At 32.9% G+C, this 230,686-nt stretch carries 194 protein-coding genes, 2 pseudogenes and 2 riboswitches (2 of these 198 only partly in view); of the genes and pseudogenes, 122 read left to right on the top strand and 74 right to left on the bottom strand.

Annotation, left to right across the window (positions count from 1 at the left end; genetic code table 11):
• The 3 genes from ACM591_RS01400 to ACM591_RS01410 form a co-directional block, all read left to right on the top strand.
• Positions 1 to 639, top strand: partial view of a tripartite tricarboxylate transporter permease gene (locus tag ACM591_RS01400; RefSeq protein WP_029378665.1) — the 3' end only. The gene continues 861 nt to the left of window position 1, outside the view; the window shows 639 of its 1,500 coding nt (coding positions 862-1,500); its start codon lies off the left edge, out of view; the stop codon is at positions 637 to 639.
• Positions 640 to 975: 336 nt separating this feature from the next.
• Complete coding sequence (locus tag ACM591_RS01405) at positions 976 to 2,625, top strand: FAD-binding dehydrogenase (protein WP_418354403.1); 1,650 nt, start codon at positions 976 to 978, stop codon at positions 2,623 to 2,625.
• 219 nt (positions 2,626 to 2,844) lie between these two features.
• Complete coding sequence (locus ACM591_RS01410) at positions 2,845 to 3,276, top strand: GNAT family N-acetyltransferase (protein ID WP_326026892.1); 432 nt, start codon at positions 2,845 to 2,847, stop codon at positions 3,274 to 3,276.
• Positions 3,277 to 3,425: 149 nt separating this feature from the next.
• Here ACM591_RS01410 and ACM591_RS01415 read toward each other — a convergent pair whose 3' ends face one another.
• The 4 genes from ACM591_RS01415 to ACM591_RS01430 form a co-directional block, all read right to left on the bottom strand.
• Complete coding sequence (locus ACM591_RS01415) at positions 3,426 to 3,728, bottom strand: hypothetical protein (RefSeq protein ID WP_326009178.1); 303 nt, start codon at positions 3,726 to 3,728, stop codon at positions 3,426 to 3,428.
• A 446-nt stretch (positions 3,729 to 4,174) separates the two neighbouring features.
• Positions 4,175 to 4,774 (bottom strand): hypothetical protein, encoded by a 600-nt coding sequence (locus ACM591_RS01420; RefSeq protein ID WP_326009061.1) that lies wholly within the window; start codon positions 4,772 to 4,774, stop codon positions 4,175 to 4,177.
• Complete coding sequence (locus ACM591_RS01425) at positions 4,701 to 5,651, bottom strand: sporulation-delaying protein SdpB family protein (protein ID WP_326009062.1); 951 nt, start codon at positions 5,649 to 5,651, stop codon at positions 4,701 to 4,703. Before ACM591_RS01425 ends, ACM591_RS01420 begins: the two co-directional genes overlap by 74 nt.
• Positions 5,648 to 6,172: an SdpA family antimicrobial peptide system protein gene (locus tag ACM591_RS01430; RefSeq protein ID WP_326009063.1), complete on the bottom strand. Its 525-nt coding sequence runs from the start codon at positions 6,170 to 6,172 to the stop codon at positions 5,648 to 5,650. The genes ACM591_RS01425 and ACM591_RS01430 overlap by 4 nt, the downstream gene beginning before the upstream one ends.
• Positions 6,173 to 6,520: 348 nt before the next feature.
• Between ACM591_RS01430 and ACM591_RS01435 the strand changes: the two genes are divergently transcribed.
• Complete coding sequence (locus ACM591_RS01435) at positions 6,521 to 6,910, top strand: tautomerase family protein (protein ID WP_029378653.1); 390 nt, start codon at positions 6,521 to 6,523, stop codon at positions 6,908 to 6,910.
• A 132-nt stretch (positions 6,911 to 7,042) separates the two neighbouring features.
• Here ACM591_RS01435 and ACM591_RS01440 read toward each other — a convergent pair whose 3' ends face one another.
• Positions 7,043 to 7,357, bottom strand: a complete 315-nt coding sequence (locus ACM591_RS01440) for an antibiotic biosynthesis monooxygenase family protein (RefSeq protein ID WP_038679320.1) — start codon at positions 7,355 to 7,357, stop codon at positions 7,043 to 7,045.
• A 175-nt stretch (positions 7,358 to 7,532) separates the two neighbouring features.
• On the opposite strand from ACM591_RS01440, the gene ACM591_RS01445 reads away from it, so the two are divergent.
• Entirely contained in the window at positions 7,533 to 8,294 is a 762-nt protein-coding gene (locus ACM591_RS01445; protein ID WP_326026891.1) for an SDR family oxidoreductase, read from the top strand.
• Between the two features lie 341 nt (positions 8,295 to 8,635).
• Here ACM591_RS01445 and ACM591_RS01450 read toward each other — a convergent pair whose 3' ends face one another.
• The gene (locus tag ACM591_RS01450; RefSeq protein ID WP_326035236.1) at positions 8,636 to 10,903 is read right to left on the bottom strand and encodes a hypothetical protein; all 2,268 of its coding nucleotides are present in this window, start codon (positions 10,901 to 10,903) and stop codon (positions 8,636 to 8,638) included.
• A 447-nt stretch (positions 10,904 to 11,350) separates the two neighbouring features.
• Between ACM591_RS01450 and ACM591_RS01455 the strand changes: the two genes are divergently transcribed.
• A complete protein-coding gene (locus ACM591_RS01455; RefSeq protein ID WP_135059220.1) occupies positions 11,351 to 12,400 on the top strand; it encodes an ABC transporter permease in 1,050 nt (349 codons plus the stop codon).
• 17 nt (positions 12,401 to 12,417) lie between these two features.
• The gene (locus ACM591_RS01460) at positions 12,418 to 13,086 is read left to right on the top strand and encodes an ABC transporter ATP-binding protein (RefSeq protein WP_029378648.1); all 669 of its coding nucleotides are present in this window, start codon (positions 12,418 to 12,420) and stop codon (positions 13,084 to 13,086) included.
• Positions 13,087 to 13,226: 140 nt separating this feature from the next.
• On the opposite strand, the gene ACM591_RS01465 is transcribed toward ACM591_RS01460, so the two are convergent.
• Both ACM591_RS01465 and ACM591_RS01470 read right to left on the bottom strand, forming a co-directional pair.
• Positions 13,227 to 13,907, bottom strand: coding sequence for a flavin reductase family protein (locus tag ACM591_RS01465; RefSeq protein ID WP_038679314.1), 681 nt, complete (start codon positions 13,905 to 13,907; stop codon positions 13,227 to 13,229).
• Positions 13,908 to 14,027: 120 nt separating this feature from the next.
• Positions 14,028 to 15,206: an MFS transporter gene (locus ACM591_RS01470; RefSeq protein ID WP_029378646.1), complete on the bottom strand. Its 1,179-nt coding sequence runs from the start codon at positions 15,204 to 15,206 to the stop codon at positions 14,028 to 14,030.
• 173 nt (positions 15,207 to 15,379) lie between these two features.
• On the opposite strand from ACM591_RS01470, the gene ACM591_RS01475 reads away from it, so the two are divergent.
• From ACM591_RS01475 to ACM591_RS01510, 8 genes are all read left to right on the top strand, one after another.
• Positions 15,380 to 15,571, top strand: coding sequence for a hypothetical protein (locus ACM591_RS01475; protein ID WP_029378645.1), 192 nt, complete (start codon positions 15,380 to 15,382; stop codon positions 15,569 to 15,571).
• Positions 15,572 to 15,766: 195 nt separating this feature from the next.
• Positions 15,767 to 17,266, top strand: a complete 1,500-nt coding sequence (locus ACM591_RS01480; protein WP_029378644.1) for an NAD-dependent epimerase/dehydratase family protein — start codon at positions 15,767 to 15,769, stop codon at positions 17,264 to 17,266.
• Between the two features lie 50 nt (positions 17,267 to 17,316).
• Positions 17,317 to 17,817 (top strand): TspO/MBR family protein, encoded by a 501-nt coding sequence (locus ACM591_RS01485; RefSeq protein ID WP_029378643.1) that lies wholly within the window; start codon positions 17,317 to 17,319, stop codon positions 17,815 to 17,817.
• Positions 17,818 to 17,821: 4 nt separating this feature from the next.
• Positions 17,822 to 18,295, top strand: a complete 474-nt coding sequence (locus ACM591_RS01490) for a glycosyl-4,4'-diaponeurosporenoate acyltransferase (RefSeq protein WP_145511674.1) — start codon at positions 17,822 to 17,824, stop codon at positions 18,293 to 18,295.
• Positions 18,296 to 19,786 carry a phytoene desaturase family protein gene (locus tag ACM591_RS01495; RefSeq protein ID WP_029378641.1) on the top strand — a complete coding sequence of 497 codons (1,491 nt, stop codon included), beginning with the start codon at positions 18,296 to 18,298 and terminating at the stop codon, positions 19,784 to 19,786.
• Positions 19,787 to 19,792: 6 nt separating this feature from the next.
• Positions 19,793 to 20,896, top strand: a complete 1,104-nt coding sequence (locus ACM591_RS01500) for a glycosyltransferase (RefSeq protein ID WP_172606464.1) — start codon at positions 19,793 to 19,795, stop codon at positions 20,894 to 20,896.
• 56 nt (positions 20,897 to 20,952) lie between these two features.
• Complete coding sequence (locus ACM591_RS01505) at positions 20,953 to 21,834, top strand: phytoene/squalene synthase family protein (RefSeq protein WP_326026889.1); 882 nt, start codon at positions 20,953 to 20,955, stop codon at positions 21,832 to 21,834.
• Positions 21,831 to 23,336, top strand: a complete 1,506-nt coding sequence (locus tag ACM591_RS01510) for a phytoene desaturase family protein (RefSeq protein WP_418354404.1) — start codon at positions 21,831 to 21,833, stop codon at positions 23,334 to 23,336. The genes ACM591_RS01505 and ACM591_RS01510 overlap by 4 nt, the downstream gene beginning before the upstream one ends.
• Before the next feature lie 50 nt (positions 23,337 to 23,386).
• On the opposite strand, the gene ACM591_RS01515 is transcribed toward ACM591_RS01510, so the two are convergent.
• Positions 23,387 to 23,812, bottom strand: coding sequence for a pyridoxamine 5'-phosphate oxidase family protein (locus ACM591_RS01515; RefSeq protein WP_016911010.1), 426 nt, complete (start codon positions 23,810 to 23,812; stop codon positions 23,387 to 23,389).
• Positions 23,813 to 23,995: 183 nt separating this feature from the next.
• On the opposite strand from ACM591_RS01515, the gene ACM591_RS01520 reads away from it, so the two are divergent.
• Positions 23,996 to 25,369 carry a cryptochrome/photolyase family protein gene (locus tag ACM591_RS01520; RefSeq protein WP_058625630.1) on the top strand — a complete coding sequence of 458 codons (1,374 nt, stop codon included), beginning with the start codon at positions 23,996 to 23,998 and terminating at the stop codon, positions 25,367 to 25,369.
• Between the two features lie 21 nt (positions 25,370 to 25,390).
• Positions 25,391 to 25,831: an antibiotic biosynthesis monooxygenase family protein gene (locus ACM591_RS01525; protein WP_225489395.1), complete on the top strand. Its 441-nt coding sequence runs from the start codon at positions 25,391 to 25,393 to the stop codon at positions 25,829 to 25,831.
• Positions 25,832 to 26,097: 266 nt separating this feature from the next.
• Here the strand turns inward: ACM591_RS01525 and ACM591_RS01530 are convergent, their stop codons facing one another.
• Entirely contained in the window at positions 26,098 to 26,340 is a 243-nt protein-coding gene (locus ACM591_RS01530; RefSeq protein ID WP_029378635.1) for a hypothetical protein, read from the bottom strand.
• Positions 26,341 to 26,531: 191 nt separating this feature from the next.
• Between ACM591_RS01530 and licT the strand changes: the two genes are divergently transcribed.
• From licT to ACM591_RS01560, 6 genes are all read left to right on the top strand, one after another.
• Positions 26,532 to 27,374, top strand: a complete 843-nt coding sequence (licT, locus tag ACM591_RS01535; RefSeq protein WP_029378634.1) for a BglG family transcription antiterminator LicT — start codon at positions 26,532 to 26,534, stop codon at positions 27,372 to 27,374.
• Positions 27,375 to 27,552: 178 nt separating this feature from the next.
• Entirely contained in the window at positions 27,553 to 29,427 is a 1,875-nt protein-coding gene (gene ascF / locus ACM591_RS01540; RefSeq protein WP_135059223.1) for a PTS cellobiose/arbutin/salicin transporter subunit IIBC, read from the top strand.
• Positions 29,424 to 30,848 carry a 6-phospho-beta-glucosidase gene (ascB, locus tag ACM591_RS01545; RefSeq protein WP_326026888.1) on the top strand — a complete coding sequence of 475 codons (1,425 nt, stop codon included), beginning with the start codon at positions 29,424 to 29,426 and terminating at the stop codon, positions 30,846 to 30,848. The genes ascF and ascB overlap by 4 nt, the downstream gene beginning before the upstream one ends.
• Positions 30,849 to 31,087: 239 nt before the next feature.
• Positions 31,088 to 32,899 carry a purple acid phosphatase family protein gene (locus ACM591_RS01550; RefSeq protein WP_029378631.1) on the top strand — a complete coding sequence of 604 codons (1,812 nt, stop codon included), beginning with the start codon at positions 31,088 to 31,090 and terminating at the stop codon, positions 32,897 to 32,899.
• 79 nt (positions 32,900 to 32,978) lie between these two features.
• Positions 32,979 to 33,650 carry a hypothetical protein gene (locus ACM591_RS01555; RefSeq protein ID WP_029378630.1) on the top strand — a complete coding sequence of 224 codons (672 nt, stop codon included), beginning with the start codon at positions 32,979 to 32,981 and terminating at the stop codon, positions 33,648 to 33,650.
• Positions 33,651 to 33,992: 342 nt separating this feature from the next.
• Positions 33,993 to 34,868 (top strand): 5'-nucleotidase, lipoprotein e(P4) family, encoded by an 876-nt coding sequence (locus tag ACM591_RS01560; protein WP_058625627.1) that lies wholly within the window; start codon positions 33,993 to 33,995, stop codon positions 34,866 to 34,868.
• A 326-nt stretch (positions 34,869 to 35,194) separates the two neighbouring features.
• Here the strand turns inward: ACM591_RS01560 and ACM591_RS01565 are convergent, their stop codons facing one another.
• Positions 35,195 to 35,929 (bottom strand): NAD-dependent protein deacylase, encoded by a 735-nt coding sequence (locus ACM591_RS01565; RefSeq protein WP_186335471.1) that lies wholly within the window; start codon positions 35,927 to 35,929, stop codon positions 35,195 to 35,197.
• Positions 35,930 to 36,413: 484 nt separating this feature from the next.
• On the opposite strand from ACM591_RS01565, the gene cntK reads away from it, so the two are divergent.
• The 11 genes from cntK (at position 36,414) to ACM591_RS01620 (ending at position 47,215) form a co-directional block, all read left to right on the top strand.
• Positions 36,414 to 37,235 (top strand): histidine racemase CntK, encoded by an 822-nt coding sequence (cntK, locus tag ACM591_RS01570; protein WP_038679292.1) that lies wholly within the window; start codon positions 36,414 to 36,416, stop codon positions 37,233 to 37,235.
• 9 nt (positions 37,236 to 37,244) lie between these two features.
• On the top strand, positions 37,245 to 38,063 hold the full coding sequence (gene cntL, locus ACM591_RS01575; RefSeq protein WP_038679289.1) for a staphylopine biosynthesis enzyme CntL: 819 nt from the start codon (positions 37,245 to 37,247) through the stop codon (positions 38,061 to 38,063).
• The gene (gene cntM / locus ACM591_RS01580) at positions 38,056 to 39,354 is read left to right on the top strand and encodes a staphylopine biosynthesis dehydrogenase (protein ID WP_029378625.1); all 1,299 of its coding nucleotides are present in this window, start codon (positions 38,056 to 38,058) and stop codon (positions 39,352 to 39,354) included. The genes cntL and cntM overlap by 8 nt, the downstream gene beginning before the upstream one ends.
• Before the next feature lie 110 nt (positions 39,355 to 39,464).
• A complete protein-coding gene (cntA, locus tag ACM591_RS01585; RefSeq protein ID WP_326008028.1) occupies positions 39,465 to 41,063 on the top strand; it encodes a staphylopine-dependent metal ABC transporter substrate-binding lipoprotein CntA in 1,599 nt (532 codons plus the stop codon).
• A gap of 15 nt (positions 41,064 to 41,078) precedes the next feature.
• Positions 41,079 to 42,011 carry a nickel/cobalt ABC transporter permease gene (gene opp1B / locus ACM591_RS01590; protein WP_029378623.1) on the top strand — a complete coding sequence of 311 codons (933 nt, stop codon included), beginning with the start codon at positions 41,079 to 41,081 and terminating at the stop codon, positions 42,009 to 42,011.
• A complete protein-coding gene (gene cntC, locus ACM591_RS01595; RefSeq protein WP_029378622.1) occupies positions 42,011 to 42,880 on the top strand; it encodes a staphylopine uptake ABC transporter permease subunit CntC in 870 nt (289 codons plus the stop codon). Before opp1B ends, cntC begins: the two co-directional genes overlap by 1 nt.
• The gene (cntD, locus tag ACM591_RS01600) at positions 42,877 to 43,692 is read left to right on the top strand and encodes a staphylopine uptake ABC transporter ATP-binding protein CntD (RefSeq protein ID WP_326008025.1); all 816 of its coding nucleotides are present in this window, start codon (positions 42,877 to 42,879) and stop codon (positions 43,690 to 43,692) included. The genes cntC and cntD overlap by 4 nt, the downstream gene beginning before the upstream one ends.
• Positions 43,685 to 44,434, top strand: coding sequence for an ABC transporter ATP-binding protein (locus tag ACM591_RS01605; protein WP_029378620.1), 750 nt, complete (start codon positions 43,685 to 43,687; stop codon positions 44,432 to 44,434). Before cntD ends, ACM591_RS01605 begins: the two co-directional genes overlap by 8 nt.
• An 11-nt stretch (positions 44,435 to 44,445) precedes the next feature.
• The gene (gene cntE / locus ACM591_RS01610) at positions 44,446 to 45,633 is read left to right on the top strand and encodes a staphylopine family metallophore export MFS transporter CntE (RefSeq protein WP_326026886.1); all 1,188 of its coding nucleotides are present in this window, start codon (positions 44,446 to 44,448) and stop codon (positions 45,631 to 45,633) included.
• A gap of 261 nt (positions 45,634 to 45,894) precedes the next feature.
• Positions 45,895 to 46,701, top strand: coding sequence for an alpha/beta hydrolase (locus ACM591_RS01615; RefSeq protein ID WP_172606475.1), 807 nt, complete (start codon positions 45,895 to 45,897; stop codon positions 46,699 to 46,701).
• 208 nt (positions 46,702 to 46,909) lie between these two features.
• Positions 46,910 to 47,215: a TM2 domain-containing protein gene (locus ACM591_RS01620; protein WP_029378617.1), complete on the top strand. Its 306-nt coding sequence runs from the start codon at positions 46,910 to 46,912 to the stop codon at positions 47,213 to 47,215.
• A 541-nt stretch (positions 47,216 to 47,756) separates the two neighbouring features.
• Here the strand turns inward: ACM591_RS01620 and ACM591_RS01625 are convergent.
• Together ACM591_RS01625 and ACM591_RS01630 are read right to left on the bottom strand one after the other, a co-directional pair.
• Positions 47,757 to 48,128 (bottom strand): nuclear transport factor 2 family protein, encoded by a 372-nt coding sequence (locus ACM591_RS01625; protein WP_029378616.1) that lies wholly within the window; start codon positions 48,126 to 48,128, stop codon positions 47,757 to 47,759.
• Between the two features lie 149 nt (positions 48,129 to 48,277).
• The gene (locus ACM591_RS01630) at positions 48,278 to 49,273 is read right to left on the bottom strand and encodes a YeiH family protein (RefSeq protein ID WP_099265760.1); all 996 of its coding nucleotides are present in this window, start codon (positions 49,271 to 49,273) and stop codon (positions 48,278 to 48,280) included.
• Between the two features lie 123 nt (positions 49,274 to 49,396).
• On the opposite strand from ACM591_RS01630, the gene ACM591_RS01635 reads away from it, so the two are divergent.
• Positions 49,397 to 50,227 (top strand): LysR family transcriptional regulator, encoded by an 831-nt coding sequence (locus ACM591_RS01635; RefSeq protein WP_326008018.1) that lies wholly within the window; start codon positions 49,397 to 49,399, stop codon positions 50,225 to 50,227.
• 139 nt (positions 50,228 to 50,366) lie between these two features.
• Here ACM591_RS01635 and ACM591_RS01640 read toward each other — a convergent pair whose 3' ends face one another.
• A complete protein-coding gene (locus ACM591_RS01640; protein ID WP_135059231.1) occupies positions 50,367 to 51,206 on the bottom strand; it encodes an AraC family transcriptional regulator in 840 nt (279 codons plus the stop codon).
• Positions 51,207 to 51,379: 173 nt separating this feature from the next.
• Here ACM591_RS01640 and melB point away from each other — a divergent pair, with 173 nt between their 5' ends.
• Together melB and ACM591_RS01650 are read left to right on the top strand one after the other, a co-directional pair.
• Positions 51,380 to 52,768, top strand: a complete 1,389-nt coding sequence (gene melB, locus ACM591_RS01645; protein ID WP_326006617.1) for a melibiose:sodium transporter MelB — start codon at positions 51,380 to 51,382, stop codon at positions 52,766 to 52,768.
• Positions 52,769 to 52,782: 14 nt separating this feature from the next.
• Positions 52,783 to 55,767 (top strand): glycoside hydrolase family 2 TIM barrel-domain containing protein, encoded by a 2,985-nt coding sequence (locus tag ACM591_RS01650; RefSeq protein WP_326026885.1) that lies wholly within the window; start codon positions 52,783 to 52,785, stop codon positions 55,765 to 55,767.
• Between the two features lie 121 nt (positions 55,768 to 55,888).
• Here ACM591_RS01650 and ACM591_RS01655 read toward each other — a convergent pair whose 3' ends face one another.
• From ACM591_RS01655 to ACM591_RS01675, 5 genes and pseudogenes are all read right to left on the bottom strand, one after another.
• Complete coding sequence (locus ACM591_RS01655) at positions 55,889 to 56,518, bottom strand: ABC-2 transporter permease (RefSeq protein ID WP_081225212.1); 630 nt, start codon at positions 56,516 to 56,518, stop codon at positions 55,889 to 55,891.
• Positions 56,518 to 57,363: pseudogene (locus ACM591_RS01660) on the bottom strand (ABC transporter ATP-binding protein). The gene ACM591_RS01655 and the pseudogene ACM591_RS01660 overlap by 1 nt, the downstream one beginning before the upstream one ends.
• Before the next feature lie 23 nt (positions 57,364 to 57,386).
• Entirely contained in the window at positions 57,387 to 58,106 is a 720-nt protein-coding gene (locus ACM591_RS01665) for a DUF3169 family protein (protein WP_070052339.1), read from the bottom strand.
• On the bottom strand, positions 58,103 to 58,306 hold the full coding sequence (locus ACM591_RS01670; RefSeq protein WP_039068195.1) for a helix-turn-helix transcriptional regulator: 204 nt from the start codon (positions 58,304 to 58,306) through the stop codon (positions 58,103 to 58,105). The genes ACM591_RS01665 and ACM591_RS01670 overlap by 4 nt, the downstream gene beginning before the upstream one ends.
• Before the next feature lie 157 nt (positions 58,307 to 58,463).
• On the bottom strand, positions 58,464 to 59,678 hold the full coding sequence (locus ACM591_RS01675) for an MFS transporter (RefSeq protein ID WP_326026884.1): 1,215 nt from the start codon (positions 59,676 to 59,678) through the stop codon (positions 58,464 to 58,466).
• 465 nt (positions 59,679 to 60,143) lie between these two features.
• Between ACM591_RS01675 and ACM591_RS01680 the strand changes: the two genes are divergently transcribed.
• The 3 genes from ACM591_RS01680 to ACM591_RS01690 all read left to right on the top strand — a co-directional run bounded on the left by ACM591_RS01680 (position 60,144) and on the right by ACM591_RS01690 (position 64,187).
• On the top strand, positions 60,144 to 61,358 hold the full coding sequence (locus tag ACM591_RS01680) for an MFS transporter (RefSeq protein WP_326026883.1): 1,215 nt from the start codon (positions 60,144 to 60,146) through the stop codon (positions 61,356 to 61,358).
• Positions 61,359 to 61,860: 502 nt separating this feature from the next.
• Positions 61,861 to 62,214 (top strand): hypothetical protein, encoded by a 354-nt coding sequence (locus ACM591_RS01685; RefSeq protein WP_029378609.1) that lies wholly within the window; start codon positions 61,861 to 61,863, stop codon positions 62,212 to 62,214.
• 263 nt (positions 62,215 to 62,477) lie between these two features.
• Entirely contained in the window at positions 62,478 to 64,187 is a 1,710-nt protein-coding gene (locus tag ACM591_RS01690; RefSeq protein ID WP_326026882.1) for an ABC-ATPase domain-containing protein, read from the top strand.
• A 738-nt stretch (positions 64,188 to 64,925) separates the two neighbouring features.
• Here the strand turns inward: ACM591_RS01690 and ACM591_RS01695 are convergent.
• A complete protein-coding gene (locus ACM591_RS01695; protein WP_029378607.1) occupies positions 64,926 to 65,255 on the bottom strand; it encodes a hypothetical protein in 330 nt (109 codons plus the stop codon).
• A gap of 412 nt (positions 65,256 to 65,667) precedes the next feature.
• Here ACM591_RS01695 and ACM591_RS01700 point away from each other — a divergent pair, with 412 nt between their 5' ends.
• The gene (locus ACM591_RS01700) at positions 65,668 to 66,927 is read left to right on the top strand and encodes a putative glycoside hydrolase (RefSeq protein ID WP_418354405.1); all 1,260 of its coding nucleotides are present in this window, start codon (positions 65,668 to 65,670) and stop codon (positions 66,925 to 66,927) included.
• Positions 66,928 to 67,050: 123 nt separating this feature from the next.
• Here the strand turns inward: ACM591_RS01700 and ACM591_RS01705 are convergent, their stop codons facing one another.
• Positions 67,051 to 68,232 carry an MFS transporter gene (locus tag ACM591_RS01705; protein WP_058625615.1) on the bottom strand — a complete coding sequence of 394 codons (1,182 nt, stop codon included), beginning with the start codon at positions 68,230 to 68,232 and terminating at the stop codon, positions 67,051 to 67,053.
• A gap of 522 nt (positions 68,233 to 68,754) precedes the next feature.
• Between ACM591_RS01705 and ACM591_RS01710 the strand changes: the two genes are divergently transcribed.
• Both ACM591_RS01710 and ACM591_RS01715 read left to right on the top strand, forming a co-directional pair.
• A complete protein-coding gene (locus tag ACM591_RS01710) occupies positions 68,755 to 69,702 on the top strand; it encodes a glycosyltransferase family 2 protein (protein WP_029378604.1) in 948 nt (315 codons plus the stop codon).
• Between the two features lies 1 nt (position 69,703).
• The gene (locus ACM591_RS01715; RefSeq protein WP_029378603.1) at positions 69,704 to 71,191 is read left to right on the top strand and encodes a DUF6056 family protein; all 1,488 of its coding nucleotides are present in this window, start codon (positions 69,704 to 69,706) and stop codon (positions 71,189 to 71,191) included.
• A 174-nt stretch (positions 71,192 to 71,365) separates the two neighbouring features.
• Here ACM591_RS01715 and ACM591_RS01720 read toward each other — a convergent pair whose 3' ends face one another.
• From ACM591_RS01720 to ACM591_RS01730, 3 genes are all read right to left on the bottom strand, one after another.
• A complete protein-coding gene (locus tag ACM591_RS01720) occupies positions 71,366 to 71,539 on the bottom strand; it encodes a hypothetical protein (protein ID WP_167330402.1) in 174 nt (57 codons plus the stop codon).
• Positions 71,540 to 71,608: 69 nt separating this feature from the next.
• A riboswitch (SAM riboswitch) is annotated at positions 71,609 to 71,718 on the bottom strand.
• A 119-nt stretch (positions 71,719 to 71,837) separates the two neighbouring features.
• Positions 71,838 to 72,992: a chromate efflux transporter gene (gene chrA, locus ACM591_RS01725; RefSeq protein WP_029378602.1), complete on the bottom strand. Its 1,155-nt coding sequence runs from the start codon at positions 72,990 to 72,992 to the stop codon at positions 71,838 to 71,840.
• Between the two features lie 19 nt (positions 72,993 to 73,011).
• Positions 73,012 to 73,314: a PadR family transcriptional regulator gene (locus ACM591_RS01730; protein ID WP_029378601.1), complete on the bottom strand. Its 303-nt coding sequence runs from the start codon at positions 73,312 to 73,314 to the stop codon at positions 73,012 to 73,014.
• Positions 73,315 to 73,577: 263 nt separating this feature from the next.
• Here ACM591_RS01730 and fadH point away from each other — a divergent pair, with 263 nt between their 5' ends.
• Together fadH and ACM591_RS01740 are read left to right on the top strand one after the other, a co-directional pair.
• Complete coding sequence (gene fadH / locus ACM591_RS01735) at positions 73,578 to 74,348, top strand: 2,4-dienoyl-CoA reductase (RefSeq protein ID WP_172606465.1); 771 nt, start codon at positions 73,578 to 73,580, stop codon at positions 74,346 to 74,348.
• A 330-nt stretch (positions 74,349 to 74,678) separates the two neighbouring features.
• On the top strand, positions 74,679 to 75,518 hold the full coding sequence (locus ACM591_RS01740; protein WP_029378599.1) for a YitT family protein: 840 nt from the start codon (positions 74,679 to 74,681) through the stop codon (positions 75,516 to 75,518).
• A gap of 193 nt (positions 75,519 to 75,711) precedes the next feature.
• Here the strand turns inward: ACM591_RS01740 and ACM591_RS01745 are convergent, their stop codons facing one another.
• From ACM591_RS01745 to pgaC, 11 genes and pseudogenes are all read right to left on the bottom strand, one after another.
• Positions 75,712 to 76,749, bottom strand: coding sequence for a galactitol-1-phosphate 5-dehydrogenase (locus tag ACM591_RS01745; RefSeq protein ID WP_029378598.1), 1,038 nt, complete (start codon positions 76,747 to 76,749; stop codon positions 75,712 to 75,714).
• A 36-nt stretch (positions 76,750 to 76,785) separates the two neighbouring features.
• Complete coding sequence (locus ACM591_RS01750; protein WP_099265762.1) at positions 76,786 to 76,941, bottom strand: hypothetical protein; 156 nt, start codon at positions 76,939 to 76,941, stop codon at positions 76,786 to 76,788.
• Between the two features lie 51 nt (positions 76,942 to 76,992).
• Positions 76,993 to 78,024 (bottom strand): zinc-binding dehydrogenase, encoded by a 1,032-nt coding sequence (locus tag ACM591_RS01755; protein ID WP_058625613.1) that lies wholly within the window; start codon positions 78,022 to 78,024, stop codon positions 76,993 to 76,995.
• A gap of 20 nt (positions 78,025 to 78,044) precedes the next feature.
• On the bottom strand, positions 78,045 to 79,304 hold the full coding sequence (locus ACM591_RS01760; RefSeq protein WP_326026880.1) for a PTS galactitol transporter subunit IIC: 1,260 nt from the start codon (positions 79,302 to 79,304) through the stop codon (positions 78,045 to 78,047).
• Positions 79,305 to 79,430: 126 nt separating this feature from the next.
• Positions 79,431 to 79,709, bottom strand: a complete 279-nt coding sequence (locus tag ACM591_RS01765) for a PTS sugar transporter subunit IIB (protein WP_029378595.1) — start codon at positions 79,707 to 79,709, stop codon at positions 79,431 to 79,433.
• Positions 79,710 to 79,784: 75 nt separating this feature from the next.
• Positions 79,785 to 80,252, bottom strand: coding sequence for a PTS sugar transporter subunit IIA (locus ACM591_RS01770; RefSeq protein ID WP_029378594.1), 468 nt, complete (start codon positions 80,250 to 80,252; stop codon positions 79,785 to 79,787).
• 19 nt (positions 80,253 to 80,271) lie between these two features.
• Positions 80,272 to 82,317 carry a BglG family transcription antiterminator gene (locus ACM591_RS01775; protein ID WP_326026879.1) on the bottom strand — a complete coding sequence of 682 codons (2,046 nt, stop codon included), beginning with the start codon at positions 82,315 to 82,317 and terminating at the stop codon, positions 80,272 to 80,274.
• A 494-nt stretch (positions 82,318 to 82,811) separates the two neighbouring features.
• Complete coding sequence (locus ACM591_RS01780) at positions 82,812 to 83,387, bottom strand: TetR/AcrR family transcriptional regulator (protein WP_029378592.1); 576 nt, start codon at positions 83,385 to 83,387, stop codon at positions 82,812 to 82,814.
• Between the two features lie 549 nt (positions 83,388 to 83,936).
• Positions 83,937 to 85,004, bottom strand: a complete 1,068-nt coding sequence (gene icaC / locus ACM591_RS01785) for a polysaccharide intercellular adhesin biosynthesis/export protein IcaC (protein WP_029378591.1) — start codon at positions 85,002 to 85,004, stop codon at positions 83,937 to 83,939.
• Positions 84,997 to 85,847, bottom strand: a pseudogene (icaB, locus tag ACM591_RS01790) (intercellular adhesin biosynthesis polysaccharide N-deacetylase). The gene icaC and the pseudogene icaB overlap by 8 nt, the downstream one beginning before the upstream one ends.
• 268 nt (positions 85,848 to 86,115) lie before the next feature.
• The gene (pgaC, locus tag ACM591_RS01795; RefSeq protein WP_326026876.1) at positions 86,116 to 87,291 is read right to left on the bottom strand and encodes a poly-beta-1,6-N-acetyl-D-glucosamine synthase; all 1,176 of its coding nucleotides are present in this window, start codon (positions 87,289 to 87,291) and stop codon (positions 86,116 to 86,118) included.
• 361 nt (positions 87,292 to 87,652) lie between these two features.
• Here pgaC and ACM591_RS01800 point away from each other — a divergent pair, with 361 nt between their 5' ends.
• From ACM591_RS01800 to eutH, 3 genes are all read left to right on the top strand, one after another.
• Positions 87,653 to 89,083: a sensor histidine kinase gene (locus ACM591_RS01800; protein ID WP_225489415.1), complete on the top strand. Its 1,431-nt coding sequence runs from the start codon at positions 87,653 to 87,655 to the stop codon at positions 89,081 to 89,083.
• Position 89,084: 1 nt separating this feature from the next.
• Positions 89,085 to 89,651: an ANTAR domain-containing response regulator gene (locus ACM591_RS01805; RefSeq protein ID WP_418354407.1), complete on the top strand. Its 567-nt coding sequence runs from the start codon at positions 89,085 to 89,087 to the stop codon at positions 89,649 to 89,651.
• A gap of 97 nt (positions 89,652 to 89,748) precedes the next feature.
• Positions 89,749 to 90,987 carry an ethanolamine utilization protein EutH gene (gene eutH, locus ACM591_RS01810; RefSeq protein WP_038679273.1) on the top strand — a complete coding sequence of 413 codons (1,239 nt, stop codon included), beginning with the start codon at positions 89,749 to 89,751 and terminating at the stop codon, positions 90,985 to 90,987.
• A 312-nt stretch (positions 90,988 to 91,299) separates the two neighbouring features.
• Here eutH and ACM591_RS01815 read toward each other — a convergent pair whose 3' ends face one another.
• The 3 genes from ACM591_RS01815 to ACM591_RS01825 are packed head-to-tail and all read right to left on the bottom strand — an operon-like array spanning position 91,300 to position 94,958.
• Complete coding sequence (locus ACM591_RS01815; protein WP_029378585.1) at positions 91,300 to 92,067, bottom strand: SDR family NAD(P)-dependent oxidoreductase; 768 nt, start codon at positions 92,065 to 92,067, stop codon at positions 91,300 to 91,302.
• A 37-nt stretch (positions 92,068 to 92,104) separates the two neighbouring features.
• The gene (locus ACM591_RS01820; RefSeq protein ID WP_029378584.1) at positions 92,105 to 93,496 is read right to left on the bottom strand and encodes a glutamine synthetase family protein; all 1,392 of its coding nucleotides are present in this window, start codon (positions 93,494 to 93,496) and stop codon (positions 92,105 to 92,107) included.
• A 13-nt stretch (positions 93,497 to 93,509) separates the two neighbouring features.
• Positions 93,510 to 94,958 (bottom strand): NAD-dependent succinate-semialdehyde dehydrogenase, encoded by a 1,449-nt coding sequence (locus ACM591_RS01825; protein ID WP_326026875.1) that lies wholly within the window; start codon positions 94,956 to 94,958, stop codon positions 93,510 to 93,512.
• A 223-nt stretch (positions 94,959 to 95,181) separates the two neighbouring features.
• Here ACM591_RS01825 and ACM591_RS01830 point away from each other — a divergent pair, with 223 nt between their 5' ends.
• The 10 genes from ACM591_RS01830 to ACM591_RS01875 all read left to right on the top strand — a co-directional run bounded on the left by ACM591_RS01830 (position 95,182) and on the right by ACM591_RS01875 (position 103,669).
• Positions 95,182 to 96,255 (top strand): M20 family metallopeptidase, encoded by a 1,074-nt coding sequence (locus ACM591_RS01830; RefSeq protein ID WP_038679271.1) that lies wholly within the window; start codon positions 95,182 to 95,184, stop codon positions 96,253 to 96,255.
• 109 nt (positions 96,256 to 96,364) lie between these two features.
• A complete protein-coding gene (locus tag ACM591_RS01835) occupies positions 96,365 to 96,808 on the top strand; it encodes a VOC family protein (RefSeq protein WP_029378581.1) in 444 nt (147 codons plus the stop codon).
• 89 nt (positions 96,809 to 96,897) lie between these two features.
• Positions 96,898 to 97,407 carry a YfiT family bacillithiol transferase gene (locus ACM591_RS01840; protein WP_326026872.1) on the top strand — a complete coding sequence of 170 codons (510 nt, stop codon included), beginning with the start codon at positions 96,898 to 96,900 and terminating at the stop codon, positions 97,405 to 97,407.
• Between the two features lie 338 nt (positions 97,408 to 97,745).
• Complete coding sequence (locus tag ACM591_RS01845) at positions 97,746 to 98,195, top strand: DM13 domain-containing protein (RefSeq protein WP_058625609.1); 450 nt, start codon at positions 97,746 to 97,748, stop codon at positions 98,193 to 98,195.
• Between the two features lie 77 nt (positions 98,196 to 98,272).
• Positions 98,273 to 98,725 carry a DoxX family protein gene (locus tag ACM591_RS01850; RefSeq protein ID WP_225486929.1) on the top strand — a complete coding sequence of 151 codons (453 nt, stop codon included), beginning with the start codon at positions 98,273 to 98,275 and terminating at the stop codon, positions 98,723 to 98,725.
• Complete coding sequence (locus ACM591_RS01855; RefSeq protein WP_029378577.1) at positions 98,700 to 99,383, top strand: response regulator transcription factor; 684 nt, start codon at positions 98,700 to 98,702, stop codon at positions 99,381 to 99,383. The genes ACM591_RS01850 and ACM591_RS01855 overlap by 26 nt, the downstream gene beginning before the upstream one ends.
• Entirely contained in the window at positions 99,384 to 100,421 is a 1,038-nt protein-coding gene (locus ACM591_RS01860) for a HAMP domain-containing sensor histidine kinase (RefSeq protein WP_029378576.1), read from the top strand.
• Positions 100,422 to 100,827: 406 nt separating this feature from the next.
• Positions 100,828 to 101,529, top strand: a complete 702-nt coding sequence (locus tag ACM591_RS01865) for a transglycosylase family protein (protein WP_029378575.1) — start codon at positions 100,828 to 100,830, stop codon at positions 101,527 to 101,529.
• Between the two features lie 621 nt (positions 101,530 to 102,150).
• The gene (locus tag ACM591_RS01870) at positions 102,151 to 102,879 is read left to right on the top strand and encodes a transglycosylase family protein (protein WP_029378574.1); all 729 of its coding nucleotides are present in this window, start codon (positions 102,151 to 102,153) and stop codon (positions 102,877 to 102,879) included.
• A 211-nt stretch (positions 102,880 to 103,090) separates the two neighbouring features.
• Complete coding sequence (locus ACM591_RS01875; protein WP_326026871.1) at positions 103,091 to 103,669, top strand: dihydrofolate reductase family protein; 579 nt, start codon at positions 103,091 to 103,093, stop codon at positions 103,667 to 103,669.
• Positions 103,670 to 103,702: 33 nt separating this feature from the next.
• Here ACM591_RS01875 and ACM591_RS01880 read toward each other — a convergent pair whose 3' ends face one another.
• Complete coding sequence (locus ACM591_RS01880) at positions 103,703 to 103,813, bottom strand: VOC family protein (protein ID WP_225489418.1); 111 nt, start codon at positions 103,811 to 103,813, stop codon at positions 103,703 to 103,705.
• 199 nt (positions 103,814 to 104,012) lie between these two features.
• Positions 104,013 to 104,966 carry a rhodanese-related sulfurtransferase gene (locus ACM591_RS01885; protein WP_326026870.1) on the bottom strand — a complete coding sequence of 318 codons (954 nt, stop codon included), beginning with the start codon at positions 104,964 to 104,966 and terminating at the stop codon, positions 104,013 to 104,015.
• A 427-nt stretch (positions 104,967 to 105,393) separates the two neighbouring features.
• On the opposite strand from ACM591_RS01885, the gene ACM591_RS01890 reads away from it, so the two are divergent.
• The 6 genes from ACM591_RS01890 (at position 105,394) to ACM591_RS01915 (ending at position 112,481) form a co-directional block, all read left to right on the top strand.
• Complete coding sequence (locus ACM591_RS01890) at positions 105,394 to 105,864, top strand: peptide-methionine (S)-S-oxide reductase (RefSeq protein WP_029378571.1); 471 nt, start codon at positions 105,394 to 105,396, stop codon at positions 105,862 to 105,864.
• 192 nt (positions 105,865 to 106,056) lie between these two features.
• Positions 106,057 to 107,136 carry a GntR family transcriptional regulator gene (locus tag ACM591_RS01895; RefSeq protein WP_029378570.1) on the top strand — a complete coding sequence of 360 codons (1,080 nt, stop codon included), beginning with the start codon at positions 106,057 to 106,059 and terminating at the stop codon, positions 107,134 to 107,136.
• A gap of 141 nt (positions 107,137 to 107,277) precedes the next feature.
• Entirely contained in the window at positions 107,278 to 108,900 is a 1,623-nt protein-coding gene (locus ACM591_RS01900; protein ID WP_326026869.1) for a xylulokinase, read from the top strand.
• Complete coding sequence (locus tag ACM591_RS01905) at positions 108,878 to 109,573, top strand: L-ribulose-5-phosphate 4-epimerase (protein ID WP_029378568.1); 696 nt, start codon at positions 108,878 to 108,880, stop codon at positions 109,571 to 109,573. The genes ACM591_RS01900 and ACM591_RS01905 overlap by 23 nt, the downstream gene beginning before the upstream one ends.
• A 12-nt stretch (positions 109,574 to 109,585) precedes the next feature.
• A complete protein-coding gene (araA, locus tag ACM591_RS01910) occupies positions 109,586 to 111,007 on the top strand; it encodes an L-arabinose isomerase (RefSeq protein WP_418354408.1) in 1,422 nt (473 codons plus the stop codon).
• Positions 111,008 to 111,077: 70 nt separating this feature from the next.
• On the top strand, positions 111,078 to 112,481 hold the full coding sequence (locus ACM591_RS01915; RefSeq protein WP_029378566.1) for a sugar porter family MFS transporter: 1,404 nt from the start codon (positions 111,078 to 111,080) through the stop codon (positions 112,479 to 112,481).
• 102 nt (positions 112,482 to 112,583) lie between these two features.
• Here ACM591_RS01915 and ACM591_RS01920 read toward each other — a convergent pair whose 3' ends face one another.
• A complete protein-coding gene (locus ACM591_RS01920) occupies positions 112,584 to 112,715 on the bottom strand; it encodes a beta-class phenol-soluble modulin (RefSeq protein ID WP_029378565.1) in 132 nt (43 codons plus the stop codon).
• Positions 112,716 to 113,196: 481 nt separating this feature from the next.
• Between ACM591_RS01920 and ACM591_RS01925 the strand changes: the two genes are divergently transcribed.
• Positions 113,197 to 113,925, top strand: coding sequence for an ABC transporter ATP-binding protein (locus ACM591_RS01925; RefSeq protein WP_029378564.1), 729 nt, complete (start codon positions 113,197 to 113,199; stop codon positions 113,923 to 113,925).
• Positions 113,922 to 115,016, top strand: a complete 1,095-nt coding sequence (locus tag ACM591_RS01930; protein WP_029378563.1) for an ABC transporter permease — start codon at positions 113,922 to 113,924, stop codon at positions 115,014 to 115,016. The genes ACM591_RS01925 and ACM591_RS01930 overlap by 4 nt, the downstream gene beginning before the upstream one ends.
• Before the next feature lie 67 nt (positions 115,017 to 115,083).
• On the opposite strand, the gene ACM591_RS01935 is transcribed toward ACM591_RS01930, so the two are convergent.
• Positions 115,084 to 115,629 carry a PadR family transcriptional regulator gene (locus tag ACM591_RS01935; RefSeq protein ID WP_029378562.1) on the bottom strand — a complete coding sequence of 182 codons (546 nt, stop codon included), beginning with the start codon at positions 115,627 to 115,629 and terminating at the stop codon, positions 115,084 to 115,086.
• Between the two features lie 93 nt (positions 115,630 to 115,722).
• On the opposite strand from ACM591_RS01935, the gene ACM591_RS01940 reads away from it, so the two are divergent.
• Positions 115,723 to 116,274, top strand: a complete 552-nt coding sequence (locus tag ACM591_RS01940) for a phenolic acid decarboxylase (protein WP_029378561.1) — start codon at positions 115,723 to 115,725, stop codon at positions 116,272 to 116,274.
• A 70-nt stretch (positions 116,275 to 116,344) separates the two neighbouring features.
• On the opposite strand, the gene xylE is transcribed toward ACM591_RS01940, so the two are convergent.
• The 4 genes from xylE to ACM591_RS01960 form a co-directional block, all read right to left on the bottom strand.
• Positions 116,345 to 117,793: a D-xylose transporter XylE gene (xylE, locus tag ACM591_RS01945; protein WP_418354409.1), complete on the bottom strand. Its 1,449-nt coding sequence runs from the start codon at positions 117,791 to 117,793 to the stop codon at positions 116,345 to 116,347.
• A gap of 20 nt (positions 117,794 to 117,813) precedes the next feature.
• Positions 117,814 to 119,304: a xylulokinase gene (gene xylB, locus ACM591_RS01950; protein WP_326007985.1), complete on the bottom strand. Its 1,491-nt coding sequence runs from the start codon at positions 119,302 to 119,304 to the stop codon at positions 117,814 to 117,816.
• 5 nt (positions 119,305 to 119,309) lie between these two features.
• A complete protein-coding gene (gene xylA, locus ACM591_RS01955; RefSeq protein ID WP_029378558.1) occupies positions 119,310 to 120,632 on the bottom strand; it encodes a xylose isomerase in 1,323 nt (440 codons plus the stop codon).
• 210 nt (positions 120,633 to 120,842) lie between these two features.
• Entirely contained in the window at positions 120,843 to 121,994 is a 1,152-nt protein-coding gene (locus tag ACM591_RS01960) for an ROK family protein (protein WP_038679260.1), read from the bottom strand.
• Positions 121,995 to 122,599: 605 nt separating this feature from the next.
• Here ACM591_RS01960 and ACM591_RS01965 point away from each other — a divergent pair.
• The 3 genes from ACM591_RS01965 to ACM591_RS01975 all read left to right on the top strand — a co-directional run bounded on the left by ACM591_RS01965 (position 122,600) and on the right by ACM591_RS01975 (position 125,377).
• Entirely contained in the window at positions 122,600 to 124,033 is a 1,434-nt protein-coding gene (locus ACM591_RS01965) for a YhgE/Pip family protein (RefSeq protein ID WP_058625904.1), read from the top strand.
• 22 nt (positions 124,034 to 124,055) lie between these two features.
• Positions 124,056 to 124,508, top strand: a complete 453-nt coding sequence (locus ACM591_RS01970) for a MarR family winged helix-turn-helix transcriptional regulator (RefSeq protein WP_029378555.1) — start codon at positions 124,056 to 124,058, stop codon at positions 124,506 to 124,508.
• A 302-nt stretch (positions 124,509 to 124,810) separates the two neighbouring features.
• Positions 124,811 to 125,377 (top strand): DUF4064 domain-containing protein, encoded by a 567-nt coding sequence (locus tag ACM591_RS01975; protein WP_058625905.1) that lies wholly within the window; start codon positions 124,811 to 124,813, stop codon positions 125,375 to 125,377.
• Between the two features lie 91 nt (positions 125,378 to 125,468).
• On the opposite strand, the gene ACM591_RS01980 is transcribed toward ACM591_RS01975, so the two are convergent.
• Positions 125,469 to 126,290: an AraC family transcriptional regulator gene (locus ACM591_RS01980; RefSeq protein WP_029378553.1), complete on the bottom strand. Its 822-nt coding sequence runs from the start codon at positions 126,288 to 126,290 to the stop codon at positions 125,469 to 125,471.
• 319 nt (positions 126,291 to 126,609) lie between these two features.
• Here ACM591_RS01980 and ACM591_RS01985 point away from each other — a divergent pair, with 319 nt between their 5' ends.
• From ACM591_RS01985 to ACM591_RS02040, 12 genes are all read left to right on the top strand, one after another.
• Positions 126,610 to 129,729: a GA-like domain-containing protein gene (locus ACM591_RS01985; RefSeq protein ID WP_326007981.1), complete on the top strand. Its 3,120-nt coding sequence runs from the start codon at positions 126,610 to 126,612 to the stop codon at positions 129,727 to 129,729.
• 741 nt (positions 129,730 to 130,470) lie between these two features.
• Positions 130,471 to 131,394 carry an AEC family transporter gene (locus tag ACM591_RS01990; RefSeq protein ID WP_029379224.1) on the top strand — a complete coding sequence of 308 codons (924 nt, stop codon included), beginning with the start codon at positions 130,471 to 130,473 and terminating at the stop codon, positions 131,392 to 131,394.
• A gap of 101 nt (positions 131,395 to 131,495) precedes the next feature.
• Positions 131,496 to 132,983: a xylulokinase gene (gene xylB, locus ACM591_RS01995; RefSeq protein ID WP_418354410.1), complete on the top strand. Its 1,488-nt coding sequence runs from the start codon at positions 131,496 to 131,498 to the stop codon at positions 132,981 to 132,983.
• A gap of 149 nt (positions 132,984 to 133,132) precedes the next feature.
• A riboswitch (TPP riboswitch) is annotated at positions 133,133 to 133,242 on the top strand.
• Positions 133,243 to 133,301: 59 nt separating this feature from the next.
• Positions 133,302 to 133,895, top strand: coding sequence for a thiamine phosphate synthase (locus ACM591_RS02000; protein WP_037557364.1), 594 nt, complete (start codon positions 133,302 to 133,304; stop codon positions 133,893 to 133,895).
• The gene (locus ACM591_RS02005) at positions 133,882 to 134,988 is read left to right on the top strand and encodes an NAD(P)/FAD-dependent oxidoreductase (protein ID WP_418354411.1); all 1,107 of its coding nucleotides are present in this window, start codon (positions 133,882 to 133,884) and stop codon (positions 134,986 to 134,988) included. Before ACM591_RS02000 ends, ACM591_RS02005 begins: the two co-directional genes overlap by 14 nt.
• A complete protein-coding gene (gene thiS / locus ACM591_RS02010) occupies positions 134,989 to 135,189 on the top strand; it encodes a sulfur carrier protein ThiS (RefSeq protein WP_029379227.1) in 201 nt (66 codons plus the stop codon).
• 1 nt (position 135,190) lies between these two features.
• Positions 135,191 to 135,958 carry a thiazole synthase gene (locus tag ACM591_RS02015; protein WP_029379228.1) on the top strand — a complete coding sequence of 256 codons (768 nt, stop codon included), beginning with the start codon at positions 135,191 to 135,193 and terminating at the stop codon, positions 135,956 to 135,958.
• A complete protein-coding gene (locus ACM591_RS02020; protein ID WP_029379229.1) occupies positions 135,958 to 136,956 on the top strand; it encodes a ThiF family adenylyltransferase in 999 nt (332 codons plus the stop codon). The genes ACM591_RS02015 and ACM591_RS02020 overlap by 1 nt, the downstream gene beginning before the upstream one ends.
• 230 nt (positions 136,957 to 137,186) lie before the next feature.
• Positions 137,187 to 139,037, top strand: a complete 1,851-nt coding sequence (nrdD, locus tag ACM591_RS02025; RefSeq protein WP_058625986.1) for an anaerobic ribonucleoside-triphosphate reductase — start codon at positions 137,187 to 137,189, stop codon at positions 139,035 to 139,037.
• A complete protein-coding gene (gene nrdG, locus ACM591_RS02030) occupies positions 139,034 to 139,570 on the top strand; it encodes an anaerobic ribonucleoside-triphosphate reductase activating protein (RefSeq protein WP_038679252.1) in 537 nt (178 codons plus the stop codon). Before nrdD ends, nrdG begins: the two co-directional genes overlap by 4 nt.
• A 385-nt stretch (positions 139,571 to 139,955) precedes the next feature.
• Positions 139,956 to 140,939 (top strand): choloylglycine hydrolase family protein, encoded by a 984-nt coding sequence (locus ACM591_RS02035; protein ID WP_038679250.1) that lies wholly within the window; start codon positions 139,956 to 139,958, stop codon positions 140,937 to 140,939.
• A gap of 183 nt (positions 140,940 to 141,122) precedes the next feature.
• Positions 141,123 to 151,373, top strand: coding sequence for a GA-like domain-containing protein (locus tag ACM591_RS02040; RefSeq protein WP_418354412.1), 10,251 nt, complete (start codon positions 141,123 to 141,125; stop codon positions 151,371 to 151,373).
• Between the two features lie 101 nt (positions 151,374 to 151,474).
• Here ACM591_RS02040 and ACM591_RS02045 read toward each other — a convergent pair whose 3' ends face one another.
• The 4 genes from ACM591_RS02045 to ACM591_RS02060 form a co-directional block, all read right to left on the bottom strand.
• Complete coding sequence (locus ACM591_RS02045; protein ID WP_029379234.1) at positions 151,475 to 152,041, bottom strand: NADPH-dependent FMN reductase; 567 nt, start codon at positions 152,039 to 152,041, stop codon at positions 151,475 to 151,477.
• A gap of 10 nt (positions 152,042 to 152,051) precedes the next feature.
• Positions 152,052 to 153,113, bottom strand: coding sequence for an LLM class flavin-dependent oxidoreductase (locus ACM591_RS02050; protein ID WP_216715835.1), 1,062 nt, complete (start codon positions 153,111 to 153,113; stop codon positions 152,052 to 152,054).
• A 13-nt stretch (positions 153,114 to 153,126) separates the two neighbouring features.
• Positions 153,127 to 154,053, bottom strand: coding sequence for a VOC family protein (locus ACM591_RS02055; protein WP_326007972.1), 927 nt, complete (start codon positions 154,051 to 154,053; stop codon positions 153,127 to 153,129).
• A 223-nt stretch (positions 154,054 to 154,276) separates the two neighbouring features.
• Positions 154,277 to 154,894 (bottom strand): GntR family transcriptional regulator, encoded by a 618-nt coding sequence (locus tag ACM591_RS02060; protein WP_029379237.1) that lies wholly within the window; start codon positions 154,892 to 154,894, stop codon positions 154,277 to 154,279.
• Positions 154,895 to 155,009: 115 nt separating this feature from the next.
• On the opposite strand from ACM591_RS02060, the gene ACM591_RS02065 reads away from it, so the two are divergent.
• The 3 genes from ACM591_RS02065 to ACM591_RS02075 are packed head-to-tail and all read left to right on the top strand — an operon-like array spanning position 155,010 to position 158,648.
• Positions 155,010 to 155,885: an NAD(P)-binding domain-containing protein gene (locus tag ACM591_RS02065; protein ID WP_326026703.1), complete on the top strand. Its 876-nt coding sequence runs from the start codon at positions 155,010 to 155,012 to the stop codon at positions 155,883 to 155,885.
• A gap of 8 nt (positions 155,886 to 155,893) precedes the next feature.
• Complete coding sequence (locus ACM591_RS02070) at positions 155,894 to 157,270, top strand: four-carbon acid sugar kinase family protein (protein WP_029379239.1); 1,377 nt, start codon at positions 155,894 to 155,896, stop codon at positions 157,268 to 157,270.
• Between the two features lie 16 nt (positions 157,271 to 157,286).
• Entirely contained in the window at positions 157,287 to 158,648 is a 1,362-nt protein-coding gene (locus tag ACM591_RS02075; RefSeq protein WP_326026702.1) for a gluconate:H+ symporter, read from the top strand.
• A 147-nt stretch (positions 158,649 to 158,795) separates the two neighbouring features.
• On the opposite strand, the gene ACM591_RS02080 is transcribed toward ACM591_RS02075, so the two are convergent.
• Positions 158,796 to 159,371, bottom strand: a complete 576-nt coding sequence (locus ACM591_RS02080) for a LysE family transporter (RefSeq protein WP_326009118.1) — start codon at positions 159,369 to 159,371, stop codon at positions 158,796 to 158,798.
• A 131-nt stretch (positions 159,372 to 159,502) separates the two neighbouring features.
• On the opposite strand from ACM591_RS02080, the gene ACM591_RS02085 reads away from it, so the two are divergent.
• Together ACM591_RS02085 and ACM591_RS02090 are read left to right on the top strand one after the other, a co-directional pair.
• Positions 159,503 to 160,051, top strand: coding sequence for a helix-turn-helix domain-containing protein (locus ACM591_RS02085; protein ID WP_051283187.1), 549 nt, complete (start codon positions 159,503 to 159,505; stop codon positions 160,049 to 160,051).
• A gap of 91 nt (positions 160,052 to 160,142) precedes the next feature.
• Positions 160,143 to 160,256, top strand: coding sequence for a DUF418 domain-containing protein (locus ACM591_RS02090; protein WP_326009179.1), 114 nt, complete (start codon positions 160,143 to 160,145; stop codon positions 160,254 to 160,256).
• A 278-nt stretch (positions 160,257 to 160,534) separates the two neighbouring features.
• Here ACM591_RS02090 and ACM591_RS02095 read toward each other — a convergent pair whose 3' ends face one another.
• Positions 160,535 to 160,957 (bottom strand): DUF2871 domain-containing protein, encoded by a 423-nt coding sequence (locus tag ACM591_RS02095; RefSeq protein ID WP_326009119.1) that lies wholly within the window; start codon positions 160,955 to 160,957, stop codon positions 160,535 to 160,537.
• A gap of 384 nt (positions 160,958 to 161,341) precedes the next feature.
• Positions 161,342 to 162,202: an oxidoreductase gene (locus ACM591_RS02100; protein ID WP_029379244.1), complete on the bottom strand. Its 861-nt coding sequence runs from the start codon at positions 162,200 to 162,202 to the stop codon at positions 161,342 to 161,344.
• Positions 162,203 to 162,284: 82 nt separating this feature from the next.
• Here ACM591_RS02100 and panB point away from each other — a divergent pair, with 82 nt between their 5' ends.
• The 6 genes from panB to ACM591_RS02130 all read left to right on the top strand — a co-directional run bounded on the left by panB (position 162,285) and on the right by ACM591_RS02130 (position 175,857).
• Positions 162,285 to 163,097 carry a 3-methyl-2-oxobutanoate hydroxymethyltransferase gene (panB, locus tag ACM591_RS02105; protein ID WP_029379245.1) on the top strand — a complete coding sequence of 271 codons (813 nt, stop codon included), beginning with the start codon at positions 162,285 to 162,287 and terminating at the stop codon, positions 163,095 to 163,097.
• Positions 163,094 to 163,942, top strand: a complete 849-nt coding sequence (gene panC / locus ACM591_RS02110; RefSeq protein WP_326026701.1) for a pantoate--beta-alanine ligase — start codon at positions 163,094 to 163,096, stop codon at positions 163,940 to 163,942. The genes panB and panC overlap by 4 nt, the downstream gene beginning before the upstream one ends.
• A gap of 247 nt (positions 163,943 to 164,189) precedes the next feature.
• Positions 164,190 to 165,677: a malate dehydrogenase (quinone) gene (mqo, locus tag ACM591_RS02115; protein WP_029379247.1), complete on the top strand. Its 1,488-nt coding sequence runs from the start codon at positions 164,190 to 164,192 to the stop codon at positions 165,675 to 165,677.
• Between the two features lie 680 nt (positions 165,678 to 166,357).
• The gene (locus ACM591_RS02120) at positions 166,358 to 173,692 is read left to right on the top strand and encodes an Ig-like domain-containing protein (RefSeq protein WP_418354413.1); all 7,335 of its coding nucleotides are present in this window, start codon (positions 166,358 to 166,360) and stop codon (positions 173,690 to 173,692) included.
• Between the two features lie 220 nt (positions 173,693 to 173,912).
• A complete protein-coding gene (locus tag ACM591_RS02125) occupies positions 173,913 to 175,433 on the top strand; it encodes an aldehyde dehydrogenase family protein (protein WP_058625928.1) in 1,521 nt (506 codons plus the stop codon).
• Between the two features lie 97 nt (positions 175,434 to 175,530).
• A complete protein-coding gene (locus ACM591_RS02130; RefSeq protein ID WP_029378036.1) occupies positions 175,531 to 175,857 on the top strand; it encodes a hypothetical protein in 327 nt (108 codons plus the stop codon).
• A gap of 144 nt (positions 175,858 to 176,001) precedes the next feature.
• Here ACM591_RS02130 and ACM591_RS02135 read toward each other — a convergent pair whose 3' ends face one another.
• Positions 176,002 to 176,943 carry a DsbA family protein gene (locus tag ACM591_RS02135; RefSeq protein ID WP_418354414.1) on the bottom strand — a complete coding sequence of 314 codons (942 nt, stop codon included), beginning with the start codon at positions 176,941 to 176,943 and terminating at the stop codon, positions 176,002 to 176,004.
• A gap of 140 nt (positions 176,944 to 177,083) precedes the next feature.
• Here ACM591_RS02135 and ACM591_RS02140 point away from each other — a divergent pair, with 140 nt between their 5' ends.
• From ACM591_RS02140 to ACM591_RS02150, 3 genes are all read left to right on the top strand, one after another.
• A complete protein-coding gene (locus tag ACM591_RS02140; RefSeq protein ID WP_029378038.1) occupies positions 177,084 to 177,641 on the top strand; it encodes a TetR/AcrR family transcriptional regulator in 558 nt (185 codons plus the stop codon).
• A 26-nt stretch (positions 177,642 to 177,667) separates the two neighbouring features.
• Entirely contained in the window at positions 177,668 to 178,015 is a 348-nt protein-coding gene (locus tag ACM591_RS02145; protein WP_029378039.1) for a DoxX family protein, read from the top strand.
• Positions 178,016 to 178,291: 276 nt separating this feature from the next.
• Positions 178,292 to 179,272: a tRNA dihydrouridine synthase gene (locus ACM591_RS02150; RefSeq protein ID WP_418354415.1), complete on the top strand. Its 981-nt coding sequence runs from the start codon at positions 178,292 to 178,294 to the stop codon at positions 179,270 to 179,272.
• A 58-nt stretch (positions 179,273 to 179,330) separates the two neighbouring features.
• On the opposite strand, the gene ACM591_RS02155 is transcribed toward ACM591_RS02150, so the two are convergent.
• Positions 179,331 to 180,521, bottom strand: a complete 1,191-nt coding sequence (locus tag ACM591_RS02155) for an MFS transporter (RefSeq protein WP_135059179.1) — start codon at positions 180,519 to 180,521, stop codon at positions 179,331 to 179,333.
• A gap of 346 nt (positions 180,522 to 180,867) precedes the next feature.
• Between ACM591_RS02155 and ACM591_RS02160 the strand changes: the two genes are divergently transcribed.
• From ACM591_RS02160 to ACM591_RS02185, 6 genes are all read left to right on the top strand, one after another.
• Positions 180,868 to 181,908, top strand: coding sequence for a M23 family metallopeptidase (locus ACM591_RS02160; RefSeq protein WP_029378042.1), 1,041 nt, complete (start codon positions 180,868 to 180,870; stop codon positions 181,906 to 181,908).
• A 174-nt stretch (positions 181,909 to 182,082) separates the two neighbouring features.
• Positions 182,083 to 182,826 carry a glycerophosphodiester phosphodiesterase family protein gene (locus ACM591_RS02165; protein ID WP_029378043.1) on the top strand — a complete coding sequence of 248 codons (744 nt, stop codon included), beginning with the start codon at positions 182,083 to 182,085 and terminating at the stop codon, positions 182,824 to 182,826.
• 229 nt (positions 182,827 to 183,055) lie between these two features.
• Positions 183,056 to 183,484, top strand: coding sequence for an NAD(+)--rifampin ADP-ribosyltransferase (arr, locus tag ACM591_RS02170; RefSeq protein ID WP_029378044.1), 429 nt, complete (start codon positions 183,056 to 183,058; stop codon positions 183,482 to 183,484).
• A gap of 205 nt (positions 183,485 to 183,689) precedes the next feature.
• The gene (locus tag ACM591_RS02175) at positions 183,690 to 184,631 is read left to right on the top strand and encodes a mechanosensitive ion channel (RefSeq protein ID WP_029378045.1); all 942 of its coding nucleotides are present in this window, start codon (positions 183,690 to 183,692) and stop codon (positions 184,629 to 184,631) included.
• Positions 184,632 to 184,951: 320 nt separating this feature from the next.
• Positions 184,952 to 185,407 carry a MarR family winged helix-turn-helix transcriptional regulator gene (locus ACM591_RS02180; RefSeq protein WP_029378046.1) on the top strand — a complete coding sequence of 152 codons (456 nt, stop codon included), beginning with the start codon at positions 184,952 to 184,954 and terminating at the stop codon, positions 185,405 to 185,407.
• A 419-nt stretch (positions 185,408 to 185,826) separates the two neighbouring features.
• On the top strand, positions 185,827 to 187,470 hold the full coding sequence (locus ACM591_RS02185) for an alpha-keto acid decarboxylase family protein (protein ID WP_069796980.1): 1,644 nt from the start codon (positions 185,827 to 185,829) through the stop codon (positions 187,468 to 187,470).
• 95 nt (positions 187,471 to 187,565) lie between these two features.
• Here the strand turns inward: ACM591_RS02185 and ACM591_RS02190 are convergent, their stop codons facing one another.
• Entirely contained in the window at positions 187,566 to 188,795 is a 1,230-nt protein-coding gene (locus tag ACM591_RS02190; protein ID WP_418354416.1) for an NADH-dependent flavin oxidoreductase, read from the bottom strand.
• A 259-nt stretch (positions 188,796 to 189,054) separates the two neighbouring features.
• On the opposite strand from ACM591_RS02190, the gene ACM591_RS02195 reads away from it, so the two are divergent.
• The 6 genes from ACM591_RS02195 (at position 189,055) to ACM591_RS02220 (ending at position 193,515) form a co-directional block, all read left to right on the top strand.
• The gene (locus ACM591_RS02195; protein WP_029378049.1) at positions 189,055 to 190,059 is read left to right on the top strand and encodes an LLM class flavin-dependent oxidoreductase; all 1,005 of its coding nucleotides are present in this window, start codon (positions 189,055 to 189,057) and stop codon (positions 190,057 to 190,059) included.
• Between the two features lie 20 nt (positions 190,060 to 190,079).
• Positions 190,080 to 190,412, top strand: coding sequence for a glycine cleavage system protein H (locus ACM591_RS02200; RefSeq protein ID WP_029378050.1), 333 nt, complete (start codon positions 190,080 to 190,082; stop codon positions 190,410 to 190,412).
• 3 nt (positions 190,413 to 190,415) lie between these two features.
• Entirely contained in the window at positions 190,416 to 191,201 is a 786-nt protein-coding gene (locus ACM591_RS02205) for a protein-ADP-ribose hydrolase (RefSeq protein ID WP_099265772.1), read from the top strand.
• Positions 191,194 to 192,078 carry an NAD-dependent deacetylase gene (locus ACM591_RS02210; RefSeq protein ID WP_326007963.1) on the top strand — a complete coding sequence of 295 codons (885 nt, stop codon included), beginning with the start codon at positions 191,194 to 191,196 and terminating at the stop codon, positions 192,076 to 192,078. Before ACM591_RS02205 ends, ACM591_RS02210 begins: the two co-directional genes overlap by 8 nt.
• Before the next feature lie 9 nt (positions 192,079 to 192,087).
• The gene (locus tag ACM591_RS02215) at positions 192,088 to 193,110 is read left to right on the top strand and encodes a lipoate--protein ligase (RefSeq protein ID WP_029378053.1); all 1,023 of its coding nucleotides are present in this window, start codon (positions 192,088 to 192,090) and stop codon (positions 193,108 to 193,110) included.
• 204 nt (positions 193,111 to 193,314) lie between these two features.
• The gene (locus tag ACM591_RS02220) at positions 193,315 to 193,515 is read left to right on the top strand and encodes a hypothetical protein (protein ID WP_029378054.1); all 201 of its coding nucleotides are present in this window, start codon (positions 193,315 to 193,317) and stop codon (positions 193,513 to 193,515) included.
• Between the two features lie 95 nt (positions 193,516 to 193,610).
• Here ACM591_RS02220 and ACM591_RS02225 read toward each other — a convergent pair whose 3' ends face one another.
• The gene (locus tag ACM591_RS02225) at positions 193,611 to 193,943 is read right to left on the bottom strand and encodes a general stress protein (protein ID WP_029378055.1); all 333 of its coding nucleotides are present in this window, start codon (positions 193,941 to 193,943) and stop codon (positions 193,611 to 193,613) included.
• A 42-nt stretch (positions 193,944 to 193,985) separates the two neighbouring features.
• Positions 193,986 to 194,384, bottom strand: a complete 399-nt coding sequence (locus ACM591_RS02230; RefSeq protein ID WP_029378056.1) for a hypothetical protein — start codon at positions 194,382 to 194,384, stop codon at positions 193,986 to 193,988.
• 206 nt (positions 194,385 to 194,590) lie between these two features.
• Here ACM591_RS02230 and ACM591_RS02235 point away from each other — a divergent pair, with 206 nt between their 5' ends.
• Positions 194,591 to 195,586, top strand: coding sequence for a Gfo/Idh/MocA family protein (locus ACM591_RS02235; RefSeq protein ID WP_029378057.1), 996 nt, complete (start codon positions 194,591 to 194,593; stop codon positions 195,584 to 195,586).
• Between the two features lie 216 nt (positions 195,587 to 195,802).
• On the opposite strand, the gene larC is transcribed toward ACM591_RS02235, so the two are convergent.
• From larC to ACM591_RS02265, 6 genes are read right to left on the bottom strand one after another with little or no spacing between them, the layout of a single operon-like run.
• Complete coding sequence (gene larC, locus ACM591_RS02240) at positions 195,803 to 196,984, bottom strand: nickel pincer cofactor biosynthesis protein LarC (RefSeq protein WP_326026697.1); 1,182 nt, start codon at positions 196,982 to 196,984, stop codon at positions 195,803 to 195,805.
• A gap of 17 nt (positions 196,985 to 197,001) precedes the next feature.
• Positions 197,002 to 197,760 (bottom strand): nickel pincer cofactor biosynthesis protein LarB, encoded by a 759-nt coding sequence (larB, locus tag ACM591_RS02245; protein WP_029378059.1) that lies wholly within the window; start codon positions 197,758 to 197,760, stop codon positions 197,002 to 197,004.
• Between the two features lie 21 nt (positions 197,761 to 197,781).
• A complete protein-coding gene (larE, locus tag ACM591_RS02250) occupies positions 197,782 to 198,606 on the bottom strand; it encodes an ATP-dependent sacrificial sulfur transferase LarE (protein WP_038679227.1) in 825 nt (274 codons plus the stop codon).
• 16 nt (positions 198,607 to 198,622) lie between these two features.
• On the bottom strand, positions 198,623 to 199,885 hold the full coding sequence (larA, locus tag ACM591_RS02255) for a nickel-dependent lactate racemase (protein WP_029378061.1): 1,263 nt from the start codon (positions 199,883 to 199,885) through the stop codon (positions 198,623 to 198,625).
• A 3-nt stretch (positions 199,886 to 199,888) separates the two neighbouring features.
• On the bottom strand, positions 199,889 to 201,052 hold the full coding sequence (locus ACM591_RS02260; protein WP_029378062.1) for a 2-keto-3-deoxygluconate permease: 1,164 nt from the start codon (positions 201,050 to 201,052) through the stop codon (positions 199,889 to 199,891).
• Between the two features lie 25 nt (positions 201,053 to 201,077).
• Positions 201,078 to 202,208, bottom strand: a complete 1,131-nt coding sequence (locus ACM591_RS02265; RefSeq protein WP_326026696.1) for a glycerate kinase — start codon at positions 202,206 to 202,208, stop codon at positions 201,078 to 201,080.
• A gap of 134 nt (positions 202,209 to 202,342) precedes the next feature.
• Here ACM591_RS02265 and ACM591_RS02270 point away from each other — a divergent pair, with 134 nt between their 5' ends.
• The 4 genes from ACM591_RS02270 to ACM591_RS02285 all read left to right on the top strand — a co-directional run bounded on the left by ACM591_RS02270 (position 202,343) and on the right by ACM591_RS02285 (position 208,477).
• Positions 202,343 to 203,422 (top strand): CdaR family transcriptional regulator, encoded by a 1,080-nt coding sequence (locus tag ACM591_RS02270; protein ID WP_058625923.1) that lies wholly within the window; start codon positions 202,343 to 202,345, stop codon positions 203,420 to 203,422.
• Between the two features lie 1,048 nt (positions 203,423 to 204,470).
• On the top strand, positions 204,471 to 207,104 hold the full coding sequence (gene ppdK, locus ACM591_RS02275; RefSeq protein ID WP_326026695.1) for a pyruvate, phosphate dikinase: 2,634 nt from the start codon (positions 204,471 to 204,473) through the stop codon (positions 207,102 to 207,104).
• Complete coding sequence (locus ACM591_RS02280) at positions 207,097 to 207,912, top strand: pyruvate, water dikinase regulatory protein (RefSeq protein WP_029378066.1); 816 nt, start codon at positions 207,097 to 207,099, stop codon at positions 207,910 to 207,912. The genes ppdK and ACM591_RS02280 overlap by 8 nt, the downstream gene beginning before the upstream one ends.
• A 151-nt stretch (positions 207,913 to 208,063) precedes the next feature.
• On the top strand, positions 208,064 to 208,477 hold the full coding sequence (locus ACM591_RS02285; protein ID WP_029378067.1) for a VOC family protein: 414 nt from the start codon (positions 208,064 to 208,066) through the stop codon (positions 208,475 to 208,477).
• A 113-nt stretch (positions 208,478 to 208,590) separates the two neighbouring features.
• Here ACM591_RS02285 and ACM591_RS02290 read toward each other — a convergent pair whose 3' ends face one another.
• From ACM591_RS02290 to ACM591_RS02305, 4 genes are all read right to left on the bottom strand, one after another.
• Entirely contained in the window at positions 208,591 to 209,106 is a 516-nt protein-coding gene (locus tag ACM591_RS02290; RefSeq protein ID WP_029378068.1) for a hypothetical protein, read from the bottom strand.
• The gene (locus ACM591_RS02295) at positions 209,099 to 209,623 is read right to left on the bottom strand and encodes a hypothetical protein (protein ID WP_029378069.1); all 525 of its coding nucleotides are present in this window, start codon (positions 209,621 to 209,623) and stop codon (positions 209,099 to 209,101) included. The genes ACM591_RS02290 and ACM591_RS02295 overlap by 8 nt, the downstream gene beginning before the upstream one ends.
• Complete coding sequence (locus tag ACM591_RS02300; RefSeq protein WP_029378070.1) at positions 209,616 to 209,816, bottom strand: helix-turn-helix transcriptional regulator; 201 nt, start codon at positions 209,814 to 209,816, stop codon at positions 209,616 to 209,618. The genes ACM591_RS02295 and ACM591_RS02300 overlap by 8 nt, the downstream gene beginning before the upstream one ends.
• Before the next feature lie 299 nt (positions 209,817 to 210,115).
• A complete protein-coding gene (locus tag ACM591_RS02305; protein WP_029378071.1) occupies positions 210,116 to 210,661 on the bottom strand; it encodes a helix-turn-helix domain-containing protein in 546 nt (181 codons plus the stop codon).
• Between the two features lie 85 nt (positions 210,662 to 210,746).
• Between ACM591_RS02305 and ACM591_RS02310 the strand changes: the two genes are divergently transcribed.
• The 6 genes from ACM591_RS02310 (at position 210,747) to ACM591_RS02335 (ending at position 219,903) form a co-directional block, all read left to right on the top strand.
• Entirely contained in the window at positions 210,747 to 211,931 is a 1,185-nt protein-coding gene (locus tag ACM591_RS02310) for a CynX/NimT family MFS transporter (protein WP_029378072.1), read from the top strand.
• Between the two features lie 181 nt (positions 211,932 to 212,112).
• Positions 212,113 to 213,597: a cardiolipin synthase gene (gene cls, locus ACM591_RS02315; RefSeq protein WP_029378073.1), complete on the top strand. Its 1,485-nt coding sequence runs from the start codon at positions 212,113 to 212,115 to the stop codon at positions 213,595 to 213,597.
• Between the two features lie 455 nt (positions 213,598 to 214,052).
• Complete coding sequence (locus ACM591_RS02320; RefSeq protein WP_038679220.1) at positions 214,053 to 215,453, top strand: PLP-dependent aminotransferase family protein; 1,401 nt, start codon at positions 214,053 to 214,055, stop codon at positions 215,451 to 215,453.
• A 96-nt stretch (positions 215,454 to 215,549) separates the two neighbouring features.
• Entirely contained in the window at positions 215,550 to 216,866 is a 1,317-nt protein-coding gene (gene gabT / locus ACM591_RS02325) for a 4-aminobutyrate--2-oxoglutarate transaminase (RefSeq protein WP_038679219.1), read from the top strand.
• A gap of 83 nt (positions 216,867 to 216,949) precedes the next feature.
• On the top strand, positions 216,950 to 218,329 hold the full coding sequence (locus ACM591_RS02330; protein ID WP_135059173.1) for an NAD-dependent succinate-semialdehyde dehydrogenase: 1,380 nt from the start codon (positions 216,950 to 216,952) through the stop codon (positions 218,327 to 218,329).
• Positions 218,330 to 218,502: 173 nt separating this feature from the next.
• On the top strand, positions 218,503 to 219,903 hold the full coding sequence (locus tag ACM591_RS02335; RefSeq protein WP_326026693.1) for an APC family permease: 1,401 nt from the start codon (positions 218,503 to 218,505) through the stop codon (positions 219,901 to 219,903).
• Between the two features lie 157 nt (positions 219,904 to 220,060).
• On the opposite strand, the gene ACM591_RS02340 is transcribed toward ACM591_RS02335, so the two are convergent.
• From ACM591_RS02340 to ACM591_RS02350, 3 genes are all read right to left on the bottom strand, one after another.
• The gene (locus ACM591_RS02340; RefSeq protein ID WP_081225190.1) at positions 220,061 to 221,068 is read right to left on the bottom strand and encodes a PTS transporter subunit IIC; all 1,008 of its coding nucleotides are present in this window, start codon (positions 221,066 to 221,068) and stop codon (positions 220,061 to 220,063) included.
• Between the two features lie 222 nt (positions 221,069 to 221,290).
• Entirely contained in the window at positions 221,291 to 222,181 is an 891-nt protein-coding gene (locus tag ACM591_RS02345) for a fructose bisphosphate aldolase (RefSeq protein WP_029378079.1), read from the bottom strand.
• A gap of 135 nt (positions 222,182 to 222,316) precedes the next feature.
• Complete coding sequence (locus tag ACM591_RS02350) at positions 222,317 to 223,033, bottom strand: class I SAM-dependent methyltransferase (protein ID WP_029378080.1); 717 nt, start codon at positions 223,031 to 223,033, stop codon at positions 222,317 to 222,319.
• Positions 223,034 to 223,560: 527 nt separating this feature from the next.
• Here ACM591_RS02350 and ACM591_RS02355 point away from each other — a divergent pair.
• The gene (locus ACM591_RS02355) at positions 223,561 to 225,183 is read left to right on the top strand and encodes a BCCT family transporter (RefSeq protein ID WP_029378081.1); all 1,623 of its coding nucleotides are present in this window, start codon (positions 223,561 to 223,563) and stop codon (positions 225,181 to 225,183) included.
• A gap of 173 nt (positions 225,184 to 225,356) precedes the next feature.
• Here the strand turns inward: ACM591_RS02355 and cudC are convergent, their stop codons facing one another.
• Entirely contained in the window at positions 225,357 to 225,917 is a 561-nt protein-coding gene (gene cudC / locus ACM591_RS02360) for a choline uptake/conversion transcriptional regulator CudC (protein ID WP_029378082.1), read from the bottom strand.
• A gap of 198 nt (positions 225,918 to 226,115) precedes the next feature.
• Between cudC and betB the strand changes: the two genes are divergently transcribed.
• A complete protein-coding gene (gene betB / locus ACM591_RS02365; protein WP_029378083.1) occupies positions 226,116 to 227,609 on the top strand; it encodes a betaine-aldehyde dehydrogenase in 1,494 nt (497 codons plus the stop codon).
• A gap of 62 nt (positions 227,610 to 227,671) precedes the next feature.
• Complete coding sequence (betA, locus tag ACM591_RS02370) at positions 227,672 to 229,354, top strand: choline dehydrogenase (protein WP_029378084.1); 1,683 nt, start codon at positions 227,672 to 227,674, stop codon at positions 229,352 to 229,354.
• Positions 229,355 to 229,678: 324 nt separating this feature from the next.
• Here the strand turns inward: betA and ACM591_RS02375 are convergent, their stop codons facing one another.
• Positions 229,679 to 230,686, bottom strand: the end of a protein-coding gene (locus ACM591_RS02375; RefSeq protein ID WP_029378085.1) for a bifunctional glycosyltransferase/CDP-glycerol:glycerophosphate glycerophosphotransferase. The gene runs 1,155 nt beyond the window's last position; the window shows 1,008 of its 2,163 coding nt (coding positions 1,156-2,163); its start codon lies off the right edge, out of view; its stop codon occupies positions 229,679 to 229,681.

Here is a 230,686-nt window from a genome sequence, read left to right on the forward strand (position 1 = left end):
AAAAATGGTAAGAATTTTGGGAAAGGCCAAATAGAGGGTGTAGCTGCACCGGAATCTTCTAATAACGCTGCTTCAGTAGGCTCTTTAATCCCGTTATTAACGATGGGTGTGCCAGGGTCAGGGACAACGGCTGTGATTTTAGGTGCGGTCGTTATGTTAGGTTTACAACCAGGACCTTTATTATTTGCAAATGAGCCTGAAACAATATGGACACTCGTAAATAGTATGTTTATCGGTAATATATTCTTGGTTATTTTAAATATTGCTTTAATAGGCTTGTTACTAAAAATACTACGTACACCACCCAAAGTCTTATATCCACTTATTTTAGTACTAGCGTTTATCGGTACATATACATTAGGTTATAGTATAACTGATTTCTATATTTTAATTATTTTCGGTATTCTTGGATTAATTATGAAATTATTAGATTTTCCACTTGCACCTTTGATTTTGGCAGCAATCATAGGTTCAGATATGGAGCAGAATTTCCGTAAAAGCTTGATAGTGAGTAATAATAATGTAGCAGATATATTTTTGGGCTCACCCATAAGTATCGTTTTATCATTAATGACTATTTTAGCACTGTTCTATCCGTTGATTATAAAAGGATTTAAAAGAATGAAAATAAAAAAATAACATAAAGAAACCGCTCGTTTTACAAAGATATGAGCGGTTTCTTTATATTATCTTCATTAAAAGCATCAGTATAATTAATAAAATAAACGGTGGTAACCAATCAAAGTTTAATATACTTAGATAAATACAAATTGTAAGGACTGGGAGGCCTAAAGCATTTCCCAGGGAATAAATGTGTTTTGCAATATGACTTGAATATGCTATAACAATGATTTTTTAAAACAAAATTTATACATATTTGGACTTGCACAATGCCTAATTTAGGCACATAATGTGTGCGAAAACTGTTGAATAATTATTGATATAGAATGAAGAAAATTCCTGGAGGCGATACAAATGAAGAAAAATATTTTTATTATAGGTTCTGGGTTGAGCGGCTTAGTAGCAGCGACTGAATTATTAAAAAAAGGATACAAGGTTACTATGCTAGATCAAGAGCCACGTCAAGCTATAGGTGGTCAGGCATATTGGTCTTTTGGAGGGTTATTTTTAGTAAATTCTAAAATTCAACGTCGTTTAGGTGTGAAAGATTCATATGAACTTGCACTTAATGATTGGTTAGGGACTGCTCAATTTGACCGGCTTGAGACCGAAGACTATTGGTCAAAAAAATGGGCAGAGGCTTATGTGCATTTTGCTACTTTTGAGAAGGAAGCCTATTTAAAATCAATGGGTATAAAATTAACACCGATGTTAGGTTGGGCTGAACGTGGTGGTTCAATGTCTAGTGGTCATGGTAATTCTGTTCCTCGCTTTCACATTACGTGGGGCACAGGTCCTGGATTAATCAATCCATTTATTGACTATGTATTAAAAAAGGAAAAAGAAGGTCAATTTAAATTTTTATCACGTCACCAAGTAACACATATTGATATTCAAAATAACCAAATTAGAGGGATTTCTGGTAATATTCTTGAACCAAGTGATGTTAACCGAGGTGAGCCTTCTTCTCGTGAAATTATAGATACATTTGCTTATGATGTTAATGATTTGGTTATTTCTACAGGCGGTATAGGGGCTAATCATGATATGATCAAAAAAAATTGGCCGAAGTATTTAGGTACGCCACCTAAATATATGATTCAAGGTGTACCAGATTCTACAGATGGTAAAATGATTGAACTCTCTGAAGCTTTAGGTGTGAATATTGTTAATAAAGACCGTATGTGGCATTATACTGAAGGCATTCATAACCATTCTCCAATCTGGACTAAACACGGTATTCGTATTATCCCTGGCCCGTCTTCAATTTGGCTAGATGCGAAAGGTAATCGCATGTCTGCACCTGATTTCCCAGGGTTTGACACTTTACACTCATTAGAAACTATAACTAAGACTGGCTATGATTACTCTTGGTTTGTATTAACTGAAGAAATTATTAAAAAAGAATTCGCTTTATCAGGGTCTGAGCAAAACCCAGATATAACAAATAAGGATATTAAACTTTTAATAAAAGAGCGTTTGAAAAGCAATGTCACAGGTCCTGTGAATGCCTTTTTAGAAAAAGGTGAAGATTTTGTTACAGCAGACAATTTGGAGACATTAGTAGAAAAAATGAATCAGTTAACTACAGAAGATTTGTTAGATTATCATCAGATTAAAGCAGCAATAGAAAGTAGGGACTTACAGATAAATAATAAATTTATGAAGGATGCTCAAGTTGCTTCAATTCATAATGCACGTATGTTTTTAGGAGACAGATTTATTCGAACTGCGAAACCACATAAGATATTAGATAAAAATAAATTAATTGCTGTTAAATTGCATTTGATTAGTCGAAAAACTTTAGGTGGCATTCAAACCAATTTGAATGGTCAAGCATTTAATCAACAGAACCAGTTAATTGAAGGTCTTTATGCTGCTGGAGAAGCGTCAGGCTTTGGTGGTGGTGGCGTGCATGGCTATCGTGCATTAGAAGGTACATTTTTAGGTGGCTGTATATTTAGTGGTATTCGTGTTGCTGAAGGTATAAGTAAGACAAAATAATGATTTAATTGAGATTATCTTATTGTGACAACCTTAGATTGAACACACTGCTTCACTCGATACGAAGAGTGATATGAAAGTTATGGGAATTTACAAGAACAGAACTAAGAAAAAATAAAATATGCATTGTTATCACTCATGTCCTGCGTCTAACTTCGTATTGTAATTTAGTTATAAGGCTTAGTAGTCACATAAATAATATAAGGGGGGATTGTTATAATGATAAAGCAGTTGAAGTCGCCAAGTTCTGAAGAAATAGATACTATTTCAAATATTTGGTTGGACTCTAATTTAGAAGCACATCATTTTATAAATCGTGATTATTGGATTAATAATCTTGATAACGTAAAAGTGATGTTACCAGATTCAACTATTTACGTATATTACGTTGAAAAAGAAATTATAGGGTTTGTTGGGTTATATGAGAATGATATTGCGGGGATTTTTATTAAAGATAGTTACCGAAATAAAGGTATAGGAAAGTTATTTCTGGAAAAACTAAAAAATGACTATAACAGATTGAAGTTATATGTATTTGAGAAGAATGTGAGAGCAACCCGTTTTTATCTAAAGCATCACTTTGAAATTAAATCTAAAAATGTTGACGAAGAAACGCAAGAATATGAATACTTTATGGAATGGACGACATGATCTTGAAAAAATTAAAAAGTGCTTGTTGATTAAATAAAGGCTTGCGAAAAGGCAATTCTGTAATCTCTAAAAATTTCAAATATATAGTTCCAAAACAAAAAGCGTCATCTAATAAATAGATGGCGCTTTATCACGTTTGGAATCCACCGTTAAAAATAAACAGCTATATTGTGCTCTTGGCAAAAAGCATTGATATCTTTTGGAGGAATTTTATCGGTAAACATTTTGTTAATATCGCTTAAATCACAATAGGTGAGTAAAGTGGATTTCCCCATTTTACTATGGTCGGCTAAGATAAATGTTTCTGTAGCTTTACTTGTAATATACTGCTTTATTAAATTTTCTTCCATCTCAGAATTAGATAATCCGTTTTGAATATTAACACCTGTTGCTGACATAAAAGATTTATTAATATTGAATTTCTCTAGCAACATATTAGAATCAATACCTATAAATGATCACCGCTTCTTACATATAAAAAAAGATAATCTACTTTTAATATAGCTATAATTTGACTTATCGAAGTAATCTATTCAAATTTCGTTGGTACTCCATCAATTTAACAAACCATCGAAGAGAATGAGTAAAAATATTTACCTATATATTTTGCTACAATATGAGTAGAAAGGTAAACATATTAAAATACTTATTATTATAAGTGTAATTCCTATTAAAAAATTTTTTTCTATAAAAAGTAAACTTAGTGATATTAAAAATGTGGATATCATTAGTGTAATAACAAAATACATTATGACTTTATTCTTCAAATGATCAGGAATTTTTTTCGAATCAATTGATGCTATTATGTTTAACTTTTTATTGATTAATAAATATACTGAAAATATTGTAGAAACCATTAAAATTAATATTGAAATAATTATATTCATTATTAAACACGTCACAATCTTTTAGCAATTAAATCAATATATTCATCTTGTGATAGACCTTCAGAAATTGTTTCAACACTTCTAACACCATAAACTTTATTACCTACTACTGCATAGTTTCCAGCAGCTACCACGGTCAGTACTACTGCTGCAGCTATGTGTGTTGCTCCGACATAAGACCATGCTAAAATTGCCACGAAACCAGGTTTAATTGCATAAGTAGTTTTACCATCTTTTTGTTGCATTTCTTCCTCACCAATTTCAGTAATATCATCATTAACTTTTTTAAATTGTTGTTGGATCTTTAATCTGTTTCCACTAGTAACTGATTGTTTAAATTTCACAAAATAGTTATCTTCTCTTTGTTTAAGTTTGTTTTCTAAATTGTGCACTCTATCAGTGAAGCCCTCTTGTAATTTGAAATTTTTGAATTCCGTTTTCTCCCAAAGTTCATTGAATTGTTTACCTACTTCTCCATAACCAAAAAATATACCTTCAAATAATTGTTCACCTGTGTAATTTTTTTTATTGAAATTACTAGCTTGTGCGTTTGGTATCGTAAATGTTAGTACTAGAACTAATGATATTAAACATAGAACTATTTTTTTCAATTGAGTCACCTCCATTTGCTTTTGTCCTGATGGAATGAAAATAAAAATACAAAACTGCAGACATTATTAATGAAAATGATATTAGGCCTATAAATAATGCGAATAACTCATGCATAGTAATAGCTACAAAAAACATTATTTTTCTAAATTTTTGTCCTGCAAACAGTGAAGCAAATATTAATAGTTGAATTATAAGTGTTCCCCATGTTACAAACCCTACTAATGGTGTTTCAAGAATAAAAGAAAATAAATTATATAGAAATTTTGGTATGCCATATATATTGTCATTTAGGTAATAATAGACTGCACTACCATCTAACCATTCTCTATTTTTCATTTTCGTAATTGCAGAGTTTAAGTATAAGTATGCAATTTGAAGCTTTAAAGTGATGATTAAAGCCCAACCTATTGCTTTATTATATTTCCATTTCTCAGTAGATGAGTGCCAGTGATTGATGCGATTATCAAATAAAGAAATTAACATAAGCCAAAAAGTTATAACTAATGTTACTTGTTCACCACCATCGATAGTAATCATAGTATTTTGAATACTATACGAAATATAAAAATGTAAAATTCCTATCACTTGAGGAATATAACCTAAAATAATTAGTAACAGTGCAAATATAATTAAAGATTTAACCACAATTAAACTAGTATAAGAACCGTCTGTGAAGCAAAAAGCGGTGTATTTAGTCGCTGCATCGCAAATAGGTGGATTATCTATACCGGTTACCTTTTTAAATAAAGTATTAATAGGGTTAAATAGTAACGTTAATAATGTAGAAGAAGCTATAATTGTTCTGACTATTGCGATTATTTTAGTGAAGGGAGAATAAGTAATTGTGGAATAAATGATATTTATATACTCCTTCATTCTACTTCCACCTTTACATATTTTTTTACAATATGTCTTTCTTCCGTACTCTTCGCCCAAGAAAAAGGTACTACTTCACCAGAATAAAATATGTATTTTCCTTTAAAGGTTTTCTTTGAATCTGTATTTTTAATCTTTATAAAGGGCTCTTTTTTTGTCTTCTTAATGAAGTCAGTATAATAGTTATTTGCTTCTTTTATTTCGCCCATACTAATAGCTTTATGATAAATCAATCCTGCTTCAGTCCCTTGAGCTCGTGCACCTCTATTTAAGCCCCACGCTGTTTTTATATTAGCATTAGGTTGAATAATTTCTGCTCCATCGATTTTCACATAAGCTAAATCTAAGATTTTAGGATCTTTGCTATAAAAACCCCATTCTTGTGGCAAGAGAATTTTTAAATAATACTCATTGAATTTACTAGGACTTATGACATTATGTCCTAAAGAATTAACTATGGTAAAGAATAGAAAAGTTACGCTAATTACTAGAATAATTAAAAAAAGGATTATTTGTTTCATAACGACCTCCAAACTTTTAATAAATACATATAAATTTAACAATATATTAGCACGCAATTGTAATTTTAAAATGTAATACTAGTTAGTTTCACATTTCACTTATAATGAGTAAATTTTCAGCCTGTTATTAGCACTTCTTTTCTTTTAATATAGAGAATTTATTAAAAATTCAGTTGTTTTTATTATAGTTTTGAATCGTTCTAAATTATGATTATTAAAGTGACAACTTAGGATAAGAAAAGAAGATGATATTGTTGGCATGGTAGAAACGATTAAATCTATTATTTATAAATGTACGTCTTATAATCGGGTATAACAGAACATATATAAATAGGAGGATGAGTCGACATGCCATTAATGAAAATTGATTTAATAAAAGGACGAGAAAAAGAAGAAATAAAGCAAATATTAAATATCTCTTATGAAGTTATGCTAGATACATTTAAGGCACCCAAAGGCGACAGATACCAAATAGTTAACCAACATGAAGATTATGAGATGCAAATTTTGGATACTGGTTTAGGCGTAGAACGCACAAAGGATGTCATTGTGTTCACAATTATTACAAGGCCAAGGACTCAGCAACAAAAACAAAGGTTCTATAGTGAAGTTACAAATAAACTTCATGAAAACATGGGGATACGTAAAGAAGACATCATGTTTAGTTTGATTGAGAACACAGATGAAGATTGGAGTTTCTTTAACGGAGAAGCTCAATTCCTAAATGGAAGGCTTTGAGAAAGACATAATTCAAAACTTTAGTATGTACGGTAATACTTTGTAATATGTGCAAAAGGCTTCTTATCATTATGGATAAATTTTAAAATAGTAAAGACGCTTCTTTCTAATCGAAGCGTCTTTTATTATATTTTATATATCTAATAGTTCGAATTGTTTAATTTGTTTTTCAATATGTATTGAAGAAGTATTTTCCTTTTCTGCTTTACGCATTTGCTTATGCTCTTCAATATGTGATGGACGAGACAGCCATGCTTGAAAATATTTTTTCTCTAACCATTTAGATACTATAGCATATGAAATGGTAGAGTTCTTTTCGTTTTTCCAAATTTCAACATCTATTAAACCGTCATATCCTCGAAAATCATCTTTAGCATGTAATGCCTTGTTGTCTAAAACGGCTCTATTTTCTATATTTGTTGTGAAATCAGCTTGTGCGATGAACATACAATCAATCCTCCTTAAAACTATTCATTAATCATATCAAAAATGCTATGTTTCAACATATAAATTAGCCTGTATTATTTAATCAATATACTTTTTGCGAAATTTAAAATAAGTTTTATTACTAGACGGAGGTGATAAAAGCAATTACACTGAGTAGACTTATAGGGGGTCAAAAATGGATATAACAAATAATACAATATTAATAACTGGGGGCGCCTCTGGAATAGGACTTCAGTTCACCAAAAAGTTTTACGCAAACAATAATAAAATTATTATTTGTGGACGTAATACTGAAAAACTGCAAAGTATTGAAGCGGAATTTCCAGATGTTATCACAAAGGTATGTGATATATCTAGTTCAGAAGAACGTTTGAATTTATATAATTGGGTAACTGAAAATCATCCAGATATAAATGTACTGATAAATAATGCCGGGATCCAAAACCGATTCAATATTTTGAAAAAAGATGCTGCAGTAGATTGGGAGAACTTAAATATTGAAATAAAATCTAATTTTGAAGCGACCGTACAACTGTCAATTTTGTTTAGTCAGTATTTTGCTGATAAAACAACTAATTCAAATATAATTAACGTTTCTTCAGGTTTAGCTTTTGCACCCATGGCAATAGCACCGATTTACTCAGCAACAAAAGCTGCAGTACATTCATTTACTATTAGTTTGAGGCACCAATTATCTGAGACAAATACAAGTGTTTTTGAAGTAATACCTCCTGCAGTTAATACTGATTTAGGTGGAAAAGGAATCCATACTTCTGGTGCAAATCCAGTTGATTTTATCAATGAAATATTTGAAGGACTCGTTCAAGAAAAAATTGAAATTGGTTATGGTTCTGCTAAAGAACGCTTGAAAATGTCCAAAGAAGCATTAGATGAATACACAGCAGAAATGTATAATACTTTGAAAAATACAATTTAGCAGATTCGAATTTTTGTTTAATATTGCGCTTGTAAAAGTGGGCTGTTAGTTATTAACAGTCCATTTCGCATTTAATAAATTATTCAATATTGGCTTTATTACAGGACGTACTTATAGTTGTGCTTTTTCTTTGAATGTTTATGATGTATATAATCTTTCTTAATATTTATTGAATAAGCAATTCTATTTATAAAAAACACTTTCGTATAAATTCATTTAATATTATGAATTCAACGAAAGTGTTTTAATTTTACTTACAATGCATTGGTTTTAGTACCTATACAATTAAAGCTTATTTAACTAGTGAGCTTTAATTCTGTTTTAATCAATATAAGTAAAAGTTATTTTGAAGATTCTTGTACTTTTTCAACTTCAGCTAAATAGTTTGCTAACTGTTCGTAGAGACCTAACACCATTTTAGGCTTAATTCTAGTATCAGTTAAATCCCAACCTACTAGATCCATATGGTCCCAATTTTTTAGTGTAGGCATAACCCCCCATAATCCTAATTCTGGTTTACTATCAAACGTTGTATCTTTGTGAGGTTTATTAAAAGGATACAGACCTGATTTTAATGGCACAGGGCCATCTCCTTCTCTCCAACTTTCAGGATTTTGTCTGCCAACTAAGTTAGCTAATAACTTAAATGGAGCAAACATCTTGAAGTTACCACGTTGGCGATTATTAAAAGTTTTATGGGTATCTTCAGCAGTAATAGATGTATAAGCAACGTCTTTACTTAAAGTTAATCGATCATTAATTTTTTTCGATCCTTCAATTGAGCCGTCTGTAAAACTTGTATCTTCAGTTTTCCAAACTTTGTTGTCTTTAACTCGTTTTAAATATTGAATAAATGATTCATCATCTCTTTGTTTTATTCCCCAAGGTTCGAGACCATAGTCGGCTTTAGTGTATTTATTGCTAGTGTATTTTAGAATTTTGTAGAATAATTTTCTAGCAATTGGTTTATTACCTAACTTGTCCGATATAAATGTACCGTTATGAGGTGTGGCGATGGTTGTAACAGAGGAAACCATATTATCATTGCCCCCTGCAAATATTTCAGGTATATCTCCACCATGTTTTTTCTGGTATTCAATTTCTTCAGGAACGCCATTTCTTAGCATATCCTCTAATACTTGGATCGTTTGGCCGCCAAAACTATGACCAACTAAATGAACTTTCTTACCAGGAGCCCACTCAGGATAAATGCCTTTATAAGTTTTACCGTATCTAGCATGCCCATATTTTTTAGAATGATAAGCGCCATAGTCTACAGTTCCGCCTTTAATATAATAATACAACTCAAGTGCGCGATCATAATTACTTCCAAACGGACTCATTCCGCCTTTTCTAACATCGTATCCTTGTTTATTTAATTCTTTGTCTAAATCAACTTTATTTCCACCCCAATACGGAGGTAAGACTGCGGGTTTAGATTCATCTGGATATCCAGAAAAACCGTGAGCTAGAATTATAGGATATTTATTTTTCTTAACTACGCCTTGATTACCTTTTGGAATTGTAGGTGTATAATTATCTTCTTTAGCAACTTCATTTTTATTTTCAGACGTATTTTTAGCGTCTTGTTGCTCATTCTTAGAAGCGTCATTTTGCTTATCGTCAGCCTCATTTGAATCAGATTGAGCATCCTTAGAAGCATCGTTTTGTTTATCGTCCGCCTCGTTCGAATCAGATTGAGCATCTTTAGAAGCATCGCTTTGTTTATCATCCGCCTCGTTCGAATCAGATTGTGCATCCTTAGAAGCGTCATTTTGTTTATCGTCCGCCTCGTTCGAATCAGATTGAGCATCCTTAGAAGCGTCATTTTGTTTATCGTCCGCCTCGTTCGAATCAGATTGAGCATCCTTAGAAGCATCGTTTTGTTTATCGTCCGCCTCGTTCGAATCAGATTGAGCATCCTTAGAAGCATCGGTTTGTTTTTCAGACGTATTGTTAGCGTCTTGTTGTGCATCCTCAGAAACGTCAATTTGCTTATCATTAGCCTCGTTTGAGTTTGATTGTTCCTCCTCAGAAGCATTATTTAGTTTTTGAGACTCAACATTTGAATCTTGTTCTTTTAAATTAGAAGATTGATTTTCATTTTTAGAAGCATTGTTGTTTTGAGATACATCCGTATTAGATAATTCATTCGTCATTTCAGCGTCTTTGTTAGTAGCTCTTTGTTCTAAATTAGAAGCATTATCTTCATCCGCAGAGTCTTGTATATTTAAATTAGATGATTGTTTTACATTTTTTGAGTCGGTATTAGGAGATTGTTGTTCAGAATTAGATGGATTATCTTCGTTCTTTGAGTCATTGCTTGGATTCTGTGTATTTGAATTAGATGATAAGTTCACATTTTTAGAGTCGGAGTCAGGAGATTGTTGTTCAGAATTAGATGGATTGCTCAGGTTTTCAGGCTTACTATTTTGATTTTGTGTCTTTATGTTAACTTTTTGAAAACTATCTAGACCTTGATCATTAGTCGGTTGATTAACTTCTCTTTCGTCTGCTGAAGCTTGGGAAACGGTACTTAGTGCTACAAATAAAATAGAAGTGGTTGTAAGTGATGTTAGTGGTAAAATAATTTTGTTTTTCAATTTCATAAAATCCTCCTCATTTATATTTAATTACATACTAATTTTAATATAAAATAAAAAGAATTGTTCTAAATTTCTTGAAACACAATATTTAATTCCTATGTGTAAATACAAATACAATTTTTTGATTGATATTGACACTTAGGGCATAAAAAGGAGTAGGAGTCAGAAAGATTATATGTAATTATCAAAAAGTATTAGTTTAGTTGATTTTTTAATCACCTTATAAATACTGTTTCAATCACAATAAGTAAGAGCTACAACGGTGTAAAATGTCATTTTAATATATTAATAAATAATATAATTTATGGCTTAGTATTTTAGATTCTACCTTTTCTCACAATTACTATGAAATATAGGAAGTAATTGTTAAACTAGATGTTAAGAAATTTTATATACATAAACAGAAAATCAATTAATCATATTATTGCACTAAATATAAGGAGGGTATTTATGTTTTTAGCATGGAATGAAATTAAACGTAATAAATTGAAATTTAGTTTAATCGTTGGCGTTCTGATAATGATAAGTTATTTACTGTTCTTATTATCTGGTTTAGCCAGTGGATTGATGAATATGAACAGAGAGGGTATTGATAAATGGGGCGCTGATGCAATTGTGTTAAATAAAGATGCAAATCAAACGGTTGAGCAATCAGCTTTTAATTTAGATAAAGTAGAAAACACTTATAAGCAACAAACAAGTTTAAAGCAGACGGGTGTTATTGTTTCTAACGGTGATAGCGAAGAGAATGCATTGCTATTTGGCGTTAAAGATAATTCTTTTTTAGTACCCAACATGATTGAAGGAAAGAAATTTAATTCTGATAATGAAGTTATTGCTGATGAAACGCTTAAAGAAAAAGGCTTCAAAGTTGGTGATAAATTGTCATTATCACAGTCTGATGAAAAACTGAAAATAGTAGGATTTAGTGAGAGTGCAAAATATAACGCTTCTCCTGTGATTTTCTCGAGTAATAGTACAATAGAAAAAATTAATCCATCCTTAAAAGAAGGCATGACGAACGCTGTAGTTGTTAAAGATAAAGAATGGAATAAAAAGAATTTAGATAGCAATTTAGAAGCTATTGAAATTGAAAATTTTGTTGAGAATTTACCTGGCTATAAAGCACAAAACTTAACCCTCAATTTTATGATTTCATTTCTATTTGTTATTTCAGCAACAGTTATAGGTATATTTTTATACGTGATTACACTGCAAAAGACAAATTTATTTGGTGTATTAAAAGCTCAAGGGTTTACAAATGGTTATTTAGCAAAGGTAGTAATATCACAAACGTTTATTATTGCTTTAATAGGTACAATTGTTGGATTAATACTGACATTAATAACAGGGTTGTTTTTACCAAGTGCAGTGCCTATTAAATTTAGCATAGCAACTCTAACGATATACGGTATTGTACTGATTGTTGTTTCACTATTAGGTAGTCTGTTCTCTATATTAACGATAAGAAAAGTGGATCCACTTAAAGCGATAGGGTAAATAAGGAGTGTAATTAAATGTTAGAATTTAAAAATGTTACTAAATATTTCCAAGACGGAAATCAAAAAATAGAAGCCGTAAAACCTACCTCACTCAAATTTAATCAAAAAGAACTCATTGCTATTATTGGCCCTTCTGGTTCTGGAAAAAGCACGTTTTTAACTATGGCGGGGGCGCTCCAAACGCCAAGTTCGGGTGATATTATAATTAATGGGAGCGAAGTGTCGGGTATGTCTCAGAAAGCACTAGCACACACAAGAATGCAAGAAATTGGATTCATACTGCAAGCCACTAATCTCGTGCCTTTTTTAACTGTAAAACAACAATTTAAATTACTAAAGAAACAAAAGAAAAATGTGCTAAGTGAAGATGAGTATAATCAACTCATGTCACAGCTTAATCTGGAATCGATTGAAAATAAGCTTCCAAGTGAGATATCTGGAGGACAAAAGCAGCGTGTGGCAATTGCCAAAGCTTTATATACGCAACCTTCAATCATTTTAGCAGATGAACCGACGGCCTCTTTAGACACCCAGAATGCTATGGAAGTTATGAAGATTTTAAAGGAACAGACATTAAGAAAAAACAAAACCTGTATAGTAGTTACACATGATGAAAGACTTACGTCATATTGTGATAAGGTTTATCATATGGAAGATGGCGTATTAGAGCAAGCTCAAGTCTAATGTTTTAACGCTAATAATTAATTCAAGGTACTACTAATTAATAAATATTAGATTCGAAATTAATATAAATTTAGCCTACTTAACTTATAAAATTAAGTAGGCATTTTTATGGGTAATTAATGGAATTTATAAAGAAATAATTATGATTTGTTATCAAAATTTCTTCCTTCTAAACCAGCTAACTCTTCTTTTGATGCAGATGGTGCTTTCATTTCAAAAATTTGATCGACAACTGTATAGTCATAATAACCTAAGCGTGCAATAGGTCTAATAGATTGTATATCAAGTTTCCCATTATCTAGAATAACTTTGTCATCAATATGAACTTGTGTTACACGTCCTATTACCATATCTACAGTTGATACTGGATCGCCAGTAGGGATACGCACTGTTTGGACATATTCACACTCAAAATGTACAGGAGATGCTTTGACTCTGTGACCAGGCGCTTCAATGCATTTCTCTTTTTCTACACCTGCAAATTCAAATTCATCTTCTTCTGGTGGCAATGCCTTAGCAGATAAGTTTACTGCTTCTCTTAAATCATAAGTTGCCATGTTCCAAACAAACCATCCTGTTTCTTCTGCATTTTTAACTGTATCTTTACGCTCGTGTTCTCCTAAAACAGATTGATTAGCTGCAAACATTACCATAGGCGGATCCCATGTTAAATTTTGGTACTGGCTATAAGGTGCTAAATTATCTTTACCATCCTTTGATATTGTTGAAATCCATCCAATTGGTCTAGGAACGGTACTGCTTTTAAAAGGATCGTGTGGTAAACCATGGCTACGTGTGCCTTGTTTTGGTGAATAATTCATAACATGATCACTCCTCAAAAATTTTGAAACTACTGCAAGAATAATTGTAATTAATGTAAACGTCTAATACTAAATTTGAATTGATTTATTAGTTCAAACTATAGAACAATGAAAAGTGCATCAATAAGTTGTTTGTTCATCGCTTGGCAAGAATAATGAAGCAAGGAATGCTAAGAATGCAATAGATGATATGATTACAAACATACTTGTAAAATTATTTAGAGAAGTAAGGTAAATTGATAGGATCGGAGCAACTGCTGTACCTAAAAATAGAATAAATGTGTTAACAGACAAGAAGAAACCTCTATTTCCATACACTACCATATTTACTTTTGCGATAACTAAAGGGACTGCAAACGCAATTCCAGCAACAAAACATATACTTAAAAATGTTATTAGCAGAATATTATGTGCAAAAGGCATTAATATTAATGTCACACCACAAACGCCTAAAGCAATATTTAAAACAAATTTGACACCATACCTACTACTAATACGTCCCGACATTAATGAACTTAGCATACCAAAAACACCGAATAATTTTACTAGAAATGCTGTGTGATTATCTCCGTGTATAGAATCCGATAGTATGAATTTATTTATTACTGCATACATAGAAATGAATGTTGTAAGTAATGTTAGAGAAATAAAGTAGCAGATTAATACTTTTCGATTTTTAGCAAAGTCTTTAAAATTGCTAAAGTATTTAAGGATTTGAACATCTGAATTTTTTACAGGGCTTTCTGGGACATTTCTAAAGATGATAATAGCTAAGCAGATGTATAGTGAAGAAAGTATAAAGAAAATAATGTGCCAATCGAATTGGCTGATTAATATTTCTGAAAAATTTTGACCTAAAATACCAGATAGCATAAAACTTGTACTAATAAAACTTACTGCTGTTAACCTCTTTTTAAGTGGATAAGTTTCGGTAGTGTAAGTAATAGCTATGGGAGAAAATGCAGCTGCAAATATTCCTTGGAGGCCTCGTAAAATCAATAACGTATTAAAAGAAGTTACAAATCCAATCAAAAAGCAAACTATAATTAGACCAATCAGTGAAAGTAAAATGACACGTATTCTTCCAAATTTTTCTGAAATAGTACCATAAAATAAACAGCTAATGGAATAAGTGACTGAAAAAACCACACCATTCATTGCTGCAACTGACTGAGATATACCAAAATCATTAGCTAAATGCTCTGTTATAGGTATTGCGGTATATAGATTAAACATAATTAAGATACCAGAAATAAACAAAACAAATGTTATTATATTATAATTTTTTGACGCTTCCATACGTATTACTCCTTGAAAATGAATTGTTTCCATTATTACATTTATTTAGGTTTTGAAAAACCTTTTCTGAAAAATTGTTCATTTCAGTTTTGAATTTTTTATGAAGTGGAAATAGGTAAGTGAGTGTAGAAATTGATGACAATCGAATGGGAGCTTTTTCAGGAGGTAAATTAATGAAAATAAACTTAAATTGGGAAAATACTTTTCAAGAATATCAAGATATATTGAATTCTGGTTTAAATCCAGAATGGTTATATAGCGCTAAAGCAAATATGATACTAATTCCAGCTTATACAGGAAAGGGGAAAGAGTTTTTTTATACTAGTGACATCATTAAAGCAAGTAAGACTATCCCCTTTTTTTAGACAATTGTGATGATTCGTAGAATTATTTCATAATTTTTGCTAATAAAGGGTTAAAAAATTTTAAGAAGGGTACAATACTTAGTAAGAGACTTGGAGCTCTTGTCAATTAAGATAATGAGCAAGTGAGCTCGTTACGTAAAAGATGAGCTGAGGTAAAGTTTGCTGCTCATCTTTTTCTATTTGGAGGCTAAATATATGAAAAAAATATTATTAACAGGCGCTTCGGGATATATCGGTAGTCACTTAATGAATAAATTAAAAGATAACTATGAAATTATAGCTATTTCTAGAAATATAGAAAATAAATCAAATGAACACAATGTTACTTGGAAAGCAGCTGACTTGTTTGATTTAAATGAAATAACAGAAGTAATGGAGGACATTGATATCGCTATATATCTTGTCCATTCTATGATGCCTTCGGCTAAGTTGACGCAGGCGAGCTTTGAAGATATGGATGCATTATTAGCTGATAATTTTGCTAAAGCCGCTAGTTATAACAAAGTTCAGCATATTGTATTTATGAGTGGTTTGATACCTAATACAAGTGAATTATCACCACATTTAAGAAGCCGTTTAGAGTGCGAACAGATTTTAGGATCATATGGCGTACCAGTAAGTACTTTAAGAGCGGGTTTGATTATAGGCTCTAAAGGAAGTTCTTACCCTATATTAAAAAAATTAGTGGATAGATTACCTGGCCTGTTACTGCCAAAATGGGCTTATAATACAACATTGCCAGTTGCAATAGACGACGTGATTGACGGTTTATATAAAATTGTAGAGCGTAATCCAAATGAGAACGAATCGATAGATATTGGTGGACCTAGTCATATGACTTATAAAGATCTATTCAAGCAAACTGCAGAGGTACTAGATAAACGATTACCTACGATAGATTTGCCTATTATTCCCATTTGGCTAAGTAAATATTGGGTGAAACTTATTTCAGGTGTCCCAAAAGAAATGGTTTATCCACTAATGGATAGCTTAATTCATGATATGATTAGAAATGATGAAAATATTGTGAAAGACATTTCTATAGGCAAGATTGATTATAAGGAAAGTGTGCGTAATGCCTTGGAAGAAGAAACTAAGACACAAAAGAAAGGGAAGTCATCACGTAAGGGCGATATTAAAGATGTTAGAGCAATATCAAGGGTAGTCTTACCTAAAGATGTAAATATGATTCAATTGGCAGAATCATATGCAAATTTTTTAAATAGAATTACATTAAATGTCGTTAATAGTGATTTTAACGAAGATAACTTTACGATTAGTGTGCCGTGTTTAAATAAGGACTTATTATTATTAAGTAAAGATTTTAAAGCTTCTAATAACGAGAGAATTTTATATCGAATTGTTGGTGGAGATTTCGCTTTAGATTCAGATGGTGGTAATGCGAGATTAGAGTTTAGAAGATTACCTAATAGTGACGCATGTATCATAGCGTTACAAGAATATGAACCGACGTTACCTTGGTGGGTATATAAGTATACCCAAGCAAAAGTTCATAAAAGTGTAATGAATCTTTTTAAATTTAAAATAAGTACTCAAAGAACAAACAAAGGAAAACAATTAAATATGAAGAAATTTATTTTACCAATTGTTATTTCAGGTGCTATTGTCTTAAAATTATATGGATTGAAGAAGTATTTAGCTAGAAAAAATAACATGTCTAATGCCGAACTATAGCTATTAGATATAATAGCTAGTTACTTTTACAAAAAAAGAGGGGATCAACTATGAAAGCAAACGAGATAATTAAAACAATTATAAAAGTTATAACACCAATTACAGGCGGTAAATTTATAGGGAAATTTGCAGTGAAAAACGCGAGAAAAGATTATAAAAATAATGTTAAACCACCTTTTTCACCACCCGGCTATGTCTTTCCAATTGTGTGGCCAATACTTTATACAACGATGGGCGTAGCTTATGCATTAGTGACTAATAAATCTACTAGTAAGGCTTTGAAAGGTGCTTATTACACGCAATTAAGCCTGAATTATCTATGGTCGATATTATACTTTAAATATAAATTACGCTTTAGTGCGTTGATAGAGAGTGTTGTATTACTGGGCGCAGTAGTTACAACAACTGTAAAATTTTTCAATGTAAAAAAAATTGCTGGCATTTTACTAGTTCCATATATGCTTTGGAGCGCTTTTGCTACTTATTTAACAGCTGGTAATTGGTATTTAAATAAAGATAACCCAAGCTATACAGAGAAATCTGAGAATTAAATTGATGAAAAAGATTATATATATTGCGCTATATTGGTTTATAGTTCAAATGATTATTGCTCAACTTGGTACTCGTATTAGTTATAAGTTCTTAGAAAAAGATAATAAGTATTTTCGAAGTTGGAATTTTGAACAAGAGGGTCAATTATGGCAACAATTAGTTAAAGTGCAATATTGGAAAGATCATTTGCCAGACGGTCAAAATCTTAACCCTAATATCAGTAGTAAAGCGACTTTCGATTTATCTAAAAATATGAATGATATACAGCGATTTATATTAGAAACTAGACGTGCAGAGGTGGTTCATCTGCTATCCATATTTCCTGTTATTGTGTTTTTTAAAGCGTCAAAAAGTGTTAAAATAATTAATTATATATATGTCATTATAGCTAATGTGCCTTGTATGATTGTTCAGCGCTATAATCGCCCTAAGTTAATACGTATTTATAATAAATTACAAAAAAGAAAAGGTGATTAAATGGGAAATAAGAAAGTGGTTGTCATAGGAGGTGGCTTGGGAGGGATTGCTAGCGCAATTTGTATGGCTCATGCAGGCTATCAAGTGGATTTATATGAACAAAATAAGCATATCGGTGGAAAGGTAAATAGGTTAGACATAGATGACTATGGATTTGATCTCGGTCCATCAATTTTAACCATGCCTAAAGTATTTCAACGCTTATTTCAACGATGTGATGAAAGGCTAGAAGATTATGTTAGCATTCGTAAGTTAAGTTTACAGATTAGAAACGTTTATCCAGATGGCCAAATTTTAGATTTATATGAATCCATGGAAGATATGTTAACAAATAATGAATCGTTAACAAATAAAGATATAGAGCAACTTTCTTCGTTTTTTAGTTACGCACAAAAGATACATCAAGTTGCTGAAAAAAGCTACTTTGATAAGGGATTAGATACGATGTTTGCAATTATTCGTTATCATGGTCCGTTTTCAGCTTTAAAGCAATTCGATTATTTTCATACAATGCAACAAGCCATTAATAAAAGGGTGGATAACCCATATTTAAGAGAAATGCTAGGTTATTTCATAAAATATGTCGGCTCCTCATCTTATGATGCTCCGGCTGTATTGAGTTTATTACCTCAAATGCAACATGAGGAAGGTTTGTGGTACGTAGATGGTGGCATTCATAAGTTAGCGGAAGCGATGGAACAATTAGCGAGAAAATTAGGTGTGAGCATACATTTTAACACCCCTGTAAAACGTATCAATTATAATAGTCAAAATAAGGTGACAGGGATAACAATACAAAGTAATGAGGAAATATATGCAGATTACATTATATCTAATATGGAAGTAATCCCTGTTTATAAATATTTATTGAATTTTGATGCAAATCAAATAAACAAATTGGAACGTAAATTTGAGCCAGCTAGTTCAGGTTATGTCATGCATCTTGGTGTGGACAAAAGTTATCCAGAGCTTCAACATCATAACTTTTTCTTCTCAAGTAATTCTAAAGTTAATTATGATCAAGTTTTTCACCAGTATGTTTTGCCTGAAGATCCGACTATTTATGTAGTGAATACAAATAAAACAGATAAGACACAGGCGCCAGAGGGACACGAGAATATAAAAATATTGCCACACATACCATACATTCAGAGCAAGTCATTTAGTGAAGCAGAATATCTGCAATTCCGAGAACGTATATTGGATAAATTAGAGTCCATGGGTTTGAAAGATTTGAGAAAGCACATTGTATATGAAGACGTATGGACACCACATGACATTGAAAATACATACAATTCTAATAAAGGAGCTATATATGGAGTAGTATCCAATAAGAAGAAAAATAAAGGTTTTAAATTTCCTAAAAAAAGTCAGTACTTCAAAAATTTGTACTTTGTAGGTGGTTCTGTAAATCCTGGCGCTGGTATGCCTATGGTCACTTTGAGTGGTATGCAAGTAGCAGAAGCTATTATTAATGGAGAAAGTAGTTGAGGCTGAATGATACTTTATATAATAGCAATAGTATTTACGATACTATCACTAATAAGTGGAATGTGTATGTATGCGCGTCGAGCGATTATAAATAACTCCGGAAAAGGAAGAGGTCAGACAGCCGTCAGTGTTATTGTACCTGCTAGAAATGAAGCGGAGAACTTACCTAAATTACTTAACAGTATAAGTAAAGAACAAGAAATAGAAGTAATTGTTATGGATGATGGTTCAACTGATAAGACACAAGTTGTCGCTAGATATTATGGTGCGAGCGTATATACTGTTGAAAATGATACTACATGGCAAGGTAAGTCACATGCTTGTTGGCAAGGTAGCAAATATGCAACGCATGATTTATTGATGTTTGTTGATGCTGATGTTCAGTTTGCTTGTGATGATAGTATCCAAAATATAGCCAATCAATATGATTTACAAGGTGGTAAAGGTTTGTTATCAATACAACCTTATCACAAGATAAAAAAGCTATATGAAAATATATCGGCGATTTTTAATTTAATGACAATCGTAGGTATGAATCAATTTTCAATCACGAAATCAGCAAATAATGAGCAAGGCGCGTTTGGACCAGTCCTTGTGACAAATAAGCAAGATTATAAATTGACACAAGGACATTTGAAAGCTAAAAATCAAATCATTGAAGGCTTTGCAATAAGTAAAGCATATAATAAGCAAGGTTTGCCAGTTAGTTTGCATGAAGGCCAAGGTGTAGTGAATTTTAGAATGTATTCTCAAGGATATAAAGCGCTATTAGAGGGTTGGAGTAAACACTTTGCACTTGGCTCTCAAGTAACTAAAAAGTCTACGCTTACGTTTGTATTTTTGTGGCTATTTGGTTCACTTACAACAGTTTTAGCGATAATTTTTTCAATTAATTTAGGCTCATTATATATATTATTAGCTATTACTCTATATTTTATATATGCGATACAATTTCATATATTTATTCGAAGAACAGGAAATTTTAATATCGTTGCGAGTTTATGTCATCCACTGCTCTTCATATGCTTTGTCGTGATATTTTTTAAATCATGGTTAGATATCAATGTATTCAAACGTATATATTGGAAAGGCCGTAGAATAGATTTATAGCTTAGTTTTTTATACAAATGTCAAGAAGTTTTAGGGCTTACTGAGGAGGCCAATAAATGAATCAATTAGAGAGAGATTATAACCATTGTCACAATATAATGAAAGAACATTCAAAAACGTTCTCATATGCCTTTGATTTTTTGGATCTAAAAAGAAAAAAAGCAATTTGGGCTATTTATGCAGTTTGCAGAATTATAGATGACAGTATTGATAAATACAAAGACCTTGAGCAATTAGACGGCATAGCTAGAGATTTAGATGTGATTTATAGCGATTGTGATTATATTCAAGCGTATCAAAGTGATGTAGCTATTATGAATGCTTTAAGTAATACATTGAATACATATTCAATACCTAAAAAACCTTTTGAATCTTTAATTCAATATGTGAAGGAAGATTTAGTTTTAAAAGAAATGCAAACTGATTCAGATTTATATGAGTATTGCTATGGTGTGGCAGGTACTGTCGGTGAATTGTTAACTCCTATATTAACTTCATCAAATGAAAATAATTTCGAGCAAGCTGAAGAAGCTGCGATTGCTTTAGGCAAGGCAATGCAAATAACTAATATTTTAAGAGATGTCGGCGAAGATTTTCAAAATGGAAGAATTTATCTAAGTGTAGAAAAATTAGCTCAATATCGAGTTAATCTACATTCTATATATTATGAAGGAGTTACGCCAAATTATATAGAACTATGGGAAAGTTACGCTACAGAGGCAGTTAGGTTATATGACATTGCATTAAACGGTATTAATTATTTTGACGAAGAGGTACGTTACATTATCGAATTAGCTGCGATAGCTTATCATGAAATACTTGTGGAAGTAAGGAAGGCAAACTATACGTTGCATAAGAAAGTATATGTCAGCAAATTGAAAAAAATGAAAATTTATCGTGAACTTAGTGCGAAATATAATAGGAGTGAAACATTATGAAGATTGCAGTTATAGGCGGCGGTGTTTCAGGTTTAGCTGCAGCTTCAAGATTAGCAGCAAACGGTCACCAAGTTGATTTATATGAAAAGAACCAACAAATAGGTGGCAGGATGAATCAGATCAAGCAAGATGGCTTTACATTTGATATGGGACCAACCATCGTAATGATGCCTGAGATTTATCGAGATGTTTTTAATTACGCTCAAAAAAATATGAATGATTACTTGGAAATTAAACAATTATCACATATATATGATGTTTATTTTAGTGAAACAGATCAAATTCGCGTTCCTACAGATCTTGCTCAATTAAGAGATATGCTTGAAGGTATTGAACCTAACTCTACACATGGTTTTATGTCCTTTTTAACAGATATATACGAAAGATATGAAATAGCACGAAAATATTTTCTAGAACGTACGTTTAGGAAACCTACGGATTTTTATAATCCTTTTACTATATATCAAGGTATGAAACTCAAAACATTTGATAAAGCAGATAATTTAATTGAAAAATATGTTGATAATGAAAAAATCCAAAAGATTTTAGCGTTTCAAACATTATATATAGGTATCGACCCTAAACGAAGCCCGTCATTGTATTCAATTATACCCATGATAGAGTTAATGTTTGGTGTTCACTTTATAAAAGGTGGTATGTATAGCTTTGTCAGAGCGCTTCAAACGCTAAATGAAGAATTAGGTACTCAAATTTATACCAATGCAAACGTTGAAGAAATTATCATTGATAGTAGGTATAAGCGTGCGGAGGGACTAAAAGTAAACGGACATATAGAAAAGTATGACAAAATAATTTGTACTGCTGATTTTCCATATGCTACTTCATCTTTAATTAAAAATGAACATCATCCTAAGAAGTATAAGACACAGAAAATTGATAATATGGACTATTCTTGCTCAGCCTTTTTAATGTACATAGGGGTTGATAAAGATTTATCTGAAGATATCTTGTTACATAATGTTATATTTTCAAAGGATTTTGATAATAATATCAATGAAATATTTTCCGGGGAAATATCCCAAGATCCATCAATATATGTCTACGCTCCTAGTGTAGAAGATCAGTCGTTAGCGCCAGAAGGTCAAACAGGTATTTATGTGCTGATGCCCGTTTCAGAATTGAAAACAGGTGATACGGATTGGTCTGATGAGTCAACAATCACACAAGTGAAAGATATTATTTACAATAAGCTTTCTACGATTAAAGCGTTAGAAGATTTGAAAAAGCAAGTTGTGACAGAAATTATTTATACGCCTAAGGATTTTGAAGGAGATTATAATGCTAAATTTGGAGCAGCCTTTGGTTTAATGCCTACTTTAGCGCAAAGTAACTATTACAGACCGCCTAATGTGAGCAGAGATTACAAAAATTTATATTTTGCTGGAGCTAGTGTTCATCCAGGAGCAGGAGTGCCAATTGTACTGACGAGTGCTAAAATTACAGTTGATGCTATGTTAGAAGATATTAATAATGGTATATAAAAAACGCTTAAAATCACTTTTTAATAATGTGATTTTAAGCGCCTTTTTAACTAATCGAACGTAATGGTTTGTGGTGTATCTAATTTTTTATCGTTCATAATTTTTATGGATTTTGGTATTACTTTAATTACACACAAGTTTGGATCATCCTTAGAGTCAAAAAAGGACTTATCTTGTTTGTTCCAAATCCAATCAATAGTCTCTTGATCTTTCAGTATTTCAACATTAGCATCAATTTCTAGAAAACTACGATTATTCGTTTCATCGTAACCTATAAGTACATGAGCTTTGGGATTATCTTTAAATTCAGCAATTTTTTTAGACTCAATGCTTGTCTTAGTATAAAGTGTGTGTCCATCATTATAAAATACCATGTATCTACTATTAGGTGTATTGTTATGTGCAGTAGATAGGACACCTATTTTTGATGTATTTAATATATTTTCAATTTCATTTTGTAATTGTTCGTTATTCATAATTTAATCACCTCTGATAATAATATACCCTGAAGTTGCCTATAATATGTAAGGTCTTAAAATTTATTTTATTTTTTAGTGAATTATACAAAAGTTAAAACGGGTATATGATTGAAAACACAATCTTAAGTTAAAGGACAATTATAAAGTGAATTTGTATGAAACAAGCTGGGAGGCAATAAAATGCATTTAGGAGTCATACTTAACAGAGTTTTTAGAACGAAAGATAATCCACTTTTTCAATATATAGTGAAGCATCAAAATGAGATAAATAAATTGTATTTGATCTTACCTTTAGAAGATTTAACTGACGCATCAGAAGTAAAACGTGACTATTACCATAAAGTTGTAAAAGGATTTGCAAATGCTTTAGATAAGCATGATATACAACCTCATATTGTCACATATGAAAAGCTAGGTGAATTAGCCGAAACATTGGCGTTATCTCACGTATTAGTAGCAAAAGATATTATGAGTTATCACAAAGAAATATATGACTATCCTCATGTAAAAAAGGCTTTTGAAAATCACCAAATTACAGTAATTGGACAGCGCGTGAATCATTATTTTGAGCCAACAAAGACTTTTAATAAACAGCAACAGCCTTATAAAGTATTTACTAGTTTTTATAAAGCAAATCGTCAGGATTTAGTATACACCCCTAAAAAAAGTTATCAATTTAAGCAGTTGTCTCAAATTGCGGAAAAGGGTTCAAATCAAAGTGACTTAAAATTTGAAAATGATAAAGATATAGAAAAGTTAGCGCGTAAAGCTTGGGCTGATTTTTTAAATGGTGACATAGCTGATTATGATAAATTGACTGACGATGTGTCGCAGGATTTTGTAAGTGGATTAGGTAAATATTTAGCATATGGACTACTCGATATTCGTGAAATTATAAATGATTTACTTGAAGATTATGAGAGCGATGAAAAAAATTATGAAGCTTTTATAAGAGAGGTTATATTCCGTGAATTTTATTATGTGTTAATGACACAGTATCCAGAAACGGCAACTAAATCTTTTTCTGAAAAGTATCGAAACATGCAATGGTCGTATAATAAAACACATTTTGAAGTATGGAAAAAAGGTCAAACTGGCTACCCAATCGTTGATGCCGCAATGAAGAAGCTGAATCGTACAGGCTATATGCATAATCGCTTACGAATGGTCGTATCACAATTTTTAACGAAAAATTTATTTATTGATTGGACTTGGGGTGAGGAGTACTTTAGACAGTATTTGATAGATTATGATAATGCATCTAATGTACATGGATGGCAGTGGTCGGCATCTACCGGAACAGATGCAGTGCCTTATTTCAGAATGTTTAATCCTATACGTCAAAGTGAGCGCTTTGATGCGCAAGGGTATTTTATTAAAACACAGCTAGAAATATTTAATGATGTGAGCAGTAAATACATTCATGATCCAACTAAATATAAAGACAAGTTACAAGAAATTTATCATATTGAAATTGGAAAAGATTATCCACAGACTATCGTGAATCATAAAAATAGTAGAGATTATGTTATGGATAAATTTAAGCAATTATGACATATCATCCAATAAAAAGGAGTGATTCATTTGTTGAAAAATGAAATACATCGTATTTATTTAGACAAAAATAATAATGAGGTAACTATTAATAGATTTAATGTGACATATCGCTATACTATATTAGAACAAATTAATGATTTGCCACAATATGGTTATGCAGTTTTAAACCATTTATATGCTAATCCTGGTTTAGAGGCAGACTTCGAGCATGTGTTCTTAAATAGAGATAAACATCTAAGGCATACTGAAGGATTTGAAAATCTATTGTTTTTAAAGCCACATAGTACACATGAACATTATGTTATCATTACGTTTTGGCAAGACGAAGCAGCTTACAAACATTGGCAAGAGTCTCAGGAATATAAAGCATCTCATAAAAATAGAGGAACCAAACAAGGTGCTGATAAATCTATTGTAAATAGAAATCTATCCTTTAATATTAGTTTAGAATTAGAGTAGGACGTGTTGTAATAGTAGCTATTTAGTAGTTTAATAAGTTATTTTTATAGCTTTTGAAATTTAGTTTTTTTTTAATAAGAGTTGATGCATAATCAAACTTGATTATGTGACAACTCTTTTCTTTGTTATAAGTGTATTAGAAATGAATAAGGTGTTCTAGAATAATATTGTCACTTAATTTCAACAGCAATATCAATGTTTAATAGTCGGCACCATAATACTCATGCTTAAGACATACCTTATAGATAACCGTCTAAAAGGCATCCTTATATTAAAAATAATCTTTGAAAAGACTTGCGGAATTTTACCCATGCATCTGTATCAAGGTAATATTTATCTCCTGTTTTAATGATGACTTCTTTTTTGATTAAATTATTGAAGGTTCTTGTGTGCTTAATATTTAAATCATCGTAAGTTTTAGCATTTAGGGGTGAAGTAGCTTCTAATTTAATCATTTGCTTAGCAACTCTATTTTGTTTCCAAACAATCGCTTCTGCACCATTAGACATAAGGCTCACTCCTTTTTGTATAATTATAACATTATATAATATTGGTATCATAGTTTAATATTTTAATGATTTGTACAATATAAATAGAAGTGACAGATTGAATCAACAAACTTTTAGCACATAAATTGTATTATATTGATATTTCCAGTACGCATATGGCAAAATGTATTTACTACCATAAGGGGTGTTATATGAAAATAAATAAAATCATAAATAACAATGTGATTAGTGTCACGCAAAATAATCAAGAGCGTGTCGTTATGGGGAAAGGCATTGGATTTCAAAAACACGAAGGAGATATCGTAGAAGAATCGAGGATTGATAAGATTTTTGATTTAAGCAGTCAAGAGATATCAGAACGTTTCAAAACGTTATTAATTGAAGTGCCAATCGAAGTTGTTCAAGCAGTTGAGAAGATTATTGAGGTTGCTAAAGTTGAATATCATAAAGACTTGAGTGATACCATTTATGTCGCACTCACAGATCATATAAATTTTGCAATTGAGCGTCAACAACAAGGTATGACGATAAAGAATGGCTTATTGTGGGAAATAAAAAAATTCTATCCTACTGAGTACGAGATTGGGATACGTGCTTTGGACTGGATTGATGAAAGTGTAGCTGTTAAATTACCCGTTGATGAAGCGGCGTTCATAGCGATTCACTTACTCAACGCAGAACATAATAATTTGGCGGATTACAACCAAGTGACTGAAATGGTGAGAAATATCTTAAGTTTAGTAAAATATCATTTTAGATTAGAATTCGATGAAGAAAGTCTAACTTACTTTAGATTTGTAACACATCTAAAGTTTTTAGCGCAACGTATTAATGCTAATAGTCCACTTAATACAAGTGAAATGGAACTCTATGAAATCGTGAAGGAAAAGTATAAAGACGCGTTTAAGTGTGTGAAGAAGATTGAATCATTTTTAAATAAAAAGTATCAGTATGAAATGACTCAAGACGAAGCTTTATACTTAACGATTCATATACAAAGATTAATATCTAGAAATGAAAGCGTTGACAATTAATAATTATGTGGTAGATTAATGTTAAGAAAACAAAATAAACAATTAATTGTTTAGGATTGTAACTGTTCGGCAGGCGAGACCTAAGCCATTAATAGACGATTTTATCTGGGGATAAGTGTGTCTATTTATGGTTTAGGTCTCTTTTTTTATTGTCCTAAATAAGATGGGAGTGACTCAAATGGGAAATGAGCAAAGGATGGCTGATGAAATTTTAAAAAATATCGGCGGCAGTGATAATGTAAAAAATTTAACACATTGCATGACACGTTTAAGATTTGTATTAAAGGATGAAAGTAAAGCCAATGATGAGGCTATAAAAAATCTAGATGGGGTAATGGGTTTGCGAAAACAAGGAGGACAATATCAAATTATTGTCGGCAATAATGTTTCACGAACGTATGCTGATCTAATGAAATTGGGAGTAAGCGGTGGTGCTAAGAGTAACGAACCCGTTGAGAAGAAAAAATTAACACCTAAGCAAATAGGTATTAATATTTTAGATGCCATTATTGGTACGATGTCACCTTTAATACCTGCTATTATCGGTGGTTCAATGATTAAATTGTTAGTAATGATTTTAAATATGACTGGGGTATTATCATCTGAAAGTTCAACGTTTAATATACTAAATACGATTGGTGACGCACCGTTCTTCTTCTTACCTATGCTTGTTGCAGTATCGGCAGCTAGGAAATTTAACAGTAATGTGTTCTTGGCATTAGCAGTAGCTGGGGTCATGGTTCATCCAGTATTTATGGAGATTATGGAGAAAGCCGCTGAAGGTAAAGCAGCAACATTTGCATACGTACCAGTCATGTCTGTGAAATATACGTATACGATTATTCCTGCTATCGTTATGACTTGGCTATTGAAATATATTGAAGATATCATTGATCACATTACGCCTATCGTTATGAAAAACTTTTTAAAACCTATGTTGATTTTGTTAGTTGCAGCGCCAATTGCAATTATTATTGTTGGACCTGCTGGAATTTTAATAGGTACAGGATTATCGCAATTTGTCTTCTTCGTGCATGATCAATTAGGTTTCTTAGCAGTAGCTATTGTAGGTGCATTATGGCCGTTATTAGTTATGACAGGTATGCATCGTGTATTCACACCTACGATTGTTCAAACTATTGCGGAGACTGGTAAAGAAGGTATGGTTATGCCATCTGAAATTGGTGCCAATTTATCACTTGGTGGTGTTTCACTTGCAGTAGCATTTAAAACTAAAAATAGAGAATTACGACAAACATCATTAGCGGCAGCCTCTTCAGCTATTATTGCAGGCATTACTGAGCCCGCATTATATGGTGTAGCCATTCGATTAAAACGCCCTATGATTGCATCGATGATTACAGGATTTGTTGCAGGAGCAGTTGCAGGACTAGCAGGTCTTGCGAGTCATTCTATGGCTTCACCTGGTCTGTTCACAAGTGTGCAATTCATAGATCAAGACAACCCTATGAGTATTCTATGGATAATTGTTGTAATGGTTTTATCTATTGTATTGTCATTTATTTTAACTTTAGTGCTTGGATTTGAAGATATACCAGAAGCAGAAGATGATTTATTAGATGCAGAGTCGAAAGGTGACATGATTGTAGAGGCGCCTGTTGAAGGTAAGGTGAAGCCGATTGAAAGTGTTGAAGATGATGTGTTTAGTAGAGAAGTGATTGGTAAGAGTGTAGCGATTGAACCAATAGGTAATAAAATATATGCGCCAGTAACAGGAACAGTGACCTCAGTCTTCCCTACGAAGCATGCTGTTGGAATAACAGGTGACGATGGTGTAGAAGTATTAATTCATGTAGGTATTGATACTGTTAAGCTAGAGGGGAAACCATTCACATCTGAAGTTGAACAAGGCGATCATGTGAATAGTGGTGAGGTTATTGGATCCTTCGACTTAACTAAAATTATTGAAGCAGGTTATGACCCAACAACAATTGTAGTTATTACAAATACAGATGATTATGACTCTATTACGTCTTTCGATACTGTTGACGTTAGTGCTCATACATCAATATTAGGAGTGGTTAAAAAATGACGATAAAAACTTTTCCAGAAAATTTTCTTTGGGGTGGTGCTATTGCAGCAAATCAAACAGAAGGTGCGTGGAATATTGGTGGAAGAGGTCTAAGTAATATAGATTTAATACCACATGGACCAAACAGACAAGATATTAAATTAGGATATAAAACATCGCAATTAAGTGATAAAGAATACTATCCAAGCCATACAGGTATAGATTTTTATCATCATTATAAAGAAGATATTGCTATGCTTGCTGAAATGGGATTGAAAGTCTTTAGAACCTCTATTTCATGGAGTAGAATTTATCCGAATGGTGATGAAGCAACACCTAATCAAGCCGGTATTGATTATTACACAGACTTATTTAAAACATGTAAAGAGCATAATATCTCGTTACTCGTAACATTGGCACATTTTGATATTCCTATGGGGATTGTTGAGCAATATAATGGTTGGAAGAATAGAGAAACAATTGATTTATATATTAAATTTGCAGAAACATGTTTTGAAAATTTTGGTGCATATGTTGATTATTGGATTCCATTTAATGAAATTAATGTTGTGTTACACAGCCCATTTTCAGGTGGTGGATTATATTTTGATGAAAATGAGAATAGGGAAGCATTGTTATATCAAGCAGCACATTATATGTTAGTTGCAAGTGCTAAAGCTGTGAAAAGTTGTCACCGTATCACGCCCGATGCTCAGATAGGTTGTATGATTGCAGGCGGTAGTTTTTATCCGTATAGCTGTAATCCCGAAGACGTCTGGCAGTCTATGATTGACGAAAGAACGAATACGTTCTTTGTAGATGTTCAGTCTAAAGGGAAATATCCTTACTATATGGAATCACTATTTAAGTCTAAAGGAATCCAAATTGATATCACTGAACACGATAAAGAAGTTTTGAAACAAACCGTAGATTTTGTAGCGTTCAGCTACTATGCATCTAGAACCTCTATTGCTGATATTACAAGAGTAGAACAAAATGAAGGTAATGTAATAGTATCGGCTAAAAACCCATACTTAAAGATGAGTGATTGGGGATGGGTTGTCGATCCGCTTGGTTTAAGGATTACGATGAATCAAATATATGAACGCTTTGAGAAACCACTATTTGTGGTTGAAAATGGATTAGGAGCAAAAGATGTCATAGAAGCAGACGGCAGTATCCAAGATGACTATCGTATTGATTATATGCAACAACATATTCAAGCGATGCATGATGGCATTCAAGACGGTGTACCATTGCTTGGCTACATTAGTTGGGGAATTATAGATTTAGTCTCAGCATCCACAGGTGAAATGAGTAAACGTTATGGTATGATATTTGTTGACAAAGACGATGCTGGTAATGGCACCTTAAAACGTAAAAAGAAGAAATCATTTGATTGGTATAAAAAAGTCATACAACAAAATGGTATAGAAATCTAAAGAGTTAGAGAACCAAGTATTTATATTTGGTTCTCTTTTTTATTTTGTACCTCCGTAACACAACAATTGTTTTTATTAAAAGACAATATGTTTTTTCAATCTAGGAATCATATGAAATATAACAATAATCAAATTATAATTGAATATTTACAAATAATATATTTAATTAATATAGGCTTAAAATAGTAATGTTAGAGTTGTGAGGAAAGAGTGATATGTATCATCAGAGGAGGAGTTATATGAATCAGAAGAAGCATCAATCGATTACTTTCCGCGCTGCAACGAGTTTTGTCCTATTATTTAGTCTTATTGCTACACCACAAGCAGCACAAGCAAGTAGTTCAGAGAAAGCGGCCGATAATGCCAATCCAACAGCACAGCAAGAAAGCAATAATAAAATAAAAATTTTAGACAAAAAGCCTAAAGTTGAAGAGATCAAAAAGCAAAACAAGCCTAACCGAATTATTACAAATATAAACGGTAATCCACAGTCAGAAATGGGTTTTAGTTGGTATACATCAGATAAATTTGATGACTCCAAAGTATGGGTCTCAGAGTCTAAAAACTTTAAAAATGCCAAAACATTTGATGCAGACGCTCAAAAAGTAGATTCAAAATACCTTGAAAGAGATAAGCAAGGAAACATCATTTTTAAAGATATTGCTAAAGATGATGAAGGTGAACCAGTAAAAGGTAAAGACGGTAAAGAAAAAGTGAATGGTTATTATACAGACAAACATGCTGGTGGACCAGAATGGATGAGTGGCGACAAGCATGGAAAAACAAACTTAATAACTGAAGCAGAGCATACATACAAAGCACAAGCAAAAGGTTTAAAACCGAATACGAAGTACTACTATAAAGTAGGAAGTGATAAAGGTAAAAAGAGCCAAGTTGGACAGTTTAAAACAGCAGGCAAAAAAGGCGATCCATTTAATTTCGTACAATACACAGATACGCAAAATGCATTTTGGAATGAAAATGTAAGAAATGAAGCTGCATTTGGTGCAGATACATTGAAAAATGCTATTCAAACAGCTGGAGATCCTAGCTTTGCTTTACACACAGGTGACTTTATTGAAACAGCAGAAGTTGAAGATGAATGGAAAGATTTATATAAACAATCGCGTCCGTCATTCATGTCATTACCAGTTGTGGCTACAGCAGGAAATCATGATGAATACGCATTAAATGAAGAAGATGAAAAACTATTAACTAAATTTAATGAACATGTGAACGTACCAAAAGAAAATGACGCTGTGAATGGTGGCTCTTACTACTCATTTGATTACAACGGTGCACATATGGTTGTTGCAAATACCAATGACAACAAAAAATCTAAAGACAATCCAGATGAAAAAGCAATTGGCAAAAAACAAATGGAATGGATTAAGAAAGACATCAAAAAAGCACGTGATAACGGCTCCAACTGGGTGGTTTTAAATCTACACAAACCAATGTATTCTAAGTCTTATCATGCTTTATCAGACGAAGATGTGAAGAAAATTAGAGAAGAGTTAACAAAAGAAATAGATGAGTTAGATGTAGATTTAGTATTACAAGGTCATGATCATGTATTATCACGTACACATCCACTAGAACATACATCGACAAAAAACAGTTTCGTGAATGCTAAAAAAGAAGACACTAAACAATTTGTTGGTCAAGACAACGTCACATATTATGATAATCCAAAAGGTTCTGTGTATGTGCTGCCCAATACAGGTGGAACAAAAGAATATGACAGTATCTATGACCGTTCTTTAGAACATATTAAAAAAGTAAGACCAGAATTAAGTGGGTTAACTGAAAAAGATTTAGAACACTATAACAGCCTATTTAAATTAGGTAAGCAACCTCAAGAAACAGATGCCTTTAAAGATAGTCACTCAAATAACCGTGACTCTTCTTCACAAAACTTCTCAGTCTATGAAGTTGAAGGTAATACATTGAAGGTTAAAATTTATCAATTAAATGGTGACATTAGTAAGGGTGAACAGCGTAATGTTGAATTAGTTGATGAATTTGGTATTCAAAAAGACAATAAATAATTAAATCAATGCCTAAGTTAGAGGATAATAGTCTAGCTTAGGCCTCTTGATTTCCCAGGAAATTGAGGATTGATAGATAATGAAACGAGCAATAAGATATTTAACAATAATAGTTTTATCTTGTATGGCGTTAGCTGCTTGTAATAATGAAACAGAAGAACCTCAACAGTCAGGTGAAAAAGCTAAAGCTACTAAAAGTGCTAACCAAGAAAAATCATCTAAAGCGTCTATCTCAGACAAAGATAAAAAGGAAATTAAAAAAGAAGTCTTGTCGTGGCTTTCAAAACATGAAAAAAACAATGATAAGGCAGTATCAAATCGTTATTTCGGTAGCGGTAGTATGTCCGATGGGGATTGGTATGCAGGTACTGAAGATGGGGAAATTCAAGTAAGCAACAAGGGGAAACCAGGGGCGAAAGCTTTTGATTTACATACTGTGACAGGCGCAGTAACTTACACATCAAATGAAGGGGTGACTGGTATAGATAAAGATTCAAAAAACTTATCAAATATTGAAGGGTATAATGCAGTCGCTGATATTAATAAACCCGTAACTAAATATTTATTTGCAGATAACGGTCAAGTGTATGAATATGCATTTAACGATTCAAAAGACATTACACTGTCATCTGGTTTTGCACCTAAAGATCATAATGGAAAAGACCCAAACTTAAGTCCAAACCAAATGTTCAAAATAAGTGATAATAAAGCACTTAACGATTTTTATAGCAAGTTATTGGAGAAATATTAGTAAACTATTATAACTTTATCGCATTAGCTTATATCACTAGTGATAGTAAAAAGTAAGTTGTTATATTGAAGCTTATAGTGGAAATAATAATAGTAAAGATAGAGACACTAAAATATTTATCCAGTGAGAAAAGTACAGAATAAATAAAAACACACCCCAAAAGTTGGACTAAAAATCTAACTTTTGGGTTTTTTGTATAATATTAACTGAAAATAAGCTACATAAATAAGAAAGACAAAAGCAATGCTATAAAACTTTATAATATATGAATAGAAATAGGTATTCACTTTTTTTGAAATTTATTATATGCTTTGAAATATATTAACTAAATGAGGTGAGCATTTGAATAAATTTTCAAAATCTGTCATATCGATTTCGCTTGCAACTGTATTTACAATTGCAACACCACTAACTACATATACTACTGTTGTGCATGCCAATGAATCAACTGCACCGGTAATGGAACAACAAGATCAAACAAATCTTGGCTCTGAAAATATTATGGCAGTTTCATGGTATCAAAATTCAGCAGAAGCTAAGGCACTTTACTTACAAGGTTATAATAGTGCAAAAGTACAATTAGACAAAGAGCTTGAAAAAAATAAAGGCAAACATAAACTTGCAATCGCACTTGATTTAGATGAAACTGTTCTAGATAATTCACCTTATCAAGGTTACGCGTCTATAAATAATACATCGTATCCGGAAGGTTGGCATGAATGGATACAGGCCGCTAAAGCAAAACCTGTATATGGCGCTAAATCTTTTTTGAAATATGCCGATAAAAAAGGTGTAGACATTTATTACATTTCTGATAGAGACAAAGAAAAAGACTTTAAAGCAACTCAAAAAAACTTGAAAAAGCAAGGTATTCCACAAGCCACAGATAATCACATCTTGCTTAAAGATAAAAATGATAAAAGTAAGGAACCTAGAAGACAATTAGTAGAAAAAAATCATAAGTTAGTAATGTTATTTGGTGATAATTTATTAGACTTCGGGGACCCTAAAAAACCTAATGCTGCAGAGCGTGAAAAGTTTGTTCAACAACATAAAGAAGACTTTGGTAAGAAATACATTATTTTCCCTAATCCAATATATGGTAGTTGGGAAGCAACACTATATAACAATAACTATGATATGAGTGATGCGCAAAAAGATGAACTAAGAAAGCAATCAATTAAGCAGTTTAATCCTTCAACTGGAAAAGTTGAATAATAATAAAATTGCTAGTGAAACAACATGTATTTTTATTACTAGTTAATGAAGAATAATTTAGAGATTTGAACCAAAGTGAGTTATCTGGAGAACCGTTAATTCGATAAAAAATACGATTTATATAGCTATATTAATTTTAAGACTGTAAACATATTTACTTTCAGAGTAATGTTTATAGTCTTTTTTCTAATTAGCAGGTATGTAACTTATGTGAATATAGATAAAATAAAAACCAAGATCAATGAAGTATGACATCCATTGATTTTGGTTAATTGTGCACTATTAAGAAACGTCTATTGAAAGTGCTAAGTTAGACTCCGCGCGAGCTAGTTTAAATTATGAAGCGTTGAAATTACTGAAACCATATCGTCATTGATGACTAAATCTGCATTATGATCATAAGGCGTCACATCTTTATTAATAATAATAAGATTTTCTCCTTTGAAGTTTGAAATTAGACCTGCCGCTGGTTGAACTACGAGTGACGAACCTAACACAATTAATGTATCAGCTGTTTCAATTTTATTAATAGCATTAAAAATAGTATTTTGATTTAACATTTCTCCATAAAGTACAATATCAGGTCTAATGATGCTGCCACATGACTCACAATGGCGCAAGTGATGCTCCATGACGTAAGTTTTGTCATATTTATTGAAACAATCAACACAATAGAATTGATTTAAAGTCCCATGAAGTTCATCTACATTTAAGCTGCCCGCATCTGAATGAAGGCCATCGATATTTTGGGTGATAACACCTAAAGATTGATGGTCTTTTTCTAGTTGCGCAATCCATTGATGAATGGTATTGGGTTGTTTATCAGCAAGGAGTAAACGTTTATGATAAAAATCGACAAATCCCTCCGGATCATCTTGTAGATAATTAGTACTTAACAAGTACTCAGGTGAGTAACCATCTTTTGAAATTTCATCGAACAAGCCACCCATAGAACGGAAATCAGGTACACCGCTTGCCACAGAGACACCAGCACCTGTAAAAAATGTTATTCTACGAGAATTATTAATGATATCTTTCAATTGTTCAATATTACGATCCACACTTATCACTCCATTAAAAAATATACTCTCTTGTTGCGAATATTTTATTATACTTAAGATAATTTTAAATATTAGCTACTATTTTAGCAAATATGGAAAAGTATAATTAAGAGCAAATAAATCTATGACTATTGTAAGGCATCTAATGTACTAAGAATATTATAGATTGAATCTAAACAAACTCGATAAAGCCTCGTCATTCACAGTGCTTCTTATGTATTAGTGAATGATTGGGGCTTTATTTTTTTATATGAAATTTTAAAAAACCATATATATTTTCTAAAATAAAAGTACAATTAAAGTTTTTTTAATAACTATTAATTGAAAAATATTATCATTTGTATTGACAACTATAAAGGACCAATATATGATATAAATCAAATCGTAACTATTACGATTTGATTAGACTGCTGCAATGAGCTAAAGTTTTTTAATCAATATTAATAGATTTATATAAAATATTTTTAAATAGAAGGAGAGTCGTATGAGTCGAAAGGTTATAGAATTTTCAAAGTATAATCCATCGGGGAATATGACGATACTAGTGCATTCGCAACATGATTCAAGAGATTACGCAAACATAGCTAACCAATTGATGACAACGAGTCATGTTTGTTGTGAGCAAGTTGGATTTATAGAATCCACCAATACGGATTTTAATAGAAATTGTCATTTAGTTATGAGCGGAAATGAATTTTGTGGTAATGCCACAATGTCATACATACATTATTTGCAAGAAAGTAACATACTGCAAAAACATCAATGTGCAATAAAAGTTTCGGGATGTACTGAGTTGGTTCAGTGTGAAGTACATAGCAATCAACATTATGAAGTCAGTATGCCCCAAGCACAGCACGTGTCCCCGGTAAAGCTTAATATTAATCAGCAACAATGGCATGCAATAGAAATTGTTTATGAGTCATATGTGCATTTTGTTGTTCCAGTCACTGAAGTGACTACAGAATTGCAACATCAGGTTGAACAATTTGTCCGACAGCAAACAAGGAGTAATAAGTATAAAACAATAGGTATCATGTTATTTGATGAACAACGTCAGTTTCTTAAACCACTTATTTTTATACCAGAAATTCAAAGTTTGGTTTGGGAGAATAGTTGTGGTTCTGGTACTGCATCGATAGGTATTTTTAAAAATTATAAATCTAACAGTACATGCGAGGATTTTATAGTTCATCAGCCGGGCGGCAACATTTTAGTAACATCTAGGAAATGTCCAAAGTCTGGGTTCCAAACTTCCATTAAAGGACAAGTCTCAACTGTCGCAACAGGAAAAGCATTTATAGAATAGGAGACTGAAATGAAAAATTTAGAGAAAGAGATTAGCGCTATATTACATAAATATTTATTGAATTTTGAAACACTATATGAAAATGTCTTAGAAAATAGTGACTCCGTTGATGCATTAGAAACATTAGTGGATGAGTACAGTCAGTTTATATTAAATCCCGTGTTTAAACGATTATACGAAGATTGGGAAGATGAAGTGGTAAAAGAACATCTCACGACGAGGCTCCAATTTATATCAGCCCAATGTGTTAAACAAGTAGAAGTGATTCGAGCGCAACGTTTGTTAGGCGGTAAGACTTCTACTTCTGGCTACTTTGATAACATAGAGCACTGTATTAATGAAGAATTTGGGCAATGTCATATAACTGAAAATGACAAATTATTGTTAGTTGGCTCTGGTGCATATCCTATGACGCTCATTCAAGTGGCAAAGGAGACTGGCGCTGCTGTTATTGGTATTGATATTGATCCAACGGCAGTTGATTTAGGGCAAAGAATTGTTAAAGTATTAGCGCCAAATGAAGATATTGAGATTACAGAGCAGACAGTAAATCAATTAGCAGATATCAAAAAAGTGACACATATTATATTTAGTTCAACAATTCCAATTAAATATGACATATTAGAGCAACTTTATGATTTAACGAATGAAAATGTTGTTGTTGCAATGCGATTTGGTGATGGAATCAAATCATTGTTTAATTATCCTTCTAAGGAAACTAGCGTAGATAAATGGCAATGTGTAGATAAACGTATACAACCTAATCAAATTTTTGATATTGCTTTATATCGAAAGACAGCAATAAAGGTTGGTGTAGCGGATGTCTAAAACATTAATTATAGGTACGGGGCCAGTTGCAATTCAATTGGCCAATCTGTGCCATCTAACAACAGACAAGCAAATAAATATGGTAGGCCGTGCCTCAACCTCGTTGAAATCAAAAAAGTTATTTCAAGCGTATCAACGCGATAACTACTTTGAAGTAACGACACAAAATGATGCCCATAAACAAATGGCAGGTCGCTTTCAAATTAATCACTTATATGCCGACATACAAGATGTTGAAGGTATTTATGACACGATTATTATGGCGTGTACTGCAGATGCATATCATAGTACATTGGCACAACTATCGACAACAACATTAGAAAAAGTAAAGCGTATCTTGTTAGTTTCACCTACATTTGGTTCGCAAATGATTGTAGAACAGTACATGGCGGATTTTAATAAAGATATTGAAGTTATATCGTTTTCTACGTATTTGGGCGACACACGTTTGTACGATGTTGCGCAACCTAATCATGTTGTCACAACTGGGGTGAAGTCCAAATTATACATAGGTTCTAATCTTGGTTATTCGGAAACAATTGTTTTTTTAAAAGGTGTCTTCGAACAATTTCACATAGCTTTGACTGATATGCCAACACCTCTACATGCTGAAACACGCAATAGTTCTTTGTATGTACATCCCCCATTATTTATGAATGATTTTTCATTAAAAGTCATTTTTGAAGGGACAGAGGTACCTGTTTATGTATATAAGTTATTTCCAGAAGGTCCAATTACGATGACGCTCATTCATGAAATGCGCTTAATGTGGACAGAAATGATGACCATTTTAGCGAAATTTAGTGTGCCGTCAGTCAATCTTTTGGAATTTATGGTGAAAGAAAACTATCCTGTGCGTCCTGAGACATTAGCGGATGATGACGTCTGCAGTTTTGAAAAATTACCAGCAATCCATCAAGAATATTTATTATATGTCAGATATACAGCAATATTAATAGATCCGTTTTCAGAGCCTGATCAGCACGGCCGCTATTTTGATTTTTCGGCGGTACCGATTAAGCAACTTTATGAAAATGAACAAGGCGTCATTCATATACCACGTATGCCAAGTGAGGATTATTATCGTACTTCAATTATTCAACATATTGGGAAACTATTAGGTATTAAGACACCAATGATTGATTCATTTATGAAGCGTTATGAGCAATATTGTCAGGACTATAAAAAGCATAACCATCACAAACAACTATCATCACAATTCAACATGAACTTATTTAAAGATGATAAATCTTTGGTAGGGGCTTTCTTAGATACCAAAGGTAAGATTTAGTAATAAAGATTTGTAATATAAGAATATTAAATAGTTTTTTGTTTTACATAAGTATGATTCACACGAATATAAATGATATTACAATTTATAAATGAGAAAGAGGAAAAATGATGAATAAACTTACTAAGATGAGCGCAGTATTAATTGCATCAGGTATTATTTTAGCGGGATGTGGAAACGGTAAAGGCATAGAGGAAAAGAAAGAGAATAAGCAGTTAACGTATACAACAGTGAAAGATATTGGAGACATGAATCCACATGTCTACGGTGGATCTATGTCTGCAGAAAGCATGATTTATGAGCCGCTTGTACGTAACACTAAAGATGGTATCAAGCCATTGTTAGCTAAAAGTTGGGATGTATCTGATGACGGTAAAACGTATACTTTCCATTTGCGGGATGATGTTAAATTCCACGATGGTACTGAGTTTGACGCTGAGGCAGTTAAGAAAAATATTGATGCAGTTCAACAAAATAAAAAATTGCATTCATGGTTAAAGATTTCAACATTAATTGATAATGTCAGTGTTAAAGACAAATATACTGTCGAAATTCAGTTAACAGAACCGTATCAACCGACTTTAGCAGAATTAGCAATGCCACGACCATATGTATTTGTATCACCAAAGGATTTTAAGGATGATGGAACCAAGAATGGCGTGAAATCATTTGATGGCACAGGTCCATTTAAACTGGGTGAACATAAAAAAGACGAGTCAGCAGATTTTAATAAAAACAATGATTATTGGGGCGAAAAATCTAAGTTAAACAAAATACAAGCAAAAGTAATGCCTGCAGGTGAGACTGCCTTTTTATCAATGAAAAAAGGTGAGACAAACTTTGCTTTCACAGATGATAGAGGTACAGATAGCTTAGACAAAGACGCCTTAAAACAGTTGAAAGATTCTGGTGATTACCAAGTTAAACGTAGCCAACCTATGAATACAAAAATGTTAGTGGCAAATTCTGGTAAAAAAGACAGTCCAGTGAGCGATAAAACTGTAAGGCAAGCGATTGGTTATATGGTAAATAGAGATAAAATATCTAAAGAGATATTGGATGGCGAAGAAAAGCCAGCAACACAACTATTCTCTAAGAATGTTACAGACATTAATTTTGACATGCCTGCGCGTAAATATGATATGAAAAAGGCGAAAGCACTGTTAGATGAAGCGGGATGGAAACAAATAGGAGATAGTAAAGTCCGCAAAAAAGATGGCAAAGCATTAACAATGACTATGTATTATGACAAGGGCTCTTCGAGTCAAAAAGAACAAGCAGAGTTTTTACAAGCAGAATTCAAGAAAATGGGTGTTCAATTACAAATTAATGGTGATACATCAGATAAAGTTGCAGAACGTCGTACATCTGGTGACTATGACTTAATGTCTAATCAAACTTGGGGATTATTGTATGACCCACAAAGTACAATGAGCGCATTTAAAGCAAGTAATGGATATGAAAGTGCAACTTCAGGTATCGCTAACAAAAATGAGCTGTACAACAATATTGATGAATCATTTAAAATTCAAGATAGTAAACAACGTTCTGCTGCATATAAAGAAATTTTACAACAAATAGATGATGAAGGTATTTTCATTCCTATATCACATGGCAGAATGACTGTGGTTGCACCTAATGATTTAGAGAAATTATCATTTACACAGTCGCAATATGAATTGCCGTTTAATGAAATGCAATTTAAATAAAGGAGTGCATTCATAGTGTTCAAATTTATTTTAAAGCGCATGATAATTATGGTTCCATTGATGATTGTAGTGAGTTTCATGACATTCTTACTAACTTATATAACAGATGAAAATCCGGCGGTTACAATTTTACATGCGCAAGGCACACCGGACGTATCGCCCCAATTAATTGAAGAAACAAATGAGAAGTACGGATTAAATGATCCGTTATTAATTCAATATATGAATTGGTTATTGCAAGCATTACAGTTAGATTTTGGTACGAGTTATATTACAGGCGATCCTGTTGCAGAACGTATTGGACCAGCATTTTTAAACACCTTAAAACTGACTGTCATTTCCAGCATTATGGTAATGATTACATCAATTATTTTAGGTGTTGTTACTGCCTTAACAAGAGGGAAGTTTGCAGATCGTGCAATACGTTCTGTGGCTTTCTTTCTAACGGGCTTACCATCTTATTGGATTGCTTCGATGTTAATCATTTATGTTTCTGTAAATTTAAATTTATTGCCAACCTCTGGACTGACGGGTCCTGAAAGTTACATATTGCCAGTTATTGTTATTACTATTGCATATGCTGGTATTTACTTTAGAAATATTAGGCGTTCAATTGTTGAGCAGTTGAATGAAGACTATGTACTGTATTTGAAAGCAAGTGGGGTGAAATCGACAACGCTAATGTTGCACGTATTACGTAATGCATTACAAGTTGCCGTATCAATATTCTGCATGTCTATACCAATGATTATGGGTGGTTTAGTAGTAATCGAGTATATATTTGCTTGGCCAGGTTTAGGGCAATTAAGTTTGAAAGCCATATTAGAACATGACTTCCCTGTCATACAAGCTTATGTATTAATTGTCGCCATACTATTTGTAGTATTTAATACATTGGCAGATATAATCAATGCACTCTTGAATCCAAGATTAAGGGAGGCAGCGTGATGATTATTTTAAGACGTTTGTTACAAGACAGAGGTGCCGTTATTGCTTTAACCATTATTGTCTTATATGTTGTGTTAGGTTTTGTAGCTCCTTTTGTAACAATCTATGATCCTAATTACATAGATACAGCTAACAAATATAGTGGAATAAGTTTACAACATTTCTTAGGAACTGATCATTTAGGACGGGATATTTTAACGAGGCTAATTTATGCGATTAGACCGAGCTTATTATATGTTTTTGTAGCGCTATTTATTTCTGTTTTGATTGGTGCCATATTAGGTTTTGTTTCTGGTTATTTCCGGGGTTATATTGATGCTATTATCATGCGTATGTGTGATGTGATGTTAGCGTTCCCTAGCTATGTTGTTACACTCGCACTGATTGCATTATTTGGTATGGGTGCTGAAAATATTATTATGGCATTTATTTTAACGCGTTGGGCATGGTTTTGCCGTGTGATTCGCACAAGTGTGATGCAATATACAGCATCAGATCACGTTAAATTTGCGAAGACAATAGGCATAAGTGATTTGAAAATTATTCGCAGACACATAATGCCGTTGACACTAGGTGATATTGCAATAATATCTAGTAGTTCTATGTGTTCTATGATTTTACAAATATCTGGATTTTCATTTTTAGGGTTAGGTGTTAAAGCGCCGACTGCTGAGTGGGGGATGATGCTCAACGAAGCTAGAAAAGTAATGTTTACTCATCCAGAAATGATGTTTGCTCCGGGTATTGCTATCGTTATTATAGTTATGGCATTTAACTTTTTATCAGATGCATTACAAATTGCGATTGATCCAAGGATATCTTCAAAGGAAAAACTACGTTCTGTGAAGAAAGGATTGGTGCAATCATGACGTTATTAACAGTAAAACATTTGTTTATCAAAGATAGCTGGACAAATCAGACCATTGTTAACGGGGTGAGTTTTACAGTGGATAAAGGTGAAGTGCTAGGTATTATTGGTGAAAGTGGAAGTGGCAAGTCAGTTACGTGTAAAGCTTTAGTAGGCTTGAATCCTAAGCGCTTAAGTGTTGAAGGAAAAGTGACATTTAATAATGTACAAATGCTTACTTTGTCAGAAATGCAGTTAAAGAAGCATAGAGGTAAAGATATTGCGATGGTTATGCAACAAGGCAGCCGTGCATTCGATCCATCATCTACAGTGGGCAAGCAACTGATTGAAACTATGAAGGTTCATACGCAACTATCGATTCAAGAAATCGAAGCAACATTGATAGAATATATGGATTATATGGGATTAAGCAATCCCAAACAGATATTAAAGTCATACCCCTATATGTTATCTGGGGGAATGTTACAGCGTATGATGATTGCTTTAGCTTTGGCATTAAAACCCAAACTAATTATTGCAGATGAACCGACGACAGCTTTAGATACTATTACACAGTATGATGTGTTACAGGCGTTTAAAGATATTAAGCAGCATTTCGATTGTGCCATGATCTTTATTTCACATGACTTAACAGTGATTAATCATATCGCAGACCGAGTAGTCGTGATGAGAAATGGACAACTTATTGAAGAAGGCGCTAGAGAAGCGGTACCATACCAACCACAACAACCCTATACTCAATATTTATTATCCACACGAAAAAAAGTTAATGATTATTTTAAATCTGTATTAAGGGGGAAAACAGATGCTTAAGATTATGAATGTTGAAAAGTCATATTCGCGTTCGCAAATATTTAGGTGTAGTATGACCCCTATTGTTAAAGATGTATCCTTTGAATGTCCAGTTGGTAAAGCAATTGCAATTATCGGCGAGAGTGGTAGTGGAAAATCAACATTGAGTAGGATGGTATTAGGTATTGAGAAGCCTAACAAAGGTTCAGTAACGTTGAATGATCAGCCAGTGTATAAGAAAAAGGTCAGAAATTATCAAATAAGTGCGGTTTTTCAAGATTACACATCTTCATTACATCCTTTCCAATCTGTGAAAGAAATATTATTAGAAGTGATGTGCCAGTGTGACAATCAACCTAAGGCAGTTATGGAGAAACGAGCGATAGCATTATTAGAAGAAGTTGGATTATCGAAAGTATACATGGACAAATATCCCAATATGTTATCCGGTGGTGAAGCACAACGTGTAGCGATTGCCCGCGCGATAAGCATGAATCCCCAATATATATTGTTTGATGAAGCAATCAGTTCTCTAGATATGTCGATTCAAACGCAAATTTTAGATTTGTTAGTAAATTTACGCTCGAAAAGGCAGTTAAGTTATATCTTTATTACACATGATATTCAAGCTGCTACTTACTTATGTGAGCAGTTAATTATTTTTAAAAACGGTAAAATTGAAGAACAAATTGCAACCAAAGATTTACATCTAAGTGATAATGCTTATACAAAAGCTCTAATTGAAAAACAACTATCATTCTAAGGAGTGAGACGATGAAAGGTGCTATGGCATGGCCTTTTTTGAGACTATATATACTAACATTAATGTTTTTTAGTGCTAACGCTATTTTGAATGTCTTTATACCATTACGAGGACATGATATTGGAGCTACAAATACGGTTATCGGTATTGTAATGGGTGCTTATATGTTAACTGCTATGGTATTTAGACCTTGGGCAGGGCAAATTATTGCACGTGTTGGCCCGATTAAAGTATTACGCATCATTTTAATTATTAATGCAATTGCATTAATTTTATACGGTTTTACTGGATTAGAAGGATATTTCTTAGCACGTGTGATGCAAGGTGTTTGTACAGCGTTCTTCTCGATGTCATTACAACTAGGAATTATTGATGCTTTACCAGAAGAGCACCGTTCAGAAGGGGTTTCGTTGTATTCACTATTTTCGACAATTCCCAATTTGATTGGTCCTCTTATAGCTATTGGTATTTGGCACGCTGACAATATATCTATTTTTGCGATTATTATTATTTTTATTGCGCTATCCACTACGTTCTTTGGCTATCGTGTCACAATTACCGAACAAGAACCGGATACCTCTCATAAAATTGAAAAAATATCATTTAATGCTATTACGGTATTTGCTCAGTTTTTCAAAAATAAAGAGTTGTTTAATAGTGGTTTAATCATGATTGTAGCATCGATTGTATTCGGTGCGGTAAGTACTTTTATTCCGTTGTACACTGTGAATTATGGCTTTGCGAGTGCGGGTATATTCCTAACTATTCAAGCTATAGCAGTGGTTGTAGCAAGATTTTATTTAAGGAAATATATACCATCGGATGGATTATGGCATCCAAAATTTATGGTAACTGTGTTATCGCTACTGATGATTGCATCTTTTGTTGTGGCGTTTGGCCCGCAAGTAGGCGTCGTAATTTTCTATACGAGCGCAATCTTAATCGGTATCACACAAGCTTTGGTATACCCAACATTAACGTCTTATCTAAGCTTTGTCTTACCTAAAGTAGGGCGTAACATGTTATTGGGTTTGTTTATTGCATGTGCAGATTTAGGCATTTCTTTGGGAAGTGTCATAATGGGACCACTATCTGATTTATTAGGATTTAAATGGATGTATATTATTTGTGCTCTACTTGTGATTGGCGTCATGTTTTTAAGTGCGATGAAACATCCTATATCCTATAAGTCGAGCTAACGTGGATTCTAAAAAAGGTTCATTGATTAAGTTTAAAATTATAGAGGTATTATATATAATAAACGCTATAAATTGCTTGGAAAAGGCATTTTATAGCGTTTTAAATTTGGAAATTCAAATAAATAATAAGGAAATCTTTATTAACATACTTTATACTTAAAACAAAATGACAGAATAGAGGTTATTGTAGTGAGGAAGTTATGGATTTGGGTCATATGTATTATAGTTATTGTTATTATAGCAGCAGTTATTACTATAAAGATGTTTACTCAAAATCAATCTGCGATGGAAAAGTCTGGACACTCAAATTTTGTTAATAGTCAAATACCAACACTGTTTCTACATGGCTACGGTGGAAGTGCGGATTCAGAAAAATTTATGGTTAAGCAAGCTAAACAAAATGGTGTTACGAAAGATGTGATTACAGCGATTGTATCTAAAAATGGAGATGTTGAATTACAAGGCAAACTTAAAACAGATACAACAAATCCTATCATACAAATTGAGCTAGCAAATAATAAGCAAGGTGATCTTGATGAAAATGCAAAATGGTTTAAAAATGTATTAACGAAATTGCAAAGTGAATACGACATTAAAAAGTTTAATTTTGTAGGTCATTCTATGGGTAATTTATCATTTGCTCAATACATGCTGACGTATGGGAATGATTCATCGTTACCTCAATTGAATAAGCAAGTGAATATTGCTGGGACATATAATGGTGTATTAAATATGAATGAAAAGGTGAACGAAATTAGTGTGGATGCTAATGGTAAACCAAGCCGTATGAATCCCCCTTATCAAGAACTACAACAACTTGAAGATGTATATAATGGTAAAAATATCGACGTTTTAAATATATTTGGTGATTTGAAAGATGGTACTCATTCTGATGGGCGTGTATCTAATAGTTCATCAAAATCATTAAAATATTTACTTGGTGATAGTCCAGAAAGCTATAAAGAGTCTAAGTACGAGGGTAAATCAGCTCAACACAGCCAGTTACACGAAAATAAAGAACTTGCTAAAGAATTTATCGAATTTTTGTGGGAGAAACAAGATGATTAAGTTAACAGATTTTATAAAGACGCCAGATATTTATAAAACAAAAATTAATAGTGAATATATGAAACAATTATATTAGTAAAATTGTTAGAAAATGATTATTGAAGTAACATAAATTTTTGATTATTTATTGAAAATAGCAGTCTAATATAATTCTTATTATGTTAGTATGTTTATATGAAATAAAATTAAATGAATAGGGGACTATGTAATGAATTTAGACGAAAAATCTTATATTGAACAACAAGTTACTAATCGTTCGAAATCAGCTGGAATAGCTTATCTTCTATGGTTTTTCCTAGGTAGTTTTGGAGCTCACAGGTTTTATTTTGGAAAAACAGGATCTGCTATAGGTTTAATCGCGTTAACGTTATTAGTTTCTTGGTGGACTTTTGGGATTCCAACTTTTATCTGGGTTATTATAGATGCGTTTCTTATACCAAGTTGGAAACATAAAAATCAACAAGTTATAAGAGAACAAGCCACTGCTGAAGTGAAATTTATGAAAAATAAGTAAGTAAAATTTAAAATCATTACAAAGTGAAGAAGTTATATTCAATAGATTTCTTCACTTTTTGTTTGAATAAAAACAAATTAAATTTGGAGTCTATTTACTGCTATCTATAAAGTTTCTCGTGAAACATATGAATAACACAAGCATACCTCTATCAATAAACTTCTATTAAGATATATTTGAATCCCACTACTCTACTAGATATCACTTATCATTGGGCTTAGTCTGCTTAATTAATGTTTAGTTCTTTAGCGTAAAAGTTAGAGATAGATAATGTGAAAAATAAAGCGATTTTTGTTTCTTAAATGCTTGATTATATAAAATTAAAACCATTCTCTCTGTTTGTTAATTACAAGAGTGAATGGTTTTATTATTATAGTATTTACAGTAGAGGTTAGACTTAGGGTTGTGTGAGGTTACCATGAGGGTTGTCTTGAGTAAGATCCTTCAGAATAGCATCTTGTTAGTTTTTTGTGCGTATAGTCGAACGACGGTTTCACGTCACTTTGCTATATAGCATACTTACAACTTGTCAGTCAGATAGTTAATTTGAGAATAGTGCTTTATCTTCAGGTTGATTCTCTAAATATATTATTTTTCCTTCATCATCTAATCTTGCAATATCTATACCTTCTTGCGTATAAACACCTGTCTCAAATCTATTTCCACATATAGCCCAATGTGTTTTGAAAGTGCCATCTTCTTGTTCTACCCAACCATTATGCATGTGTTTTAAATCTTTATTTGTTTGGTACACAGCTTTAACAAATTGTTTCCATGCGTCTTTGCCTTTGAAAGATTTTTGGTTTAACACAAATTCAATATCATCGTTAAATAAATCATTTAACTTATCAAAGCTTTCGTCACTATATCTAGCTTCATCGAACAAGATAAAATATGCATCTAATGTTTTCATATCTATACCCTCTTTATAAGTTGATTTGTACATACTAATTTCAATTAGCAAGCATCTTACTAAAATATTATTTTAAATATAATTAGAGTTGTCGTATAGATATTTGCTTAGTAATATTTAATTTTCCCTTCATCTTTTGCAATAAGCACTTAGCCATAAATAGAGTTAGCAATGATAAAAGTGATAGTTGATAATATCGTAGATACAATGATGACACCGATTAAAGGCTTAAACGCTCGATCTTGTAAATCTTTAAATGATACATTTAACCCCAATGCCACCATTGCCATCAATAAGCAAATTGTTGTCAATGGCTCAATTATCTGCATTATAAATTGAGGTATAGGTACATAAGTATGAAATATCGCCATTAATACAAATCCAATTAAAAAATAAGGCATTTCGATACGTTGGTTAGTATTTCTAGCCTGTGATTTCATGTTCATTACCAATATAAGTACAATACTTAAAGGTATGAGCAAGAATACGCGGCCTAATTTGCCTAATAAGCCAATTCGTAAAGCTGTGTCACCCGAGAAATCTGCTGCAAGAATAACATGGGCAATTTCATGTAGGCTCACACCAGACCAAACGCCATAAACCTCTGGTGATATTGTGAATAGGGTATATATTACTGTATAAGCTAGTGAAAAAAGAGTACCAATTAATGCGATGATACCTATACTGATGGCTGTGTCTTTTTCTCGTGATTTTAAAATTGGAGATACAGCAGCAATCGCAGCTGCTCCACAGACGCCAGTACCAATACCTAGCAATAATGTGATAGCTTTATCTCCTTTAATATAATGATTGAGTAATAACATTAATCCAATACTTACAATGATGACACCACCATCGATAAGTAGTAATGTACTACCTTCTCCTATAACATCAAAAATATTAAGCTTTAAACCATACAATATAATAGCGAATTTTAATAGTCGTTTAGATGCGAAAGTAATGCCTGGACGATAGCTTTCAGGATAACCTTTAAAATGTCTAAATAGTATTGCGATGACAATTGCAATTGTCAAAGCACCGACCTTGTCTAATAGTGGCAGTTTTGAACTAATTAAGCTTATTGCAGCAATGATAAACGTAAATAATATACCAAAAATAAAGGGTTTATTGTTAAATGTAGTCATGTACCGTCTCCTCCTTGTACCAAAAGTGTAGCACCACAAATTTATAACGTTAAATAAATATTTGGTATATAGTTCATAACAAATTCGTTATAATAAAGGTAAAACAATGAAAGGTGATAGGACATGGACCCACTAAAAGTGTTAACTGAAGTTGTAAAAGCGCAAAGTTTTACAAAAGCTGCAGAAAATTTGTATACATCGCAACCATCCATAAGTAGAGATATTAAGAGACTTGAAAATGACTATGACGTAAAAGTATTTGAGTTTAAGCACTCAAAAATGACATTAACAAGTGATGGAGAGAAACTATACCGATATGCGTTGCAAAGAAATTATTTAGAACAAGCACTACGACAAGATTTAAAAATGCAAAACAATGCAGTCGCTGGAGATTTAAAGCTGGGAAGCAGTTTTACATTTGGTGAATATCGTTTGTCACGACAACTTACTAAATTAGCCCAAATGTATCCAGAATTACATATTCATGTACATTTGGATAATTCAGAAACGATTGTTGAGCAAATTAAAAATAATATCGTTGATGTTGGTATCGTAGAAAAAAAGATACAGAACAATGCGATTATAAGTACACCAATCGCCCAAGATGAAATTGTATTAATTAAAAAGAAATCTAGCTCGTCTAATTTAGAGACATGCTTTATTCGAGAACAAGGTTCTGGAACTCGTGTATATCAAGAAAATGGTTTGAATCAGTTATCATTAAATCCTTATTTAGTAGTCATTAACAATACAAGTTTAATAAAGAGTATGGTTCATGCAGGAAATGGTTTTTCCATTGTATCGAAATCCACATTAACATCTGAAGATTTGGAACAACTTGAAGTTATTAATTTAGATATTGAAAGGTTCTTCTATTTAATTTTACATAAAGATAAGTATATTGATGAAAAAATGAAACGAGTTATATCCGTATTAAAACAAAATGTGGAATAAGACATACGGTGTATTTTTAAACTAGGAGTAAAGAAGTGGAGTAGAAGTTATTGTCACTAATTATAAAATAGCAATTAGCATAGGGCAGAAAACCAATGGAAGTCATTGGTTTCGTGGACCTATACTATTGAGTGAGTGCTCATTGCTTGTTGTTAATTGAAAAATGGTGCCGATATTCAGAAGCACTAATTTCAAAATGCTTTGTAAAATTTTTAGAAAATAGCAGTGGGTCTTTATAACCAACTTGTCTTGATATATCACTTATAAGTGTACTCGTATGTATTAATAATTGTGAAGCGTGATACATCCTTATATAGGTTAAATATTCCTTAGGGGAACAACCTAAATTCTTTTTGAATAATTTATATAAATGACTACGTGTAATATTTACGCTTTTAGCAACATCTTCAACAGTTATATGCTTTTGATAATTTGTATTGATAAAATCAACGGCATGCTGTATATCTTCATTCACAATATCAACTTGAACAGAAAAATTTTTAGGGAACTTTTCTTGTAATGTATAAACTAATTGATACAAATATTGCATAATTAGAATGTCATTGGAGTTGTTTGACTCAATACTCTGAGAGAGTTTACAAATGAGTTGAATTATATTTTTAATATCTGTCGTATCTTGGCCTAATATGACATGACTATCAACAATACTACATCGAGACAAATAATTTAGTATTTGTTTGCCATTCATGCCTACCCAATAATAAGTCCAAGGATTTGAAAATGAAGGCTTATATTCTACTTCCATCCCACGTTCAAGCAAAAAAATATCTCCAGCAGTTAGATGATAAGTTTCACCAGCATAACTAAAAGTACCTTCTCCTTGAGTTACGATATGTAATACGGATTTTTGAAAAACAGTATAATTATAACCTACATTTGGTACGCCTATTTCAATACCACATTCGGCTAAATTTGCATCGATCAATTTTTTTTGAAATTTCTTCCACAATACCTGCATGTTATCCCTCTTAATTAAAAAACATATTTGAACTTATATTTATATTAATTGAAAATGAAACATTTTGCCATATATCGTCATCATTATGCTATTCATAACTAGAACTTACTACTGATAGAATAAAATCAATATATGTAAGCGTTTTAATAAGAACTAACTTAGAGGTGAATGTAATGAATAGACATTTAACAGGAAAACAAAAATTTGCATTTGGATTCGGTGCCATCGGTAAGGATGCCATATTTAATATCGTTAGTGTATTTCTAATGTTTTATATTACAGACATAGTAGGGCTATCTCCTGCATTTGTTGGAGTTATGTTATTTGTTGCACGTATATGGGATGCAATTAACGATCCAATTATGGGAATGATTGTTGATAATACAAGAAATAACTTTGGTAAATTTAAGACATGGCTTGTTATAGGTACATTAATTAATGCTGTAGTAACAGTATTATTGTTTACTAATTTTGATTTACCACAAACAGCAATGTACATTTACATATCGATTATTTATATTTCCTGGGGAATGACATATACGATGATGGATATACCATATTGGTCATGGCTTCCTAACTTAACTCATGATCCAAGAGAACGTGAAGAATTATCAGTTATCCCAAGATTTTTCGCTAGTTTAGCTGCATTTACTGTCGGCACATTTGGTTTATTTTTTATACATAAACTTGGTGATATTTTCGGCGGGGGTAGTGATTCTACTGGTATTTTTATATTCGCAATAATTTGTAGTTTGATTTTTATATTTACCATTGGTGTAACGGTCTTTAAAGTACCGGAGGACCAAGAAATGGAAAAACTAATAGGTATTAAAGTTAAATTTAAAGATATCGGTCGTATTTTATTTAAAAACAAAGAATTATTAGCAATTATGGGAGTACTTCTAACTTTTAACTTATGTTTACAAACATTAAATGGCTCTATTATTTATTACTTTAAATATGTAGTTAACGCAGAGCATTTATTTGCAATTTTTAATTCTATGATTTTATGCGAAATGGTTGGGTTACTATTATTACCACGCTTTATTAAATGGGTAGGTAGAACCGCTGCATTTAATACTTCTATAATATGCATTATCTCTGGATTGTTAATTATTTTGATATCTGGCTATATTGCGCCACATAGTATGACTTTAATTATTATAGGAGCGGGGATATTACGAATTGGTTCAGGCTTTATGGTCGGCATCACAACTGTTTCATTAGCGGATGTTATTGATTATGGAGAAGTTAAATTCGGCCAGCGTAATGAAAGTATTATTACATCAACAAATACCTTCTTAACAAAGACTTCTCAAGCAGTAGCAGCATTAATCGTCGGCTTAGGTTTATCTATTTTAGGTTATACGCCAAATGAAGCACAATCAGCTGTGACAATTAACGGGTTAAGAATAATGATCTTAGTTTCACCACTTGTATTCATTTGTTTAGCCGCATTTTTATATCACAAAGCCTTTAATTTAAAAGGTGACTTTTTAACGGATATTGAAAAGACATTACAGTATAAACGCCAAAGAGAATTTAGAGAAAGAATTAAATAAAGGGGTTGTTAACTATGTTAAAGCAACAGTTTCACGAAAATTTAGAGGTTCAACATGTAAATTTATTGCCAAGACGTGCATTTTATATACCATATCAACAAGGGGAAGCGGATTACCATTTTGAAACAAGGTATAATACTCGAAATGCGACATTATTAAATGGAGAATGGTATTTTCAATACTTTGAGTCACTCGAAGCATATCTAAATCATTCAAATAAACAAGAAAGCAAAACACTAACGGTCCCATCAGTTTGGAATTTATATGGCTATGATCAAATACAATATTTAAATACCCAGTATCCAATACCTTTTAATCCACCATATGTACCTAAAGATAATCCATGTGGATACTACACGCGAAAATTCACTATCGATGAGTATGATCAACAATACGATTATCATTTGAACTTTGAAGGTGTAGATAGTGCGTTTTATGTATGGATTAATAATGAATTTATAGGTTATAGTCAAATTTCACATGCTATTTCTGAATTTGATATTTCCAATTTTGTACAACAAGGTGAGAATAATATCGAAGTACTTGTACTTAAATATTCTGATGGTACCTATCTTGAAGATCAGGACATGTTTCGACACTCTGGCATTTTTAGAGACGTTTATATCTTGAAACGTGCAACTGAACGTGTTGATGATTTTAAAGTAGAAACAAATCTAAGTGACGATTTAAATGCAGCACAGATAGATGTAAAAATTGAACGAGCACACAATCTGAAATCAGTAGAATTTCAATTATATAATCCTAAGGGTGAAGAGGTAGCAAGCATATCTGGAGTGAATGAATATCAATTTGATGTCCATAATCCTCATTTATGGTCTACAGAAAACCCTATTTTATACACACTATACATTTTGACGGATCAAGAAGTGATTACACAAAAAGTTGGAATACGTGAAGTGGCTATTCAAAATAATCAATTTTATATTAATGGTCAATCCATCAAACTACGTGGTACAAATTACCATGATAGCCATCCAGAAACTGGTTACGTTATGACGGAATCCCATTTTAAAAAAGACTTAGAATTAATGAAACAAGGGAACTTTAACGCCATTCGTACGGCACATTACCCAAAATCTCCATTATTTTACGAAATGACAGACCAATATGGCTTTTACGTAATGAGCGAGGCTGATATTGAGACGCATGGTGTTGTTAGATTATATGGGGAAGACAATAATAAAGATTTTAATATTATAGCTGACGACAGTAAATTTGAAACGGCTATTATAGAGCGCATTGAAGCTTCTATTATGCCACTGAAAAATTATAGCTCTATCGTATCTTGGTCATTAGGGAATGAATCAGGATTTGGTAAAAATATGGTCAAAGGTGCAGCACGTGCAAAATCACTAGACAATACAAGACCAATTCATTACGAAGGTACATTGTATCGAGACAAGCAGCAACACTATGATTTATCTAATATAGATATGATTAGTAGAATGTATCCTTCTCCTGAAGAAATTGAGAAGACTTATTTGAGTAACCCGGATTTGGATAAACCGTTCATCTTATGTGAATATGCTCATGCAATGGGTAATTCTCCTGGAGATTTACACGCTTACCAAACGCTAGTTGAGCAATACGATAGCTTTATCGGAGGATTTGTTTGGGAATGGTGCGATCACGCCATTCAAACTGGCATGAAAGACGGTAATCCTATTTTCAGGTATGGTGGAGATTTTGGAGAAAAACTACATGACGGAAATTTTTGTGTCGATGGAATTGTATTTCCAAATAGGGTTCCCCATGAAGGTTATTATGAATTCAAACAGGAGCATAGACCATTAAAGCTTGTGTCACAAGAAGATTTTAAAATCGTGCTACGTAACCAATTGGATTTTATACCTGCAGAGAAATATATGTTTGTAGAGGCTACAGTGACAAATTTGAATAGGGAAAAAACGATAAGTGAAATACCTCTGTCAAACTTCTTGCCACACACTGCCCAAACAATTGATTTGAGCGATTATATTAATATACAACATATCAGTGATGTTATATTACGATATAAATTAAAATATGACGATATATTTCGTCATGAAAATTTTGAATTAGGACATGATCAAATCGTATATCAACGTCGAACATTGAAAGAACAGAATGAGCAATCTGATGAAACTGAAATTCTAGTAACTGAAACTGATAAATTAATCAAAGTTTCAGTAGGTAAAAGTGAAACGTACGTTTTTAATAAAGATAATGCAAGCCTTGAGTCAGTTCTCAAGCATAATCATATAGTAATTAACCAAAACACAACAAATAACATTTGGAGAGCTCCGACTGATAATGATACGAATATAAAAGATGATTGGGCTTATTCTGGTTATAAAGATATCACTACACGCGTGCACGATTATCAAATTGTAGAAAATGAGACAGAGGTCAGTCTTATTTTTAATATAGCGATGGTCAATGACGCAGTGCCTCCCGTACTATTTGGGACAGTAACTTGGCATGTTCAATGTAATGGCACACTTAATGTAACTTATGATTTAGAAAGAGATATGAAGGCACCTTATTTACCACGATTTGGTTTAGGTTTGACCTTACCTAAAGCATTTGAACAAGTGAAATATTATGGCAAAGGTCCTTTCAGTAGTTATCAAGACAAAGGCGTAGCCAATTATTTAGATGATTTTGGAACGACTGTTACAGACAATGGTGAAGTCCATATTAGACCCCAAGAGACAGGAAGTCATAATGAAACTACATTTGTTGAAATTAGTGATGGATGTAACAAGGTCATCGTGACAAGTGACAATACATTTAGTTTTAATACAACGCATTATTCATTAAAACAGCTGACAGAGACAACTCATAAAGATGCACTAGAACCTGAAGATCAAACCTATTTATATATCGATTATGCACAAAGTGGAATAGGTTCAAATAGTTGTGGTCCAGAATTAAATGAGGCATATCGATTAAACAATCGACACATCGAGTTTAGCTTTAATATGAAATTTGTCTAAGTAACTTTTAAATTATATAAATAGTAACTGCCCTAATTAACTAATGATAGTTAACTAGGGCAGTTTTCTATTGTTCAATTTTTACTTAATTATTAGTGGTTTTTATATTCGATTTCACCCATTATAATTCTTGATTCTTAAATATTTTTAATGAAGTAATATAAGATAGAACAAAAGCTATTATGCCAACTAACGCATATACACCTACAACAACTATGCTATTTGTTAAATTTATAGCGTCTGAACCCGATACTGCAACTTCTGATAAATTCATGCCAAAAAAGACGATGAAAAATAAGAAAAGTACAATGAACGACGTTGAAATCAAAATAACATTAGAATTTTCGGGTCCAAATTTAAATGTTAATGGGAACATCATGGCATAAGTACCTGCGCCTCCAATACCTACTAGTATGGACATGAGTATTACATTGAAATCTTGCGTAATTAGTGAAACAGATATGACGCCAAATACAAAACCAATTAAAGTGAGTATCCCATAAAAGCTAAAGTAACTATTAACATAATCGCTTCTGCCACTTGGGAGTGTTGAGACATAGTACATCCATTTTGAATCTTTTTCATGTTTAATGTTATCCGTAACTGGTGTTATAAGGAATAGCATTGGTAAGAAACATGCCATAATTGGATTGATAAATGCAAAAATAACGGCCGCTACTATCGCTACTATGAGATATGTATAAAGAGATTTTTTAGACGAATAATAACTACTTAATATTAAACCTTTCATTAGCTATCACCTCGCATAATTAATTTTATTGCATCATCAATGTTTTCTAGTGGATGAGCATCTGTAACCGCCGTGCGATCGTTGATTAATGAGATTCTATAACCTTTACGAACTCTTGATGCGATGAGTATATCGTTTGGGATATTGAATTCCTCTTCGCTTTGTTCTACAATACCGTAATGATTAAATAGATTGTCTTTCTTCTCCTCTAAAATAATTTCTCCGTTTTTCATAAATACTAGTTTTGTTGCAAGATGTTCTATGTCTTCTGATATATGGGATGAAATTAGAATACCGTTACCTTTCGCTACGTAATCTTCTAAAATTTCAATGACCTCTTTACGGCTAGAAACATCCATACCTGCAGTTGCTTCGTCTAAAATAAGGACCTTACTATCATGACTTAATGCGATTGTTAAAGCAGCTTTCATACGCATACCTCTAGAAAAAGAAGCTATTTCATTTGTAGTAGGTAATTCAAAAGTTTTAATAATAGCGAAAAATTTCTCCGAATCCCATGTTTTGTAAATTTTAGAAAAGACTTTATCTATATCTTGAATAGTTCATTTATTTGGAACTCGTAAATCATCAAAGACGACACCAATATGCTCTTTATGTTGGTTATCATTTGCTGCTATAGATTTATCAAAATAACGTATTTCTCCGGAATCTTTAAATCGGTTACCGACTAAGGTATTAATTAATGTGGATTTACCTGACCCATTTTTACCAATTATGCCAATAACTTCATTAGGTTCAAGCGTTAATGAAATATCAGAAAGTTGAAAATCTGATTTTTTATATGATTTATTAAGATTCTGAATTTCTAATAAATTTTCCATAATGTCCTCACTTTCAAAATTTATTTTTACTTATAAAATTTATTAACTTTCAATGTATAACCGAAAGCATTATATACAAATAAAACTATGAGTATAAGTAGACCTATTGATTGATTTATTCCTGTTCTTATAGAGAAAGCGCCTAAAAGTACTACGCCAAGCATAATTAACACGAGATTGATGTGATAAGTTTTGAACATTGATACAAGTGTTATATGACGTTCGCCTTCGTCCATAATTTCAAGAATTTTTTCTGTATAGCGAGCTTCCCCTTGTTTCGGGTAGCGTGAGTCAAATTTTCTTACAAAAAAACCAGCCATTAGAGAAGGAATTATTGTTATTAAAAATGGAATAATTGCATAAAATACTGACATTTCATTAGTGTTGTTAGATACAGTAAAGATAAGCATTGTAATAAAACTCACTGACAACTGTATATAGTATATGAAATTAGATCTTAAAAACTTAATATTTGCCTTTTCTTCAAATAAGTCTGCCTGTGCATCCTCTAACGACTGATTAGTTTTTGATTTGAATTTTATGGCGTCTCTCTGAACCTTATGTAATACAAAAATGAGAATAATATTGATAACAGAGGCGATGATGGTAACTATTATTAAACTATTTTCAGAAATTGTAATGTTTGAAAATAGATTCGTATATTCCATGACACTAATGGTACTACCTATGACACCTCCGACAATACCACCTAGTAAAATAAATAGTAAATATCGTCCTACTTTCATAAATCCCTCTCCTCTATAATGAATATATTTTCGACAGGTTCATCAAATATTCTTGCAATTTTAACTGCAGTTAAAATAGATGGCATAAAATCATTTCGCTCAATTAAGGAAATGGTCTGGCGTGAAACACCTGCTTTTTTAGCAAGTTGTGTTTGATTATAGCCATCACGAGCGCGCAACTCTTTAACACGATTTCGCAAATATTATCAACTCCTTGTATACAATATATAATATTTCGACGATTTTGACAACTATATTAGTCAAAATGACGTATATAGATGTCTTTTTGACAGTGGAAAAGCTACTAAAGACATGTAGTTTAGCCTTTAGTAGCTTATTTAAGAAATAAATTTAATCTTAGCAAGTTTGCTTATGTTTTTCTCTTAATAACATGGTACATATAAAGCCAATGATTAATAATCCAGCAGCGAGATAAAAACCAGTTGCCATAGCGCCAGTTAAATCCGTTAAATAGCCAGTCACGTATGGAGCGAGTATAGATGCTGTCATTCCTATGAAATTATAAACGCTAAAAGAAGTACTTAGCGCATTTTTAGGAGCGTTATCTGCGACTACAGCTATTAAGACAGGGTTTGTACTTATCTTTCCAACTATTCCATAGCCAATTAAAGCAATATATAAAATACATAAATGATCAAACATGACGATGGAAATTGTAAATATAAATGCTAAAGGTATCATTACTAATAATACTGGGCGACGACGACCTAATCGATCAGAAAGCCAACTAAAAAATAGTGAGCCAGGTATAGCGGCCCAAGGAACTAATGAGGCTATAAAGGCTACTTGGGCACCATTGATACCACGTTCGGTTTCTAAATAATATGGTAACCACGTAATAATCATAAAGAAACCATAAATTGAGCAGAATATAATAATATACGCCAATATCAAATTTCGATTTTTGAATAAACTAGTGAATTTAAAAGGTACTTGTTGTTCAGTAGACATTTGGATATGTCTAGGGCGTTCTTTAATTACTTTATACATTAACAAAGCTAGCACAAGTATAGGAATTGCCATGATAAAAAAAGGTGTGTGCCAATTCATACCATATTCCCGAACGGTATAACTTGAAATGAAGTAACCAATTGAAGTACCAAATGCCATACCACTATTAATTAATGCACTACCGAGTGTGATATGTTTTTCAGGAATGGCTTCTGAAGATAATGCGTATTGAGGACCGTAAAACATGCCTTGTGCTAACCCAACAATAAGCCAAGATAGCATAAATAGGAAAAAGGTCGGCATTATACCAGTAATAATCATAAATACACCGAATATTATCATACTTGGTACAAGGATATTCTTTCGACCAATTTTATCTCCTAGTATACCTGAAGGGATTTGAGTCAAAGTATAGCCAATAAAGAATACACTCATGATAATACCGAGTTGTGCATTGTTTAAAGAGAAAGTGTTTTTAATATCACCCATAATTGGGTTCAATATAGTACGTGCAGCATAGATCACTAACCATCCTAATGTAAAGATAGTAACTAATTTAATCCAGTAATTTTTACTAAGTTGTATTGATTCTTGTTGCATTTCTCATTACTCCTTCCAAATACATAAATTCACCATTATAATAGCCTGAAAATTAGTGAAATACTTCGTTAAAAATGCCAAAAACAGACAGTTATTTTGATGAAAATGCTGAGACTAAAAGAAGGATAAAAATAATAATTAACAACTTATATTATATAGCTTTAGAAGAAGTATTAATGTGTATATAAATTTTAAGTTGATATATTTATAACTAAATTGTTTTATTATTTTAAACTTTTCTTCGGAGAATAAAAGACCTTAATATAAATTATAAAATATAGATAATTTTTGTTATAATTATAACATGCTAAATAAATTTAATAATAAAAAACGTGTAATTATAGTATTTGTCTTTTAAAATAGAATAGATAAGGCATACATGAGCAATTTAAATGAGCATCAAGATCTATTAAATTACATATCAAGAAATGGACAACATCTAATTGCAATATAGGAGGAATAAAATTGACAACATCTAACAAACTTATATTCAATCGTACATACATGCTCATGTTAGCAGCTGGTATTTTTGCCATGATTGGATTTAGTACAATTTTAACAACGATTACATGGTATGCTGTTAAAGAATTACAATCGTCGATGGCATTAGGTTACATATTAGTATCGGCTACGGTGCCTAGACTACTGATGATGACATTTAGTGGTATGGTGGCTGACAAATTTAAGAAAACAACGATTATGTATTATTCAAATATTGCAGAAGCTGCCGTTATGGTGATCCTCTATTTTCTTATTATTAATAATCAACTTTCATTAATTCCTTTAATGATTTTAGCTGCTTTATTTGGTATGTTGGATGCATTTTTTGGTCCTGCATGTACATCGTTGATCCCTAAAGTAGTTAAACAAGCACAACTTCAAAGAGCCAATTCTCTTTTCCAAGGTGGTACTCAAATATCATTTATACTTGGACCAATTGTTGCAGGTATGATTATGGAAAGTTTTTCAATCGCAACAAGTTTCTACGTTGCTCTAATCTTTGTATTTTTATCAGCAATATTCGTTTTTCCTTCCTTTATTAAAGAAACGGAAGTACCAGAACGTTCTAATGAAACGCCGATTAAAGATATTATTGAAGGGTTCCGTTACGTAAAATCATCCCGTTTTTTAATTACAGGAATTATTATTCTTGTTACTGCTAACTTTTTTGGTTTGGGAGCTTTAAGTGTAGGTATTCCTATATTAGTAGAAGCTTCTAGAGGTACACCTATCAATTTAACTTACTTACAATCGAGCTTAGGTGTAGGTATGCTATCTGGAACAGTATTACTTAGTATCGTCACTTTAACTAAAGTTAGAGGGAAAATAACATTATTTACATTATTAGCTATGCTTTTAATATTCTTGGCATTTACACAAGTGACAGGTTTAATTTGGCAAATAGTATTATTATTCTTAATAGGATTTACGTATACAATAGTTTATATTCCATTTATTACAATGGCTCAAGAATTTTCAGACGAAAAGGTGACAGGCAGAGTGATGAGCTTAATATTCCTTGCAATGACTGGTTTCGATCCAATTTCATATGTTGTTATTTCTGGATTAAATACAATGGATATTTCAATTTTTAATGTTTTAGCAATTTCAGCCATAGCCAGTATCGTTGTTTGGTTGTTTATTCTAATGAATTCTAAAGTATATAGAACAATTGATTAATAAAGAACGGATTATTATAAAATTTCATATATAAGCGAGATCCTCTCACTAATTGCAATAGTGGGAGTTTTTTTGTGGAGAGAATATTGTGGGAGTAATTGATTTATTGAAAAAATGATTATTAAAAGAAGATTAATATGTATTTGATGAAGATAATAAAAAATTTTAATTCGTATAGTTTTCATTTAACAAAAATTAATTTATTAGTTATAATACATTTTCGCTTTATTTATGTATAAATTTATACTATATTGAATATTGTGTGTATTTTGAGGTGTATAAATACACAATTGAATGTAACGTAAAATTTTAAAGAAGACTGACGAGTAGACGAGTACTTTTTAAAATTAGAGGAGGAAAAGTAATAAGAACATTGACTTCTTAATTGATGTACTGCGAAATGTTAAAACAAATGACTTAATAATAGAAAAGTAACTATGGCATATATGATTTAAATAGTGAAAATATAAATAATAACGAACAACAGACAAGGAGCTTGATTATGCTTAAATCTACGATTGAAAATGTAGAAAATGAAAAATATAAATTACAACCAATGAACACACATTACTTGAAAAGAATAGAAAAAACAAATCTAGAAGAGGTTTACTTTTGTATTGAGAAAAGTGATGTTGTATCAATAGAAGCTTTAGAAGCACATATACAGAAGTCTAAAAAAGCAATCGCATTGATTGGTGAAGACAATGTGAGAACGACACTTCAGGATTGTGGCAATGGTTTATATCAAGCCACAATAATTTATTTTGAAAAATCACTCGATTCGCTTATGGATGCAACAAAAGATTTAACGCTTTTAGAAACACAAGAAGCGAGTAAATATATGCTAGTAAATTAAAATAATAGCACTTTCGCATGATTTCATTTTAAAAGGTGAAATAAGCGGAAGTGTTTTTTATAGTGGATATAGAAGGGCTAAACCTATGGCTCTAATTTATAAGTAATGAAACAAATTAGTATTGTGATATGATGAAAAACTTTTGGGTATGTAAGGTCGTATGATATTAATTTTATTGTACACATAAATTTCATTATCTTATACTTATCTTGAAAATATTTTGGATATACAAAATTCGTCAAACCACTTTAGGAGGTTTTTTATTGAAAAATGCAACGGAGTTAGCACAAATATTAAAATCCTTAGATGGACAGAAATATGGTGCTTATAAACGACTAAAAGGAACATATCAGTTCAAACAGTTTCAACTTGCGATAGACCATATACAAGTAGACCCGTATGCCCCTCCATCCAAAATGAGGGTAGTTATGAACAGAGATATAGCAAATATCCCTAACAATTTATTAGATACTAAAGATAAAGTCATCGCTGTAGCAGACTTTTTAGCGCGAACTTTTAATGAAAGTATAAGTTCATTGAAGCAAAATAACCAAAATGGTAAAGCTGCATCAAACATTGCTATAGATCAATGTGGTCAAGAAATTTTAGAACGTACAGCGGTAGTAATCAATAAACAGGACATCGAAGTAAGACTTGAAATTAGTTTACCTGCGGCAGGAAGAAAAATTTTAGGGAAAGCTGCGGCAAGTACATTAATAGAAATACTGCCCGACATCGTAAATGAATCATTGCTCTATAAAAATATAGATCATACAAAATTAGATACACAGGTTACGTTAATGCTAGATCAAGCTTACATTCGTGAGGAACTTGAACGTAGAGATCTTGTTGCATTTATTGCAAATGGTTCGATATTACCACGCAAAAGTGGTGTGTCAGATAAGCATTTACCTAATGCAGTTGCCTTTACAAGTCCTGAAAATGTAGAAGTACAAATGGCTGTGCCAAGTGGAAAGACAGTCACTGGCATGGGGCTATCTAAAGGTATTACCTTAATTGTTGGTGGAGGCTTTCACGGTAAATCGACTGTGCTTGAAGCGCTTGAGCATGGTATCTATAATCATATTGACGGAGATGGTAGAGAATACGTTATTACATGTCATGATGCCATGAAGATTAGAGCTGAAGATGGTCGCCATATTGAGAAGGTAAATATTAGCCCATTTATAAATAATTTACCGGGAAATAAAGGTACGCAACAATTTTCTACTGAAAACGCCAGTGGTAGTACATCCCAAGCAACGAATGTTATGGAAGCATTGGAAGCAGGTACATCATTATTATTGATTGATGAAGATACTTCAGCTACAAATTTTATGATTAGGGATAGCCGTATGCAACGATTGATTGCCCCGGAAAAAGAACCTATCACACCATTTGCGAGTAAGGTAGAACCACTGTATAAAGATTATAATGTTTCGACTATTTTAATTGTAGGTGGCTCAGGTGATTATTTTGAGGTTGCTGATCAAGTATTAATGATGGATGAATATGTCTTGAAAGATGTTACTGAAAATGCAAAAGCGATTGCTGAAACACCGGTTAATACGACAAATGCTACAAATAATAGTGATTTTGGCAATCTACCTGCTAGAGTACCGCTAAAATCGAGTTTTACTAAAAAAGGGGAAGACAACCGTTTTAAAGTTAAGGGACGCTATTCCATTTTGTATGGCAAAGAGCTTATCGATATTTCCGGTTTGGAACAATTAGTGGATACAAGTCAAACCCAATGTTTAGCAGCAATGATAAATTATTATCAAAGTCATTTGTTAAATGAACAAGATACGTTATCTCAAGCAGCAGATAAATTATACGCAGTTATTCAAGAACAAGGGTTAGATGTAATATCATCATTTAATGGGCATCCAGGTAACTTAGCACTGCCAAGAAAACAAGAGTTTTGTGCAGCACTTAATCGTTACCGTGGACTAAAAGTGAAAAATGATTAATTATAAAAAGGGTTGTCATTGTTAACTATCACGATGGCAACCCTTTAAAATTATAATAACTAAGGTAATAATACGCGCATCACATCAATAAATATAACGCTAACTATGTATTTTTATTTAAATTAAAAGGTTCAAAAATTAAAGATTCGAAAATATTATAATTAACATAAATAATTATGATAGATTTAAGGTGAGTTATATTAATAGTTTTACATAGAGGTGATATTATAAATGACAAATATTTTTGTGAAGTTTAGGGAATCGATAGTGAACAGTAATCAGTTAAAAATTGAACGGCAGTTATACTTTACAGCAAACACCAAACAAGACTTGAAAATGTATTTGATTTCTAGGGATGTAAAACGTGAATATTCTTATATCTCTGAATCAACAAATTGATTTTGGAAGGTTGCAATTATGAAAATAAATATTCTTCTTATTTTGTTATGCTTAATTATTAACTTTTCGTATTCAATATATATTTTTAGGACAAAGAATATTAACATTATTGCCTCAATTGAAGCAGATAAGGTCCTAAAACATAAAGTTAATCGTTTAGTTAAACTTTTTATTTGTTGCCTGACTTGTGCCACATTTATTATTATATGCTCAATACTTGTAATTGAGCAAAATTTAATATTATCGATGTGCTTGGTTTTTATGAGTTTTATAGTACTTAGTATTATTTATATATATTATTTAATGATTAAAAAGTAATAATAGTTGAAAATAAGAGAATCACTTAATCATTTTACGCATCTTATAAACTTTCGCATGATTAACCCCAGATTGCCCGATAACTTCGTATCCTTGTTGAGTATATAAACGTTGCGCTGTAGTATTTTCAACTGCAAGTTTTTGAATTTTTGCAATTTGCCACACAGTAGTAAATGTTTGTTGCTGAAGCTCACTGTAAGGCAAGCAAGATATAGCGCCTGCTGGATTCCCATTAATCATAGCAATCATTGTATTTTGATAATTAAAACGCTTGCTAGGTTGTCTCCATAATTTCTGCATATTACGAATTAATACTTGCTTGTTTGCTGTATAGAATAAAACTTTTGCCATATCATTTATAGCTAGTAAGTGGAAGTACGCTCCTTTTTATAATTGTGGATAAGCTGGAACGATTTTTAAATTTTGCCTTCTTCATCCTCCTTAAAAAAGTTTCCCCTCAACTATACTCATCTTCATAAGTAAAAAATTTAACATCATTTAAAATGTCTATTACTTACTTGAGAAAAGCATATGCGCTAATTAGACAAGGGGTCAGTCATCGGGTTGTGTGAAGGCACTGTTCTGACACCTATAAAACAACGCTATATCAAACATATAGATAAGTGTTTTGTGCCATCATAAATATCGATTAATGAATAATGTTTTTAAAAAGACGTTTACAATACAAAGAGCATTAGTTAAACTTGGAATGTAAATGAATTAAGTAGTGCAATATACATAATAGTTAAGGAGCTTATGCTAAATGAAGGGAAAATGGATTATACCGACTGTTTTAACTAGTGCATTGTTAATCACTGGGTGTTCAAACAATGATACGAAAAATGGAGACAATCAAGCAAATAAAGAAAGTAAAGGTAATCATGCTACTAAAAGTAGTGATGATGTGAAATATCCAAAAGATGGAGTAAGAGGTATTTATGTAAGTGCCGATGCGACAAACGGGGAAAAATTTGAAGAACTCACAAAGTTTATCGATGAAAGTGATTTAAATGCAATGGTTATTGATGTTAAAGATGATTCAGGGAACGTTACTATAAACTTTAACACTGGTAATAAAGAAATCGATAAACATACATTAGATATTGTGGATGCCAAGCCGTTACTTAATAAAATGAAAGAGAAAGATATTTACCCTATTGCAAGAATCGTTACTTTTAAAGATAAAAATTTAGCAGAAAGTCATCCTGAATGGTCGTTCAAACAAGCAGATGGTTCAGTTTGGGAAAGTGATGGTGGCGATAAATTTGTCAATCCTTTCGTTAAAGAGGTATGGGATTATAATATTAATGTGTCTAAAGAAGCTGCAAAAGCAGGTTTTAGAGATATTCAATATGACTATGTAAGATTCCCGGAAGCATTTGAAAATGTAGAAAGTAGTTTAACGTATGATAAAGGGAAATATAAAAACAGTAAATTAAGTGATGTTGATCAACGAGTAGACACAATTTCACAATTTTTAAAAACTGCTCGTAAAGAATTAAAACCATACGGTGCCGAGGTATCAGCTGATGTATTTGGTTATGCTGCTATGGTTGAAGAAGCACCCGGTATTGGTCAAAGTTTCCCTAAAATAGCAGAAAATACAGATGCTATCTCATCTATGATTTATCCGTCACATTGGAGTCCAGGTGACTTTGGATTAGAAGCGCCAGATAAGGAACCTTATGAAGCAATTGATCATTATTTAGATAAAGAAACAGCTGTGTTAAATAAATTAGGTGATAAGAAACCGAAGTCTCGTCCATGGCTACAAGACTTTACAGCACGATATTTAGGTGAAGGTAAATATATGGAATACGATAGTAAAGCTGTAGAGGCCCAAGTACAAGCGCTTAAAGATCATGGCATAAATGAGTATCTATTGTGGAACGCGGGCAACGATTATTCTAAAGGCGTAGACTATACTCCTGAAGCAAATAAAGAAAAACTAGACCAAAATAAAGCAAAGTTAAAGAAAGGTAACAAAGACGGAAAAAGTGACAAAGATAAAGATGACAAGTGACCTAGCAAAGTGAAAATATTACTTATACAATCATGTCACTTTAAATTAAATATGTATTAATAAAAAGAAGTAGCACGTTGAAATCAAATTGAACATTTTGATTTCAACATGCTACTCTACTTTCTAGCTACTTAATTTTCTGTTTCCAATTAAACAGAAGTACAGGAAGCCAGTAATTATTATGATAACACCCATAATAGCGTACATATTTCCATAACCAGTTAAAGGCGTAACATAACCTAATAAGTATGGAGAGAGACCTAAGCCTGCATCAAAAAATATGAAATAAGTTGATGTGGCAATGCTTATACGAGAAGTTGGTGCAGATTTCACTGCTAAGACTTGTGTTGCTGATTGTAAATTTCCGAAACCTAATCCCATAATTGCGCTGATTAATAGTAATATAAATCCACTTGTAACTTGGCTTAACATAAACATACTAATTGCATAAAAAATGATTGCTGGATATACAACGACGTGGTTTCCTTTATTATCCATGAGTTTACCTGCAACTGGACGCGTTAGTAAAACCACAATGGCGTAAACCACAAAGAATAAACTGGCTACACTTGTTAATTTTAATTGACTCGCATATAAATTTAGATAAGTTAGTACTCCAGAATATGCAAAACTTAATAGTAAAATGATTAAACCAACAGGGATGACTCTCGGCTCAATGATATTTTTAAGAAACGATGTACCTTTTTCTAAATTAACGGAAGCTGTTTTGATTTCCGTAACTTTAGGGGCTTTAACAAAAATACTCATGATTAAAGCGATAAACATTATGGCGAAACAAAAACTAAATAATATAGAAAATGAGATGTAATGAATCATTAATATACCAAGAAATGGACCGAATGCAGTCGCTAATGTCGTACTCATACTATAATAGCTAATACCTTCAGACTTTCGCGATTCTGGGATAATTTGTGTAGCAATTGAACTGATGATTGTTAATGCCATCCCATGAGGAATCCCATGTAATAAACGTATTAATATAAGAAACTGAACGTTAATATTAATAAAATAACTACTGATAATAGCTAAACAAATAATAATGGTGACAAGTAATAAGCGCTTAAGTCCGAACTTATTTATAAAATATCCAGCAAAAAGTCGGCCGATAACACCGCCGATAATAAAAATACCGCTGACAAGCCCTGATTGACTCATTGAAGCTTGGTAATGATTGATTGCAAAAGTTGCAATAGTAACCATAAGTAAGTAAAAGACTAAAGTTAGTAGAAAGTTAATCAATGATACACTGATAAACTGTTTAGTCCAAAGTTTATTGGATTGCATAGTAAAAGCCTCTTTTCTAAAAAGTAAATTTAAAATTTATCAAAATTCGCACAAAAAAGACACTTTGGTAACCAAAGTGTCTTTATATTATCTTGTTAAAATGTATATCAATACAAGTAAGTACTGATAAAGATTCCACTAATAAAAATTGGTCACTGTCTTTGCACATATTGAATTAAAAAATGATAGACTACTCCCGACAGTAGGGGTTTTTCATGTCTCAAATAATTTTTTAATCTAATAGATTTCAAATATACAGCTTCCATAGTTTAGTTGTCCTTTTAATAAAAATTTAATAATTAAATGATACACTCTTCAAATTTAAATAACAATACAATATATGATTAAATTAGAGAACTATTACATAACTCTAATTTACATCTAATGAATGTAATTTTTGAATATCCAAAAATTAAACACAATATAATATTAACAAAACCACATTATCTCTTTAATGTGTTGTATAATATACAATATGTTATTTTTTATATTAATAAAAATCAATGAGGGGTACGTTATTTTATGATTAGAATTTTAGTTCCGTGTTTTAATGAGGCAAGTGTTATTGAAAAAACATATGCTGAATTAACAGAAATCATGCAACAAGATAGCCGCTACAATAATTATAAATACGAATTGCTTTTTGTAGACGATGGAAGCAAGGATAACACTTTAGCTATTATTCAACAATTAGCACAACAAGACGATGCAGTTAAATACATATCATTTTCAAGAAACTTCGGTAAAGAGTCTGCGATGTACGCAGGATTAAAGGCAAGTGTAGACGCGGAAGCTTTAATTATTTTAGATGGTGATTTACAACATCCACCAACACTAATACCACAAATGATTAAATACTTTAAAGAAGGCGAAGATCAAATTGTCGCTAAAAGGGATAGAACAGGTGAAAACATAGCACGTAAACGAGTGTCACAATTGTATTATGCAATTATTAATAAAATGGTTGATGTCACACTAGAAGATGGTGTTGGTGATTTCAGATTATTAAGCCAGCGGGCAGTGAAAGAAATCGTGAATATGGGAGAGTACAATAGATTTTCTAAAGGCTTATTTGCGTGGATTGGTTTTGAACCGAAAGTCATTGAATATCAGAATGTGACTCGAGTAGAAGGGGAGTCTAAATGGTCATTTAGCTCATTGCTAAACTATGGTATCGATGGTTTGATTTCATTTAATAATAAGCCATTGCGTGCCATTATTTATTTAGGGCTTTTCATTTGCGGATTAAGTTTTCTCTATATTTTATTTAATTTTATTTATACGCTAAATTACGGTGTGTCTACACCAGGATATTTCACAACAATCTTCTCCGTTTTGTTTTTAGGTGGGATACAGCTTACGTCATTAGGTGTCATAGGAGAATATATTGGAAGAATTTATTATGAAGTGAAACAACGTCCACTCTATATTGTTCGTCAATCCAATTTGAATGAACAAGAGGTGGAATAAGATGAAATTATTAAGGGTGAATAAGACCTATCTTACAGTAACCGCACTGCTGATTTTTTATATTTTTATGGCTATGCTTACGCCATTAACACATGACGATTGGGATTGGTATAGTAACTATGGTATTCAGATGCTACAAGAACGCTTTGCAAATTTGAATGGGCGTTATTTGGGTAATATGTTAGAAATTATTGCCGTTCGACTTGATTGGTTTAGATGGTTATCTTATGCGATTTTTAGTATTTCGATTATATGGATAATTGGACGTTTTGTTAATGAAGCTAAGATTTTATATTATTATTTGTGTGCATTTATTTTGATGCTGACGATACCTAGTGATATATATAAGCAAACTTATGGTTGGTTTGCTGGGTTTTATAATTATGTTCCAGCAACTTTCTGCGTGCTGTTTATAGTATGGTATATCTCGGAAATTTTGTTTGAACAGAAAAGTTTAGGTCCTATAACTAATATTTTGTTTTATTGTATCTGTTTTGTAGGACAATTTTTTATGGAAAATACAACGTTATTCAATACGATGATTTTAGTTTTAGCGATCGTATTACATGTATTAATTTATAGAAAATTAAATCCTAAATTTATATTAGGTTTAGTTATTTCATCCCTAGGGACGATTTTGATGTTTATGAATCCTAATTATCGCAAAATATTTTTTGAGGGTAGTAGTTATCAAAAAGTGTCTAGTGATACCGGCATCATTGATAAAGTGACAACAACATTAACAACAGTATTACCAGATTGGGTGGTTTTTAATCAAATGACGATAATCTTAATGATTATTGGTGTTGTTATTGCGCTATTATTCAGAAACGCTATGTTATATACACGCTCTAAACTGTTGCAAGTATTTGTTATAACGGGTTTATTGATTTTGCCAATATACTACTTCTTTATTTATGAACAATTTGCGTTACAAAATTTTCATATACTTCTTATTACTAATTTAGTAAATACATTAGTTTGTATATGGTTTTTAAGTGCATTCATTTTAGCAGTTCATATAGTAGTTGAGCCGAAAGAAATTAAATATACGTTATATTTATTGCTGGCTACTATTTTATTAGTGTGTGCACCTTTAGTGATTGTGTCACCGTTAGGACCAAGAAATTTTTATACAGTTTATGCTTTGTTTGTCATTATCCTATTGATATTATTTTCTCAGTTGAACATTACTGGTCAACTATGGAAACAGATTGTGGGTGTTTTAGCAATTGGTTGCGCGACGTTATATTTAGGAACATTTTTCTATATTAATCAAAAAAATGAAACACGAATTACACAGTTAAAAGAAGAGATAAAAGCACATCCTAAAAAAGAATATTATACGATGGAAAAATTACCTTTTGAACATTATTTGCATCACCCGACCCCAACAAGTACAAGGTATCAGTCATTATTTAACCAATATGAAGGTATACCTAAAGATACAAAAATAAAATATGTGCCCTTTGGTACTAAACATAAATAGAATGATTGTATGAAGAATTTATAGCTAGTAAAAGTAAATATAAAAAAGGAGTACACAGAAATCATACTTTGTTAAAATGATTTCATTGTGGCACTCCTTTTTATATTTGTATAACGTTCAGTTATCAAGATGTAAGTTTGATAAGAAATATAGCTTGAGATAAAATAGTCGTACCTATAATTCTTTTTCTAATATAATTGCTTTATAGTCATGAATATCTATGCGAGCGTAGATTTCACGTTTTACACTTTTGATATGCTCTAGTTTAGCTATGTTACTCATCATGTTATTAGGTACATGATTCTCCCAATATTCAAGTTCTGAGAATAATTCGTGCAATGATTTCATAAAATTACCACCTTTTATTTTTTTACAAATAAAATAGCTCTTCTTAGATAAGAAGAGCTTCCGCACATCTTCTCATCTGTCAGCTCGTAAATTAGAACTGTTGGATTTAGCACATCGCTCGTCTGAGCTGTTGCTGGAGTTTTACAGGGCCAAGTCCCTCCACTCACTCTTAATAAGAGAACTATTCTATTTCAAATTATTGTAACGAATGTTCATTGAATTAGCAAATAAATATATTATCGAAATCTGTTAATCATGAGATATACATTTTCAAATATTGAAACAACACACTTCATAACTAATAAAAGATGAGACCAATCAATAATCCTAAAATAACAATTAACCAAGATGGTGCCTTGCAATAAGCCAATAATACAAATAATGTAGCAGCAAAGGCAAAATCCATATTGCTATTTACTGATGATGTGAATATAGGATCATAAAAAGCTGCGATTAAAATACCTACTACGCCAGCACTGACAGCTTTTAGCATTGATTTTGCGTAGCGATTTGATTGTATGTGCTCCCAAAAAGGTAAAACACCAACTAATAATAAAAAGGCCGGTAAGAAAATAGCAATTGTTGCAATGATACCACCTGTAACACCAGACATAACGGTTCCAATATATGCAGCAAATGTAAACAACGGCCCTGGAACTGCTTGTGTTAATGCGTAACCTGATAAAAAGTCATTGGCACTAATCATATCAGTTGCTACAAATGATTGTTCTAATAAAGGTAAGACAACATGTCCGCCGCCGAATACAAGAGCACCAGAACGATAAAAGTTGTCGATCATGTTAATCCACGAATTGTGAGTGACAAAATTCAATATAGGTAAGATTAATAAAAGACTAAAAAATAGTATAAGAGAGATGGCGCCCACTATTCGTGGAATATTGAATATCTTTATCAAAGACTTCTGTTCATCTGTTTCTCTAAAAAGCGCTAATCCAACTATAGCCACTACAGTCAACGCACCTAATTGTGATAATGGATGAATGACTGTTATAGCTACTACTAAGGTGAACAACGCTAAAATTTTTGTTTTTAAATCGGGTAATAATTTTTGTCCCATACCTATAATTGCATTTAATACAATTGCAACGGCGACTAATTTCAGACCATGCGTCCAACCTAAATCGTTGCTATAAGCTAATAGTAAAGTGGCACAAAGCATGAGTACAATCACTGAGGGGAGAGTAAAGCCAATAAATGAAATTACTCCGCCAATCAACCCTGCCTTAGTTATACCAATACCAAATCCAACTTGACTACTAGCTGGTCCAGGTAAAAATTGACATAATGCGACTAGATTGGTGTATTGTTGTTCTGTTAACCATTGCCTCCGTTTTACATATTCATCATAGAAGTAGCCGAGGTGAGCTGTTGGACCACCAAATGAAGTGCAGCCTAACCTCAGTGCTACGAGAAATACTTCAAGATATTTCATAACAAATAACCTCCCAAGTTTAAATTTCTCCGACAATTTCTTTTAATTTCTGGTGACTTTTTTCTAACATTTTCTTGCCAAATGAAGTGATTGTGTAGTTCTTACGTTGTTTACCGTCAACGACAGTTTTTTCACTAACGAGTAATGACTCATCTTCCATTCGATGTAAGAGAGGATATAGCGTTCCAGCACTCATTGCATAACCATGTGTTCTTAACTCATCCATCATCCAGCTACCATAAATAGGATGTTCATTAGCATGATGCAAAATATGGATATAAATAAAACCGAGAAACATACGTCTTTCTAATTTAGAATCGATATCATCCAGCCCCTTTAATCATTAATAACGGAAATCGATATCGGTTTCCGATATCATAGACAATATAGCATATATCACGGTATTTTTGACTGGATTTACAAAAAGTTTAAAAACTTATAATAATTGTCACTTTATATATTTGAATATACTCAATTAACAATAAGTAAGATAATTTACTAATTATAGATAAGTAAGTTACAATTGTGTGTAAGCGCTTACTATGATTGTGTGACATGTTAATTTAAATCGTTGTTAAAAGGAGAATGCACATGAGAGACAAAGTAATTATTGTGACAGGCGGTAGTAGTGGTATGGGTAAAGCAATGGCAACAAAATTTGCCAAAGAAGGTGCAAACATTGTAATTACTGGTCGTTCATTAGAACGATTAGAAGCGGCCAAAGCTGAAATGGAGAAGTTTGAAGGTCAAGTGCTATGCATAGATATGGATGTGAGAGACCCTGAAAGGGTTCAATACACAGTAGATAAAACAATAGAAACATATGGAAAAATTGATGGCTTGGTCAATAACGCGGCAGGTAATTTTCTATGTCCGGCAGAAGACTTATCACTCAATGGTTGGAACTCTGTAATAGATATTGTCCTTAATGGAACTTGGTATTGTACACAAGCTGTAGGTAAAGAATGGATAAAAAATGGTCAACAAGGACGTATTATTAATATGGTAGCGACCTATGCATGGAGAGCTGGTATCGGGGTGGTGCATTCAGCAAGTGCTAAAGCTGGTGTATTATCTATGACTAGAACATTAGCAGTTGAGTGGGGAAGTAAATATGGCATTACAGTCAATGCAATTGCGCCAGGACCGATTGATAATACAGGAGGCTCAGGAAAACTTAGTTTATCAGAAGAAGCTAAGCAACAAACGCTTGATAGTGTTCCGTTAGGTAGAATGGGACAACCAGAAGAAATAGCTGGTTTAGCTAAGTTCTTATTATCAGAAGAAGCTAGCTATATAAATGGTGCATGTATGACTATGGATGGCGGCCAATGGCTGAATCAAAATCCATTTTAACTGAAGAATGGGAATAATTTACTAACATATCCTAAAAAAGTAATGACGAATGTCGTTCGAACAGTTCTTTAATTAGTACACATAACTAGAATATAATTTAGTTAACCGATACAATTTTAATTTAACCTCATTCAATTGAAATTATCGTCCTTTTCTACTATGATATAGACTTGTGTTAAAAAATTAATAAAAACTTTAATTTACGAAACTTTTTGGTTCAATAACTAGAAAGTTTCTTTTTATGTCGTCTGATTTTTTAAGGAAGAAATTGTTAACATTGAGGAATTTATATGTGTATTTTAAATAATTAAGAAAAGAGGTGTTTGGGGGATGTTGTATAAAATCCATTTTAAAAATATATGTTTTTGTATTTTAGGTACGTTTCTTATTAGTATAGGTATCAATGCGTTTGTCATTGCTTCAAATTTAGGGGAAGGTGGCACAGTTGGTATTTCTTTAAATTTGAAATATACACTTGGCTTATCACCTGCGCTTACTTCCTTGGTTATAAATATGATATTAATTATGATAGGTTGGAAATACTTAAGTAAGACTACTGCAGTCTATACTTTAATCACAGTTATCTCGAGTTCAGCGTTTTTAGGATTGACTGAATCATTTAATATGCATTTAGAATCTGATTTTATCAATACAGTGTTTTCGGGTGTGTTGATAGGAATCGGAAGTGGACTAGTGATTTCCGCACGAAGCACATTGGGTGGTACTTCTGTCATTGCTAAAATTATAAATAAATATAGCGAGATAAAGACGTCACAAGCATTGTTTATTTTAGATTCAATCATTGTATTATCTTTCTTAATTGTACTACCAGTGCAAAACGTATTATATACGATTGTAATGCTTTTTATTGTTGAAAAAAGTATGACATTTATTATAGAAGGTTTTAATCCGAAAAAAGCGATTACGATTATTTCAGATCATAATAAAGATATCAGTTTAGATATTAATAATGAAACAGGTAGAGGTTCCACACTATTAAATGGTGTAGGAGGCTATGAACGTAAAGAAACAAATGTACTCTATGTCGTGGTACCGCAAAATCAATTAGCTAGAATTAAAAAAATTGTTAACGCACATGATGAAAATGCATTTTTAGTTATCCATGACGTGCGTGACGTCTTAGGTAATGGATTTATGAAACTACAATAATTTGGCATTGTAGTTAGGAAATCAACTTTTTATAAAATGATTGCGTAATTTCAACTAGTTATTTACTGTTTATATGGTTGATGATTTGAAGACCCGTGGCTTATGTTGAAGCTTGGGGTCTTTTTAAATTTAAAAAGAGCTATAAATGAACCTATTGATATAGATCTCTTTATAGCTGAATTTAATGTGTTAATTATGGATGAAAAATAACCTTATTAAAATGTTTCTTGTTATTTACTATTGCATCAAATGTTTCAGGGCCTTGCGCCAAATCTAGATAATCTGAAATCATAGCATGTACTTTAATTTTCCCAGTAGACATATAATGTAGTGATGCATGCCATTCTTCACCTGGAAATGGCGCAGATAAGCCATTCCAAGAACCAATCACATTGAGCTCATTACGTAATATCTTTTCAAAGTGTTCACGATTGATTTCAATATCTGAATAAGGGATACCAAGTAGTAAGACTTCTCCGCCTTTAGACGGTAATGTTAAGACTTGCCCTATAGTATATGGTGATCCGGCAGATTCAACGGCTACATCTATATTATACGGGAGTTTCTTAATAACTTCATTTAGACTTTTCTCTTTAGAATTAATTGTATAATCAACACCAAGTGTTTTAGCAATTTCTAGTTTGTTGGGATCTATATCTATAGCAATAGTCTTAGCAGCACCAAATATTTTAGCCCATTGTAAGGCTAGTAATCCAATACTTCCGCAACCAATGACGGCTACAGTCGCACCGGGTTTCATATTAGTTCTATAAAACCCATGTGCTACCACTGCAGATGGTTCAACCATAGCGGCCGTATCAAAGTCTACATTATTAGGTAACTTTAAGACGTTATGAGCTGGGAGTTTAACGTATTCTGCAAAACATCCTGGTTCATAAGAACCTATGACATATAAATTTTCACATCTAGAATATGCACCTTTTTCACATTGTTCACAGTTGTGGCATGCGATCGCAGGACATCCTGTCACGGCATCACCAACATATAAATGTTTTACATCACTGCCTATACTATAGACAGTACCTGAGAACTCATGGCCAAATGGTGTACCTGCTCGGTAAGGACCTAGTTTTTTATAACGCGAGTTGTCGGAACCGCAAATTCCTGTTGCTACTACTTTGATAATAACATCATTGCTGTTGTCAATTTCAGGTGGTGTTGTTTCTTCATATCTTAAATCTTCAATGCCATATAAGTTTAAAGCTTTCAAATGTTGTCACCTCTTAACTTGTAAATATGAAATGAATTAGCCTTGCTCAGAAGTTGTTTTTCTCTTTTTAAAAAATTTAGCAACAAAGTAACCGACAATGACGATCGTATTCGCATATAGTAAGTTGTTCATATATAAATCTGTAATGTTTCTCAAGGGTCCAAGCATGAAATCCAACATTAGTTCTACCATATTTTTACGCTCCTTATATCGTTTGTATATTAACGAAGACTATTTTGAAAATTATTCAATAGGGCTAAGTAATACTTTGATACCTTCGCCACTCTTTATATGGTCGTATCCTTCGGTCCATTGTGTAATATCAAGTTCGTTTGTAATAAGAGATTCTGCGTCGACTTCTCCACAACTGATCAGTTGTAAAGAAGGTTCCCAATCTGCTGGCTTTTGGCTTCTAGTACCTACAATAAGTAATTCTTTTTGAACTATTTGCTCTAAATTGAATGGAATTTCGCTATCTTTAAAGATACCAACTTGAACATATTGCCCTTTTTTACGTAAAATATCTAATCCTTGTTTGGCGGCCTGTATTGCGCCAGAACATTCTAATACGATATTTGCACCATAACCATTAGTGACTTTATTTACATATGATTTCAAATCAGTATTTTGAATATTAACTACATGATCTAAGTTAAGTTCATTTGCTTTATTTAGTCTTGCTTGATCATTATTCAATCCAGTGATGATAACTTTAGCGCCTTTACTTTTAACAACTTGAGCGACTAACAGTCCGATAGGACCAGGGCCAATAACAACGACAACATCTTCAGGTTGGATGTCTATTTTAGAGACGGCATGGTGAGCGCATGCTAAGGGTTCAGTCATCGCAGCAGCTTTGTAAGAAACATTGTCAGGTATGTGATGGGCGCTATTTGCTGGAGTAACTAAGTATTGAGTGAAACCACCGTTTTGTTGAGTACCCAAACCTTTTCGATGATTACATAAGTTGTAATCACCGTTTTGACAATAGTCACATTCCCCACAAATGTAGTATGTTGTTTCTGAAGTAACACGATCCCCAATATTAAAATTTGTAATATTTGTACCAACTTCTACAACTTCTCCTGAGAATTCGTGACCGAGTATAACTGGAAAATTCACTTTATAATGTCCTTCATATGTGTGAATATCTGTACCACAAATACCTGCATAATGGACTTTTATTTTTATTTCATCTTCATTCGGTGAAGGCGTTTCTGTATCTAATAATTCTAGGTTTCCAAAACCTGCTTTAGTTTTAACGAGTGCTTTCATGTTTAGTCAGCTCCTATAAATTAATTAAATAAGCCAAAGAATTTGAATATAATATAGTTTAATATGTTACCTCCTTGGTCTATACTTGAAATCTGTGATGATCCAGATGGCATTTTCACATTTGTACCTTCTGCCATACTTGTGAATATCGGTGCAACATCAGTTGCGATATATAAGGAAATTGCAATCATGATTGTGCCAACAATAACTGAGTGTATAATGTTTCCTCGAGCAGCACCTACAATAAAAGCGACAATAAACGGAATGGTTGCTAAGTCACCAAAAGGTAGCACTTGGTTACCAGGCAAAATAACAGCTAACAATACGGTGATAGGTACTAAAATTAAAGCGGTTGAGATAACTGCTGGATGTCCTAATGCAACAGCAGCATCTAAGCCAATATAGATTTCGCGATCACCAAAACGTTTGTTTAGCCATGTACGTGCGGATTCTGAAACAGGCATTAAACCTTCCATCAAAATCTTAACCATACGAGGCATCAATACCATAACTGCAGCCATTGACATACCAAGATTTATTACGTCACCAGCGTTGTAACCAGCTAATAAGCCAATTGCTAAACCGAGTACTAAACCGACGAATATAGATTCACCAAATGCGCCGAACCTTTTTTGAATCGTTTCAGGATCTGCATTTAAGTTTTTAATTACAGGTAGTTTTTGCAATCCTTTTACTAAGAAAATACCTGGAGCATATGAAATTGTACTGCCTGTTGCAATAGACACCCCAGGTAAGTCATAAAATTTACTCATCATTGGTGCAGTCCAATCAGCCACTTTTAGACAAACAATTTGGAATACAGCAGCGGCTATTAAAGATTGCCAAATACTGCCAGATATTGCATAAACCATGGCACCCATAAAGGTATAGTGCCAGAAATTCCAGATATCTACGTTCATAGTACGTGTTGTTTTTGTTAATAACATTGCAATGTTAACGACAATGCCTAAAGGAATAATAAATGCAGCAATTGTAGAGGCCCATGCAATAGAAGACGTTGCTGGCCAACCCACATCAATGACATTTAAACTAACCCCTAAGTTTTTAACCATAGCTTGAGCAGCAGGACCAAGGTTGTTAACTAGTAAATCAATAACTAAGAAAATCCCAACGAATGCAACACCAATTGTCAGACCTGATCTGAATGCTGCGCCCACTTTTTGCCTAAAGAATAATCCTAATAGAAATATAACGATAGGAAGTATAACTGTTGCCCCTAAATCTAAAAAAGCTTGAATAAAATCTACAAATCCACTCATCCCTTACACCATCCTCTTTATATAAAGTACTATTGGTATAAATTAAGATGTCACTTTGTTATAACTAAAAAAATTGTTTCGGCATTTATCCCAACAGTTCGTACGATCATTTTAATAAATGGTTCATTAGCTTTGTAACGCATCTAAAATTTCTTTTTTAGTGTCTTCAACCCCGATACCGGTTAAAAAGTTACGTGCATTAATAACAGGAAAGTCGTATTTTTTTTGCGTCATAGCAGTTGTAACTAATAAGTCTGCTGTATCAACATAAGAGCCTACCTCAGAAATTTTTATTTGTTTTAAATCTACTTTGATGTTGTGTTCTTTCGCCATTTCTTCAATTGCACTGTTCACTACCGTTGATGTTGCAATACCTGCACCACATGCTACTAATACTTGTTTCATAATAAATTCCTCCTAATTTTTGATCTGTATATTTAAGATATATTGCTTCAAAGATTCATGATTCCGAAAAGCTGTTTATGCTTCTCTAAGTTCATTTTCGATAATATCTACGATGTGAGTACTGTTTGTTGAAGTTGCAATGGCTTCAAGTATTTGATTGTTTTGAAAAATACCCATTAGTTTTTGGAGTAATGATAATTGTGTATCTTCTTTATCCATTGCGAGCATGAAAATTAATTTTACATCTGTTGTTGCTTCAAGTTCTCCCATAATCACAAAAGGTACGGTTTCTTTAAGCACAGCCACGCCGATAGATTTTGAATTAACGTGTTGAATGTCTGTGTGTGGAATTGCTACCGAACAATACACTGTAGGTAAGCCTGTAGCAAAAGATGCTTCTCTTTCAATGACTGCATTTTCATAAGATGATTTGACATAACCATTGTTGTACATGCGTTTTGCTAATTGACTTAATGCCTCATCTTTTGTGGCTGCCTCTAAACCAATAATGATGTTAGATGTATCCAATTTTAAACTTTCCATATGGCTCAACCCCTTTGTTTTACTCTATTATTGAAAAGTGTTTAATAACTTCGAACACTTGTGATTTTGAATCTGTTCGTATAATGTTTTGTACCATTTCGGCGTCTTGAGCCAAGTCTCGTAATTGTAATAGAGGTCTTAAATGTTTGAATTTATCTGTAGCTGCAATAATCACAAATAAATTTACATCAAGTCCTGTTTTTAGTGTTAATGGTTTATCTAATACCAACATACTCATAGAAGTACGATTCACATTTTGTTCGTTTTCTGCATGTGGTATTGCGATATTTTGATTAATAACCATATACGTTTCGTCAAAATATTGAATCATAGAATCAATGTAATTAGCATCTATATAATTTTGCTTATAAAGTGGTTTAGCAGCTACGCGTATGGCCTCGTCTATATTTTTAACGTGAGAGATTAATTGAATATGATTGATAGGTAGCAAATCCTGCAAATTTAAGTGATAATCCAATGATATTGAAGACGATTCGATTGATGTATAGGCATGAATTTCATTGAACTGTTGTTTAATTTCATTTAATAGACTGTCCTCATTATGAATATCAGCGTGTTCACGTATCATCGCTAACATTTTTTGAGCGTGTATATCAGTATCAAATGTGTTGTTAAGTTGTCCGAATACGTGTTGGCGTAGATGATGTTTTTCTTTAGCAGTTAGTATCGCTTTAGTGATGTATAATCTCTTATTTGTCATGATGTGCATTGGTGAGAAGACTACATCAAAATCGAGATTATATTGATTAAACTCGCGTAGTGATAACGCATCTAAAAATATAAATTCAGGAAATACGCTTCGTAGTTCTTGCAACATTAATTGAGAAATTGATGTTCCTTGTGTACAGACAACCACTGCTTTCACTTTTTTATCAATGTCTTCATCTTGTCTTCTTAAAATCCCGCCGATAATAATGGTTAAGTATGCAGTTTCATTGTCGGGCAGAGGTTGTCTTAATATTTTTTCCATTGGTTTAGAAGAGAGTTTTACAAGGTGAAATAATTCTTTATAGTCATCTTCCAGAGTATTCTGTAAACTTTCGATGTCAGATAATTGATATCTAATTCTGTAAAAAGCTGGCTTCATATGAAACATTAATTGATTAAGTAGTGTTTCACGCTCTTTAAATGTGATGAAAGTGATTTTTTCAAATTGATCAAGCATAGACTGAAGAGCTACTTTTAATTCAGGTAAAAATGTTGAATAATCTAGTTCTGACCATTGCACACTTGTTGATAAAAGTTGTAATGTTATAAACAGTTTTTCTTGTCTAGGTATATCAGAGTAATTTGTAGTGAGTATTTCTGTTGCTCGATATTCCTCAGTGTCTGAGAGATCATCATAGCCAATGGAAAAGGGTGAGATAATTTTGTTATGTTGAATTCTTCTAATAATAAAATAGAGTTTATAACGTAACGTTTGTGTACTTTGATCTATAAAATTGTTTTGTAAATATTTTTCGATTTTATTAATTTGTCTATCTATGATTTGAAGTTTTTCTTTGCGTAAACCTAAAATATCAAAAACATCATGGTTTAAAATGTTTAGTGTATATGCTTTATCAATTAAGTTAGTTAAAAGTTTTCTGATTTCAAATTCATTACCTTTTAAATGATAGCCTTTTTGTCGCGAGTATTTCAGCATAATATTATATGGTTCAAGTAGTGACTTTAATTGCTTTAAATCGTTTAATACAGTGTTCTTACTAATTTTTAAATCGATAGAAAAGTGGTTTAACGATAGCATTTCATCTTCTTTAAACAACATCAGTAAAATGAGGTGCGCGCGCTGACAAGCAGTATATACTTGCTCATTTTCCTGTGGTAAAGGTTCAATATATACATTAAGAAAATGTTTTATTGCGTCATCAACGATGAAGAAGCCTTGGCTAGTACGCTCTATCGTAGGTAAATTTTGTTCAGTTAACCATGTATTGATCTTTTGGATTCTATAGCCAAGTTGTCTACGAGATATATTGAACATTAATTCGAGATCTTTGCCTTTAAGCTTAGGGTTTTTAATCAATTCTGTAATGACGCTCAAGTTTTCTGTCTGTATACTGAATCCCTCCTTTGTTGTTGACTCTAATTTAGCACATAGCATCAAAGCGTTGTACATTCATCAGACACAAATTCAATTTTATATTATGTACATCATTGTGATGAACGCTGTAATATACAATGAACATCATTGTTCTAAGACTTTCATTAGATTGTGAAATCACTGAACATATAAAGAGATTTTGTTTATTTATGAAAAGGGAGAGTGGGGTTTCAATTTTGTTATTAGAATAGAGTATTCACAAAGATACTGATATTAAGAAGAAAAACTTATGATAAAACAATAAGTAAAATAGAAAAAGCTGATTTCCGTTTATGGAAACCAGCTTTAAATGGTGTTTAATCCCTGTAGTTAAAGGCAAGAGAATGGGGAGTACAAAGAGGGGAGACTGAGTTCTGTCTTAAATACTCCCTATTTACTATTGATGTATATATTTAAAAAACTTTTCGAAAATATAATCTATAAAATACTAATACTTATTTACTTATTAGAATAACATTGAGTAGTGAAAACATTTCATTTTTGAAAGAGTTTTTAACATCTTGTACTACACCGTACCTTTGCACGAAACAACATTTTAAATACCAACTTTCTAAAAACATCAATATCATATTTCGGAAATCGTCTTCGTTTATTACAAAATCAGAATCATTATAATATCTAGTAACATGGTTATCTAAAACATGATGCGCATTTCTGATAAGTAATAAAAATTCATCTTTAAATTGTTGAGGTGCAAATGATAGTTGTAGGTATAATCTAATATAATTTACATCAACATTAAATATGAAATTAAATAGGAAATGATGTAAATCATCAACTGAATAATTGGAATCTTTATGTGCCTCTTCTATAAAATCTATAAAATAATTTATACACACTTCTATACATGAGCGATAAATTTCGTCTTTGTTGTTATAGTGATAATATAAACTTGCTTTTTTAATATCAACGCTACTTGCAATTTGGTTTAACGTAGTGCCTTCATAGCCATTTTCTGAAAATAAGGAGATGGCATTTTCAATAATTTGTTCTTTTACTCCTAGTTTCAATTTAAAATAGAGCCTCCATATATCAAATTTAATCATATGAAAAAAATAAATTCAAAAAATAAATTATTTCTATTATAACAGTGATTGTACATGAATTGAAAGCAATTGTATTTATATAGTGTGTAATGTGTTTGCTATGTTATTTATTTAATTAATTATTATCTACATATATAATATGAAAAATGATAGCGAATAATTTGTTTAATCGAACTAAACATAAGCCTTAAAATCAATCATAGTTTTTAAAATATTGTATTCAAAAGGAAAATAGATGCCAAGAAGCTGGCACAAAGTAAATTAAAGAGGGCATAAAGATTGTTGATGATTATAACTGAATTATTCCATAAAAAAATAACTATTTAAAGTAAATACTTAATGAATTAGTTAAAAAAATTGTAAATAACAAATAATGTGAACAATTAAGACAAAAAAGATCCGAGACATCATCGATGTCTCGGATCTTTTTTACTTATAGGTAGTAAATAGCAAGAGTAGAAAGCTTGGTATAAGTATATTTGTGCTCTTGTCAATCATTATTAATTTTTATAACTACATTAAAGTTTGATCTTTTAAAAATATTTTCAATTTATAAGGCTGTTTACCGATGAGAAATCTAAAAATATAAAATTCTCGTAAGAAAATTCCTACACCGACACATAAGCCAAGGATAAATAATAGTGAAATTGCGATAAAAATAATAGTTGTATTTTCAAAAGTAGCTGTATATTTGTATAGTGTATCTAAAATAATAGGGTGTAATAGATATATGAAAAATGAAAAAGTGCTAATTAAATTAATGGAACCTAACATCAATGTTTTAAAATGTAAGCATACTCCCAGTAAAAGTAAAAACATAGACATATGGTAAAGTGTGAGTGAGTATGTGAAACTTGTGACTTGCCAATAATCATGTTTTGAAAATATTACAAAACCAACGTATGAAATAATAGATAAAGATATAATGATAAATAGATATTGTTCTAAAAATCGTATAATTTTGTCATAATGAAGTCCTACATAACCACCAACAAAAAAGAAAAAGATCCAACCTAATATAAAGGTATTTTCACTTAATGGATAAACTTTATGGAATATACTGGAAAATTCAGAAGAATTTTGTAAAAAATATAGAAACGTTGTTTGTATGATAAAGCTTAAGCCTAATAAGGTTTTACTATTAAATAATTTAGGAGTTATTTTAAAAATAATATAACTTAATATAAAAAACTGCATTATTACAATAATAAAATAACCGTACCAATAACCTAATAGAACATTTTCAATAAATTGATGACCAAAACTAGTATTTGTATTTAAAGTCTCACTATAACAGTAAAAAGAACCGATGCATAAATAGGGGATAAATATATATTTAAATCTAGACCATAGATAATCAAATTTAAGTTCTTTGTAATTTAGTGTTGTTAGTAATTGAGATAGGATAATGAAACAAGGCGTACCGAAAATGAAAATATTTTGTATATAATAAATTAATTTAAGTTCGCTTAGTTCCGAATCAGCTATACCTTGCATATATTGTGTAATAATATGTGTTAATATAATCAACATGCATACAAAAGCTCTAAAATAAATGAGTTCAATTTTTGATTTAGTCATCTTTAAACCCTTTCCAATTTTGGATTAGTTTGTTAAAAGTGTCGTCATTCATAAGTATTCTAGGAATATAATAATTGTTATCATTTGGTGTAATAGCTTTATCTTCAAGTGTGTAACCATATTTAATGCCAGCATTTTTAAGGCTCGTTATATTTTCATCAGATATTTGGCCATATGGATAAGCGATCGAATCGTTTTGGTTACTAAAATGTTTCTTTAAATAGCTATTACTATTTTTAATATCATTTTCTAATTTAATATTGGATGCTGAAACCATTAATGATTTATTCTTTTTTAAACTATGTAAATCATGCGTATGTGAATTAAATTCCCAAAACCCGGATGCTTTCATTTCATTTAATTGATCGAGCGTTATGAGATTTAAATTATGGAAGTTTTTGTACCAACACGATTAGTTATAACAAAACCAGTAGCTGGAACATTATGCTTTTTTAAAATGGGATAAGCATTCTTATAAATAGATGCATCCATATCATCAAAATTAATCCAAACACTCTTTTTAGGAAAATTTCCGCTTTCTTTATATTTAATTAATTCTTTCTCAGTTAAAAAATGTGCATCATGTGCTTTTAACCATTTAATTTGATTTTCAAATTTTGATTTGCTAATACTATAAGACTTTAGCTCTTTACTGTTTGAGCTGTAATATAATAGTTTATCAAAAAAGTTATCACTTCTTACACGATGATAATTTAAAGCAAGCGCACTATTTTCTGCAAATTTTAATTCCTTTTGTTTTGCGTGAATCTCAGATGGAGAATAGTTTGAAAGAATTATAAAAATAACCAATAGCACAAAAAATGATTTTCTTATGTTAATCAATTTAAACGCTCCTTATTTTTAAGCATATTAACTAAAAGGCTTATAGTAAAAATAAATATTGAAATTATTATAAATAATAATATGATTCTAAATAAAATATTCATGCTGGATAGTTCAATATTTAAAACTGTACGGATCAACAATACTGGATAACTGTTAATCTGTAGAAGTGAACCCCCAATGACTACAAATGAAATACTGCAATAGCACCAAAATATAAAACTGAATAATATTATAATAGATTCACGAATGACATTTAATTTTGATTTTACTGTTTGATATTGCCCCTGTCTGGACTGCTCCATGTTGCAAACGCTCCTTTCTTCCTCTTCAATGCTTTAGGGAAAGCAATAATTGCTACAAGCGCGTTAATAATCCAGTAAATTGTTGGATACCAACTTAGAAAAAATATAGTTAAAACGTTTATCTTTTCGTAGCGACTATCGATAATTAAAGATATAGTGAATTGGATTATATTGATAAACGTTAAAATTAGCGCAGAGAGTATGACAATTGTAAATTGATATTCCATATAATAGTAATCAAAGAAGTTTGCGTTAATCAGCGTCAACATTAATATAAATAAAACTAAATAAACCCATATAAGTGAGAAAATTTGCTCAAATAATAATAAATATAATGCTGGATTTTTAGATTTGAGTGTACGCTTAAAATCACGTATCAAAACTTCTTGGCCACCTTGTGCCCATCGTACTCTCTGTTTCCATAAACCACCTACAGTTTCAGGAACGAGCATCCAACATAATGCACGAGGTTCATATTTAATATTCAATTTGGAAAGATGGAATTTCCATGAAATAGCAATATCTTCAGTTATCATATCGATGTCCCATTTATTCACTTGGATTACTGCTGATTTTCTAAATAATGTGAACACACCTGAAATTGTATTAATTTTACCAGTTATAGATTGAGCTCTTTTAATACTTCCTACCATACTTGCATATTCAACAGCTTGAATTTTTCCTAATATAGAACTTTTATTTCTAATCCTAGGATTTCCAGTCACTGCTGCTAAATGTGGGTTCTTACGGAAGTTATCTAACATATAATAAGGCGCGTACTTGATTCCCTCATTTAAAGCATTTGCTTTCCCTTTATTTTCTTTTAAATCAATAAAGATGAAATTAAGCGATTCTTTTAGTTCGTTTACTACTTTTGCAGTGAGGTCACTACTACCATCGTTAATTACAATTACTTCTTTATTAGGAAATTCTAGTTGTAAAACATTTTCAATAGTTTCTTTAATCGTCTCTTCTTCGTTATAGCAAGGTATTAGAAAAGAAATACCTTGTTCATCAATTTGCTTATTAGGTCTACGTTTAAGTCGCAGTTCATGCGAAAGGGAGTAGAAAAGTGTACCAACAATCCAGAAAATAGACATAAACAAAGGATACATTAGTAATAAGCTAAATATTTTCAAATTTTTACCTACCTTCCGTTAGTTAGTGTTTAAATCTTATAACTTTATTCACAATTATGCAACTGTAATTTTATTTTTTTAAAAATTAAGTAATTATTAATTGTCATTAATCTAATCGTGAGAAACCTTTATGATGGCATGTATAGTAATTTTGAATAAAATTTGACAAAATTATATTTCTATAAATAGAAATATAATTTATCTTAAAAATAAATAAATGTAAGTGATCATTTTTAGGTGTACTTGCCATGATAGTGTGAAATTACTATAAAATTTTGAATTATTGCGTTTTGAATTGACATATTTTTGACAAAATTTCATAATAGTAAATGAATATAAAAATCTAAATATTCACATAAATATGTTTGGAATGATGCATATCGATGAAGTAAGTATAAGATGTAAAGCAAGGACAATGTTGTCAGAGGCAGCAATAAATAAAATTTCTGAGGTATCAGGACAATTACAAATGATTGCCAATTTGAATCAGGCAAATGTTTTTATTGATTGCCCAATAGAAGAGCATGGTGAAGTTATTGTTGTTGCAGAAGCAGTTCCGGTGAATTGTAAAAGTTTGTATCAAGGATCTGTAGTAGAAGCTAATGTTTATGAAAAGTTTGAGCCTGCTGTATTTGAAGTGCTTTCAGGTAGTGAATTTGCACAACATCGCGCAATTTCACAAGAAGGTAAAGTTGTAGAGCAGAGCGCTACGCCAATTAAATTAGCTAATGAAATTATTGGTATTCTAATAATGGAAATAGACGTCAGTAATAAAATTATGGAAGAAAAAAGATTGAAAGCATTAACACAAGCAACTAGTACTCTAAGTGATTTGGTATCGAATTCGGAGAATAATCCAATTTTTGTACCAGACATGATTGAAGAAAGCTTGTTTGATTTAGATAATGATTTGAACATACGTTATTTTAATTTAGCAGGAGAAGCAATGGTAAGTGAGCTTTTACATTTGGACTGTGAAGCAGGTTTGAATTTCATAGAGTTGTTTCCATCTATCGAAAATATGCTGACAGATGGACGAGTTATCACAATTGAAGAGCGTGCGCTACAGGGGCATTATTTTCAAATTAAATGTATACAGTTGCTTGAAGATGGTGTGATGACCGGTCATTTAATTCTGTTAAAAGATATTACAGATTTAAAAGAAAAAGAACGTGCATTAATATCTAAATCAGTTGCTATAGGCGAAATTCATCATCGTGTGAAAAATAATTTGCAGACTGTTGCCAGTTTATTGCGTTTACAGATGAGACGAGGTTTACCCAATGGAAGTGAAAAGTATTTCCAAGAAAGTCTTAACAGAATTTTAAGTATCGCATCTGTTTACGAAGTTATACTAGATGAATCATCTACAGATTCTGTGAATATTGATAAATTAATTAAAAAAATTGGGAATATGATAGTTTATAACGAAACTCCTAATAAAAAGATACATATTAATTATAAAACAGATGAAAATATCCACTTAATTTCAAATATAGCAGTGTCTATCGCATTAATTGCAAATGAACTTATAACGAATTGCTTAACACATGCATTTAATGGACAAACAGAAGGGGTAATTACTGTTTGTCTATCGTATAATGCTCAATCTGAATTAATTAATTTAAATGTACAAGACACGGGAAAGACTGTGTGTGAATTCAAACAATCATTTGGTTTGAAAATTGTAAACACAATTACGGAAAATGACTTGGACGGGACTTTTAAAATTGAACGTAACAGTGTTGGAACGATTGCGAGAGTGGAGTTTCAATACAAAGGGGAGAATTAATATGACATCTATTATAGTTGTTGAAGACGAGTCAATCGTTAGGATGGATATCGTAGAAATGTTAGAAGAAGCTAATTATAATGTAGTTGCTGAAGTCGGTAATGGAGAAAAAGCATTAGAAGTTACTGAGAAGTTTCGACCAGATTTAATCATTATGGATATTAAAATGCCAAAAATGGATGGTTTAAAAGCAAGCAAAATTATTTCGAAAAAATACAATATCCCAATATTGTTACTGACGGCATATAGTCATTGTGAATATGTAGAAGAGGCGAAACAAGCTAATATAGTGGGCTATATTGTGAAACCTATTTCCGAAGCGCAATTATTACCAGCTGTTGAGATTGCAATGAGGCAAGCTCAAAATATTGCTGAATTAAGATATGAAGTGGATCATACTAAAAAACAAATGAACGATAGGAAACTTGTTGAAAAAGCAAAAGGCATATTGATGAAGCAATTAAATTTAACGGAAGAAGCAGCTTATCAGAAACTCAGGCGAAAGAGTATGGATGAGCAAGTGGGTATTGAAATTGAAGCTTCGAAAATCATAGAAAAATTGAGATAACAAAACAAGTGAATATAAAAAGCAAAGGTGCTTATTTGAATTAATCAAATAGGCACTTTTTTGTTTTTTTATAGCCTTTAACAATGGGGGAATCATTATGGAACATATTGGAACGGTAATTATTTATATTATTATGGCGTGCGCAGTTTTAGGTGCATTTGGTGCGATTCGTAATGCAGATAAAGGTATAGGTAAAGAGTTTATGGAAGGGATTTATACTATTGGACCTATTTTTGCTAATTCAGCAGGTATCATGGCATCAATTCCTTTTATTTCAAAATTCATAGAACAAGTTTTTGGACCGCTATTTGACAAGATTGGTGCTGATCCAGCAATCGCAGCTACTTCTATACTTGCAACAGATATGGGAGGATATCAACTTGCAGATGTTTTAAAGCAAAGTTATGAAGGATGGATAATGGCGATGATTGTTGGTTTTATGGCGGGGGCTACCATTGTGTTTACAATACCACTAGGGTTGCCAATGCTGGATAAACGAGATCATAAGTATATGGCGTTAGGAATATTGTCAGGGTTATTGGCTATACCATTTGGCGTTTTTATTTCCACGGTAATAATCCTATTAAGCCATACAAAAGTTAGAACAGTCATTGATACAACAAGTGCTGCAACACATATATTTCAAATTAGCATGTCTACGGTATTTATCAATCTTTTACCATTAATTATATTTGTGTTAATCACAGCAATAGGGTTGTATTTCTTTTCCGACATTATGATTAAGATATTTATTGTTTTTGGTAAGGTTCTAGATACATGTATTAAATTAGTATTTGTCTTTTCTGTAGTGGAAATATTTACAGGTTTGTTTACCACTATATTTGGTAGTTGGGGATTTGATCCAATTATGGCTGACAAGCACGATAATTTTAGAGCATTAGAAAATGCAGGTAATATAGCTATTATGTTATCAGGTGCTTTTCCAATGGTATATTTAATTCGTAAATACTTTTCTACGGGGTTACACAAAGTTGGAAGTAAAGTAGGGCTAAGTGAGGTAGGGAGCGCAGGTTTTATTGCAACAATTGCGAACATTTTAGCAATGCTTAAACTTGTAAGGGATATGCCTCCGAAAGATAAGGTGCTCAATATTGCATTTGGTGTATGTTCAGCATTCTTATTAGGTGATCATCTTTCTTATACAGCAAATTTTCAGCCTACACTGATACCTGCTGTAATGATTGGTAAGTTGAGTGCAGGTATTATTGCGATTATATTTGCATATATATTATGTATTCCAAAAGCGAAAAAATTAGAAGAAATTGATAGACGTGCAGGCATTATTGGCGAAAATGAATATTTAGAAAATAAGTAATAGTAATAGTTCGAGGCTACAAATTCAGTATTTAAACTATTCAAAACGACTGTTTCAAATATAATTTGTACAAAGTTGATGGAAAATGAGATGTATCAATTATTGTTCATAGAATTAAAAAATCCCGAGACTGATAATGTCTCGGGATTAATTTATATTTTATTAAGAAAATCTGAATGAAATTATTTAAGTTAGTAGTTAAGTTAAAGTATTGGTGCATGTGTATTTTTAAATTATGTGCTAAAAGTGACCATAAAATATATAAGGTTTTGCTACAATTCTCTAAAGCTTTTTAAATATATGTGTGATCACTTAGAAGTAGTTTGCAGTGATACCGCCATCTACGTTAATGTTTGCGCCGTTTGTCCAATCTGATTCATCTGACGCCAAATATAACGCACAGTTTACAATATCTTCTGGTTTACCGAAGCGGCCAGTTGGCTGTCTGTTTAATCTAGTATTTTTAGCATCTTCATCTGAGACTAACCACTCCATTAGTAATGGTGTTTCGATTGGTCCTGGACTTATTGCGTTAGTTCTAATACCTTTAGGTCTAAATTGTATAGCTAAGGATTTAGTTAAAGAAACAACAGCGCCTTTTGATGCGGTATAGGCATCTTGTGGTACAGAACAACCCATTTCAGCGACAAATGATGCAATATTAATAATAGAACCAGAATTATGTTTCTCCATTTCAGGAATTACATATTTTGTCATAAAGAAAATTCCTTTAACATTGATATTCATGACTAAGTCCCAGACATCTTCACTTGTATTTACTACAGAATTATCCGCTTCAGGCATAACACCGGCATTGTTATATAGTACATCAATTTTTCCATAAGATTGAACAGTCTCTGCAACTGCATTTTTAACATTCTCTTCGTTTGCAATATCTACTTTGAACAAGGAGGCTTCGCCACCATTGTCTTTAATTAATTGCACAGTTTCAAGTCCAGCTTGCTCATCTCTTTCAAAGACCGCAACTTTAGCACCTTCATTGGCAAAGGTTTGTGCTGCAATTTTCCCCATACCGCCACCTGCGCCGGTAATAATACATACTTTATCTTTTAGTCTCATAAATTGTTCCTCCTTATAATAATAGTTCAGTATTGTATTAGCTCTGTTCGAAATAACGTGAACGTTCCCAAGTCGTAACGTAAGAGTCGAAATCATTTTGCTCTGATTGTGCTGCTTCTAAATAGTGATTTGCGACATCTTTACCTAATACTTCTGTGACAACTTCACTATTTCTCCATTGCAAAATAGCTTCATGTAATGACGATGGAATTCGAGTGATACTATCTTGTTCGTAGGCATTACCAACCAATTCGTCACTTAAAGGAATCTTGTTATCGATACCATATAGTCCTGCACCTATAAGTGCGGAATATGCTAAGTAAGGGTTCATATCTGCACCTGAAATACGTGATTCAAAGCGTAATGAATTGCCATCACCAACTACACGGTAACCTGCTGAACGATTATCTCTGCTCCATGCTATGCTAACAGGCGCCCAAGAGTTTGGTGCGAAACGTTTATATGAATTGACGTAAGGTGCAAACATTAAGGCGAAATCTTTAGTATATTTTAAAATGCCAGCTAAGAAATGTTGCATAGTTTCAGATTTAGGTTCTTCTGCGTCGTCACCAGCATAGAAGGCATTCGTTTTTGTTCCTTTTTCCATCATGCTGAGATGTATATGACCACTTGATCCAGTCCACTCTTCGTAAGGTTTAGCCATAAAAGTTACGGATTTATCATTTTGTATACAAATTTCTTTCATTCCATGTTTGAACATGATGTGTTGATCTGCAGCATTTAAAGCATCCGAATATTTTAAATTGATTTCATGCTGTCCTTTGTAGGCTTCACCTTTTGAAGATTCAACAGTAATTCCCATAAGATGCATTTGGTGTCTTATTTCTTGATAAATAGGCTCGTTTTTACTGCCTTGTAGTAAATTGTAATCTTCATTTAAATGTCCAGCAGCTTCCAAATTATTGTAACCTTGCTTTGAAATTTCTTCGAAAGAATTATTAAATAAGTAGAATTCTAATTCACTAGCCATATGTGGTGATAAACCATGTGATTCAGCCTTTTGGATTTGGTGTTTTAATATATTTCTTGGTGCAATACATATAGGCTCACTACCGTCTACGGAGTAAACATCACAAAAGACCATGGCAGTTTTTTCTAACCACGGCACAACTTTTAACGTATCTAAATCAGGTACTGCTAAATAGTCGCCATAGCCTTTATTCCAATTCATAAATTCAAAGTTTTCATTTGTATCCATTTCAAAATTTGTACCTAGTAAGTAGTTACAAAAATGTGTGCCTTCTGAAATATCATTTTCTAAAATAAAGTCTCCTGTAATTCGCTTACCCATGAGTCTTCCTTGCATATCACAAAATCCCATGATGATAGTGTCAATTTCATCTGATTTGACTAATTCAATTAATTTATCTTTTGTTATATTTCCAGTTACTCTATTTTTGTTTTGCATATGTGACATCCCCTTAGCTATTTTGTTTAAATAAAGATAGTGAAATATATTTTAATTCTAGGAAGCCATCTAGGCCGAAGTGACTGCCTTCGCGTCCCATCCCGCTTTCTTTAATACCGCCAAATGGTGCTTGAGGTACACTTAATTGAGTTCCGTTAACGCCAATCATTCCAAACTCTAATTGTTCACTAATTTGATATACTGTGTTGATATTATTAGAGAAAAAGTAAGCAGCTAGTCCATAAGGTGAGGCATTTGCTATTTCTATTGCTTCTTTAGTAGATTCAAAAGTAATAATTGGTGCTACTGGTCCAAAGATTTCTTCTTGAGCAATCGACATAGTTGGCGTGACATCAGTTATAACTGTAGGTTGATAAAAAAGTTCAGAGCCTGCTATATCAGCTTTGTGCCCACCTGTTTTAATAGTTGCACCATTTTCTTGGGATTCTGCTACTAATTTTTCAACTTTTTCAATGGCTTGTTGGTTAATTAATGGACCAACTTGTGCACCGGATTCATTGCCAGGAGCTACTTTTAGCTTATTAACTCTACTAATGATTTTTTGGGTAATCTCTGATTCGATATCTTTGTGTACGAGTATGACGTTAATTCCATTACACATTTGACCACTATTCTCAAATTTATTATCGACTATAGCGTCAGCTGCGTTATCTAAATCGGCGTCAGGTAATACGATTGCAGGTGCGTTACCTCCAAGTTCTAGAGAAATACGTTTTATTTGTTTGGAGGCCTCACTCATTAAGGTTTTTCCAATTTTAGTAGAACCAGTGAAGGACATTTTTTTAACGCGTTTATCGTTAAATAGTTTGTCAGATATTAATGAAGAGCTACCTGTAACAATATTAGCAACGCCTTTATCGATGCCAGTAGCTATTAATTCTTCAAAAATAGCAATCGCAATTCTAGGTGTATCACTAGACGGTTTAACAATAACTGTACATCCTGCAGCTAGTGCTGGTGCAACTTTACGTGCAACCATTGCACCTGGGAAGTTCCAAGGTGTAATTAGACCACAAACACCTACGGGTTGCTTAATTACTGAAATACGTTGGTTTTCAGATGATGGTGGAATGATTTCCCCATATATACGCTTGCCTTCTTCGGCAAACCAGCGAATGAACTTAGCACAAACACCAATCTCACCAAATGCTTCGTTATATGGTTTGCCTTGTTCTTCACTCATAATAGTTGCAAGTTCTTCCTGTTTATTAAGTAAGTTCACTGCCCACTTTTCTAAAAATGCTTGTCTAGTTTCAGCTGTATAATTAGACCAACTTTCAAAAGCATTAGCAGCGCTATCAATTGCTTTTTGAACGATCGGACCATCTACACTAGGAACTTCTCCAATAGTTTTACCACTTGCAGGATCGACAACTGATAAAGTTTTTTCAGTTTGAATTTGCTCACCATTTATCCAATTGTAATTTAAATTTCGTGTCATAAAATCGCCCCTTAACATGCAAAAAGGCGCTTATATACACAATCAACGGGATTGTGATATAAGCGCCTTTGCTTAATTTATATTTACTTGTGAAAATTCAAAATAATATTACTTGTTTCTTTTATATATTGATATAAACAAAGATTACTAAAATTTTTAAATCTTGTCAATATTCAGATAATATATTATACTTTTTCACAATTAAAGGCAGGGGGTATGGTTTATGCAAGATACATTAGATTTATTAGAACATTTGATTCAATTTGATAGCTCTAGTCAACACACTGCAAATGAAACGATAGATTATTGTGCGGATTGGTTACAAAAAGAAGGTTTGGCGTCAGAAATAATAATAAATAATGGTTATAAGATGCTTGTTTGTAACGTAGGAGAAGGCAATAAAAAACTTGTATTAAATGGTCATGTTGATGTTGTTAGTGGTAAGAAGCACCAATTCACACCACAAATTGAAGACGGCAAGATTTATGGGCGAGGTTCGGCAGATATGAAAGCAGGCGTCGCTTCATTTATGGTAGCGATGCGTGATTTGAATAATATTGACTTAGGAGATGTATGTGTTCAACTTCAATTGGTAACGGACGAAGAAATTGGAGGATATAATTGTGCTTCATATTTAACAGATCAAGGTTATTTAGGGGATTTTGTAATTTGCGCTGAACCAACACAAATAGGAATTGGCTTTCAAGCTAAAGGTATTTTGCAATTTGATATTCAATTAAAAGGGAAAACAGCTCATGGTAGTAGGCCTTGGGAAGGGGAAAATGCAATTGCTAAAGCGATGGATGTTTATCATAAGATACTTGATTTGCCCTTTGCTAAAGAGTCTACAGATATATTTGAGTCACCTTCAATTAACCTTGCCAAGATTAAAGGTGGCGAAGTATACAATAAAGTGCCTGATGAATGTTTGATTTCATTTGATATTCGCTATTTACCCAACCAAGATAAAGAAGATATTTTAGCGCAAATTAAAGAGATTACTGATGGTGAAATTACTTTGAATTTGACTGGTTCAAGCGTTAAAAATGAAATAACCAATCCTTATATCCAAAATTTGATACAACATATTAAAAAGGTTGGAAATAAAGAGCATGTTGATGTGTTCGGGCAACATGGTTTTGCAGATACAAGATATTTTTCAAGGTATGATGTCCCGGCCATTGAATTCGGTCCATCAGGTGGGGAATGGCATGGTGATGGTGAGTATGCAGTTATTGAGTCTTTAGAGACATATAAAGATATTATTATTTCATTTAGTAAGAATTTTGCTCATTAAAAAAAGAATAACTCATTCATCATGAGGGTAAAGGATTACTATAACAAAAATTAATTATAACCTTGGAAATAATATGCAATTCAATTCCAATAATGAATGAGGAGATTTAATGAATAGAATTAATTTAATCACATTAGGTGTTAAAGATTTGAAGGCATCGCTCCAGTTTTATAAAAATATTGGTTTTAAAACAACTGCCGAGGTAACAGATGACAATTTAGCAATCGTGTTTTTTAATAATGACGGTACAAAATTAGAAATTTTCCCTGTTGAAGAATTAGCAAAAGATATAAATGCAGAAAGTCCTCCTACCATAGCTACAGGTGGTTTTATAGGTATTACTTTAGCTTACAATGCCAAATCTAAAGAGGAAGTTGATTCAATTTTAGAGCAAGTTGAGACATTTGGCGCAACAGTTGTTAAACCAGCCCAAGCATTAGAGTGGGGTGGTTATGGTGGTTATTTTACAGATATCAATGGTTACTATTGGGAAGTCGCATATGGCGATATGTGGGAATTTGATGAACAAAATATGCTGATTATTCCTGATTAAATTTATGATATTTGGTAATACAACTATTGGTGATAGCAATGATATAACAGTCACAATCGAAAAAATAACTAATGATTAGGTGATTTAATATGGATGTAAGGTTTCCAATTGGTAAATTAGACACGCCTGAAAATGTAACATTGGATGATGTTCAAAAATGGCTAGCAGAAATCGACAATTATACACGACGTTTAAGAGATGTAGTTGAAAATATCACAGAAGAAGAATTAAATAAAACGTATCGTAATGGAAGTTGGAATGTACGTCAATTAGTCCACCATATTGCGGACTCACAACTCAATATGTATCAAAGGTTGAAATTAGCATTAACAGATAATAATCCAACCGTCTTACCATTTAATCAAGAAGAATGGGTAGAATTAGAAGATAGTTTAGCTCCTATCGAATATTCTCTGCAAATGTTAGAGGGGATTAATGCCCGTATTGTAGCATTAGGGAATCATATTGATAAAGATCAATTAGAACGTAAATTCACCCTTAAAGATAGCGGAGAAATCACAGTTGCTACAAAATTAGCTAAATTGGCATGGCATGAAAACCATCATTTAGCCCATATTGAAATTGCATTATCGAGATAAATATCACTTTTAATTTTAAGCTGATTATCGGTGGATAAACTAGCTATTACTTAGTTTTTAATATTGTTACATTTAGCATGAAAAAGCGCTACGGAATCAATTAGCAAAGTTGATTTCGTAGCTTTTTTGTGTGCATTTGTTTGAACACGATTAGATATAAATGGTTTTTACTTAATTTATTAGAAATATAGATACTTATGATGTTATTTAAATCTTAATTGGAATTTTTTATATTTAAGAATGAGTTAAGAAACGTTAATAATCAGTTAATGTTAAATAATATATCTTCTCAGTATTATAAAGATATGAAAAAAATAAATTGAAAGTAGGTATATATTATGAACATTAAAACATTATTTATTTCAGCAACGGTAGCGACATCATTATTGCTAGGAGCATGTAATAATATGAACACTAAGAAAGAAGATATGAAAGAAGAAACTAAATCCGAGACAAAAATGGATAACAAAGACATGAGTGAAAGTAAAAATATGACAGAAGGTATGTTTAAAGGAGAAAATAAAGAAAAAGTAGAAGGTAAGGCAATGATTCATGATAATAAACTGATGTTAAAAGATTTCAAATCATCTAAAGGACCAGATTTACATGTATATCTCACTAAAGATGGCGATATTAAAAAAGGAAAGAAAATAGATAAAGTTGATTATGATAAATCAGAACAAACATTTGATTTAAAAGGCATAAATACCGATGAATATAACACGGTAACAATATACTGTGACAAAGCTCATGTAACCTTTGGTTCAGCAGAACTAAAATATAATTAATTGATTTGTGGATTGGCTTCTAGATTATAGGTTAGGTCAATCCACACTATATTATCAAGGAGTGGATTAATGAGATGATATCGAAAATTATATTGCTAATCATTCGATTAGGGTCTGGTTTTTATATGCTATTTCAAGGCTATGAAAAATTAACAGGTGGTTTCGCGATAGATGGTTTAGTATCAGTAATTAAAGAAAACCAGGATTCCCCAGCTTGGTTTAAATTTTTCTTTGAAGCAGTTGTGGCGAATCATCTAGAGATATTTAAATGGATGGTGCAACTTGGAGAGATTGCTATAGGGCTTAGTTTGATTCTTGGTGTGCTTTCATATACAGCAAGCTTTTTTGGTGTTTTTATAATGTTAAATTATATTCTTGCAGATATGATTTTCACATACCCAATTCAATTGTTTTTCTTTATAATTATATTAATGAATAAAGAGATAATAAATTCAATAAGCTTAAATCATTTTATAAAAAGAAAACAATTAAGGAATGATGAAAATGCCCCACATACTTATAGCGGATGATGAAAAAGATATCAGAGAAATCTGTAAAACCTACTTTGAATTTGAGGGTTATCAAGTAACCCTTGCCGAAAATGGTAAAGAAGCACTTGGGTTCTTAGATGAATCTATAGATTTAATGGTGTTAGACATTATGATGCCTGAAGTGGATGGCTATGACGTGGTCAAAGAAATGAAAGCACAACAATTGGATATTCCATACATTTATTTAACGGCTAAAACAAGTGAGTCAGATACAATTTTTGGACTAATGTTAGGCGCGGATGATTATGTGAAAAAACCATTTAGCCCAAGAGAACTTGTGATACGAGCGAAAAATTTATTGGATAGATTAGCAACAAAACCTAAAAAACATGAAGTTATCAGTTGTGGTGATCTTAAATTGAATAATGTGACTAAAACAGTAGAAATTAATGGTGAAGCTGTACCATTTCGCATTAAAGAGTTTGAGTTACTTTGGTATTTTATGACACATGAAGATGAAGCTATTTCAAAAACCTCATTAATAGAAGAAGTTTGGGGATATGAATTTTACGAAGATGTTAATTCACTTAATGTTCACGTTCATCGTATTAGAGAGAAATTGGAAAATAATCGGTTTAATGAATATACAATTTCAACAGTTTGGGGACTCGGTTATAAGTTTCAAAGGAGTGTTTAAATGACAATTCGTAAACAATTAATTTATTCATTTATGGGGTCATTATTTATAACGACACTTTTGGTTTTTATATTATACAAATTAATGTGGTTCGATGTTCATCAAACTATATTACTTACACTTTGCTCTTTTGTATCAAGCATGATGACGATGGCTATAGCGATATTCTTCTCTGTCCCAACGATTCATAAAATTGAGAGATTAAATGATTGTACTGACCAAATTGCCAAAGGGAATTATAAAGTAGAGGATTTAAATATACAATCACCGAAAGAATTAAAAGAATTAAGTGATGCCTTTAACCAAATGACTATAAGAATCGACAACCAAATGACTCAAATTAAAGCAGAACAAGATGAAAAATTAGCTATGGTTCAGAATTTAGCGCATGATCTAAAAACACCGTTAGCTAGTATTAAGTCATATTCAGAAGGACTTAATGATGGCATGATTCATACTGAATTAGCTAAGCAAGACGCTTATCAAGTACTTATTAGACAAGCAGACCGTTTAAATCAAATGTTTGATGACTTAACAGATGTCATGTCTGTAAATAATAAACGCTCTAATACGCGCATAAATATTGATCAATTATTGATGCCTATTTTGGAGTCATATCAACAATGTTTGAAAAAAGACAAGAGACAATTAGAAGTTAATATACCACCTAATATAAAGTCTTTCTACCAAGATAAGATTGCATTGGAACGCATTGTTACGAACTTTATAGATAACGCATTGAAATTTTCAGATACTGATAAAGTAGTGGCAATTACTGTATTTGAGCATGAAGGTAACATGTTAGGCATTTCAGTGAAAGATGAAGGTATAGGTATAAAGCAACAACATTTAAGATATATTTTTGATAGAACTTATAGAGTAGATAACTCAAGAAATAAAAAAACTGGAGGGTCTGGATTAGGGTTGTATATTGCATCGACGTTAGCCAAACAAATAGGTGGTGAAATTTCTGTTGATAGCACATTTGGACAAGGTACGACAATGACAGTATATTTCCCGAGAAATTTAACAGTTTAATTCATATGATTATTGTATAAAGGTATGTTGTTTGGATAATCCAAATTAATGTACCTTTTATTACGTTTGTTCAAATATAAGTCAATAATTAGCAGTAAAAGAGTGAAGTTTTCGCACTTATTACATTAATGTTACAAAGACACAAATTGGTAGATAAACTATAGGAACTTTCATGACAGTTTTCAAAAAGGATTTTGTAATAAAAATAACTAGATTGTATGTAATTGGGATGTAAAAAAGAGGTCGTTTATTTTAATTTCATTGTAACCTACAAGAGTTTTATGGATGTTATAGTACTATTTGTGAATTAATTGAAGCAGTAAATTATCTCTGTGTTAGATAATTGAAATTCAATAACAATTTTAAAAATAAAAACGAAAATTATCTTCTGGGAGGATTATTAATAATGAAAAAAACAGTAGTAGCATCAACATTAGCAGTAGGATTAGGTGTAACAGGATTAGCAGCAGGAAATTCAGCAGACGCTTCAGAGCAAGGTGTAGATAAAGCACAATTAGCTCAACAAGCACAAACTAATCCAGAATCATTAAACGAAGCGCCAGTACAAGAAGGTGCTTATAACATTAACTTTAATTATAATAATTTAGACTATAGCTTCCAATCAGACGGCCAATATTGGACTTGGAGCTATGGACAAGGTAATGCTTCAGCAGAGCAACCAGCACAAGCTGAGCAACCAACTCAACAAACTCAACCACAACAAACAGAGCAAGCATCAACTGAGCAACCAGCTCAACAAGCTGCTCCACAAACTGAGCAAACTCAGCAACCAAAACAAGAAACAACTGAACAAGCTTCAACTACTTCAAATGAATCAAGCTCAAGTGAAGCTTCAGAAGGTTCATCAGTAAATGTTAACTCTCATTTACAAGCAATCGCGCAACGTGAATCAGGCGGCGACTTAAAAGCTGTTAACCCATCATCAGGTGCAGCAGGTAAATATCAATTCTTACAAAGCACATGGGATTCAGTAGCACCATCTCAATATAAAGGTGTATCTCCAACAGAAGCGCCTGAATCAGTACAAGATGCTGCAGCAGTTAAACTTTATAACGAAGTTGGCCCTTCACAATGGGTAACTGCATAATATAATAGAAGTTCAAATTTTAATTATATGAATTTTAAGAGGCTAGGACATTAATAAATGTTCTAGCCTCTTATTTGTTTATGCTTAATTCTTTTATGTGAAGTTAGTAAGTCATCTAATATTAATATAATTTAGGTTGTTCGAAATAAGATAATTCTTTATGGAAAATTGTTTTCTTTTGGAGATTGGAAATTAGATAAAGGTATAATTTGTTAGGTAGTCATATATAAATATAATTTTGTAATAGCTTAAATGGAATATTTTAGCTATTGATGTATTCTAGGTTACTCTTTTAAATGTGTGAAAAATAAGAGCAATGTAGGTATTATTTTCACACTAATTACAAGCATGTTACATAACCAAAAAGTGTATAAATACACTTTTTGCCTTTGTGAAAGTTTTTAAGTAGTCATATACGTATGTTTATCGTACTTTTTAACGTAATGAGGACGTAAAAAATCGATTGTTTTTTTAACTTGGCTGTAACCTACACGCTTTTTATGGGTGTTATAGTAGTAATTACAAATTAGTTGTAAAAAGTAAACATTTTCGATTGTTGGAATTGCAATCTAATTTTTAAATCAAAAATATAGAAATTATCTCTTAGGAGGATTATTAATAATGAAAAAAACAGTAATTGCATCAACATTAGCAGTAGGATTAGGTGTAACAGGATTAGCAGCAGGAAATTCAGCGGATGCATCAGAACAAAATATTGATCAAGCAAATTTAGCACAACAAGCTCAAAATAACCCAGAACAATTAAATGAATCAGCATTACATGATGGTTCATATAACTATAGCTTTAATCAAGACGGAGTAAACTACAACTTTACTTCAGATGGCGAAAACTTTAGCTGGAGCTATGGTGAAGGATCAGGAGAAGGTTCAACTAGCTCATCAGCACAAAATACAGATAATAGTGGACAACAAAGTGAACAAGGAGCACAAACAGAACAAGCTCCAAGTGAACAATCTTCACAAGCACAACAATCAACTCAACAAAGTGCACCACAACAAGAGTCAGCTCAACAACCACAACAAGAAACAGCTACTCAATCTTCAGCTAGCTCAAACGAATCAAGCTCAAATGAAGCTTCAGAAGGTTCATCAGGTGTAAATGCACACTTACAACAAATTGCACAACGTGAATCAGGTGGCGATATTCATGCTACAAACCCATCATCAGGTGCTTCAGGTAAGTTCCAATTCTTACAAAGTACATGGGATTCAGTAGCACCAGCTCAATATCAAGGTCAACCAGCTGGTAATGCACCAGAAGCAGTACAAGACGCTGCAGCTCAAAAATTATATGATGAAGTTGGCCCTTCACAATGGGTAACTGCATAATATAGATATTCAGTATCAAAAATAGCATAAACTTTAATTATAAGATAACGGTTGGGGCACACAAATGTCTCAGCCGTTATTTTTTATTTTCTTTAAACTCAATAAATTATCGATTTAAATATGGGTATACATAAAATAATACGACTCGTAACTTTTAATGAAATTTGTAAGCGAAAAATAAATTTGTAGCATTTAGATAGGGGTAATTATTATGAGAAAACTTGTAGTGTTTTTGCACAGTTCTTTGGATGGTTTTGTTGAAGGCCCTCAAGGCGCTATGGATATTGGATGGATTACTTATAATCATGAATTAGAAGGTTTTGCTAATGAAGTGTTACAAACGGCAGACACAATTGTTTGGGGCTGCAAAACATATGAAATGATGTATGATTATTGGCCAACAGTACCATCAAATGAAAATGCTTCTGAGCATGAACTTAACCACGCGAAATGGATTGAAAATGTTGAAAAAGTTATATTTTCAAAAGCTTTGAATAGTGTCGATTGGCATAATTCACGATTAGTTAAAAAGAATGTTAAAGATGAAATCATTCTTATGAAGCAACAAGAAGGTAAAGATATTGTAGTATTGGGAAGCCCTCGGTTCGCACATTATTTGATGCAATTAGATGTAGTGGATGAATATAAAATTACTGTTTCGCCTATACTGATTGGTAAAGGGTTGCCATTATTTCAAAATATACACGAACAAGTAGATTTAAAATTAATTGATAGCCAAACGTTTGAATCGGGTGCTTTAGGACTTATTTATCAAAAAAATAAAGAGTAAACAGAAAGTAGAGGTTGGCTAAGTTACCGACCTCTATTTTTTGAACAGTACTTTAACATCAATCGTTGTGAAAGCTTTTTCTGCTTCGGTATCAAACCATAAATGTGGCACAATTTTTTGGTGAGTCATAACTTCATCTTCCATTTTTAATTGAATACATATTATATACCCGTTTTAAATAGATTGAAGAAATAATGATGGAATAATTAATTTATAACAGAAAAAAGCTGAGACATTTGTATGTCCCAGCTCTAAATATACTTTTAGAAACATCGATTAAGTTGAAGTACATTTATAGTTAGTCTGTCAGTTCAATCGATATTTAATATGTGCTTAACACAGTTTATTGATTTACTAGTTCTTTGAAATTTTCTAAGCGATTCGCTTTTTCTTCTTCACTAATGTCATGTTTTTTAACGTAGCGATTATTTTCATGAGCTGCACATTCGTGAGAGCAAGCACCTAAATAACGTGCTTCATTTTCTTCTGATACTAGAATTTGTTTATTACACTCAGGATTACTACAGTTGATATAACGTTCACAAGGCGTATCATCAAACCACTCTTTACCTACAACTGTCTTATCTACATGGTTCACTTCTACGCTGATACGTTCATCAAAAACATACATTTTACCGTCCCAGAATTCACCTTTTGTTTCTGGATCTTTACCGTAAGTAGCTATGCCACCTTCAAGTTGACTCACATTTTCGAAGCCTTCTTTTAATAAATAACCTGAGAATTTTTCGCAACGTATACCGCCAGTACAGTAAGTTACAATTTTTTTATCCATAAATTGATCTTTGTTTTCTTTTATCCAGTCAGGTAAATCTCTGAATCTTGTAATATCAGGACGAACTGCGCCACGGAAATGACCAAGGTCATATTCATAATCGTTTCTCGCATCGATAACGATTGTATCGTCGTCTAGTAATGCTTCTCTAAATTCTTTTGGAGATAAGTAGTTACCAGTTAATTCTCTAGGATTTACGTCGTCTTCAAGGTCTAAAGCTACGATTTCTTTTCTTGGGCGAACGTGCATTTTCTTGAAAGCATGTCCTTCAGCTTCATCAACTTTAAAAGTGATATCTTGAAATCTTTCATCAGCTTTTAATGCAGCCATATATTTATCGGTAGCTTCAATCGTACCAGAGACTGTACCATTAATGCCTTCTGTCGATACTAAAATACGACCTTTAAGATCTAATTCTTTACAAAAGTCTAAATGTTCTGTGGCAAAAGTTTCGGGGTCTTCAATAGTTGTATAGTTATAATATAATAATACTCTGTAATCCATAATTCTATTCTCCTCTAATTGATTTTTATAGTTATTCATTTATATTAATGTTGGGTTATAGTGGTTCGCGTAAAAAGTATACATCACGTTATATTTAATATAAGAACAGTTTATACTTTGGATAAAAGCACAAAATTCTCCTTATTACATTGTAACAAAAAAGGGATAATATTCAATTTATAAATTTGGCTAAATTCAATATTTTAATTAAACGATTAATAGACCGATATAATTATTCGATGGGAAATATGTTAAATACAAATATTGGTAGAAATTATTTACTCTGCTACTACTATTTTTAAATTGCCTAATATGAATTAATTTCATTTTTCGTAAAAGATGAGTTTACTATAAATAGAAGTTATTGAGATATCCTGCGGGAATTACTATACTTTATTAAATATAAGAAGCAATAGGAGTGATAATAATGGAAACAGTTTATTTAGCAGGCGGGTGTTTATGGGGTGTGCAAGCCTTCGTCAAAACACTTCCTGGTGTGATTAATACTGAGGCGGGTAGAGCTAATGGTATTTCGAATACTTTAGAGGGCGAATATGATGGTTATGTGGAAGTTGTTAAGACAGACTTTGATCCTAAAAAGGTGACAATAACAAAGTTGATGGGGTATTTATTTGAAATTATTGATCCATACAGTGTAAATCAACAAGGGGAAGATATTGGTTTGAAATATAGAACTGGTTTATATAGTGAAAACCCTGAACATTTGAAAGAAGCTCAATCTTTTATAGATTTATATGAAAATCATCACCTTATTGCAACGGAAGTGTTACCTTTAACAAATTATGTTAAAAGTGCGAGAGAGCATCAAGACCGATTATCCAAATTTCCAAATGATTATTGTCATATACCTAAAAAGCTTGTTGAAAAATATAAATAATTGAGTAGTTATCAAGATCACTTTTAGTGACTTAAGTGGCAATATTACTGCATGTGGAGTTTATTTAATCTATCTATATAAAAAAGTTGCACAATTATAATTTTTTATAGCGAATGATTCAGAGAATAAATTAGACGTATGCTATAATATACGTTATTACTAAATATTGGTGCGATTAGGAGATTTTCAATTATGAATAAGCCCAAATATCAAATTGTAGCGAATGAAATAAAGGAAAAAATAATAAATAAAACATATCAAGTCGGCATGTTGTTACCAACAGAAAAACAATTTCAGGATAGATATAATGTGAGTCGCTATACGATAAGACAGGCGATGGATGTACTTGTTCAAGAGGGATTTATAAAAAAGAAAAAGGGTTCAGGTTCTTATGTTAGCTATAGTTATTTGAACGCGCGCCAAACGCATGAAACTAAAAAAATAGGTGTTATCGTGACATATTTATCGGATTATATTTTTCCAAGTATCATTAGAGGTATAGAAAACGTGTTAAGAAAAAATGGCTATTCCTTGATACTAGCAAGTACGAATAATAATCATGAAGAAGAACGTAAATGCTTAGAAATGATGTTAAACCAAGGTGTGACAGGATTAATTATAGAACCTACTAAAAGTAATGTTTATAATCCAAATCTATCTTATTATTCACTGTTCAAACAACGCGATATTCCGATTTTAATGATAAATGCAAAATATGATGAATTGAATTTACCGTATACAGCTATTGATGATGTGAAGTCAGGTTACTTAGCGACTAAGTATTTGATTGATCATGGGCATGAGCATATTGCGCTGATTACGAAAATTGATGACAACCAAGGTAAACTAAGGATGAAGGGTTATTTTAATGCCTTTGAAAGTAATCATATTCTGTTTAAAGGTGAACATATTTATACCTTTGATACTGAAAGTAAACCACAAGTAATCGAACAAATTGTAGAACATATTTGTAATAAAAAGATTAACATTACTGGTTTGGTTTGCTATAACGATGCTATTGCATATGAAGTCATGCAAGAATTAAAAAAAAGAAATATGCAAATACCGAATGACTTATCGGTTGTAGGACAAGACAATTCAGTGTTAAGTAAGTTGAGTGAGATGGATTTAACTACAACTTCCCATCCTCAAGAATTACTAGGTAGTAGAGCGGCTGAGTGGATGATTAGTGCAATAGATACAGATAAACAACAAACATCACAACTCATAGATACATATATTATAGAGCGTAATTCAGTGAAAAAAATATAAATACTGACTCAAACTAATTATTATGTTGGTTTGAGTCTTTTTTATTATCTGACATGTACGGACAAAATATATTAAAAATTGACATGTACGGACAAATGATATAAGGTATATTTGAAAACGTTTTCAAAGGGGCGTTAAAATATGTATGATTTGAATAGGAATTTAAAGAGTGAAGATATTTCAATAGGAATTGAACTAGGCTCCACGAGAATTAAAACTGTAGCTATAGATCAGGATTTAAACACTGTAGCTACAGGGAATTTTGAATGGGAGAACCAATTCATCGATGGATATTGGACATATTCTATTAATGATATTTGGGTTGGTTTGCAGAAAAGTTATAGCGCAATGACAGTAGAAATCAAAGAAAAATATGATTTAACCCTAAGAAAAGTGAGATCCATTGGGGTGAGTGGTATGATGCACGGCTATTTAGCATTTGATAAAAACGAAGACTTGCTCGTACCATTTAGGACTTGGAGAAATGGCAACACAGCTGAAGCGGCAAAGTTACTTAGCGAAGCATTTCAATTTAACATACCTGAACGCTGGAGTATTGCACATTTGTATCAGGCTATATTGGATAAGGAACCCCATATAAATCGAATAACTTATTTAACTACATTAGCTGGATATGTACATTGGTACTTAACTGGCGAAAAGGTTTTAGGTATAGGTGATGCTTCAGGTATGTTTCCTATAGACGTTGATACAAAAAGTTATAGAAAAGATTTGCTAGAGGAAGCAAATCATATTTTTAAAACAGAGCATTTTGAAAATTCAGTTGAAAAGATATTACCTGAAATTAAATTAGCTGGTGAAAATGGGGGAATGCTCACAGAAGACGGGGCGACATTACTAGATTCTTCCGGCAATCTTGAAGCAGGCATTTTGATGTGTCCCCCAGAAGGTGACGCTGGTACAGGTATGGTTGCAACAAATACAGTTGCTCAGAATACAGGTAATATATCCGCTGGCACAAGTGCGTTTGCCATGGTTGTACTATCAAATGCTTTAAAAGACATGTACCCCGAGATTGATGTTGTGACAACTCCTGATGGCAGCGAAGTAGCCATGATTCATACTAATAATTGTACTTCAGATATTAATGATTGGATGAATTTATTTGGTGAAGTGTTAAGTGTCATGGGCGTTGATTTTTCATCTGATGATTTGTACGGACATATTTTCAAGCATTCATTAAGTAGTGATGATAACATAGGTGGTTTACTTTCATATAATTATGTCTCTGGAGAGAATATCACAGATGTAGAAACTGGCTATCCGTTATTTATACGAGAACCTAATTATCAGTTCAATTTAGCAAATTTTATGAAAATGCATTTATTTAGTGCCTTTAGTACTTTAAAAATTGGTATGGATTTACTAAAGGAAAATGAATCTATCGACATAGATAAGTTAATTGCTCATGGTGGGATATTTAAAACAGAAGAAATCGCTCAACAAGTGCTAGCTTCTGCACTTGAACAACCTATAACGGTTATGGAAACGGCAAGTGAAGGTGGTGCATGGGGCATTAGTGTTTTAGCATATTATGTCGCATTAGATACTGAAGCACCGTTAGATGTATTCCTTAATGAGTCTGTATTTATAAACACTAAAGAAAGTACATTAAAACCAATAGAACAAGAAGTTGTTAATTTTAATAACTATGTAGAAAAAATGAAAAATGGATTATCGATTGAACAATCGGCATCTAAATATTTAGGAGGGGATACGAATGCTCGAAGCGTTAAAATCTGAAGTATATAAAGCGAATTTAGAATTACCTAATAGAGGCTTAATTAAGTATACATGGGGTAATGTCAGTGCGTTTGATTCAGAATCACAGCTATTTGTTATTAAACCAAGTGGTGTGGATTATGATGAAATGAGGCCTGAGGATATGGTGGTTTGTAATTTAGACTGTGAAATTGTTGAGGGGGATTTGAAACCATCTTCAGATATGCCAACACATGCAGTGCTATATAAAAAATTCGACGACATTGGAAGTGTAGTGCATACACATTCACCTTGGGCGACTACTTGGGCACAATCTGGACTGTCAGTTCCTGCGATGGGTACCACACACGCGGATACATTCTATGGGGATATTCCATGCGCAAGATTTTTAACAACAGAAGAAATAAACAAGGATTATGAGTATGAAACAGGGAATGTCATCGTTGAAACATTTGATGAAAAAGGGATAAACCCACATGAAGTACCTGCTGTTTTACTACATGGACATGCACCGTTTATATGGGGAGAAAGTTGTGACAAGGCCGTCATGAATGCAGTTGTTTTAGAAGAAATATGCAAAATGAATATATTTACACGTCAGTTAAATCCATTTGCTGAAACATTACCTAAAGCAATACTCGACAAGCACTTTGAAAGAAAACACGGAAAGAACGCCTACTATGGCCAACAATAAGGGGGAAACAAAATGACAAATATAAAGAAATTCTGGTTTGTAGTTGGATCACAAGCACTATATGGTGAACAGGCATTAGATCAAGTTAAACAAAATGCTCAAAATATAGCTGACGGGTTGAATAAAAGCGACATATTACCTTTTGAGATTGAATTACAGCCTAAATTGGCAGTCTCAGCAGATATCATTACTGAAATTATGAAAGAAGCTAATTATCGTGATGATATTTTAGGTGTTATTACTTGGATGCATACATTTTCACCAGCAAAAATGTGGATAAGAGGTACTAAATTACTACAAAAACCACTATTACATTTAGCGACACAATACAACGAAGATATTTCTTGGGAAAACATCGATATGGATTATATGAATCTACATCAATCGGCACATGGGGATAGAGAATATGGTTATATTAATCGCCGCTTGAATAAAAATAATGAAGTTATATTTGGTCATTGGAAAGACGCAAATGTGCAACAGCAATTAAGAGATTGGATGCTTATAGCCAATGCTTATAGTGAAAGTTTTAATTTAAAAGTAGCTAGATTTGGTGACAATATGCGTAATGTGGCAGTAACAGAAGGAGATAAGATAGAAGCACAAATTCAATATGGCTGGACTGTTGATTACTATGGTATCGGTGATTTAGTCGAATACATTAATCAAGTTTCTGATGAAAACATAGATGAATTATTTAAAACATACGAAAATTTATACGAATTTGATTATAGAAATTATAGTGAAGAAGAATTTAATAGTTCAGTTAAAGAACAAATTAAGTACGAAATCGCAATCAAACAATTCTTGGATGCCGGTGGTTATACTGCTTTCACTTCAAACTTTGAAGATCTACACGGTATGCAACAATTACCAGGTTTAGCAGTACAAAGATTAAATGAACAAGGATATGGATTTGCCGGCGAAGGGGACTGGAAGACAGCAGCATTAGACCGTTTGTTGAAAATTGCTGCAGAAAATGAATCAACAGGATTTATGGAAGATTATACGTATGATTTAAGAAGCAGCCATTCACATATTTTAGGATCACATATGTTAGAGGTCGATCCGACACTTGCCGAAACAAAACCGAAAATTGTTGTGAATCCACTAGGCATAGGTGATAAAAATGACCCAGCAAGGTTAGTGTTTGATGGTAAATCGGGTGAGGGTGTTGTCGTAACTATGCTTGATTTAGGGATACATTATAAATTTATTATTAATGAAATAGAAGCTAAAAGACTTGATGAACCTGCTCCTCATTTGCCGGTAGCTAGAGTGCTATGGGAAGTGAAACCATCATTAGAAAAAGGCGTTAAACATTGGATAGAAGAAGGCGGCGGACATCACACGGTACTTTCTCTGAAATTAACACGATTACAAATAGAAATATTGTTGAAAATGTTTGACGCGGAATACACGCTAATTAATTGATTGTCAAAAACGTTTGTCGTGAATTGATGCATATGTGGTTAAGTTTTTCATTAAAAAGAGGGTGAATGGGATGAAAGTTAACAGTAAGGTTTCAAATCGTTTTATCTATTTCTTTGGAGCATTCGGTGGTATATTATTCGGTTATGATATAGGGGTTATGACTGGAGCGCTACCATTTTTAAGAGAAAACTGGGGTATCGAAAGTGGATTTATTATAGGTTTAATTACATCTTCAGTTATGTTGGGGGCTATATTTGGAGGTATTTTAGCTGGTAAACTGTCGGACAAGCTAGGTAGAAGAAAAATGATATTAATTTCAGCAATTATTTTCGTTATTGGTTCAATCTTGTCAGGGATTGCGCCCCATGAGGGTAATTACTTTTTGATTATATCTAGAGTTATACTTGGTTTGGCAGTAGGTGCAGCTTCAGCATTAGTGCCTGCTTATATGTCTGAAATGGCGCCAGCGAAATATCGTGGCCAATTATCAGGTATGAATCAAACTATGATCGTATCAGGAATGCTATTATCTTATATTGTTGATTATTATTTAAGAGGGCTACCTATAGAGATTGGTTGGAGATTAATGTTGGGTATTGCGGCTGTTCCTGCACTAATTTTATTCTTAGGTGTCTTAAGGTTACCAGAATCTCCAAGGTTCTTAATTAAAAATAATCGGTTTAAAGAAGCTAAAATGGTATTAAGTAATCTTAGAAATAATCGTAAAGTCGATGAAGAATTTGAAGAAATTAAAAAAACAATTCAAAAAGAAAATAACGTGAAAAATAATCAATCATTAGCCACATTATTTAATGGTAAATATAAATACTTAGTAGTTGCGGGATTAGGTGTAGCAGCATTTCAACAGTTTCAAGGGGCGAACGCAATATTTTATTATATTCCATTAATTGTAGAACAAGCTACTGGAAATTCTGCGAGTGATGCGCTTATGTGGCCTATTATTCAAGGTGTAATACTTGTATTAGGGTCATTACTCTTTATTTGGATAGCCGATAAATTTAACAGAAGAACATTGCTTATGCTAGGTGGTACAGTAATGGGCTTATCGTTTATATTGCCTGCTATTATTCATATGTTTTTACCAAATGCGAATCCGATATTGATAGTAATCTTTTTAAGTATTTATGTTGCCTTTTATTCCTTTACATGGGCACCACTTACATGGGTTATTGTTGGTGAAATATTCCCGTTAGCAATTAGAGGTTTTGCTTCGGGTAGTGCGTCATCATTGAACTGGATTGGTTCTTTCTTAGTTGGTCTTTTGTTCCCAATTATGACAGCTTACTTCTCACAACAAATTGTTTTTGCAATCTTTGGTGTTATTTGTATACTCGGTGTATTATTTGTGAAAAAATTTGTTCCAGAATCAAGAGGTCGTACACTTGAAGAGATTGAAGCAATTGGAGAGTCACACAATTCGAATAAGGTTAATGCACAAGTGAAAAATATATAATAATTTAAGTAGAAAACAATGTGGTAGATCAAAAAAAGACCTTTTCTATGAAACGCTTCAATTAAGAAGGGTTTCTAGAAAAGGCCTTTTTAATGCATATGTTTATTTAAAGAAACCTAAAACGAAGTCTACACCTTTACCTAAAACCTCTGCGATGCTTACGCCCATTGTAGCCCAGTCATGTGATAAACCTGCGCTTACTGCTTTACCAATTGCTTCTACGATTTCTGCCATGTGAAACACTCCTTTTTTTGAATTTAAAATTAAAACATTTGCTTTAATTTGTTAAATACAATATAACTTGTTTTATTAATTAATTGTACAAAAATGCCCAACCAAACATTTTTTATGCCTAAGTGTAATAATAGTTTTTTTATAGGAATTGTAAGTATAGTGTGTAAATTTTAATTCTTTGTAAATTTTTAATGTTGTATAGCGCTTTTATTAGAATTGTGGCATGATGGTAAGTTATGAAGCTGAATTAATTATGGATCAGAGTGATTTTAATGAAGCGAAGAAAAAATAGGATTAGGGTAATGAGATCATTTTAGCAAAATTGTTCATTACCTCTTTTTATTCATTTCACTTCTTAATATTATTAGACATATTTTTAAATGTGTTCAGTAACGCTAAGGTTTGTTTGTTTTTATATTTTATAGGTATATAATCGCATTATGAATGATAATTGACAGTGTGTTTAATAAGGGGGAAGGGCATGTCTGAAGTTGCAGCTAAACTAACAAGTGCGACAAAATATTATGGTAAAAAGAAAGTTTTAGATCATATTAATATTGAATTACCATTTGGGAAAATTTTAGGGGTAATTGGTCCAAGTGGTTCGGGTAAAACGACAACGATTAAGTGCCTTATGGGTATGGAGAAATTGGATGAAGGTCATGCTCAAATATTCGATACTAGTATACCCAACCGTAAAATTCTTAATGAAATTGGTTATATGGGGCAAATTGACGCGCTATATGAATCGTTAACTGCTCGAGAAAATTTAGTGTTCTTCGGTAATTTGATGGGTTTAGACGGTGATAAGCTAAAACAAGCGATTGATAAGAATATGAAGCTAGTTAATTTAGAGAATGAATTACATCAAATTGTGAATACATTTTCAGGTGGTATGAAGCGCAGATTGTCTTTAGCGATTACTTTACTGTCAAATCCTAATTTAATTATATTAGATGAGCCAACAGTGGGCATTGATCCGAGCCTTAGAAAAGATATATGGAAACAACTTAACCTACTAACAGAGGAAAATAAGTCAGTAATTGTGACAACGCACGTCATGGGAGAAGCCGAACGCTGTGATTACATTGGGTTAATTATGGAAGGCCGTTTATTCACTATGGGAACACCAAAAGAACTGAAAGAGAAATTCGGTGTAAATTCTATAGAAGAAGTGTTTATAAAGGCTGAAACGGAGGCGCAATCATGAGATTTAAAGCCGTTTTTATAAGAGTTGCCAAGGAATTATTGAGAGATAAAAGAACATTGGCTTTAATGTTGTTCGCACCGATTTTAGTATTAACATTGCTATATTTCGTTTTTGATACAAATTCAGAGACAAATTTAAAAATTGGTATTACTGACCATGTGCCTAACAAAATTGTAAATGAATTACCTTCAGATAAAGTGGATATAGAGAAGGTTGATTCATCAGATTCTGTAAAAAATACGATGGTAGATTCAGAGCTAGATAGTTATATTACGAAAGATGGGTCTAAAATAGAAGTAACATATGCTAATGAAGACCCTAGTAAAACTGATGCTACGAAACAGTTACTTGCTAGTGCACTGCAGAAAAATAAAATGCAAGATATGATGAAAATTGTAGAAAAAATTCCAGATAATATGCAGCAAGGCAATAAGCAATCCTCAGAGAATTTAGAGTTGGATAATCATTATCTATATGGTAATTCAGATAGTACGTACTTTGATAAAATGTTCCCAATTTTAATTGGTTTCTTTGTTTTCCTCTTCGTATTTTTAATATCTGGTATCGGATTACTTAGAGAGCGTACTAGCGGTACACTTGAACGTTTGTTAGCAACGTCGATTAAAAGAAGTGATATTGTGTTTGGCTATTTAGCAGGTTATGGTTTATTTGCTATATTGCAAACGTTACTCATCGTGTTTTATGCGATTATTATCTTAAACATAGAACTTGCGGGTAGTATTTGGTGGGTATTGTTAGTTAATATTTTAATCGCATTGGCCGCATTGTCTATGGGAATATTTGTTTCAACTTTTGCTAATTCTGAGTTCCAAATGATTCAGTTTATACCTATTGTAGCAATTCCTCAAATTTTTTTCTCAGGTATTATTCCTTTAGAGAATATTGCTAATTGGGTAAGTTTTATAGGTTATCTATTTCCTTTAAGATATGCAGGTGATGCATTGACACACATTATGATAAAAGGACAAGGGCTTGAATATATTTGGTTCGATATTTGTATATTATTTGTCTTTATTATCGTGTTTACTATTTTAAATATTATTGGGCTTAAACGTTATAGAAAAGTTTGATTTTGTATTAACTTGAAAAACTAAAAGCGCCTTTCTTAACAGTATAACTGTTTAGAAAGGCGCTTTTTTAATCTTTGAAATTTTGGTGACAAGATTTTAGCCAATTGATATTATGTGTTTCTCTTTCAATAGCATAATCTAATACAAGATAATGCCCAAAATGTTGTTCTTGAGATGCTTCATTACTAAATAATGCCGTACGTCTTTCTTTTAAATGTTCTAACTTTAATTCGTGTAAATGAATTTGCTCGTCAAACATTACTGGTAATATAGGATCATTTCTATCATTAATAAAATACAATTTTAAATTGAATTCATTTTTGTGAACTGACAACTCAGGTGTTGGGGACACTAACCATTCATTCAGTAATTGTCGTCCTGTGTCTGTAATAGCATATATCTTTTTTTCTAACTTTTCTCCTGTTATTTCAATCGTTTTATCAATTAAAAGACGACCATGCAATTTTTTTAATTCAGGATAAATTTGACTGTGATTTGCTTGCCAAAATTCACCAATATCACGTTCAAAAGCTTTCTTTATATCATAACCAGACATACGTTCATTTTTTAAAAGACCTAGTAATACATATTGTAATATGTTTTTTTGTGCCATAACATCCTCCTTGACGTTTTATCGAATAAAGTATAGCATTTATATGTAATCAAAAACATGTAATTAATTACATGTTTGGAAGGAGCTTTTTTTATGACTAATAATTTTGAAACATTAGAAGATTTTTTAGGTACACATCTTATTTACACTTATGATAATGGTTGGGAATATGAAATGTATGTGAAAAATGAGAACACGATTGATTATCGTATACATGGCGGTATGGTAGCTGGTAGATGGGTTAGAGATCAAGAAGCGAATATCGTGAAACTAACTGAGGGAGTTTTTAAAATAACTTGGACTGAACCAACAGGTACAGATGTAGCATTAGACTTTTTACCTAATGATCAGATTATGCACGGTACAATTTTCTTCCCTAAATGGGTTGAAGAGCATCCAGAAATAACAGTGACTTACCAAAATGATCACATTGATTTAATGGAAGCATCTCGTGAAAAATATGATACTTATCCTAAATTAGTCGTACCTGAATTTGCGAAGATTTCATATATTGGTAACGCAGGACAAAATAATGAAACGGTTGTTAATGTCGCGCCATATGAAGGTATTTTAGAAGATATTAGAAGCGGTAAGTTTTTTGATGAAAATTATCAACATACAAATAGTAATTCGTTAATTAAATAAGTTTATAGAAAATGGTCAACCTTCATAGAGCGTTGACCATTTATTATATGTGAAAGTACCTTAATGGTTACTATATCGAATGAGAATTACTTTGAACTTTTTCCTCTTTATTTGAAATAGATGTCACGTCTTCTTTTTTCCAAACATTCTCTAGTTCTTCAAGTGTTTTCCCTTTGGTTTCAGGAATGAATTTCCAAACGAATAGTCCTGATAAAATACTCATCAGTGCATAAAAACCATAAGTCATGGCGCCGCTAACATCCATCATAGTTGGATAAGTAGATGTAATCGTAAAGTTAGCTAACCATTGCACTGCCACAGCTATTGCCATAGCACTACTTCTAATTCTATTAGGGAAGATTTCTGATAATAATACCCAAATAATAGGTCCCCAACTCATCATAAATGAAGCAGTATATAGGACTAAAAATATTAAAGTTATAACACCAAATGCACCGTTTGCAGCTAAGACACTCATACCAATCATGCCGATTGCCATACCAGTTGATCCAATTATTAGTAAAGGTTTTCGTCCAAATTTGTCTACATATAATATAACGATGATTGTGAAGATCACGTTTACTAATCCCATGACAACGGTTTGTATCATAGATGTGTTGCTACCTGAACCTAAATTTTCAAAAATACGAGGTGCGTAATATAAAGCAACATTGATTCCAATAAATTGTTGGAAAACAGATAATAAAATACCTACTATAATAACAGTCTTACCAAAACTGAAAAGTGGCGCTTTCACATCTGTTAACTTATTTTTAGTAGCTAAAATGTCATTTAGTACATTTTGAGCATGATTCTTAGAAGAATAAATTCTATTAAGCACCGAGAGGGCTTCTGTATTTTTATTACTTAATGATAAGAACCTAGGTGTTTCAGGTACTAAAAATAATAAAAAGAAAAATGCTATTGCGGGAATCGCTTCAGTAATAAACATATAACGCCATCCAATATCTTGAATCCAACTTTGGGGTTGGCCATATGTAATACCATAATTGACAAAATACACTACTAACATACCGAATATAATGGCAAATTGATTCCATGAAACGAGTTTACCTCTAATTGACGAAGGGGCTATTTCACTAATGTACATAGGAGAAATTGCAGAAGCTAATCCTACGCCGATACCGCCAATAATACGGTAAAGATTAAATGCTATGAGTAGACCAAGGTTTGGTTCAGTTGAATTGAAAAATAAAAATTCAGGATATCCTGACAAAATTGCAGAAACGATAAATAAGATGGCAGCTACTTGTAATGATTTTTTTCTACCTAAGCGACTTGAAAAACTTGAAGACAATAGACCGCCAATAATACAGCCGATTAGCGCACTAGACACAGTGATGCCATGAATGAAACTGCCATAATCTTTCGTCAAATATTGTTGTAGAGATTGTTCTGCTCCAGAAATAACTGCTGTGTCATAGCCGAATAATAAACCACCGAGCGTTGCGATTAAAGCTATTTTAAAAATAAATTTTTTATTATTATAAGTTGACATATATCCATCCCCTTGATAGATCACTTAAATTTATTAAGTTTTTGAGTTACTGGCTGCGTAGCGTCATAAATTGTTTTATAAATATTAAATAAGTCTTGATAAGATTTTGTGTTTGTTTCAATGGGATATACTTTTTGATGGTATGCTATCCATGCTTCGCTCATTTCGTTGAAAGTATTAAACCATTGTTCTCCCATAGCTGCTATCATAGCTGCACCATAAGCTGGACCTTGTTCTTCTATTCGTGTAGTAATAGTTGTATTGAAAATATCTGCTTGAATTTGAAGCCATTGATTATTTTTAGCACCACCACCAATTGATACAATTTCATTAATGTTAATAGCATTATTTTTCATAATTTGAATACTTTCATTAATCGAGTAAGTAATGCCTTCGATAACAGCACGTTTCATATCGAGCTGTGTCGTATTTGCATCTAAACCGATGAAACTACCTCGTACTGAAGCATCGTTATGTGGCGTACGTTCACCTAATAAATAAGGCGTGTACATTAATCCATTAGCACCAATTTCTGATTGATTAATATCTTTTAAAAAAGTAGTGAAATTTTCATCAGCAGAGATAAGTTGCTTAAGCCATTCGAGGCTATACCCAGCAGATAAAGTCACACCCATAATGTATTTTTGGTTTGGAACACAATGGTTAAAGTAATGTACGTTTCCATCATTTTCATAATCAGTACGATTTTCAATAGACAATGCTACGCCTGAAGTTCCGATACTTACGAGTTGCTTTTGTTCGTCGGTAATACCTGAACCTAAAGCGCCACAAGCATTATCTGCGCCACCTTGGTACACATTAATGTTCGAATCAATACCTAAAGAATTCTTTACTTTTTCAGTTAATTGTCCACTTTTTTGATGTGAAGCAATAATTTCTGGGCAAATGGATGGATCAATATTTAAACGATACAATAATTCTGTGGACCAATTTTCATCTTTTACACTAAACATGATTGTACCTGCAGCGTCTGAAGGTTCTGTGTAAACATTACCTGTCAATTTATACACTATGTAGTCTTTAGGCAACATAAACTTAGAGATACGCTTGTAGTTGTCTTGCTCATTATTCTTTAACCACATAAGCTTAGGTAAAGTGAATCCTTCTAAAACAGTGTTTTGTGTTAATTGTAATAATGAATTAAGTCCTAGGTTTTGTTTAATGTCTTCAACTTCTTGAGAAGTTCTTGTATCATTCCATAAAATGGCTGGTCTAATTGGATTGCCCTCTTGATCAATGACTACTAGACCATGCATTTGTCCAGAAAAACTAATGCCAGATATATCATTATGAGTGTAATGATTTAATATATGTTTTAGACTCTCCAAGGTTGCTTCATACCAAATTTCAGGATCAATTTCGCTGTATCCTGACTTAGGGTGTGCCGTATTATAAGAGACGCTGTAAGATTCTACAACGTCGCCACTTTTATTTACTACGAGCGTTTTTAAAGCACTCGTGCCAATATCTATACCAATTACATAGGCCATTTTTATCAATCCTTATTATTAATATTTAAGATATATTGATTAATTTGTGATTTAATAACTTCTAAATGATCAGAGGTATTATTAATTGTATTAATATTGAAAGCATAATCTTCTAATTCTTTAAATGAAGTCTCTCCTTCAACTATTTTCTTACCAATGCCTTCATTAAATGATTTGTATTTTTCATCCATAATATTTTCAAAGAAATTATCTTCAATCATCTTATAAGCAACTCGTAGGCCTAATGCGAAAGTATCCATACCCGCAATGTGAGTTAAAATTAAATCTTCTTGTTTAAATGATGTTCTTCTAGGTTTAGCATCAAAGTTTAATCCCCCTGGAGCCAACCCGCCATTTTTAAGTATTTCGTACATTGCTAACGTAGTATCGTATACATCAGTTGGAAATTCATCTGTATCCCATCCTAAAAGGGGATGTCCTTGGTTAGCATCTACTGAACCCAACATATTGTTATCACGTGCATATCTTAATTCATGTTGGAATGTGTGGCCAGCCAGCGTCGCGTGGTTAGCTTCAATATTAAATTTAAAGTCTTTATCTAAATCATATTTTTGTAAGAAAGCGTGTGCAGTTGCAACATCAGTATCATATTGATGTGTGGTAGGTTCTTTAGGTTTTGGTTCTATTAAAAATTGACCCGTATAGCCAATTTCATCTGCGTAACTTTTTGCCATTTTAAAGAAAGTAGCTAAGTTATCTAACTCTAATTTCATATTAGTATTTAATAAACTTTCATATCCTTCACGACCGCCCCAAAAAACAAAGTTTTCAGAACCAAGTTTTTTAGCAATTTCTAATGATTTTTTTACTTTTGCAGCTGCATATGCAAATACTTCAGCATTTGAAGACGTGGCTGCACCATGAACAAAACGCTCGTGAGTAAAGTTGTTGGTTGTATTCCAAAGCAATTTCTTACCAGTTTGATCCATTTTTTCTTTAATAAGTTCTACAATGATATCTAAATTTTCATTAGATTCTTTTAAAGACGCGCCTTCTGGAGCAATGTCTACATCGTGAAAACAAAAGTAATCAATACGTGTTTTTTCCATAAATTCAAAAATTGCGTCTACTCTTGCTTTTGCTTTTTCCATCTCGTCTAATGAATCCCAATCACGTTCCGCAGCACCCACACCGAATGGATCGGAAAGGTCAGCAGTAAAAGTGTGCCAATAAGCGACACTGAATCTTAAAAGTTCTGACATGGAGTGATTACCAAGTTTTTCTTCAGGATTGTAATACTTAAAACTAAAAGCGTTATTTGACTTAGGACCTTCGTAATTTACTTTATTGATATCAAAATAAGACATAATATTCCTCCTACATTTTAGTTGGTTAATTTAATAAACAAACTAACTTTAGAGGTAATATAGCACATCGTTCATTTTTTGTAAACGCTTACTAAAAAATAAAAAAGAGTGGGTCAGAAATCGATTTAGCTCGAAAGATCTCATTGACCCACTCAAATAAGGAAGAATAGACGGTCCGAGATATCTATTTTATAACTCAGACTGCTGTAATTATTTAATATTCATTTGAATGTTATTTATATTTAATGTTTTTTGCATTATTGCTAAAGTGCCACCCAATAAAGTAGCTTGTTTTACATTAGTGGTTAAATGTAATTGAAATGGACTGCCTTGAGAAAAATAGGAGAATTGCTCTTTAATTTCATTTAAAATATTTGGTAATTCATTAATTAAAGGACAGTTAATATAAATAGCGTCTGGGTTAAATTGTGTATTCAAATTATGAATCAGAACTGTCATTCTATTAATAAATTGCTTAATTTCATGAGCAACAATTGAATTTCCATCGTTGTAATATTGGATTAGTTCTGTAAACGTCAGTGTGATGCCCAATTTATTATTTATTTTCTGTATTAAAGCGTCTTGAGAGCATATATCTTCAATTTTGTAATATTCGTTGTCATTGTTATTTATAGATTCCAAAACCAATGTCTTACCTATCTCTCCAGCCTCTCCATTTGAGCCACGATAAAGTTTTTTATTTATTATGATGCCAGCGCCAATACCCTTGTGAATACTTAAAGTAATCAAATTATTTATGTTTGAATTAATATATAAACTTTTTTCATATAGCGCTGATAAATTTGCTTCATTTTCTATAACGACAGGAACATTTGTGAATGACTTTAATTCATCAGTAAATGTACGTTTCTCATTTTTATGAAAAGGAAGATTGATTATGTTTTGCTCATCGTCAACGATACCATGTATGGATATAGATATACCAAGTAACCCATGTAACGTATCATATTTTTCTGAGACGTTTATATTAGATTTTAAAATTTGTAATATACTGCTTACATTTTTATCATTTAATTCATAGGAATCTTGCTTTAATATAGCAGCATCAAAGTAGTTGTACATTAATTCAACGGAATCATATGTTAAATCCATAGAAATATAGTAGCCATATTTTTGGTTAATTTCGAGTAAAATAGGCTTTCGTCCACCACTTTTAGTACTATTGCCTTCTCCTACTTCATTAACTAAACTCTTATGTTTTAAGTTGTTCAGAATGTTAGAAATAGTAGCTTTATTAAGTTCTAAATTCTTCGATATTTGTGTTCGTGAAATATTACTGTTATTGAAAATTTGTTTTAATACACGCTTCTCATTTTCATTTACTATAAAATTATTTTCCATTTATTATTACCTCTTATCTAATTTGGACAGGGGAAGTTCGGTTAATATTACCAAGTGTAACATAGTGTGATTTGAGTACTAGATGTTGGCAAACGATATGAGCAACATTATTCTATAATCAATTATATATTATAAAGTAGAAAATATAAATTTAAGTTATAGTCGTAGAATGCCGAATGAGCATAGATTAATTAATGTACCATAAAAATTAATAACTAAATGAAGCAAGTCGATAAAATTACAGAATAAACAATAATTATGATTCGATTTCTCATAATTATAATCACGTGAATTTAAGTGGCTAAGCATAAATTCAAAATTGATTTACGAACTGATTGTTATGTAATGGAAATAAAATAGATATAATATAATTATCGATTTCACAATAGTATAATTTATTTAAATATAGTAACTTGATTGACAACTGTTTTTGAAGCGAGTATGATATAAAAATGTATAAGGGATGTACTATTCTAGAAATTTATATATCCCCATAAATTTGAATAGCTATAAACGCCCCCGGAATAAGCATTTTAGCATGTTTCGGTTTTCAAAAATCTAATAGTACACACGGTGTACAATTGTAAAAAGGAAGGTAAGAAAAGATGTTTAATGAATTTAAATTTATTTTTAGAAACAAAATGTTAATTATAGCGCTTATAGCCATCGCAGCTATCCCGTTGCTATATGTAGCATTATTTGTTGGTTCTATGTGGAATCCTTATGATAAGACAGATCAATTAAAGATTTCTATTGTTAACCAAGACAAGACCGCAAAGTTGAATGGTGAAAAAGTCACAATCGGTGATGATGTAGTAGACAAATTAAAAGATAATGATAAGTTTGACTTCCAAGAAGTTTCTAAAAAAGAAGCATATGACCAACTTGAAAGAGGTAAAAGTGTTGGAACAATCATTATCCCTGAAGATGCATCAAGTAACGCAACAACATTATTAGATAAAAACCCTAAAAAAATAAATTTAGAAACACAAGTAAATCCAGGTTCAAGTTATACTGGTAGTCAATCAGCTCAGAAAGCAATTAATACAGTGACAGACTCAATCAAAGAAAATATCCGTTCTAATTATTTAGACCAATTATTTGATAGTGCTAAAAAATCAAAATCTGGCTTCCAAGATACTTCTGAAGCTTTAGGCAAAATGTCAGGCGCTGAATCTCAGCTTATTGATGGAAATCAACAAGTTACAGATGGTTTGAAACAGCTAGAACCTGCAGTAGGACAGCCTGCACAACAGTTGATTTCAGGAAATCAACAAGTTACAGATGGTTTAACTCAATTACAACAAAATAATAATCAATTAAAAGAAAAAATTGACCAATCAGTTTCTCAACAAGAGGGAGTTGCATTTGAAGGAGACAACGAAAAAGCTCTAAATAATGTGACGAAAGTGAATGAAAATAATGCTACAGAAGCAGATAAATATGGTGAAACAATCGTCCCATATATGGCAAGTGTTAGCTTATTTGTAGGCGCAGTTTCATTTAGCGCAATTTATCCTTTAAGAAAAGTGTTAAGTAAAGAGATAACATCAATCAAACAAGTATTCGGCAAACTATTACTGTATCTTGTACAAGGTACAATATCAGCACTCTTAATGAGTAGTTGGGCGATATTTGCTCTGAACATGTCTATCGATAATATTGGCAAATTTATCTTAGTAGGATTATTGTGGGCCATCGCAGCAATTACCATCACTACCTTCTTAAGCCTGTTGCTAGATAGAATTGGGCTCTTTATATCGATGGTTTTACTAATACTACAATTAAGTTCAAGTGAAGGGATGTTCCCAATAGAATTATCAGCACAATTCTTTAGATGGATCCACCCATTCTCACCAATGTCATATGCAATACAAGGATACAGAGAAGCAATCTTTACTCATGCGGGACATTTTAACTTTGGTTTTGTTGTAGCCTTACTCATTGGCATTATTGCAGTAATGATTATTTTACAATATATAGTAATATTATGGTTTAACAAGAGACAAAGAGTACCTTTCTCAATAGAGTTTAAATAAGTGTTATTCGGAGGTGGCTTATTTGGAAAATGTAGATAAGACAATTGAAGAAGCGATTATTAAATTTCAAATAGTAATGTTGCATTTAAATAAAGAGATTGTAGATATCGTTAAAGAGACCGGGCTAAGTAATTTGCTTTCAAGAGAACAAATTGAAGCAATGAGAATTATAAAAACAGAAGGTAAGGTAACGATTAATGAATTAGCTCGTTTACAAAACATTTTTAAAACGGCTGCATCAAAGCGTATAGCGAAATTAGAAGAGATGGGATATGTGCAACGTGCACATTCAGATAACAAACGTATCAAACTCATTAAATTGAGTGATGAAGGTGAAGCATTTTTGAAGAAAGCAACGTCTGTTATGACAGAAGCAGTGAAAGATCGCCTTGGAAATAAATTTACAGCCGAAGAAGTTCATCATTTCGTAGATCAACTTACACATATTGATAATGCTTTTAGAGAACACAAATAAATTACAAAATAAAGGTTCGAGACATGGAGAGATGTTTCGGACCTTTTTTGTAAATATGCTTGTCGAAAAATTAATACAGCAAATCATTATAAGCAAGCAGATTCTCTGTCTGGTGTTCTAAATTTTCTAGCTAATATTAAAAGATGTATAACTATAATTTGAAAAAGGTTAATATTTATATAATGTGGACTTAGATATTCGCAATTAGTATAATTAACATTGTAATTAAGTATTTTTTATATTATGTTGGTAAAGATTATTGTTTTAATAAATTTAATTATATAAATAGGAGGAACATTGTTATGAAAAGAACAATAGAACGCGTTCTAACGTGGATTGGCATTGCGCTACAATTAATTGCTGTAATATTATTGGCTATTTTAATTCCGATGTTAGGAAATAATGAAATCAAAGATACTTTTATTAACCAAATGATGCAAGAAGAGTCTAGCCTTACGTATGGTGATGCTAATGCATTCTTTAGTTCATTAAGCGGAATTGTAACTACAGGTTTAGTAATAGGTATTATAATCTTAATTATTGCATTGATAGCAGCATTCTTAATTGGTAAAAAAGCTAAAATAGCAGGTGTTTTACTAATTATTGCAGGTGTGATTTCTTTATTAGGTAATTGGATTAATGCTGTACTGTGGATTGTTGCGGGTATCATGTTATTAGTGAGAAAGCCAAAAGCGCCTGTTTATAGTAAAGACAATGATGAGGATATAAATCCATATATTAAAGATGGTTCACAAGTCAATGAACACAATAATTCTTTTGTTTTATCAGAAGAGCAAAAAGAAAACGAAAAAGAAGCTATAAAAGATGAATATACAAAATCAGATGAAGAGAATAAATATAAGTACTAAATTACAATTGTAATAACATCATTTTAAACACCAAGTCGCCTTAATGTATGCGAAACTTGGTGTTTTTTTATATACAAGATAAGATTTGAAATTATTCAGATTTTATTAAATCTAATATTTGTTGTAAATATTTGTATAACTCATGCTGCTCAATTGTTTCATTTACCTGATTAATAGAATTTTGATTGATAAATTCTTTAGGTGACATGTGCATTATATTTTTGAAATCACGTAAATAAGTATTGTAAGAACGAAATCCATATTCTCTCCAGGTAGATTCCCAATTACCATGTAATAAAAGTTCCCTCGACAAACTATAAATCTTCACTTTTTTAATATACTTTAATAAAGATATATTCATTTTCTTTGAAAATTCACGTGAGAGGTAACTACTGTTCACAAAAAATTTCTTTGAAATATAAGATAAAGATAAAGGCTTTTTATAATTTGTATTAATATATTCAACAACATTTTTAATTAAGTTATGTGAGTATGACATATTTACATACAAATTATCTTTTGAATGATTGAGGTAGTTAATAAGTTTTATTACCCCAATATCTGCATTAAAAAAATCTTCCTCTAGAATCCCTTTAAGTGTCTCAATATAAGTTTCAGTTATCTTTTTTGGTGGTGGATAGTTGTCTGAAGCACCTTCCCGATAGACTAATGAAAAGCGGTGATAGGTTATGTTGTTTATAGAAATACAGGCAATGATAGCTTGCCTACTAATTATTAAATTTTCTTCGAAGTCATAAACTATAAAAACTTCACCTTGTTGGAACGTATACGTTGAAGCCAATTTTTGAAAAGAGACTTCACCTGCGATAACTAAATATAAATTTGCGAAGTTAGGTGTATTTAAATAGTTGATTTTGTCGTGTTGTTTATAAATAACTAGGTTGTAATTCACTATGCTCCCTCCGACCTTTTTATAGTGGAATGAATTCTTGAATTAATTTCAGCCACAAAAGCATATATTATATTGAAAATATTACAACTAATTTATATTACGGTCAATTAATAAACTAAAGTTAAATAAAAATAACTTAATAATATAAAAACATTCGATTTAGTCAGTCTTTTCTCATGTTTTTTGATTAGAAATACCATTATTTTACTCTGGTTTTTGATTTGAATTCTATCATGGAAGCTTATGATATCTTTTGATTAATAAAGAAATAAAACATGGAAATAATTTTCAAATTGAAGAAGGAGGATTAAATATAAGAATGAAAAAAGTGAATTCTTTATTTAATGAAAAACAAAGATATTCTATCAGAAAGTACCATATAGGTGCAGCATCAATTATCATTGGATCGGTTGTTTTTATGAATACCGGTTCCTTAAGTTACGCTTCAGAAGTTGATAATAAAGCTTCTGAAATAGTTGAAAATGAAATACATACTAATAAAGAAAGAATAAGTAATATAGACACAGCAGTTCAAGAGAAAGAAGATAATAAAGCTAATAGTACGATTGAAAATCAAAATAATAATCCAGAAAACCAAAAAAGTGAACTGAAAAAAGAGGTATCACTAGTTACAGAACTGCCAATTTCAGCACCTTTATTAGAAAAAGATAATTCAAAAAATGACACTCAAGAGAAAGAGGTCAATAAAGCAGATAAGCAATTAAATGATCAAATAAATTCTGGTGAGTCGCCAAAGCAAGTTATACAAGAAAATAAAGACAATCAAGTTGAGGAACACAGTAACAAAAATAACAATCAAATTAAAGATTCTAAGACAGGAGAAGTTTCAAACCATGATGAAACTGAACTCATTAATAAGGAAGATAATTTAAAAGTAGATGGAACAGATGATACTAACAAAGTAGTAATAAGTCAAAATGAAAATCGACAAAAAGTAAGAAGAAAAAGAAATGTCGTGAATCCATCGAATGATAATAATTTAACAAACGATGATTATAACAAAAATGCTAATCAAATGAATACAGATGTCTCTAGTGATGGAACAATGACTTATCAGTGGTATCCGGTGATTGGAGGGTTATCTAGCCAAGAAAGATTTTTGATAACAAACGGTTACGGCGATAATGAAAATAGGGCGCGTAAGAAAGCTACAATGCTTTGGTTAATATCTAACTTTGATTTTACTAAAGAACAAAGACAGAGTTTTAAAATACAAGATTTAAACAGCCCTTTGTTTGGAGACGATGTATATAAATGGCTTGAGGAAGCTAAGAAGGGCAATATTATACCTAAACAAGGCACGATGAATTTAGGTAGAAGAAATGAAATGATTATAAGTGCTAATAACATCATTTTGAGTGACAATAAAGGATTTGATAGAGGTATTATAAATTTCGGAGATACTAGAAACTTCACACCTTCAGATAGTGACGATGTTAATAATACAACCATAACTAGTTCAGATATTGATTTTGGTTTTACTTTAAAACCTCCTTTTGAAAAGATTGGTGTAGATAATACTTGGGCTGTTAGTGATAATGAAAAAGAAGAAATTAAAAGCGCAATAAGAAAGGCAAATAGTAATATTAATTTTGTTAATATCAATGTTAGCTATAACGGTACTGTATTTGCACAGGCTTTAAATAGCTCTGGAGAAATTGTGGATTCAGCAGACTTAAATGCTAATACAGTAATTATAGATAAAATATTTATAGAGAAAAAAGAAAAATTAGATACATTAATTAGTTTGGTTGAAAATACTAAATTATTAGATGAGAGCTTATATACGCCTGCTAGTATCAATTTCTTACAGAGAGAATTAGACTATACTTCAATTGTTATTCGTGATAGTTATGATCCTGAGATAAATACCATACCAGATATAATTTCAGCAACAAATCGCTTAGATTATGCGATTAAATCATTGGTTAGACGAGCGAACGTGACAGAGTTACAAAATGCAATAAGTAACGCAAAAAACCAAGGACCATTTGATAATAATATAGAAGAAGATCAAGCAATTATATTAGCACTTGAAGTTGGCGAAAATACAGTGGGAAACGAGAATACGCCACAAGATGTTGTGGATACTGTAACAACAAATATTAATAATGCATTAAGAGAAAGATTACAGGTTAAAAACTTATTACAAGATGTAGAGACCCTTGTGAATGAAGCAGAAGAGAAAAATAGAAATGCCTCAAATATGGTAGTAACGGCATTGACGGATGGAATATTTAGTAATAATGAAAATAATACGTTAACTGAATTAGTAAATAGCGCAAATAATAAAAAAGCTGAAGCTCAAGATAAAATTAATTTATTACCTGATAGCAAAAAAGCACCGTTCCAAAACAGAATAGATAGTTTGCCAACTATTTCTATACCAGAAGTAAATGATGCCGACGGCAATGGTATCGCAGATGATATAGACCAAGCGAAAGCTCGAGCAGAAAACAAAGTGACTGAAGCTGAAGCAGCGGATCAAGCCGCGAAAACAAAATTAACAGAGTACCAACAAGATGGATTAATCACAGCATCAGAGAAAACAGACTTAGATAGTTTGGCGGCGACAGCACAAAGTAAGAAAGCGGAAGCGCAAGGATTAGTGGATGCATTGCCAGATGGATTAAAGAACGACTTAGTAACACGTCTAAATAACTTAACAGGTATCCAAGTGCCAGCAGTAAATGATGCCGATGGCAACGGTATAGCAGACGATGTAGACCAAGCAAAAGCTCAAGCAGAAAGTAAAGTGTCTGAAGCCGAAGCAGCGGATCAAGCCGCGAAAACAAAATTAGTCGAGTACCAACAAGATGGATTAATCACAGCATCAGAAAAAGCAGACTTAGAAAAATTAGCAGCAATAGCACAAAGTAAGAAAGCCGAAGCACAAAAACTTGTTGACGCAATACCAAATGATGTTAAAGAGGCACTACAAAATCGTCTGAATAGATTAGAGGGCATTGTAGTTCCATCTGTTAGTGTGAATAGTAACAATGGACAGTCTAACTCACATAATATGCAAGGCAAAGATGATATTAATAAAAATAAGGATACATTACAAAAATCACCTGCTTTAAGTAGTAATCCTCAAAAAACATTAAACAGTAAAGCTGATACATCTAATGATGCATCAAATGATATGAAAGGTACTCATATGAGTACTGCAAATAATGAAAGTACCAACACTACTAAACTTAACATTAATAGTGATAATACTAAGAGAGGCAAATCTAATAATGTGAAGGTGTTGTCACCAAGTAAAGTAGATGAGAAAATTGATGCTAAAACTTTACCTAATACTGGTGAAGAAGCAACTAAAGATACAACACTATTTGGAGCTTTATTAGCATCTATTGGTTCACTAATAGTTTGGAGAAGTCGTAAAAAAGAAAATACGAAAGAAACTAAGTAACACTATAACAAGATTTAATATAGTAAATTAGTATTTGCAAAATTGTTTGAAAGGTCCGAGATATTAGTATATCTCGGGCCTCTTATTATATATATTGAAAATGGAGTAGATGTAAATTATCACTAATCAAAAGATTCATGTTCAATTCCTTGAGACATTAATTCATATACATAAACTATAGATTGTATATATTATTAAAAACTATTTTTTATAGTCATTCTCGGGTGTTATTTTGCTTTCTTAAATAAACTAAATTGTTTTATTGAGGAAGATGTTTAAAAGGTGTAAATTAATATTAAAGGATACTATTTGATTTGTTATCTATTCTTAAAATTTATTTTCAAAAATACCAAATAATGAGGTGAAATAAATGTTAATAATGGTTGCAGTTCTTACACCCATATTACTTGTCGGCTTCATAGTGATGTCAATTTTAGAAGAAAAGAAAAACAACAAGAAAAAAGGGAAGAAAAAATAAGTTTATTAATATAAATTAATAAGCAAAATTGGATTTACTAATACAGAGACAAGTTGTTTAACGTGAAACAAAGCTTAACAGTCTTTGGGGCATATTCAGATTTTGCATTATATAAAAGAAATTGCTTCGATAGCTCATATGCAGAGAGTTTTAGCATAAAATATGTGTGATTGATTTTTTCAAAGGGGGTACTTATGTAAATTTCTCATTATTTCATAAGTATAAAAAAGTTAGTGGAATTAGGCAAAGGGGGCAAAATTAAAATGCACGAAATGTTGATTATTTTAGAGACTGTATTGTTGCCTATTTTTATTATGATTATAATAGGATATATATTGCAGAAAAAGTTTTCATTAGATTTAAAAACATTAGCAAAATTAAACATATACATATTTGTTCCTGGATTCATATTTGTGAAATTTTATAAGACAAATTTTGAAATCAAATTATTATTGTATATCGTATTATTCTTTATCATATACATAATTATTCTTTACGGTATTGGTAAGTTATTGACATATTTTGGTACAAAGGATAAAGGTGAAGCGACAACTTTAACGAATAGCATATTATTCTTTAATTCAGGCAATTACGGTGTTCCAGTAAATGATTTAGTATTTAAAGGAGATCCTTTAGCTATGTCTGTTCAAGTCATTGTACTTTCCTTGCAAAATATATTTACTTTTTCATATGGCATATTTTCAATACAAGCTGTACATATTGGGAAAATCAAGGCAATGTTGGGTTACTTTAAGATGCCTGTTTTATATGCTTTGATATTCGCCATTATTTTAAATTATGGTAACGTTACCATACCTAAGTTTATATGGACGCCCGCAAACTATATTGCAGATGCAATGATTGCAATTGCTTTAATATTATTAGGTGCTCAAATTGCTAATATTAAATTTAGTTTTAAATGGTCAAGTTCATATGTGTTTATATTTGTTAGGCTGATTGTTGGACCGGTAATAGCCCTTGTAATTATCAAACTGATGGGGCTTGAAGGTATCATAGCACAAGCGTTATTTATTACTTCAGCCATGCCTACGTCTGTTAACAGTTCAGTTATTGCCCAGGAATATGATAACTATCCTGAGCTTGCAGCAGAATTAGTCTTTTTATCAACATTACTGAGCGCAATAACCGTAGTCATCGTCATTTATATATCAAAAATATTATTCTAACTTCAGATTCATTGTAATATCATATTATTGGAATTTTGAAAGTTATTTCAATATGATACAGTTGTTGAATATTTAAAATCTAACAAAAGGAATCGATGATATTGAATGAAGCAGTGTTAGGGATAGATGTAGGAACAAGTTCAGTTAAAGTTATTTCCGTAAATAAAGAAGGAGAAGTTCTAGCTAAGGTTAGCGAAGAGCTTGATATTATACAACTTCAATCCGGATACAATGAGCAACAACCAGACGAATGGTTTGAAGCAACAAAATCATGTATTAGACAAATATTAAGTAACGATTCGTTGAATGATATCTTTATTCGTGGCTTATCATTATCTGGTCAAATGCATAGTTTAGTGGCATTAGATAGCGATAATAAGCCGATTCGAAATGCGATTTTATGGAATGATACTCGATCTACACGTCAATGTGCAACAATAGAACAGCACTTTGGTAATTATGTGTTATCAAATCCAGTGTTAGAAGGTTTTACACTAACGAAATTACTGTGGATAAAAGATAATGAACCTAACAATTGGAACAAAATAGCAACATTCTTATTACCAAAAGATTATGTGCAGTTTAGGCTAACTGGCAAAATAAATATGGAATATTCAGATGCTTCAAGCACACTATTACTAGATCCAAAACAAAAAAATTGGTCGAAGACAATTGGTTCAAAATTTGGTATCGGTGATATTTATCCAACACTCGTATCATCTGGAGATTTTATTGGATATTTAGAAAGTAGCTTAGCTAAATCATTAGGATTAAAAGAGTATGTAGCGGTTTTTGCGGGTGGTGGTGATAATGCATGTGGCGCACTTGGTGCGGGTGTTATCAAATCCAATGATACATTATGTAGTATTGGTACGTCTGGCACGTTATTAACTTGTGAAGCAGATGAAGGGAAGGCGTATCACCATAATTTACACTATTTCAATCATGTTGTAGAGAATAAATCATATGTAATGGGTGTGACGCTTGCTGCTGGAGATAGTTTGAATTGGTTAAAAAATCATGTGTTCCCTAATTTAACTTTCAATCAAATTTTAAGCTTAGCAAGTGAATCTACAATTGGCAGTGAAGGTTTGTTATTTGCACCATATCTCTCAGGTGAGCGTACACCACATGGCGATTCGCAAATTAGAGGTAGCTTTATTGGGTTAAGTACGTTACATACAAATGCAGATATAGCCAGATCAGTAATTGAAGGTATTACATACTCATTGTATGAAACATTGGTACATCTACGTGAAAAGGGGAAGGACATAACGCATATTACATCAATCGGTGGTGGTGCGAAAAATGATTTTTGGTTACAATTACAAGCTGATATTTTTAATACGAAAGTCAGTAAATTAAAATATGAAGAAGGGCCTTGCATGGGGGCTGCGATGCTAGCTATTATAGGATTGAATTGGTATAAAAGCGTAGAAAAGATAGTTGATCAATTTATTATCTATGATAGAACCTTTTATCCAAATAAAGCCCATCATGAACGCTATGTTAAATATTTTGAAGTATATCAAGAAGTCTATCGTCAGACCCGACCTATAACAGCACGTTTGTTAGAGTTGTCTTTATAAGTAAGACAATACATACTTATGCTAGCTGATATTAGGTACATGTGGTACGAATGTCAAAGTGAGACTTGAAATGTGAATCATTATAAGTTAGATTGTAAGTAATCGCTAAAACGTGTGAAATGAATATTTAATTTGAAAATTTAATAGATAGAAACCACTGGAAGTGCCTTTGATAAAGGCTGAGACCGAAGTAATAACTGAGGGATTCCTAGAACCTGATCCAGTTCGCACTGGCGTAGGAAAGTGGCGTTTTCTATGATAGAAGTAATCATATAACGTTATTTTTCCACCAGGAAAAATAACGTTTTTTTATTTGGAGTGATTATATTGTTTGTTGCTATTACACCATATCAAGATTTATCTGAATCACATATTAAGCATTACTGTGAAATCGAAGGAGTTATAGATTATTTATTAATTAGAACTCCAATGACTACTGAAGAAGTAATTCAGTGGGTTCATGAAATAATAAAAAATGGATTTTCTAAGGATAAGATTATTATTCATAGCGATATCAACGTAATCATACAATGTGACTTGTCGGCAATTCATTTTAGAGAAAATGACCCTCATATTGAGGAGGTACAAGCTAATTATCCCGATATACAAGTGAGTATGTCTACGCATCATAAAGATGGTGTTGCTAATGCTAAGTATTTAGGGATAGACTTTGTGTTGTTTGGACACGTATTTGAGACACCTTCTAAACCTCAGCAGACACCTAGAGCAAAGTCGGAGGTTGAAGGAGCGTTACAAATTGATATTCCGATTATTGCAATTGGAGGTATTAATCAACATACTATGCCCTCCTTACCTAGTGGATTTTCAGGAATAGCCGGTATTTCTATTTTTAATCAATATTCGAAACAAAAACTCATGAATATGAAGGAAGTGTGGGATGGACATGTATGATGTCATTATTATTGGATCAGGAGTCATGGGCATGTCAATCGCACGTGGGTTAAGTCAGTCTTTTGCGAATATAGCTGTGATAGATAGAGATGAAGCAGGTAAGCATGCATCTTATAAAGCGGGTGGAATGTTAGGCGCACAAAATGAATTCACCGAAAACAGTGCTCTGTTTAGTTTAGCAACAACTTCTCAAAAGATGTTTGAACCTCTGAGAGATAGTTTGTTGGAAGAGGTTGGCGTGGATATTGAGTATTTAAATAGTGGGTTAATAAAATTGGCTGCTAATCATTATGAGAATAAAAAGATTGAACAGCAATATCAATTTTTAAGACAACATTTTACATCTGTAGAACGTCTTAGCTCGACTGATGTTCAGCACATGTCCAAAGGAGCGATTACTTCAAAGCATACAAAGGGTCTTTATATGCCTGAAGATCATCAAATCAATGCAAATCACTACACCAAAGCGTTATTGAAATCACTATCACATCGACATATAGATAGGATATACCAAACAACTGTAACCCATGTTGAAGCTATAAAAGGCGGCTACCGTGTGGATACACAAAGTGAAACTTATTATACTGAAAAGTTAATTGTCACGGGTGGCGCTTGGACAAGCAGACTTTTACAACAATATTTACCTTGTGAAGCGGTTAGTGGTGTAAAAGGAGAAGTACTATTAGTAGAACAACCTAATTTAAATTTGGATGTGACCATGTTCCTGACAAATGGTTGTTACGTCGTTCCTAAATTAAAGAATAGATACTTAATCGGTGCAACAAGTTACTTTGATGACTACTCAGTTGGGGTGTCTAATTCAGGAAAATCATGGCTTAAGTCACAAGCTTTGCGTTATATACCTGATTTAAAAAATTGGAAAATTATAAACCAATGGTCAGGCATACGCCCTTATTGTCAAAATGAACATCCTATTATGGATGAAGTGAATAAAGACTTATTTGTCATTGCTGGCCATTATCGCAATGGAATTTTACTTTCACCTTTAATCGGTGAGCTGATAAGTCAGTGGATTATCAATGGGCATAGGCCAAAACAATTATATGATTTTAGATTAGCAGAGGTGAAATAAATGAAATGTAAGATTAATGGTGACGTATTTAACTTTGAACAGCCAATTAATATACAAGAAGTAATTCAATCATTAGGATTGGATGAAACACGCATTATTGTAGAGCACAATGAAACATTAATTAAGAGAGAACAATTTACATCTCGAATAGTCAATGATGAAGATAACTTAGAATTATTAGAATTTGTAGGAGGCGGTTAATATGTTTAAAATAGGCAACTTTACATTAAATTCAAGATTATTATTAGGTACAGGAAAATTTGAAAACGAAAAGGTACAAACTCAGGCTATTGAAGCATCAGAAACAGAAGTATTAACTTTTGCAGTGAGACGTATGAATTTATATGACAAAGATTTACCTAATCCATTAGCAAAAGTTGATCTATCGAAATTCATCACGTTTCCAAACACTGCAGGGGCTAAGACAGCTAAAGAAGCAGTCCGTATAGCAGAAATTGCTGATCACGCAGGCGTTTGTGACATGATTAAGGTAGAAGTTATTGGTGATGACGAAACGTTACTGCCAGACCCATTAGAAACATATGAAGCATGCAAAGTATTGTTGGAAAAAGGTTATACAGTCTGTCCATATATATCCAATGATGTTGTGTTAGCGAAACGCTTAGAAGAATTAGGTGTTCATGCAATTATGCCGCTTGCCTCTCCTATTGGCACGGGAAGAGGAATCAATAACCCATTAAATTTGCGCTATATTATTGAACGCGTTAATGTACCAGTAATCGTAGACGCAGGTATTGGTTCGCCTAAGGATGCTTGTCATGCGATGGAATTAGGTGCTGATGGTATTTTACTTAATACGGCAATATCAAGTGCAGCGGATCCTGTGAAAATGGCAGAAGCAATGAATAAAGGGATTAGTGCTGGAAGATTGAGTTATGAAGCAGGAAGAATACCTGTGAAGTATACAGCACAAGCATCGAGCCCAACTGAAGGTATTGGGTTCTTATGATAGAACGCTATAATCGACAAGTAAGATATCATCAGTTTGGTGAGCATGGTCAAAGCCAACTTCAAAAAACTCACGTCATGATTATGGGTGCCGGTGCACTTGGTAGTCACAGCGCAGAAATGTTAGTAAGGATGGGAGTAGGCTCACTTACTATAATCGATATGGATATTGTTGAATTATCTAATTTACATAGACAGGCGTTATATGATGAGTTAGATGCAGAAAAAATGCTGCCTAAAGTTGAAGCTTTAAAACATAAGTTGAATCAAATCAATAGTAACGTAGAAGTAACAGCAATTAATCGTGAAATAACCAATTTAAACATTGAAAATTTATTAACAACATATCATCCGCATATTGTTATAGATGGTATGGACCATTTTAAAATAAGGTATTTAATAAATGAATCTTGTAACAAGCAAAACATACCTTGGATTTACGGTGCTGCAGTTGGTAGTAAAGGTACTGTTTATGGTATCGATGATCAAGGACCATGTTTGAAATGTCTTCTTGAAACAATGCCCAGTACTGGTGAAAGTTGTGCAATAAATGGTGTGCTGCCACCAGTGATTTATCAAGTAGCTAGTATGCAAGTTTCCGAGCTAATGAGGTGGGTCTCTGGCGAAGCATTTTCAAAAAAACTTATAACTATAGATTGCTTTAATATGCAGTATAAATCTATGGATATTAGTGCTTTAAAACAAAGTGATTGTAATGTTTGTGAGAAACATGAATATGCATTATTAAACGATAAATATGACGCCAAGATAGAGAAACAATGCGGAGACATGTTCTTGTTACGCTTTAATGCCGACATTTTTAACCATACTGATTATTTACCTGTAACTGTAAAAAAATCTAATGATTTTGTGAAACTATTGGCGTATGGATCTCATGAAATCACCTTGTTCAAAGATGGGAGAATGAATATCTATGGTGTTGAAAATGAGGCAGAAGCTAAGAACATTTATAGAGTAATTGCAAAGAGTTTGAGTTGAATATAAAGTGATTTAAAACACTGACTAGGCAATAGGATGATTAACTATTGTGTAGCAGTGTTTTCTACATTTTTAGGTTATTAATATAGATATTTTGAAAACGCAATTAAAGTTCACGAAAACTTCGAAATGTTTTTACGAATTTGTGAACGGCTAGGTCATTCATTGAAACACTATATATTGTGTTGTAAATTGTAATAAGACACAATATATAGGAATGAGGGGATAAAATGAATAAACTCGAACAAGATTTAAAGAATTTAATAACTAAAGATCCTACAGTGATAAATGAAAATGCCAACAAGGATAGTGCCACATTTTCGACAATGAGAGATTTAACAGCCGGTGTAGTATCTAAATCATATGCGCTAAATTATTTATTACCAGAGCATGTTGCAACAGCTCATAAAGAAGGAGACATACATTTTCATGATTTAGATTACCATCCTTTTCAGCCGCTTACTAATTGTTGCTTAATAGATGCAGAAAGTATGCTCAAGCATGGTTTTCAAATTGGCAATGCAACTGTGACCTCACCTAAATCAATTCAAACAGCTTCTGCCCAACTCGTGCAAATCATTGCCAATGTTTCTAGTAGCCAATATGGAGGATGTACAATTGATCGGGTTGATGAATTACTAAGCCATTATGTTCAATATAATGAAGCTAAGCATCGAGGATTGGCTAAAAAATTTGTGCAACCACAAGACATAGAAACGTACGTTGATTATCGAGTTTCACAAGATATTGAAGATGCTATAGAAAGTTTAGAGTATGAAATAAACACGTTATATACGTCTAATGGTCAAACACCTTTTGTAACGTTAGGATTTGGGTTAGGAACAGATACATATAGTCGTAAAATACAACAAGCAATTCTTAATACTAGAATCAAAGGTTTAGGTAAAGATCGTATTACCGCCATTTTCCCAAAACTCGTCTTTTCAATTAAAAAAGGTGTGAATTTTAGTTCGAAAGATCCAAATTATGATATAAAACAGTTGGCATTAGAATGTTCTACTAAAAGAATGTATCCCGATATTTTGAATTATGATAAAACGGTCGAAATATTAGGTGATTTTAAAGCACCGATGGGGTGTCGCTCATTTTTACCATCTTGGAGAAACGAAGATGGGGAATTTGAGAATAATGGAAGATGTAATCTAGGTGTTGTGACATTGAATGTACCTAGAATAGCAATTGAATCTAATGGTGACATTGAAATGTTTTGGAAGATATTCCATGAACGAATGTCAGTAATGCATGATGCTCTAGTATACCGAATTCAACGTATTGCCGAAGTGACACCTGATAATGCGCCTATTTTATATAAAAATGGTGCATTTAAACATCGTTTAACTGATGAAGAAGATATAATGACGTTGTTAAGAGGAAAACGAGCTACCTTATCAATGGGATATATCGGTTTGTATGAAGCGGCTACAGTATTTTATGGACCTAATTGGGAAACACAGTCTATAGCTAAAAAATTTACATTAGATATATTAAAAGCAATGAAAGTTTACCAATTGAAATGGACTGAACAATATGATGTTTGGTTCAGCGTTTATAGCACACCAAGTGAGTCACTAACTGATCGTTTTTGTAGACTTGATATAGAGAAATATGGTGAAATACCGAACGTTACAGATAAAGGATATTATCAGAACTCATTCCACTATGACGTGAGAAAAGATATTACACCATTTGAGAAAATTGATTTTGAAAAGGATTATCCTTTTTATGCAAGTGGCGGTTATATCCATTACTGTGAATATCCAAAATTAAATCATAATTTAAAAGCATTAGAAGCAGTATGGGATTATTCATATGATAAAGTAAGTTATTTAGGTACGAATATTCCGATTGATCATTGTAGAAAATGTGACTTTAGAGGTGATTTTAAGACGACAGCAACAGGCTATAAATGTCCTGAATGTGGCAATGATGACCCTACTACGGTTGATGTAGTAAAACGTACATGCGGGTATCTTGGTAATCCGGTTCAACGCCCTACAATTGAAGGAAGACATAAAGAAATGTGTGCACGAGTGAAACATTTGAAAGACCAAACAACATGACAATATTAGATATTAAAAAAGGACAAGGTTATATTGCCAAAATCGAGTCACAAAGTTTTGTTGATGGAGAAGGTGTCAGGTGTAGTTTATATGTTTCAGGATGTCCATTTGCCTGTGAAAATTGTTATAACAAAGTGGCACAAAATTTTAGATATGGTGAAAGGTTTAACGATTTAATCTTGGAAGAAATATTAGAAAACTGTGAACCAGGTTATATTTCTGGATTAAGCATCCTAGGTGGAGAACCATTTTGTAATTTAGATATTACATTAAAATGCGCTCAAGCATTTAGGGAGAAATTTGGTCATTCAAAGACATTGTGGGTTTGGACAGGTTTTTTATTTGAATATTTAATGGAAGACAAAGGGGAAAGAAATGAGTTGCTTAAACACATAGATGTACTTATAGATGGTCCTTTTATTAACCATTTATACCAACCTAATCTACCATATAAAGGTTCTTTGAATCAGAGAGTAATTGACGTAAAAGCATCTTTATCACAAACGCGAGTACAAGAACTACAACTAACATAATTTAATATAAAAACAAGGTTGAGATAAATAATCTCATAACTACGACTATCAACTTAACAAAACAGTTCGTTATTTTTATTATGCATATATTGCTACATTAAAGTAGATTTAGGGCGAAAATATATTGGACTTTTCACTTATAGGGATGGGACAACACAATCATTTTGAACAAGGTGATTTCTGTCTCATCCTTATTTTTTATAATTTTTAGTGAAGCCGTTACATGGTGAAAATTTGTTTTAAGTATCAGATATTCGGTAAGTGCATATATATCACAAGCGAATTACTATTAATATAAAGCATAATTAATTAAAATAAATATTGATAAAAGATACAAAATAATTAATTTTTTGACATAGAGAAGGTTGAGAGGAGCAAATTAATCATGTGTACTGGTTTTTCATATTTATCGAAAAGTAACCAAGTGATATTAGGGCGTACAATGGATTTTGTGTATCAATTAAAAGGAAATCCAGCAGTACAACCACGTCATTTCTATTGGGAATCCCGCATAACATATAAAGGTAAAACAAAGTATGGTTTTGTTGGATCAGGGAGTGATATGGAAGGATTCTTATTTGCAGACGGTGTAAATGAACATGGCCTAGGTGCTTCAATACAGTATTTTAGAGGATATGCAACATATGCCACAGATGTTCGAGAAGGATATATGAACATTGCTCAAAGTGAAGTGATTACATGGGTATTGGGTTACAATCAAAATATTGAAGATTTAATAAAAAATGCTAAATCTGTAAATGTTGTCTCACACACACTCAATGATATAGCTGAAGTTCCTCCGTTACATTATCATATTACGGATGATTCAGGTAGAACGATTGAACTAACTTTTGAAGATGGTAGTATGATCATAAATGAAAATCCAGTAGGAGTCTTAACTAACAATCCAGATTTGAATTGGCATTATGAAAATTTGAGGAATTATATAAATATTACGCCGCAACGTCCTCAAGCAAGCCAATTAATGAATACTATTTTCCCCACATTAGGAAATGAAGGTGGAACATACGGATTACCTGGTGGGTATACTTCAGCTGAACGTTTCGTGCGTATGGCTTACTTAAAAAATAACTTAGAAGAAACAACTAATGCAGAAGAAGACATACTCAATGCATTTAAACTTCTAGAAAATGTAAGCATACCCAAAGGTGCAGTTCGAGACGAAGAAGCGGCACTTCATTATACTTTGTATCAAACGGTCTTAAATTTAACTACACGAATCATGTACATTAAATGGTATGACTCCAATCAGATTACAGAATTACAACTTACAGAAGATTTATTAAATAAAAAAGAATTAACGATATTTGAACCGGTCTCAGGATTAGTAACAAAACAGTTAAATTAACAAATACAATATAAGAGTAAGCGCCTTTCTATTGAATAGGAAGGTGTTTTTTTGGTTTCATCTCAAAATTTTACTGTAAAGAACCATTTTTTTACTCAATATATAAAGTCACTACTACTCTTACTACAACAAAATATAATTGTATATGGTATTTATATTATCAAGAAGGAGAAGTAGACAGCTATGAGAGTACTCGCAGAATATATTGCTAGAAGAAATAACAAGTATTCTATTCGGAAATTTACTATTGGAACAGCATCAGTGTTATTAGGATCAATTCTTTTTATCAATCAAGACAGTGAAGCGGAAGCACATATGATAGAGAGTAAAGAAAAGGTTGAAATACAAAATAACGCCGAGGATCAAGTTATTTCAGAAGTAAAACAATCTGGTTCAGGGGAAGTTGCTAACAAGAATTCTGGAGAAGGACAAAATGACGGAGACGTATCAAATATTGCGAATCAAAAATTAACGGAAAGTGAAGAGATAAACAAAGAAGCACAAAAGCGCGAACACATTTCTGTTAATAATGAAAGAGAAGCAAAAGAAAGCCAAAAGCAAAGTGCAATTTCAGATAAAGTAGATGAAGAATCAAACTATAATATTGAAAAAGAGCAAATAAAGAAGCAAGAAAATAATATAAGTAAAGAAAACAAAGCAACCATATCATCGCAGGAAAAACCTTCTGACAAAAGCACCGACAATACTAATTCAAAGACTGAAGAAAATGATCAATATACAGTAGAGCAAAAAAATGAAAATACTGATCAAATGAAAAATAATAGTGTTATAGTAAACAACGATATTGATAATAATGAACTAAATAACATCTCTGCAAATGTACAAAAAATAGAAAGTAACAGTGATATCAATCAAGCCAATAGCTTAAATTTAGCAAATTTAAATAATGAAATAAAAAAATTAAACCAAAATAAGCCTAAATCAAGAGTGGCAAGGAGTTTAAATATTTCTCGTTACAATGGCCGCTTTATAGATAGACATTTTGGGTGGAGATTAAGTTATGATACTGTACAATCAGGCGATTACATTACAACAGCTTTAAGAGAAGTAGAAAGAAATAGAAATGAATTAACTGAAGAAGAAAGAAAGCTATTTTTAAGAAATATTATAAGACAAACATCATTAAAAAATAATAAGAGTGCTTACAATGATATTTTCAATGGAGATTATGGAGTAGCTGGAAATAGGAAGATTAACGCTTTTCAAGCAGACAGAATAAATCAATTATTATATAAAATGAAAGATTTAACTTTTAATAGAAATAATGATGATTATCGTGCTGTATATACGTTCACAAATCAATCTGATGTAACTAAAAATCATTTTGGTATCGTAGAAGATGAAATTTTTTATAATAATGGAGAAGTACTTATTGCAACAATGGTTTTATCAAAAGAAAAAGGCAGAGGCACTTATCGATTTGAAAACTATGCAATAAGACCCAATCCAAGTCTTAATAAAAAAATAAAGCAAGTTTTCGCAGTATATAATGGTAGACAAAGGGTTCTGTTACAGCAAGACCATTTAGGATATTATTCCTACACTAGACCAGATAGTGGAACTAATGGCAATCCAAATACTGGAGGCGGCTCTGGAGGTAGTGTCGAATTTGTTATATCATTTGATGCTAGTTATTATATAGATATTAACAAGGATAAACTGTTTGGATATATTTTAAGTGACACATTAGATCCAAATGTTCTAAGAGGAGTCAATATTACAAATCAATCTGTTGATATTGATGACGTAGCAAGAAGAATTAATACAGCTCTAATTAAAGCTAAGAAGAAAAAAGCGGAACAGGCAATCGAAGCAGCAGAACAAGCAAAACAACAAGTTGAACAAAAAATTCAAGAAGTTATGGCAGATGGAGCTGTGAGCCCCTCCGAGAAGCAGAAAGTTGATGAAGCAATTAATGCTTTAGAAGAAGCAAAACAAATAGCTATCAATAAAATAAGCGATGTATTAGATGGTGCTTCGGGTAAAAATGATCTCCAAAGAAGAATAGATGGAATTACTACGTCGACTTCTCCAGAAGTGAATGATGTAGATAGTAACGGTGTTGTAGACACTGTTCAATTAGATGAAGCTGCTAGAGCCGTACAAGCAGCAGAAGAAGCTCAACGCGTTGTTTCTCAAAGGTTATCAGAAGTGAATTCAGATGGTTTAATTACACCATCTGAAAAAGATGAAATAGATAGATTAAATCAATTATTGAAAACAGCTAAGGATGTTGCAATAGAGAAGTTAAATGATGTACCAGATAGTGTAAATGGCAAAGGAACACTTAAAACAAAATTGAATAAAATTTCAACAGTAACATCACCAGAAGTAAATGATCGAGATAGTAATGGAGTATTGGACACAGCTCAACTTTCAGAGGCAGAGAGAGTAATTGAACTAGCAGAACAAGCAAAAAGAACTGCAGAAAATAAATTAACTGAAATCACAAGAGATGGGTTAATAAATCCAAGAGAAAAAGCAGAACTCGATGTACTGATTGAAGTTTTAAACAAAGCAAAAACAAACGCAACGGAGAAATTAATCAATGTACCCGACGGTATAGCAGGGAAAGTAGATTTACAAACACGCTTAGATGGCATCGGTACAGTAACATCGCCAGAAGTAAATGACAAAGATAGTAATGGAATCTTAGATACCGTTCAATTAACAGAAGCGCAAAAAGCAATCGAGGCAGCGGAAGAAGCGAAGAGAGCTGTAGATAATAAGCTGACTGAAATTACGAGTGATGGATTAATCAATCCAAGTGAGAAAGACGAATTAGACAAGTTAATCGAAGTGTTAGATAAAGCTAAAACGAATGCATCAGAAAAATTAAACAATGTGCCAGAAGGTACAGCAGGGAAAACAGATTTACAAACACGTTTAGACGCAATTAGTGCAGTAACATCGCCAGAAGTGAATGATAAAGACAGCAATGGAGTAAAAGATACAATTCAACTCTCAGAGGCAGAACAAGCTATTGAGCTAGCAGGACAAGCAAAGAGAACCGTAGATAATAAGTTAACTGAAATCACAAGAGATGGGCTAATAAATCCAAGCGAAAAAGCAGAGCTTGATGTATTAATCGAAGTGTTAAATGATGCCAAAACGAATGCATCAGAGAAATTAAACAGTGTACCAGAAGGTACAACAGGAAAAGTAGACTTACAAACACGTTTAGATAGCATAAATTCAGTAACGTCACCGGAAGTAAATGACAAAGACGGTAATGGAGTATTAGATACAGTTCAATTAACAGAAGCTCAAGAAGCAATTGAGGCAGTGGAAGAAGCGAAGAGAGCTGTAGATAATAAATTAACTGAGATTACAAGCGATGGATTAGTGAATCCGAGTGAGAAAGCAGAATTAGACAAGTTAATTGAAGTATTAGATAAGGCTAAAACAAATGCCACAGAGAAATTAAGTAATGTACCAGAAGGTACAACAGGAAAAATAGATTTACAAACACGTTTAGATAGCATAAATTCAGTAACGTCACCAGAAGTGAATGACCGAGATAGTAATGGCGTATTAGATACAGTTCAATTAACAGAAGCGCAAGAAGCAATCGAGGCAGCGGAAGAAGCGAAGAGAGCTGTAGACAATAAATTGACTGAAATCACAAGAGATGGATTGATTAATCCAAGCGAAAAAGACGAATTAGATAAGTTAATCGAAGCGCTAGATAAAGCCAAAACAAATGCCACAGAGAAATTAAGTAATGTACCAGAAGGTACAGCTGGGAAATCAGATTTACAAACACGTCTAGATGGAATCGGTACAGCGTCATCACCAGAAGTGAATGACAAAGATAGTAATGGAATCTTAGATACCGTTCAATTAACAGAAGCGCAAAAAGCAATCGAGGCAGCGGAAGAAGCGAAGAGAGCTGTAGATAATAAGCTGACTGAAATTACGAGTGATGGATTAATCAATCCAAGTGAGAAAGACGAATTAGACAAGTTAATCGAAGTGTTAGATAAAGCTAAAACGAATGCATCAGAAAAATTAAACAATGTACCAGAAGGTACAACAGGAAAAGTAGATCTACAAACTCGCTTAGATGGAATCAGTACTGTGACATCACCAGAAGTGAATGACAAAGATAGTAATGGAGTGTTAGATACCGTTCAATTAACTGAGGCGGAACAAGCAATTGAGTCAGCGGAAGAAGCGAAGCAAGCTGTAGATAGTAAGTTAACTGAAATCACAAGTGATGGACTAATTAATCCAAGTGAGAAAGCAGAATTAGACAAGTTAATCGAAGCACTAGATAAGGCTAAGACCAATGCATCAGAGAAATTAAACAATGTACCAGAAGGTACAACAGGAAAAGTAGACTTACAAACACGCTTGGATGGAATCAGTGCAGTAACATCCCCAGAAGTAAATGACAAAGATAGTAATGGAGTATTAGATACAGTTCAACTCACAGAAGCACAACAAGCAATTGAGGCAGTCGAAGAAGCGAAGAGAGCTGTAGATAATAAGTTGACTGAAATTACGAGTGATGGATTAGTAAATCCAAGTGAAAAAGGCGAATTAGATGTACTAATTGAGGCATTAGACAAAACTAAGACCAATGCATCAGAGAAATTAAACAATGTACCAGAAGGCACAACAGGCAAGACAGATTTACAAACACGCTTAGATGGAATCAGTACTGTGACATCACCAGAAGTGAATGACCGAGATAGTAATGGCGTATTAGATACCGTTCAATTAACAGAAGCGCAAGAAGCAATCGAAGCAGCCGAAGAAGCTAAGCAAGCTGTAGATAGTAAGTTAACAGAGATTACAAGAGATGGATTAGTGAACCCAAGTGAGAAAGCAGAGCTCGATGTACTGATTGAGGCGTTAGACAAAACTAAGACAAATGCCACAGAGAAATTAAACAATGTACCAGATGGTACAACAGGAAAAGTAGACTTACAAACACGCTTAGATAGTATAAATTCAGTAACATCCCCAGAAGTAAACGACAAAGATAGTAATGGCGTATTAGATACCGTTCAATTAACAGAAACGCAAGAAGCAATCGAGTCAGCGGAAGAAGCGAAGAGAGTTGTAGATAGTAAGTTGACTGAAATCACAAGGGATGGACTAATCAATCCAAGCGAAAAAGCAGAATTAGACAAGTTAATTGAAGCATTAGACAAAGCCAAAACGAATGCATCAGAGAAATTAAACAATGTACCAGAAGGTACAACAGGAAAAGTAGATTTACAAACACGCTTAGATGGCATCGGTACAGCGTCATCACTAGAAGTGAATGATAAAGACGGTAATGGAATCTTAGATACAGTTCAATTAACAGAAGCAGAAAAAGCAGTTGAGACGGCGGAAGAAGCAAAGAGAGCTGTAGATAGTAAGTTAACTGAAATCACAAGAGATGGATTGATTAATCCAAGCGAAAAAGACGAATTAGATAAGTTAATCGAAGCGCTAGATAAAGCCAAAACAAATGCCACAGAGAAATTAAGTAATGTACCAGAAGGTACAGCTGGGAAATCAGATTTACAAACACGTCTAGATGGAATCGGTACAGCGTCATCACCAGAAGTGAATGATAAAGACGGTAATGGAATCTTAGATACCGTTCAATTAACAGAAGCAGAAAAAGCAGTTGAGACGGCGGAAGAAGCAAAGAGAGCTGCAGATAGTAAGTTAACTGAAATCACAAGAGATGGATTGATTAATCCAAGCGAAAAAGACGAATTAGATAAGTTAATCGAAGCGCTAGATAAAGCCAAAACAAATGCCACAGAGAAATTAAACAATGTACCATACGGTACAACAGGCAAGACAGATTTACAAACGCGCTTAGATGGAATTGGTATAGTCACATCGCCAGAAGTAAATGACCGAGATAGTAATGGCGAATTAGATACCGTTCAATTAACTGAGGCGGGACAAGCAATTGAGTCAGCGGAAGAAGCGAAGAGAGTTGCAGACAATAAATTGACTGAAATCACAAGAGATGGATTGATTAATCCAAGCGAAAAAGACGAATTAGATAAGTTAATCGAAGCGCTAGATAAAGCCAAAACGAATGCATCAGAGAAATTAAACAATGTACCAGATGGTACAACAGGAAAAGTAGACTTACAAACACGTTTAGATAGCATAAATTCAGTCACATCGCCAGAAGTAAATGACCGAGATAGTAATGGCGTATTAGATACCGTTCAATTAACAGAAGCGCAAGAAGCAATCGAGTCACTAGAAGAAGCGAAGAGAGCTGTCGATACTAAGTTAACTGAGATCACAAATGATGGATTAATTAATCCGAGTGAGAAAACAGAATTAGACAAGTTAATTGAAGTATTAGACAAAGCCAAAACAAATGCCACAGAGAAACTAAGTAATGTACCAGAAGGTACAGCTGGGAAATCAGATTTACAAACACGCTTGGATGGAATCAGTGCAGTAACATCACCGGAAGTAAATGACAAAGACGGTAATGGAGTATTAGATACAGTTCAATTAAAAGACGCTGAACAGGCAATTGAGGCAGTCGAAGAAGCAAAGAGAGCTGTCGATAATAAATTAACTGAGATTACAAGCGATGGATTAGTGAATCCAAGCGAAAAAGCAGAATTAGACAAGTTAATTGAAGCATTAGACAAGGCTAAGACCAATGCATCAGAGAAATTAAACAATGTACCAGAAGGCACAACAGGCAAGACAGATTTACAAACACGCTTAGATGGAATCAGTACTGTGACATCACCAGAAGTGAATGACCGAGATAGTAATGGCGTATTAGATACCGTTCAATTAACAGAAGCGCAAGAAGCAATCGAAGCAGCCGAAGAAGCTAAGCAAGCTGTAGATAGTAAGTTAACAGAGATTACAAGAGATGGATTAGTGAACCCAAGTGAGAAAGCAGAGCTCGATGTACTGATTGAGGCATTAGACAAAACTAAGACAAACGCAACGGAGAAATTAAGTAATGTACCAGAAGGTACAACAGGAAAAGTAGATCTACAAACACGTTTAGACGGAATCAGTGCAGTAACATCACCAGAAGTGAATGATAAAGACAGTAATGGAATCTTGGATACAGTTCAATTAACAGAAGCGCAAGAAGCAATCGAGGCAGCCGAAGAGGCTAAGCAAGCTGTAGATAGTAAGTTAACTGAAATCACAAGTGATGGACTAATTAATCCAAGTGAGAAAGCAGAATTAGACAAGTTAATCGAAGCACTAGATAAGGCTAAGACCAATGCATCAGAGAAACTAAGTAATGTACCAGAAGGTACAGCTGGGAAATCAGATTTACAAACACGCTTGGATGGAATCAGTGCAGTAACATCACCGGAAGTAAATGACAAAGACGGTAATGGAGTATTAGATACAGTTCAATTAAAAGACGCTGAACAGGCAATTGAGACGGCGGAAGAAGCGAAGAGAGCTCTAGATAATAAGGTGACTGAAATTACGAGTGATGGATTAATTAATCCGAGTGAGAAAGTTGAACTAGACAAGTTAATTGAAGCATTAGATAAAGCCAAAACGAATGCATCAGAGAAATTAAACAGTGTACCAGAAGGTACAACAGGAAAAGTAGACTTACAAACACGTTTAGATGGTATCGGTACAGTAACATCGCCAGAAGTAAATGACAAAGATAGTAATGGAATCTTAGATACCGTTCAATTAACAGAAGCGCAAAAAGCAATCGAGGCAGCGGAAGAAGCGAAGAGAGCTGTCGATAATAAATTAACTGAGATTACAAGCGATGGATTAGTGAATCCAAGCGAAAAAGCAGAATTAGACAAGTTAATTGAAGCATTAGGCAAGGCTAAGACAAATGCATCAGAGAAATTAAACAGTGTACCAGAAGGTACAACAGGAAAAGTAGACTTACAAACACGTTTAGATAGCATAAATTCAGTAACATCACCGGAAGTAAATGACAAAGACGGTAATGGAGTATTAGATACAGTTCAATTAAAAGACGCTGAACAGGCAATTGAGGCAGTCGAAGAAGCAAAGAGAGCTGTCGATAATAAATTAACTGAGATTACAAGCGATGGATTAGTGAATCCGAGTGAGAAAGCAGGATTAGACAAGTTAATTGAAGCGTTAGATAAAGCTAAAACAAATGCCACAGAGAAATTAAGTAATGTACCAGAAGGTACAGCAGGAAAAGTAGATCTACAAACTCGCTTAGATGGAATTGGTATAGTAACATCACCGGAAGTAAATGACAAAGACGGTAATGGAATCTTGGATAAAGTTCAACTCACAGAAGCGCAAGAAGCAATTGAGGCAGCCGAAGAAGCTAAGCAAGCTGCAGATAGTAAGTTAACTGAAATCACAAGGGATGGACTAATCAATCCAAGCGAAAAAGTGGAATTAGATCGACTAATTGGAATTTTAGACCAAGCAAAAGCAAATGCCACAGAGAAATTGAATAATGTACCTGACGGTACAATAGGAAAAGTAGATTTACAAACACGCTTAGATGGCATCGGTACAGTAACGTCCCCAGAAGTGAATGATAAAGACAGTAATGGAATCTTAGATACAGTTCAATTAACAGATGCAGACCAAGCAATCGAGGCAGTGGAAGAAGCGAAGAGAGCTGTAGATAATAAATTAACTGAGATTACAAGCGATGGATTAGTGAATCCGAGTGAGAAAGCAGGATTAGACAAGTTAATTGAAGCGTTAGATAAAGCCAAAACAAATGCCACAGAGAAATTAAACAATGTACCAGATGGTACAACAGGAAAAGTAGATTTACAAACACGCTTAGATGGCATAGATTCAGTAACATCCCCAGAAGTGAATGATAAAGACAGTAATGGAATCTTAGATACCGTTCAATTAACAGAAACGCAAGAAGCAATCGAGTCAGCGGAAGAAGCGAAGAGAGTTGTAGATAGTAAGTTGACTGAAATCACAAGGGATGGACTAATCAATCCAAGCGAAAAAGCAGAATTAGACAAGTTAATTGAAGCATTAGACAAAGCCAAAACGAATGCATCAGAGAAATTAAACAATGTACCAGAAGGTACAACAGGAAAAGTAGATTTACAAACACGTTTAGATGGCATCGGTACAGTAACATCGCCAGAAGTAAATGACAAAGATAGTAATGGAATTTTAGATACCGTTCAATTAACAGAAGCGCAAAAAGCAATTGAGTCAGCGGAAGAAGCGAAGCAAGCTGTAGATAGTAAGTTAACAGAAATCACAAGCGATGGATTAATTAATCCAAGTGAGAAAGCAGAGCTCGATGTATTGATTGAGACATTAGACAAGGCTAAGACAAATGCCACAGAGAAATTAAACAATGTACCAGAAGGCACAACAGGAAAAGTAGATTTACAAACACGCTTAGATGGCATCGGTACAGTAACGTCCCCAGAAGTAAATGACAAAGATAGTAATGGAATCTTAGATACAGTTCAATTAACTGAGGCGGAACAAGCAATTGAGACGGCGGAAGAAGCGAAGAGAGCTGTAGACAATAAGCTGACTGAAATTACGAGTGATGGATTAATAAATCCAAGCGAAAAAGACGAATTAGATAAGTTAATCGAAGCGTTAGATAAAGCCAAAACAAATGCCACAGAGAAATTAAGTAATGTACCAGAAGGTACAGCAGGCAAGACAGATTTACAAACACGCTTAGACGGAATCAGTACAGTAAAATCACCCGCTGTAACAGACCAAGACAGTAATGGCGTGTTAGACATAGAACAACTTGCTAAAGCAAAGAAAGCTATCCAAGTAGCTGAAGAAGCAAAAGCAAAAGTTGAAGAAAAATTAATAGAAATTAAAAAAGACGGATTAATTACTCTAAAAGAGAGAGAGGAATTAGACAAATTAATCCAAACACTGCAAAGTGCTAAGACATCAGCGATAAGCAAAATAAATGACATACCTAATAGCTCTTTAGACAAAAATTCACTTCAAAATAGATTAGAACAAATTACCTTAGTGAGACCACCAAAAGTAAATGATAAAGACGGAAATGGTATATTAGATATAGAATCACCAAATACAAAAGGTCAAAAGCATACTAATATAAATGATTATTTGGACCATTCTATTAGAAAATCAAACTCACAGAAATCTATAGATAAAAATGTAGAGATACACTATTCAAACAATAGAGATAATACGCTATTAGATGGAAGACTTAATACAGAATTGTATAAACACAATTCAGAGCTACAACCATTAAACGTATCTTCAAGCTACTTACAAACAAAGCAAAATGAGACTAATGGAAACTCAGAACAAAATATGAATTCAATAACTCATTTACCTAATACAGGTGAAAACAATAAAGATAGTTGGATTTTTGGAACTTTACTAGGATCTATAGGTTCAATGATGCTCTTAAGAAATAGACAAGGAAAAAAGAAAGGAACAGAAAAAAATAACTAAAATTTAATAACATCTATCTATTTAATACAAAAAAGAGCTGAGACATAAAGATATGTCTCAGCTCTTTGAATTTATAGGTAACTAAAATATTAGATTATGAACTAAAAATCGTATTGGTCATTTTCTTCTTCTAAAAGCTGATTATATAATTTAGAAACACGCAAGGTTGATGTTGCTAAATCATTAATTCTAAATATAATGTCATCATTGACGATAGTGCCATTAGAAAAGTCACGTTCTTCTATAAATACATAAGTTTGCATAACGTGGGCTTTCATATAACTTAATATTGGTTTTAATTGTGTTTCAGCAATTAAGTAATGTTTTGGAGAACCCGCAGTAGCTATAACACCTACAACTTTATCTCGAAACGCGTTAACAGGAAGTAAATCAAATACGTTTTTAAGTGTTCCAGGTATGGATGCTTGAAAGATTGGAAAACCTATAAAAATAATATCAGCTTGCATTAAAGCAGTAGTTAATTCTAATGTGTCTCCGGAATAATCCAAGTAATTTCGTCCATCGCTAAAAGATAACTCTAAATGCTTTAAATCAAATAATTGGATATTAAGTGTATCGTCCTGATTTGTTATGGCTTCATTTAGATATTTCATAGCAGTACTCGTTTTAGAGCCAACTGTAGAACCAGATAGTAGTACAACATTCATAGTATACCTCCTATTTGTTCAAATGCTTTTTAACACCTGGAATGATTTCATTACCAATGAGTTCTATATTTTTCATTATTTTATTAAAAGGTACACCACCGAAATCAATTTGAGCCATAAATCTCTGATGATTATAAAGCTCATGTTGGTAAAGTATTTTTTCAATGATTTGTTGTGGACTTCCAACCATTAAGGCATCTCTATAATCCGGTGCATTAGCAAATTGTTGTTTTGGATAGCCAGTACCTCTTATAAAAGACATACCAACATTAAGGTGAGGGTAATATTCTTTCAACGCTAATTGTGTCGTTTCAGCAGTATAGAATAAACTAGCAGTAGAAACTGGTAACGATTGGGCTGAAGTATCGAAACCATGTTCTTTGGCAGTTAATCGATATTCATCTATTGAATCTTTAAATGTCATTGCTGGCCCACCTAATGTAGTAATCATCATTGGGATACCTTGGCGTCCCGCTTTAATCGCACTTGCTGCAGGACCGCCAACGGCACGCCAAATTGGTAGTTCATCGTCTATTGGTCTTGGAAATATTTTCATATTATTTAAATCAGGTCTGAATTTACCAGACCAAGTAATTTTATCGGTTTTATTCAACTCTAACAGTAAATTTAATTTTTCTTCGTAAAGCTCATCATAATTATTTAAATCTAAACCAAATAAATCGAAGATGCCTGTGCGAGAAGCTCTACCTGCTACTATTTCTGCTCGCCCATGTGATATTAAGTCTAATGTTGCAAAATCTTCAAATATTCTAACTGGGTCTGCTGCGCTGATAATTGAGGAAGAACTAGATATTTTAATTTTATTAGTTGCTTGTGCGATTGCTCCTAATACAACTGTATGTGCTTGTGTGGTAAAGTGCTCTTGGTGACTTTCGCCAACACCGAAAACATCTATACCTGCTTGTTCTGCTAATTGACTTGCCTCGATTAATTCTTGAATGCGTTGTTCATAACTTATTTTTTCACCATTATGAGGATTGAGTAGGTGATCTCCAAGTGAATAAAGCCCAAATTCTAATGGAGTATTTTCATTCATTTTTAAAATAGCCATATATTATCATCCTTTATAAATCGTGTAATTGTGATTCAATTTGAGTGCGTTGATCTTCCATAAAATCTGGTAAATTGAGTTGTTTGCCCAAATCTTCAACAGCTGTGTCCACTGTGAAACCAGGAGATTCTGTTGCAAATTCATACATAATACTGTTGTGTCGGTAATATAATGATTTGAAAAAGTAGCGATCAATAATACCACTATTATTTCCAGGGTTATGATTAACTATTGCTAAAATAGCTTCTAAATTTGACTCTTTAGGTGTATTAACAGCTATGTGGTGCACATAACCCTGACCAGGTCGCGCACGTTGACCTTGTTGTTCGACAATCACAAAGTCTGAGTATAGGCCATTTTCATCCAAGGTCATAACTGTTTCATCTGTATTCTGTTTTGGAGTATAACGCAGTTCATGTTGTAAAAAATCAACGGTTTTTTGAGTGTCGCGTAGTCGTAATTCGACAGGTCCCATACCTAAAATTTGGTGCTCTGTAGGAATATTTGAGTATGGGTTTTTGCGCCATGATTTTGGTAGATTATATTGATTATTAGCAACTAATATAATCTCTAAATCATCTGGATCTTTAAATAACAAGGCTTGTTGGTTTAAATATGTCATATTTGTCGTGTTTACATTGTTAGCTTCTAGTCGAGATTGAAAATAAGTTAAAGATGATTTATCAGGAACTAATAAACCTATACGATGAATGGAATTTGTACCAGGACGATTTTTCCCTAAATTAGGTATCTCAAAAAAGCTCAGCAATGTTCCTGCAGAACCAATTTCATCTCCGAAAAATAAATGGTACATCTTAGGGTTATCTTGATTTACGGATTTTTCTACTAAACGTAATCCTAAAATCTGAGTATAAAAATCTTTATTTATTTGTGCATCTTTTGTGTACATTGAAATGTGGTGATGGCCAATGATATTCATATAGCGCCCCCTCATAGATTTTATAGTTACTATTGTATTAATAATTGCCTGTTTACAGTTAATATAAACGGGTGGTATAAAAAATATACTTGTTAGCGATAATATATACCTTGTTAGACAGAAAAGCAACACCTAGGATTTGTACACTAATATTCCTTAATTATAAATTAAGTTTATTTCATAAAAAGACACGAAATTATTAAAATTTCGTGTCTTTTTTAAATTATTTATTGTTTTTAAATTCTAAATAATAAAGGCTGAACTCTAAGTCGTTTTTTAAATGGTTTTCGAGTAACGTGACAGCTAAAGTGATATCTCTGTCATAAAGCGCTGAAACGATGGCTTTATGTTCTTCTATTAGACCAGGACGGCGTTTGTTAATTACAGTTTGGCTAAATAAATAAATGAAGCTTTTGTATTTTTGGTATGTATCTAAAATAAACTGGTTATTAGTAGCAGCGATAATTTTTTGATGGAATTTGTCATTGATTTCAATGATTTTAGCTTCATCTTCTACTTCAATATCTATTTCAGTGTAACTTTTTAATTCTTCTAAATCTGATGTTGTATAAACAATAGCAGCTTTTTTTAATGCATGTGTCTCTAATAAAATACGCATTTCAAATATTTGTCTATATTCTTCACTAGTTGGTATGAAAATATACGCGTTTTTTATAAAGTATTCTAGTTCTAGTTGCTTTAATGCTTCACGAATTGGAGTGCGACTTACTTCATACTTCTTTGCAAGTTTGGCTTCGGTAATTTTCTCGTCTTTTTTAAAAGCACCAGAAATAATGTCATTTCTTATTCTTTGATAAATTGTTAATTCATTATTATTCAATTAACTCACCTCATTACAATAAGTGTACTATAAAAAAATTAGTAATAAAATGTATACATTTTAATGTTTTTGGTATACAATGATTTTTGTAAACGTTTTCAGGAGGGTGTTAATTATGAAAGTAGGATTTATAGGTTTAGGTATTATGGGCAAACCAATGGTAGAAAATTTATTAAAAGCGAACGTAACTGTTCTTGTTAATGATTTAAATAAAGAAGCAGAAAATGAAGTAGTGATGCAAGGTGCAAATGCTGTTTCAGTACAACAAATGGCTCAACAAGCTGATTATGTTATTACATCGTTGCCAAATGGTGCGATAGTAAAGGCTGTTTTATATAGTGGCGAAGATGCCATAGTTAAGCAAACTGATATTAAAGTAAAAGCTATTATTGATACTAGTTCTTTAACACCAAATGAATCATTGGAAATAAGTAAAGTACTAGAAACAAAACAGATTAAATATATGGATGCTCCCGTTAGTGGAGGAGAACCTTTAGCGATAACAGGTGAATTATCCGTCATGATTGGGTGTGCAGAAACAGATTTACTAGAAATTCAAAAAGTTTTAGAACCTATTGCTGCATCAGTTATAAGAGTCGGAGATGTCGGCGCTGGTAGCGTAGTAAAGTTAGCAAACCAAATTATAGTTAACACTAACATTGCTGCGCTTTCTGAAGCGGTAGTATTAGCGAAAAAATTTGATATAGATTTAGCAAATATGTATAAAGCAATTAAAGGTGGTTTAGCAGGTTCTAGCGTAATGGATGCGAAGTTTCCAAAAATGATTGAGGAAGACTATCAACCAGGGGGCACGCTAAACATAAATTTAAAAGATATGAAAAACGTGAGTTCAACAGCAGATACAGTTGGTCTTACATTGCCTATAGCAAATCAAGTGAAAGAAATATATAAATCAGAAGTTGCACGCGGTAATGGTATGAATGATCATTCAGGAATTATAAAATTCTTTGAAAATATAAATAATATGTAGGTGAAAAGATGTTAACTGAGCGTTTAATAAATACCAAGAAACAAGATGTTATTTCAAAAAAACTTAGTACTTTTAAATATAAAATTATCGTTCTAGATGATGATCCAACTGGAACTCAAACAGTAAAAGACTTACCAGTATATACAGAATGGTCAGAATCTCTAATTGAAGATGGTTTTAAGCAAGATAACCATATGTTTTATATATTAACGAATTCTAGAGCATTAAATGAACAAGAAACAACACAACTGCATCAAGAAATCAGTCGTAATATAGCACGAGTTTCGCAACGATTAGATCATCCATACATTGTAATAAGTAGAGGAGATTCGACATTAAGAGGGCATTTTTATCTAGAACCGAAAGTCTTGAGCGAAGCTTCAGATGAACAATTTGATGGAGTATTTTATATACCAGCGTTCTTTGAAGGGAAACGTTACACATTTGATGGTATTCATTACTTAAAAGAAGGTGACGCATATATTCCTGTGTCTGAAAGTGAATTTGCAAATGATACTACATTTGGATTTAGTAGTAGAACGATGGCAAGTTTTATAGAAGAGAAAAGTAATGGAGAAATTAATGCAAATGACGTAAAACATATTCGTTTATCACAAATACGAGAACGCGATGCTCAATCAATTAATGAAGTGCTTAACAGTATCTCAAATTTTGATGCTGTTGTTGTCGATGCATTAAATGATGAAGACATGGATTATTTTGTTTCATGTTTAACTACATTTTTAGGAAGTAATGATAAAAAATTCATGTTTAGAACAGCCGCGTCTTTTGTTAAAGCTATGTGTGAAACACCTGGAGAGATTATTAACTTGAATCATTATGGTAATCAAACGAATGGTGGACTAATGATTGTAGGATCACATGTTAAAAAAACTTCATCGCAACTACAACATTTATTAACAAATACTGATATTGCATCTATTGAGTTTGATGTAAAAGCAGTCACTACAAATGATTTACAATCGTACATAAACCAACAAATAGAAAAAGTGACATCATTGATTCAATCGGAGAGAGATGTCGTTGTTTATACTTCAAGAGATGTAATTAAAACAGAAGATTTAACGAATAATTTAAGTATTTCTACGAATATTTCTAATGCATTAGTTGGTATTGTACAAGGCTTAAAAGTAAAACCAAGATTCATTATTGCTAAAGGTGGTATTACTTCTAGCGATGTTGCCACTAAAGGACTGAATATTAAAAAGGCAATTGTTATCGGTCAAATAACGCAAGGTGTACCAGTTTGGTTAACAGGGGAAGAAGCAAAATATAGTCAAATGCCTTATGTTATTTTCCCGGGAAATATTGGAGACGAAGATACATTAACAACTGTATATAAGATGAATTCGAAAGAGATATAGAAAGTAGGGGAAGAACATGATGCGAGAAATTTGGCCGTTAGTTGCTGTTGTGATTGGAGTACTTATATTATTAATGTTAATTATGTGGTTTAAACTTAATACATTTATTGCTCTAATTATTACTTCAATGGTAACCGGTATTTTACTGGGAATGCCTTTAGATACAATTGTAACTACTATTGAAAAAGGTATGGGGGATACACTAGGACATATTGCGATTATTTTTGGATTAGGCTCTATATTAGGTAAGTTATTGTCAGATGGCGGTGGTGCTACACGTATTGCCGATACATTAATTAATGTGTTTGGTAAGAAATATGTGACGTGGGCAATGATTATCGCGTCATTTATTATTGGGATATCATTATTCTTGGAAGTGGCATTTGTGTTATTAATTCCTTTAGTATTTACATTAGCTAAAAGGATGCAGATTTCAAACTTAACAGTTGGACTTCCGATGGCAACCTCTATTGCAGTCACACATGGTTTTTTACCGCCACATCCAGGCCCAGTTGCAATTTCAGAAGCGGTAAATGCTAATATTGGTCATGTATTGATGTATGGGGTTATTATCGGTATACCTTTAGCAATTATTGTTGGAGCTATTTTCCCAAAAATTGCACATAAATTAACGCCTGAAGCTTTCAAAAGAAAAGGAAATCAAGCAGCTGTCGGTGAGTTCAAAGTATTTGAAAACAAAGATTTACCAAGTTTTGGTATGAGTTTGCTTACGGCACTTGCACCAGTTATCTTGATGCTATTAGCTACAATTGTACAGTTAATAACTGGTAATGAAGACGGAAAAGCAAATGGTTTCGAAGGATTTATCTACTTTATTGGAACCTCTGTAACTGCGATGTTAATTGCCGTATTATTTGCAATTTATTCTATGGGTATTAGAAGGAAACAGAGTATGAAGCAGATTATGGATACCGTTTCGAATGCCATTACCCCCATTGCAATGCTTATTCTTATCATAGGTGGCGGCGGAACATTTAAACAGATACTAATTGATGGTGGTGTAGGTGACACCATTTCAGAGATATTTAAAGGTACTGAAATGTCACCACTTATCCTTGCATGGTTAGCTGCGGCGTTATTACGGACAGCACTAGGATCAACAACAGTTGCAGCGATTTCATCGGTAGGTATTGTTTTACCTTTATTACAATCGTCTGATGTCAACATTTCATTAGTCGTTTTAGCCATCGGAGCCGGTAGTATTTTCTGCTCACATGTGAATGATGCAGGATTTTGGATGTTCAAAGAATATTTTGGTTTAACTATGAAAGAAACCTTTTTAACTTGGACCTTATTAGAGTCCATCTTATCAGTTGTAGGTTTAGTATTAATTTTAATTGTGAATTTCATCGTATAATAATAAATTGGCGTGAGTATTCCCAATCAAGTTTGGTTGGGGACTCGCTCTTTTTTATTATAAAAGAGTTATTATTTTTATTAGAAAAACGATTATCTATTATTTATAAAAGCTTTGAGATGATATCGGGATCCTTAATTTAAATAGTTATTCTAACAACATCATAAAGGCCAATATGACCAAGCAGAATGACATACAAATTTTATATGCAGTATTATATTTTAGTAATATTTTTTTGAAACAAAGCCCTAAAAATGCCCAAGCAATAGCGCCAGAAACGCCTATTAGTGCGATGGTAACTGTATAGCTCATGGAAGCGAAAAATGTCATGTCTTGTGTAGTGATATAAGTGACAATTGCAGTTAGCACGTAAACGATAGTCTTAGGGTTCATGTATTGAAGATATAATCCATCTCGTAAACGATATGTATGACCAAGGCTATCATTGCTGTGATTATGTTTAAACACTGTATATGCTAGATATAATAAATAAACAAATCCTACAAATTTTATAATCAAAATAAAACTTGTGAAATAAATTGTCATAAACTTACTAAAAATAAGACATAGCAATGAAAGTGTTAAGAAGCCTAAACCAATTCCAATTAGAAATTTCAATGTACCTCTAATACCTAATCGTAAGGCGCCATCCAAAGCTAATAAATTATTTGGTCCAGGTGTATAGCTCATGAAAAATGTATAAATGATAAAAGATATAAACAAATTGCATTCTCCTCGCATTATCCTTTACTATGGAAATATACCGATAATAATTCCTATGTATAGGATATATCCTTTTAAAAGGATTTTATATCCACTTCAAAGGAAAGTCAATATAAAAAGGAGCCGTTATGATGGAATTCCATAAAATTGTGGCAAAAAATATTTATCTATATAGAAAGAAAAACAAAATTAGTCTGGAAAAATTATCAAAACTCACTGGGGTGAGTACGTCTTCGCTAAATGAGATAGAAAAAGGCAATACAATTCCATCTATTAATACTGTTTGGAAGATTAGTAACGGACTGAAATTGTCATTTAGTAGCCTGATGAGTGAAGCAGAATCTGACTATATCCAAGTAAAAAAGGAAGATATTGTACCAGTAACAGAAAATGAAGGGAAATATAGAGTTTATCCTTACTTTCCATTTGAAAAAAGTAAGTCATTTGAGTTCTTCTATGTTGAATTAGACCCCGGTGCCACTTTAAATTCTGAACCACATTTGGCTGGTTCTGAAGAATCAATTATCATAATTGAAGGTCAATTAGAAATGCATTTAGAAAATGAAGTACTTACTTTAAAAGAAAGAGATGCATTGAGATTTAAATCTGATATTGCTCATAGTTATATTAACAATGGGAACGAAATTACACTCATTTCTATGGTTATAGATTATAAGTAAAAAGAGTAGTGGTGCAACGCAATGCCTTTAGCGATAACCGATTTTATTGTCGTATTTAGAATAAGGTAAAGAGTTTTAAAGGCATTTTTATATTACAAAATCGTCATTTCACTTTATATGGCTTAAATATTATAAATGGGGACCTTTAGAATATATATGGAAATTAGCAACTTATATGAAATGGATGATTAACATAACAAAATAAAAGTTAGGATATGGAGCTAGAATGTATATTATACCGTTTAATTATTTCAGTAGTAATAGGCAAGTATTTATCTAGGTTAATGACTTATAATTTTTTTGAAAAATAGCCATATTGATTTATTGTCACTTTGGGAGCATTAATAATAACTTAAAGAGTGTTCCTTAACATGATATTGATATTTATTCGGCTCACTATTGTATCATAATAAATAAAATCGCTTTAAAGTACTATTTCATTATAGGTACTTTAAAGCGATTTTATTATAGCATTGTAAATTATTATTTAATTTTATTTGAGTTCGCATTTATCCTTTTATTTAAAAGTACAAAGAATAAAATAAAGGCAATAGAAATCATGATGTGGCCTAAACCTGCAATACCTGCAATTGCTGGGCTAACGCTAAAGCCTTTGATAGTTGCAATACCATTAACATATTGCATAGCTACTGTTACTAAAATACCTAAGTGGAATAAATAGAAAAAGCTATTAAATAACTTACTATTTTTAGTTAATTTCAATTGGTATTCAATAACCACAAATATTAAGAACATTATCGTACCTAAAACGAGTAAATGCGTGTGTGTGACGTTTAATTGAGAGTAGCCACTAAAATTTTCGCCTTTAGACATTTCACGGTAAAAAAGACCACTTAACATACCTAGTAAAGTATAGAATGCTGAACTAAACATTAATTTTTTCATTTTTTTCGACCTCCGATTTGTTAATAACTGTAATATAAACTTCTTATATGAACTCTATATGAACAAAAATAAAAAATGCTAATTTTATAGAGTGTATGCAGTTATTAAAAAGATAGGAGAAACAGAAGGGGAATTGTGTCTTAGATATATTTTTTAGTATTCGCAATTATTTTCAGAAATTCTGTAAATCTGTGGGAGTTGTAATGAATGATGGTTATGAAGTATCGTGCCTTTATTTATAATTTTAGGGATAATGTGATTGTTGGAATGTGCAGTTGATCATTACTTCCATAACGCCATTTATTAGATAATGATGAAGCCTAAGTAATTACTTTATATTAATTGACTACTTAGGCTTATTGTAATTGGAAATAGTGTTTTAATTTAATTCTTTTGTTGCGCTAGTAAAAGGGGATAAATTGTATCAAGCGTGGGGGTTTGTAAATCATGTAATCGTGCTTTGTTATATAAAAAACCTTGAATTCCTTCAATCTCTAAAGGTTTATTATCTAAAATATCGTAGTACATACTTGTACCCATTGCGTTAGGATAACCTTCATAAATCCTCATAATCTCAGTTACGATTTCTTCCCCAAATATTACATTTTCAAATTTAGCGATTTCTATACCTTCGTGTAATAAATTTTTACACAGATTTTTAATACCAGGAATGGTTAATACAGAGGCGGTAGAACGACTCAAGGCAGTCACGCTGTTGATAGCTAAGTTTACAAGCAGTTTATACCAAATTGCTTTCTCTATATCATCAGTTAGGTGAATATCTAGTGGTGTATTTTCTAGTTCTTTACGTAATGCTTCTGTTTGAGGTGTATTCTTTAAGATTAATTTATGGTCACGAAAGTGGGTTACTTTATCATTTTCTTTTTGACCACTAATATACACTACAGCTTGATAAACAAATGGATGTTTAAACTTTGATAATTGACCATGACCATTTTGAGCTAAAATAATAGTAGTATCTTTATGTAACAAGTGGTCTAATTCAGTTAAGACTTTTGATAGTTGGTGTATCTTTACAGCGATAATTATAACGTCAAATTTTTCATTACAGTCACTTAAAGCAGTTACAGTTAATTGATGTGCCTCAGTTGAATTTCCATCAACAAAGAAATTAAGCGTTTGATTGCGACGCCCTAATAATTTCAAGTTTGGTTGATTATGTTGAAGGTCAAATGCAATTGTACTTCCTACTGCGCCAGGACCAATAATAGCGAAATTGCTCATGTTATTTTATTTCCTTTTCTAAAAAGTTTAGTTAATATATGTATAACAATATAAATATATCAAATTGTGGAGTTGATTTTAATTGAAAACATTGAGTCAGTTACAAGCATATAAAGACAATAAAGAAAAAATTTCAATGGTAACAGCTTATGATTACCCAAGTGCTAAACAAGCTGAAGCAGCACAGATAGATATGATATTAGTTGGAGACTCACTAGGCATGACAGTTTTGGGTTACGACAATACAGTACAAGTAACTGTCGAGGATATGATACATCATGCAAAGGCAGTGCGTAGAGGTGCGCCTGATACTTATGTAGTTGTCGATGTGCCATTTGGTGGAGTAGGCATTTCTGAACAATATGATTTAGAAATAGCAGTTAAATTGTACCAGCAGACTAGTGCCAATGCGATTAAAGCGGAGGGTGCACATCTAACAAAATATATTGAAAATTGTAGCCGTATGGGAATTCCGATCGTTTCACATTTAGGTCTTACACCACAAAGTGTAGGTATCACAGGATATAAAATGCAAGCAAGTAACAAAGATGCGGCACAACAACTTCTTAACGATTCCCATGCTGTACAACAGGCAGGCGCAGTCATGTTAGTGCTAGAAGCGGTACCTGCTGATCTAGCAGCAGAAATCTCAAAACAACTAGACATTCCTGTAATAGGGATTGGAGCTGGTAAAGATACAGATGGACAGGTATTGGTTTATCATGATTTATTAAATTATGGTGTCGAGCATCAAGCGAAATTTGTAAAACAATATGGTGATTTTTCAGTTGGCATTGATGCATTGACTGAATACAATAGAGAAGTGAAATCTAGCCAGTTTCCTGATGGGAATCATACTTATAAAAAACGCGTGATGGATGAGGATACAAAATGACTAAAATAATCACGAGTATTAAAGAAATGGGACAGATTACAAATGAACTAAAACGTCAAGGTAATAATATTGGTTTTGTACCTACTATGGGTGCATTACATGATGGACATTTAAAGATGATGGCTCAATCAGTTGCAGAAAATGATGTAACTGTGATTAGCATTTTTGTTAATCCTTTGCAATTTGGACCAAATGAAGATTTAGCATCATATCCAAGAAACATTGACGGTGATGATATTAAAGCACAATCAGTAAACGTTGATTATATATTTCATCCAAACGAGAAGGAAATGTATCCACAAAAACCGACCATTGAAGTGAAAGCAGGCCGTCTTGCTACAGTGTTAGAAGGCGCTGAGAGACCAGGACATTTCGATGGTGTTGTTACTGTTGTTAATAAATTATTTAATATTGTACGCCCCAATAAAGCATATTTTGGTAAGAAAGATGCACAACAGTTAGCTATCGTTGAAAAAATGGTAGAAGATTTCAATCATCCAATTAAAATTATAGGTGTAGATATCGTAAGAGAAGAAGATGGATTAGCTAAAAGCTCCCGTAATATTTATTTAACAGAACATGAACGCACAGAAGCGGCATATTTGTATCAAGGTCTTTGTTTAGCGCAATCAATGTATGAACAGGGTGAGAGGGAAAGTAAAAAGTTAATTGAAAAAACACGTGACTATATTGAAAAGCATACCACTGGTAACATTGAAACAGTGGCTATTTATAGTTATCCGCAACTCATTGAACAAGAACAAATAAAAGGGAAAATATTCATTTCATTAGCAGTTAAATTCAGTAAAGCACGCTTGATAGATAACATAATTATAGGTGACTAGCTAACCTAGTATAAACAAGACGCTTAAGGCAATTTAGCAGAAATTAATCTTATCGCAATATACATTTTACATTTCGACAGTGTTGTTTTATCATATGCTATGAGAGATATATATCGAGAAGTAAATTTATGATAGTAAGACAGTATTATAGGGTATGAATACATTAGGAATAGACTGACTGGTATCTTATAAAATAAAAATATTATAAATTGCTATTAAAAAGTGATAATTGAAAGGTGGAAACATGATGAGTGAATCAAACTCTAAAGACGTTATTTTAATTGGCGCGGGTGTTTTAAGTACAACATTCGGGACAATGTTAAAAGAACTTGCACCAGATTGGAATATTAAACTTTTTGAAAGACTCGACAAACCTGCTATAGAAAGTTCAAATGAGCGTCATAATGCTGGTACTGGACATGCCGCATTATGTGAATTGAATTATACAGTTGAACAAAAAGATGGCTCAATAGATGTAGAAAAAGCTAAAGAAATAAATGAACAATTTGAGATTTCAAAACAATTTTGGTCTCATTTAGTAAAAAGTAAACAAATCGCCAACCCACAAGAATTTATTCGCCCTTTACCACACATTAGCTTTGTGCAAGGGGATAAAAACGTAAACTTCTTGAAAAGACGTTATGAGGCCTTAGCTCCATTATCAATGTTTAAAGGTATTGAATATACTGAAGACCACGAAAAATTAAGAGAGTGGATGCCATTAATGATGGAAGGTCGTGACCCAAATGAAACGGTTGCGGCTAGTAAGATTGATGAAGGTACAGATGTAAACTTTGGTGAACTTACTAGAAAGATGGCTAAAAATTTAGGCGAACATGAAAATGCACAGCTTTTCTATAAACATGAAGTTCAAGACTTTAGCCGTCGTAAAGACGGTAAATGGGAAGTTAAAATTAAAGACCTAAAAACTAAAAAAGTAGAACATCATATTACTGATTATCTATTTATCGGTGCTGGTGGTGCAGCGATTCCGTTATTACAAAAAACTGGTATCCCAGAAAGCAAACATTTAGGCGGATTCCCAATTACAGGCGAATTTTTAGTATGTAATAACCCTGAAGTTGTAGCTAAACATGAAGTGAAAGCTTATGGTAAAGAACCAGAAGGTACACCACCAATGACTGTACCTCATTTAGATAGACGTTACATTCAAGATGAAAATTCATTATTATTCGGACCATTTGCAGCAATCGGACCAAAATTCTTGAAGAATGGTTCTAACTTAGATTTATTCAAATCAATTAACCCAAGCAATGTGATTACGATGTTATCTGCAGCGGTTAAGAACTTCCCATTAATTAAATATTCAATTCAAGAAGTATTAGCGAAAAAAGATGATCGAATGAAAGAATTACGTCGATTTGTACCTGATGCTAAAGATGAGGATTGGGATATCTTACAAGCTGGTAAACGTGTTCAAGTTATTAAAGATACTAAAGAACATGGTAGAGGATTTATTCAATTTGGTACAGAAGTTGTTAATTCTAAAGACCATTCTGTTATCGCATTATTAGGTGAATCACCAGGTGCTTCAACATCAGTATCTGTTGCATTAGAAGTTATTGAAAGAAACTTCCCTGGCCAGCTTAAACAGTGGGAACCAAAATTGAAAGAAATGATTCCTTCTTATGGTAAATCATTGATTGAAGACTATGCGTTATTAAAACAAATACGTCAAGCTAACGACACAGAGCTTCAATTAAACAATAAATAATAAGGTTATTTTTACCTCGAAACATATCTATGTTTCGAGGTTTTTTGTTGAGAAAATATGCTAGTGTACTAAACTTTTTAATGTAAATGAATTTCATAAAAATAAGATTTTCAAAATAACTATATAATAATTTTAACTACTCTAAAAAATATTTAGTTATTTATCCGCGTTATGAAAAATATTAATTGCTATAATTATTTTAATATTTAAACTATTGCTTAGGCACTTTACGTTGTATGCTATTGAAAATATAATTAATAGTAACTCGCATTACACATCGAATAATGAATTAAATGCAAAAGTTTTTTATAATCATTTTTCATTTTAGCATTATGTTTAATATTTAATATGTATGTTATTGAGAATACAAGAAAATTGTAGTTTTCTTGTTATACACGATGATTAACATATTTAAAGCACATTTCAGTTCTTACAATAATTCATCGGAAATTTAGAATACCCCTAAAATATTTCATACTTAAAAATCTAATTTAGTAAGCAAAACTAATATAATCTATCGAATTGCACTTGATATAGTTGCTCGTTACAATAACTATTTTATTATAGGACGCGCACACTTAATTGTATTGTTTATGTAAATATTTCAAAAAACTATTGCATTTATTATTTAATTGGGTAATATTGAGTTGTGAAAAAAGTAAATTTGAGGTGGAAAAATTATGAAAAACAAACAAGGGTTTTTACCTAATAGATTGAATAAATACTCTATTAGGAAATTTACAGTGGGGACAGCATCGTTATTAATTGGAGCTACTTTAGTTATGGGGATAGGTAATGAAGCTAAAGCAGATGAACTTGATTCAATAACTACTGATGATGGAAGTACTAAAGATAAAGGTGAAGCTTTAGATATAAGCGATATTAAAGGTATAGAGGAAAATATTACTACAGAACAAGATTCTGAAGAAGTGAAAAATGAGAGTAATGATAAGCTAACACAAGAAAAGACAGAAAATTCTGAAGTTGAATCCACTAATGAAGTTGAGCAATCGACAGTAAATGAGAATAGTGATGAATTAATAAAAACAGAAGAACCTAAAACAGAAGAAACAATTACTGAACAAAAGGATTCTGACAAAACTGATTCAACTCAAGAACAAACGCCATCCTCTGACAATAAAACAAATGAAATTGTAAATGAGAATGAAACAACAGAAGAACCTAAAACAGAAGAAGCAAATACAAGTGATGTATCTTCTAAGGCTGAAACGCCATCAACAGACATTAATAAAACAACAGAAACAACAGTAGATGAAAATAATAATAGTGAGAAAGATGAAAATGTAGAGCAATCACAAAATATTAATGACCAACAAGTTACTACAAAAGAAGAGTCAGAAATGCCAAAAGAGGAAACTACAGTACCTGAACCTGATAAATCTAAGGTAACTAATACAGAAAACAGTGAAAATGTTGAAACGCAATCAAAATTAGAAACAGAATTAGCAACAGCTGAAGACAAAAAGGCTACTGTAGAATCATTTTTAGGCAGCCAATTATCTGCTACAGAAACAAAAGCAATTATGGATAATTCTGATATTAATTATGAGACTGCTACAGATGAAGAAATTAATATTGAAATTTTAAAAGCTTCACTTATTGAGCTAGTTAATGATCAAGAAAGTGCAACAACGTTAGCTACACCAACACGTACAATGTTCAGAACAATGGCTACACCGACAGCTTTAGCTGCGGCAGTAGATCAAAGTGAAGAAGTAGAAAAATCATTAGGTTACTTAGATAATTATACGTTTGCATCGTTAATATTTGATCCAGGTTCATTAGATAATCCGACAACATTAAATAGTAACGTTATTCCATTTGAAATCCACAGTTATATGTCAGGAGCTAACTCTGGAGATAGATATAAAATTGATTTAAAACTTGACCCAATTATCGCTCAACATGTTACAAAAATAACTGTAAATCCATCAGGTAGAAGCCAACCAGTTGAATTTGTTAGATTAACTGATGAAAATGGCAAACTTACTAATACATGGGAAGTAAACTTTATTAGAGCAAATGATGGTTTGTTTGGCGGAGCAGAAATCTTATCTCAATATACAGCTACTAACGGTAAAATAGAACTTGATGACACGGTTGCTAATATCTTAAATAGTGCTGGTAATTTAGAAAATAATAAGTTGAATTATCAAATATTTGTACGTGACTCTAGAGGAAATAAAATTGTACGTACATCTGAAAGCAGTGGTTACTTCTTAACAAATGCTGACAGTGATTTAGTTGGTTTACAAAACAATATATCAAGTGAGAATAGTGATACATTTAAAGCAAGTAGTGGATCAGCTGCATATGACGATGCTCCAGGAGAGTATGGTGGTTTCCTTATTGATCAACAAATTATGAAAGAAGGCATTTTTTCATATAGCAAAACAAAAAGTAATCAATGGTCATATAATTACCAAATAGATAAAGACTTATTACCTTATATTGAAAGTGTAGAATTGCATAAGTATGATTATCAAGGTTTAAGTGGTTTTGATAAAACATATCATGAAGAGGACAAAGTTGCAGATTTAACTTTAGACGCTAATGGTAATGGGTCGATTACTAGTGATAATTTAAATAAACTTATCGAATTTAACAACCTTTTACCTGAAACAGTAGGTGTTAGAATCGTAATTAAATTAAATCAAAGCGTAAATAACATTTTAACTAAAGATGCAGAATACGATGCACAAGGTAACTTAATTAGAGAAACTACTAAGCAAAAAGAAGATTTTACATTTGCTGGATATTTAACTGATAGTAAAGGATTGCTTATCAATAATACATTGGGAACATCAACTTTAGCATTACAAGATTATGATAAAGATGGGTTGTTAGATAGATATGAACGCCAAGTATCACTTTCAAATCCAGAAAATAATGATACAGATGGGGATGGTAAAAATGATGGAGACGAAGTCATTAACTATAAAACTTCTCCATTGGTAGGTGAGCCTGAAGCAGCTGATATTACTAATATAGATACCGTTGTAACTGGTTCAGTTCCATTGAAAGAAGGAGCGGCAACACAAACAGCTAAAGTTATTGATGCAAATGGCAAAGTGATTGGAACATCTACAGTTAACTCAGACGGTACATTTTCTGTAACAATTCCTCAGTCACCAGAAGGTACATATACAATTGCGATTGATTCACCTAACTATGAAAATGATGAAGTTAATACATTTAACATTATAGATGTTTCTAAAGTACCTACACCATCTATTAATCCAGTTGACGATAATGATACTGTGATACAAGTTAATGGCACAGCTGGAGCTACTATTACAGTTCGAGATAACAATAATAATGAAATTGGTTCAGTTCAAATACCAAGTGATGGCTCAACAGCAACTATAGTATTAAACAAACCGTTAACAGCGGGTACAGTGTTAACTGCAACAGCTAGCAAAGATGGTAAAACAAGTGAGATTTCAGATCAAATTACTGTTACAGATGCAACAGCACCAGAAGCACCAGTAATTAATCCAATTACAAGCAATGACACACAAGTTACAGGAAAGGCTGAACCTAATTCATCAGTAACAGTTGGTTTCCCAGGTGGAGGTAAAATTTCAGTAACTGCGGATGATCAAGGCAACTTTATAGTTAACATACCTGATAGCGTAAACCTTGATGGTGGAGAAGAATTTAAAGCAATCTCAACAGATAAAGCTGGCAATGAATCAACTATAGCAACAACAATAGTTGAAGATGCAACAGCACCAGAGGCACCAGTTATTGGAGATACTACTAATAACAGTAATCAAGTAACTGGTACTGCTGAAGCAAATTCAACTGTAAAAGTGACATTTCCAAGTGGAGAAGTTGTAGAAACAACAGCAGATGAGAACGGGCGTTTTACAGCAAATATCCCGGAAGATGAGGCATTACAAGGTGGAGAAACAATCCAAGCTACATCAATAGATGCTGCAGGAAATGTTTCGCAACCTGGAAGCACCATAGTGATAGATACAACAGCACCAGATGCGCCAAAAATAAGTCATGTAACAAGCGTGAGCACTGAAGTAACAGGAACAGCAGAAGCGAATTCAACGGTTAAGGTAACATTCCCAAGTGGAGCAGTTGTAGAAACAACAGCAGATGCACAGGGTAACTTCACAGTCGCTATTCCAGAAGATGAAGCATTACAAGGTGGAGAAACAATCCAAGCTATTTCAACAGATGATGCTGGCAATGTTTCGCACCCAGGTTCTACTACAGTGACAGATGAAACAGCACCGGAACCGCCAACGGTTAATGGTGTGACAAGCGAAGATACACAAGTAACAGGAACAGCAGAAGCGAATTCAACAGTGACAGTTAAGTTTCCTAATGGTGTAACAGTTAAAGGCGAATCAGATGCGAATGGAAATTATACAATAGCTATTCCAGATGAAGTTGATTTAGTAGGTGGCGAAGAAATTCAAGTTATATCAACAGATGATGCTGGTAATGAAACAGCACCAGTAGCTACAACTGTAACTGACGTCACAGCACCAGATGCACCGATAGTAAACGATGTTACAAGCGAAGACGCACAAGTAACAGGAACAGCCGAGGCAAATTCAACAATAACTGTAATATTCAAAGATGGTACAACAGCGACTGGTACAACTGATGATCAAGGAAATTATACTGTTAATATTCCAGAAGGAATTGATTTAACAGGTGATGAACCACTGAAAGTTACTGCATCAGATTCTAGAGGGAATATTTCACCAGTAACTTCGACAACAGTTATAGATGCCACAGCTCCAGAAACGCCAGTATTAAATGAAGTAACAAGCGAAGATACACAAGTAACAGGAAAAGCTGAAGCAAATTCAACGGTAACAGTTACTTTCCCAGGTGATGTGAAAGTAGTTGTAGAGACAGATGAACAAGGAAACTTTAGTGTTGAAATACCTGATGGTGTGGTTTTAATAGGTGGCGAAGATATTCAAGCCGTAGCACAAGATAAATCTAATAACAAATCTGAACAAGCAACAACAACAGTCGTAGATGCTACAGCCCCGGAAGTGCCAACAGTCGAAAAAGTAACAAGTGAAGATACACAAATAAAAGGTACTGCAGAGCCAGGATCAGAAGTAACAGTAACGTTCCCAGATGGCACAACAGCAATAGGTACTGCGGATGATCAAGGCAACTACACAATAGATGTGCCAGCTGTAATTGACTTAGTAGGTGGAGAAGAATTATTAATAGCTTCTATAGATAATAACGGCAATATTTCTGACTCTGTAAAAACAACAGTGGCAGATACAACAGCACCAGAGGCACCAACGGTGAATGAAGTAACAAGTGAATCTACAACGGTTAACGGTACTGCAGAGCCAGGATCAGAAGTAACAGTAATGTTCCCAGATGGTACAACAGCACCAGGCACAGCGGATGATCAAGGCAACTACACAATTGAAATTCCATCAAATGTGGACTTGAATGGTGGAGAGCCAATCAAAGTTGTAGCTGAAGATAAAGATGGAAATACATCATCAGAAACAACGACAACTGTCGTAGACACAACAGCACCAGAAGCACCAACGGTGAATGAAGTAACAAGTGAATCTACAACGGTTAGCGGTACTGCAGAGCCAGGATCAGAAGTAACAGTAACGTTCCCAGATGGTACAACAGCAACAGGCACAGCAGATGACCAAGGCAACTACACAATTGAAATTCCATCAAATGTGGACTTGAATGGTGGAGAGCCAATCAGAGTTGTATCAGAAGATAAAGAAGGTAACACGTCATCAGAAACAACGACAACTGTAGTAGACACAACAGCACCTGAAGCACCAACGGTGAATGAAGTAACAAGTGAAGCTACAACGGTTAGCGGAACAGCAGAACCAGGTTCAACTGTAACAGTCACATTCCCAGATGGTACAACAGCGACAGGCACAGCGGATGATCAAGGCAACTACACAATTGAAATTCCATCAAATGTGGACTTGAATGGTGGAGAGCCAATCAGAGTTGTATCAGAAGATAAAGAAGGTAACACGTCATCAGAAACAACGACAACTGTAGTAGATACAACAGCACCAGAGGCACCAACGGTGAATGAAGTAACAAGTGAAGCTACGTCAGTAAGTGGAACGGCAGAACCAGGCTCAACGGTAACAGTAACATTCCCAGACGGTACAACAGCAACGGCTACTACGGATGATCAAGGCAACTACACAGTAGACATTCCAACAACCGTGAACTTAGATGGTGGAGAGCCAATCAGAGTCGTAGCTGAAGATAAAGATGGAAATACATCATCAGAAACAACGACAACTGTAGTAGATACAACAGCACCAGAAGCACCGACGGTGAATGAAGTAACAAGTGAAGCTACGTCAGTAAGTGGAACGGCAGAACCAGGATCAGAAGTAACAGTGACATTCCCAGACGGTACAACAGCAACGGGAACAGCGGATGATCAAGGCAACTACACAATTGAAATTCCATCAAATGTGGACTTGAATGGTGGAGAGCCAATCAGAGTTGTATCAGAAGATAAAGATGGAAATGTATCATCAGAAACAACAACAACTGTAGTAGATACAACAGCACCAGAAGCACCAACGGTGAATGAAATAACAAGTGAAGATACGACAGTAAGTGGAACGGCAGAACCAGGCTCAACGGTAACAGTAACATTCCCAGACGGTACAACAGCAACGGGAACAGCGGATGATCAAGGCAACTACACAATTGAAATTCCATCAAATGTGGACTTGAATGGTGGAGAGCCAATCAGAGTTGTATCAGAAGATAAAGAAGGTAACACGTCATCAGAAACAACGACAACTGTAGTAGACACAACAGCACCTGAAGCACCAACGGTGAATGAAGTAACAAGTGAAGCTACAACGGTTAGCGGAACAGCAGAACCAGGTTCAACTGTAACAGTAACATTCCCAGACGGTACAACAGCGACAGGCACAGCTGATAATGAAGGCAACTACACAGTAGACATTCCAACAACCGTGAACTTAGATGGTGGAGAGTCAATCAGAGTTGTAGCTGAAGATGAAGATGGAAATGTATCATCAGAAACAACAACAACTGTAGTAGATACAACAGCACCAGAAGCACCGACGGTGAATGAAGTAACAAGTGAAGCTACGTCAGTAAGTGGAACGGCAGAACCAGGCTCAACGGTAACAGTAACGTTCCCAGATGGTACAACAGCAACAGGCACAGCAGATGACCAAGGAAACTATACAATTGAAATTCCATCAAATGTACATTTAAATAATGGAGACACTGTCGTAGTGACTGCCACGGATAAAGAAGGTAATACTTCAGAACCTACAAATACAAATGTAATTGGCACAGGAGAAAATCCAGGCACAGGAGAAGAACCAGGCACAGGAGAAGAACCAGGTACAGGAGAAGAACCAGGCACAGGAGAAAATCCAGGCACAGGAGAAGAACCAGGCACAGGAGAAGAACCAGGTACAGGAGAAGAACCAGGCACAGGAGAAAATCCAGGCACAGGAGAAGAACCAGGTACAGGAGAAGAACCAGGCACAGGAGAAGAACCAGGCACAGGAGAAAATCCAGGCACAGGAGAAGAACCAGGTACAGGAGAAGAACCAGGCACAGGAGAAGAACCAGGCACAGGAGAAAATCCAGGCACAGGAGAAGAGCCAGGCACAGGAGAAAATCCAGGCACAGGAGAAGAGCCAGGCGCAGGAGAAGAGCCAGGCGCAGGAGAAGCTCCAAGCACAGGAGAAAATTCACCAAACGCTAGCCATAACAAAGATAATAGCAATCCTAATGAATCACAAGCGGAAGCTTCAAATAACAGTTCTAACGTTGTAGAAAACAATAAATCAATAGATAACAAAACAAATAAACAATCAAAATTACCTGAAACAGGTGAGGAAGAAACACGCAATGCTACATTATTTGGTTCATTGTTTGCAGGATTAGGTGCATTATTACTATTTGCTAAACGTCGTAGAAAAAAAGAAGATGAAAAATAGACGTTTCAAATAAAGTATTATAGAAAGTCATTACTTATAGGGGCTAGGACAAACTTATGTCCTAGCTTCTATTTTTATATATTAAGAAAGTACCAAAAAAGACTAAACAAAAAGTTAACCCTTGTGGCAAAGCATTAAATACTTCTTCTTTTACAGTTAATAATTTAAGCGCTTACACAAAAATTTGAAGGGTATATGACAATATAAAGGAGGTATTTATATGATTTATACAAATCCAAATGAAAGTAATGCAGAATATAAAGTGAAAGAGCAATATAGTAATTTTATTGATGGAAGTTGGACGGAGCCACAGGAAGGTGAATTTTTTGATAATATTTCGCCAATTACTGGTGAAAATTATACAAAAGTTCCTAGGTCTTCACAAAAAGATGTCGATTTAGCAGTAAAAGCTGCTAAAAAAGCACAAGTTGAGTGGGGGAAAAAGTCATTAGCCGAAAGATCACAACTTTTATTAGATATTGCGGATCGCGTAGAAGAGAATTTAGAATACTTAGCAGTTATCGAAACTTTTGATAACGGTAAACCTGTTAGAGAAACACTTGCTGCAGACTTACCTTTAGTTGTAGATCATTTTAGATATTTTGCAGGCGTGATACGTGCCGAAGAGGGTGGTATTTCACAAATAGATAATGATACAGTTGCTTATCATTATAAAGAACCACTAGGAGTCATCGGACAAATTATTCCATGGAATTTCCCATTACTTATGGCAACTTGGAAAATTGCCCCTGCTATAGTGACTGGAAATGCTGTAGTTCTTAAACCAGCAGAACAAACACCTGTGTCTATTTTACATTTTATTGAAATAATTGAAGATATTTTACCAAAAGGATTAATAAATATCGTAAATGGGTTTGGTAATGAAACTGGTGAAGCACTTGCCACACATAAAGAGATTAATAAAGTTGCTTTTACCGGTGAAACAACAACAGGTAAGATTATTATGAAGAATGCCAGTGACAATGTGATACCAGTAACTCTAGAATTAGGAGGCAAATCACCGAATATATTTTATAAGGATATTATGGATGAAGACGATGAATTCTTAGATAAAGCAGTAGAAGGATTAGTTATGTTTGCCTTAAATCAAGGTGAAGTTTGTACATGTCCTTCTAGAGCATTGATTCATGAAGATATTTATGATGAATTTATAAAATTATGTATTGATAAAGTAAATAAAATAAAGCTAGGAAACCCGTTAGATGATACAACAATGGTAGGTGCACAGACCTCCAATGAACAACAAGAAAAAATTAAGAAATACTTAGATATAGGTAAAGACGAAGGTGCAGAAATACTTGTTGGTGGTAATGTGAGAAAAGAGAATGAGAATTTAAAAAATGGTTTTTATATTGAACCTACTATTTTTAAAGGTAATCAAAATATGCGTGTTTTCCAAGAAGAAATTTTTGGGCCAGTATTGTCGGTAGCAACCTTCAAAGATAACGATGAGGCATTAGCCATGGCAAATGATACAATTTATGGATTAGGCGCTGGTATTTGGACAAGAAACCAGAATATAGCATATCGTGCTGGTAGAGGCATCCAAGCTGGAAGAGTATGGGTTAATAATTATCATTCTTATCCGGCGCATGCTGCTTTTGGTGGTTATAAAATGAGTGGTATTGGTAGAGAAAATCATTTAATGATGTTAGAACACTACCAACAAACTAAAAATTTATTAGTTAGTTATGATACGAAGCCAACAGGTTTATTTTAAAAAATTGTTGTAAATTTAATTTATCTTGTTTATAAATTGCGCTAAATGTGTACAGTATAATAATAAATAATATAATGTTAGAATTGGGGAACTTATTATGTTTATTATTATACAGTATAGTAGAGGCAATACATTATTCTATTTAAGAAATAAAAATAAAGAACCAATTAATTCTAGAGTAGTTCCTATTTCTGGAGAGAATTATAAGGCATTATTATTAGAGAGTATTGAGAAACTACTTGCTCAATCCAATTATCACTCAGACTCACTTCGCTTTATATTACTTGAGATGAATGAAATAGAAAATTTGCAAGTTAACGCCGTTTGTGAAGTGAGTAGATATCTTAAATTTAATCTTGATACAAGTGTTGTTGTTACCAATAGTATTGAAACATTTGATTATGATAAGTATTTGAATGTATAGTTTACATCTTTAAAAATAGATGCTCATTACAAAACGTAATTAGTTCATAATAAAATAGAATATTCAATGAGATTAAAAAGGAAACACCAAAATTAAATCTACGATTTTGGTTGTTTCCTTAATTCTTATTTAAATTGAGTCAACTTAATTTAAAACGCTTTCGTAATAGTTTTCGCCTAATATATTTTGAGTAGTGTAGTTAGAATGATTTAAATATTGTTGCATGAATTCTGGCACATTTTCTTTTTGTAAATTATACATTACTTCAATTTCCTTAGAAAATAACCTTGGATGAGAATTTAAATATAATGATAAATCTGGTAAAGGTTTTGGAACAATTTCACTAGATGTATTTAAATTTTTAAGTGTATCTACATATACGCTGAGTTCTCTTGCACCTACGATTTTAGTGCCACGATTATCATTGTTTAACAGTACTATAGTTGGAAAACCTCGAACCCCTAATTTATGAATTAAATCAAAATCTTCAAGAAGTAATTTTTTTCCTTTGTCACTGTTTGATAAAGCTAAAATATCTTCTACACGAACTGTTGCTTCATTTTTATAAAATTGTTGTAGTAGTGATTTAAGTATATGTTCATCAGAAATATTCTGGTTAAAAACAAATAATGATTCTCTTACTAACCTAATAAATTTTATTGCAGCTGTAGGTGAGTCTAAATGTTGAATTGCTTTATAAATGCGTGATACCGGATATGAGGATTGAACAGGATCTAGTTCCATAATTGTGCCATCGATCGGCATACGTGAATACTGTCCTACTTCTTGCCAGTGTGGTGTAACATCTGCCGGTTTGAAAATGCCATTCGCTGGGTCTATAGGTCCGTCTCCCCATTCTTCTAATAGTCCGCCCATGACCATTTGAAAATTAAATAAATGCCCATATTGTACTAATAGTTTATTTAAAGTTGGCTCAAATGCCCAACAATGAGAACATATAGGATCCGTAACATAATACAAAGTCTGTTTAGCAGAGTTTGTATTTAAGTTAATTGTTTCTACTTTATTTGCATCACTAGGTTTACATACGCCTGAATAAATATCGCATACCATATTTTTCTCCATAATTTGACCTCCAAAGTTTAATTAAAACTAATATAGTTTTATAATAATCAGTAATATGATTTAAAAATACCAACAACTTGTCAATAATGTCGGATATTCAACATCTATACTTCATTGTTGGAGGGAAATGAGGCTGTCGAATGGTAGAATCAAAATCAGACTTACGCGTAATCAAAACTAGAAAATCTATCATGCAAGCTTTTATTAAATTGTCTGATGAAAAGGATTTTAAAAATATAACAGTAAAAGACATTACCAAAGAGGCACTTATCAATAGAGCTACATTCTATTATCATTTTAGTGATATATATGATTTATTAGATAAAGCGCTCGCAGAAGAGTTATTAATTAATTTGAATTATGAGTATTTTGAGCAAAAGAAATTAAATGAAGCAACGCTTGCGTATATTTTTGAAATTGTAGCAGAATTTCAACTATCTTTAAGCCGAAGATGCCATAGAAGTTATCCTGAAACTATTGGTAATATTATTCAAGAACATATTGAACGTGTGTTGTTACGGTTATTGGCTGAGGAGAATTTTGAGGATGAAGCTACGCGTCAATTAGCAGCGAGCATGTTAAGTGCAAGTATTTATAGAGCTTCTGAAAAATGGTGTGAAAGTTTTAGTGATATTTCGGCCGAGTCTTATATTAAACGTGTCACACCTTACATTATATCTGGTTTAGTAAGTCGATAGAGCACGATTAAAGGAGGGATGGTTGTATGGGAATTATTATCTTAATATTGCAAGTGATTCTAGGTTTATTCTTTATCATGACGGGAGTTAAAATCTTTTCTGGTGAGATGAAACAAGAATTTGCACGATTTGGGTACCCATCTATTTTTAATAAAATCACTGGAGCATTTGAGTTTATTGGAGCTATAGCAATGCTAATCGGTATTTTCTATAGCCCATTGGCACTATTTGCCAGTGCATTAATAGGTTTAACTATGTTGGCTGGTGCGCTGTCACATATTCTTTTAGGAAAAGATCCAGTTACAAAAGCAATGCCAGCGATTGTACTATTTTTATTAAATTTGATTATATTCATTTATTTTATAGCAGTTTAAAAGCTATTTAATTTTCAAAGATCGAGGCATATAGATGTCTCGATTTGTTTGTTGCATGTATAAATCTTTTGCTTGAAAATATAATAATATATGGCAAGTATAAAGGGATTTAATATTAGAGCATTAATTTTTAAATTCTTTGATGTAATAACGAATAGGATGAAGCTTTACAAGATTTATATGAATCATTATCCTTTTGTGTAAGTTGACTTTTTGTGGTAATATCGTCATGGATAAAAATTCGAGATAATAATAGATAAGAAGGTTTAAATATATATGAAAGAAAATTTTTGGCGTGAATTACCACGTCCATTTTTTGTTTTAGCACCTATGGAAGATGTGACAGATGTTGTCTTTCGTCATGTTGTAAGTGAGGCTGGACGACCTGATGTATTTTTCACTGAATTTACGAATACAGAAAGTTTTTGCCATCCTGAGGGCATACACAGCGTACGTGGTCGCTTAACATTTACGGAAGATGAGCAGCCAATGGTCGCTCACATTTGGGGAGATAAACCTGAGCATTTTCGTGAAATGAGTATCGGTATGGCTGAGATGGGTTTTAAAGGTATCGATTTGAATATGGGGTGTCCAGTAGCAAATGTTGCAACTAAGGGTAAAGGTTCAGGCTTAATACAACGACCTGAAACTGCAGCTGAAATCATTCAAGCAGCAAAAGCAGGCGGCCTGCCAGTAAGTGTGAAAACAAGACTCGGTTATTCTGAAATAGATGAGTGGAGAGACTGGTTGAAACATGTATTTGAACAGGATATTGCTAACCTATCTATTCATCTTCGTACACGAAGAGAGATGAGCAAAGTAGATGCGCATTGGGAATTAATTGGAGAAATTAAAAAACTCCGTGATGAGATTGCACCTGATACATTGTTAACAATTAATGGAGATATCCCAGATAGAAAAACGGGACTTGAGCTTGCCGAAAAGTATGGAATTGATGGCGTAATGATTGGGCGCGGTATTTTCCATAACCCTTATGCATTTGAAAAAGAACCACGAGAACATACAAGTGAAGAACTTTTAGGATTATTAAGATTACACCTTGACCTGTTCGACAAATATTCAAAAAAGGAATCACGTTTATTTAAGCCTTTACGTAGATTCTTTAAAATTTACGTACGCGGTATTAGAGGTGCTAGTGAATTAAGATACCAGTTAATGAGCACAAATACAACTGATGAGGCTCGTAAGTTACTTGATGAATTTGAAGCACAAATAGCATCGACAACAGAACAGTAAAAGTTTGAATGTAAATAACAAAATAGACTTGGAAATCTTAAAACATAGATTTCCAGGTCTATTTTTGTTTAATAGTAAGAGCAATGGTAAAGGCAATAATCATAAAAATTGTAATCATTAAAACTACGCCAGACCATTGAATATAGTTGTAAAATACACCGGCCAAAGTGCCGCCAACAGATGACCCCATATAATAGAACAATAAGTATAGGCTAGAAGCTTGGGCTTTATGGTCTTCTGCACGACTGGTAACTACTGCGCTTGAGATTGCATGCCCACTAAAAAATGCATAGACGCTAAAGGCTAAGCCAATAATTTTAAAATATAGGGGTGACAATAAAGTAATGTTTATACCGACAATTAATAATAAAACGCTAAATTTTAACGCGTTTAAAGTACCTAATTTAGTACGTAATTTTGCATTTAAAATCGAGGAAATCATGCCTATTAAAAATAGTAAATAAACAAAGCTAATGACACTATCATGCAAATTGTACGGCTTATTGGCTAATTCAAAACCAATATAATTAAATGCGGCTATGTTACAACCAAGTAATAAAAAGCCTATCATAAAGGGTTTGAGTAATCGGATGTTTGTTAAATGATTATAATAACTAATTAGTAATGTTTTTACAGAAAAAGGTTGTTTTTCAAAATGTTTAGACTTAGGTATTAAAACTATGAACATTATAGTGGCGATGACGCTAATTGTTGCGATAGATAAAAGTCCGATTTGATACCCATAAATACTTGAAATAAATCCTGTGAATATACGGCCAAAAGCTCCTCCAAAGGCATTCCCACTTATATAAATACCCATGGCTTCAGGCAAGTTATGTGGTGAAATTTCTTCACCAATATAAGCCATAGCTATAGAGGGTAATCCTGCTAAACATACACCTTGTATCAATCTTATAATGAGGAAGGTATTAAAGTCTGTCACAAAGGGTTGAACTAATGCTAAGAGCGTAACAGATGTAACTGAAAAAATCATGATAGATTTACGCCCTAAAACTTCGGATAGTGCACCAAAAAATAACATAGCAATAGCTAAGGTAATAGTTGCTGCTGATAACGCTAAACTCGCAGTAGTTTCACTAATATTAAAGGATTTTGTAAAATGTGGAATCAATGGTTGAACACTATATAAGATTGAAAAGATAGTAAAACCAGAAATAAAGAGTGCAACAATAATCTTAATATAATCTTTTGAACCTTTTGCTACATAGTTGTTGTTTAAATTATTCAATGTCATATCCTCACTTATTAGTTGATGTGTTTATCGTAGCATGTAATTAATAATATAAAAAATATATTATTTTTAAATGAACATGATATTTTGATAAAAGTCTTCAAATAATATAACTCAATGAATGAAACAATTGATGATATTCTTACATATAATTTTCCAAATGAAAGAAGTATGACTTATTTTATTATTACAAACTGATGATGTGTCATATTAGGAATATTCAAAATAATTACAGCTATCTCAAAATAATTACCAGTAAATTAAAAAACGATGTCTACTATTCTATTAAATCATCTCATCTGATATATTAGCTTAAGAAAAATTTTGGGAGGATTTATTAATTATGAAAAAGTTTGTTACAGCAACGATTGCTACATTGTCATTGGGAGCAATTGGCATAGCACAAGGAGAGGCGCAAGCATCAGAAAATGATCAATCTAATTCACAATATTCAAGTAACCAGTCTTCTAATAGTATTTTTAACTATGGTTATATTGATCAAGATACTAGCGGTAATTATCATCACACGTTAGATGGTAAATGGGATCAATCTATGTTTGATCAACAACAATATTATTTCTATTTAATTGATGGTGAAGGAAATTATCATTATTTTTATTTCCCGATGAGTAATCAAACTGGAGATACAAATGCACCAGTAAATAATGATAACAATTATTCTGCTAACCAAAGTCACGAAGAAGTTCAAAAAGATGGTTATGATGTAAACCAAAATAATAATCAAAATGATACACAAAACATAAATAGTTCAGACGAAGTTTCTGCTCAAACTTCATCAGAACAAGCAACATCACAAGCAAAATCAAACGTAGATTACAATAGTGGTTATACACGTAATGACGGTAATGGTGAACAAAATGTACAACAGAATGCGACATCAAATGACACAACTAATGCATCAACACAAAGTTCAACAAGTCAAAGTACTTCAAACAATACATCGGATTCAAATTCAACAAGCAATTCAAATTCATCAAATTGGTTAACTAAAAATCGTCAATTACAACCATACGGTCAATATCATGGTGGCGGTGCACACTATGGTGTCGATTACGCTATGTCTGAAAATACACCAGTTTATTCATTAACTGATGGAACAGTAATTCAAAGTGGTTGGAGTAATTATGGTGGTGGTAACCAAGTTACTATCCAAGAAAAAAATAGTAATAACTATCAATGGTATATGCATATGAATTCTTTAAATGTTCAAAAAGGACAGCAAGTTAAAGAAGGACAACAAATTGGTGCGTCAGGTAGTACGGGTAACTCTACTGCTCCTCACTTGCACTTCCAACGTATGCAAGGTGGTGTAGGTAATCAATATTCAGTTGATCCTACATCATACGTAAATTCAAAAGCATAATAAATAATTAATTAGTCGTCTTTGAATACCTTTAGAAAGGTATCAAAGGCGATTTTTGTTAAGTCATATTTTTATAAACTAAGTGAATAACTCTAATAAAGGATTTAGATTATTTGTAATATCTTAAAGGAAATATCATAATTACACTAAAATCTATTTGAAAAGGAAGATGAGATGTTTACTATATATGGACATAGAGGATTATCAAGTAAAGCACCTGAAAATACTATAGCGGCATTTGAAGCCGCAGCAAAAGTGACAGGATTAAAATGGGTGGAACTAGATGTTGCAATTACAAAGGATGAACAACTCGTTATCATTCACGATGACTTTTTAGATAGAACTACAGATATAGTTGGTGAAATTACACAATTGGAGTATGAAGCAATCAAGCATGCTTCTGCAGGTAATTGGTTTGGTTCAAAATTTAAAGATGAAAAATTACCGACTTTTGATGAAATAATAGCATTTGCTAATAAATATCAAATGAATTTAAACATTGAGTTAAAGGGCGTGACTGGTAGTAATGGTAGTGATTTATCTTTAAGTATGGTTCAGCAAGTAGCTGAAAAATTAAAAGACTTAGATAAAAGCTTAAATGTATTGATATCTAGTTTTAATGTTTATTTAGTAAAATTAGCAGAAGAACATATGCCAGCATACAAACGAGCAGTTATATTCAAAGCGGCAGCGTTTCAAGGAGACTGGAGAACGCTTTTAGATTTTTGTGGATCAACAATTGTTAATATTGAAGATGCAAAGCTTACAAAAAATCGTGTTCGCGCAATAAAAGATGCTGGCTATGAATTAAATGTATGGACAGTAAATAATAAAATGAGAGCAAACCAATTAGCTAATTGGGGCGTGGACGGGGTCTTCACAGATAAAGCGGATGAATTAGTTCATTTAAATAGTTAATTCATCGACATATAATAAGTATGAGGGTACAAAATGGTAATGTGATTTTGTATCCTCATTTTATTTAAAACTATGTATGATATTGTTGGATATATGTTTAATAATTGCAGTTAAATATTCCCTTTGTGTTAATTATACTATATGAAAAATAAATATTATAGACTACTTCTTTTATTAATTGGCACATATAATAGTAAGACACTTTAGTGGAATATGGGGAAACTATTTTATGGAAAATCAAAAGCAAGCATTTGAACAAGATTTATATTTACATGGCACAAAAGTTCAGTTGCAGATAGGTGATTTATTGAAGCCTTTGCATAAATCTAATTACCAAGACCGCATAATGAATCATATTTATTTTACAGGAACATTAGAAGCAGCAAAATGGGGCGCAGAATTGGCTGTAGCTTTAGCTAAAGAAGAAGCAGATGCACACATTTATATCGTAGAACCACTAGGAGAGTTTGAAGATGATCCCAATGTTACAGATAAGAAGTTTCCTGGCAACCCAACGCGTTCGTATCGTTCTACTGAACCATTGAAAATTGTTGCAGAATTAGCTTCATGGGAAAGTCATTCTAAAGAAGAAATCAGCCAGATGGTAGCAGGAATTAAACAATTGAGAAGTGAAGGTCTAGACGTTATAGAAGATTAATAGTTATAAAAAATAATTAAAAGATTAATTTAAAAGATGGTTCGCTTAATTTATATTTAGATATTAAGCAATTTGTTTAATTGGCGTTTGATAAATAAATGGTGCGTGTAATTATCTTAATTTACAAACTTATTTTTAAAAAAATATATAAATATGATTATTTTTATTTTTCTAGGGTATTTGTCCAAAAAAGGGGGCAATTTACATGAGTAAAATTTTAGATTCTTTAATGGGAGCGCTTGATAGCGTTATAAGTTTTATCCCAAATATCATAGGTGCATTAATATTCTTACTTATTGCTTGGATTATTGCAGTAATTGTGAAGAATATCATAATCAAAGGACTGGGCGCATTAGGTTTTGAGTCCTGGTTACAAGAAAAAGGCTTAGTAGATGCAGAAAGCGGAAAGTCTGAGTCAGCAGGTTTGATACAAACCTTTGGTAAGTTAGCATACTTCCTAGTATTCTTACTATTCTTACCATCAGTGTTTGATTCATTAAATATGCAATCAGTATCTAAACCTATTAAAGGTATGATGAGCAGTATACTTAACTTTTCACCTAAAATAATTGTTGCAGTAGTTATATTAGTAATTGGTTTATTTATTGCAAAAGTTTTAGGTACATTAGTAAAAAACATATTATCAAGCTTAAATGTAAGTAAGTTTAATCAATATGTTAATTTTGGAAAAAATGAAGACAGCATAGATATTCCAGTAGCAGCTGGTTGGGTAATCACTACGCTAATAGGCTTATTCTTTACGGTACAAGCGCTTAGTACAGTTAATTTATCTGTATTAAATCAAATTGGTGAAGCGATTATCGGTTACTTACCTCTTGTTATTTCTGCTGCAATCATTTTAGCACTAGGATTAATCGGTGGTAATTTAGTAGCAAAACTAATTAATAAATCAACTGGAAATGGTATGTTGGCTGAAATTGTAAAATACTTAGTCATCATTGTTTCTGTATTTATGACTTTAGATCAGCTAAACTTTGCGCAAAGTATTGTTAACGTAGCATTCTTATTAATTTTAGGTGCTGTAGCAGTAGCATTTGCAATTGCGTTTGGTATTGGTGGTAAGTCATTTGCCGAGAAACAACTTGAAAAATTCTCTAATAAAATTGACTCAGAAAATAAGAAATAATTAAAAATTAAATTAGTTTTTGTTTTATTAGCGAAAGGACTATTGCTACCAATTTAGGAGCAATGGTCCTTTTTTAATTATGAGTTGAATACAAAAATAATGAATTATATAAAATGAAAGGGCTGAAATTTTATTGATATATAAGTGATTATCATTTTATTTAGATGTATAGAGAGACTTAATGATTTATAACGAATTAATCCAGTAGTAAGTCTGTTATAATCATAAAAGTATAATGGTTATATTGTATATATTTCCTAGGAAAAAGGTAAAGCGATTATAATAAAAGTGATCAATATAGATAAGGAATGTGAGTATGAATGGAAGGAAATAATAATGATTATGAAAATTTGTTATTTTACTTTGCGTATAAAACATTTATAAATACGGCAGATGAAATAATTGAAGATTATGGTTTGAATAGACAACATCACAGATTTCTGTTTTTTATAGAGAAAGTCCCAGGTATTACAATCAAAGATCTCTTAAAAAGCATGGAAATATCTAAGCAGGGTAGTCACGCAACTTTGAAAAAACTTAAAGATGAAGCGTTTATTATTGAAAAACAGACTGAAGCCGATAAACGAATCAAAGCCCTTTATCCTACCGAAAAAGGTACGAAATTAGTTCGTGAATTAAACAAAGCACAGAATGATTTATTTAGAGACATTCAAAAAAAAGTAGGAAATGATTGGTATGCAATCATGGAAGAATTTGCTTCGTATCGTACAGGATTTCAAGAGGTAAAATATTTGAAAGACGATATGAAAGATTAAAAAGTTAGTATAATATCCAGTTAACGTTAATAGGTCCAAAGCTTTCTAAAATGAAGTGTTGTATCAATACAACGCTTCATGAAACTGAAAAACTAAATTTCATCGCATAAATAGTGTTCCGGGACATCATTAGATGTCTCGGAATTTTTAATTTTAAGTAGGAAACATGATTAGTATTTTAACTAGATGTTTTTTTAATTATGTAACTTTTCAAGAAAGAATATCGAAATTTAATTGTAATCATAGAATTTTATAATATCTTTTATATGCGTCAATACGGTGTTAACCTTTAATCGAGTTGATATGTAAGTGAGCGATCTTGGAAAGATTCACATAATAAAAGTCAATATTGTTGACCTTTATTGTATTATAAGTTAAATTTGAAGTGTATTAGATATAGAGTAAAAGGGGAAATGAAAATGAAAAAACGTGTAGGACAATATCTAATGGACTGTTTGAGCAATGTTGGTGTAGATAAAGTGTTTGGTGTACCAGGAGACTTTAACCTTACTTTTCTAGATGACATTATTAGTCATGATGACTTAGAATGGATTGGCAATACGAATGAATTAAATGCAAGTTATGCTGCAGATGGTTATGCACGGTTGAAAGGCATTGCTGCTATGGTAACGACATTTGGTGTAGGAGAGCTAAGTGCCGTAAACGGTATTGCAGGGTCATATGCAGAACGTGTACCAGTTATTCAAATTACGGGCGCACCGACACGTGCCGTTGAACAGGCTGGTAAATATGTGCATCATTCCCTAGGTGAGGGACGTTTTGATGACTATAGAAATATGTATGCTTCCATTACAACAACACAAGCGTATATCACACCTGAAAATGCACAATCAGAAATTCCAAGGGTGATAAGCGCTGCACTCTTTGAAAAGAGACCGGTCCATATTCACTTACCAATTGATGTAGCGAATACGGAGATAGAATTAGCATCATCTTTTGAACTAGCAGAGCATCAACACAGAGACGTTTCGAAACATATGCAAATGATAATGGAAAAATTACAAAGTGCGGATCAACCGGTGATCATCACTGGTCACGAAATTAACAGTTTTGGGTTACATGAAGAATTAGAAAAATTCGTAGCACAGACTCATATTCCAGTTGCACAATTATCATTAGGTAAAGGCGCATTTAATGAGGAAAGCCCATATTATATGGGGATTTATGATGGCGAATTAGCAGATAAAGCCATTAGAGACTATGTAGACCAAAGTGATGCAATTTTAAATATCGGTGCAAAATTGACAGATTCAGCCACAGCCGGTTATTCATATCAATTTGATATTGATGATGTAGTAATGATTAATCATCATAATTTTAAAATGAATGAAACGAAAGATACGGATGTATCGTTAGTAGATTTGCTAGCTGGATTAAATAAACTTAATTATGTAAATCACATGGATTTTCCGAAATATCAGCGTCCAAGTGCGCATGATTATGATTTGAATGATGACCCTTTAACACAAGAAACTTACTTCAAAATGATGCAGGATTTTATTAAAGAAGAAGATGTAATTATAGCTGAACAAGGAACTTCTTTCTTTGGAGCGTATGATTTAGCATTAAATCAACATAATAAATTCATAGGGCAACCATTGTGGGGATCTATTGGTTATACTTTACCTGCGACTTTAGGTTCACAATTGGCTGACCCTAATCGTAGAAACTTATTATTAATTGGTGACGGTTCGTTACAATTAACTGTGCAAGCTATATCTACGATGATAAGAGAAGAAATTAAACCAGTTATATTTGTTATTAATAACGATGGATATACAGTGGAACGTAAAATTCATGGCGAAAATGCAATGTATAACGATATTAAAATGTGGGACTATAAATTATTACCAACTGTCTTTGGTGGTAAAGAACAAGTGTGCACATATGATGTCAACACGAGTGAAGAATTCCAAAAGGTATTGCTTCAAGTCGAAGCACAACCTGACAGAATGCATTTTATAGAAGTGAAAATGGATGTGCATGATGCACCTCATAAATTAAATGCGATAGGTCAGGCATTTGCTAAGCAAAACGGCTAATATGGAAAAGTAGATTAAAATTTATACATGTATGCTAGATTTATAACTAGCATCTTAACTTAAAAGAAGCGGAAACATAAGATCAAATAATGGTCTTATGTTTCCGCTCTTTTTTCCACTTCAGTATATTCTACTTGGTCATAATTTTTTTCAAGCTTACGTAGTTCGTCTCGTGTTTCTTTATTTAAGCCCTCACCGTAATCCATCATCTTTACGATATCTTTAAATGCTGCATACGGGATAGCTAATTCATCTATATCTTCTAAAGTGACATGTAAATTGATTTTTTCTGGAGTACCATTTGCTAATTTCGTTACGAAATCGGGCTCTGTTACAAAAGGTGAAGACATACCAACCATATCAGCATGTTTCAATGCATCCAACGCACTTTCAGGAGAATTAATTCCACCGCTCGCAATCACAGGTACTCTACCCCTTAGGTAATCATGAACAACTGCATTTACAAATTGCCCCTTATAGCTACCATCTGAACGAACCTTGTTTTGGTAAATTTGACGCCCCCAACTAGCAATTGCTAAATATTGTATATCTGCTATCTCTAAAATCCAGTCTAGATGTTGGTTGAATTCATCAATTGTATAACCAACGTCGCTGCCACGTGTTTCTTCTGGTGTGGCACGATAACCTAGAATAAAGTTAGATGGCGCCTCCTTATCAATAACAGATTGCACAGCATTTAATATCTCTAAGCCAATACGCGCACGATTTTTAAGGTTTTGTGAGCCATATTGATCCGTACGTTGATTAGAGAATGTAGAGAAAAATGTTTGGATGAGTAGACGTTGTGCTGCAGAGATTTCAACGCCATCAAATCCAGCTTGTATGGCACGTGAAGTTGCATCTGCGTATTGTTTAATGACAGCGTCAATCTTTGTTTGTGACATTGCTAAGACTTCATGTTCGATAGGTGAATGTAATGACATAGGGCTAGGGCCATATACTTGGCTGAAATTTAAAATAGCTTGGTTTGAAAATCTACCTGCATGTGTAAGTTGCAAAATGGCTTTATTGCCATCTTGTTTCATGGCAGTAGCTAGTTTTTTTAAACCTGGTATACAGCTATCATCTATAATACTAAAACCGTATTCAAATAGTTGACCATATGGTTCTATATAAGCTGCTCCAGTTACTTGAAGAGGTGCTGCATGCGAACGCCTTTGTGCATAACGCAAGTCTTGTTCTGTAATATGCCCATTTTGTGTGGAGGAATTAGTCGTCATAGGTGAAAGTACAAAACGATTATTTAATTTAATGCCGTTAGGTAATATAAGTGTTTTGAAAAGTGAATCAAAATTATTTGTCATAGCTTTGACCTCGTTCTTTGTTGTAATATGTAATTTTAAATTAACACTAATGTGACAGAATGGTCAATTAAACAAGAAATTTCAGCATTTTATAAGCAAAATATAACAAAAATTTTCTATATCCGTTATTCTATAAAGTGAGAGTAATATGTATTGAATGTGATACTTTGACTGGATATAAACTAATATTACATGGCCATATGTAATAAATATAGAGATGCAGACGCATATATGTGGTATGACGGGAGTGAATGTAAACGTGGTGCAATTGAACATATTAGATTATGCTGTCATTGATGAAGGTCAAACGGCACAAGATGCTTTGCAAGATACCGTGAAGTTAGCGCAATTAGCAGATGAATTAGGTTATAAACGATTTTGGATCACCGAGCACCATAATGTACCGGCGTTTGCCTGTGCAAGTCCGGAGTTGTTGATGATGCAATTATTAGCTAAGACAAGACATATACGGTTGGGATCGGGTGGTGTGATGTTACCACATTATAGTCCTTTTAAAGTGGCGGAAAACTTTCGATTGTTGGAAGCTTTTTACCCAGGAAGAGTCGATTTAGGCATTGGTAACAATCCAGGGACATCTAGCGTGAAGAAAGCACTCAATGAGACGAAGTCTTATTTTTTAGACTACGCGCAGTCTATATCAGATGTGAGAGACTATTTAATTGAAAATAATACTGAACAGCGATTAGATAATGTCATAGCACAACCAAGTGTTGCGACAGTTCCTGAAATGTGGTTGTTAAGTACAAGTGTTACATCTGCAAAAATGGCTGGTGAAGTAGGCATGGGTTATACATTAGGGACGTTCTTACTTCCTAGTGCACAGGCTATTCAAAATGCCATAGCAAGTGTTCAAACTTATAGAAAGTCATTCAAACACACGAAGTTGAACATGGATCCTACAGTTATGGTCACAGTATTTACCATAGTTGCTGATAGTGAAGTGCACGCACAATCGTTAGCACAATCATTAGATGTTTGGCTTTTAGGCAAAAAACAATTTGCAGAATTTAAACGAATGCCGTCAATAACAACAGCTCAAAATTATCAAAAATCAGAACGAGATGAGCAATTAATTAAACAAAATCGTGCACGTATGGTCATAGGAACAAAAGCAACTGTTCAAACTCAACTAAAGCAAATAATAGAGACGTTTGATGCAGACGAACTTATGATTGTCCCTTTGATACCAGGTATCGAAAATCGGAGTCGTACAATAGAATTGATTGCACAAATGAATTTATAATCAAAGAAAGGAAGATATAAATGAAAAAATTAGCAAATTACTTATGGATAGAAAAAATTGGAGAACAATATGTTTATAGAATGACACCAGAACTACAAGACGATGTTGGAACTGTTGGTTATGTGGCATTTATGGGTGAAGATGATATTACAGTTGATGATGAAATTGTCAGTATCGAAGCTTCAAAAACAGTTTTAGATGTGCAATCACCATTAGCAGGTAAAATTGTGGCGCGTAATACTAAGGCAGAAGATGAACCGACGCTTTTAAATTCTGAAAAACCAGATGAAAACTGGTTAGTAAAATTAGAAAACGTTGATGAAGCAGCCTTTGATGCACTTCCAGAGGCATAATATATGCAACAGGTAGAACGCTTAGGGTATTTGATTGAATATTTATGGCAAGAGGAAAATGGAGATAAAATATTAGACTTACCTGATACGGAACAAGCACGGTGGGATATGTTTAGGAGTCTAATAAATGTAAGGCCAGCCAAAGATATATCTAAAGAATTTATTGATGTACAAGATGCATTGTTAATTCAATATAATAACCAGCAAGTGACTAATATAACGTCATTAACACCATATTTAGGCAACGATATTTATTTATGGCAAGGTGACATTACGCAATTACAAGTAGATGGCATTGTGAACGCCGCTAATAGTCAGTTTCTAGGTTGTTTTGAACCTAATCATAATTGTATAGATAACATCATTCATACAAAAGCAGGTGTACAGTTGCGTTTAGCATGTGCAGAGCTAATCGAAAGACAGGGGAAATGTGAAGGTGTAGGTAAGGCAAAAATTACAGGTGCTTATAATTTACCAGCAAATTATGTAATTCATACAGTAGGACCACAAATACGTAAGACACCAGTGTCACAAATGAATCGTGATTTACTTGCACGATGCTATCAAAGTTGTTTGGAAATAGCTGATGCTCATCAATTAGCTAGCATTGCTTTCTGTTGCATCTCTACAGGCGTTTTTGGTTTTCCTCAAGCAGAAGCTTCTCGTATCGCTATAGATACGGTATTAAATTATAAACGAACTTATCAATCAGATATCAACGTGGTATTTAATGTATTTACTAATACAGATTTAAAGTTGTACAAGGAAGGATTGAAACAGAATGACTGAGTCAACGTGGGATGCTTTAACGACAGTATATGAGCAACAAGCTGACCAATTAGCAGATGCATTACAAGAAGCAGAGGCTGTCGTAGTAGGTGTTGGAGCAGGTATGTCTGCGGCAGATGGGTTTACATATATTGGAGAAAGGTTCACGCAACACTTTCCTGATTTTATAGCTAAATATGGTTTTTTTGATATGTTGCAAGCAAGCCTACATCCTTTTGAAAGCTGGCAAGAGTATTGGGCATTTGAAAGTCGTTTTATTGCACTAAATTATTTAGATCAACCTGTCGGCGCATCTTACGTAGCGTTAAAACAAATTTTAGAAACTAAAGACTATCATATTATTACGACAAATGCTGATAATGCTTTTGCAGTGGCAGATTATGATTTAGAGAAAGTCTTTCATATTCAAGGAGAGTATATTTTGTGGCAATGTAGTCAACATTGTCATGCGCAAACTTATCGTGATGATGATGCGATACGTCAAATGGTAGCGCAACAAGAAAATATGAAGATACCTAGAACATTAGTGCCACATTGCCCAAAATGTGATGCACCTATGGAAATAAATAAACGTAAAGCGCAAGTTGGAATGGTAGAAGATGCAGATTTTGAGGCACAATTGTCGCGTTATAATCAATTCCTTAATGCACATAAAGAAGCTAAAGTACTGTATCTAGAAATAGGTATTGGCTACACGACGCCACAATTTGTGAAACATCCTTTTCAACGTATGACAAAACAAAATCCAAACGCCTTATTTATGACTTTGAATAAAAAAGCTTATCGTATCCCAGTAGATATCCGTGAGAGAACGATACATTTAACTGATGATATTTCAACATTGATTTTAGAAGCAAATAAAAAATTAACTAAATAGGAGATAGCTATGTATTTAATTGAACCGATTAGAAATGGTGAATATATAACTGATGGTGCTGTAGCATTGGCTATGCAAGTATATGTAAGTGAAAATATATTTTTAAATGAAGATATTCTTTTCCCATATTACTGTGATCCTAAAGTAGAGATAGGTCGTTTTCAAAATACTGCTGTAGAAATTAACCAAGATTATTTAGAACAAAAAGATATTAAAGTTGTACGTCGAGATACAGGAGGCGGAGCGGTTTATGTAGACCGTGGTGCGGTGAATATGTGTTGTATTCTAGAAAAAGATGACACAATCTATGGTAATTTCAAAAAATTCTATGAACCGGGGATCCAAGCGTTACATCACCTTGGCGCCACAGAAGTAGAACAAAGTGGGCGTAATGATTTAGCGATTAACGGTAAAAAGGTATCTGGAGCGGCTATGACGCTAATCAAAGGCAGGATTTATGGCGGTTACTCTTTATTATTAGATGTAGATTATGAGCCTATGGTAAACGTACTAAAACCGAACCGTAAAAAAATTGAATCTAAAGGTATTAAATCGGTACGTTCTCGTGTAGGTAGTATTAGACCATACTTAGCAGCAGAGTATCAAAATATAACAATAGAAACATTTAAAGATTTAATGGTTAAACAAGTGTTAGGTGTTGATGATTTAAGTGATGCTAAACGCTATAACTTAACAAATAAAGATTGGGAAGTCATTGATGACATGCTTGAGAAAAAATACAATAATTGGGAGTGGAATTATGGACGCTCTCCAAGATATGAATACAATCGAGATGCGCGGTTAGTAGCAGGTACGATTGATATTTCTTTAGCAGTTGAACATGGCCGTATTTCCGCATGTCGCATTTATGGTGATTTCTTTGGCCAAGGCGATATTAGTGACGTTGAGAATCAACTTCAAGGTGTACGTGTAGTCAAAGGTGATATTATAGCAGCATTAAATGAGCTAGATGTTACGTACTATTTTGGGAAAACATCTGCTGAAGAATTAGCGGACGTTATTTTAAGTTAATTAAAAATATGAAAGTGAGTCCTATACCTTAAGGGATTGAATAAACTTGCGTGATTTTGGTTCGTATTTATTTTGTAAAAATAATTTTCAAACGACTTACTACTCATAAGTGTCTGAAGTAGGTTAATGCCCATATCGTTTTGAAAAGCGGATGTCGGGTATAACAATTATAAATGCTTGATAGATACGTAAGGAGGATATCGTATGAATAAAAATCATATCAAAGAAGCGTTATCTAAAAACTCAGAGATTATTATAGAAACTGTTGAGCATGAGAGAATAACTGTTAAAGCAATAGAGGACAATGATGATTCACAGTATTTACATGTCACAGAGCCAAAAGATCAACAAGTAGAAATCGATAAAATAACTGATATACAAGTAAATAATTTTGATCAACTTTAGTCTTAATAAAAAGAATTAAAGTATATAAAACGACCTTCCACAAACGTTAAATTGGGTGGAAGGTCGTTTAGCTTTTTATTTCGATATTATTAGTGTTATAAGACATCTCTTGCACGAGAATCAGTAACGATTAATAAAACTTTGCCTTGATCCATCAGTTCTTCGTATTCATAAGAATCTTCTTCAGAAATGCCAAGCACCTGTAGTTTTTCACGCAGTTGACTTCCTTGCTTAGCCACTTCATCACCCACGGTAGAACGGTTGTAATCAATACCGGATACTTCGGTATGATTTACAATTCGTTCAGTTCTATCAGGGTCGTGAGACAATACAAAGACATCTTTTGCATTTATTTGTTGATCTTTTAGTGTATTAATATTTACTTCGACTTCTTCATCATTTGAATATACTTTTACAATTGGCGTCATTTATAAACCCCCTTGATATAGAACAAACTTAATTCATTTTACTTATTTATTATTTTGCTTTTTAAGTCTATCGTAGCGTTCATGCATAATATAAAAATGTGTGTGTTGAAGTGCATAATCATATACTTCTTCTCTTTTGATATCGGTAGGCAATTCAAAATGAGTATCTATTTTTTCTTCGTTCACATATTGAACTTGAGATACATTCTCAGGCTTAATGTTTAATGTTTCTTTAGGATAAACTAAAGTGATGTGTTGTGGTGTTTCTTTGATAGACTGTAAGTTTTCTATTTTGAATGCTTCGTTGATATAGTTTTCAGCTCTTTTTTCACGTTTGCGTTTTCTTTTATTTACGGAAGCTTCATTCCTATATTGTTTCTTGATGAGTAGGAAGAAAGCCACGACTATTATCAGAAATATTATAAAATAAAATATGGACATCTTCTAGCCCTCCTTACGCATAAAACATAAAATGCAATTTTATACCTTTATATTATATGTATACCACTGAATTAATTTTAAAAACAAATCTAATGATTTTCTATTATTGATTTTGAATTAAATGTATCTATAAAGTACACTATGGTTATGTAATTAATTATTAAAATAAATAGAGAATACAAATAATTAACAAAGGGGAATGACTTATGAATCTTGGAATTGTCGGGGCGGGAAAAATTGTTAAAGAAGCGTTACCTGTTATGGAGCAAATATCAGCGTATACTTTTCAGAGTCTTGTTTCTTCAGGTAGAAATCCAGAAAATGTAGAGAATTTACAAAAGCAATTTAATATTAAGCATATTTTTGATGATTATGATGCATTTTTAGCAGATGAGACAATCGATACTATCTATCTAGCCGTGCCGAATCATTTACATTTTGATTATGCACGTAAGGCAATTAAACAACATAAACATGTTATATGTGAAAAACCATTTACGTTAACGAAAGAAGAATTATTAGAATTAAAGACTCTAGCTGAAGTTCACCAAGTTATTATTATAGAGGCCATTACTAACCTGTATTTGAGTAATTTCGATGTATTAAAGCAATCTTTACTTGAAATAGGAGATAGTAAGATTGCGCAATTTAATTATTCGCAGTATTCATCAAGGTATGATGATTTTAAAAAAGGGATTATCCAACCTGCATTTGACCCATCTAAAGGTGGTGGGGCTTTAATGGATATCAATGTTTACAATATCCATTTGGCAATTGCACTATTTGGTAAACCTAATGGAGTAGCTTACTTTGCAAATATAGAAAATAATATTGATACTTCAGGCATTTTACAATTAGATTATGACGATATAAAAGTTGTATGTATAGGTGCGAAAGACTCTAATTCAGATAATCAATCTTATATTCAAGGGGAAAAAGCAACAATAAATATTAAAGGTCCTACAAATGAATTAAAAGCCTTTGAACTAAAATATAATAATGGTGGAACGCAATCATATCAAGTTAATCAGCATGAACACCGTATGTACGAAGAATTTGTAAAAATTGCAGAAATTATTAAAGAGAAAGACTTTGATACAGCAATGCAAAAATTAGAACATAGTATTCAAGTTAGTGAAGTATTAGAGCTTGCTCTAGATAGTGCCCATATAGAATTAGGACCTTCTGTTAATAATAAGTGATTGAACTTAGATGCGTGCTTAAGAAAATATAAAATAGTAGGAAATAAGTTAAAATAACGCACCTCAATTCGACTAATGAATTGAGGTGCGTCTTACGTTTGATTAAAGATCTAATTCAGACTAAAGAAATGTATGACAATAATGATATTTATTATGTTCCTTAAATTTAATATTGTGATGAAACTGTGATTAAGATTTGTTTATATTGATATTGAATTAATCAATTTCAATGTTAATGTGTTTTTGTAAAGTTGTTTGAATATCGTTATAAACGGTAGCAAAGGGCATTCCTGACTGAATTGAAGCATTTCGAACATCTTCAAATTCAGGTTTGGCTTTTATAACTTTGTCACCCAGCATACCTAATTTCACTAATATTGCGCCGTAATTTGTATGCACGGTCTGAAATTGACGGTACAAGATTTTTCGGTTTACTGTATAACTTCGTACACCTAGCGATGTCGTATATTTAAGGATATAGTTTTCGAAATACTGTACTTGTGTAAGACTACAAATAACTGTTAATTGTGTAGCTAGACGACTTTTCTTCATAGTGATAGGTGTGTAATAAGCATCCAAAGCACCATCGTCTATTACTTGTTCCATAAAAAATCCAAGCATTTCTGGTGTCATGTCATCAAGTTGGCATTCTAATACTTGAACTTGAGAGGGAGTCGATTCTTTTTTAGAAAATTGAACTGCACGTAATATATTTGGAAAATCAAAATCTTTTGTACCACAACCGTAACCAATCTCGTTCATTGTGACACTTGGTAGTGGCCCGACTTCTGATACTAATGCTTTAATAAAACCTGCGCCTGTCGGGGTCGTTAATTCACTTGCTACATCAAAAGCGGCAAGCGGTATACCTTTAAGTATTTCAGCAGTTGCAGGTGCGGGTACAGGGTAAATACCATGTGCGATATTGATTTTTCCGTGTCCCGTGGGAATCGGTGAGGAGAGTAAAGTATCAATGTCTAAGGTTTCTAATGCTAAACAACTCCCGATAATATCAATGATTGAATCCATTGCACCTACTTCATGAAAGTGTACGTCTTCAACTGACATGCCGTGAATTTTTGCTTCTGCATGTGCAATAACATCAAATACTTTGATACTTCGTTCTTTTACTCTATCAGGCAAAGTGCTTTCACGTATCATTATGAAAATATCTTGAGCTTTTCTATGGTGATGTGCTGGCTCAAAATCGATTGATAGTGATGTAGCTTGGATACCTTGTTTATTTTGTGAAGAAAAGTTTAACTTAAATTTGTTTAAGGGTAAGTCATTTAAATGCTTTTCAATATAATTTATATCTGCACCTAAATCAACAAGTGCAGATAGCAACATATCGCCTGCAATACCTGCATGACAATCTAAATAAATTGCATTAGGCATATTGATTCACTCCATTTCTAATGAGCTTCAATCATTTTTATAATCATTGCGGCATTATAGCCACCACCAAAGCCATTATCTATATTGAGGACGCTTGTTCCTGGTGCACAGGAATTAACCATTGATAATAGTGTTGTTACACCTTCTAAATTCGCACCATAACCTATACTAGTAGGAACAGAGTAGACTGGATGATCTACTAAGCCTGATACTACACTTGAAAGGGCACCTTCCATACCGGCAACAACGATTGAAACCTTACTTTGTCTAATTGCTTCTATATGTGAAAATAAACGATGGATACCAGATACACCTACATCATAAAAGCGTTTTACATGTATACCCATTACCTCAGCAGTAATGGCAGCTTCTTCTGCAACTGGTAAATCAGAAGTTCCGGCACAAATCACAGATGTGTAATAATTAGATTTTGAAATATTGCTTATAGGAGTACAAATAATACGCGCTGCTTCATGATATTCAAGATGACTATACTTAGCGATAATATTTTGTGCTTTGTTATAGTCGACCCTTGTAACTAGAATAATCTCATCGTGTGCGAGTAATGTGCTGATGATATCTATAATTTGAGAAGCTGTTTTTCCTTCGCCAAAAACAACTTCTGGAAAGCCTTGCCGTTGTCTCCTATGCAAATCAATTTTGGCAAAACCTAATTCGTCATAATGACTTAATTGAGTCTTAGCTTCTGCAACAGAAAGCTGCTTCGATTGAACAGCTTGAAGCAATGAGTCTAGGGAATCTTGCTTGTCAGTCATAGTTACGCCCCCTTTATAAATTTAATATGCATCTAATGAATCGATGACTTCGTTCATACTTCCTGTGCGATAGCCTTCTAAATCAATCGTTACATAGTCAAAGCCTAGTTCTTTAAGTCGCAGTGTTATTTGTTTTCGATACTGTACTACGGTTGGAATGTCGATATCGTTAACTTCTACTCTAGCGATATTATGGTGATAACGTACTCTAACATTGCTAATATCTAAACTTAAAATATATTTTTCCGCTTCGTTGACTTTATTTACTTTTGCAAAATTCAATGTTTCTCCATAAGGAATACGAGAGGCAAGACTACATAATGCTGGTTTATTCCAAACTGGTAAACCATTAGCCTTACTAATTTCTCTTACTTCGGATTTGTATAAATCAGCTTCTTGCAATATACTTCTTACATTAAATTCTGTTCTTGCTTTTAAGCCTGGTCTGAAATCATCTAAGTCATCCATGATCATGCCATCAAGCACATAATTAAAGTTGTACTCCCTTCTTAACTCTTCTAGTTTTGAATATAATAAACACTTGCTGTAATACCAACTGTCAGGTGTATTTTCAATAATATGAGGGTCTTTTAGTTCTTCAATTTCAGCCTCTGTTATTGGCGCGTTAAGTTGATTTGCTAATTCAATAGCTTGATTGAATTCTTCATGTCTAAATAATTCGGATTTGACTATAACTGCTTTAACATTTGCGTGACCTAATACATCAACGGCTTTCTTTAAGACCAGACTGCTATCTACACCACCAGAAAAAGCAATAACTACTTTGTTCATATCTTTAAGAATATTTTCTAATTTTTGTTCTTTATTTAAAGTCTCAGTTAACATTATTATTCCTCCTAATTTATGATTCAACGTATGGAATGGTTAGTGGTCCTAACGGCATAACGCCAATCGTCATGTCTTTTCCATATTTGTCTTCAAGCATTTTTAGTGTGTCATTAATTTCAGTAACTGGATGTAGCATAGCATCTTTAGTCTGCTGATCAGTGAGTTTAGAGTATAAATAGACATCTGCAAATGTTTGGATAACGGCTTGTTTTTGAACTTGCCATTGATCCAACATAGCAAAGTCTGGGTCGTTAATCATGTCGACGAGTGCTTGCGGGCTATCAGCCATTTTAAGAATTTCAGCATAGTTACCGTGATTTGGATATCCATCACTACATTCTGATAACATGATAATACTGCCACCTTCTTTAACAACCTTGTGTGCAGCGCTCATCCCTTTAACGGTTTGATATAAGTTTTGATCCAAAGGATATCCGGAGTTAGAAGCTATTACAACATCAAAAGGTTCATCACATTTGAACATGGCATGTTTCTTAGCGTAAGCGCATCCTTTATCATGTGCTTCAAATAATTCTCCAGCAAAGACCTCAGTAATGGCTTTCTCTTTGTTTAATGTTACATTGAGCATAAAGTCTGGCTTGCACATGGCATTAATTTCTCGGGTCATATCTTGAACCGGATTATCTGTCATGTTACCCCAAGTGGAGCGAATATCACCAATCATTTTCGCATTATGGAAGGTCATAATTGTTTCGATACCTGCAATTCCTGGCATGATCCCTTTAGGACCACCTGAAAATCCAGCAAAGAAATGCGGTTCTATAAAGCCAGTAACGATTTTGAAATCGGCTTCAACATATGATTTATTCAGGTATACATCACATCCATATTTGCTATGTCCAACTTTGCTCAAGGTTGTTTTATCATTACAATGATTATGAACAATTTTGATGCTATTAACGATGTCTTCACCTAACATTTGAACAAGCTCTTCTCGAGTTTGGTCACGATGTGTGCCGGTACCATTTATAATTACAAAATTCTCCAATGGTAAATGGGACAATGTCTTTATAAGTAAAGGCACCAATATATGGTTAGGCGTTGGTCTCGTGATATCACTGATCACAATAGCTACAGTTTGATTAGCTTGGACCATTTCACTCAAAGGTTTAGTACCAATAGGGTGGCGTAAAGCTTTTTGAATTGCACCGATATCATCTTCAAGTGCAGTTAAGTCTTGAGGTTCAATTAAGACACTGTGGTCTGGTAAATCAATTTCAACGTTGGATTTACCATATAGCATAGTAGTTTTCAAAACTTACTCCTCCTTTTTGTTTAAAGCGCTTTCATAAAAGCGTAGTTTATTTACTTGTTTTAGTTTGAACAATGGTTCGTTTGTGCGTTTGAAATATTCTTTTCTTCCATATATACCCTTGTTTTTCTGGTATTTATCAACCATTATAACTGCTATTGGGCATAAAATAGCTGTAGTAATAGCAGATATTGATATTTGAGCCGTTGCCACAGGCGCTATTTTTTCTATCATTGCATACTCACTTTGAGTTAAATTACCGTTTGCTAGGGCAGTAGAAGCAGCCGCAACTACTGCAGCTGGAGTAGATACAGCGTTCCCAGCAGTGGAAGCTTCAGAAATTGGAGCGATAACACTTTTTTCTTTAAATAATTTAAATGCAGCAATACCAGTAATAGCGGTACATATAAATGTTAGTAAAGCTAAAGTTAGTCCACCTGATAATACAGAGAAATTAAAGAATTCAGCTAAATTCATACCAGCACCTAATGAGAAAGCGAAGAACGGAATTAGGATTGTTTCTCCTGGGCGTAGAAATTCTGAAATTTTAGGATCTAAGTTACCTAATAGCATACCAATACCTAACGGAAGCAGTACTGATATGAACGATATGACTGGAAAAGTAGTGCCAATAAACCCTAGTGAAATTAGGGTGAGTAAAGGTCCATCATTAATTGCTAATATAGATAGTCCGCCAATATCTGAACGATTTCCATATGCACTCGTTAATGCAGCATACATACCACTATTACTATTTGTCATTGCAGCAATGATTGCAATTGTAGATAACCCAAATAATCCTGTCCACGGGTCAAAAATGGCGCCGAGTAATAAACCAACTCCTAACCCTGAAAAGTATTTAGTAGATGTTAATAAGAAACCTTTTTTTAATGCCTTCCCCCCGATTTTCAAATTCATTTGGCTTCCAACACAAAATATAAAAAGTGCAATTAATACTAACGCACTATCTTTAAATAGTTCCTGTGAGAATCCACCAATTTGCAACATTTCATAATGCCCCTGCTCAGTTTTTGGCGCACCGAGTTGCTTTAATAAATTCATTATAAAATTTAAATGTAGTTGGTCAATCGTATTAATCGTAGCACCCAAAAGTAAAGGCACAACCATCAATCCCCCTGGTATTTTTTCAATCGTATCTTTGATTCTCATAACTAACATCCCCTTAAATATTTTATTAATTATGGAAAAATGTTTTTACGATATTCTTAGTTGCTTTCTTTATTAATTTTTCCGAATTAGCAATCGTATGTGCAAGTGACATAGGTCCATCGGTTAAACTAAAAGCACTTACTACACCAAAATCATTTAACATATCAATGTCTACATCGACAGTTCCCCCGATAAAGATGACAGGTACATTGAACTTTTGGGCGCATTTGGCAATACCTATTGGCGTTTTACCATAAAAAGTTTGGAAATCAATTTTACCTTCCCCAGTAATTACTAAATCTGCATCCTCTAAATAATTTTCGAGATGTATAAGGTTTATAACAACTTGAATACCATCATTAAATTCACTAGGGAAAAATGCTTTGAAAGCACCTCCTAGACCACCAGCGGCCCCAGCACCAGCTAATTCATGTAGACGTATATGTTGTGTGGATTCGACAATGTTTGCCCAATGTGTAAGGTTTTGCTCTAATAATGTTATTTCTGAAGATGATGCTCCTTTTTGCTTTCCAAAGACATGTGATGCGCCATCTTGTCCAATTAATGGATTTTTAACGTCTGTTGCAATTACAAAGTTACAATGTTGAATTCGATCGTCGAAGTTTTTTAAATCGATGTGATGGATAGCTTTTAATGTAGCACCACCAAAAGTTATATCATTAAGGTTTTTATTGATTAATCTCGCACCTAATGCCTGTAACATACCAGCGCCGGCATCATTTGTTGCTGAGCCACCGATTGCTAGAATGAATTTCTCATAACCTTTGTTTAGTGCATCTTGTATTAACTCTCCGGTGCCGTATGTTGTTGTAATCATTGGGTTTAGTTTTGCTTCTGGTACATGTTTTAAGCCTGATGCTTCTGCCATTTCGATAACACAAGTTTTATTATCATCCAACACACCGTATCGAGCAGTAACTTGATTACCTAATGGTCCAGTAACAGAAACAGTTTCAAATTTGCCGTTGGTTGCATTTACTAGTGCTTCCATGGTTCCTTCACCACCGTCACCAACAGGCAAAGCATGAACCTCGGCATGAGGGTAAGTTTCGGTAATGCTTTGGGACATATAGGATGTGACCTCGGTAGCCGTCATACTACCCTTGAATGAATCAGGCGCTAAGACAATTTTCAATTTAAACGACCTCCTTGTAAACGCTTTCTGATATATATTATTCTATTATATAGATTTTATTTTATTGAAAATAGGGTTAAACTATACAATAATATACCTTTAAATTTGTATAAAAGTGATAGAGTGGTGAAAAAATGGAAATATTAACAGAGGAAGTAGCAACACTTATTGTAGAAGAAACTGCAAAAAGAACAAAAAGTAATATTAACATAATGAATTTTAACGGTAAGATTATAGCATCATTTGATAAAAGCAGGATTGGTAGTATACATGAAGGTGCGCGTAAAGTATTAGCGTGCGAGCAAATGGTTATATTAACTGAAGAAGATTGTGAGAAACTTCAGGGGACACAACCGGGTATTAATTTACCCATTATATTTCAAGAAGAAATTGTCGGTGTAATTGGTATTACAGGTGATCCCAAAGCATTATTGTACGTAGCAGATTTAGTAAAAATGTCGACCGAATTATTGTTATATCAAAATTACTTTACATATGAACTAGAAGGACATATACGTAGCCAAGAATTATTCATTGAAGAACTGTTAAAAAGCAATCCCTCTAATTCGTTTATACAATATTTAACGAAACAAATTAACACAAATTTATTAACTTATAGAAAATGTATTATTATTAATCTAGAGAATCAAATATTTTCAAGAAATAGCATCGTTCGTACATTAACTAGTAAAATTGACCAAACGACTTTTACATTAGCTTTTACTAATCATAATCGTATCGTTATACTGGCTTCTGATGAATCGCAAAAAGCTTTGGAAGAAAAGATAGTGAGAATTTATCAAGCTTTTAAATCATTGAAGTTAGAAGTAAGAATGGCTTCGAGTTTACTTTTTTCAAGTTTGAATGATTTCAAAAAGGCTTATGAAGAGTGTGATCTTGTATTTATGTTGAATGACCAAACCCAAACATTGATGTCATTTGAAGATGTAGAAGAGAAAACGTTGCTTTATCAAATAGAGAGTGAAATAAGAGAAAGATATAAGCAAAGAATTTTGAGTAATCTAGATTCACAAAGTATAGAAACTTTAGAAAGTTTCTTCAAAAATGATTTGAATATTGCTAAAACTGCAAAATATCTCTTTATTCATCGTAATACGTTACTTTACCGATTGGAAAAATGTGAAACACGTACAGGATTGAATCCAAAGAAATATTCAGATGCGATTAAACTACAAATAGCTTTATGGTGTTAACTATTCGTAGTTTAGTTGATATATTGCTTTTGTTTAGTAAATCGATAATAGTAGCAATATCACAATGTAGAAATATCATAAAATGTAGTAGTCGCGTTTTTTAGAAAAGTATCAAAAAAGACTTTACAAATTACACGACCAACAATATAATTAATTTAAGTTATTACTAAATAATTCTATAAATTCTATAATAAAAATCTTTATAGATACAAAACGTTTTGTTTTCAATTTGAAATTCTTAAATAGTAATGGTGCCATTATTGAGTTATTAAGTGATAACTCACATCAACTTGTTATTGATGTACCATGGAATGAAGGGACGTGGTCATAATGTGTATAAAATACTTATAAAGTTTTGAATGAATTATTGTGATGATTTGATTAAAATATATTACACTACATGAAAAAGCCAAAACGAATTAACTTTAACAATGCACGAATGTTGTTGTAACTTATCATACTAGATTAACTATGAGATGCTAGTATGATAAATCCTCTGTATGTAACTTTGACAAACGATTATATTTTAAATAGTCACCTACTTTAGCGCAATACAACGTTTATGCTGTAATCTGCCATTTTTAGTAATTTTCGTACTCCAATTTATTTAGTATATCTTAATTAGAAAATGCGATGTCTCTATTTCACCTACTTTTAAAGTCCACAAAAATATAAGAACCAGTTTAAATCAAATAGTACTTTGAAATAGAAAAAAGCTAGTGTAAATGCATCTATTTTTAATTTTAGCCACACAAAATTATAGTTATATGACTTAAATGTTCTCATTTGAAAAATATACTTAGTAATATATTAAGTCCTTTAATCATGTTATATAAAAATGGCAATGAACTGGTGATGTTAAAAGTCCCAAGCAACAAATCAATGTTGCTTGGGCTTTTTATGCACAAAATTATGATATATCAAGAGATTAAGGTGAAAAAAGAAATTAATATGAACAAATTTTTATATTTTAGTTGTCATTTTCAATCTAATGTGACATACTCAATTACAATTAGTATAACATAATAACTATTTGAGGTGATTCAGTATGACGAAATATATTTATGCATTTGATGAAGGGCAAAAATCTATGAAAGATTTATTAGGAGGCAAGGGTGCTAATTTAGCAGAAATGAAACGCTTGGGTTTACCAGTGCCCGATGGTTTTACATTAACAACGGAAGCTTGTATCAAATATTTAGAGCATGGATCTCAGCTATCTGATATACTCATAGATCAATTAAATTCACAACTAACTGCTTTTTATGAACGTACACAAAAATCATTTTCTTCAGACACGTCTTTATTATTAGTTTCAGTAAGAAGTGGAGCTAAAATTTCTATGCCAGGAATGATGGACACAATTTTAAATTTAGGTTTAAATGATGATAATGTTAAAAAGCTAGCTGAAAAGACTGAGGATGCTCGTTTTGCTTATGATTGTTATCGCCGTCTATTACAAATGTTTGGCGAAGTCGTATATGGTATTCCAATGGCATCATTTGATACATATTTCAATCAATATAAAATAAAGCATGGTTATCAAAATGATGCTGATATTCCAGCTGAAGGACTACAAGTAATTTGCGAACATTTTAAAGAAGTATATATTGAAGAAGTTTATAAGCCATTTCCACAAACGCCTATTGATCAATTAACTGAAGCTATTGAAGCAGTGTTTAAATCATGGGATAACGACCGTGCTCGTATATATCGTGAATTGAATGAAATACCACATGATATTGGAACTGCTGTAAATATTCAAGAAATGGTATTTGGCAATAGTGGAGAAAATAGTGGGACAGGAGTCGCGTTTACACGCAATCCAGTTACAGGAGAGTCTAAGCTATTTGGAGAGTATTTGTTAAATGCACAAGGTGAAGATGTTGTTGCAGGTATTCGTACACCTAAAGATATCGAGTCATTGAGGGAACAAATGCCACAGGTACATCAACAGTTTGTAGAGGTTTCTAAACGTCTTGAAACTCACTATAAAGATATGCAAGATATTGAGTTTACGATTGAAAATGGACAGCTATATTTACTGCAAACAAGAAATGGTAAGCGTACTGCTAATGCAGCCATATACATTGCAGTAGATTTGGTTGAAGAGGGCGTTATAAGTAAAGAAGAAGCAGTAATGAATGTCGAAGTAAAATCTATTGATCAGTTATTGCATCCTAATTTTGATGAGGAATCACTTAAACAAGCAACTACAATTTCTAAAATTGGTTTGCCAGCAAGTCCAGGAGCAGCGAGTGGTAAGATTGTATTTTCAGCAGAAAGTGCGAAAGAACAAGCAGAGAAAGGTAATAAAGTTATCTTAATGAGACCAGAAACATCTCCAGAAGATATTGAAGGAATGATCGCAAGTGAAGCAATCGTTACCACACATGGTGGTATGACTTCGCATGCAGCCGTTGTAGCACGTGGTATGGGGAAATGTTGCGTTACAGGATGTTCTGATATAGAAATTAATGTCGTAGATAAAGTAGTTAATTATTCAGAAGGTACGTTACACGAAGGTGATGTTATTTCAGTAGATGGCGCAAAAGGTGATATTTATTACGGCGAAGTGTCGACGATGAAAGCAGAGCGCAGTGAAGCGTTTGAGCAGTTTATGGCATGGTCAGAAGATGTAGCGAGATTACAAGTTAGAATGAATGCGGAAACACCTCAAGATATTCAAACTGGTTACCAGTTTAATGCTAAAGGCATAGGTCTTGTCCGTACAGAGCACATGTTCTTTGGTCCTGAACGCCTGATTGAAATGCGCCGCTTTATCTTATCAGATACACAAGAGAAAAGAATTAATGCACTAAATAAAATTCAGCAATATCAAATGACTGATTTTGAAGAAATATTAAAGTTGTCTGGTCAAAGACCGACGATTATTAGATTGTTAGATCCACCACTTCACGAATTTTTACCAAGTTCGCTAGAAGAAAAAAACAATGTAGCTCAACAGTTGAATGTGTCTGCAAGAGAATTGGAACAATACATTGAGAGTTTAGACGAAGTAAATCCAATGTTGGGGCATAGAGGCTGTCGCCTTGCTATTACGTATCCAGAATTGTATGTTATGCAAGCTGAAGCTATAGTGAAAAGTGCATTACGCTTAAAAGCACAAGGTATTGAGTCTCAACCAGAAATCATGATTCCTTTAGTTTCTACAGTAGCAGAGTTTACAATTTTAAAAGCTCAAATTGTTGAAAAGATAGAACAATTGCAACAAGAGGCAGGAGAAACAATTCAATACTTAATTGGAACAATGATTGAAACACCAAGGGCTTGCCTAATCGCCGGTGAATTAGCGAAAGTATGTGATTTCTTTAGCTTTGGTACTAATGATTTAACGCAATTAACTTTCGGGTTCTCTAGAGATGATGCTGGTAAATTTATTGGTTCATATTCAGAACAAGGTATTTTAGAAAATGACCCATTCCAAACATTAGATCAAGATGGTGTTGGACAACTTGTTAAAATGGCTACACAACAAGCTAAAGCTGTTAACCCTATGATTAAAATAGGTGTTTGTGGTGAGTTAGGTGGAGACGATAAATCAATCCATTACTTTAATCAAATTGATATTGACTATGTTTCATGTTCACCATTTAGAGTTCCAGGTGCATTGTTATCGACTGCACAAAGTGAGGTTAAAGGTGGTCGATTACGTGTTTAATGACTTGGTAGAACCACAACTCAGATTATATGTTATTTCAGATTCTATCGGTGAAACAGCGCAACGCATGGTACATGCAACACTAACTCAATTTCCTGATGTATCACAAATTGAAATAAAAAAATTTCCATTTATAAAAAGTGAAGAAGAACTTATTAATATATTGAAAAGTGCTAAAGCACGTGCTGCAGTTGTAATAACAACATTAGTGAATCCTGAATTTAATATGGTTGGTCAGCAATATGCAAAAGAAGCGGATATTCCATATGTTGATTATATGTCTGACTTAATTGGCATTATTCAGCAACGCACAAATTGTTCGCCTATTTTAGAAAGCGGAGCCTTACGTAAATTAGATGAAAATTATTTTAGAAGAATAGAAGCTATGGAATACTCTGTTAAATATGATGATGGTAAGCATTTTACTGACATAGGGGAAGCCGATGCACTCATTGTTGGTGTTTCAAGAACATCAAAGACACCACTTAGTATGTATTTAGCGAATAAAGGTTACAAAATTGCAAATATACCGCTGGTACCAGAAGTTGATATACCTGATGAAGTTTTTAGGCATAAGGATTTAAAAGTATTTGGTTTAACTGCAAGCCCTAATTATATTTTGAACATACGTAATGAACGTGTGAAAGTGTTGGGGCTACACGGCCCAACAAACTATAATAGTATTGAAAGAATCAGAGAAGAATTAATATATGCTGAAGAGATTTTTGAAAAATTAAGCGCAACAGTTATTAACACAGAATACAAATCAATTGAAGAATCAGCGTTTTATATAGAAAAGTTTTTATAAGTTAGTCTTATTTCACAGTTATATGACTGCAATATATTTTAATAGTAAAATTTAAGACTGAAAGATGTATTAATTTCACTGGAATAGTGAGTAGTGTTGTTACAAGGTGGGTAGGGTTAAAGTGATATAAAATTTAAAAGGGAGTGTCACAATGCTAAAAACAGTATCACCGTATTTGTTTTTTAATGGCACATGCAGAGAAGCCTTACAATTTTACAGTGAAATATTAGAAGGTACAATTAAAGGTGTAATGACGTATGGTGAAGCAAATGAAAAAGTTGCTGATGACCCTGAGCGTATTATTCATAGCCAATTAGAAGTAGATGGACAGTTGTTTATGTTGTCCGATATTCCTAAAGATGATAACTCTATGCTTCAAGATCGTAATGTTTATATTGTACTTGAGTTTGATAGTGAGGAAGCATTAACACGTGCTTATAACCAATTAAAGGCAGACGGCGAAGTACAAATGGAGCTTGATGACATGTTTTGGGGAGCTAAGTATGCCAAACTCATTGATAAATATGATATTGGATGGGACTTAAGTTACACTAAATCATCATAAATAAATTGATATAAATGCCCACGTTTACTTAAATGAACGTGGGCATTACTTATAATCAGTGCTATCTATTTAATGGTACAAATGAGTTTGTAGTGATAGTAATTAAGAGTTAACTAGTCATTATCTTTATAAGTTTTAATGAGCTTCATTTTAGCAAATCCATAGATAATAAGACCTGATATAATAGCAATGATTAAATTAATAAATAGATATTTCAAGATATCTGAACTCTGTGGTAAATTCGAACCTGTAATGTATGGTATCCAATAATTACTTAGATTGAATATGATAAACATTATAGTTGCGAATAATATGCTACTTTTATGTAATTTTTTTAATTGTGTCTTATATTGCGCCTCGGTATGTACCTCTAAAGTGTCCACTTTTTTCTTACGAAGTGAACCAACTAAAATGATTGAATAGATTAATACTAATATGAAAGTTATTGAACCTAATAAAGGTAGGCGATTTAGATAGCTAGTTATAAAAAAGTCTGACGCACTGACAATGAGCCCACCATAAAAAATCCATGGAGAAAACCTAGCATAATCATGTAATAGTTGTTGACGTTCATATTCGTCTGTAAATCTAAAATTAGGAATTAAACGTAGAATTTTGTCATTATTCATCATGTTTACTCCTTTCATCTAGCAACTTTATCCGAGAATCCTTAGTAACCGTAAATATTATGATGAGAATTAAAGGTATATAGGTGCTAAACTTTGTTAATATAGAAAAGTTTAAACTATTACCTGCAAGGATTGGCGCAATTACTACTGTAGTCAATAGCATATAGGTTATTGCGATGATTAAGAAAATGACCCTTTTATTACGGGTTTCTCGTAGCAATTTATGGTAAACTTCTCGATCTTTCACCTCTATTTCTAATGGATCAGCACTAAATTTACTCATAGACATTCTACAACCTAAAATGATAAGTAATAATGCGCCGCCAATAGTGAACGGAGATAAAAACTCACGTTCAATGTCGAAGAAAATAGATAAATAAACGAGTGCGATAAGTACATATAATCCGATAATACTATGTTTGGCTAGAGTTTTATCTATTTCATACTGTTGGTATTCATCTGGATTGCTCATTAAACCGGTAAAATTTTGATATAACCACTTATTTTTTCTATTCATTTGAATGCTCCTCCCAAAATAAATCGTTGAGTGTAACATCTAAAGCTTTCGCTATATTAATACATAAATTTAATGATGGATTATATTTATTATTTTCAATCATATTGATTGTTTGCCTTGATACTTCAACTGTTCTTGAAAGTGTAAGTTGAGACATATGCTTGGCGTTTCGATAATGCTTAACTTTATTCATGGTGAATATATCGCCACCTTTTGTGTCAAATATATGTTACATGTACAATATATACGACATTTCTAAATGTGTCAATGTTACATAATTTTTTAAATTTAAATGATCAAAATAACATGATGCTGTATTTTGTTAAGCGAAATTGATAAGTGGTAGAACAGTTGTAAGAATTTGCAATTAAATATGAGGAATATATGAATTAATAGACATAGAAAAAGTCCCACTTGTTCAATATTTTGACAGTGGGACTTTTGGAAGTGGTTTTATAAAGTAGTTTCCTAGCATAGTGACTTTATAATTGATTATTGATAATACATAGTAGAGGTGAAAACAGCAGTTACGTTTCCACGATTTCGATAACAGTGTGGTACATCACTGTTAAAACGAAAGGCTTGATGATGGTTAATTGTATATATTGTAGAATCAACTTCTATTTCAAGCACACCCTCGTTTACAATGATATATTCTTCAGAACCAACATGGTGTGGCGCTGAATTCATTTTTCCATCTGGCTCTATTACCATTTTAAACATTTCAAATTTCTTATTATCATCATATGGAAAATATGGATAGATAGAGACTTTATCGTCAATGATTGGAATGATGTCAGACTCATCGATAAAGTCTACTTCATCGTTATTTAATGATGTTAATTGCGATAAAGATAGATGAAGTCCGTTGGCAATTTTCCAAAGAGTTGTAATGGTAGGATTGGAATTTCCTTTTTCAATTTGACTTAGCATATTTTTGCTGACACCAGTTACATTTGCAACTTTCTCTAAGCTGAGTTGATGCTTCTTCCGATGGTCAGCAATGTTTTTGGCTACTATATTCTGAATATTATACAAATGCATCGCTCCTATTTACAATATAACGTACATATCGTACCATATAGTGTATTGATTTTAAAATAATCCATCAAGGTGGTAAAGTATGGAAAATTATAGAAAAATAAAACCATTTAATTGGTTATTATTTATAGGTATTTTATTAGTTGGGGCAAATTTACGAGCACCTATAACTTCTATAGGTGTGGCATTGCCTGATATAAAAGCAGATTTAGCGTTATCCAATAGTGCTGTTAGTGTGGTTACGGTAGTACCTTTATTAGCCTTTGCTGTAATTTCATTATTTGCTGCCAGAACGAGTAATAGGTTCGGACTTGAGAAAACAATCTTCCTAGCTTTATGGTTAATATTAATAGGTATTGTTGTCAGATCAGTTACAGGTATTTCATGGTTGTACATTGGGACTGTGTTGATTGGTATTGGTATTGGGTTTGGCAATGTACTCGCACCAGCAGTTATCAAAGCAAAGTTCCCACTACATATTGGTATTATGACTGGGTATTACACCGTTGTTATGAACGTCTTTGGGGGGCTATCTTCATATGGAACAGCGCCATTAGTGAAAGCCTTTAACTATAATATTGCAATAAGCGTTATTGGTATAGTGACACTTTTGACAATTATCTTATGGTCATTCCAATTAAAAGGTAAGCAAGAGGTGACGACTGCCATACCTCGAGAAAGTATTAATGTGTGGAAATCTCCGTTATCATGGCAAATTACTGTATTAATGGGGGGACAGTCGCTTATCTTTTACTCACTTATAAACTGGATGCCAGCATATCTTGCGCAAAGTGGCATGTCAATCAGTGAAGCGGGCGCCTATCTATCAGTACTTCAAGTTTCAATTATTCCATTTACATTTATTACGCCTATTTTTGCTACAAAAATGAAATCCCAATTTTTATTGACCTTTATTACTGGTCTATGTTTTATAGCTGGTGTTGTAATCATGATATTTATTCCCAATTTAGCAATTATATCGACAATTCTTATTGGTATGGCTGGTGGTATTGCATTCGGTTTAGTTAACACTTTCTTTAGTTTGAGAACAGAGCATAGTCAAACCGCTGCTAAATTGTCAGGTATGGCCCAATCTATCGGTTATTTATTTGCTGCAATTGGTCCATTACTATTTGGAATTTTACATGACATTACTGGTGAATGGTTGGCTTCACTGTCTATTTTGTTAATAACTGCATGTATTATCACGCTATTTGGTTCCCAAGCCGGTCGTAATCGTACTATTGAAGAAACGCTTCAGAAATAGCATAAACCATGTTATAAAAATAGGTTAAAGAGAATGGTAAAATTAGGGATTTTACAATATAATTGGCTTTAATAAGCATTGTATTTTTAGTATTATACATGTTTAACATTTAATTTAAGTAGTAAATTTTTTGATAGTTTTATAAATCTTTCGATAAACGAAAGTACAATGAGGTGAGTTTATGCAGTTAATTTTTGATCCAAATGTAAGTCCAATCTATCGAGGTGTTTTAGCATTTTTCTTTGTAGTAAATATTATATTAGCATTGCTAATTGTATTTTTAGATAGAGATAGAAGAGATGCTACAGCAACTTGGGCATGGTTGTTCCTACTCTTTGTTATGCCTATATTAGGCTTCTTTATTTATATATTCTTTGGTAGAGGTGTGCGTAAGAAACGTGAGCGAGGTTTTGCGCATAATCAAATAGAGGATGGTATGAAACGTGTAGAAGCTCAATTGAAAACATCTACAAATAAAATTAGTGATTCTGAAAATCCAATTGTAAGAAAGCATAAAGATATTGCAACCACGTTATTAACAAAAGAACCGTCATTCTTAAGTAATGATAATAATGTTGATATTTATACTGATGGTCATGACTTATTTGCGCAAATGAAACAAGACTTGCGTAGTGCTAAGTCTTATATTCATATGGAATATTATGTTTTAGAGTTAGATGGTTTGGGCACTGAAATTGTTAATATTTTAGAAGAAAAAGCAAGAGAAGGGTTAGAAGTTAAGCTATTATATGATGCAGTAGGTTCAAAATCTGTTCACAAATCAAAATTTAAATCATTTCAAGAAGCGGGCGGTCAAGTTGAAGCTTTCTTTCAAGCCAAAATTCCTTTAATCAACTTTAGAGTGAATAATAGAAACCATCGTAAAATTGTTGTCATTGATGGTATGACTGGTTATGTCGGCGGCTTTAATATTGGAGATGAATATTTAGGATTAAATGAAAAATTTGGTTATTGGAGAGATACGCATTTAAGAGTTAGAGGTGATGGCGTAGATGCATTACAACTAAGCTTTATTCATGATTGGAACTCGCAAGCTAAGCGTGAACAATTAGATTATAATGAAAAATATTTCCCGGAAAATGCGGATCAAGGCGGCGATGTATCCATGCAATTAGCACTCAGTGCACCAAGTGATAATTGGCATCAAATTGAATTTGGTTACATGAAGATGATTATGAAAGCTGAGAAATCTATTTATATGCATAGTCCGTACTTTATTCCAGATAAAGGTTATATTAATGCTTTGCGTATTGCGGCTAAATCAGGTGTGGATGTACGTTTGATTATACCTTGCAAACCGGATCATATTTTTGTATATTGGGCTACAATTTCAAGTGTGGCTCAGCTTATACGGGATGGTGTTAAAGTTTACACATATGAAAATGGATTCATTCATTCTAAGATGATGCTTATCGATGATGAAGTTGCGAGTGTAGGTTCAGCTAACATGGATATTCGAAGTTTTGAATTAAACTTTGAAATAAATGCATTTATGTATGATGAACGTATCACTAAAAAACTTAAAGACGCTTTCTTTGAAGATTTGAAAGTATCACAAGAATTAACAGAAGAGCGTTATAATCAACGTTCTAATTGGATTAAATTTAAACAAGCTATTGCAAAATTAGCTTCGCCTATATTATAAATGAGAATTATTGTGACCTGAAAGATATAATGAATACAATTTAAGACAACGGTTATCAGAAGGATAACTGTTGGCTTAGAACGTAGAGAAGAAATTAGGCCATGAATCTTAGAAAAATAGCACTCAGATGATTTAATTCAATTCATCTGAGTGCTTCTTTTTGTTCAATACTTCGTATTGTTGGCTCGCTTTCTTAGGGGACATCTTCAGCCTGTAGTCTTCAGTTTGTCCTGTTCCCTCAAGAGTCTCGCCAAAATACGTCGCATTAATATGTAATTTCACATCGAAATACTTTAAAGAATAAGCCCTTACCTATAATTTAATAAATACTACTAAGGCAACGGTTATCAGAAGGATAACCGTTGCTTTTTTATATGATATAATTTATAAAATCATGAATTACTATAGTTAATGCTAATAATAATTTATTTATTGAATAATAGAGAGGTGTACCTATGCAGCGTGATACAAACCAATATATTTATAGACAATTATATAATCATTTGAAGTCTGATATGCTAGCTTCTAAATATGAAAGTCATGAAAAATTACCTTCTAAAAGAACTATGGCAAAACATATGAATGTAAGTGTGAATAGTGTTAAAGCTGCATATGAACAATTACTAGCAGAAGGTTACATCTACACTGAAGAACGGAAAGGCTATTTTGTAGAGCCATTAGATAAATTAATCATTAACCCAGATGCACAAAATTTACGCACTTCATATGAAAGTGCTGCAGAAATAAATTATGATTATTCATTTTCTCATATGAGTACTGATATATCTGAATTTCCAATAGACATATGGACAAAATTAACCAAACGTGTTTTTCAAGACTATGATCATTATTTATCATCAATCCCTAATGTAAAGGGTCCTATAGAACTAAGACAATCTATTGCTAAACTTGTTTCTTATCAAAGAGGTGTCCAATGTCATCCAGAACAAATAATTATTGGTTCAGGGACCAATACATTATTGATGAAATTGATACAGCTGATGTCTGAAAATGTGAGGATAGCTGTTGAAAATCCAGGTTATTCTAGATTTAGGGATATATTAAAGCAAACACATACGCAAATGGCTCCCATTTCATTAGATAACAAAGGCATTTCTATAGAAGGCATTAAAAATGCTCAACCTGATGCTATCATTGTAACCCCTTCACACCAATTTCCGATGGGGACAATTATGCCTGTATCTAGACGTATAAGTTTATTGAATTGGGCAAGTAAAACACAAAGCTATATTATCGAAGATGATTACGATAGTGAATTCAAATATGAAACAGATAATATCCCATCTCTATTTAGTTTTGATAAAAATGAACGTGTAATATACTTAGGCACATTTTCTAAAACATTAATGCCAGCGTTACGTATTAGTTATATGATATTACCGACAAAATTAGTTGGAAAATTTGAAGCACAAAATCAAAGCGCAATTCCAGATTTTTCAATATTAAATGCATTAACATTGAATTTACTGATTAAAGATGGCTACTATGAAAAACATCTAAAAAAAATGCATCAGATATACGGCAAAAAGAGGGCATTTCTAATTGAACAATTAGAAATGATATTTGGTGAAAATATTGATATTAAAGATACGCAAGCAGGGTTACATTTTATTATTGAAGTTGTTTCACCATACTCTTATGAAGAAATTGAGTCACGCGCTAAAGAGTATAAATTAGAACTATATACGATAAATCGCTTCAATGTGACAGCACTTCAAAATAATAGTGAACGTAAGATATTGATTATTGGTTTCTCTAAAATTGAGCAACAGCAAATACCTGATGCAGTTCAACGCTTAAAAAAAGTAATTAATGCTACATCTGGTACCATATAAATAGCTAATCTGGTACTTTACATAATACCAATAATATTTTAAATTTTTAGACAATAAATGAAATAATGTTTGTATTAAGTCATAGGAGGTTTCATAATGTCAGATAAATTTAATTATTATAAAGAACAACGTGAAAAATATGTAGCTCGTGGAGTAGGAAACGGAAATTTACATGTTGCTGATGAAGCGCAAAGTGCAACTATTAAAGATGTCGAAGGCAATGTGTTTATTGATTTTGCCGGTGCGATTGGAACATTAAATGTGGGGCATACGCATCCTGAAATTACGAAACATTTAAAAACACAATTAGATAAATTTATACATCCAGGATTCAATGTCATTATGTATGAAAGCTATCTTAACTTAGCACAAAAATTAACAGAAATTACGCCAGGTAATTTTGAGAAAAAATCAATATTGTTGAATTCTGGAGCTGAAGCCGTAGAAAATGCTGTGAAGATTGCAAGAAAATATACTGGCAGACAAGCGGTCGTTTCATTTGTAAGAGGATTTCATGGTAGAACAAATTTAACTATGTCAATGACAAGTAAAGTGAAGCCCTACAAATTAGGTTTCGGTCCGTTTGCACCAGAAGTTTATCAAGCGCCTTACCCAAATATTTCTGAAAAATCTGAAGAATTATCAAATGAAGCTTATACAGATCAGATTATCAATAAATTACATGATTTCTTTATCGAAACAGTAGATCCAAGTGATGTGGCTTGTATCGTTATGGAACCTGTTCAAGGTGAAGGTGGGTTCATTATCCCAGATTCTAAATTTGTAAAAGCAGTCAAACAAATTTGTGAAGATAATGGTATTGTCTTTGTAGCTGATGAAATTCAAAGCGGTTTTGCCAGAACGGGCAAGACTTTTGCTATAGAACATTTTGATATTGAACCAGATTTAATCACAGTCTCAAAATCATTAGCTGCCGGCTTTCCGTTAAGTGGTGTAGTTGGTAAAGCAGAAATCATTGATAGTGCTGCACCAGGAGAATTAGGTGGTACTTATGCTGGAAATCCATTAGCTTGTGAGGCTGCGCTTAAAGTTATTGAAATTATAGAGACAGAAGATTTAAATGGTAAAGCAGAACAACTAGGTTATAACTTAGAAACATATCTAACATCATTGAGTGAAAAATATAATCAAATCTCAAGTATACGTCGATTAGGTGCAATGGTTGCTTTTGAAGTGGTTGATGCTGAAACTGGTGAACCTGATAAAGCATTAACAGGTAAACTTGTACAATTAGCCAATGAAAAAGGCTTGTTATTGCTATCTGCAGGTATTAAAGGTAATGTTATTCGATTCTTACCACCTTTAGTTATAACAGATGATGAGTTGAATGAAGGATTACGAATTTTAACAGATGTGTTTGAGAGTGTAATTTCTAAAGAAGGTATCGCATAAACATCTACACTTTATGCTTTTTTGATATAGGGTATGGTAATTATAAGCATTTTATAATTGATCAATAAAAAGGAGACCTTAATATGACAAAATTAGAAGTATTTAATCCAGCTACAAATGAAGTCATTGAACGCTTAGATTATACAAGTAACGAAGATATTCAAGCACAGGTGGAACGCGCACATAAAGCATTTCAACAATGGAAAAAAGTAGACGCTCACGAACGTTCTGCTAAATTATTGAAATGGGCAGAACTTATAGATGAACATCAAGATGAACTAGCACGTCTCATCACATTAGAGGGTGGTAAACCACTTGCTGAAGCAAAAGGTGAAGTTACTTATGCTAATTCTTATGTGAAGTGGTATGCAGAAGAAGCAAAACGTGTTTATGGTCGCACAATTCCGGCTAACGCTTCGTCTAAAAAAATTATTATAGATAAATTTCCAGTAGGCGTTGTCGGTGCAATTACACCGTGGAATTTCCCGGCAGCTATGATTACGCGAAAAATGGCACCAGCCTTAGCAGCCGGTTGTACCATTATTTGTAAACCAGCAGTAAAAACGCCATTAACTACAATTAAATTAGTAGAACTTGCCCATGAAGCTGGATTCCCTAAAGATGCGATTTCTTATATTATTGCATCTGGTAAAGACGCAGGTGATTTATTTACTGAACATGAACTTATCAGTAAAGTGACATTTACTGGATCAACTGCAGTGGGTAAAACATTGATAGAGCAATCTGCACAACAAGTTAAGAATGTAACAATGGAACTAGGTGGACTTGCACCGTTAATTGTGCATAAAGATGCAGATGTTGACGCAGCTGTGGATGGAACAATTGCTTCTAAATTTAGAAATGCAGGTCAAACTTGTATATGTGCCAATAGAATTTATGTACATCAAGATATCGCAGAGACCTATACAGAGAAATTAGTAGAAAAAGTGCATGCACTGACTGTAGGTAATGGTTTAGAAAGTGATGTCAAAGTAGGACCACTTATCGATGCACAAGCTGTTAAGAAAGTATTAACGCATATAACTGATGCGCAAGAGAAAGGTGGAGCATTATCGCGTAGCATTGAAGAAATTCAATCGTTGGGCGGAAATTTCTTGAAACCAGTAGTTATTTCTAACGCAAATTTGGATATGAAGGCCATGCATGAAGAAACATTTGGACCAGTTGCGCCAGTTATGACATATGAAGCTTTAGATGAAGTTATTCAAATAGCAAATGATACAGAATTCGGTTTAGCATCATATTTCTTTACTAATGACTATCGTACTGGTCTGAAACTCTTTAATGAATTAGAATATGGTGTTATTGGTTGGAACGATGGAGGTCCATCTGCTGCCCATGCACCGTTTGGTGGTTTAAAAGAAAGCGGTTATGGTAGAGAAGGTGGCATAGAAGGAATTGAACCGTATTTAGAAACGAAATATCTTTCTATTCAAGAATAACTTTAGGAATGCATGCATAGAGTACTGTCAATTAAAATATAAACAAGGGTTGAAGATTTAAGGAATAATAATTAAATCAAGGTAAGGCTATAAGCATAGTAGTTAAGTTGTATTACTGTGCTGGCCTTACAATATTATTATTTTAATTTGAAGAATGTAATGGGGTATGTTCAATGAAATCACAAAAATCACAGTTTGATAAATCAATGAATATTGTTGATGTCTTATTTCTTGCGATCGGCGCCATGCTTGGATGGGGATGGGTCGTATTATCGGGTGAATGGGTATCAACAGCAGGTTTCGTAGGAAGTATTGTTGCCTTTTTAATAGGAGGATTTTTAGTAATTGTAATTGGTCTTACATATGCAGAGCTTGCTTCTGCAATTCCAGAAACTGGTGGGGGATTTGTCTTTGTAAAAAAAGCATTTTCACCGGGTATTGCTTTTATTTCTGGGTGGTCAGTATTATTTGGCTATGTATCAGTGATTACATTTGAAGCGGTGGCTTTACCAACAGTAATCGATTATGTTGTTCCTTTTCAACATCATGGCTTTATGTGGAATATTGCCGGATGGGACGTATACTTAACGTGGGTGTTAATTGGTTCTGTGGGTAGTATTGTTTTAACGTCATTAAATTACTTTGGTGTTAAACCTGCGGCAATAATGCAGACAGTCTTTACAATATTTATTGTTTCAGTCGGTTTGCTACTCGTTTTTGGTGCTGGATTTAATGGTGATTTCAGTAACTTAAAACCATTTGAACATGGAGTAGGTGGAACAATGTCCGTGTTGATGATGATTCCTTTCCTATTTGTTGGATTTGATGTTATTCCACAGATTGCTGAAGAGGTAAAAGCACCTTCTAAAAAAATAGGTGGTATTTTAATCTTTTCGATTATTGCCTCTGTGATTTTTTATTTACTTATTGTTTTTGGTGTCGCAACGGGATTATCTCCTAAAGCCCTTGGCACTAGTAGTTTAGCTACAGCTGATGCAATGGTAAACCTTTTTGGGCATAGTGGATTTGGCGTTTTACTCGTACTAGGTGGCGTCGCCGGCATAATTACCAGTTGGAATGCATTTATTATAGGCGGTAGTAGAATTTTGTATGCTATGGCTAAAAATAAAATGATTCCGCAATGGTTTGCTTATATTCATCCTAAATTCAAAACGCCAACACACGGTATTTTATTTTTAGGTATACTTGCATTTGTGGCGCCATTATTAGGAAGACCGGCACTTTCGTGGATTGTTAACGCTGGAGGTGTTGGTGTCGTATTAGGTTATTTATTAGTAGCAATTTCATTTTTAAAATTACGTAAGACACAACCTGATTTAGAAAGACCATATCGTATTAGAAATGGTAGAGTTGTAGGTATTATTGCAGTTGTGCTTAGTATTTTATTTATAAGTATTTATCTTCCTGGCATGCCTTCGTCACTCGCTTGGCCTGCAGAGTGGTTGATTGTATTAGCGTGGTACTTTGTTGCCTTTGTCCTTTATTTTACTCAAAAGAGAAGAGTGACAACAGGACGACAAGTACCGATACAAGGTGAGAACCAATCTAATTAGTATTGAATAAAAAAAGGTGACTCGATTTCTATAAGCTGGTTTAAGCTGAGATAGAAATTGAGTCACCTTTTTCTGTTCATAAATGAAGTATTGATGGTAAATGGATTAGCGCTTAATAAACAATATAAAATTATAATCTTTCGAATATATCACATCTTTAACTAGCTACATTGATACGTTGATCTCCTGGTTTAATCCACTGTTTATTTAAGAAAAATTTATATAATATAAAGCTAAAACATGAGGGTAGCAAAATATGGAATATAGCTATCAGTAACCAAGTTTGAATCGAACCGCCCATCGTATTAATCGTCATAATTTGACCTATGAAGCCACTTGTACCCATGCCTGCACCTGCAGGATTATTCGACATCGGGAATAATGTTGTCATAATTGGGGCAACAATTGCACTTGCAAGCGTTGGAGGCAAGAGAATCATTGGATTTTTAATAATATTTGGAACTTGTAACATGCTCGTTCCAATACCAATCGAAAGTAAGCCGCTCCATCCATTATCTTTATAACTATTCACTGCAAATCCCACCATTTGGGAAGCACAGCCAATAGTGGCCGCTCCGGCAGCTAATCCACTTAAATCAAGCATCAAAGCAAGGGCCGCGCTAGAAATAGGTGCTGTTAATGCTAGGCCAAATATAACGGACACGACTATGCCCATAATCAATGGTTGTTGTTCTGTTCCAACGATAATCACTTTACCTAAGCCAGTCATGAATTGATTCAAAGCTGGACCAAATAGTTTGGCTATTGCACCACCAATTACAATGGTAAGTAAAGGCGTGATGATGATATCTATTTTTGTCTTACTAGCATAAAGTCTACTTAATTCAACGACAATAAGTGTTGCGATATATGCACCTACAGCACCACCACCAAATGTGTCATAACCAAGCGTCCCAACGATAACGCAAGAAAAAATAACTAGAGGTTTAGCACCTAGGCCATAAGCTATAGCAACGCCAATTGCGGCTCCTGTTACGGACATAGCTACCTTACCTATTTCAGATAAAAAAGATAAATTGAGTTGCGGTATCAAAGTTTGGCTGCCTAATGTTTCTAAAATAAGTCCAATTATCAATGAACCAAATAAGCCAAGTGCCATAAAACTTAGTGCTTCAATAATCCATCTATGTAAATGATTTTTCATTAAGTATGCTCCCTGTTTTTAAATAAAGTTATTTTATAAATTAATATTAGTATATAGATAGTTTTCAGTATTGGCTAGTCCATTTAGAAATTGATACAATGATTGTCTGGTATTAGTGGAATAAAAATTGAGGCTAGGACACAAATATAATGTCCCAGCCTCAGAAAGCTTAATTATTTAATTTATATAGCGATACGTAATACGAAACTATGGAAAGAATACTTAGTTTTTATTAACAGAAGCATCATAGATAGATTCAACTGTTTCGCCTAAGATTCTATCGAACTCTTCATCTGATTGATTTACATTTAAATCATTGATAAGTGCACGAGAGAAACTTGCGATTAGGTCTTTATTTTGTTTAAGTACTTCATTTGCATGTTCTCTACTATAACCACCAGATAATGCAACGACACGAACAACGTTTGGATGATTAATAAGTGATTGATATTGATCTGCTTTAGTAGGGATAGTTACTTTGAGCATTACTAATTGATCATCATTTAATTTATTTAATTCTTCTAATATAGAATCAGTTAAGTAAGCTTCGATTTCTTCTTTGTTTTCAGCATTAATATTAACTTCAGGTTCAATTATAGGTACTAAACCTGCAGCGATGATTTGCTTAGCTACTTCAAATTGTTGTTTAACTACTAGATCAATACCATCTTTATTAAGTTCTAAGATATTAGAACGCATTTTAGTTCCGAAAATTTTATGTTCGTTTGCACGGCTTAATAAATCGTCTAATTCAGGCATTGGTTTCATCAATTGAACGCCATCTTTTTGTTCATCTAAACCTTTATCTATTTTTAAGAATGGTACGATACCTTTATCTGCAAGGTAGTCACCAGTATGTTTACCTTCTACTTCACGATCCATTGTTTGTTCGAAAAGGATTGCACCGACAATTTTATCAGAACTAAATGAAGGTGATGAAACAATACGTGTACGCATGTCATGAACGAGTTTGAACATTTCGTCTTCACTATTGTATTGATCTTCAGTAACACCATAGTCACTTAGCGCTTTAGGTGTACTACCACCACTTTGGTCTAATGCTGCAATGAATCCTTTACCATTTTTTACTTTGTCAAATTGTTCTTTATTCATTCTTACCACTCCTTTTACTTTATTCAATTATTAGTATGATAAAAAACTGTCTGAAACGCAAGTTGTAGGCACCTTATATAACAAAATATAATAAAAATTCTATCTATTATAAAAAATACGTAATAATAATCGCATCTATTTTGTAACAGATATTAAAAATATAGGCGTTGGATTATAGAAAGCGTCCTTTTTATTATAAATGCGGTGATATACTCCTTCATCAAGATGTATATGATTAAAACCTAATTCTTTAAGTATTTGAATATCATATTGTGGTCGGGAGTGATGATTAATTGGGATACTCTGCTTAATAGCTTCGCTTTCTGCTAGCATGTCCTTATCAAGTGTGTCATGAGCATGATTTGACCCGATCGCTTTATAGGATTCAAATGAATCTTTACCATAATCAGCATCAATATTTACCAACTTACCCTGTGGTTTTAATACGCGTAACCACTCTTTATAAGCAGCGCTTGTATTTGGTAGGAGCCAAGTTACGTTTCTTGAGATAACGATATCAAATGTTTCATCTTCAAAGTCTAGATTTTCAGCATCCATAATTCTAAAATCTAGATTTTGTTTGAAGTGTTGTGCATTTGCTTTAGCATGTTCTATCATTTCTGGTGAAAGATCTATACCAGTAACTGTTCCACCGTGTTGAGTGCATAAGATTGCTAAAAATCCAGCACCAGTACCGATATCTAATATTTTCATTCCTCCATGTATAGGGGCAATTTGATTGATTTCGTCAATCCAGGTTAATGCATGTTGACTCTCTAATTCTGCTTGTTTATTTTCGCCAAAAGAGACAGCTCGCTTATCCCAGTAAGTAACAATTTGTGATTTTTTCATTTACAGTACTCCTTCATTCAATTCGACTAAAAAGTCTCTTATCTTATTATAAAATATTTACGCGTAAAAGTGAGTTTAGACAATTAGAACATTAAAAATATATATTTTATTGACAATAATGGCACTCATTTTACTTAAAAAAATTTCAAAAAATTATACATTTTAGAAATCGTTATTTTAAAATGTTAATAATAATTAATCTTAATTTTTTGAATTTTGACGAAAAAAATAAAACAAATATTTATGCATTTTTTAAGCATAAATATCCAATTATAAAAGTTGTAAGATTTATTAATTACGTTAAATTTAAACTTAACACTGTGATTGTGGCAATTTTCATATGATAGTTAAATGTTCATTTTATATAATTATTCATATTTTGATGATGGGATTTTTGAATGTAATTTGCATTATTATTTAAAGTTCGTTAGGCTCATGTTTGTGAATTAATATTTTGTTTTGCTAATGTTTATTTATTTTAGCAACTTATACATAGTTAAGAAATCTAAATTCAGGGGTGTTCAAAAATGGAAAAGAATAAAGTCATGGATTGGACGACCTTTATAGGATCATCGATAATTTTACTTATTGCAGTAATTCCTATGATGGTCTTTCCAAAAGCAAGTCAAGATATTATTACTAAAATGAACGATGCTGTTTCTAGTTCAATAGGTTCTATATATTTACTAATTGGTTTAGCAACATTGATTTTCGTATTATACATAGCTTTTGGTAAATATGGAAACGTAACTCTAGGTAAAGCAACAGATAAACCTGAGTTCAATAATTTTAGTTGGGCTGCAATGCTGTTTTGTGCAGGTATTGCTTCTGATATTTTATACTGGGGTATAATTGAATGGGCATTTTATTATCAAGACCCTCCACATGGTGGTAAAGGGATGACAGATAGTGCGCTTAATTATGCAACTATGTATGGTATGTTCCACTGGGGACCAATTGCATGGGCAACATTTGTATTACCGGCACTTTGTATTGGTTATCTTGTATTTGTGAAAAACAAGCCAGTCTATAAAATTAGCCAGACATTACGTCCTATATTAAAAGGACAAACAGATGGTATTGTCGGAAAAATAGTTGATATTATCTTTATTTTCGGCTTGTTAGGCGGAGCAGCTACATCATTAGCATTAGGTGTGCCGATGATTACAGCAGGAATAGAGCGTCTTACAGGTATAGATGGAGATAATATGCTTATGAAGAGCATTATTTTGTTAGTTATTACAGCAATATTTGCTTATAGTTCATATTCAGGATTGAAAAAAGGTATTAAAGTTTTAAGTGATGGAAACGTAATATTATCATTTATATTACTCGGATTTGTATTAGTTGTAGGCCCTACCGTATTCATAATGGAAACAACTATCACTAGTATGGGAAATATGTTTAAAAACTTTTTCCAAATGGCAACATGGATTGAACCGTTTGGCGGTATAGGGGGACGTGAAGAAACAATGTTCCCTCAAAAATGGACGATATTTTATTGGGCATGGTGGATAGTTTATGCACCATTTATTGGATTGTTTATTGCACGTATATCAAAAGGTCGTACATTAAAAGAACTTGTTTTAGGAACGTTAGTATACGGTACATTGGGCTGTATGTTATTCTTTGGCATCTTTGGAAACTATGCAGTATATTTACAAATAAGTGGTCAATTCAATGTGATTGAATTCTTAAACACGCATACAACTGAAGCAACAATTATTGAAGTGTTACATCATTTACCGTTTCCTAATTTAATTATTGTATTATTCTTAATTTCAGCAATTTTATTCTTAGCAACAACATTTGACTCTGGTTCCTATATTTTAGCTGCAGCATCGCAGAAAAAGGTGATTGGTGAACCATTAAAGGCAAATCGTTTATATTGGGCATTTGCACTATGCTTATTACCATTTGCATTAATGTTAGTTGGTGGTGAACGTGCATTAGATGTATTGAAGACAGCTTCCGTATTAGCGAGTGTACCAGTACTTATTGTGTTTGTCATGATGATGATTGCATTCTTAAGGACATTGTCAGAAGATCGACTCAAATTGGAACATCGTGCCGATAAATATAGAGAAGTAGAACGCCGTTCGTTAAGAATTACACAAGTAAGAGAGAAAAAAGAAGACGACAATTTATAAAGCGCAAAATAGCTACCGACAGTGAGTCGGTAGCTATTTTTTAGGCTTTATTAATTAAATGAGAATGAAACACCACATATTATCGAACAAAGTTAAATTAAGTATATAGGACAAGAATGAAGGCGAATCATTAACAGAATAAGTAATGTAATTATTTTTATAAATACGAAAATTTATTCTTCTTTGTGCGTTTCTTCTGGCATAGGGAAGTATTTGAAGATTTCGCCACTTTCAAGTGCGTCACTTAATTGATCTAACCATTCATAATAAGGCAATGTACCAACGAGTTGCTGTTTTGTTTCAAGCGCTTCACTCTTAGTAGCCTCATCGACGTTTGTATCACCAATGATTTTATCTAAAATTGCAACTGAATCATGGACAGCTTCAGCATTAATGACAATCTCTCTTCTCCATTTTCGAGTGAAGAAATTTCTGAAGAAATTAAAGAAATCTTTCTCGGCGATGAAATGCTGTTTTCTACTTCCACGAGTGAATTGTTGTTTTACGATATCAAATTCTTGGAGTCTTTTAACGCCAGCGCTCATACTCGGCTTACTCATTTGTAATTGTTCGCGCATTTCGTCCAACGTCATACTATCTTCAAAAAGCATAGTACCGAATAAATTTCCGACACTTCTATTGATACCATATAAATCCATTGTTTCACCAATTGCATTGATAACAATATCTTTGGCCGTGTCTAATTGATTTTCAGGGTTATTAGAATGTACCAATGTGTACACCTCCGATTAAATTTTTTAAGTTCAAACTAAGGAAGGTCAATTAATCTAAGTAATATAAATACCTAATCATAATTGAAAATGAGTGTGTAATATTTGAACTCGTTTGACACCCTTTCAATTACTATGCTAACATAAACTTTATAAAATTCGTTAAATAAAAATTTAACAAACTTAACGGAGGTAATTTTAATGGAACTTGTAAAAAATTTATCTCGTCGTCAATTTATTGATGGTGAGTGGGTTGAAAGCTCAAATAAAGAAACAAGAAAAATTATTAATCCATTTAATCAAGAAGTGATTTTTGAAGTTGCAGAAGGAACAGCCGATGATAGCGAGCGTGCAATATTGGCAGCTAGACGCGCATTTGAAGATGGCGAATGGGCTAACGAAACAAGTGAAAATCGCGGTAAAAAAGTGAGAGCAATCTCTGACTTAATCGTTAAACATCGTGAAGAATTAGCTAAACTTGAAACATTAGACACTGGCAAAACGTTAGAAGAATCTTATGCTGACATGGACGATATTGCTAATGTATTTAATTTCTTTGCTGGACTTGCAGACAAAGATGGCGGCGAAATTATAGATTCACCAATTCCAAATACAGAGAGTAAAGTTATCAAAGAACCAATTGGTGTTGTTACACAAATTACACCATGGAATTATCCTTTACTCCAAGCATCGTGGAAAATAGCACCTGCATTAGCTTCAGGATGTTCATTAGTCATGAAGCCGAGTGAAATTACTCCGTTAACAACTATTCGTGTATTTGAATTGATGGAAGAAGTAGGATTCCCACAAGGTGTTATTAACCTTGTACTAGGTAAAGGCTCAGAAGTAGGTGAGCCACTTTCAGCGCATAAAGAAGTGGACTTAGTATCATTTACTGGTGGTATTCAAACAGGTAAACATATTATGAAAAATGCGGCAGATCACGTAACAAATATTGCTTTAGAATTAGGCGGTAAAAATCCAAATATTATATTTGATGATGCTGATTTTGATTTAGCAGTAGATCAAGCATTGAATGGTGGATTTTTCCATGCAGGTCAAGTTTGTTCTGCAGGGGCAAGAATTATCGTGCATAACGATATTAAAGAAAAATTTGAAGCAGCACTTATAGAAAGAATTAAAAATATTAAATTGGGTAACGGTTTTGATGAAGATACAGAAATGGGACCAGTCATCTCAGCTGAACACCGTGAAAAAATTGAAAACTACATGGAAGTTGCTAAATCTGAGAATGCAACGATTGCAATTGGTGGTAAACGACCTGAGCGTGAAGATTTACAAGATGGTTTCTTCTTTGAACCAACAGTTATTACAGACTGTGATACATCAATGCGTATTGTACAAGAAGAAGTGTTTGGCCCTGTGGTAACGATTGAAAGTTTCACAACTGAGGCAGAAGCGATTGAACTTGCTAACGATTCAATTTATGGATTAGCAGGCGGTGTGTTTACAAATGATGTTGGAAAAGCACAACGTATAGCAAATAAATTAAAAATGGGTACTGTTTGGATTAACGATTTCCATCCATACTTCGCACAAGCACCATGGGGTGGATATAAACAATCAGGTATCGGTAGAGAGCTTGGTAAAGCAGGATTAGCTGAGTATCAAGAAGAAAAGCACATTTTGCGTAATACTAACCCAGAGCCAGTCAATTGGTTTGGTAAAGCATAATTATAAATATATAAATAAAGAAGGCTAAATAACACTAAATAAATTCAGGAGGCGGTATAGCAATGAAAGAATCATATGACTATATAATCATCGGTGGCGGTAGTGCTGGTTCAGTACTAGGTGGCCGATTAAGTGAGGACGTATCAAATAATGTACTTGTATTAGAAGCTGGACGTAGTGACTATCCATGGGACTTATTAATACAAATGCCAGCAGCTTTAATGTACCCAGCTGGTAATAAATTATATGATTGGATTTATGAAACGACACCAGAACCGCATATGGGTGGTCGTAAGGTTGGACATGCACGTGGTAAAGTTTTAGGTGGATCAAGTTCAATTAACGGCATGATTTATCAAAGAGGTAATCCTATGGACTATGAAAAATGGGCTAAACCTGAAGGTATGGAGTCATGGGATTATGCGCATTGTTTACCGTATTTTAAACGACTAGAAACAACATTTGGTTCTGAGAAAGGTGATCCTTATCGTGGACATCATGGACCAATTAAGTTAAGACGTGGTCCTGCTGATAACCCATTATTCCAAGCATTTTTCGATGCAGGCGTAGAGGCAGGTTATAATAAAACACCAGATGTGAATGGTTTCCGTCAAGAAGGCTTTGGACCATTTGACAGTCAAGTACATAATGGTCGCCGTGTATCAGCTTCTAGAGCATATTTACATCCAGCGATGAAACGTAAAAACTTAGAAGTACAGACTCGTGCTTTTGTTACAAAACTAAACTTTGAAGGCAATAAAGTTACTGGTGTAACATTTAAGAAAAATGGTAAAGAGCATACAGTAAGTGCGAAAGAAGTTATCTTATCTGGTGGTGCAATTAACTCACCACAATTATTACAATTATCAGGTATCGGTGATTCTGAACACTTACGTTCACTAGGAATTGAACCTCGTATTCACTTACCAGGTGTTGGTGAAAACTTTGAAGACCACTTAGAAGTTTATGTGCAACATGCATGTAAACAACCAGTATCAATGCAACCAAGTTTAAATAAATTGAAGATGCCATTTATTGGTTTACAATGGATCTTAGGACGTAAAGGTGCTGCTGCATCTAACCATTTTGAAGGTGGCGGCTTTGTTCGTTCAAATGATGACGTAGATTATCCAAACTTAATGTTCCACTTCTTGCCAATCGCAGTAAGATATGATGGTACAAAAGCACCAGCTGCACATGGTTACCAAGTGCATGTTGGACCTATGTACTCAAACTCTCGTGGTCACTTGAAGATTAAATCAAAAGACCCATTTGAAAAACCAGAATTCGTGTTCAACTACTTATCTACTGAAGAAGATAAGCGCGAGTGGGTTGAAGCAATTAAAGTAGCTAGAAATATTTTAAAACAAAAAGCATTAGATCCTTTCAATGGTGGAGAAATTTCACCAGGACCTGAAGTACAAACAGATGAAGAGATTATAGAATGGGTTAAACGTGATGGCGAAACTGCCCTCCACCCATCATGTAGTTGTAGAATGGGGCCTGCTTCAGATGAAATGGCTGTTGTAGATCCAGAGACATTCAAAGTTCATGGTATGGAGAATTTACGAGTGGTAGATGCTTCGGTAATGCCACGTACGACAAATGGTAATATCCATTCACCAGTATTAATGATGGCAGAAAGAGCTTCAGATATCATTCGTGGTAAAAAACCATTAGACCCAGAATACATCGATTTCTATCGTCATGGTGTACATGATAAAGACGCTGGTACAGTTAAATAAATACTAGATGTTTAGCTTCATATAGATAATCTTAAGGCTGAGACAATTTTTAATTGTCTCAGCCTTAATTATTATATAAAAGCCCATTACTATTTTGAAAAATAACTATGCACATATAAATAAACCTTAGGAGAATTATCTCCTAAGGTTTGTTTACGTTCTGGGAGGCCAAAATGTACGGGCTCTTTCTTTATTTAGAGGTTACTTACGCAAGCGCACTAGTATAGCTCTGTGTATTTTATTATTAGCCTTTTTAGTAATTAAGCCTCAATGAAGTGACTGTAATTAAATTTAGGTTGTTATCATACAATAAAGTAAAATAATTTATTTATGATTTTTACCTGTAATTAAATCTGCAATTGCTTTAGAACCTTTACCTTTTTCTAAAGAACAGAAGTCATTATAGAATTTATCAATTTTATCTTTATAATCTATAGCTACTTGATCTAAGTTTTTAAGGTCTTCTGTTAACTGGTAAGGATCTTGATGGATAGGACCAGGTAGATCTTTGTGGTAATCAAGATAGAAACCACGTAAGTCTTGTCCATATTTGTCTAAATCATAAGCAAAGAAGAACTGTGGTCTCTTAAGCACGCCGTAATCAAACATTACAGATGAATAATCCGTAATTAGACAATCTGAAATTAAATACAATTCAGAGATATCACTATAGTTTGACACATCAATTGCAAAGTCTTCATAACCGCGTAAATCCAATGCGTTAGAAATAAGATAATGCATTCTTAGTAATACGACATATTCATCGCCTAATTGCGCTTGTAAGTTATCTAAATCAATTTGGAGGTTAAATAGATATTTTCCTTTTTTAACGAACTCATCGTCTCTCCACGTTGGCGCGTACATAATAACTTTCTTATCTGAAGGTAAGTTTAGATTTTCTTTGATTTGTTGAATATATGCTTCGTCGTTTGCGTGATTTACCAATACATCATTTCTAGGGTATCCAATTTCAAGAATTTGTTCTGGATTCATCCAAAAAGCAGTTTCGAATATTTTAGATGAATAAGCATTAGGTGAAACAAGATAATCCCAACGGCTCGTTTCTTCTCTGAAATTACGCTTGTAATTATCAGTTGTCGTTCCAGGCATACGAATTACTTTCATATCATTTGCTAGACGTTTTAAAGGTGTACCGTGCCAATTTTGAATATAAACTTGGTTAGGTTTTTTATTTAGATATAAAGGTAGTCTTGCGTTAGTCACCCAATATTTAGCCGTTGAATAAGCCTCATAATAAGCTTTAGAGCCTTTTTTAACTTTCTTAGCCGATCCAGGTAATTGGACTTTTGAAGGGTTTTTGAAGACCCATAT

Source organism: Staphylococcus sp. Ze2 (genome assembly GCF_048568365.1).
GTDB classification, from domain to species: Bacteria; Bacillota; Bacilli; order Staphylococcales; family Staphylococcaceae; genus Staphylococcus; species Staphylococcus xylosus.

What these genes read in the sequence shown, in the direction of transcription:
- ACM591_RS01405 (WP_418354403.1), top strand. Translation starts at nt 976, where the DNA reads ATGAAGAAAAATATTTTTATTATAGGTTCTGGGTTGAGCGGCTTAGTA.
- ACM591_RS01410 (WP_326026892.1), top strand. Translation starts at nt 2,845, where the DNA reads ATGATAAAGCAGTTGAAGTCGCCAAGTTCTGAAGAAATAGATACTATT.
- ACM591_RS01425 (WP_326009062.1), bottom strand. Translation starts at nt 5,651, where the DNA reads ATGAAGGAGTATATAAATATCATTTATTCCACAATTACTTATTCTCCC.
- ACM591_RS01430 (WP_326009063.1), bottom strand. Translation starts at nt 6,172, where the DNA reads ATGAAACAAATAATCCTTTTTTTAATTATTCTAGTAATTAGCGTAACT.
- ACM591_RS01435 (WP_029378653.1), top strand. Translation starts at nt 6,521, where the DNA reads ATGCCATTAATGAAAATTGATTTAATAAAAGGACGAGAAAAAGAAGAA.
- ACM591_RS01440 (WP_038679320.1), bottom strand. Translation starts at nt 7,357, where the DNA reads ATGTTCATCGCACAAGCTGATTTCACAACAAATATAGAAAATAGAGCC.
- ACM591_RS01445 (WP_326026891.1), top strand. Translation starts at nt 7,533, where the DNA reads ATGGATATAACAAATAATACAATATTAATAACTGGGGGCGCCTCTGGA.
- ACM591_RS01450 (WP_326035236.1), bottom strand. Translation starts at nt 10,903, where the DNA reads ATGAAATTGAAAAACAAAATTATTTTACCACTAACATCACTTACAACC.
- ACM591_RS01455 (WP_135059220.1), top strand. Translation starts at nt 11,351, where the DNA reads ATGTTTTTAGCATGGAATGAAATTAAACGTAATAAATTGAAATTTAGT.
- ACM591_RS01460 (WP_029378648.1), top strand. Translation starts at nt 12,418, where the DNA reads ATGTTAGAATTTAAAAATGTTACTAAATATTTCCAAGACGGAAATCAA.
- ACM591_RS01465 (WP_038679314.1), bottom strand. Translation starts at nt 13,907, where the DNA reads ATGAATTATTCACCAAAACAAGGCACACGTAGCCATGGTTTACCACAC.
- ACM591_RS01470 (WP_029378646.1), bottom strand. Translation starts at nt 15,206, where the DNA reads ATGGAAGCGTCAAAAAATTATAATATAATAACATTTGTTTTGTTTATT.
- ACM591_RS01475 (WP_029378645.1), top strand. Translation starts at nt 15,380, where the DNA reads ATGAAAATAAACTTAAATTGGGAAAATACTTTTCAAGAATATCAAGAT.
- ACM591_RS01480 (WP_029378644.1), top strand. Translation starts at nt 15,767, where the DNA reads ATGAAAAAAATATTATTAACAGGCGCTTCGGGATATATCGGTAGTCAC.
- ACM591_RS01485 (WP_029378643.1), top strand. Translation starts at nt 17,317, where the DNA reads ATGAAAGCAAACGAGATAATTAAAACAATTATAAAAGTTATAACACCA.
- ACM591_RS01490 (WP_145511674.1), top strand. Translation starts at nt 17,822, where the DNA reads ATGAAAAAGATTATATATATTGCGCTATATTGGTTTATAGTTCAAATG.
- ACM591_RS01495 (WP_029378641.1), top strand. Translation starts at nt 18,296, where the DNA reads ATGGGAAATAAGAAAGTGGTTGTCATAGGAGGTGGCTTGGGAGGGATT.
- ACM591_RS01500 (WP_172606464.1), top strand. Translation starts at nt 19,793, where the DNA reads ATGATACTTTATATAATAGCAATAGTATTTACGATACTATCACTAATA.
- ACM591_RS01505 (WP_326026889.1), top strand. Translation starts at nt 20,953, where the DNA reads ATGAATCAATTAGAGAGAGATTATAACCATTGTCACAATATAATGAAA.
- ACM591_RS01510 (WP_418354404.1), top strand. Translation starts at nt 21,831, where the DNA reads ATGAAGATTGCAGTTATAGGCGGCGGTGTTTCAGGTTTAGCTGCAGCT.
- ACM591_RS01515 (WP_016911010.1), bottom strand. Translation starts at nt 23,812, where the DNA reads ATGAATAACGAACAATTACAAAATGAAATTGAAAATATATTAAATACA.
- ACM591_RS01520 (WP_058625630.1), top strand. Translation starts at nt 23,996, where the DNA reads ATGCATTTAGGAGTCATACTTAACAGAGTTTTTAGAACGAAAGATAAT.
- ACM591_RS01530 (WP_029378635.1), bottom strand. Translation starts at nt 26,340, where the DNA reads ATGTCTAATGGTGCAGAAGCGATTGTTTGGAAACAAAATAGAGTTGCT.
- licT (WP_029378634.1), top strand. Translation starts at nt 26,532, where the DNA reads ATGAAAATAAATAAAATCATAAATAACAATGTGATTAGTGTCACGCAA.
- ascF (WP_135059223.1), top strand. Translation starts at nt 27,553, where the DNA reads ATGGGAAATGAGCAAAGGATGGCTGATGAAATTTTAAAAAATATCGGC.
- ascB (WP_326026888.1), top strand. Translation starts at nt 29,424, where the DNA reads ATGACGATAAAAACTTTTCCAGAAAATTTTCTTTGGGGTGGTGCTATT.
- ACM591_RS01550 (WP_029378631.1), top strand. Translation starts at nt 31,088, where the DNA reads ATGAATCAGAAGAAGCATCAATCGATTACTTTCCGCGCTGCAACGAGT.
- ACM591_RS01555 (WP_029378630.1), top strand. Translation starts at nt 32,979, where the DNA reads ATGAAACGAGCAATAAGATATTTAACAATAATAGTTTTATCTTGTATG.
- cntK (WP_038679292.1), top strand. Translation starts at nt 36,414, where the DNA reads ATGAGTCGAAAGGTTATAGAATTTTCAAAGTATAATCCATCGGGGAAT.
- cntL (WP_038679289.1), top strand. Translation starts at nt 37,245, where the DNA reads ATGAAAAATTTAGAGAAAGAGATTAGCGCTATATTACATAAATATTTA.
- cntM (WP_029378625.1), top strand. Translation starts at nt 38,056, where the DNA reads ATGTCTAAAACATTAATTATAGGTACGGGGCCAGTTGCAATTCAATTG.
- cntA (WP_326008028.1), top strand. Translation starts at nt 39,465, where the DNA reads ATGAATAAACTTACTAAGATGAGCGCAGTATTAATTGCATCAGGTATT.
- cntC (WP_029378622.1), top strand. Translation starts at nt 42,011, where the DNA reads ATGATTATTTTAAGACGTTTGTTACAAGACAGAGGTGCCGTTATTGCT.
- cntD (WP_326008025.1), top strand. Translation starts at nt 42,877, where the DNA reads ATGACGTTATTAACAGTAAAACATTTGTTTATCAAAGATAGCTGGACA.
- ACM591_RS01605 (WP_029378620.1), top strand. Translation starts at nt 43,685, where the DNA reads ATGCTTAAGATTATGAATGTTGAAAAGTCATATTCGCGTTCGCAAATA.
- cntE (WP_326026886.1), top strand. Translation starts at nt 44,446, where the DNA reads ATGAAAGGTGCTATGGCATGGCCTTTTTTGAGACTATATATACTAACA.
- ACM591_RS01615 (WP_172606475.1), top strand. Translation starts at nt 45,895, where the DNA reads ATGTTTACTCAAAATCAATCTGCGATGGAAAAGTCTGGACACTCAAAT.
- ACM591_RS01620 (WP_029378617.1), top strand. Translation starts at nt 46,910, where the DNA reads ATGAATTTAGACGAAAAATCTTATATTGAACAACAAGTTACTAATCGT.
- ACM591_RS01625 (WP_029378616.1), bottom strand. Translation starts at nt 48,128, where the DNA reads ATGAAAACATTAGATGCATATTTTATCTTGTTCGATGAAGCTAGATAT.
- ACM591_RS01630 (WP_099265760.1), bottom strand. Translation starts at nt 49,273, where the DNA reads ATGACTACATTTAACAATAAACCCTTTATTTTTGGTATATTATTTACG.
- ACM591_RS01635 (WP_326008018.1), top strand. Translation starts at nt 49,397, where the DNA reads ATGGACCCACTAAAAGTGTTAACTGAAGTTGTAAAAGCGCAAAGTTTT.
- ACM591_RS01640 (WP_135059231.1), bottom strand. Translation starts at nt 51,206, where the DNA reads ATGCAGGTATTGTGGAAGAAATTTCAAAAAAAATTGATCGATGCAAAT.
- melB (WP_326006617.1), top strand. Translation starts at nt 51,380, where the DNA reads ATGAATAGACATTTAACAGGAAAACAAAAATTTGCATTTGGATTCGGT.
- ACM591_RS01650 (WP_326026885.1), top strand. Translation starts at nt 52,783, where the DNA reads ATGTTAAAGCAACAGTTTCACGAAAATTTAGAGGTTCAACATGTAAAT.
- ACM591_RS01655 (WP_081225212.1), bottom strand. Translation starts at nt 56,518, where the DNA reads ATGAAAGGTTTAATATTAAGTAGTTATTATTCGTCTAAAAAATCTCTT.
- ACM591_RS01665 (WP_070052339.1), bottom strand. Translation starts at nt 58,106, where the DNA reads ATGAAAGTAGGACGATATTTACTATTTATTTTACTAGGTGGTATTGTC.
- ACM591_RS01675 (WP_326026884.1), bottom strand. Translation starts at nt 59,678, where the DNA reads ATGCAACAAGAATCAATACAACTTAGTAAAAATTACTGGATTAAATTA.
- ACM591_RS01685 (WP_029378609.1), top strand. Translation starts at nt 61,861, where the DNA reads ATGCTTAAATCTACGATTGAAAATGTAGAAAATGAAAAATATAAATTA.
- ACM591_RS01695 (WP_029378607.1), bottom strand. Translation starts at nt 65,255, where the DNA reads ATGGCAAAAGTTTTATTCTATACAGCAAACAAGCAAGTATTAATTCGT.
- ACM591_RS01700 (WP_418354405.1), top strand. Translation starts at nt 65,668, where the DNA reads ATGAAGGGAAAATGGATTATACCGACTGTTTTAACTAGTGCATTGTTA.
- ACM591_RS01705 (WP_058625615.1), bottom strand. Translation starts at nt 68,232, where the DNA reads ATGCAATCCAATAAACTTTGGACTAAACAGTTTATCAGTGTATCATTG.
- ACM591_RS01710 (WP_029378604.1), top strand. Translation starts at nt 68,755, where the DNA reads ATGATTAGAATTTTAGTTCCGTGTTTTAATGAGGCAAGTGTTATTGAA.
- ACM591_RS01715 (WP_029378603.1), top strand. Translation starts at nt 69,704, where the DNA reads ATGAAATTATTAAGGGTGAATAAGACCTATCTTACAGTAACCGCACTG.
- ACM591_RS01720 (WP_167330402.1), bottom strand. Translation starts at nt 71,539, where the DNA reads ATGAAATCATTGCACGAATTATTCTCAGAACTTGAATATTGGGAGAAT.
- chrA (WP_029378602.1), bottom strand. Translation starts at nt 72,992, where the DNA reads ATGAAATATCTTGAAGTATTTCTCGTAGCACTGAGGTTAGGCTGCACT.
- fadH (WP_172606465.1), top strand. Translation starts at nt 73,578, where the DNA reads ATGCACATGAGAGACAAAGTAATTATTGTGACAGGCGGTAGTAGTGGT.
- ACM591_RS01740 (WP_029378599.1), top strand. Translation starts at nt 74,679, where the DNA reads ATGTTGTATAAAATCCATTTTAAAAATATATGTTTTTGTATTTTAGGT.
- ACM591_RS01750 (WP_099265762.1), bottom strand. Translation starts at nt 76,941, where the DNA reads ATGGTAGAACTAATGTTGGATTTCATGCTTGGACCCTTGAGAAACATT.
- ACM591_RS01755 (WP_058625613.1), bottom strand. Translation starts at nt 78,024, where the DNA reads ATGAAAGCACTCGTTAAAACTAAAGCAGGTTTTGGAAACCTAGAATTA.
- ACM591_RS01760 (WP_326026880.1), bottom strand. Translation starts at nt 79,304, where the DNA reads ATGAGTGGATTTGTAGATTTTATTCAAGCTTTTTTAGATTTAGGGGCA.
- ACM591_RS01765 (WP_029378595.1), bottom strand. Translation starts at nt 79,709, where the DNA reads ATGAAACAAGTATTAGTAGCATGTGGTGCAGGTATTGCAACATCAACG.
- ACM591_RS01770 (WP_029378594.1), bottom strand. Translation starts at nt 80,252, where the DNA reads ATGGAAAGTTTAAAATTGGATACATCTAACATCATTATTGGTTTAGAG.
- icaC (WP_029378591.1), bottom strand. Translation starts at nt 85,004, where the DNA reads ATGACTAAATCAAAAATTGAACTCATTTATTTTAGAGCTTTTGTATGC.
- ACM591_RS01800 (WP_225489415.1), top strand. Translation starts at nt 87,653, where the DNA reads ATGTTTGGAATGATGCATATCGATGAAGTAAGTATAAGATGTAAAGCA.
- ACM591_RS01805 (WP_418354407.1), top strand. Translation starts at nt 89,085, where the DNA reads ATGACATCTATTATAGTTGTTGAAGACGAGTCAATCGTTAGGATGGAT.
- eutH (WP_038679273.1), top strand. Translation starts at nt 89,749, where the DNA reads ATGGAACATATTGGAACGGTAATTATTTATATTATTATGGCGTGCGCA.
- ACM591_RS01815 (WP_029378585.1), bottom strand. Translation starts at nt 92,067, where the DNA reads ATGAGACTAAAAGATAAAGTATGTATTATTACCGGCGCAGGTGGCGGT.
- ACM591_RS01820 (WP_029378584.1), bottom strand. Translation starts at nt 93,496, where the DNA reads ATGCAAAACAAAAATAGAGTAACTGGAAATATAACAAAAGATAAATTA.
- ACM591_RS01825 (WP_326026875.1), bottom strand. Translation starts at nt 94,958, where the DNA reads ATGACACGAAATTTAAATTACAATTGGATAAATGGTGAGCAAATTCAA.
- ACM591_RS01830 (WP_038679271.1), top strand. Translation starts at nt 95,182, where the DNA reads ATGCAAGATACATTAGATTTATTAGAACATTTGATTCAATTTGATAGC.
- ACM591_RS01835 (WP_029378581.1), top strand. Translation starts at nt 96,365, where the DNA reads ATGAATAGAATTAATTTAATCACATTAGGTGTTAAAGATTTGAAGGCA.
- ACM591_RS01840 (WP_326026872.1), top strand. Translation starts at nt 96,898, where the DNA reads ATGGATGTAAGGTTTCCAATTGGTAAATTAGACACGCCTGAAAATGTA.
- ACM591_RS01845 (WP_058625609.1), top strand. Translation starts at nt 97,746, where the DNA reads ATGAACATTAAAACATTATTTATTTCAGCAACGGTAGCGACATCATTA.
- ACM591_RS01855 (WP_029378577.1), top strand. Translation starts at nt 98,700, where the DNA reads ATGCCCCACATACTTATAGCGGATGATGAAAAAGATATCAGAGAAATC.
- ACM591_RS01860 (WP_029378576.1), top strand. Translation starts at nt 99,384, where the DNA reads ATGACAATTCGTAAACAATTAATTTATTCATTTATGGGGTCATTATTT.
- ACM591_RS01865 (WP_029378575.1), top strand. Translation starts at nt 100,828, where the DNA reads ATGAAAAAAACAGTAGTAGCATCAACATTAGCAGTAGGATTAGGTGTA.
- ACM591_RS01870 (WP_029378574.1), top strand. Translation starts at nt 102,151, where the DNA reads ATGAAAAAAACAGTAATTGCATCAACATTAGCAGTAGGATTAGGTGTA.
- ACM591_RS01875 (WP_326026871.1), top strand. Translation starts at nt 103,091, where the DNA reads ATGAGAAAACTTGTAGTGTTTTTGCACAGTTCTTTGGATGGTTTTGTT.
- ACM591_RS01880 (WP_225489418.1), bottom strand. Translation starts at nt 103,813, where the DNA reads ATGGAAGATGAAGTTATGACTCACCAAAAAATTGTGCCACATTTATGG.
- ACM591_RS01885 (WP_326026870.1), bottom strand. Translation starts at nt 104,966, where the DNA reads ATGGATTACAGAGTATTATTATATTATAACTATACAACTATTGAAGAC.
- ACM591_RS01890 (WP_029378571.1), top strand. Translation starts at nt 105,394, where the DNA reads ATGGAAACAGTTTATTTAGCAGGCGGGTGTTTATGGGGTGTGCAAGCC.
- ACM591_RS01895 (WP_029378570.1), top strand. Translation starts at nt 106,057, where the DNA reads ATGAATAAGCCCAAATATCAAATTGTAGCGAATGAAATAAAGGAAAAA.
- ACM591_RS01900 (WP_326026869.1), top strand. Translation starts at nt 107,278, where the DNA reads ATGTATGATTTGAATAGGAATTTAAAGAGTGAAGATATTTCAATAGGA.
- ACM591_RS01905 (WP_029378568.1), top strand. Translation starts at nt 108,878, where the DNA reads ATGCTCGAAGCGTTAAAATCTGAAGTATATAAAGCGAATTTAGAATTA.
- araA (WP_418354408.1), top strand. Translation starts at nt 109,586, where the DNA reads ATGACAAATATAAAGAAATTCTGGTTTGTAGTTGGATCACAAGCACTA.
- ACM591_RS01915 (WP_029378566.1), top strand. Translation starts at nt 111,078, where the DNA reads ATGAAAGTTAACAGTAAGGTTTCAAATCGTTTTATCTATTTCTTTGGA.
- ACM591_RS01920 (WP_029378565.1), bottom strand. Translation starts at nt 112,715, where the DNA reads ATGGCAGAAATCGTAGAAGCAATTGGTAAAGCAGTAAGCGCAGGTTTA.
- ACM591_RS01925 (WP_029378564.1), top strand. Translation starts at nt 113,197, where the DNA reads ATGTCTGAAGTTGCAGCTAAACTAACAAGTGCGACAAAATATTATGGT.
- ACM591_RS01930 (WP_029378563.1), top strand. Translation starts at nt 113,922, where the DNA reads ATGAGATTTAAAGCCGTTTTTATAAGAGTTGCCAAGGAATTATTGAGA.
- ACM591_RS01935 (WP_029378562.1), bottom strand. Translation starts at nt 115,629, where the DNA reads ATGGCACAAAAAAACATATTACAATATGTATTACTAGGTCTTTTAAAA.
- ACM591_RS01940 (WP_029378561.1), top strand. Translation starts at nt 115,723, where the DNA reads ATGACTAATAATTTTGAAACATTAGAAGATTTTTTAGGTACACATCTT.
- xylE (WP_418354409.1), bottom strand. Translation starts at nt 117,793, where the DNA reads ATGTCAACTTATAATAATAAAAAATTTATTTTTAAAATAGCTTTAATC.
- xylB (WP_326007985.1), bottom strand. Translation starts at nt 119,304, where the DNA reads ATGGCCTATGTAATTGGTATAGATATTGGCACGAGTGCTTTAAAAACG.
- xylA (WP_029378558.1), bottom strand. Translation starts at nt 120,632, where the DNA reads ATGTCTTATTTTGATATCAATAAAGTAAATTACGAAGGTCCTAAGTCA.
- ACM591_RS01960 (WP_038679260.1), bottom strand. Translation starts at nt 121,994, where the DNA reads ATGGAAAATAATTTTATAGTAAATGAAAATGAGAAGCGTGTATTAAAA.
- ACM591_RS01965 (WP_058625904.1), top strand. Translation starts at nt 122,600, where the DNA reads ATGTTTAATGAATTTAAATTTATTTTTAGAAACAAAATGTTAATTATA.
- ACM591_RS01975 (WP_058625905.1), top strand. Translation starts at nt 124,811, where the DNA reads ATGAAAAGAACAATAGAACGCGTTCTAACGTGGATTGGCATTGCGCTA.
- ACM591_RS01985 (WP_326007981.1), top strand. Translation starts at nt 126,610, where the DNA reads ATGAAAAAAGTGAATTCTTTATTTAATGAAAAACAAAGATATTCTATC.
- ACM591_RS01990 (WP_029379224.1), top strand. Translation starts at nt 130,471, where the DNA reads ATGCACGAAATGTTGATTATTTTAGAGACTGTATTGTTGCCTATTTTT.
- ACM591_RS02005 (WP_418354411.1), top strand. Translation starts at nt 133,882, where the DNA reads ATGGACATGTATGATGTCATTATTATTGGATCAGGAGTCATGGGCATG.
- thiS (WP_029379227.1), top strand. Translation starts at nt 134,989, where the DNA reads ATGAAATGTAAGATTAATGGTGACGTATTTAACTTTGAACAGCCAATT.
- ACM591_RS02015 (WP_029379228.1), top strand. Translation starts at nt 135,191, where the DNA reads ATGTTTAAAATAGGCAACTTTACATTAAATTCAAGATTATTATTAGGT.
- nrdD (WP_058625986.1), top strand. Translation starts at nt 137,187, where the DNA reads ATGAATAAACTCGAACAAGATTTAAAGAATTTAATAACTAAAGATCCT.
- nrdG (WP_038679252.1), top strand. Translation starts at nt 139,034, where the DNA reads ATGACAATATTAGATATTAAAAAAGGACAAGGTTATATTGCCAAAATC.
- ACM591_RS02035 (WP_038679250.1), top strand. Translation starts at nt 139,956, where the DNA reads ATGTGTACTGGTTTTTCATATTTATCGAAAAGTAACCAAGTGATATTA.
- ACM591_RS02040 (WP_418354412.1), top strand. Translation starts at nt 141,123, where the DNA reads ATGAGAGTACTCGCAGAATATATTGCTAGAAGAAATAACAAGTATTCT.
- ACM591_RS02045 (WP_029379234.1), bottom strand. Translation starts at nt 152,041, where the DNA reads ATGAATGTTGTACTACTATCTGGTTCTACAGTTGGCTCTAAAACGAGT.
- ACM591_RS02050 (WP_216715835.1), bottom strand. Translation starts at nt 153,113, where the DNA reads ATGGCTATTTTAAAAATGAATGAAAATACTCCATTAGAATTTGGGCTT.
- ACM591_RS02055 (WP_326007972.1), bottom strand. Translation starts at nt 154,053, where the DNA reads ATGAATATCATTGGCCATCACCACATTTCAATGTACACAAAAGATGCA.
- ACM591_RS02065 (WP_326026703.1), top strand. Translation starts at nt 155,010, where the DNA reads ATGAAAGTAGGATTTATAGGTTTAGGTATTATGGGCAAACCAATGGTA.
- ACM591_RS02070 (WP_029379239.1), top strand. Translation starts at nt 155,894, where the DNA reads ATGTTAACTGAGCGTTTAATAAATACCAAGAAACAAGATGTTATTTCA.
- ACM591_RS02075 (WP_326026702.1), top strand. Translation starts at nt 157,287, where the DNA reads ATGATGCGAGAAATTTGGCCGTTAGTTGCTGTTGTGATTGGAGTACTT.
- ACM591_RS02085 (WP_051283187.1), top strand. Translation starts at nt 159,503, where the DNA reads ATGGAATTCCATAAAATTGTGGCAAAAAATATTTATCTATATAGAAAG.
- ACM591_RS02095 (WP_326009119.1), bottom strand. Translation starts at nt 160,957, where the DNA reads ATGAAAAAATTAATGTTTAGTTCAGCATTCTATACTTTACTAGGTATG.
- ACM591_RS02100 (WP_029379244.1), bottom strand. Translation starts at nt 162,202, where the DNA reads ATGAGCAATTTCGCTATTATTGGTCCTGGCGCAGTAGGAAGTACAATT.
- panC (WP_326026701.1), top strand. Translation starts at nt 163,094, where the DNA reads ATGACTAAAATAATCACGAGTATTAAAGAAATGGGACAGATTACAAAT.
- mqo (WP_029379247.1), top strand. Translation starts at nt 164,190, where the DNA reads ATGAGTGAATCAAACTCTAAAGACGTTATTTTAATTGGCGCGGGTGTT.
- ACM591_RS02120 (WP_418354413.1), top strand. Translation starts at nt 166,358, where the DNA reads ATGAAAAACAAACAAGGGTTTTTACCTAATAGATTGAATAAATACTCT.
- ACM591_RS02125 (WP_058625928.1), top strand. Translation starts at nt 173,913, where the DNA reads ATGATTTATACAAATCCAAATGAAAGTAATGCAGAATATAAAGTGAAA.
- ACM591_RS02130 (WP_029378036.1), top strand. Translation starts at nt 175,531, where the DNA reads ATGTTTATTATTATACAGTATAGTAGAGGCAATACATTATTCTATTTA.
- ACM591_RS02135 (WP_418354414.1), bottom strand. Translation starts at nt 176,943, where the DNA reads ATGGAGAAAAATATGGTATGCGATATTTATTCAGGCGTATGTAAACCT.
- ACM591_RS02140 (WP_029378038.1), top strand. Translation starts at nt 177,084, where the DNA reads ATGGTAGAATCAAAATCAGACTTACGCGTAATCAAAACTAGAAAATCT.
- ACM591_RS02145 (WP_029378039.1), top strand. Translation starts at nt 177,668, where the DNA reads ATGGGAATTATTATCTTAATATTGCAAGTGATTCTAGGTTTATTCTTT.
- ACM591_RS02150 (WP_418354415.1), top strand. Translation starts at nt 178,292, where the DNA reads ATGAAAGAAAATTTTTGGCGTGAATTACCACGTCCATTTTTTGTTTTA.
- ACM591_RS02160 (WP_029378042.1), top strand. Translation starts at nt 180,868, where the DNA reads ATGAAAAAGTTTGTTACAGCAACGATTGCTACATTGTCATTGGGAGCA.
- ACM591_RS02165 (WP_029378043.1), top strand. Translation starts at nt 182,083, where the DNA reads ATGTTTACTATATATGGACATAGAGGATTATCAAGTAAAGCACCTGAA.
- arr (WP_029378044.1), top strand. Translation starts at nt 183,056, where the DNA reads ATGGAAAATCAAAAGCAAGCATTTGAACAAGATTTATATTTACATGGC.
- ACM591_RS02175 (WP_029378045.1), top strand. Translation starts at nt 183,690, where the DNA reads ATGAGTAAAATTTTAGATTCTTTAATGGGAGCGCTTGATAGCGTTATA.
- ACM591_RS02180 (WP_029378046.1), top strand. Translation starts at nt 184,952, where the DNA reads ATGGAAGGAAATAATAATGATTATGAAAATTTGTTATTTTACTTTGCG.
- ACM591_RS02185 (WP_069796980.1), top strand. Translation starts at nt 185,827, where the DNA reads ATGAAAAAACGTGTAGGACAATATCTAATGGACTGTTTGAGCAATGTT.
- ACM591_RS02190 (WP_418354416.1), bottom strand. Translation starts at nt 188,795, where the DNA reads ATGACAAATAATTTTGATTCACTTTTCAAAACACTTATATTACCTAAC.
- ACM591_RS02200 (WP_029378050.1), top strand. Translation starts at nt 190,080, where the DNA reads ATGAAAAAATTAGCAAATTACTTATGGATAGAAAAAATTGGAGAACAA.
- ACM591_RS02205 (WP_099265772.1), top strand. Translation starts at nt 190,416, where the DNA reads ATGCAACAGGTAGAACGCTTAGGGTATTTGATTGAATATTTATGGCAA.
- ACM591_RS02210 (WP_326007963.1), top strand. Translation starts at nt 191,194, where the DNA reads ATGACTGAGTCAACGTGGGATGCTTTAACGACAGTATATGAGCAACAA.
- ACM591_RS02215 (WP_029378053.1), top strand. Translation starts at nt 192,088, where the DNA reads ATGTATTTAATTGAACCGATTAGAAATGGTGAATATATAACTGATGGT.
- ACM591_RS02220 (WP_029378054.1), top strand. Translation starts at nt 193,315, where the DNA reads ATGAATAAAAATCATATCAAAGAAGCGTTATCTAAAAACTCAGAGATT.
- ACM591_RS02225 (WP_029378055.1), bottom strand. Translation starts at nt 193,943, where the DNA reads ATGACGCCAATTGTAAAAGTATATTCAAATGATGAAGAAGTCGAAGTA.
- ACM591_RS02230 (WP_029378056.1), bottom strand. Translation starts at nt 194,384, where the DNA reads ATGTCCATATTTTATTTTATAATATTTCTGATAATAGTCGTGGCTTTC.
- ACM591_RS02235 (WP_029378057.1), top strand. Translation starts at nt 194,591, where the DNA reads ATGAATCTTGGAATTGTCGGGGCGGGAAAAATTGTTAAAGAAGCGTTA.
- larC (WP_326026697.1), bottom strand. Translation starts at nt 196,984, where the DNA reads ATGCCTAATGCAATTTATTTAGATTGTCATGCAGGTATTGCAGGCGAT.
- larB (WP_029378059.1), bottom strand. Translation starts at nt 197,760, where the DNA reads ATGACTGACAAGCAAGATTCCCTAGACTCATTGCTTCAAGCTGTTCAA.
- larE (WP_038679227.1), bottom strand. Translation starts at nt 198,606, where the DNA reads ATGTTAACTGAGACTTTAAATAAAGAACAAAAATTAGAAAATATTCTT.
- ACM591_RS02260 (WP_029378062.1), bottom strand. Translation starts at nt 201,052, where the DNA reads ATGAGAATCAAAGATACGATTGAAAAAATACCAGGGGGATTGATGGTT.
- ACM591_RS02270 (WP_058625923.1), top strand. Translation starts at nt 202,343, where the DNA reads ATGGAAATATTAACAGAGGAAGTAGCAACACTTATTGTAGAAGAAACT.
- ppdK (WP_326026695.1), top strand. Translation starts at nt 204,471, where the DNA reads ATGACGAAATATATTTATGCATTTGATGAAGGGCAAAAATCTATGAAA.
- ACM591_RS02285 (WP_029378067.1), top strand. Translation starts at nt 208,064, where the DNA reads ATGCTAAAAACAGTATCACCGTATTTGTTTTTTAATGGCACATGCAGA.
- ACM591_RS02290 (WP_029378068.1), bottom strand. Translation starts at nt 209,106, where the DNA reads ATGAATAATGACAAAATTCTACGTTTAATTCCTAATTTTAGATTTACA.
- ACM591_RS02295 (WP_029378069.1), bottom strand. Translation starts at nt 209,623, where the DNA reads ATGAATAGAAAAAATAAGTGGTTATATCAAAATTTTACCGGTTTAATG.
- ACM591_RS02300 (WP_029378070.1), bottom strand. Translation starts at nt 209,816, where the DNA reads ATGAATAAAGTTAAGCATTATCGAAACGCCAAGCATATGTCTCAACTT.
- ACM591_RS02310 (WP_029378072.1), top strand. Translation starts at nt 210,747, where the DNA reads ATGGAAAATTATAGAAAAATAAAACCATTTAATTGGTTATTATTTATA.
- cls (WP_029378073.1), top strand. Translation starts at nt 212,113, where the DNA reads ATGCAGTTAATTTTTGATCCAAATGTAAGTCCAATCTATCGAGGTGTT.
- ACM591_RS02320 (WP_038679220.1), top strand. Translation starts at nt 214,053, where the DNA reads ATGCAGCGTGATACAAACCAATATATTTATAGACAATTATATAATCAT.
- gabT (WP_038679219.1), top strand. Translation starts at nt 215,550, where the DNA reads ATGTCAGATAAATTTAATTATTATAAAGAACAACGTGAAAAATATGTA.
- ACM591_RS02330 (WP_135059173.1), top strand. Translation starts at nt 216,950, where the DNA reads ATGACAAAATTAGAAGTATTTAATCCAGCTACAAATGAAGTCATTGAA.
- ACM591_RS02335 (WP_326026693.1), top strand. Translation starts at nt 218,503, where the DNA reads ATGAAATCACAAAAATCACAGTTTGATAAATCAATGAATATTGTTGAT.
- ACM591_RS02340 (WP_081225190.1), bottom strand. Translation starts at nt 221,068, where the DNA reads ATGAAAAATCATTTACATAGATGGATTATTGAAGCACTAAGTTTTATG.
- ACM591_RS02345 (WP_029378079.1), bottom strand. Translation starts at nt 222,181, where the DNA reads ATGAATAAAGAACAATTTGACAAAGTAAAAAATGGTAAAGGATTCATT.
- ACM591_RS02350 (WP_029378080.1), bottom strand. Translation starts at nt 223,033, where the DNA reads ATGAAAAAATCACAAATTGTTACTTACTGGGATAAGCGAGCTGTCTCT.
- ACM591_RS02355 (WP_029378081.1), top strand. Translation starts at nt 223,561, where the DNA reads ATGGAAAAGAATAAAGTCATGGATTGGACGACCTTTATAGGATCATCG.
- betB (WP_029378083.1), top strand. Translation starts at nt 226,116, where the DNA reads ATGGAACTTGTAAAAAATTTATCTCGTCGTCAATTTATTGATGGTGAG.
- betA (WP_029378084.1), top strand. Translation starts at nt 227,672, where the DNA reads ATGAAAGAATCATATGACTATATAATCATCGGTGGCGGTAGTGCTGGT.